General features: G+C 70.2%; 197 protein-coding genes, 1 tRNA gene and 4 pseudogenes (2 of these 202 only partly in view). 79 read left to right on the top strand and 123 right to left on the bottom strand.

From position 1 onward, the window contains the following. The 6 genes from C9I47_RS02250 to C9I47_RS02225 form a co-directional block, all read left to right on the top strand. Positions 1–695 carry the 3' portion of a LysM peptidoglycan-binding domain-containing protein gene (locus C9I47_RS02250; protein WP_111265298.1) on the top strand. The gene continues 454 nt to the left of window position 1, outside the view, so the window shows 695 of its 1,149 coding nt (coding positions 455–1,149); the start codon falls outside the window, past its left edge; its stop codon occupies positions 693–695. 88 nt (positions 696–783) lie between these two features. After that, positions 784–2,034: a DNA-processing protein DprA gene (gene dprA / locus C9I47_RS02245; protein ID WP_111265297.1), complete on the top strand. Its 1,251-nt coding sequence runs from the start codon at positions 784–786 to the stop codon at positions 2,032–2,034. Between the two features lie 90 nt (positions 2,035–2,124). Continuing rightward, positions 2,125–2,613: a DUF494 family protein gene (locus C9I47_RS02240; RefSeq protein ID WP_111265296.1), complete on the top strand. Its 489-nt coding sequence runs from the start codon at positions 2,125–2,127 to the stop codon at positions 2,611–2,613. Positions 2,614–2,757: 144 nt separating this feature from the next. Beyond that, entirely contained in the window at positions 2,758–3,459 is a 702-nt protein-coding gene (locus C9I47_RS02235) for a GYF domain-containing protein (RefSeq protein WP_111265295.1), read from the top strand. Between the two features lie 41 nt (positions 3,460–3,500). Next, positions 3,501–4,466 carry an RDD family protein gene (locus C9I47_RS02230; RefSeq protein WP_111265294.1) on the top strand — a complete coding sequence of 322 codons (966 nt, stop codon included), beginning with the start codon at positions 3,501–3,503 and terminating at the stop codon, positions 4,464–4,466. Between the two features lie 181 nt (positions 4,467–4,647). After that, positions 4,648–7,149: a DNA topoisomerase I gene (locus C9I47_RS02225; RefSeq protein WP_111265293.1), complete on the top strand. Its 2,502-nt coding sequence runs from the start codon at positions 4,648–4,650 to the stop codon at positions 7,147–7,149. A gap of 117 nt (positions 7,150–7,266) precedes the next feature. On the opposite strand, the gene C9I47_RS02220 is transcribed toward C9I47_RS02225, so the two are convergent. From C9I47_RS02220 to C9I47_RS02210, 3 genes are read right to left on the bottom strand one after another with little or no spacing between them, the layout of a single operon-like run. Continuing rightward, the gene (locus tag C9I47_RS02220) at positions 7,267–7,566 is read right to left on the bottom strand and encodes a DUF6958 family protein (RefSeq protein WP_111265292.1); all 300 of its coding nucleotides are present in this window, start codon (positions 7,564–7,566) and stop codon (positions 7,267–7,269) included. Beyond that, positions 7,559–8,095, bottom strand: a complete 537-nt coding sequence (locus C9I47_RS02215) for a GFA family protein (protein ID WP_111265291.1) — start codon at positions 8,093–8,095, stop codon at positions 7,559–7,561. Before C9I47_RS02215 ends, C9I47_RS02220 begins: the two co-directional genes overlap by 8 nt. Beyond that, complete coding sequence (locus tag C9I47_RS02210; protein ID WP_111265290.1) at positions 8,092–8,727, bottom strand: TetR/AcrR family transcriptional regulator; 636 nt, start codon at positions 8,725–8,727, stop codon at positions 8,092–8,094. Before C9I47_RS02210 ends, C9I47_RS02215 begins: the two co-directional genes overlap by 4 nt. 285 nt (positions 8,728–9,012) lie before the next feature. Here C9I47_RS02210 and C9I47_RS02205 point away from each other — a divergent pair, with 285 nt between their 5' ends. The 6 genes from C9I47_RS02205 (at position 9,013) to C9I47_RS02180 (ending at position 13,924) form a co-directional block, all read left to right on the top strand. Beyond that, positions 9,013–10,233 (top strand): lytic polysaccharide monooxygenase auxiliary activity family 9 protein, encoded by a 1,221-nt coding sequence (locus C9I47_RS02205; RefSeq protein WP_111265289.1) that lies wholly within the window; start codon positions 9,013–9,015, stop codon positions 10,231–10,233. An 85-nt stretch (positions 10,234–10,318) separates the two neighbouring features. Continuing rightward, positions 10,319–10,882, top strand: coding sequence for a Sua5/YciO/YrdC/YwlC family protein (locus C9I47_RS02200; protein WP_111265288.1), 564 nt, complete (start codon positions 10,319–10,321; stop codon positions 10,880–10,882). Between the two features lie 131 nt (positions 10,883–11,013). After that, the gene (locus C9I47_RS02195; protein WP_170288259.1) at positions 11,014–11,637 is read left to right on the top strand and encodes a DUF1579 domain-containing protein; all 624 of its coding nucleotides are present in this window, start codon (positions 11,014–11,016) and stop codon (positions 11,635–11,637) included. Positions 11,638–11,700: 63 nt separating this feature from the next. Then, complete coding sequence (locus C9I47_RS02190) at positions 11,701–12,417, top strand: DUF4124 domain-containing protein (protein WP_190238579.1); 717 nt, start codon at positions 11,701–11,703, stop codon at positions 12,415–12,417. 3 nt (positions 12,418–12,420) lie between these two features. Next, the gene (locus C9I47_RS02185) at positions 12,421–13,227 is read left to right on the top strand and encodes a DUF4124 domain-containing protein (RefSeq protein ID WP_111265286.1); all 807 of its coding nucleotides are present in this window, start codon (positions 12,421–12,423) and stop codon (positions 13,225–13,227) included. Between the two features lie 4 nt (positions 13,228–13,231). After that, on the top strand, positions 13,232–13,924 hold the full coding sequence (locus C9I47_RS02180) for a hypothetical protein (RefSeq protein ID WP_111265285.1): 693 nt from the start codon (positions 13,232–13,234) through the stop codon (positions 13,922–13,924). A gap of 68 nt (positions 13,925–13,992) precedes the next feature. On the opposite strand, the gene C9I47_RS02175 is transcribed toward C9I47_RS02180, so the two are convergent. Both C9I47_RS02175 and C9I47_RS02170 read right to left on the bottom strand, forming a co-directional pair. After that, positions 13,993–14,283 (bottom strand): hypothetical protein, encoded by a 291-nt coding sequence (locus C9I47_RS02175; protein ID WP_111265284.1) that lies wholly within the window; start codon positions 14,281–14,283, stop codon positions 13,993–13,995. A gap of 154 nt (positions 14,284–14,437) precedes the next feature. Beyond that, a complete protein-coding gene (locus C9I47_RS02170) occupies positions 14,438–15,214 on the bottom strand; it encodes an SDR family oxidoreductase (protein ID WP_111265283.1) in 777 nt (258 codons plus the stop codon). A 129-nt stretch (positions 15,215–15,343) separates the two neighbouring features. Between C9I47_RS02170 and C9I47_RS02165 the strand changes: the two genes are divergently transcribed. After that, positions 15,344–15,598 carry a hypothetical protein gene (locus C9I47_RS02165; RefSeq protein ID WP_111265282.1) on the top strand — a complete coding sequence of 85 codons (255 nt, stop codon included), beginning with the start codon at positions 15,344–15,346 and terminating at the stop codon, positions 15,596–15,598. A gap of 559 nt (positions 15,599–16,157) precedes the next feature. Here the strand turns inward: C9I47_RS02165 and sppA are convergent. Both sppA and C9I47_RS02155 read right to left on the bottom strand, forming a co-directional pair. After that, positions 16,158–18,044 (bottom strand): signal peptide peptidase SppA, encoded by a 1,887-nt coding sequence (gene sppA, locus C9I47_RS02160; RefSeq protein WP_111265281.1) that lies wholly within the window; start codon positions 18,042–18,044, stop codon positions 16,158–16,160. A gap of 86 nt (positions 18,045–18,130) precedes the next feature. Then, positions 18,131–19,507 (bottom strand): MATE family efflux transporter, encoded by a 1,377-nt coding sequence (locus C9I47_RS02155; RefSeq protein WP_111265280.1) that lies wholly within the window; start codon positions 19,505–19,507, stop codon positions 18,131–18,133. A gap of 123 nt (positions 19,508–19,630) precedes the next feature. Between C9I47_RS02155 and C9I47_RS02150 the strand changes: the two genes are divergently transcribed. Together C9I47_RS02150 and C9I47_RS02145 are read left to right on the top strand one after the other, a co-directional pair. Then, positions 19,631–20,947: a DUF3667 domain-containing protein gene (locus tag C9I47_RS02150; protein ID WP_111265279.1), complete on the top strand. Its 1,317-nt coding sequence runs from the start codon at positions 19,631–19,633 to the stop codon at positions 20,945–20,947. A 10-nt stretch (positions 20,948–20,957) separates the two neighbouring features. Next, complete coding sequence (locus C9I47_RS02145; protein ID WP_190238578.1) at positions 20,958–21,293, top strand: DUF4286 family protein; 336 nt, start codon at positions 20,958–20,960, stop codon at positions 21,291–21,293. Between the two features lie 7 nt (positions 21,294–21,300). Here C9I47_RS02145 and C9I47_RS02140 read toward each other — a convergent pair whose 3' ends face one another. Then, a complete protein-coding gene (locus C9I47_RS02140; protein ID WP_190238577.1) occupies positions 21,301–22,074 on the bottom strand; it encodes a DUF3106 domain-containing protein in 774 nt (257 codons plus the stop codon). Continuing rightward, a complete protein-coding gene (locus C9I47_RS17680) occupies positions 22,064–23,080 on the bottom strand; it encodes an RNA polymerase sigma factor sigma-70 region 4 domain-containing protein (protein ID WP_190238576.1) in 1,017 nt (338 codons plus the stop codon). Before C9I47_RS17680 ends, C9I47_RS02140 begins: the two co-directional genes overlap by 11 nt. A gap of 300 nt (positions 23,081–23,380) precedes the next feature. Between C9I47_RS17680 and C9I47_RS17410 the strand changes: the two genes are divergently transcribed. The 3 genes from C9I47_RS17410 (at position 23,381) to C9I47_RS02130 (ending at position 26,692) form a co-directional block, all read left to right on the top strand. Beyond that, on the top strand, positions 23,381–23,599 hold the full coding sequence (locus tag C9I47_RS17410; RefSeq protein WP_145985403.1) for a hypothetical protein: 219 nt from the start codon (positions 23,381–23,383) through the stop codon (positions 23,597–23,599). A 102-nt stretch (positions 23,600–23,701) separates the two neighbouring features. Continuing rightward, entirely contained in the window at positions 23,702–25,945 is a 2,244-nt protein-coding gene (locus tag C9I47_RS02135) for a primosomal protein N' (RefSeq protein ID WP_111265276.1), read from the top strand. Positions 25,946–26,032: 87 nt separating this feature from the next. Then, positions 26,033–26,692, top strand: a complete 660-nt coding sequence (locus C9I47_RS02130) for a glutathione S-transferase family protein (RefSeq protein ID WP_111265275.1) — start codon at positions 26,033–26,035, stop codon at positions 26,690–26,692. A gap of 38 nt (positions 26,693–26,730) precedes the next feature. Here C9I47_RS02130 and C9I47_RS02125 read toward each other — a convergent pair whose 3' ends face one another. Continuing rightward, positions 26,731–28,446 carry a VanW family protein gene (locus tag C9I47_RS02125; protein ID WP_111265274.1) on the bottom strand — a complete coding sequence of 572 codons (1,716 nt, stop codon included), beginning with the start codon at positions 28,444–28,446 and terminating at the stop codon, positions 26,731–26,733. A gap of 48 nt (positions 28,447–28,494) precedes the next feature. Further along, positions 28,495–29,253 carry an NYN domain-containing protein gene (locus C9I47_RS02120; protein ID WP_111265273.1) on the bottom strand — a complete coding sequence of 253 codons (759 nt, stop codon included), beginning with the start codon at positions 29,251–29,253 and terminating at the stop codon, positions 28,495–28,497. Positions 29,254–29,419: 166 nt separating this feature from the next. Between C9I47_RS02120 and tal the strand changes: the two genes are divergently transcribed. Further along, positions 29,420–30,385, top strand: a complete 966-nt coding sequence (tal, locus tag C9I47_RS02115; RefSeq protein WP_111265272.1) for a transaldolase — start codon at positions 29,420–29,422, stop codon at positions 30,383–30,385. Between the two features lie 70 nt (positions 30,386–30,455). Continuing rightward, the gene (locus C9I47_RS02110; protein ID WP_111265271.1) at positions 30,456–31,100 is read left to right on the top strand and encodes a helix-turn-helix domain-containing protein; all 645 of its coding nucleotides are present in this window, start codon (positions 30,456–30,458) and stop codon (positions 31,098–31,100) included. Positions 31,101–31,137: 37 nt separating this feature from the next. On the opposite strand, the gene C9I47_RS02105 is transcribed toward C9I47_RS02110, so the two are convergent. From C9I47_RS02105 to C9I47_RS02075, 7 genes are all read right to left on the bottom strand, one after another. Further along, on the bottom strand, positions 31,138–33,129 hold the full coding sequence (locus C9I47_RS02105; protein WP_111265270.1) for a serine hydrolase domain-containing protein: 1,992 nt from the start codon (positions 33,127–33,129) through the stop codon (positions 31,138–31,140). A 61-nt stretch (positions 33,130–33,190) separates the two neighbouring features. Then, positions 33,191–34,336, bottom strand: coding sequence for a YkvI family membrane protein (locus C9I47_RS02100; protein ID WP_111265269.1), 1,146 nt, complete (start codon positions 34,334–34,336; stop codon positions 33,191–33,193). After that, positions 34,336–35,430 (bottom strand): DUF1611 domain-containing protein, encoded by a 1,095-nt coding sequence (locus C9I47_RS02095; protein ID WP_223250241.1) that lies wholly within the window; start codon positions 35,428–35,430, stop codon positions 34,336–34,338. Before C9I47_RS02095 ends, C9I47_RS02100 begins: the two co-directional genes overlap by 1 nt. Positions 35,431–35,433: 3 nt before the next feature. Beyond that, positions 35,434–36,582, bottom strand: a complete 1,149-nt coding sequence (locus C9I47_RS02090; RefSeq protein WP_223250240.1) for a dipeptidase — start codon at positions 36,580–36,582, stop codon at positions 35,434–35,436. Further along, a complete protein-coding gene (locus C9I47_RS02085) occupies positions 36,579–37,613 on the bottom strand; it encodes a dipeptide epimerase (protein WP_223250239.1) in 1,035 nt (344 codons plus the stop codon). The genes C9I47_RS02090 and C9I47_RS02085 overlap by 4 nt, the downstream gene beginning before the upstream one ends. Then, on the bottom strand, positions 37,610–39,880 hold the full coding sequence (locus tag C9I47_RS02080) for a TonB-dependent receptor (RefSeq protein WP_111265265.1): 2,271 nt from the start codon (positions 39,878–39,880) through the stop codon (positions 37,610–37,612). The genes C9I47_RS02085 and C9I47_RS02080 overlap by 4 nt, the downstream gene beginning before the upstream one ends. Positions 39,881–40,019: 139 nt before the next feature. Then, positions 40,020–40,556, bottom strand: coding sequence for a GbsR/MarR family transcriptional regulator (locus C9I47_RS02075; protein WP_111265264.1), 537 nt, complete (start codon positions 40,554–40,556; stop codon positions 40,020–40,022). A 107-nt stretch (positions 40,557–40,663) separates the two neighbouring features. Between C9I47_RS02075 and C9I47_RS02070 the strand changes: the two genes are divergently transcribed. Then, positions 40,664–41,653: an NAD(P)H-binding protein gene (locus C9I47_RS02070; protein ID WP_111265263.1), complete on the top strand. Its 990-nt coding sequence runs from the start codon at positions 40,664–40,666 to the stop codon at positions 41,651–41,653. After that, complete coding sequence (locus C9I47_RS02065) at positions 41,650–42,945, top strand: NAD(P)/FAD-dependent oxidoreductase (RefSeq protein ID WP_111265262.1); 1,296 nt, start codon at positions 41,650–41,652, stop codon at positions 42,943–42,945. The genes C9I47_RS02070 and C9I47_RS02065 overlap by 4 nt, the downstream gene beginning before the upstream one ends. Before the next feature lie 306 nt (positions 42,946–43,251). On the opposite strand, the gene rpoH is transcribed toward C9I47_RS02065, so the two are convergent. The 3 genes from rpoH to C9I47_RS02050 form a co-directional block, all read right to left on the bottom strand. Next, positions 43,252–44,130 carry an RNA polymerase sigma factor RpoH gene (rpoH, locus tag C9I47_RS02060; RefSeq protein WP_111265261.1) on the bottom strand — a complete coding sequence of 293 codons (879 nt, stop codon included), beginning with the start codon at positions 44,128–44,130 and terminating at the stop codon, positions 43,252–43,254. A 370-nt stretch (positions 44,131–44,500) separates the two neighbouring features. Next, on the bottom strand, positions 44,501–45,919 hold the full coding sequence (locus C9I47_RS02055) for a nicotinate phosphoribosyltransferase (RefSeq protein WP_111265260.1): 1,419 nt from the start codon (positions 45,917–45,919) through the stop codon (positions 44,501–44,503). A 76-nt stretch (positions 45,920–45,995) separates the two neighbouring features. Beyond that, the gene (locus C9I47_RS02050) at positions 45,996–47,045 is read right to left on the bottom strand and encodes a bifunctional nicotinamide-nucleotide adenylyltransferase/Nudix hydroxylase (protein ID WP_111265259.1); all 1,050 of its coding nucleotides are present in this window, start codon (positions 47,043–47,045) and stop codon (positions 45,996–45,998) included. Positions 47,046–47,315: 270 nt separating this feature from the next. On the opposite strand from C9I47_RS02050, the gene C9I47_RS17405 reads away from it, so the two are divergent. From C9I47_RS17405 to C9I47_RS02010, 9 genes are all read left to right on the top strand, one after another. Beyond that, positions 47,316–47,690 carry a hypothetical protein gene (locus C9I47_RS17405; RefSeq protein ID WP_145985402.1) on the top strand — a complete coding sequence of 125 codons (375 nt, stop codon included), beginning with the start codon at positions 47,316–47,318 and terminating at the stop codon, positions 47,688–47,690. Positions 47,691–47,754: 64 nt separating this feature from the next. Further along, positions 47,755–51,861 carry a non-ribosomal peptide synthetase gene (locus C9I47_RS02045; RefSeq protein ID WP_111265258.1) on the top strand — a complete coding sequence of 1,369 codons (4,107 nt, stop codon included), beginning with the start codon at positions 47,755–47,757 and terminating at the stop codon, positions 51,859–51,861. A gap of 20 nt (positions 51,862–51,881) precedes the next feature. Continuing rightward, a complete protein-coding gene (locus C9I47_RS02040) occupies positions 51,882–53,198 on the top strand; it encodes a glycosyltransferase (protein WP_223250238.1) in 1,317 nt (438 codons plus the stop codon). Continuing rightward, positions 53,195–54,619 (top strand): condensation domain-containing protein, encoded by a 1,425-nt coding sequence (locus tag C9I47_RS02035; RefSeq protein WP_111265256.1) that lies wholly within the window; start codon positions 53,195–53,197, stop codon positions 54,617–54,619. Before C9I47_RS02040 ends, C9I47_RS02035 begins: the two co-directional genes overlap by 4 nt. Further along, positions 54,616–55,605: a glycosyltransferase gene (locus C9I47_RS02030; RefSeq protein WP_111265255.1), complete on the top strand. Its 990-nt coding sequence runs from the start codon at positions 54,616–54,618 to the stop codon at positions 55,603–55,605. Before C9I47_RS02035 ends, C9I47_RS02030 begins: the two co-directional genes overlap by 4 nt. Continuing rightward, positions 55,602–56,927, top strand: coding sequence for a hypothetical protein (locus tag C9I47_RS02025; protein WP_111265254.1), 1,326 nt, complete (start codon positions 55,602–55,604; stop codon positions 56,925–56,927). The genes C9I47_RS02030 and C9I47_RS02025 overlap by 4 nt, the downstream gene beginning before the upstream one ends. Before the next feature lie 69 nt (positions 56,928–56,996). Next, positions 56,997–57,422 carry a helix-turn-helix transcriptional regulator gene (locus C9I47_RS02020; protein WP_111265253.1) on the top strand — a complete coding sequence of 142 codons (426 nt, stop codon included), beginning with the start codon at positions 56,997–56,999 and terminating at the stop codon, positions 57,420–57,422. Between the two features lie 11 nt (positions 57,423–57,433). After that, positions 57,434–57,874 (top strand): VOC family protein, encoded by a 441-nt coding sequence (locus C9I47_RS02015; RefSeq protein ID WP_223250237.1) that lies wholly within the window; start codon positions 57,434–57,436, stop codon positions 57,872–57,874. A gap of 126 nt (positions 57,875–58,000) precedes the next feature. Further along, on the top strand, positions 58,001–58,243 hold the full coding sequence (locus C9I47_RS02010; protein WP_111265251.1) for a hypothetical protein: 243 nt from the start codon (positions 58,001–58,003) through the stop codon (positions 58,241–58,243). Between the two features lie 57 nt (positions 58,244–58,300). On the opposite strand, the gene C9I47_RS02005 is transcribed toward C9I47_RS02010, so the two are convergent. From C9I47_RS02005 to ftsE, 6 genes and pseudogenes are all read right to left on the bottom strand, one after another. Further along, on the bottom strand, positions 58,301–59,881 hold the full coding sequence (locus C9I47_RS02005) for a phospholipase D family protein (protein WP_190238575.1): 1,581 nt from the start codon (positions 59,879–59,881) through the stop codon (positions 58,301–58,303). 118 nt (positions 59,882–59,999) lie between these two features. Next, positions 60,000–60,719 carry a uracil-DNA glycosylase gene (gene ung / locus C9I47_RS02000; RefSeq protein WP_111265249.1) on the bottom strand — a complete coding sequence of 240 codons (720 nt, stop codon included), beginning with the start codon at positions 60,717–60,719 and terminating at the stop codon, positions 60,000–60,002. Between the two features lie 98 nt (positions 60,720–60,817). Next, positions 60,818–61,165 (bottom strand): annotated as a pseudogene (locus tag C9I47_RS18225) (response regulator); the annotation flags it as partial. Further along, positions 61,144–61,672, bottom strand: a pseudogene (locus C9I47_RS18220) (response regulator); the annotation flags it as partial. The pseudogenes C9I47_RS18220 and C9I47_RS18225, both read right to left, overlap by 22 nt. Beyond that, on the bottom strand, positions 61,669–62,643 hold the full coding sequence (gene ftsX / locus C9I47_RS01990) for a permease-like cell division protein FtsX (protein ID WP_111265247.1): 975 nt from the start codon (positions 62,641–62,643) through the stop codon (positions 61,669–61,671). The pseudogene C9I47_RS18220 and the gene ftsX, both read right to left, overlap by 4 nt. After that, on the bottom strand, positions 62,640–63,326 hold the full coding sequence (ftsE, locus tag C9I47_RS01985; RefSeq protein WP_111265246.1) for a cell division ATP-binding protein FtsE: 687 nt from the start codon (positions 63,324–63,326) through the stop codon (positions 62,640–62,642). The genes ftsX and ftsE overlap by 4 nt, the downstream gene beginning before the upstream one ends. A 954-nt stretch (positions 63,327–64,280) precedes the next feature. Here ftsE and C9I47_RS01980 point away from each other — a divergent pair. After that, positions 64,281–66,116, top strand: a complete 1,836-nt coding sequence (locus C9I47_RS01980; protein WP_223250236.1) for a S8 family serine peptidase — start codon at positions 64,281–64,283, stop codon at positions 66,114–66,116. A 128-nt stretch (positions 66,117–66,244) separates the two neighbouring features. Here the strand turns inward: C9I47_RS01980 and rhlB are convergent, their stop codons facing one another. Beyond that, positions 66,245–67,990, bottom strand: coding sequence for an ATP-dependent RNA helicase RhlB (gene rhlB / locus C9I47_RS01975; protein ID WP_111265244.1), 1,746 nt, complete (start codon positions 67,988–67,990; stop codon positions 66,245–66,247). Between the two features lie 287 nt (positions 67,991–68,277). Between rhlB and trxA the strand changes: the two genes are divergently transcribed. Next, positions 68,278–68,604: a thioredoxin TrxA gene (gene trxA / locus C9I47_RS01970; RefSeq protein WP_111265243.1), complete on the top strand. Its 327-nt coding sequence runs from the start codon at positions 68,278–68,280 to the stop codon at positions 68,602–68,604. A gap of 258 nt (positions 68,605–68,862) precedes the next feature. Continuing rightward, positions 68,863–70,638 carry a transcription termination factor Rho gene (gene rho, locus C9I47_RS01965; protein WP_111265242.1) on the top strand — a complete coding sequence of 592 codons (1,776 nt, stop codon included), beginning with the start codon at positions 68,863–68,865 and terminating at the stop codon, positions 70,636–70,638. Between the two features lie 68 nt (positions 70,639–70,706). Here rho and C9I47_RS17400 read toward each other — a convergent pair whose 3' ends face one another. Both C9I47_RS17400 and C9I47_RS17395 read right to left on the bottom strand, forming a co-directional pair. Then, a complete protein-coding gene (locus C9I47_RS17400; protein WP_145985401.1) occupies positions 70,707–71,150 on the bottom strand; it encodes a hypothetical protein in 444 nt (147 codons plus the stop codon). 19 nt (positions 71,151–71,169) lie between these two features. Next, on the bottom strand, positions 71,170–72,000 hold the full coding sequence (locus tag C9I47_RS17395) for an SEL1-like repeat protein (RefSeq protein ID WP_145985400.1): 831 nt from the start codon (positions 71,998–72,000) through the stop codon (positions 71,170–71,172). Between the two features lie 260 nt (positions 72,001–72,260). Here C9I47_RS17395 and C9I47_RS01960 point away from each other — a divergent pair, with 260 nt between their 5' ends. Continuing rightward, on the top strand, positions 72,261–74,075 hold the full coding sequence (locus tag C9I47_RS01960) for a monovalent cation:proton antiporter-2 (CPA2) family protein (RefSeq protein WP_111265241.1): 1,815 nt from the start codon (positions 72,261–72,263) through the stop codon (positions 74,073–74,075). A gap of 293 nt (positions 74,076–74,368) precedes the next feature. Here the strand turns inward: C9I47_RS01960 and C9I47_RS01955 are convergent, their stop codons facing one another. The 4 genes from C9I47_RS01955 to C9I47_RS01940 form a co-directional block, all read right to left on the bottom strand. Next, positions 74,369–77,740 (bottom strand): ankyrin repeat domain-containing protein, encoded by a 3,372-nt coding sequence (locus C9I47_RS01955; RefSeq protein ID WP_111265240.1) that lies wholly within the window; start codon positions 77,738–77,740, stop codon positions 74,369–74,371. After that, positions 77,733–78,002 carry a YcgL domain-containing protein gene (locus C9I47_RS01950; RefSeq protein WP_111265239.1) on the bottom strand — a complete coding sequence of 90 codons (270 nt, stop codon included), beginning with the start codon at positions 78,000–78,002 and terminating at the stop codon, positions 77,733–77,735. Before C9I47_RS01950 ends, C9I47_RS01955 begins: the two co-directional genes overlap by 8 nt. 192 nt (positions 78,003–78,194) lie before the next feature. Next, positions 78,195–79,208 (bottom strand): cytochrome d ubiquinol oxidase subunit II, encoded by a 1,014-nt coding sequence (cydB, locus tag C9I47_RS01945; protein ID WP_111265238.1) that lies wholly within the window; start codon positions 79,206–79,208, stop codon positions 78,195–78,197. After that, positions 79,208–80,620 carry a cytochrome ubiquinol oxidase subunit I gene (locus tag C9I47_RS01940; protein WP_111267907.1) on the bottom strand — a complete coding sequence of 471 codons (1,413 nt, stop codon included), beginning with the start codon at positions 80,618–80,620 and terminating at the stop codon, positions 79,208–79,210. The genes cydB and C9I47_RS01940 overlap by 1 nt, the downstream gene beginning before the upstream one ends. A gap of 154 nt (positions 80,621–80,774) precedes the next feature. Between C9I47_RS01940 and C9I47_RS01935 the strand changes: the two genes are divergently transcribed. Beyond that, a complete protein-coding gene (locus C9I47_RS01935; protein WP_111265237.1) occupies positions 80,775–83,207 on the top strand; it encodes a S9 family peptidase in 2,433 nt (810 codons plus the stop codon). A 176-nt stretch (positions 83,208–83,383) separates the two neighbouring features. On the opposite strand, the gene C9I47_RS01930 is transcribed toward C9I47_RS01935, so the two are convergent. From C9I47_RS01930 to C9I47_RS01850, 17 genes are all read right to left on the bottom strand, one after another. Then, a complete protein-coding gene (locus C9I47_RS01930; protein WP_111265236.1) occupies positions 83,384–83,986 on the bottom strand; it encodes a TrbM/KikA/MpfK family conjugal transfer protein in 603 nt (200 codons plus the stop codon). 282 nt (positions 83,987–84,268) lie between these two features. Then, entirely contained in the window at positions 84,269–85,408 is a 1,140-nt protein-coding gene (locus tag C9I47_RS01925) for a lipase family protein (protein WP_111265235.1), read from the bottom strand. Beyond that, positions 85,405–86,037 (bottom strand): hypothetical protein, encoded by a 633-nt coding sequence (locus C9I47_RS01920; protein WP_111265234.1) that lies wholly within the window; start codon positions 86,035–86,037, stop codon positions 85,405–85,407. Before C9I47_RS01920 ends, C9I47_RS01925 begins: the two co-directional genes overlap by 4 nt. Before the next feature lie 163 nt (positions 86,038–86,200). Then, positions 86,201–87,886, bottom strand: a complete 1,686-nt coding sequence (locus C9I47_RS01915) for a peptidoglycan-binding protein (RefSeq protein WP_111265233.1) — start codon at positions 87,884–87,886, stop codon at positions 86,201–86,203. A gap of 102 nt (positions 87,887–87,988) precedes the next feature. Continuing rightward, the gene (locus C9I47_RS01910) at positions 87,989–88,762 is read right to left on the bottom strand and encodes a hypothetical protein (RefSeq protein ID WP_111265232.1); all 774 of its coding nucleotides are present in this window, start codon (positions 88,760–88,762) and stop codon (positions 87,989–87,991) included. Between the two features lie 879 nt (positions 88,763–89,641). After that, positions 89,642–90,181, bottom strand: coding sequence for a DUF4189 domain-containing protein (locus tag C9I47_RS01905; RefSeq protein WP_190238574.1), 540 nt, complete (start codon positions 90,179–90,181; stop codon positions 89,642–89,644). A gap of 117 nt (positions 90,182–90,298) precedes the next feature. Then, entirely contained in the window at positions 90,299–91,519 is a 1,221-nt protein-coding gene (locus C9I47_RS01900) for a type IV secretion system protein (RefSeq protein ID WP_111265230.1), read from the bottom strand. An 80-nt stretch (positions 91,520–91,599) separates the two neighbouring features. Further along, the gene (locus C9I47_RS01895) at positions 91,600–92,391 is read right to left on the bottom strand and encodes a hypothetical protein (RefSeq protein ID WP_145985399.1); all 792 of its coding nucleotides are present in this window, start codon (positions 92,389–92,391) and stop codon (positions 91,600–91,602) included. Between the two features lie 65 nt (positions 92,392–92,456). Next, positions 92,457–94,922, bottom strand: a complete 2,466-nt coding sequence (locus tag C9I47_RS01890) for a VirB4 family type IV secretion/conjugal transfer ATPase (RefSeq protein WP_111265228.1) — start codon at positions 94,920–94,922, stop codon at positions 92,457–92,459. A gap of 10 nt (positions 94,923–94,932) precedes the next feature. Continuing rightward, positions 94,933–95,253, bottom strand: a complete 321-nt coding sequence (locus C9I47_RS01885; RefSeq protein ID WP_111265227.1) for a type IV secretion system protein VirB3 — start codon at positions 95,251–95,253, stop codon at positions 94,933–94,935. Continuing rightward, positions 95,253–95,627: a TrbC/VirB2 family protein gene (locus tag C9I47_RS01880; RefSeq protein WP_223250235.1), complete on the bottom strand. Its 375-nt coding sequence runs from the start codon at positions 95,625–95,627 to the stop codon at positions 95,253–95,255. The genes C9I47_RS01885 and C9I47_RS01880 overlap by 1 nt, the downstream gene beginning before the upstream one ends. 80 nt (positions 95,628–95,707) lie before the next feature. Continuing rightward, on the bottom strand, positions 95,708–96,583 hold the full coding sequence (locus tag C9I47_RS18135; RefSeq protein WP_190238645.1) for a lytic transglycosylase domain-containing protein: 876 nt from the start codon (positions 96,581–96,583) through the stop codon (positions 95,708–95,710). A 171-nt stretch (positions 96,584–96,754) separates the two neighbouring features. Next, entirely contained in the window at positions 96,755–97,807 is a 1,053-nt protein-coding gene (gene virB11, locus C9I47_RS01870; RefSeq protein WP_111265224.1) for a P-type DNA transfer ATPase VirB11, read from the bottom strand. Between the two features lie 13 nt (positions 97,808–97,820). After that, positions 97,821–98,972: a TrbI/VirB10 family protein gene (locus C9I47_RS01865; RefSeq protein WP_111265223.1), complete on the bottom strand. Its 1,152-nt coding sequence runs from the start codon at positions 98,970–98,972 to the stop codon at positions 97,821–97,823. Beyond that, a complete protein-coding gene (locus C9I47_RS01860; RefSeq protein ID WP_111265222.1) occupies positions 98,969–99,739 on the bottom strand; it encodes a TrbG/VirB9 family P-type conjugative transfer protein in 771 nt (256 codons plus the stop codon). Before C9I47_RS01860 ends, C9I47_RS01865 begins: the two co-directional genes overlap by 4 nt. Continuing rightward, entirely contained in the window at positions 99,736–100,689 is a 954-nt protein-coding gene (locus C9I47_RS01855) for a virB8 family protein (RefSeq protein ID WP_111265221.1), read from the bottom strand. The genes C9I47_RS01860 and C9I47_RS01855 overlap by 4 nt, the downstream gene beginning before the upstream one ends. Before the next feature lie 12 nt (positions 100,690–100,701). Further along, positions 100,702–101,133 (bottom strand): hypothetical protein, encoded by a 432-nt coding sequence (locus C9I47_RS01850; protein WP_223250234.1) that lies wholly within the window; start codon positions 101,131–101,133, stop codon positions 100,702–100,704. Positions 101,134–101,677: 544 nt separating this feature from the next. On the opposite strand from C9I47_RS01850, the gene C9I47_RS01845 reads away from it, so the two are divergent. The 4 genes and pseudogenes from C9I47_RS01845 (at position 101,678) to C9I47_RS01830 (ending at position 107,326) form a co-directional block, all read left to right on the top strand. After that, positions 101,678–103,213, top strand: coding sequence for a FimV/HubP family polar landmark protein (locus C9I47_RS01845; RefSeq protein WP_111265220.1), 1,536 nt, complete (start codon positions 101,678–101,680; stop codon positions 103,211–103,213). 320 nt (positions 103,214–103,533) lie between these two features. Continuing rightward, entirely contained in the window at positions 103,534–104,154 is a 621-nt protein-coding gene (locus C9I47_RS01840; RefSeq protein ID WP_141483258.1) for a hypothetical protein, read from the top strand. A gap of 65 nt (positions 104,155–104,219) precedes the next feature. Then, positions 104,220–105,899, top strand: a pseudogene (locus tag C9I47_RS01835) (type IV secretory system conjugative DNA transfer family protein); the annotation flags it as partial. A 68-nt stretch (positions 105,900–105,967) separates the two neighbouring features. Then, a complete protein-coding gene (locus C9I47_RS01830; protein WP_111265218.1) occupies positions 105,968–107,326 on the top strand; it encodes a hypothetical protein in 1,359 nt (452 codons plus the stop codon). A 45-nt stretch (positions 107,327–107,371) separates the two neighbouring features. Here the strand turns inward: C9I47_RS01830 and C9I47_RS01825 are convergent, their stop codons facing one another. The 3 genes from C9I47_RS01825 to arfB all read right to left on the bottom strand — a co-directional run bounded on the left by C9I47_RS01825 (position 107,372) and on the right by arfB (position 110,004). Then, positions 107,372–108,769: a glycosyltransferase family A protein gene (locus C9I47_RS01825; protein ID WP_111265217.1), complete on the bottom strand. Its 1,398-nt coding sequence runs from the start codon at positions 108,767–108,769 to the stop codon at positions 107,372–107,374. 208 nt (positions 108,770–108,977) lie between these two features. After that, a complete protein-coding gene (locus C9I47_RS01820) occupies positions 108,978–109,538 on the bottom strand; it encodes a lysophospholipid acyltransferase family protein (RefSeq protein ID WP_111267904.1) in 561 nt (186 codons plus the stop codon). A 46-nt stretch (positions 109,539–109,584) separates the two neighbouring features. After that, entirely contained in the window at positions 109,585–110,004 is a 420-nt protein-coding gene (gene arfB / locus C9I47_RS01815; RefSeq protein WP_111265216.1) for an alternative ribosome rescue aminoacyl-tRNA hydrolase ArfB, read from the bottom strand. Positions 110,005–110,172: 168 nt separating this feature from the next. Between arfB and C9I47_RS01810 the strand changes: the two genes are divergently transcribed. Next, on the top strand, positions 110,173–110,727 hold the full coding sequence (locus tag C9I47_RS01810; RefSeq protein ID WP_190238573.1) for a DUF2059 domain-containing protein: 555 nt from the start codon (positions 110,173–110,175) through the stop codon (positions 110,725–110,727). A gap of 25 nt (positions 110,728–110,752) precedes the next feature. Here C9I47_RS01810 and C9I47_RS01805 read toward each other — a convergent pair whose 3' ends face one another. The 5 genes from C9I47_RS01805 to oleC form a co-directional block, all read right to left on the bottom strand. Beyond that, on the bottom strand, positions 110,753–111,475 hold the full coding sequence (locus C9I47_RS01805) for a pseudouridine synthase (protein WP_111265214.1): 723 nt from the start codon (positions 111,473–111,475) through the stop codon (positions 110,753–110,755). Positions 111,476–111,596: 121 nt separating this feature from the next. Continuing rightward, on the bottom strand, positions 111,597–113,273 hold the full coding sequence (ubiB, locus tag C9I47_RS01800) for a ubiquinone biosynthesis regulatory protein kinase UbiB (RefSeq protein WP_111265213.1): 1,677 nt from the start codon (positions 113,271–113,273) through the stop codon (positions 111,597–111,599). Then, entirely contained in the window at positions 113,270–113,947 is a 678-nt protein-coding gene (locus C9I47_RS01795) for a ubiquinone biosynthesis accessory factor UbiJ (protein WP_111265212.1), read from the bottom strand. Before C9I47_RS01795 ends, ubiB begins: the two co-directional genes overlap by 4 nt. A gap of 86 nt (positions 113,948–114,033) precedes the next feature. Beyond that, complete coding sequence (gene oleD / locus C9I47_RS01790) at positions 114,034–115,038, bottom strand: 2-alkyl-3-oxoalkanoate reductase (protein WP_111265211.1); 1,005 nt, start codon at positions 115,036–115,038, stop codon at positions 114,034–114,036. A 105-nt stretch (positions 115,039–115,143) separates the two neighbouring features. Further along, on the bottom strand, positions 115,144–116,868 hold the full coding sequence (gene oleC, locus C9I47_RS01785) for an olefin beta-lactone synthetase (protein ID WP_111265210.1): 1,725 nt from the start codon (positions 116,866–116,868) through the stop codon (positions 115,144–115,146). Positions 116,869–117,047: 179 nt separating this feature from the next. Between oleC and C9I47_RS01780 the strand changes: the two genes are divergently transcribed. Further along, entirely contained in the window at positions 117,048–117,470 is a 423-nt protein-coding gene (locus tag C9I47_RS01780) for a YkgJ family cysteine cluster protein (protein WP_111265209.1), read from the top strand. Between the two features lie 18 nt (positions 117,471–117,488). Here the strand turns inward: C9I47_RS01780 and C9I47_RS01775 are convergent, their stop codons facing one another. After that, a complete protein-coding gene (locus C9I47_RS01775; RefSeq protein ID WP_111267903.1) occupies positions 117,489–118,400 on the bottom strand; it encodes an alpha/beta fold hydrolase in 912 nt (303 codons plus the stop codon). A gap of 161 nt (positions 118,401–118,561) precedes the next feature. Between C9I47_RS01775 and C9I47_RS01770 the strand changes: the two genes are divergently transcribed. Further along, positions 118,562–119,290, top strand: coding sequence for an NAD(P)-dependent oxidoreductase (locus C9I47_RS01770; protein WP_111265208.1), 729 nt, complete (start codon positions 118,562–118,564; stop codon positions 119,288–119,290). A 40-nt stretch (positions 119,291–119,330) separates the two neighbouring features. Here C9I47_RS01770 and C9I47_RS01765 read toward each other — a convergent pair whose 3' ends face one another. The 14 genes from C9I47_RS01765 to C9I47_RS01700 form a co-directional block, all read right to left on the bottom strand. After that, the gene (locus tag C9I47_RS01765; RefSeq protein ID WP_111265207.1) at positions 119,331–120,017 is read right to left on the bottom strand and encodes a phospholipase D-like domain-containing protein; all 687 of its coding nucleotides are present in this window, start codon (positions 120,015–120,017) and stop codon (positions 119,331–119,333) included. A gap of 18 nt (positions 120,018–120,035) precedes the next feature. Further along, a complete protein-coding gene (locus tag C9I47_RS01760) occupies positions 120,036–125,339 on the bottom strand; it encodes a DNA repair ATPase (protein WP_111265206.1) in 5,304 nt (1,767 codons plus the stop codon). Between the two features lie 169 nt (positions 125,340–125,508). Beyond that, positions 125,509–127,506, bottom strand: a complete 1,998-nt coding sequence (locus C9I47_RS01755; protein ID WP_223250233.1) for a flotillin family protein — start codon at positions 127,504–127,506, stop codon at positions 125,509–125,511. Between the two features lie 52 nt (positions 127,507–127,558). Beyond that, complete coding sequence (locus C9I47_RS01750) at positions 127,559–128,215, bottom strand: OB-fold-containig protein (RefSeq protein ID WP_111265205.1); 657 nt, start codon at positions 128,213–128,215, stop codon at positions 127,559–127,561. Between the two features lie 250 nt (positions 128,216–128,465). Continuing rightward, the gene (locus tag C9I47_RS01745; RefSeq protein WP_111265204.1) at positions 128,466–129,158 is read right to left on the bottom strand and encodes a PspA/IM30 family protein; all 693 of its coding nucleotides are present in this window, start codon (positions 129,156–129,158) and stop codon (positions 128,466–128,468) included. Positions 129,159–129,189: 31 nt separating this feature from the next. After that, positions 129,190–129,804, bottom strand: a complete 615-nt coding sequence (gene bacA, locus C9I47_RS01740; RefSeq protein ID WP_111265203.1) for a biofilm formation regulator BacA — start codon at positions 129,802–129,804, stop codon at positions 129,190–129,192. A 141-nt stretch (positions 129,805–129,945) separates the two neighbouring features. Next, on the bottom strand, positions 129,946–130,191 hold the full coding sequence (locus C9I47_RS01735) for a hypothetical protein (RefSeq protein WP_145985398.1): 246 nt from the start codon (positions 130,189–130,191) through the stop codon (positions 129,946–129,948). Positions 130,192–130,260: 69 nt separating this feature from the next. Beyond that, complete coding sequence (locus tag C9I47_RS01730; RefSeq protein ID WP_223250232.1) at positions 130,261–130,710, bottom strand: phosphotransferase; 450 nt, start codon at positions 130,708–130,710, stop codon at positions 130,261–130,263. Further along, positions 130,707–133,043 (bottom strand): MMPL family transporter, encoded by a 2,337-nt coding sequence (locus C9I47_RS01725; RefSeq protein ID WP_111265201.1) that lies wholly within the window; start codon positions 133,041–133,043, stop codon positions 130,707–130,709. Before C9I47_RS01725 ends, C9I47_RS01730 begins: the two co-directional genes overlap by 4 nt. Then, the gene (locus tag C9I47_RS01720; RefSeq protein WP_111265200.1) at positions 133,040–133,762 is read right to left on the bottom strand and encodes a LolA-related protein; all 723 of its coding nucleotides are present in this window, start codon (positions 133,760–133,762) and stop codon (positions 133,040–133,042) included. The genes C9I47_RS01725 and C9I47_RS01720 overlap by 4 nt, the downstream gene beginning before the upstream one ends. Beyond that, positions 133,762–134,682 carry an LpxL/LpxP family acyltransferase gene (locus tag C9I47_RS01715; RefSeq protein WP_111265199.1) on the bottom strand — a complete coding sequence of 307 codons (921 nt, stop codon included), beginning with the start codon at positions 134,680–134,682 and terminating at the stop codon, positions 133,762–133,764. The genes C9I47_RS01720 and C9I47_RS01715 overlap by 1 nt, the downstream gene beginning before the upstream one ends. Continuing rightward, positions 134,679–134,969 (bottom strand): ApeI family dehydratase, encoded by a 291-nt coding sequence (locus C9I47_RS01710; RefSeq protein ID WP_111267901.1) that lies wholly within the window; start codon positions 134,967–134,969, stop codon positions 134,679–134,681. The genes C9I47_RS01715 and C9I47_RS01710 overlap by 4 nt, the downstream gene beginning before the upstream one ends. A gap of 72 nt (positions 134,970–135,041) precedes the next feature. Further along, complete coding sequence (locus tag C9I47_RS01705; RefSeq protein WP_223250231.1) at positions 135,042–135,737, bottom strand: COG4648 family protein; 696 nt, start codon at positions 135,735–135,737, stop codon at positions 135,042–135,044. Between the two features lie 40 nt (positions 135,738–135,777). Next, positions 135,778–136,047 carry a phosphopantetheine-binding protein gene (locus C9I47_RS01700; RefSeq protein ID WP_111265198.1) on the bottom strand — a complete coding sequence of 90 codons (270 nt, stop codon included), beginning with the start codon at positions 136,045–136,047 and terminating at the stop codon, positions 135,778–135,780. A gap of 152 nt (positions 136,048–136,199) precedes the next feature. Here C9I47_RS01700 and C9I47_RS01695 point away from each other — a divergent pair. From C9I47_RS01695 to hemB, 4 genes and pseudogenes are all read left to right on the top strand, one after another. Beyond that, positions 136,200–137,615 (top strand): annotated as a pseudogene (locus C9I47_RS01695) (tryptophan 7-halogenase); the annotation flags it as partial. 80 nt (positions 137,616–137,695) lie between these two features. After that, complete coding sequence (locus C9I47_RS01690; protein WP_111265196.1) at positions 137,696–138,715, top strand: chorismate transformation enzyme, FkbO/Hyg5 family; 1,020 nt, start codon at positions 137,696–137,698, stop codon at positions 138,713–138,715. A gap of 528 nt (positions 138,716–139,243) precedes the next feature. Then, complete coding sequence (locus C9I47_RS01685) at positions 139,244–139,492, top strand: hypothetical protein (RefSeq protein ID WP_111265195.1); 249 nt, start codon at positions 139,244–139,246, stop codon at positions 139,490–139,492. Between the two features lie 98 nt (positions 139,493–139,590). Beyond that, positions 139,591–140,580 (top strand): porphobilinogen synthase, encoded by a 990-nt coding sequence (hemB, locus tag C9I47_RS01680; protein WP_111265194.1) that lies wholly within the window; start codon positions 139,591–139,593, stop codon positions 140,578–140,580. Between the two features lie 17 nt (positions 140,581–140,597). Here the strand turns inward: hemB and C9I47_RS01675 are convergent, their stop codons facing one another. After that, positions 140,598–141,731, bottom strand: coding sequence for a DUF418 domain-containing protein (locus tag C9I47_RS01675; RefSeq protein WP_111265193.1), 1,134 nt, complete (start codon positions 141,729–141,731; stop codon positions 140,598–140,600). A 21-nt stretch (positions 141,732–141,752) separates the two neighbouring features. Here C9I47_RS01675 and C9I47_RS01670 point away from each other — a divergent pair, with 21 nt between their 5' ends. Further along, on the top strand, positions 141,753–142,382 hold the full coding sequence (locus tag C9I47_RS01670) for a TetR family transcriptional regulator C-terminal domain-containing protein (protein ID WP_223250230.1): 630 nt from the start codon (positions 141,753–141,755) through the stop codon (positions 142,380–142,382). Between the two features lie 22 nt (positions 142,383–142,404). Here C9I47_RS01670 and C9I47_RS01665 read toward each other — a convergent pair whose 3' ends face one another. Next, positions 142,405–143,280, bottom strand: a complete 876-nt coding sequence (locus tag C9I47_RS01665) for a TolB family protein (RefSeq protein WP_111265192.1) — start codon at positions 143,278–143,280, stop codon at positions 142,405–142,407. Positions 143,281–143,390: 110 nt separating this feature from the next. On the opposite strand from C9I47_RS01665, the gene aroE reads away from it, so the two are divergent. Together aroE and C9I47_RS01655 are read left to right on the top strand one after the other, a co-directional pair. Further along, a complete protein-coding gene (aroE, locus tag C9I47_RS01660) occupies positions 143,391–144,245 on the top strand; it encodes a shikimate dehydrogenase (protein ID WP_111265191.1) in 855 nt (284 codons plus the stop codon). 24 nt (positions 144,246–144,269) lie between these two features. Then, positions 144,270–144,524, top strand: a complete 255-nt coding sequence (locus C9I47_RS01655) for a YkgJ family cysteine cluster protein (protein WP_111265190.1) — start codon at positions 144,270–144,272, stop codon at positions 144,522–144,524. Between the two features lie 57 nt (positions 144,525–144,581). Here the strand turns inward: C9I47_RS01655 and C9I47_RS01650 are convergent, their stop codons facing one another. After that, positions 144,582–145,316, bottom strand: coding sequence for a UPF0149 family protein (locus C9I47_RS01650; protein WP_111267898.1), 735 nt, complete (start codon positions 145,314–145,316; stop codon positions 144,582–144,584). Between the two features lie 82 nt (positions 145,317–145,398). Here C9I47_RS01650 and C9I47_RS01645 point away from each other — a divergent pair, with 82 nt between their 5' ends. After that, the gene (locus tag C9I47_RS01645) at positions 145,399–145,812 is read left to right on the top strand and encodes a YchJ family protein (RefSeq protein WP_111265189.1); all 414 of its coding nucleotides are present in this window, start codon (positions 145,399–145,401) and stop codon (positions 145,810–145,812) included. 145 nt (positions 145,813–145,957) lie between these two features. Here the strand turns inward: C9I47_RS01645 and C9I47_RS01640 are convergent, their stop codons facing one another. The 5 genes from C9I47_RS01640 to bluB all read right to left on the bottom strand — a co-directional run bounded on the left by C9I47_RS01640 (position 145,958) and on the right by bluB (position 150,163). Beyond that, positions 145,958–146,455: a hypothetical protein gene (locus C9I47_RS01640; RefSeq protein WP_111265188.1), complete on the bottom strand. Its 498-nt coding sequence runs from the start codon at positions 146,453–146,455 to the stop codon at positions 145,958–145,960. A gap of 69 nt (positions 146,456–146,524) precedes the next feature. Further along, a complete protein-coding gene (locus tag C9I47_RS01635) occupies positions 146,525–146,863 on the bottom strand; it encodes a LysM peptidoglycan-binding domain-containing protein (protein WP_111265187.1) in 339 nt (112 codons plus the stop codon). A gap of 109 nt (positions 146,864–146,972) precedes the next feature. Next, the gene (gene queF, locus C9I47_RS01630; RefSeq protein WP_111265186.1) at positions 146,973–147,797 is read right to left on the bottom strand and encodes an NADPH-dependent 7-cyano-7-deazaguanine reductase QueF; all 825 of its coding nucleotides are present in this window, start codon (positions 147,795–147,797) and stop codon (positions 146,973–146,975) included. Between the two features lie 90 nt (positions 147,798–147,887). Continuing rightward, positions 147,888–149,189 (bottom strand): amidohydrolase, encoded by a 1,302-nt coding sequence (locus C9I47_RS01625; protein WP_111265185.1) that lies wholly within the window; start codon positions 149,187–149,189, stop codon positions 147,888–147,890. Between the two features lie 308 nt (positions 149,190–149,497). Further along, positions 149,498–150,163 carry a 5,6-dimethylbenzimidazole synthase gene (bluB, locus tag C9I47_RS01620; RefSeq protein WP_223250229.1) on the bottom strand — a complete coding sequence of 222 codons (666 nt, stop codon included), beginning with the start codon at positions 150,161–150,163 and terminating at the stop codon, positions 149,498–149,500. A gap of 242 nt (positions 150,164–150,405) precedes the next feature. Here bluB and C9I47_RS01615 point away from each other — a divergent pair, with 242 nt between their 5' ends. After that, the gene (locus C9I47_RS01615) at positions 150,406–152,334 is read left to right on the top strand and encodes an alpha/beta hydrolase family protein (RefSeq protein WP_111265183.1); all 1,929 of its coding nucleotides are present in this window, start codon (positions 150,406–150,408) and stop codon (positions 152,332–152,334) included. On the opposite strand, the gene C9I47_RS01610 is transcribed toward C9I47_RS01615, so the two are convergent. The 6 genes from C9I47_RS01610 to C9I47_RS01585 all read right to left on the bottom strand — a co-directional run bounded on the left by C9I47_RS01610 (position 152,335) and on the right by C9I47_RS01585 (position 156,755). Beyond that, complete coding sequence (locus C9I47_RS01610) at positions 152,335–152,889, bottom strand: DUF2569 domain-containing protein (RefSeq protein ID WP_111265182.1); 555 nt, start codon at positions 152,887–152,889, stop codon at positions 152,335–152,337. Positions 152,890–152,938: 49 nt separating this feature from the next. Continuing rightward, entirely contained in the window at positions 152,939–153,643 is a 705-nt protein-coding gene (locus C9I47_RS01605; protein ID WP_190238571.1) for an esterase/lipase family protein, read from the bottom strand. A gap of 139 nt (positions 153,644–153,782) precedes the next feature. Continuing rightward, positions 153,783–154,895, bottom strand: coding sequence for a cell division protein ZapE (gene zapE, locus C9I47_RS01600; RefSeq protein WP_111265180.1), 1,113 nt, complete (start codon positions 154,893–154,895; stop codon positions 153,783–153,785). Beyond that, a complete protein-coding gene (locus tag C9I47_RS01595) occupies positions 154,888–155,589 on the bottom strand; it encodes an alpha/beta hydrolase (protein WP_111265179.1) in 702 nt (233 codons plus the stop codon). Before C9I47_RS01595 ends, zapE begins: the two co-directional genes overlap by 8 nt. A 144-nt stretch (positions 155,590–155,733) precedes the next feature. Next, positions 155,734–156,171: a hypothetical protein gene (locus tag C9I47_RS01590; protein ID WP_111265178.1), complete on the bottom strand. Its 438-nt coding sequence runs from the start codon at positions 156,169–156,171 to the stop codon at positions 155,734–155,736. After that, positions 156,168–156,755: an RNA polymerase sigma factor gene (locus tag C9I47_RS01585; RefSeq protein WP_111265177.1), complete on the bottom strand. Its 588-nt coding sequence runs from the start codon at positions 156,753–156,755 to the stop codon at positions 156,168–156,170. The genes C9I47_RS01590 and C9I47_RS01585 overlap by 4 nt, the downstream gene beginning before the upstream one ends. Before the next feature lie 149 nt (positions 156,756–156,904). On the opposite strand from C9I47_RS01585, the gene C9I47_RS01580 reads away from it, so the two are divergent. Then, positions 156,905–157,237, top strand: coding sequence for a DUF6249 domain-containing protein (locus C9I47_RS01580; protein ID WP_145985397.1), 333 nt, complete (start codon positions 156,905–156,907; stop codon positions 157,235–157,237). A gap of 106 nt (positions 157,238–157,343) precedes the next feature. Next, positions 157,344–158,753 (top strand): serine hydrolase domain-containing protein, encoded by a 1,410-nt coding sequence (locus C9I47_RS01575; protein ID WP_111265175.1) that lies wholly within the window; start codon positions 157,344–157,346, stop codon positions 158,751–158,753. 50 nt (positions 158,754–158,803) lie between these two features. On the opposite strand, the gene C9I47_RS01570 is transcribed toward C9I47_RS01575, so the two are convergent. The 3 genes from C9I47_RS01570 to C9I47_RS01560 all read right to left on the bottom strand — a co-directional run bounded on the left by C9I47_RS01570 (position 158,804) and on the right by C9I47_RS01560 (position 161,653). Further along, positions 158,804–160,726, bottom strand: a complete 1,923-nt coding sequence (locus C9I47_RS01570; RefSeq protein ID WP_223250228.1) for an ExeM/NucH family extracellular endonuclease — start codon at positions 160,724–160,726, stop codon at positions 158,804–158,806. A 212-nt stretch (positions 160,727–160,938) separates the two neighbouring features. Continuing rightward, positions 160,939–161,454, bottom strand: coding sequence for a c-type cytochrome (locus C9I47_RS01565; protein WP_111265174.1), 516 nt, complete (start codon positions 161,452–161,454; stop codon positions 160,939–160,941). Positions 161,455–161,576: 122 nt separating this feature from the next. Continuing rightward, positions 161,577–161,653 (bottom strand) — tRNA-Arg (locus C9I47_RS01560). Between the two features lie 189 nt (positions 161,654–161,842). Here C9I47_RS01560 and ubiA point away from each other — a divergent pair. Next, positions 161,843–162,751 carry a 4-hydroxybenzoate octaprenyltransferase gene (gene ubiA, locus C9I47_RS01555; RefSeq protein WP_111265173.1) on the top strand — a complete coding sequence of 303 codons (909 nt, stop codon included), beginning with the start codon at positions 161,843–161,845 and terminating at the stop codon, positions 162,749–162,751. 41 nt (positions 162,752–162,792) lie between these two features. On the opposite strand, the gene C9I47_RS01550 is transcribed toward ubiA, so the two are convergent. Both C9I47_RS01550 and C9I47_RS01545 read right to left on the bottom strand, forming a co-directional pair. Beyond that, positions 162,793–163,386, bottom strand: a complete 594-nt coding sequence (locus tag C9I47_RS01550; RefSeq protein ID WP_111265172.1) for an HdeD family acid-resistance protein — start codon at positions 163,384–163,386, stop codon at positions 162,793–162,795. An 86-nt stretch (positions 163,387–163,472) separates the two neighbouring features. Then, positions 163,473–164,222, bottom strand: coding sequence for a ComF family protein (locus C9I47_RS01545; protein ID WP_223250227.1), 750 nt, complete (start codon positions 164,220–164,222; stop codon positions 163,473–163,475). Between the two features lie 143 nt (positions 164,223–164,365). Here C9I47_RS01545 and bioB point away from each other — a divergent pair, with 143 nt between their 5' ends. From bioB to C9I47_RS01510, 7 genes are all read left to right on the top strand, one after another. Further along, the gene (gene bioB / locus C9I47_RS01540; protein ID WP_111265170.1) at positions 164,366–165,412 is read left to right on the top strand and encodes a biotin synthase BioB; all 1,047 of its coding nucleotides are present in this window, start codon (positions 164,366–164,368) and stop codon (positions 165,410–165,412) included. A 105-nt stretch (positions 165,413–165,517) separates the two neighbouring features. After that, on the top strand, positions 165,518–166,732 hold the full coding sequence (bioF, locus tag C9I47_RS01535; protein ID WP_111265169.1) for an 8-amino-7-oxononanoate synthase: 1,215 nt from the start codon (positions 165,518–165,520) through the stop codon (positions 166,730–166,732). Further along, positions 166,729–167,187 (top strand): ACT domain-containing protein, encoded by a 459-nt coding sequence (locus tag C9I47_RS01530; RefSeq protein WP_223250226.1) that lies wholly within the window; start codon positions 166,729–166,731, stop codon positions 167,185–167,187. Before bioF ends, C9I47_RS01530 begins: the two co-directional genes overlap by 4 nt. Before the next feature lie 50 nt (positions 167,188–167,237). Beyond that, a complete protein-coding gene (gene bioH / locus C9I47_RS01525) occupies positions 167,238–168,017 on the top strand; it encodes a pimeloyl-ACP methyl ester esterase BioH (RefSeq protein WP_111267895.1) in 780 nt (259 codons plus the stop codon). After that, positions 168,014–168,997, top strand: a complete 984-nt coding sequence (bioC, locus tag C9I47_RS01520; RefSeq protein ID WP_111265168.1) for a malonyl-ACP O-methyltransferase BioC — start codon at positions 168,014–168,016, stop codon at positions 168,995–168,997. Before bioH ends, bioC begins: the two co-directional genes overlap by 4 nt. Positions 168,998–169,114: 117 nt before the next feature. After that, the gene (locus C9I47_RS01515) at positions 169,115–170,122 is read left to right on the top strand and encodes a multidrug resistance efflux transporter family protein (protein ID WP_111267894.1); all 1,008 of its coding nucleotides are present in this window, start codon (positions 169,115–169,117) and stop codon (positions 170,120–170,122) included. A 100-nt stretch (positions 170,123–170,222) separates the two neighbouring features. Next, the gene (locus tag C9I47_RS01510; RefSeq protein ID WP_111265167.1) at positions 170,223–170,864 is read left to right on the top strand and encodes a hypothetical protein; all 642 of its coding nucleotides are present in this window, start codon (positions 170,223–170,225) and stop codon (positions 170,862–170,864) included. A gap of 282 nt (positions 170,865–171,146) precedes the next feature. Here the strand turns inward: C9I47_RS01510 and C9I47_RS01505 are convergent, their stop codons facing one another. The 5 genes from C9I47_RS01505 to C9I47_RS01485 all read right to left on the bottom strand — a co-directional run bounded on the left by C9I47_RS01505 (position 171,147) and on the right by C9I47_RS01485 (position 175,620). Further along, entirely contained in the window at positions 171,147–171,572 is a 426-nt protein-coding gene (locus tag C9I47_RS01505; protein WP_111265166.1) for a ketosteroid isomerase-related protein, read from the bottom strand. 101 nt (positions 171,573–171,673) lie between these two features. Next, a complete protein-coding gene (locus C9I47_RS01500; RefSeq protein ID WP_223250225.1) occupies positions 171,674–172,426 on the bottom strand; it encodes an MHYT domain-containing protein in 753 nt (250 codons plus the stop codon). Between the two features lie 139 nt (positions 172,427–172,565). Continuing rightward, a complete protein-coding gene (locus C9I47_RS01495) occupies positions 172,566–173,315 on the bottom strand; it encodes a hypothetical protein (RefSeq protein WP_145985396.1) in 750 nt (249 codons plus the stop codon). A gap of 249 nt (positions 173,316–173,564) precedes the next feature. After that, positions 173,565–174,614, bottom strand: a complete 1,050-nt coding sequence (locus C9I47_RS01490) for a pyridoxal-phosphate dependent enzyme (protein ID WP_111265164.1) — start codon at positions 174,612–174,614, stop codon at positions 173,565–173,567. Between the two features lie 10 nt (positions 174,615–174,624). After that, positions 174,625–175,620, bottom strand: a complete 996-nt coding sequence (locus tag C9I47_RS01485) for a DMT family transporter (RefSeq protein ID WP_211371776.1) — start codon at positions 175,618–175,620, stop codon at positions 174,625–174,627. Positions 175,621–175,772: 152 nt separating this feature from the next. Between C9I47_RS01485 and C9I47_RS01480 the strand changes: the two genes are divergently transcribed. After that, positions 175,773–176,393: a hypothetical protein gene (locus C9I47_RS01480; protein ID WP_111265163.1), complete on the top strand. Its 621-nt coding sequence runs from the start codon at positions 175,773–175,775 to the stop codon at positions 176,391–176,393. 678 nt (positions 176,394–177,071) lie between these two features. Next, a complete protein-coding gene (mnmG, locus tag C9I47_RS01475; protein WP_111265162.1) occupies positions 177,072–178,964 on the top strand; it encodes a tRNA uridine-5-carboxymethylaminomethyl(34) synthesis enzyme MnmG in 1,893 nt (630 codons plus the stop codon). Positions 178,965–179,189: 225 nt separating this feature from the next. On the opposite strand, the gene C9I47_RS01470 is transcribed toward mnmG, so the two are convergent. From C9I47_RS01470 to glyQ, 5 genes are all read right to left on the bottom strand, one after another. Next, complete coding sequence (locus C9I47_RS01470; RefSeq protein ID WP_190238570.1) at positions 179,190–180,269, bottom strand: winged helix DNA-binding domain-containing protein; 1,080 nt, start codon at positions 180,267–180,269, stop codon at positions 179,190–179,192. After that, complete coding sequence (locus C9I47_RS01465; protein ID WP_111265160.1) at positions 180,269–184,108, bottom strand: translocation/assembly module TamB domain-containing protein; 3,840 nt, start codon at positions 184,106–184,108, stop codon at positions 180,269–180,271. Before C9I47_RS01465 ends, C9I47_RS01470 begins: the two co-directional genes overlap by 1 nt. A gap of 2 nt (positions 184,109–184,110) precedes the next feature. Next, on the bottom strand, positions 184,111–185,868 hold the full coding sequence (locus C9I47_RS01460) for an autotransporter assembly complex protein TamA (protein WP_111265159.1): 1,758 nt from the start codon (positions 185,866–185,868) through the stop codon (positions 184,111–184,113). Between the two features lie 392 nt (positions 185,869–186,260). Next, a complete protein-coding gene (gene glyS / locus C9I47_RS01455) occupies positions 186,261–188,477 on the bottom strand; it encodes a glycine--tRNA ligase subunit beta (protein ID WP_111265158.1) in 2,217 nt (738 codons plus the stop codon). Further along, positions 188,474–189,397, bottom strand: coding sequence for a glycine--tRNA ligase subunit alpha (gene glyQ, locus C9I47_RS01450; protein WP_111265157.1), 924 nt, complete (start codon positions 189,395–189,397; stop codon positions 188,474–188,476). Before glyQ ends, glyS begins: the two co-directional genes overlap by 4 nt. 114 nt (positions 189,398–189,511) lie before the next feature. On the opposite strand from glyQ, the gene C9I47_RS01445 reads away from it, so the two are divergent. From C9I47_RS01445 to C9I47_RS01435, 3 genes are all read left to right on the top strand, one after another. Then, positions 189,512–191,320, top strand: a complete 1,809-nt coding sequence (locus tag C9I47_RS01445; RefSeq protein ID WP_111265156.1) for a GspE/PulE family protein — start codon at positions 189,512–189,514, stop codon at positions 191,318–191,320. Continuing rightward, positions 191,317–192,042 carry a glutamine amidotransferase gene (locus tag C9I47_RS01440; protein ID WP_111265155.1) on the top strand — a complete coding sequence of 242 codons (726 nt, stop codon included), beginning with the start codon at positions 191,317–191,319 and terminating at the stop codon, positions 192,040–192,042. The genes C9I47_RS01445 and C9I47_RS01440 overlap by 4 nt, the downstream gene beginning before the upstream one ends. Positions 192,043–192,135: 93 nt before the next feature. Beyond that, the gene (locus C9I47_RS01435; RefSeq protein WP_111265154.1) at positions 192,136–193,038 is read left to right on the top strand and encodes a hypothetical protein; all 903 of its coding nucleotides are present in this window, start codon (positions 192,136–192,138) and stop codon (positions 193,036–193,038) included. On the opposite strand, the gene C9I47_RS01430 is transcribed toward C9I47_RS01435, so the two are convergent. The 5 genes from C9I47_RS01430 to C9I47_RS01410 form a co-directional block, all read right to left on the bottom strand. Then, complete coding sequence (locus C9I47_RS01430) at positions 193,035–193,733, bottom strand: RDD family protein (RefSeq protein WP_111265153.1); 699 nt, start codon at positions 193,731–193,733, stop codon at positions 193,035–193,037. The two genes, C9I47_RS01435 and C9I47_RS01430, sit on opposite strands and share 4 nt — an antisense overlap. Then, positions 193,730–194,524, bottom strand: coding sequence for a twin-arginine translocase subunit TatC (gene tatC / locus C9I47_RS01425; protein WP_211371752.1), 795 nt, complete (start codon positions 194,522–194,524; stop codon positions 193,730–193,732). The genes C9I47_RS01430 and tatC overlap by 4 nt, the downstream gene beginning before the upstream one ends. Next, on the bottom strand, positions 194,508–194,990 hold the full coding sequence (gene tatB, locus C9I47_RS17390) for a Sec-independent protein translocase protein TatB (protein ID WP_145985395.1): 483 nt from the start codon (positions 194,988–194,990) through the stop codon (positions 194,508–194,510). Before tatB ends, tatC begins: the two co-directional genes overlap by 17 nt. A 42-nt stretch (positions 194,991–195,032) precedes the next feature. Next, positions 195,033–195,266 (bottom strand): Sec-independent protein translocase subunit TatA, encoded by a 234-nt coding sequence (gene tatA, locus C9I47_RS01415; protein WP_111265151.1) that lies wholly within the window; start codon positions 195,264–195,266, stop codon positions 195,033–195,035. Positions 195,267–195,392: 126 nt separating this feature from the next. Then, positions 195,393–196,253, bottom strand: a complete 861-nt coding sequence (locus C9I47_RS01410; protein WP_407067535.1) for a lipid-binding SYLF domain-containing protein — start codon at positions 196,251–196,253, stop codon at positions 195,393–195,395. A gap of 221 nt (positions 196,254–196,474) precedes the next feature. Here C9I47_RS01410 and hemH point away from each other — a divergent pair, with 221 nt between their 5' ends. Both hemH and C9I47_RS01400 read left to right on the top strand, forming a co-directional pair. Further along, positions 196,475–197,482, top strand: a complete 1,008-nt coding sequence (gene hemH, locus C9I47_RS01405; RefSeq protein WP_111265149.1) for a ferrochelatase — start codon at positions 196,475–196,477, stop codon at positions 197,480–197,482. An 11-nt stretch (positions 197,483–197,493) separates the two neighbouring features. Further along, positions 197,494–198,360: an alpha/beta fold hydrolase gene (locus C9I47_RS01400; protein WP_111265148.1), complete on the top strand. Its 867-nt coding sequence runs from the start codon at positions 197,494–197,496 to the stop codon at positions 198,358–198,360. A 27-nt stretch (positions 198,361–198,387) separates the two neighbouring features. On the opposite strand, the gene C9I47_RS01395 is transcribed toward C9I47_RS01400, so the two are convergent. The 4 genes from C9I47_RS01395 to ttcA form a co-directional block, all read right to left on the bottom strand. Then, complete coding sequence (locus C9I47_RS01395) at positions 198,388–198,951, bottom strand: hypothetical protein (RefSeq protein ID WP_111265147.1); 564 nt, start codon at positions 198,949–198,951, stop codon at positions 198,388–198,390. 155 nt (positions 198,952–199,106) lie between these two features. Then, on the bottom strand, positions 199,107–199,898 hold the full coding sequence (locus C9I47_RS01390) for a YgjP family zinc-dependent metalloprotease (protein ID WP_111265146.1): 792 nt from the start codon (positions 199,896–199,898) through the stop codon (positions 199,107–199,109). A gap of 334 nt (positions 199,899–200,232) precedes the next feature. Further along, a complete protein-coding gene (locus tag C9I47_RS01385) occupies positions 200,233–201,135 on the bottom strand; it encodes a recombination-associated protein RdgC (protein ID WP_111265145.1) in 903 nt (300 codons plus the stop codon). Positions 201,136–201,189: 54 nt separating this feature from the next. Further along, positions 201,190–202,086, bottom strand: a complete 897-nt coding sequence (gene ttcA, locus C9I47_RS01380; protein WP_111265144.1) for a tRNA 2-thiocytidine(32) synthetase TtcA — start codon at positions 202,084–202,086, stop codon at positions 201,190–201,192. 101 nt (positions 202,087–202,187) lie between these two features. Here ttcA and C9I47_RS01375 point away from each other — a divergent pair, with 101 nt between their 5' ends. Continuing rightward, positions 202,188–202,406, top strand: a complete 219-nt coding sequence (locus C9I47_RS01375; RefSeq protein WP_111265143.1) for a YdcH family protein — start codon at positions 202,188–202,190, stop codon at positions 202,404–202,406. Positions 202,407–202,484: 78 nt separating this feature from the next. On the opposite strand, the gene plsB is transcribed toward C9I47_RS01375, so the two are convergent. The 3 genes from plsB to C9I47_RS01360 form a co-directional block, all read right to left on the bottom strand. Then, complete coding sequence (plsB, locus tag C9I47_RS01370; RefSeq protein ID WP_407067490.1) at positions 202,485–205,304, bottom strand: glycerol-3-phosphate 1-O-acyltransferase PlsB; 2,820 nt, start codon at positions 205,302–205,304, stop codon at positions 202,485–202,487. Between the two features lie 66 nt (positions 205,305–205,370). Next, complete coding sequence (locus tag C9I47_RS01365) at positions 205,371–206,348, bottom strand: hypothetical protein (protein ID WP_145985394.1); 978 nt, start codon at positions 206,346–206,348, stop codon at positions 205,371–205,373. 336 nt (positions 206,349–206,684) lie between these two features. Beyond that, positions 206,685–207,602 (bottom strand): 5'-nucleotidase, lipoprotein e(P4) family, encoded by a 918-nt coding sequence (locus C9I47_RS01360; RefSeq protein WP_111265141.1) that lies wholly within the window; start codon positions 207,600–207,602, stop codon positions 206,685–206,687. Between the two features lie 71 nt (positions 207,603–207,673). Between C9I47_RS01360 and C9I47_RS01355 the strand changes: the two genes are divergently transcribed. Then, the gene (locus C9I47_RS01355; RefSeq protein WP_111265140.1) at positions 207,674–208,333 is read left to right on the top strand and encodes a YceH family protein; all 660 of its coding nucleotides are present in this window, start codon (positions 207,674–207,676) and stop codon (positions 208,331–208,333) included. A gap of 28 nt (positions 208,334–208,361) precedes the next feature. Here C9I47_RS01355 and C9I47_RS01350 read toward each other — a convergent pair whose 3' ends face one another. Next, positions 208,362–210,359, bottom strand: coding sequence for a UvrD-helicase domain-containing protein (locus C9I47_RS01350; protein WP_111265139.1), 1,998 nt, complete (start codon positions 210,357–210,359; stop codon positions 208,362–208,364). A gap of 185 nt (positions 210,360–210,544) precedes the next feature. Here C9I47_RS01350 and C9I47_RS01345 point away from each other — a divergent pair, with 185 nt between their 5' ends. Together C9I47_RS01345 and C9I47_RS01340 are read left to right on the top strand one after the other, a co-directional pair. Next, complete coding sequence (locus C9I47_RS01345; RefSeq protein ID WP_111265138.1) at positions 210,545–211,432, top strand: methylglyoxal synthase; 888 nt, start codon at positions 210,545–210,547, stop codon at positions 211,430–211,432. A 31-nt stretch (positions 211,433–211,463) separates the two neighbouring features. Then, a complete protein-coding gene (locus C9I47_RS01340) occupies positions 211,464–212,087 on the top strand; it encodes a thymidine kinase (RefSeq protein WP_111265137.1) in 624 nt (207 codons plus the stop codon). Between the two features lie 128 nt (positions 212,088–212,215). On the opposite strand, the gene C9I47_RS01335 is transcribed toward C9I47_RS01340, so the two are convergent. The 4 genes from C9I47_RS01335 to C9I47_RS01320 form a co-directional block, all read right to left on the bottom strand. Beyond that, positions 212,216–215,029, bottom strand: coding sequence for a serine/threonine-protein kinase (locus tag C9I47_RS01335; RefSeq protein ID WP_111265136.1), 2,814 nt, complete (start codon positions 215,027–215,029; stop codon positions 212,216–212,218). 110 nt (positions 215,030–215,139) lie between these two features. Continuing rightward, positions 215,140–215,721 carry an ECF-type sigma factor gene (locus C9I47_RS01330; protein ID WP_111265135.1) on the bottom strand — a complete coding sequence of 194 codons (582 nt, stop codon included), beginning with the start codon at positions 215,719–215,721 and terminating at the stop codon, positions 215,140–215,142. 716 nt (positions 215,722–216,437) lie between these two features. Then, positions 216,438–217,265 carry a bifunctional DNA-formamidopyrimidine glycosylase/DNA-(apurinic or apyrimidinic site) lyase gene (gene mutM, locus C9I47_RS01325; RefSeq protein ID WP_111265134.1) on the bottom strand — a complete coding sequence of 276 codons (828 nt, stop codon included), beginning with the start codon at positions 217,263–217,265 and terminating at the stop codon, positions 216,438–216,440. A 56-nt stretch (positions 217,266–217,321) separates the two neighbouring features. Continuing rightward, the gene (locus C9I47_RS01320) at positions 217,322–217,960 is read right to left on the bottom strand and encodes an NAD(P)-dependent oxidoreductase (protein ID WP_111265133.1); all 639 of its coding nucleotides are present in this window, start codon (positions 217,958–217,960) and stop codon (positions 217,322–217,324) included. 121 nt (positions 217,961–218,081) lie between these two features. Between C9I47_RS01320 and C9I47_RS01315 the strand changes: the two genes are divergently transcribed. From C9I47_RS01315 to C9I47_RS01300, 4 genes are all read left to right on the top strand, one after another. After that, positions 218,082–218,960: a LysR family transcriptional regulator gene (locus C9I47_RS01315; protein ID WP_211371766.1), complete on the top strand. Its 879-nt coding sequence runs from the start codon at positions 218,082–218,084 to the stop codon at positions 218,958–218,960. 62 nt (positions 218,961–219,022) lie between these two features. Beyond that, complete coding sequence (locus C9I47_RS01310) at positions 219,023–219,886, top strand: CHAD domain-containing protein (RefSeq protein ID WP_190238569.1); 864 nt, start codon at positions 219,023–219,025, stop codon at positions 219,884–219,886. Between the two features lie 212 nt (positions 219,887–220,098). Further along, complete coding sequence (locus tag C9I47_RS01305; RefSeq protein ID WP_111265131.1) at positions 220,099–221,298, top strand: DesA family fatty acid desaturase; 1,200 nt, start codon at positions 220,099–220,101, stop codon at positions 221,296–221,298. Between the two features lie 122 nt (positions 221,299–221,420). Then, positions 221,421–221,798, top strand: a complete 378-nt coding sequence (locus C9I47_RS01300; protein WP_111265130.1) for an EF-hand domain-containing protein — start codon at positions 221,421–221,423, stop codon at positions 221,796–221,798. 475 nt (positions 221,799–222,273) lie between these two features. Here the strand turns inward: C9I47_RS01300 and C9I47_RS01295 are convergent, their stop codons facing one another. From C9I47_RS01295 to C9I47_RS01285, 3 genes are read right to left on the bottom strand one after another with little or no spacing between them, the layout of a single operon-like run. Then, on the bottom strand, positions 222,274–223,989 hold the full coding sequence (locus C9I47_RS01295; RefSeq protein ID WP_111265129.1) for a sodium:solute symporter family protein: 1,716 nt from the start codon (positions 223,987–223,989) through the stop codon (positions 222,274–222,276). Between the two features lie 10 nt (positions 223,990–223,999). Then, positions 224,000–224,263: a DUF4212 domain-containing protein gene (locus tag C9I47_RS01290; RefSeq protein ID WP_111265128.1), complete on the bottom strand. Its 264-nt coding sequence runs from the start codon at positions 224,261–224,263 to the stop codon at positions 224,000–224,002. Between the two features lie 17 nt (positions 224,264–224,280). Beyond that, a complete protein-coding gene (locus tag C9I47_RS01285; protein ID WP_111265127.1) occupies positions 224,281–225,621 on the bottom strand; it encodes a DcaP family trimeric outer membrane transporter in 1,341 nt (446 codons plus the stop codon). 309 nt (positions 225,622–225,930) lie between these two features. Between C9I47_RS01285 and acs the strand changes: the two genes are divergently transcribed. Further along, positions 225,931–227,883, top strand: a complete 1,953-nt coding sequence (gene acs, locus C9I47_RS01280) for an acetate--CoA ligase (RefSeq protein WP_111265126.1) — start codon at positions 225,931–225,933, stop codon at positions 227,881–227,883. Between the two features lie 122 nt (positions 227,884–228,005). Continuing rightward, positions 228,006–228,601, top strand: the 5' portion of a protein-coding gene (locus tag C9I47_RS01275; RefSeq protein WP_111265125.1) for a response regulator transcription factor. The gene runs 88 nt beyond the window's last position; the window shows 596 of its 684 coding nt (coding positions 1–596); the start codon lies at positions 228,006–228,008; the stop codon falls past the right edge of the window.

Here is a 228,601-nt window from a genome sequence, read left to right as displayed (position 1 = left end):
AGCGCTACTCGGTGGTGCGCCCGACCCAGCGCTACACCCATCTGGACCGCACCGCCTGCTGCGACCGCTTCCACAGCGACGATCTCGACTTCCGCGGCAAGCGCCACCACATCGACTTCGAGCGGGCCTGGAGCGACGCGTTCACGCCCGACAACGGCAGCGAGATGCTCGGCTACGAGCTGCACAAGCTGACCACCGCGACGGTCAGCCGCGGCCTGGTCGAGGGTGTCGAGGTGGTGACCCTGGTGGTCGACGACACCGGTCGCGAGATCCGCGCCGGCGACCGGCTGGTGCCGGTGCAGGCGCAGCCCTACGACCTGCAGTTCTTCCCGCACGCACCGACGCAGACCTTCGAATACGGCCGCGCCCGCATCCTGGCGGTCGCCGACGCCATCAAGTACGGCGGTCGCCGCGACGTGGTCGCGCTGTCGGTCGGCGCCCGCGACGGCATCGACAACGGCACCGTGTTCTCCAGCTGGCGCGAGGGCAGCAACGCGGTCGACCGGGTCAAGATCGGCACCAACCGCAGCGAGTACCTGGTCGGCGACAGCAGCCGTGCCCGCCTGCCCGACGAGTTCGCCGGTCACATCATGGTGTTCCGCACCTTCGACAAGGTCAGCTACGGCCTGGTCATGGACGGCATCCGTCCGGTCAAGGTCGGCCACCACCTCAAGCACCCGGACGCGACCCACTGAGCGGGTCGCGGCAGGATCGGAAGTTTCCGATCCGGACACTGGACGGCGCCCGAGGGCGCCGTCTTCGTTTGTGGCCCAGGCTCGGGTCATGGATGCGATCGAACCCCGCCCCGCCCGCTCCGGCGGGGCCACGCCCGCGGCCCCACGGCTGACGGAGCGGCACCACGCCCTGCTGCGCCTGCTGGACTGTGGCGGACCCACTGCGCCACGCCGCGCCCTGCTCGAACGCTGCGGCGGCCCGCTCGTGGCGCTGTCCGCCGGGGCGCCGCTGTGGCGGGCCTGCGGTCTGAGCGACAGGCAGGTCGCCGCGCTGCGACGGCCATCCTCGCCCGCCCTCGCCAGCGCGCTCGAGTGGCTGCGCACGCCCGGCCACCACCTGCTCGGCTGGCACGACCCGGACTATCCGCCGCTGCTGCGACGGGCCGCGTCGCCGCCCCTCGCCCTGTTCGTCGCCGGCGACCCGCTCCTGCTCTGGTATCCGGCGGTGGCGGTGGTCGGCAGCCGCCGCCCCACCCCCGGCGGCCGCGACAACGCCCACCGGTTCGCCACCGCCCTGGCCCACGCCGGACTGGCGATCGCCAGCGGCCTGGCCCATGGCATCGACACCGCCGCGCACACCGCCGCGCTGGAGGCCGGTGCCGCCACCATCGCGGTACTGGGCACCGGTCCCGACATGCCCTACCCCCGCGCCAACACCGGCCTGCACGCCCGCATCGCCGCCGCCGGGGCGGTGGTCAGCGAGCACCTGCCGGGGACCGGCCCGCGGCGGGAACACTTCCCGCGCCGCAACCGCATCCTGGCCGGGCTCACGCTCGGCACCGTGGTGGTGGAGGCGGCACGGCGCTCCGGCGCGCTGATCACCGCGCGGCTGGCGGCCGAGGCCGGCCGCGAGGTGTTCGCGCTGCCCGGATCGGTCCACAACCCGATGGCCGCCGGCTGCCACCGGCTGATCCGCGACGGCGCCGCCCTGGTCGAGCACCCCGACGAGGTGACCGCCGCGCTCGGAGCGCTGGCCGCGGCCCTGGCCGGCGACCTGCGGCAACGTCTTGAACCGACGCCCGCCGCCCCCACATCCGGAGGCCGCGCCGGCGTCCATGCCGCTGTCACGGGGCCGGGCGATGATGCCTGGCGGGCCGCCCCGCGGCTGGGTCTCACCCACCCGCGCGACGGCCACGACCACAACAAATTGTGGGAGGCACTGGGGCACGACCCCATCGGTATGGATCAACTGGTCGAGCGCAGTGGATTGACGACCGCCCAAGTGTCCTCCATGCTGCTGCTCATGGAGCTTGATGGACGCGTGACGGTGCAGCATGGCCGGTACTTCCGAAGCCACTGAACGGACACGGTCGGTACCCCCGCCGCGTCGGTGCACAAACCGGCGATTCATCCTGACCCAACGCGCCGCGTGCGGCGCAGGCTGAGGGAAATGAAAGAAAGCATCCTGGACGTCCTGCTGTACCTGTTCGAGCACTACTTCACCCACGAGGCGGACCTGGTCCGCGACCGCGACTCCCTCACCGGCGGCCCCCTGTTCGAGGAACTCGGACAGGCCGGCTTCAGCCCCGCCGAGATCAACAAGGCCTTCGAATGGCTCGACGCGCTGGCCCGCCAGCGCCCCAGTGCCGCGGTCGCGCGCGCCGACGGCCCGACCCGGGTCTACGCCGCGCCCGAGCTCGACCGCCTGGACACCGACTGCCGTGGCTTCCTGCTGTTCCTGGAGCAGCACGGCATCCTCGACGCCGGCCAGCGCGAGCTGGTGCTCGACCGCGCGATGGCGCTGGACCAGGACGAGGTCGACCTGGACGACCTGAAATGGGTCGTGCTGATGGTGCTGTTCAACCAGCCCGGCGCCGAGGCCGCCTACGCCTGGATGGAGACGCAGATCTTCGCCGACGAGCCCGAACCGGTGCACTGACACCGGCCGCGGTCGGCACGGCGCCCCCACTCGCGCCGGCATCGGGGAGGATGCCGGCGACGCGCGCCACCGCCGCATGGCACCATTGGCGCCAGCAGTGAGGCGCGCCGATAGCGGACGTTGGAAGAAGATCAGGGGAAATCGATGACTCAGTGGTACTACAACGACCCGGCCCGCGGCCAGGTCGGCCCGCTCGACGGCGACCGTCTGCGCGAGGCCTGGCAGCGCCGCGAACTGGCCGCCGACACCCTCGCCTGGCGCGAAGGGATGAGCCAGTGGCAGCCGCTGTCGCAGCTGATGGACGAACTCGGGCTCGACGCCGCCGGCGGCGCCGCGGTGCCGCCGCCACTGCCCGGCGCGGCGCCCGCCCCGCGCACGGGCCTGTCCGGCTGCGCGATCGTCGCGATCATCGGCGCGGTCCTGCTGGTGCCGCTACTGGGCATCCTCGCCGCGATCGCAATCCCGGCCTACCAGGACTACACGATCCGTGCCCGGGTGGCGCAGGCGCTGATCGTCGCCGAACCGCTGAAGGCCAACGTCGCCGCCTTTGCCGCGAGCGAAGGCCGCTGCCCGCTCAATGGCGAGGGCGGCCTGGGCGAGGCCGAGGACTATGCCGGCAACGGCCTGGCCGCGATCCACGCCGGCCCGTTCGGCGACAACGGCCACTGCGCGCTGGAGCTGGAATTCGATGGCACTGGAACCTCGATCGACGGCAGCACCCTGCTGCTGGAGGCGCGCTCCGGCATCGACGGCGACAACGACTGGGATTGGCGGTGCGGCAGCGACAGCCTCAAGCACGGACGCCTGCCGCGGCACTGCCGCGACGACGACGCGGACGCCTACTGAGCGGCCCGCCACCACAACGGAACCGGATGGATACGACAACGATGAGCCAGTGGTACTACAGCGACGCGATGAACCGCCGGCAGGGCCCGGTCGATACCGACACCCTTGCCGGACTGCACCGTGACGGCCGGATCGGACCGGACACCCTGGTCTGGCGCGATGGCATGGACAACTGGCAACGCTGGCGCAGTGTCTGGACCGAGGTCCTGCCCGAGCCGGCCCGGGAGCAGGCGCCCGCCGCGGTCGCCATGGCCGCCGGAGCCGCAGCCACCCCCGCCACCCTCGCCGACGGCGCCAATCCCTACGAGGTCGTCGAGCCCAGCGCCCCGCCGACCTCGCCCTACGCACCGCCGGCCTCGCACCTGACCGAGCACGACGACTTCCAGTCCGGCGGCGAGGTCGTCTACGCCGGCTTCTGGAAGCGCTTCGCGGCCCTGGCGATCGACAACTTCCTGATCGGCATCGTCTACTACATGATCGTCATCGTGGCGACGATCGCGCTCGGGGTCGGTCTCGGCGCGATGGGCGGCGGCGACCCATCGTCGATTGGCGGCTTCTTCGGCCTGATGGCGGTGATCTACCTCGCCTATCCGCTGCTGAGCGCGCTCTACTACGTCGGCTTCGAATCCTCGTCCAAGCAGGCCACGCTGGGCAAGATGGCGATCGGCATCAAGGTCACCGACGACGGCGGGCGCCGGCTCAGCCGCGGCCGCGCCCTGGGCCGCTGGGCATCGCACATGCTGTGCTACTTCACGATCTACATCGGCTACGTGATGGCCGCCTTCACCGACCGCAAGCGCGGCCTGCACGACATGGTCGCCGGCACCCTGGTGGTCGACCGCTGGGCCTATACCGCCTCACCGCAGCTGCAGCGGCGCGAGCTGGGCGCGGTGACCATCGTGATCATCTCGCTGGCCGCGCTGATGGTGGTGGGCTACGCGGTCGTCCTGCTCGCGATCGCGCTGCCGGCCTACCAGGACTTCACCCAGCGCGCCGCCGGTGTCTGAACTGCCGCCGTCCGCGGCCTGCCGGGGCCCCCGTGCTTGACAGCATCGCCCCTGGCATGATTCCACTATTAATAAGGAACATCCCCCAGCGCCCGCGGCCTTGCCGCGGGCGTCGCCTTCTTTGCTGTATACACGTGCGGGGCCTGACCGCCGTTCATATGCCGCCCCGTGGAGTCGCCGCATGGCCAAGAATCTGCTCATCGTCGAGTCGCCCGCCAAGGCCAAGACGATCAACAAATACCTCGGCAAGGACTTCACCGTCCTCGCCTCCTACGGTCACGTCCGTGACCTGGTGCCGAAGGAAGGCGCGGTCGACCCCGACCGCGGCTTCGCGATGCGCTACGACCTGATCGACAAGAACGAGAAGCACGTCGCCGCGATCGCCAAGGCCGCCAAGGCCGCCGAAGCCCTGTATCTGGCGACCGACCCGGATCGCGAGGGCGAGGCGATCAGCTGGCACATCGCCGAGATCCTGGCCGAGCGCGGCCTGCTCGAGGGCAAGAGCCTGCAGCGGGTGGTGTTCACCGAGATCACCCCGCGCGCGATCAAGGAGGCGATGAACCACCCGCGCGACATCTCCGAGCCGCTGGTCGACGCCCAGCAGGCGCGCCGCGCGCTCGACTACCTGGTCGGCTTCAACCTCTCGCCGGTGCTGTGGCGCAAGGTCCAGGCCGGGCTGTCCGCCGGCCGCGTGCAGTCGCCCGCGCTGCGGATGATCGTCGAGCGCGAGGAGGAGATCGAGGCGTTCAAGGCGCGCGAGTACTGGTCGGTCGAGGCCGAGTGCCGGCACCCCAAGCAGGATTTCACCGCGCGCCTGATCAAGCTCGATGGCAAGAAGTTCGAGCAGTTCACCCTGACCAACGCCGACGATGCCGAGGCCGCGCGCCAACGCCTGGTCAAGGCCGCCGGCGGCGTGCTCCAGGTCACCGACGTCACCTCCAAGGAACGCAAGCGCCGCCCGGCGCCGCCGTTCACCACCTCGACCCTGCAGCAGGAGGCCTCGCGCAAGCTGGGCTTCACCACCAAGCGGACCATGCAGGTCGCGCAGAAGCTGTACGAGGGCGTCGCCCTCGGCGACGAGGGCACGGTCGGCCTGATCACCTACATGCGTACCGACTCGGTCAACCTGTCGGCCGACGCGCTGACCGAACTGCGCGACGTGATCGCGCGCGACTTCGGCACCCACGCCCTGCCCGACAAGCCCAACACCTACCAGACCAAGTCCAAGAACGCGCAGGAGGCGCACGAGGCGGTCCGCCCGAGTTCGGCGCTGCGCACGCCGGCCCAGGTCGCGCGCTTCCTCGACGACGACGGCCGCCGCCTGTACGAGCTGATCTGGAAGCGCACGGTCGCCTGTCAGATGATCCCGGCCACCCTGAACACGGTCTCGGTCGACATGGCCGCCGGCAACGAGCACGCGTTCCGCGTCTCCGGCACCACCGTGATCGACCCCGGCTTCCTCGCCGTCTACGAGGAGGGCAAGGACACCAAGGGCAAGGACGACGACGACGAGGGCCGCAAGCTGCCGCAGATGCAGCCGGGCGACCGCATCCCGCTCGAGCGCATCCACGCCGACCAGCACTTCACCGAGCCGCCGCCGCGCTACTCGGAAGCCTCGCTGGTCAAGGCGCTGGAGGAGTACGGCATCGGCCGGCCGTCGACCTACGCCTCGATCATCGCGACCCTGCTGTTCCGCAAGTACGTCGAGCTGGAAAGCCGGCGCTTCCGCCCCACCGACGTCGGCCGCGCGGTCAGCAAGTTCCTCTCGACCCACTTCACCCGCTACGTCGACTACGACTTCACCGCGCGGATGGAGGACGAGCTGGACGCGGTCAGCCGCGGCGAGGAGGAATGGGTGCCGCTGATGGAGAAGTTCTGGGGCCCGTTCAAGGACATGGTCGCCGACAAGATGGAGTCGGTCGACCGCAGCGAGGCCACCGGCGCGCGCGAGCTGGGCACCGACCCCAAGACCGGCAAGCCGGTCAGCGTGCGACTGGGCCGGTTCGGGCCCTACGCCGCGCTCGGCAGCACCGCCGAGGACGCCGAGGAGAAGCCCAAGTTCTCCTCGCTGCGCCCCGGCCAGAGCATGCACACGATCACCCTCGAGGAGGCGCTTGAGCTGTTCAAGATGCCGCGCACGCTCGGCGAGTCCAACGGCGAGACGGTCAGCGTCGGCATCGGCCGCTTCGGCCCGTTCGCCAAGCGCGGCAGCACCTACGCCTCGCTGAAGAAGGAAGACGACCCGTACACGATCGAGCTCGACCGCGCGGTGTTCCTGATCGAGGAGAAGGAGGAGATCGCCCGCAACCGCATCATCAAGGAGTGGGACGGCCACGACATCCAGGTCCTCAACGGCCGTTTCGGCCCCTACATCAGCGACGGCAAGCTCAACGGCAAGATCCCCAAGGATCGCGAACCGGCCTCGCTGAGCCTGGAGGAGGCGCAGCAGCTGCTGGCCGAGACCGGCAAGCCGGCGCGCGGGCGCTTCGGCAAGAAGGCCGCCAAGAAGGCCGCTCCGGCCAAGAAGGCGGCGAAGAAGACCGCGACCAAGAAGGCCCCGGCGAAGAAGGCCGCGAAGAAAGCGACCAAGAAGGCGGCAAAGAAGGCGCCGGCCAAGAAAGCCGCCAAGAAAGCGAGCAAGAAGACCGTCGCCGGCAAGAGCGCAGGCAAGGCCGACGACTGAGCTCGTCGGCGCCGGGTTCGCGCGACACGACGGGGCCGCCATCGAGCGGCCCCTTCCATGCCGCCGCCGCTTGCGGCCGCGGCGACGGGATGGCGGGGCGATCGCGGTGGCTGCGCCCTAGTCGGCGACCCGGTACAGGTGAAGCGGCTTCAGCACCGCCCGCCTGATCCGCCCCTTGGCCTCCAGGTCCAACTGCACCGCCTTCAGCCACCAGCCCGCCGTGCTGCCACCGGGGAACAGCGCCTCGGGCAGGCGCGGCAGCAGCGCCTGTTTCGCGTCGGCCACGGTCATGCCCGGCGCCCGGTCCGGCAGCACCGCGAGCAGGGCGTCGCGCATCGCCAGGTACTTGCCCCGGTTCACCCGCCCGGTGCGTCCGGGCGTGTTGATGTTCTCGATCTCGATCTTGTCGTCAGGCATCGACCTTCTCCATCACCTCGATCTTCGGATTGCGGAATCCCATCCCGACCCAGGCCGCGAACAACTTGGCGAAGAAGCGCGGCGTATGGGTCTTCAGGTTGGGGATGTCGTCCGGCAGCGCCGAGCGGTCGCCCAGATCGCCGGTCATCGTGCGCAGCTCGGGGCGCGGCCGTGTCGCCTCCGGCCACAGGTGCAGATAGAGGCTCAGCCAGTGCGCCCCCTTCAGTTCGAGGAACAGCGGCGTGTTGCAGCAGGTCGCGATCACCCGGCGCGTGCCCGCGTCGGCCGACAGCCTGAATTCGCCCAGATGCCGCGCGCCGGCCGCGACCCGCACCCGGTCCTTGCGGTACTCCGCGCACGGCGTCGCCGCATACGGGGTGAGGATGGCGGTCGCGCCGGGCAGTAGCGCCAGCCGCTCGGCCGCCGCCCTGCAACTGGTGCACAGACATTCGGTGACCATGATCGGCGCGCCTTGCAGCGCCAGCCGGGTCTGCCCGCAGGCGCAGGCGAGCCGGGTGCCCTCGCTCATGTCGCGTCCTCCCCGGTGATCCGGAACAGCTGGCGGATGTAGCGATCCAGGTGGTCGAGACTCTCCCGCGCCAGCTCCGGGTCGTTGCCGGCCTTGGCCAGCACGAAGCCGCCCTGGATCACCGCCTGGGTGTGCCGGGCCAGACTCTCCGCGGTCCAGTCCGCATCGATGCCGCGGGCCCGACGTGCCGCCTCGATGTCGGCCACCAGCGTCGCCGCATGGCCGAAGATGCTGCGCCCGCAGGCATCGCGGATGTCCGGCGCGCTGGCGTGGACCTCCTGCGCCAGGGTGCCGGCCAGGCAGCTGAACTCGGCCGGCTCGCCGACGATGATCGCGCGGCGGAACGCCACATAGGCCAGCACCCGCTGCAGCGGATCGTCCGGCCGGTGATAAGGCGCGGCGGCGAAGAACCCGCTCGTCGTCTCGGCCCAGAACTCGGCGGCCGCGACCCCCAGTGCCTGCTTGCTGCCGAAGTGATGGAAGAACGCGCCCTTGGTGACATCGGCATGGCGGCACAACTCGTCGACCGAAGTCGCCGCGAACCCCTGGGCGCGGACCAGCGCCCGCGCCGCCTCCAGCAGGCGTGTGCGCGCGTTGCCGCGCTCCGGCGATTGCTTGGTGGGTCTGGGCATGGGTCGAACATACCATACGGTTGGTATGTATTGGAACACGGCAATGCGCACGTCTTCCACACCTCCGAGCCAACCGCCCACCCGATCGTCGCGAGGGCTTCTGGATGTCCCGTAATGTCCATTATGGACAAAGCAAGACAATCTATTTGATATATACATTTGAGACATGAATCCGGTCGAGAGAGACCAAATCATCGGCCCGGTCACGGTTCTTGATGACATCGTTGTCTAACTTGCGTCCCGAGAAGCTCCGTCCGGACAGGACATCCAACGAGGGACGCCGTCATGAAGACCCGCTTTGCCCCCCACACCACGCCCGAACCGCGCCCGCGACCGGCCCTGCGCCCGCTCGCGATCCAACTGATCGCCGCCGGCCTGTTGCTGTCGGCACTGCCGGCGCAACAGGCCCGGGCCCACGGCACCATGGTCAAACCGGTCAGCCGCATCTACGCCTGCGCCCAGGGCAACCGCGAGAACCCGACCGACCCGGCCTGCCGCGCCGCCTGGCAGGTCGCCGGCCCGCAACTTTTCTACGACTGGATGGGCATCAACCAGGCCAACGCCGACGGCAATCATCAGGCGGTGGTGCCCGACGGCAAACTGTGCAGCGGCAACAACCCGACCTTCCGCGGCCTCGACCTGGTCCGCGACGACTGGCAGGCCAGCGACATCGCGCCCGGGGCCGACGGCCGCTACACCTTCCAGTTCAAGGGCACGGCGCCGCACGCGACCCGCGACTGGGTGTTCTACGTGACCCGCGACGGCTGGGACCCCAACAGCGTGCTGAAGTGGTCCGACCTGGAGGAGTTCTGCCGGGTCGGCAACACCCCATTGTCGGCCGACGGCAACTACCTCCTCAGCTGCGCCCTGCCGCAGCGCAGCGGCCGCCACGTGATCTACAACACCTGGCAGCGCTCGGACTCGACCGAGGCGTTCTACACCTGCATGGACGTGAAGTTCGCCGGCGGCGGCGATCCGCCCCCGCCGCCGCAGTGGCGCGATGCCGGCGCGCTGATCGCACAGAATCCGCTGCCGGTCGGCACCACGGTCACCCTGCGCGTGTTCAACGCCGACGGCAGCGACGCCGAGCGTATCGAGACCACGATCGACAGCACCGGCCAGGGCACCACCACCGGCTGGCCGCGCCATGTCGGCGAGCAGGTCAACGCGCGCGCCGGCTTCGCCCGCATCGGCGTGCTCGACAACGGCGTGATCACCCCGATCGAGTCGGCCACCGGCAACCATGTCTACCTCAACGGCGACGACCGCAGCCATCAGCTCGACATCCAGCTGCCGTCCGACCCGCCGCCGCCGGGCGACTACGACTACGTCTACCCCGACGGCCTGGGCCAGTACGTGCCCGGACAGACCGTGGTCAAGGGCAGCGACGGCAAGCTGTACGCCTGCCGTCCGTTCCCGCAGGGTGGCTGGTGCAACATCAACAGCCCGGCCCACTACGCGCCCGGCACCGGCTCCAACTGGCAGGACGCCTGGCTCGAATACTGAGCGCCGAGCGTTCGCTGAACCGCCCCGGCCCAGGCCGGGGCGCGACCACATGACAGGCACCGCCGCCAGCTGACAGACTGGCGGCATGTCCGTACTGCCCGAACTCACCACCGCCGTCGACGCGCTGCGCCGCGGCGGCGTCATCGCCTACCCGACCGAGGCCGTCTGGGGCCTGGGCTGCGACCCGTTCGACCAGGCCGCGGTGATGCGCCTGCTCGACATCAAGCAGCGGCCGGTCGACAAGGGACTGATCCTGATCGCCTCGACCCCCGCCCAGCTCGACGGCCTGATCGACTGGGACGGGTTGTCGCCGCCGCAGCGAGACGCGGTCCGCGCCAGCTGGCCCGGCCCCAATACCTGGGTGGTCCCGGCCAGCGCACGGGTGCCGCGCTGGATCACCGGCGATCACGACAGCGTCGCGGTGCGGGTCAGCGCGCACCTGTCGGTGATCGGCCTGTGCGACGCGTTCGGCGGCCCCCTGGTGTCGACCAGCGCCAACCTCGCCGGCCTGCCCCCGGCATTCCTGCGCGACGCGCTGGACCCGGCGCTGCTGCAACGCGTCGATGCGATCGCCCCCGGCGAGACCGGCGGCATGACCGCACCGACCTCGATCCGCGACGCCCGCGACAACCGCCTGCTGCGCGCCTGAGACCGCGCGCGTGCCCCGCACCGCGGGGCCACGCTCTGCGGCAGCGCGTCATGCCGACCGCACACGATCGGCGTAGCCTCGTGGGCGGCCGCCGGTCCGGCGGCGATCGCACCACGCACAGGAGCACGACGATGAAGCAGACCCGCCTCACGATGCTGAGCTGCGCGCTCGCCATCGCCACCGTGGCTATTCCCGCCTTCGCCCAGGAGCCGGCCGCCGACCCCACCGCCGCGATGAGCGAGGAACAGAAGGCGATGATGGAGGCCTGGGCCAAGGCCGCCGCGCCGGGGCCGCAGCACGCCCGCCTGGCCGAGCAGTTCGTCGGCGACTGGACCTCGACCACCCAGTTCTGGACCGACCCGTCGGCGCCGCCGATGACCGAGACCGCCAGCGCGACCTCCAAGGCGATGTTCGGCGGCCGCCAGATCCGCATGGACTACAGCGGCCAGATGATGGGCGCGCCGTTCGAAGGCATGAGCCTGACCGGCTACGACAACGTGTCCGGACGCTACAACGCGGTCTGGATGGACAACATGTCGACCGGCACCTATGTGATGAGCGGCGACTACGACGAGGCCAGCAAGACCTATACCTATACCGGCGCATGGCCCGACCCGATGCAGGCCGGCAAGATGGTCCAGGTCCGCGAGACCGTGCGGATCGTCGACCCCGACCACCACGTGATCGAAATGTTCGAGAGCCACGACGGCGACGAACGGCGGACCATGCGGATCGAACTGCGCCGCGTCGAATAGGCGGGGTCACGTTTCCGCCGCCGCGCCCTTCCGTCGCGGCGCGCGCGGGCGCAAGATGGCGGCATGCGTCCGGTATGCCGCCATCGTTGCGCTGTCCTGCTGCCCGCGGTGCTCGCCGCGACGGCCGCGACCGCCCTGCCATGCGCGGCGCTGGCCGAGGACGTCGTCATCTACCGCTGCACCGACGCACAGGGCCGGCTGAGCCTGCGCGACACGCCCTGCGCCAGCGGCGAGCGACAACAGGTGCAGACCATGCTGCGACCGGTCGACCCGCCTCCCCGGCCCGTGGCTCCGGCGCCCCCGCCGTCGCCGCCCGCCGCCCCCGCGGTCGTGCAGACCGTGGTGTTGCAGCCACCACGACCGATGTACGAGTGCGTGACCCCGGACGGCGAGACCTATACCAGCGACACCGCAGAGGGCAATCCGCGCTGGGTGCCGCTGTGGACGCTCGGCTACCCGGCGGTGGCACCCTACCGGCGAAGCGGCGGCGAGTTCCGCGCCGACATCGGCGTGCACGACGGCCGCGTCGACGGCCGCATCAGCATCGACCATGCCGTCCGTGGCCGCCGCCACCCGACGGCGGCCGGCTATTCCGCCGGCACCTGGGTCCGCGACGCCTGCCATCCATTGCCGCAACAGGAGGTCTGCGACCGCCTGCGCGACCGCCGCTACGCGCTCGATCGCCGCTACAACAGCGCGCTGCAGAGCGAGCGCACCGAGATCGTCCGCGAGCAACGCGGGATCGACGCGCGCCTGGCCAACGACTGCCGGAACCACTGACCGATGCGATTGAACCTGATCCGGGCCGCGACCCCGGCCGTGATGGCCGCATGGCTGGCCGCCGCGTTGCTGGCCCCCGCCGCACACGCCCAGACCGTGCTGTACCGCTGCACCGACGCCGACGGCAACCTGACGATCCAGAACGGCACGCCGTGCCCGCCCGGCACCCAGGAGCGCAAGCAGGTCGTCGGCGAACTGCCCAGCGCGCCGCCGCAGCCGCCACCGCGGCGCTCGCTGCCGGAGCCGGAATGGCAGCTGCCGCCGCCCGAGTCGCGACCGGCGCCACCGCCTCCGGCACCGGCCGCGGCGGTGGAACCGGCCCTGCCGGCCCCCGGACAACCGTTGCTGCGCCCGGTCCCGCTGACCGTGGAAAGCGACGACATCGGCTCGATCAAGGACGCGCCCGGATTCGGACTGCTCGATTCGGGCACGCCCTCGGCCGAGCGCGAGCCGGTCGTTGACGCCGACGCCGACACCGCGGTCGAGGCGCCCACGCCTCCGCCGCTGCAGGCCTGCCGCAGCTGGGACAACGACCTCTACTACAGCGAAGCCGAAGAACCGCCGACCCGCTGCATGCCGCTGCGCACCACCGGCATCGGCGGCCAGGCCGGATTCGGCGCGGGCAGCGCCTGCGAAGTGGTCACCGACACCTGCGCGGCGGTGCCGGCCGAGCAACTGTGCGAGGCCTGGCTGCGCCGGCTGCGCGACGAGCAGGCCAAGCTGGTGTTCGCGCGCAGCGACGACCCGGCCGCGACCCGCGTCGAGATCGCACGGATCGAGGGCGTGCTCAAGGACAGCGGCTGCCACTAGGACGATGCGTGCGCCAGGCCCCCACGCGCCGACACGGGACGACGCCCGCTTCGCCCCCCAGCTGCGGGTCGCCGCGTTCGTGCTGGCGGCGCTGGTCCTCGGCCTGCTGCTCCTGACCGGCGCGCTGTGGCTGGAATCGCGGCGGCTGACGCCACCGCGCGATTACTTCCCCGAGGGCGTCCTCGAGCCGGCGGACCGGATGCGCTTCGGCCGCCTGCTCGCCGAGATGGGCGAGCCGGTGCTGGCCGCGTCCGGCGACGACGGGCAGTTCGCGCTGCGGATGCTGTACGACCCGTCCTGGGGCGACCCGCTCGCGGTCCGCTACCAGGCGACCGGCGGCCAGGGATTGCGGCGCCAGATCGTGCTCGACGATCCGGCCGATGACCGCGCGGACCGGCGCATCGCCGTGGTGCGCGAAAGCGCGGTTTCCGCCGATGAGCTGAGCGCGCTGAAACAACGGCTGGAACAGCAGGGGTTCTGGGCGCTGCCGCCGGGCGAAGAGGTATTCGGCAAGGACGGCTATCTGCTGCTGGTCGAGGCCGTCGACGGCGACCGCTATCAGCTGCTGGTGCGATGGACCCCGGACTCGCAGGCCGCCGAGCGCGGACTGGGCGGCCTGGTCGCGCTGATGAGCGAGGAGTTCAATCGCGACGGCATGCGCGTGTTTGTGGAGGACATGGACGAGCCCAGCCCCTAGTACCGCGAGCGCATGCCGTTGCGAGACAGGCGCCATCGGTATTGGCACCCAGGACGCGCGGCCGCAGATCAGCGATCTTCGTCCACCACCGCCGCATCCACGACTTCCATCTCCTGCGCTTCGAGTCCGATGGAATGAAAGGCACAGGCCTCGCCGTCCTCATCGAACCAGAATTTCCGTACCCAGGGTTGTCCGTATTCGTCGATCTCCTCGATCTCGAAGACCTCTCCGACCATCGACAGGAGGCCGGCTTTCTCATCGTCGGACAGATCGTCCAGCCACTGCGCCGATAGGCCCAGCAGACGGACGCGCATCCCCACGGCGACGGGCGAGCCATTCTTGTCCCTGGGTGCCTTCATGACGCTTCGCTTCCTCCTGCCCTGGTGAAATCAAGTCCAGGCGCCCAGCAAGGCAATCAGGCCGCAACCGGCCCACGCACTTCCTGCGTGCCTTTCAAATGGGCGATGCGCGGGTTGCAAAGAAGCAGCCGACTGCAATCGCATGCGTCAAGCCCTAGAACCCATACCGCAGGAACCCGCCGTCCACCGCGATGCATTCGCCGGTGATGTAGCCCGACGCCGGCAGGCACAGGAAGGCGACCGCGGCGGCGACCTCCTCCGGCTCGCCGATGCGGCCCAGCGGGGTGCGCAGCAGCACGTCGTCGAGGTAGTCCGGGTCGGCCAGCTTGCCGGAGGTGCGGCGGGTGCGGATGTACCACGGCGCGACCGCGTTGACGCGGATGCCGTCCTCGGCCCACTCGACCGCCAGGTTGCGGGTCATCTGGTGCAGCGCGGCCTTGCTCATGCCGTAGGGCGCGCCGGTGCGCACGTGGGTGGTGCCGGACACGCTGCCGATGTTGACGATGCTGGCGGCGCCGTGGCGGGCCAGCATCGGGTGCAGGTAACGCGACAGCTCGAACGCGGAGAACAGGTTGACCTCGAAGATCGAGCGCCACTCGTCGTCGGCGTACTCGGTGGCCGGCCGGGTCAGGTTGCCGCCGGCATTGTTGACCAGGATGTGCAGGCCGTCGCCGAAGTCCTCGACCCAGTCCAACAGCGCGCGGCGTTGTTCGTCGTCGGCGACATCGGCGACGAAGCCGGCGATCTCGCGATCGGGAAAGTCCTCGACCAGTTCGTCGCGCGCCGAGTCCAGCGCGGTCGCGTCGCGGGCGGCGATCAGCACGTCGGCGCCGAAGCCCAACAGTTCGCGCGCGATCGCGCGGCCGATCCCGGCGCTGCCGCCGGTCACCAGCGCGAGTTGTCCGTCCAGCCGCCAGCGTCGAGGGTCCATGCCTGTGTCCCGTGGTCCTGATGTCGTGGATCGCGACGCCGGTGGCCGCCTCGCGGCTGTTCATGGCGTCGTCCCGACGTAGCATAGCGCCGACACCACCGGCATCGGCCGGGAGCGACGGAGGAAGCCATGACCGCAAAGACCACCGGCGCGGCCGCGCTCGCGACCGGCCTGCTGCTCGCCCTGCTCGCCGCTTGCGGCAAGCCACGGGTGCCCGACAAGGAGCATCCGCCGGAACCGCAGGTCGAAGCCGCCGACAACGGCGGGACGACGGCGATGCGCGATGCCATCCAGGCCCCGATCGAACGCGCCAGGGCGGCCGAGCAGGCGGTGCAGGATGCCGCCGACGCACAGCGCGAGGCGATCGACGCGGCAACCGATTGAGCAATGCCGCTCGCCGCTCCACCGGGAGATCCTGGCTGCGTGCTCATGCGCTCCGGAACAGGCTTCGTAGGAGCTGCGTAAGCTGCGACCCCGGCCCTTCCCGGCAAGTCCCCATCGCGGCTCACGCCGCTCCTACGCCATGAAAGCATGGCCCAACCCCCCTGAGTCAGGGGGCGATTCGTGCCGTAGGCGCGAATGGGGGTGTGGAAGCGCAACGGCGGGGCCTAGGGTTTGCGCAGCAAACTTTGGGAGATATCCGGGCGCAGCCGGATATCGTTCCCCCCTGAGTCAGGGGGCGATTCGCATCGCAGATGCGAATGGGGGTGTGGAGGCGCAACGGCGGGGCCCAGGGTTTGCGCAGCGAACTTTGGGAGATATCCGCGCGCAGCCGGATATCGTTCCCCCCTAAGTCAGGGGGCGATTCGTGCCGTAGGCGCGAATGGGGGTGTGGAAGCGCAACGGCGGGGCCCAGGGTTTGCGCAGCAAACTTTGGGGATTCCCGGGCAACAGCCCGGGGATCGCGGTTTGCGGCGCCGCTACGGGCGCCGCATGGCGGGCCTTACAGTCCGCAGAAGCAGTGCGCCAGCGACTTCACCGGCACGCCGGCGCTCGGGCGCGCCGACTGCTCGAGGAAGCGCAGGTCGCCGGCCATCTGCGGCAGGCGCTCGCCGAGCAGGGCCTGGGCGAGGCTGGAATCCTTCAGCAGCGCCTGGCCGATCCGGGCCTGCGCCAGGTCGATGAAGAAGCGCTCGAACGGGGTCGCCAGCTTCTCGATGTAGCGCACGCCGTAGTCGTCGCGCTCGCCCAGTTCGGCGCGCTTGGCGACATCGTCGATCGCGTCCTGGAGGCCACCGAAGGCATCCACCAGTCCGCGCTCCTTGGCCTGCGCGCCGCTCCAGACCCGGCCGCGGGCGACCTCGTCGACCTGCTCGACCGGCTTGTTGCGCGCCTCGGCGACGCGACCGGTGAAGTCGCGATAACCCTTGTCGATCACCGCCTGCACGACCTCGCCGACGCCCGGCGCCAGCTCGCGGGTGATGTCGAACGCACCGGCGAAGCGGGTGGTGCCGACGCCGTCGCTGTGCACGCCGATCTTGTCCAGCGCGCGCGGAATGGTCGGGAACATGCCGAAGATGCCGATCGAACCGGTGATCGTCGACGGATCGGCGTAGATGCGATCGGCGTTCATGCTGATCCAGTAGCCGCCGGACGCGGCCAGGTCGCCCATCGACACCACCACCGGCTTGCCGGCGTCCTTCAGCGCGACCACCTCGCGACGGATCTGCTCGGAGGCGAACACCTCGCCACCGGGCGAATCCACCCGCAGCACCACCGCCTTGACCTTCTCGTCGTCGCGGGCCTGGCGCAGCAGCGTCGAGGTCGAGTCGCCGCCGATGCTGCCCGGCGGCTGCTCGCCGCCGGTGATCTCGCCCTCGGCGACGATCACCGCCACCTGCGGACGCGGATCGACCGCGGCCAGCGCGCTGCGATCGACGCGGGCCAGGTAGTCGGCCAGCGCGATCTGGCGGAAACCGCCCTCGGCATCCTCGTCGGCGACGCCGCGCTCGACCAGCATGTCGTCGAATTGCTCGCGGGTCTTCAGACCGTCGACCAGCTTCTGGTCCAGCGCATAGCGGGCCAGGTCGCCACCGGCGGCCTGGATGCCGACATCCATCTGCTCGATGTCCTGCGCGATCGCGGCCGCATCGAGCTTGCGCGCCTTGGCGACATCGGCCAGGTAGCGCTGCCAGAGGTCGTTCATCCAGTACAGATCGGCTTCCTTGGCCTCGGCCGACGCGGCGTCGAGCACGAACGGCTCGGCCGCCGACTTGTACTCGCCGACCTTGAACAGATGCATGTCGACGCCGAGCTTCTCCTGCAGCAGCTCGCGGTAATAGGTGCGATAGCGGCCCAGGCCCTCGAGCATCATCGCGCCCATCGGATCCAGGTAGACCTCGTTGGCCTCCGCGGCGACCTGGTACTGCCCCTGGCCCATGCCCGCGCCGAAGGCCAGCACTTCCTTGCCGCTCTCGCGCACCCGCGCGATCGCGGCCGCCAGCTCGCGCCGCGACGCCATGCCGCCGCCGCCCAGGCCGTCCAGGCGCAGCACCACGCGTTCGATGTGCTTGTCCTTGGCCGCCGAATCCAGCGCCAGCAGCAGGTCGCGCAGCTGCACCTCGCCCTGCTCCTGTCCCATGCTCTGGGCCAGTGCCCGCGACAGCGGATCGGCGCTGTACTGCTCGACCAGGGCGCCCTCCGGCGCGATCACCAGCGCGGTGCGCTCGAGCAGCGGGGCCTGCCCGTCGCCGCGGCCGATCACGATCAGCAGCATCAGCAGGAAGCCGAAGAACAGGATGTTGAAAATCAGTCGCCGGGTGAAATTCATCGCGTCCCAGAGACCGATGAAGAAGCGGACGACGGGACTTTGGCGGGATGCTTGGTTCATGTGACGCGACTCCTGGATCAGGCATCCAGCCTAACCGACCGCGACCGCCGGTTCATCCGCCTAACGTCACCCCTGCGATCGGGGCATCAGGCGCCGGTTGCGGGCAATTTCAGCCGTTGCGGCGCGCTGGCCCGCAGGAAACGGCTCGACAACAGCACCGCGGCGAAGCTCAACCCGGCGATAAGACCGATCCACATGCCCTTCGGCCCCCAGCCCAGGCCCAGGCCGAGCCCCGCGCCCAGCGGCATGCCGATGCCCCAATAGGCGATCGCGGCCAGCACCATCGGCACCCGGGTGTCCTTGAGTCCGCGCAGGGCGCCGGCCGACAGCACCTGGATGCCGTCGGGAAACTGGAACGCCGCCGCGTACAGCAGCAGGCTGGCGGCCAGCGCCGCGACCGCGGCATCGGCGGTGTAGAAGCCGACCACGAACTCGTTGCCCGCCAGCAGCAGCAAGGCCGAGCCCAGCTGGGTGCCGAGCATGATCGTGTAGCCGGCAAACGCGGCGCGGCGCACCCCGGAGGCATCGCTGCGACCGAGCGCATGGCCGACCCGCACCGTGGTCGCCTCGGCCAGCCCCATCGGAATCATGAAACACAGCGCGGCGACATTGATCGCGATCTGGTGCGCGGCCGCCGGGATCTCGCCGAGGCGTCCGATCAGCAGGGCGGTGGTGATGAACAGGCCGCCCTCCATCGCCACCGTCACCCCGACCGGCAGGCCGGTCGCCAGCAGTCCCCGGATCGCCGGCCAGTCGGGGCCGTCGAAGCGCTCGAACAGGTTCAGCTGGGCGAACCGCGGCGAACGCCACAGGTACAGCGCGAACGCCAGCGCCTGCGCCCACATCATCGCCGCCGAGGCCAGGCCCAGGCCGCCGGCGCCGAGTTCGGGCAGGCCGAACAGGCCCCAGGTCAGGGTGTAGCCGATCGGCACCAGCAACAGCAGCCCGCCGAACCCGAACAGCATCGTCGGCAGGGTCCAGTGCAGGCCGTCGCACAGGTAGCGCATGCACAGGTACAGGGTCAGCGCCGGCACGCCCCAGCGGATGCCGCGCAGGAAGGCCTCGGCGCCGGGGCGGATGCCGGCGGCGATGCCCATCGGTTCCAGCGCCGCCGTCGCCACCGTCATGAACGCGAACAGCAGCAGGCCGAGCCCGACCGACAGCCACAAGGCCTGCCGGAACAGCGCGCCGATCTCGTGCCGGCGGGCGCCGCCGTCCAGTTGCGAGACCGCCGCCGGCAACGCCATCAGGGTGCCCATCGGGATCATCACCGGCAGCCAGAACATGGCGGTGCCGACCGAGACCGAGGCCAGGGTGTCGGTACCGTGGTGGCCGGCGATCACGCTGTCGACGAAGCTGATCAGGCCGGTGGCCAGATGGCCGAGCACCAGCGGCGCGGCGAGGATCGCGGAGGCGCGCACCTCCCGGCCAAATGGCGGGCGCGCAGGCGGGGTGGAAGACATGGAAGCACCGTTTGGCGACTTCGGCCGGCAGCGATCGGGTGTCGCGCGCTGGCGCCGGGTCACGGCAGGCGGCTATCTTAGCCGCGATTTCCTGAACCGGTGCGCGGCGAGCGCGCAACCGCCATGACCGATCAAATCGTCGGCTCCCCGGCCGATGCCGTCCCGCCGCTGCCCGAACACGGCCTGTGCGCGAACTGCGATGCCCCGCTGCACGGGCACTACTGCCATGCCTGCGGCCAGTCCACCCACGACCCGGTCCGCCACGTCGCCCACGCGATCGAGGAGGTGTTCGAGTCGTTCTGGCACCTGGACGGGCGCGTGTTCCGCACCCTGCGCGACCTGATGTCGCCGGGCAAGACCGCGGTCGAATACCTGGCCGGGCACCGGGTGCGCTACATCCCGCCGCTGCGACTGTTCGTGATCCTCAGCGTGCTGACCTTCTTCATCGGCGCGGCGACGATCCACGTCGAGAACAACCGCGAGGCTGGCCAGGCCAAGGGCGCGTCCGTGCCCGGCGTCACCGACATCGACATCTCGGGCATCTCGGATGCGGCGACGGTCGAGGAGGTCGAACGCGAGCGCGACCGGCTGCTGGCCGAGTTCGCCCAGGCCCGCGAGGCGTTCGCCCGGGAAGCGCCGATCCCGGGCCTGGATGCGACGATGATCGCCGGCGAGGTCCGGATCCGCGGCGAGGCCGACAACCGCATCGAACAGCTGCGCCGCAAGGCGGACAAGGCGGCGCCCGCCGACGCCGCCGGGGCGCCAGCCGCGGCAGCCGCCCCGGCCACCGCCGTAGCGGAGGCAACGGAGCCCGAAGACACCGGCGCAAGCGGCGAGGCCACGCCCGCTGACGACGGGGTGGAATGGGAAGGCCCCTTGTTCACCAGCGACTCGGAGGCCTTCGATCCCAGGCTCAACCCGGTCCGGATCGCCTGGCTGCCTCAGTTCGCCAACGATTGGGTCAACCGCAAGCTCGGCTATGCGATGGCCAACGGCAAGCGGTTCTGGGAGCGTCCGGAGCTGGGTTTCCAGGCCTTCATGGCCTCGCTGCCGTCGGCGCTGTTCCTGCTGGTGCCGGTGTTCGCGCTGCTGCTCAAGCTCGCCTACCTGTTCAAGCGCCGCCTGTACCTGGAGCACATGGTGGTCGCGCTCTACAGCCACTGTTTCCTGCTGCTGGCGCTGGCGGCGACCTTCCTGCTCAGCGCGCTGGGCAACGCGCTCGCGGGCGTGGCGGGCTGGTTGTCGAGCGGAATCGGCCTGGTCGCGATCGCGATCCTGTGCTGGATGCCGATCTACCTGCTGCTGATGCAGAAGCGCGTCTATCGCCAGGGCTGGCTGATGACCACGATCAAGTTCATCGCCCTGGGCTATGTGTACTGCTTCCTGCTCGCCTTCGCCGCCAGCATCATGTTCATCGCCGCGCTGGCGAAGCCGGTATGAGCGCATGCCGATGACCGACCGCGACCGCGGCGTCGTCTACGAGGTCAACCTCGATGTCGAGACGGCGGCGATCGATGCCTTCCGGGCCTGGCTGCACGCGCACGTGGCCGAGATCCGCGCGCTGCCGGGTTTCCTCGGCGCGCAGGTGTTCGATGTCGTCGATCCGGAACCGGCGGGCGACCGAGTCGCGCTGTGCGTGCAGTACCGGCTGCGCGACACGGCCGCGCTGGAGGACTATCTGCGCGAACACGCTCCGCGCATGCGCGCCGACGGCCTGGCGCGCTTCGGCGGCCGTTTCGTGGCCTCCCGGCGGGTCATGGCGGTATCGCCTCCTGCCGGCGACTGACCGCGGCTCAGCGCTCCAGCCGCTCCCACAACCACTGCTGCAGGCGCTCGCCCGGTGTCGCGATCAACTCCCGGCGCAGGGCGTCGCGCGCCTGCGGCGGAGTGCGCTGGACCAGCACGCCCAACTGCCGGCGCTGGGCCGCGCTCATCGAGTGCAGCACGTCCAGCAACGGCGCCTGCTGTTCGGCCGGAAGCTGCGCCAGCAGCGGGTGCAGCCGCGGATAGTCGGCGCCCAGCGCCGGTCCCAGCAGCCAGCCCCGGCGTTGTTCCTGCGGCAGCGCGGCGAAGCGTTTGCGCAGCTCGGCGCGCTCCGCTTCCGGTCGCTGCGCGAACCCGCGCGCCATCTCGCCCAGCCGTTCGCGCTGGGGTTCCGGCAGCGCCTGCCAGGCGTGCCAGGCCTCGCGGCGCCCGCCGCGGGTATCCGCGTCCAGGGCGTCCCAGCCCGCGACCCGCTCGGCAAAGGCCGCGCGCTGCGGCGGCGACCACGCCTGCCAACGCACCGCGTGCCGGCGCAGGCGCATCGCGTCGGCTTCCGGCAGTCGCGACAACAGCTCGGCCAGGGGCGCGGGCAGGGCGTCCAACGATACTGACGAGACCGGCGCGACCGCGGTCATGGCGACCGCCTCGGCGGCGCGATCGTCGTGATCGACAGGCGTCGCGGTGGAGACCGCCGTGCCGTCCGGCAACGGCGTCGCAGCCAGGGTCGGGATGCCCGCGAGGCCCCCGACGGCCACGATCCCGGCCACCGCCATCAGTCCCGGCCAGGATCTGCTAGAGCGCATCGCCGGTATCCGTTTCGGGGCCACTGGACGTTTCGTCCGGCCCGGGAACCGCGTGCCCCCCACCCTCCTCCAGGGTCGGCAGCATTGGATCGGGGGGCCCGTCCGCCTCCGCCGCGAGCCAGCTGTAGAACGCCAGATCGTCGGCGATCGCGGCATTTTCGGGGTCGGCCAGGCGTTCGAAGTCGGGGTGCGCGACCAGCGCGGCGACCCCGTCGTAGGTCCGCGCCGGCGGTTCGGCGGCCGGCAGCGGCTCGACCCGCACGGCGCCGTCGATGGCCGGCGACCACGAGGCGAACGGCCCCAGGCCCCGGAATGGCCACCAGAACGTGGCGACGAAGGCCAGCGCGCACAGCGCCAGCAACAGCCACAACAGTGCGATCAGGCCGCGGCGACGCGGCGACGGCGACGGCCGGGGCTCGACGCGGGGCATTGGCGCTTCCGCCGCCGGTTCGGGCAGGGCGCCCGCCAAGGCGGTCTCGCGGGCCTGGGCCAGGCGCGACTGGCGCGCCTCCGACAGGCCGCGGATACGCCGCTGCACCTGCTCGCGCAATTGCAGCCATACCTGCTCCCCGGACAGCCCGCCACCGGGATCGGCCATCGCCTTGTGCAGGGCCAGGCGGTAGCTGGCCGGACTGATGCCCATGACCCGGGCGGCATCGTCCTCGCCCAGTCCCGCGGCCATATGCAGCAGCACCGCGGCACGCGGCCCATGGCCGAGCTCGGCCAGGCGATCGGTCGCCTCCAGTGCGATCGAGACCCCGACATGCCGCTGCAGAGAAGGCTGCGCCAGCAGCACCGCCCAGAAGCACTGCGGCCACTCGTTCATCGACAGGTAGTCGGTCTCGGAGCGGAATGCGTACAGCGCGGCCTCGACTGCGGCATCGCCGATCGCGGCATCGCCGGCCTGGAGCTCGGCCAGCACCGCCGCCCGCCGCTCGACCCCACGCATGAACGCGGCCAGTGCGGCGGAGGCGGGGCGGGGTTCGCGGCGTGCGCGGTCGGACACGGGTCGGGCGGCGGAGGTCTGCGGGGGAAATCGACGGCCGACGGCCCTCGTGCGGGCATCATAGCCACGCGCCGCTGAACTGCACCGGCAAGCCCGGATCGGCCCGACGGCGCGGTTTCGGGCCCCCGGTCGGAGAACCCGCTGACGCATGTGACAGGGTCGCCGATTCAGGCTTGACATCGACGTATTCCGTGCTCCGCAAGGCGGGGCGGGGTTTACGCCCTCCATGCGGTTGTGCACAGCAGTAAAGAAAGCGTCACTTGCCTGGTGGGGGCAAACCTACGGCCTTGGATGTCGCTAATGTTTCACGGCCAAGCCATTGATACAAAAGGGAAATATGGCGGTGGCTATTTTTTAGCCAAGCTGGCGGGAAGGCTTGTTGCAATGGGGTTACGCCGATCTGCCGACACGGCATGCACAGAGTTATCCACAGTCAATGTGGATAAGGAAATTTCTCCTTTGGCTACGGTAACTTGCGTGACGTTCATCACGCAGCAGGGAACTTTGACCCGCAACTGACACATCACCTGGCGTTGACGCGGGGTGATCCGCGGATGCCGGTGCCGTGTCGATCCGGCCGCCGGCCTGTCGCGATCGCGGGGCGCGCCCTAGACTGCCGCGATGCCCCCCGTCCCGTCCTCCGAACCGACCGCCGCCGCTGCCCCATCGCGGACGGTCTGGCAGGTCGCACTGCCGATTCCGCTGCCCAGGCTGTTCGATTACCTGCCGCCGGCCGGCGACGACGGCAGCGATCCGGTCGGCTGCCGGGTCCGGGTCCCGTTCGGCCGCAATGGCGAGAAGGTCGGGGTGGTCGCCGCAGTGGCCGACGCCGACGCCGCGCCGGCGGAACTTAAAACGGTGGCGGCCCGGCTCGACCCGGCCCCACTGCTGCATGGCGAACTGCTCGACTCGCTGCGCTGGCTGGCCCGCTACACCCACGCCCCGCTCGGCGAAGCGCTGGCGACCGCCCTGCCCGGTCCGCTGCGGCATGGCGAGCCGCTGCCGGACACCCGCCGCTGGGGCTGGCGCCTGAGCGAGGCCGGCGCCACCGCGCTGGCCGCGATGCGTGCCGGCCGGCCGCGCGAACTGGCCGAGCGTCTGGCGAGCGGCCCGCTCGACGAGGACACCCTGGGCACGATCGACGGCGCGCGCGCGGCCGCGCGCAGCCTGGAGAAGCGCGGGCTGGCCGAACGCGTCGTCCTGGCCGCCTCGCGCGCCCCGGGCGCGGCGTCGGCGGGGCCGACCCTCAATGCGGAGCAGCAGGCCGCGGTCGACACGGTGCTGGCCGCCCGCGACCGCTTCCAGCCGCTGCTGCTGGACGGCGTCACCGGCAGCGGCAAGACCGAGGTCTACCTGCACGCGATCGCCGACTGCCTCGCACGCGGGCGCCAGGCGCTGGTGCTGGTGCCGGAGATCGGCCTGACCCCGCAGACCCTGGCGCGCTTCCGCGCCCGCCTCGGGGTCGGCGTGCACGCGCTGCACTCGGGCCTGGCCGACGGCGAGCGCGCGCGGGTCTGGGCGGCGGCCGCGCGCGGCCAGGCACGGGTCGTGGTCGGCACCCGCTCGGCGGTGTTCCTGCCGCTGCCCGAGCCGGGCCTGATCGTGATCGACGAGGAGCACGACGGCAGCTTCAAGCAGCTCGACGGCATCCGCTACCACGCCCGCGACTTCGCCCTGGTCCGCGGCAAGGCCCTGGCGGTACCGGTGGTACTCGGCAGCGCCACGCCGTCGCTGGAATCGCTGCGCAACGCCCAGCTCGGACGCTACGCCCATCTGCGCCTGCGCCAGCGCGCCGGCGCCGCCAGACCGCCGCAGGTGCGGGTGATCGACGTGCGCAAGCGGCCGCTGGATGCCGGCCTGTCGCCGGAACTGTTCGCCGCGATCGGACGCGCGCTGGACGCCGGCGGCCAGGTGCTGGTGTTCAAGAACCGCCGCGGCTACGCGCCGGTGCTGCTGTGCCACGACTGCGGCTGGTCGGCGCAGTGTCCGCGCTGCAGCACCGAACTGCACGGCACCCCGATGACCGTGCATGCCGGCGGCCGCCGGCTGCAATGCCATCACTGTGGCGCGCGCCAGCGCGTGCCCGACGCCTGCCCGGATTGCGGCGGGCTGTCGCTGCAGCCACAGGGTGCCGGCACCGAGCGCATCGAGGACGCGCTGAAGGCGCGCTTCCCCGACACCCGGGTGGTGCGGATCGATCGCGGCAGCACCCAGCGCCGCGACGCGATGGAGCGCTTGCTGGCCGAGTTCGGCGATGCGCCGGGCATCCTGGTCGGCACCCAGATGCTGGCCAAGGGCCACGACCTGGCCGGGCTGACCCTGGTCGCGGTGGTCGGCATCGACGAGGGCTTGTTCAGCGCCGACTTCCGCGCGCCGGAAAAACTCGCCCAGTTGCTGATCCAGGTCGCCGGCCGCGCCGGCCGCGCGCAGCGACCCGGCGAAGTGCTGCTGCAGACCCACCACCCCGACCACCCGCTGCTTGCGACCCTGCTGGGCGGCGGCTATCACGCCTTCGCCGAGGCCGAACTGCCGCTGCGCGAGGCCGCCGGCTTTCCGCCTTCCACGCACATGGCGATGCTGCGCGCCGAAGCCCGCCAGGTCGAAATCGCCGAAGGTTTCCTGCGCATCGCCCGCGACGCCCTGCGCGACGCCTGCGACGACGACACGGCGCTGGAGATCAGCGGCCCGCTGCCGGCGCCGATGCCGCGACGCGCCGGCTACCAGCGCGCGCAATTGTTGCTGACCGCGCCCGATCGCCGCCGCCTGCATGCCGCCCTCGATGCCGCGTTGCCGACCATCCATGCCGCGCCGGAGTCGCGCAAGGTGCGCTGGTCGCTCGACGTCGATCCGATCGATCTGTACTGAATCCGGCCTCGGACATCGCGCCTGCGACACGGTGTCGATTCCGGCGCCGTCGGTTCGTCGTGTCGATGAACCTCCAAGGAGCCGCGCATGAACCTGCAGTTGTTCGCCCATCCGTTCTCGTCCTACAGCCAGAAGGTACTGATCGCGCTGTACGAGAACGACACCCCGTTCCAATACCGGATGCTGTCGCCCGAGCACCCGGACAACCTCGCCGAATTCGCCCGCCGCTGGCCGATCGCGCGTTTCCCGCTGCTGGTCGACGGCGACCGCCAGGTCGAGGAGACCTCGCTCATCATCGAACACCTGCAACGCCATCATCCCGGTCCGGTCGCGCTGCTGCCCGCCGACCCCGGCGCCGCGCTGCCGGTACGCCGGCTCGACCGCCTGTTCGATCTGTACGTATCCACACCGATGCAGAAGATCGTGCTGGATCATCTGCGCCCCGAATCCGAACGCGACGGCCATGGCGTCGAACAGGCGCGGCAGAGGCTGGACACCGCCTACGCCTGGCTCGACGCCGAACTGGGCGAGCGCCGCTGGGCCTGCGGGGCGTCCTTCACCCTGGCCGACTGCGCCGCCGCGCCGGCCCTGTTCTACGCCGACTGGGTGCAACCGATCGACGCATCCCTGGAACGCCTGCGCGGCTACCGCGCACGCCTGCTGGCGCACCCTTCGGTCGCACGGGCGGTCGACGAGGCACGTCCCTACCGCGAACTGTTCCCGCCCGGCGCACCCGATCGCGACTGAGCGGACCAGCGCCGACGGACGCATCGCCTGGCCGGAACTCAGCCGCCCATCGACAGGGTCCGCAAGGCGCGTCGCAGCCCCTCGACATCGCCCGCCTCCACCGGCGTCCATGGCAGCGACGCCGGCAGGCCGCAGGCCGGCGTGGCCACCACCGGCAGGCCGGCGGCGATCGCCCCCAACAGCGCGCGCGGCTGGTGCTCGACCCAGGCCGGCAACACGACCCCATCGGCCTGCAACAGCCCGTGGCGGTACGAGTCGACGCGCCGCAGCGTGGCGCGGCCCGGGTCCAGTCCGCGCTCGCTGTCGCCCGGCGGCAACAGGATCTCGACATCCCGGTCGCGCACGGCCTCCAGCAGCTCCAGGATGCCCTTGCGCGCAAGCGGGGACGCCGGGAAGAACAACCGCGGGCGCGCACCGGCACTGGCACGCCCGCTGGCGGGCACGGCCGCAGGCATCGCCCATGACAGGGCCCGGCCGCGCTCGCCGGCCATGGCCAGCACCCGCGCATGCGGACTCCACCAGGTCTCGGCGGCCTGCAATGCCTGCCATTCGTCCGCGATCAGCGTCTCGTCGGCGCGGAAGTCCCGCAGCGAGCGCACCTGCGGATGCCGACGCACCGCCGCATCCAGCTCATCCTGCAACACGCGCATCGGCAACGCGGTCATCAGCACCGCGTAGCGGCGTCCGGCCAGCTCTCCGTCGCGCCACAGGAACGGCAACAGACTCTGCGGCAACACCAGGTCCAGATCCTGCAATTGCAGTTGGCCGGCCAGGTCGCGCGCATGCGCGCGCAACTGCGCCAGCCGTACCTGCGGGAGCGCCCGCCCGCGCCAACGTCCGTAACGCCAACTCAGCGATTGCGCCGCGCGGCGCCAGGGCGCCTGCGCCGGGAACCGGCGACCGCCGGGACCGAATACGCGATCGTCCTCGCCGCGCCCTGCCGCCAGCGCAGCGCTGAATTCCGGCCAGGCCTCCTGCAGCCACCACAGACGGCGCAAACGGCCTGTGGATGGACCCGTGTGGCGGTGGCATTCGTATTGGCCGCAGCTGCCGCAATCGTTGCTGGGCGTGGCCGGACGCCGTGGCGACACCGCCATCGGCCACGACACCGCATCCACGTCGCGATGCCCACGGATGCGCAGGCGCAGGCGCTGTGCGTCCATTTCCACTTCCAGCCGCCAGGCGAACGGCGCGCACAGGCGCAGATCCAGGTAATTCCAGAACACGGTCGCATCGCGATCCTGCTCGGCCAGCGAACCGGGCAGCACGCGCGAATGACGATGACGTTCGAGTACGGTCAAACCGGCGCGCACGGCGCCGTCGTAGAGCGCGTTGCTGAGCTGGCACAGGCCACCGCCGATGGCGGGGATCAGACACCCCTCACGCAGTTCGCGCCCGATCGCATAGCCGCGCCGGCGGGTGGCGCGACCGACCTGTTTCCAGAAGCCGAAGCGGGCGCCGGGCGCCACTTCGATCCCATCCAGCCGCTTCAGCGCTTGCCGCAGGTTCTGCAGCTTGCCCGCCACCAGCATCGGATCGACTTCCTCGCCTGGCCACAACGGGCTGTCGAACTCGGCCAGCGCCGGCGCCTGCGCCAGCGTGTTGGCGCGCGGATGCCGGCGCGGGCGCCCCGGATCGGCCGCGTCGCGCAGCGCCCGCAGGGCGCGCAGGCCCCAGGCCTTGCACGCGAACACCAGGGCTTCGCGGCGGGTCGGCAGATCGGTCGTGGTCGCGGCCGTCGCCACGGTGTTCATGTCGCCACCTCCCTGGCGTCTCCCGTCCTTGCGGACCCGTCCTTCGCCTTACTTGCTTCCGCTCTTCGCCTTCTGCCTTGCGCTCGCCTTGTCGCGCACCAGCACCACCTGGCCCTGGCGCTTGACCTCGAACAGTCCGATCGCGTCGATCAGGTCGCTGAGCTTGCGGTAGCCGTGGTTGCGCGGATCGAACGAAGCCTGGTTGGAAATCTGCTTTCCGACAGCGGACAGATGCGCCCAGCCATCGTCCTCGCCGGCAGCCTCCACCGCATTGCGCAACATCTGCACCAGTCGCTTGTCGTCGCGCAGTTGCTTGGTCGGGCGCGCCTTCTGGGTGCCTCCCCCGGCCTCGCTCGGCTGTCCCAGCGCTTCCAGATAGGTGAACACCGTGCAGGCATTCACGAACGGCTCCGGTGTCTGCTGCGCGCCGTAGCCGTAGACCCGGACCCCCTCGGTCAGCAGCCGCATCACCAGCGGGGTGAAGTCCGCGTCCGAGGACACGATCGCGAAGGCGTCGAGCTTGCCGGCGTACAGCAGGTCCATCGCGTCGATCACCATCGCCATGTCGGACGCGTTCTTGCCCTTGCTGTAGGCGAACTGCTGGATCGGGCGGATCGCGTACTCGTGCAGTACCGCTTCCCAGCCCTTCATCGCCGGGCTCTTCCAGTTGCCGTAGGCGCGACGCACGTTGGCGACGCCGTGACGGGCGACTTCACTGAGCACCACGTCGATCTTCGAGGCCGGCGCGTTGTCGGCGTCGATCAGCAGGGCGATGCGTTGCTCTTCGGCCTTGTCCGCCATGGACATGCTCCCTGGATGCCTAGCGGCAGTTGCCCGGCAGCCTATCGCAACCCGGGCCCGGGCCGCACCAGCCGGTGCGGACGTATCGGGACGACAGAAGATAGGAGCCCTGCATGCATCCATCGCCGCCGATCGGCGAGAATGGCCGGGAACACGAACCACGACGCCCCCAATGACCAGCCAACTCGAACACCTGCGCACGCATTCCGCCGTCGTCGCCGACACCGGCGACATCGAGGCGATCGCCCGCTTCCAGCCGCTCGATGCGACCACCAACCCCTCGCTGCTGCTGAAGGCCGCCTCGCTGCCGGCCTACGCGCCGCTGATCGACGCGGCCATCGCACAGGCCCGCGGCGGCGACGATGGCGCACGCATCGCCGATGCCGGCGACCGGCTCGCGGTCGCGATCGGCGGCGAGATCCTGAAGCTGATCCCCGGCCGGGTCTCGACCGAGGTCGACGCGCGGTTGAGTTTCGACACCACCGCGACCCTGGCGCAGGCGCGCAAGCTGGTCGCGCTGTACGCCGGGGCCGGCATCGACAGCGATCGCCTGCTGATCAAGATCGCCTCGACCTGGGAAGGCATCCGCGCGGCCGAGCAGCTCGAACGCGAGGGCATCCACTGCAACCTGACCCTGCTGTTCTCGTTCGCCCAGGCGGTCGCCTGCGCCGAGGCCGGAGTGTTCCTGATCTCGCCCTTCGTCGGCCGCATCCTCGACTGGCACCTGGCCAACGGCATGGCCCGCCCGGCCTCGCCGCAGGACGACCCCGGCGTGCAGTCGGTGACCCGGATCTGGCAGTACTACAAGCGCCACGACTACCGGACCGTGGTGATGGGCGCGAGCTTCCGCAACACCGGGCAGGTGCTGGCGCTGGCCGGCTGCGACCGGCTGACGATCTCGCCCGACCTGCTCGGCGAGCTCGACGCCACCACCGCCGAGGTGCCGCTCGCGCTGGCCGACGGCGGCGACCGCGCCCCGGCACCGCCGCGCCTGGACGAACCCGGATTCCGCTGGCTGCACAACGAGGATGCGATGGCGACCGACAAGCTCGCCGACGGCATCCGCCGCTTCGCCGCCGACCAGGTCCGGCTCGAACGCCTGCTGGCCGAGCGCATGGGGATCGCCGCGGCGGCATGACCGCCGCCGCCGTGCGGCGGACGCCCGTCGGCGCCGATTCCGCCGCGGGATTCCCGTAGAATCGGAGTCGATGGAGACGCCGCATCCGACCCTGGGCACCCTGCTGCGCGGACTGCGGTCGCGCAACGGCTGGACGCTCAAACGCATGAGCGAGCAGACCGGCATTCCGGTCTCGACGCTGTCCAAGATCGAGCACGACCGGCTGACGCTCAGCTACGACAAGCTGCTGAGTCTCAGCCAGCGGCTCAACATTCCGCTTTCGGAACTGTTCGCCGAGCCCGCGGCGGGAAGCGGTGCCGCCGCCGGGCAGGTCCCGGTCACCGCCCGCCGCAGCATCGGCCGGATCGGCGATGCGGTCCAGGTCACCACCCCCAACTACGATTACTACTACTTCTGCCCGGAGTTGAGGCAGAAGCGGATGCTGCCGATCCTGACCCGGGTGCGCGCACGCTCGCTGGCCGAGTTCGGCGACTACGTGCGCCATGCCGGCGAGGAGTACATCTACGTGATCGAGGGCCGCATCGTCGCCCATACCGAGTTCTACGACCCGGTCACCCTGGAGGCCGGCGAGTCGATCTACATCGACTCCAACATGGGCCATGCCTACCTGGTCGGCGAGGGTTGCGACGAAGCGCTGATCCTCGGCGTCTGCGCGGCCGGCGAGGACTTCGTCGCAATGCTGATGGCGCAGGACGCCGGCGCGCCGGCGCCGTGACCGGCGGCGGCCGCATGCCGCCGCCAGCCCGACGGGTTCACAACTTCCAGCCGACCATGTTCCAGACCCACACCCCGTAGCCGGCGAGCACGAACGCCGTCAGCGCCAGCGTATGACGCAGCTTGCGCCAAAGACCGAACGCCTTCGACCGCCAGGCGCGCCACAGCAGCGCCACACTGGCCAGGGTGAGCAGCAGCGCCGGCAATGCGGCCCAGAGCGCGACGCGCAGCAGGGTCGAGGGATACTCGAAGATGGCCGCGTCGCCCGCCGCGCTGATCTGCACGAAGGCGGTCGCGAACAAGGCCAGGAACAGCAGCCATGCCAGCGCGGTGAAGGCCAGCCAGCGCACGCTGCTGCGGCCGCCCGCATCGGCGCAGCGACGGCGGCGGCGCAGCCAGGCACCGGCGAGCACGCCGACGGCGGCCAGGCCGGCCAGCGCCAGCAGCGCGTACAGCCGGCCGGGCACCTCGAACGCGCCGGCACGATCGAACACGTCGTGCCCGCCCGGCGAGACAAAGCCGCTCACCCGGCCCGCGCCGTCGCGCAGGAACACCAGTCGCCCCGGCCCCTCCACGGAAGCGAAGACATCATCGGATAGCCGCGCCCAGCGCGAAGTCTCGCCGCCCGCGCTGAGGGTCAGATGGCCGCCGGCGGTCGCGCCCACCTCGACCACCGTCGACAACAGCAGTTTCTCCGAGCGGGTGTAGTTGCGGCGCTCGCCCAGGTAGGCGCCCAGGTACGGCGCCAGCGCCTCGCCCTCGTCCGCGGCCGGCATCTGCGGCGGATCGGAACGGGCGGCGGGGAAGTAGCGCTCCAGCAACAGCCCGGGCAGCTCCGCCGCCAGGCGCACGCCGGTATCGGTATTGGTGGAGACGAACACACCGAATCCGAGCTCGGGCACGACCACCATGTTGCTGTGGAAGTACAGGGTCGCGCCGCCGTGTTCGAGGCTGCGCACGTCGCCGTAGCGCTTGCGGAAGAAGCCGTAGGCGAAACCGGTGGCCTGCGGCGCGGTGCGGAACAACGGCTCGCCCTGCAGGCGCGCGAACGCGGACGCCGGCAGGATGCGTTTTCCATCCAGCTCGCCGCGTCCCAGCAGCATGCGCATGTAGCGCGCCATGTCGACCGAGGTGCTGGATGCCGAACCGGCCGGCGCCAGTTGGGCGATGTACTCGAAATCCTGCTTCTCGAACCCGCCCTGCGTCCGCTTGAAGCCCTCCGACCACATGTCGCGGAGCCACGCGCTCGCGGTGCGCTCGTCATCCTCGCCCAACGGCTCGCGGAAGGTGGTCACGTCCATTCCCATCGGCTCGAACAGCTCGCGCTCCATCAGGGCCTCGAACGGCACCCCGGACACGTTTGCCAGTACCGCACCGAGCAGGGCCAGACTGTAGTTGGAATACACCGCGTGCAGGCCCGGCTCGCGCACCCGCCGCGGCCGGTGTCGCAGCACGTAGTCGTGCAGGCTGAGCGCCTCCTGCGGCGAACGCGCGAACAGGTGGCCGAGCGCCGAATCCTCGTAGCCGGCGGTGTGGGTCAGCAGATGGCGGATCCGCACCGGCGGGTAGCCATCGTCGGCGAGCGCGAGGTCCTCGGGCAGGTAGTCGTTGACCGGCGCGTCCAGATCGAGCCGGCCCGCATCGATCAGCTTCAGGGCCTCCAGGTAGGTGAAGGTCTTCGATACCGAACCGATCCGGAAAAGGGTGGCGTCGGCCCTGACCCGTCCCGGCACCGCTTTCTGCGTGGCGATGCCGTAGCCGCGCAGCAGCAGCGGTCCCCGCGCGTCGACCACCGCGACGGTGACGCCGGCGATGCCGAGCCGCTTCATGTAGGCCTCGACCACGCCGTCGACATAGGCCTCCAGTTCGGCCGCATCGAGCCGCTGCGACGGTTCCGGCGCCGACGGGCCCTCGCCGATCCCGGCCATCGTCGGCGTCTCCATCCGCGCCGGCGCCTCTTGTCCCGACGCGACCCCGGCACAGCACATCAGTCCGGCCAGCAGCAGTGGTCTCAGCTTGAACATGGTCATCCTCTCGCTTTCATGCGCGTTTCTTGAACGTGAATGGCATCGCTGGCAGCGGCCACGGCACTCATGCCCCGTACCGGGTGGCTCGCGCACCGGCACGCCGTCGGCGCAACCGCCAGGGCCCCAGGATCAGCAGCGGCAACACGTACACCGCCAGCAGGGCCCAGGACAGCCCGCGATAGCCGCTGGCGATCAGCGCAACCAGTCCGAAGCGGCCGGCCAGGAAGATCGACGCCAGCAGGAGCGCGGCGGCCACCGCCATGCGGACGCCGATCGGGAAACGTTCGCCGCGGTGCGCGCGCCAACTGGCCGCCATCCGCTCGTTGAGCGCGTGGACCACGCCGACACCGGTCTCCAGCAGGGCGACGAACACCATCGCCTGGAACAGTTGCCGGAACAGCGGCCGGTCCAGGCGCTGCAGCAGGTAATCCGATGGCAGCGCGGCATCGGCGACGGCCGGGGTCCAGGCGACCATGCAGATGAAGAACAGCAGCGCCGGCAGCATCGCCAGCGGTCCCGCGATCGCGCCGGCGATCAGCGCGTCGCGGCGTCCGCGCAGATGGCGGACCATCGGCAGGACCACCACCGCCGCGACCAGGTTGTAGCCGGCGTAGCCCAGGCCGCCCGGCAATCCGGCCGCGACCTCGCCGAGCGTCGTCGGCGAGGCCGAGAAGCGCGCCACGATGCGGTCGCCGAAGCTCGACAAGGACAGCAGCAGGAACAGCAGATAGGTGCCGTACAACAGCGGCGCGGCCCACTTGAACAGACGCTCCACGCCGGCGTTGCCGGTCGCGGCCACCGCCGCCACCAGGATCACGAAGCCGACGCTGCCGACCAGGCCGGGCCAGCCGAACACGGCGCGCCCCAGCTCGCCGGCGGCCGCGCCCATCACCGCCAGGATCAGCACCAGCAACAGCAGGTAGACGAGCTCGAACATCCACCATCCGCGGCCCAGCAGCGCGGTGAAGAAACCGCGGTAGTCGTAGGCATGCGTCGCGCGGGCGAAGGCGAAGGTGGCCGCGCAGACCAGGCTCCACACCAGCATCGCCAACAGCATCGCGACGATGCCGGCCCAGGGGCCGCCGGCGAGAAAGAATTCCGCCAGCTCGCGCCCGGTCGCGTAACCGCCGCCGATCACCACCGCCTTGAATGCCAGCCCCGGCAGCAGGAAGCGCTGGAACCACGAAGCCCCGGTGGCGCGCGAGGACATCAGCCGGCCCTACCCGCCGCGCCGGCATCCAGGCAGGCGTCGACGAGCCGTTCGAAGCAGGCGCCGCCGCGGACCGGGTCGGCCACCGGCAGGCCCAGTCGCCGGCCTTCACGCTCGATCAGGGCATCCGCGGACGCGGGATCCATCGCCGAGGTGTTCAGGCTGATGCCGGCGCAGCGGATCGCCGGGCGGGTCCGCCGCCCCAGTTGCAGATTCAGGCCGATCGCGTCCTCCAGCGACGGCATCGGATAGTCCGGATAGCCCAGCATGTGGCCGCGCCCCGGGTCGTGGCAGACCACGACGACGTCCGGCTGGCTGCCGTGCAGCAAGGCCAGCGACACCCCGGCATAGGCGGGATGGAACAACGAGCCCTGCCCTTCGATCACGTCCCAATGGTCTTCGGCCGCGTCCGGGCTGAGCCGTTCGGCGGCGCCGGCGGCGAAGTCCGCGACCACCGCATCCATCGCAATGCCGCGCCCCGCGATCAGGATTCCGGTCTGGCCGGTGGCGCGGAAATCCACGTCCACGCCGCGCAGGCGCAACGCTTCGGTCAGCGCCAGCGCGGTGTATTTCTTGCCCAGCGCGCAATCGGTACCGACCGTCAGCAGGCGCTTGCCGCTGCGCCGACGTCCGTTCGCCGGTGCGATCGCCGGCGGCGGTTCGCGTACGTCGACCAGGCGTCGGCCATGCCGTTCGGCGGCCTCGCGCAGGGCCGGAATCGATGCCAGCCGGGTGTGCAGGCCGGAGACCAGGTCCAGGCCGTTGGCCAGCGCATCCAGCAGCATCGGCATCCACGCCGGCGGAATCACGCCGCCGACATTCGCCACCCCGATCAGCAGCGCGCGCGCGCCGGCCATGCGGGCCTCCCGCGGGCCGAGCTCGGGCAATCCCAGGCTGACCCGGCCACCGTCCAACCGGCATTCGCCCACGCAGTGCGCGCTCGCCCAGTCGCGCACGCCGAACGCGGTCTTGGCATAGGCCGGATCGCCGACGTCGCCGAGGAACAGCAGATAGGGACGGGGCAGGCGCAGCAGATCGCTGCGGGTGGTTGCGGTACCGGAGTGGCGCCCGTCCATCGCGGATTCGGGGCCCATGGTTCAGCGCCAGACCTGGCCGAGCAGACGGCGGAAATTGCCGCCCAGCACGAGCGCGATATCGGCGTCGCCGTAGCCGCGCCGGATCAGTGCCTCGACCAGGTCGTAGATCTTCAACGGATGGTCGAAGCCGGCGATGTCGATGCGGTCGCGGAACCCGTAGCTGGCCTTGTAGGCCGCCTTCAGCTGCGCCAGTTGCTCGGCCGGCATCGCATCGTAGCCGTACAGGTCGGCGTCCGAGCCGATGCCCACGTGCTCGATCCCGACCAGCCTGGCGACGTGGTCGATGTGGTCGACGATGTGCTCGATGGTGGTCGGTTCGGCGCCGGTCACGAACATCCGCACCCCGGTGATCCCCATCACCCCGCCCTTCGCCGCCAGTCGGCGGATCGCCTCGTCGCTCTTCAGGCGCGGATGATCGAGCAGGGCCTGGCAGTTGGAATGGGTGATCGCGATCGGTCCGCGCGCGATCTCGATCGCGTCCAGGGTGGTGCGCGGGCCGCAATGCGAGACGTCCACCAGCATGCCGGTGCTCTCCATCCCGGCGATGATCGCCGCGCCGAAGTCGCTGACCCCGCCGTCGACCCGGTCGGTGCTGCCGGAGGCGATCAGGTTCTGGCTGTTGTAGGTCAGCTGCGCGCAACGCTGGCCCATGCCGTGGAACAGTTTCACGTCGTCGACGCCGCGGAAGTGGTCGGCGTTCTGCACACCGAAGATCACCGCCACCTTGCCGTCGGCCTTCGCCCGCTCCAGATCGGCGACGCCGCGCACCAGCACGAACAGATCGGCGTGGTGCGCGATCAGGCCGTACCAGCCGGCCATGTGCGCCAACACCTGGCTGTGCGCGTCCGGCCCCTCGATGCCCCAGCTGTGGTGCATCGCGGTGATGCCGCTGCGGCGGAAGTCGGCGATCTCCCCGGCGCTCAGCGGCTCGGCGTAGGCATCCTCGCGCAGGTCGATGCGCAGCGGCGCCAGCATGTCGATGACCAGGGCGCGCTCGACGATCGCGCGGGCACGCCTGGAGTAGCCCGACAACGCCGTCGCGGATGCCTTGCCCGCGGTCGGCGTCGCGGTCGCCGGCAGTGCCATCAGCGCGGCCGAAGCGCCGGCCGCCTGTAGCAGCCGCCGACGGCCGATATCCAATGTGTTCATGCGCATGGCATGCCTCCCCAGACCCGATGCGGACAATCGATCGCACCGTCGACGTAGCGGACGCCCGGCACGCGGTCTCGGGCGATGAAGGTCGGGCCGTCCAGATCGACCAGGTCGCAGCGCTGGCCGAGCACGAACGCCGGCGCCGCCGCCAGGCTGCTGCCGAGCATGTTGCCGACCATCACCTTCAAGCCCAGCCGACGCGCGCGGCGCTCCATCGCCAATGCCTCGGTCAGGCCGCCGCACTTGTCGAGCTTGATGTTGACCACGTCGAAGTGCCGCGCCCGCGCTTCCAGTTCGGCCAGGTCCTGGATGCTCTCGTCGGCGGCGATGTCGATCGCGACGTCGATGCCGTCCAGATCGGCTTCGCGACCGCGCGCGAACGGCTGCTCGAGCAGGCTCGCGCCGGCATCGGACAGCGCCCGGAGCAATGGTTCGATCGTGGCCGGGGCATAGCCCTGGTTGGCGTCGACGCCGAACCAGACCTCCGGCCGCGCCGCGCGCAACGCACGGATGCGCTCGATGTCCACGTCGACCTCCCCATCGAGCTTGAGCTTGAGCGCGCGCGCGTCGGTCCAGTCGCGCGCCCGCCGCGCCACCGTGGCCGGATCGTCGGCGCCGATGGTGAAGGTCGTGGTCAGCGGCCGCGGCGGAGCGGTCCCGGCCAGCGCGGCCACCGAGGTGCCGGCACGCAGCGCTTGCAGTTCCCACAGCGCGCAGTCGACCGCATTGCGGGCACCGCCCGCCGGCAACAGGGCCTGCAGCGCATCGCGGTCGAGGCCCGACTCCAGCGCCTCGCGGTGATGTTCCAGCGTGCGCCACATGGCCTGCGGGGTGTCGCCGAGGTAGTACACGCCGGCGGCCTCGCCGCGACCGCGATGACCGCCGTCGTCGAGCACGACGTCCAGCGCCGGCATCGCCGTGAACGCGTGGCCGCTGATGCGGAACGGCGTCTTCAACGGCAGCGGCTCGATCGCCATGTGCAGCGACAGGCGCGCGGTGCCGGCGCGCGGCATCACGGCCGCGCTCAATGGAAGTAGCCGGTGAAGGTGATGCCGACGGTACGCGGCTGCAGCACCGAGCCGCCGTACAGGGTGCGGCCGTCCTCCAGCGCGCCGTTGACGCCCAGGGTGACCAGGTCGTCGGCGTTGGCCGCGTTCTTCACCCACAGGCTCAGGTTCCAGCGACTGCTGTCGAGGCCGGCGCGCAGATCCATCTGGTTGTAGCCGGACAGGGTCTGGCCGGCGCCATTGCCGGTGAAGTCTGTCGCCCGCTCGCCGACATGACGGAAACTCGCACCGACGAACCAGCCCAGCGTACCGGTCAGGTCGCCTTCGTAATCGGCGTTCAGGGCGGCGCCGACCCGGGGCACGTAGGGCAGACGATCGCCCTTGGCGAAGCGCGCGACCGGCTGCCCGTCGGGCCCCAGCACCTCGTCGGTGAGGTGGGCGTCGGTGTAGGACGCGGTCAGGCCCAGATTCAGGCCGTCGAACGGACGCAGGTTCAACGCCGCCTCCAGGCCCTGGCTGCGCGAGCGGCCGCCGTTGCCCTGGAAGCCGAAGCCATCGAAGGACACGCTCAGTTGCACGTCCGACCAGTCCACGTAGTAGGCGGCCAGTTCCAGGCCGACGCGGCGGTCCAGCCATTCGCCCTTCATGCCCAGCTCGTAGCTGGTCAGCTTGTCCGGCTCGAACGCCGGCGGGATCACCCCGGCCAGCTCCGGCGGCGGCACGAAGTTGGGGCCGCCGGGCCGGTAGCCGGTGGCGAAGCGACCGTAGAACATCAACCCGTCGCGCACCCGCCAGCGCGGATTGACCAGATAGGTCCAGGTCGCGTCTTCGGACCCCTTGCCCGACACCCCCGACAGCAGCGCGCCGCGGGTGTCCTGGGTGAACTCCTGTTCGTTGCGGCTGTAGCGTGCGCCCACGGCCACGTCGAAGCGCGGCGAGATCCGCCAGGTCAGCGTGCCGTAGGCGGCGATCTCGTCGTAGCTCGCCGGCAGGGTCGCGACGAACAGCTCGTCGCCGATCAGCCCGACGAGGTCGGCCGGCGTCCGCTCGGCCGCATCGTAGGCCGCGAGCTTCTGACGGTTGCCGGTTTCCTCGTTGCTGTAATACAGACCGGCCTGCCAGCCGAGCGTGCGTTCGTCGGTGGTCCAGGCGCGCACTTCCTGGGTGAACTTCTTCTGCTCCATGCCGAACTCCTCGGCATAGGCGAAGCCCTCGAACGGCGTTCCCAGCGCGCCGCCGAGCAGGCCACGCCACTGCACGGTGGCGTCGCTGCGGAAGCGGTTGTGCTGGGTGCCGTAACTGCTGGAGGAGAGCAGGCTGACGCGGTCGAAGTCGTACTGCACGCTGAGGTTGTGCTGGCGCATCCGCACGTCGAAGTTCTCGTCCAGCCAGCGCCGCTGGGTCAGGCCGCCATAGGCCGGGCGCAGGTCCGGACGCACGCCCGGCTGGCCGGCACCGGGCGCGGCGTCGACCAGCTCGACCACCGGCGCGCCCAGGCTGTCCAGGTCCTGCGCCATGCTGGTCAGGCGCACCCGCAGCGCGTCCGCCGGTTGCCACAACAGCGAGGCACGGCCGCCGGCGACATCGCTGCCATTGATGTCCTTGCGGCCGAGACCGACATCGTCGATGTAGCCCGGGTCGCGGCGCTTGAACACGTTGGCGCGCAGCGCCGCGGTCTCGCCGATCGGCGCGTTGACCAGGCCGCGCAGGCTCCAGCCGTCGCCGCCGCCGGACACCGTGCCGTACTGGCCCTGGGCCTGCGATTCGAACGTGCCCAGCGCCGGTGGCGTGGTCACGAACTTGAGCAGGCCGCCGAGGCTGTTGGCGCCGTACAGGGTGCCCTGCGGGCCGCGCAGCACCTCGATCCGGGCCATGTCGTAGGGGTCGAAGTCGGCGGTGAGATTGCCGGCGCGGGCGAAGATGCTGCTGCTGCCGAACGGACTGTCGTCGACGTACAGACTGACCGTGCTGTTGCCCTGCAGGCCCACGCCGACCCCGCGCAGGGTCAGCTGGGCGTTGCCCGGACGCGGGCTGATCGAGGACATCCCCGGTACCTGGGTCAGATAGTCGTCGAAGCGCTCGATGCGCAGGCGGTCCAGGGTCCGCGCGTCCAGCGCGGTGACCGCCATCGGCGTTTCCACCAGCGGCTGCTCGACCCGGTTGGCGGTCACCACCACCCCGTCCAGGTCGGTGGCCGCCGCCTCTGCGGTGGACGACTCCTGCGCCTGCGCGGCCATCAGCGGGAGCGCCGCGGCGATCGCGACGACCAGGACACGGTGCAAGGACATACGACCCCCAAACGGAGAATTGTTGTCCTGATATGAAAATTATTCTCTGATCATGTCAAGCCGGTGACCACGATCGGCCACTTTGGGTAGCCGCTTCCGGCCGCCCCGACGCGGTCCGCCGGGAACCGCCGCGCCCGGCTCATCCCTCGCGCAGCAGCTTCTGGATCCGGCTGCCGAGCTTCATCACCTTCATCAGCGTCGCCGGTTCCAGCCGCAGCATCTCCTCGCCCCAGGCCGACAGCGCGGACATCAGCGCCAGGGTCTCGGCGATCCTGGCGCGCACTTCCGGCGGCTCCGCGGCCAGCTCCGGGTCGGCCATGCAGTCGCCGAGCATCGCCACGGTCGGGTCGAACTCGCGCGCCTTGCGCTCGCGCACGACGGTGCGGAACAGCTCCCAGACGTCCCTGGAGGTCTCGAAGTGGTCGCGGCGGTCGCCGAGCTGGTGCACGGTGCGCACCAGGTTGTAGTTGGTCAGCTCGCGCAGGCTGGTGCTGACGTTGGAGCGGGCGACCGACAGGGTCGCGGCGATCTCCTCGGCATGCATCGGCCGACCGGACAGGAACAGCAGCGCGTGGATCTGCGCCACGGTGCGGTTGACCCCCCAGCGCGAGCCCATTTCGCCCCAATGGAGGACGAAGCGGCGGGCGATCGGGGACAGTTCGACGGCTTCGGACATCGCGGACTCCGGCAACGGCCCGGCGGGCGGTTCGCGGGCTTGGCGGCAGATTAGATTCGTCATATATTTCTGTCAAGACAGAAATAACTGAAACAAGGAGCAGGGATATGCCCCTCCACGCAACGCCAGCCCCGGTCGACGGGGAGACAGTCGGCTCACAAACAGCCGGCCCGCGCCGGGTACTGGTCCTGGGCGGCGCCGGCTTCATCGGCCGCCATGTCGTCGCCGCCCTGCGCGAGCGCGGGGTGCCGGTCAGCATCGGCAGCCGCCACCCCGGCCGGCGCCAGCGCCGCGCCGATATCGCCGCCGCCCGCTATCTGCGCGTCCGCATGGAGCGGATGACCGCCGCCGCCGACTGGTCCGCCCTGCTGGCCGGGGTCGATGCGGTGATCAACTGCGTCGGCATCCTGCGCCCGCGCGGACGCGAGACCTACGACCGTGTCCATCACCGTGCCCCCGCCGCGCTCGCCGCCGCCTGCGCGGCGCGTGGGCTGCGTCTGGTCCACGTGTCCGCGCTCGGCCTCGACGGCCCGGTACGCAGCCGCTTCCTGCTGTCCAAGCGCGACGGCGAAGCGGCACTGCGCGCCAGCGGCGCCGACTGGCACATCGTGCGCCCGTCCCTGCTCGACGGCGACGGCGGCTACGGCGCACGCTGGATCCGCCGGGTCGCACGCTGGCCGCTGCAGCTGCTGCCCGCCGACGCCTGCGGGCGGATCGCGGTGCTCGACGTCGCCGACCTCGGCGAAGCGATCGCCAACCTGGTGCTGGCAGCGGCCGATCCCGGCATGCCGCGCGAACACGACCTCGGCGGCCTGCGACCGTGCACCCTGGCCGAGCACGTCGCGGCGATGCGCCGCCTGCACACCGACGCACCCGCCGCGAGCCTGCGCGTGCCGGGCTGGCTGGCGCGGCTGGCCAGCCATGCCTGCGACCTGCTTCACCTGACGCCGTTCTCCTATGGTCACTGGGAACTGCTGCGGCAGGATAATTGTCCGCGTCGCAACCGCCTGCCGGCGCTGCTCGGGCGGCCGCCGCACAGCGTCGGCCTGCACCTGCCGCCCCCGGCACCGCTGCCCGTCACAGGAGCCCATGCATGAGCGCCAACGCCCTTCCCCATGTCGTGATCGTCGGCGGCGGCTTCGCCGGCCTGTGGGCGACCCGCGCGCTGGCCCGCGATCGCGTGCGCATCACCCTGATCGACCGCCGCAACCATCACCTGTTCCAGCCGCTGCTGTACCAGGTGGCGACCGCCGGCCTGTCGGCGCCCGACATCGCCGCACCGCTGCGCCACATCCTGCGCGGCCAACGCAATGTCGAGGTGCGCCTGGGCGAGGTGACCGCGATCGATGCCGATGCTCGAACGGTCGCCCTCGCCGGCGACGACGGTGCCGACGACAGCCGCATCGGCTACGACTACCTGCTGCTGGCCAGTGGCGCGACCCACGCCTATTTCGGCAACGACGCCTGGGCCGAGCATGCGCCGGGGCTGAAGTCGCTCGACGACGCGCTCGGCATCCGCCGCCGGGTGCTGATGGCGTTCGAGCGCGCCGAGGCCGCCGACGACCCCGCCGAACGCGCCGCCTGGCTCGACTTCGCCGTGGTCGGCGGCGGCCCGACCGGGGTCGAACTGGCCGGCACCCTGGCCGAGATCGCCCGCCACACGCTCAAGGACGAGTTCCGCCACATCGACCCGGCGCGGGCACGGGTGCGCCTGATCGAGGCCGGTCCGCGGGTGCTGGCCTCGTTTCCGCCGGAGCTGTCGGACAACGCCCGGCTCAAGCTGGAAAAGCTCGGGGTCGAGGTGGTCACCGGGCACGCGGTGGAGACCATCGACGGCGACGGCTACGTACTGGCCGGCGAGCGGGTGCCGGCACGCACCGTGCTGTGGGCGGCCGGAGTCGCCGCCTCGCCGCTGGGCGCCCTGCTCGACGTGCCGCGCGACCGCGCCGGCCGGGTCCGGGTCGAGGCCGACCTCGGCGTGCCGGGGCGGCCGGAGGTGTTGGTCGCCGGCGACCTGGCCAGCATCGAGCAGGACGGCCGACCCGTGCCCGGCGTCGCGCCGGCGGCCAAGCAGATGGGCGCCCACGCCGCCCGCGCGATCCGCGCGCGCCTGGCCGGACGACCGGCGCCGCCGTTCCGCTACCGCGACATGGGCAACCTCGCCACCATCGGCCGCATGGCCGCGGTGGTCGACCTGCACGGCTTCAAGCTCAAGGGCCTGCTCGCCTGGTGGTTCTGGCTGTGGGTGCACGTGCTGTTCCTGATCGGCTTCCGCAACCGTCTGCTGGTGCTGATCAACTGGGCCTGGGCCTACTGGAGCTACCAGCGCCACGCGCGGATCATCCTCGACGACCACGACGACGAGAGCGGCGATGCGGCTGCCCCGTAGGAGCGGCGCAAGCCGCGATCGGGGTTGACGCGGACAGCCCTTCATCCCGAACGGAACGGGCCGTACCGACGACGGTCGGCGACACGCTGCCACAACGGCCGAGGATATTGAGACCCGTAGGAGCGGCGTACAGCACGGCAACGGTGGGACCCAAGGATTGCGCAGCAAATTTTGGGAGATATCCGGGCGCAGCCGGGTATCGCGGCCTGCGCCGCTCCTGCGAAATGCGTGCGGGCGATCACCGGCGCCGGAAACGAAAACGGCCCGGGATCGCCGGGCCGTGGTCGTGCGAATACGAGGCCGCGATCAGGCGACGAACAGCGCCTTCATCTTCTTCAGCGCGTTGGCCTCGATCTGGCGGATGCGCTCGGCGGACACACCGTATTCGTCGGCGAGTTCCTGCAGGGTGACCTTGTTGTCGCCGTCGAGCCAGCGGCGCTTGACGATGTCGCGCGAACGCTCGTCGAGACCGGCCATGCCCTCGCGCAGCAGCTGCAGCTGGTTGTCCTCCTCGTCCTCGCGCTCGTACAGCTGCGACGGGTCCTCGGCATCGGTGCGCAGATAGGCGGACGGCGACGGCGGCGTGCGCTCGTCGTCCTCGTCGGCCGGCGCGTCGAAGCCCACGTCGCGACCGGACAGGCGCGACTCCATCTCCAGCACTTCGCGCTCGGAGACGTTGAGGTCGGCGGCCACGGTGCGCACTTCCTCGGCGTTCAACCAGCCCAGGCGCTTCTTGCTCTTGCGCAGGTTGAAGAACAGCTTGCGCTGCGCCTTGGTCGTGGCGACCTTGACGATGCGCCAGTTCTTGAGGATGAACTCGTGCATCTCGGCGCGGATCCAGTGCACCGCGAAGCTGACCAGGCGCACGCCCTGCTCGGGGTCGAAGCGCTTGACCGCCTTCATCAGGCCTATATTGCCTTCCTGGATCAGGTCGCCCAGCTGCAGGCCATAACCGTTGTAGCCGCGCGCGACATGCACCACGAAGCGCAGGTGCGAATGCACCAGTTCGCGGGCGGCATCGAGGTCCTCGTCGTCGCGGAAGCGGCGGGCCAGGTCCTGCTCGTCCTCGGCGCTCAACACCGGGATCTGGTACACGGCACCGATATAGGCGTCGAGCGACCCCAGTGCGCTGGGCACCGGCAGGTTGTTGGCGATCAGGGCGGTTGCGGTGGGAGTCTGGTTCATGGCAGGCATCTTAGCAGTCGCGTATTACGACTGCTAAGGCAGCTGGAAGTTCAGTCCGTTGCATGGATGGAACGAAGGCTCCGTTCAGGTTCGGCCAGAAGTCGATTCCGCCAGGCCCCGCCGGCGCGTGGAACAGGCGCGCAAGCGGACACGCCGCCATGCGCGCACCCCAATAAAAATCAATTAAATCAAGATCTTGGACAGAAGCCACTCACCCGCGGGCGCCAACGCATCATCCGCACCCGCCGGCGACCTCGGGACCACCCCAGATCGGAACGGTCGCAACGGGATCCAAGCCGCGCACCGCCAAGCCCCCCGGCGAGGGATCGCCGGAGGTACGGAGCGGGCGTCGGACCTGCCGCCGCCAGCGCTATCCAGCATTGCCATGGGCGCGGACCTCGGCGAAGGTCCAGTCACGGGTGAGTTGGCCGTTCTTCCACACCGTTTGCATGGCGTGGGTCCAGCCCAGAGGCAGCGCCATCTCTTCGACATCGACCACGTCGTCCGGGATCGGCACGGTCTTCACGCTGCCGTACTCGACGTGCCGCAGCAGGGCCAGCCGGCCGCGCTGGGAGGTCTTGCCGGTGTCGGTGATCGGGTCCTTGTAGACGTCGAGCCACTGGCCATCGACGCGCGCCGCCGAGCACTTGAGCGCGAACTTCTGGGTGTCGCGGTTGAGCTTCTGCAGCAGACCACCGCCCATGCCGAAGGCGATGTTGTCGGTGGCGTAGCCGGCTTCGGTGATCCGCTCCAGGATCGCGCGGATACTGTCGGGGTCGACGCCGTCGCCCTGGATCAGGCGAACATGGTTCAGCACCTTGTAGCCCTTGCCGTTGACCGTGCTGCCGAAGGCCTCGTCGAGCAACTCCAGGCACTGGTGCACGACCTCGACCGGGTCGCCGGAGTCGGGGCGGATCACCACCGTGGCGCCGGACTCGATCACCTGCTGGCGCAGGGCCTTGCCCCAGCGCTCCTTGATAGCCGTGTAGATGTCGTAGCTGTCGGAGACCACCGCGACCAAGCTGCCGGGCCTGGCGAACTGCTTGAGCATGTTGGCGTAGGCCTCGACCTCGCGTTCGCGGCCCCAACTGGTGATGGTGCTGTGCTCGGCGGCCGGGATCGAGACGCCGGCCATCGGCTCGTGGTAGTAGGCGCGCGCGGTGAGCACACCGGCGACGGTGTCGGTGCCCATGAAGTTGACCAGATGGGCGGCGCCGCCGAGCCCGGCCGATTCGAGACTGGACACGCCGCGGGCTCCGAAGTCGTGCAGTTTGAACGGCAGCTGCCCCTCTGGATCGTCGCTGGTGCGTTCGAGGAAGGATCGTATGGTCTGCTTCACGTGGTAGCTGATCGTCGCCACGGTGACCGGGTACCACAGCCTCAGCAGCAGGGTCTCGATGTAGCTGGGCAACCAGAACGCTTCCGGGTCGGTGGACTCGATCGTGACCAGGGCCTGATGGGTGCGTATGACGCTGCCCTCGGGCACGGCGCGGATCCGCAGCGGCAGCAGGCCGCCATGCACGTCAACGATCCGGCGCCAGCCGGCCTCGTTGAACGGCTCGCCATGGGTGGCGAAGAAGTCGCGCGCCTCGTCGACGTCGGCATGGGTGACCGGCTTCGACAGGTATTCCTTGAGGATGGCCTGCAGGCCGAAGAACAGCGTCTTGTCGTACACGCCGCCGCGGGACTCGACATAGAAGAACGTGGCGTCGGTGCCGGGCGGGTACTGCAGCCAGTGACTGGCCTTGTAGCTGTCGGTATTGAGAACCAGATTTTCGAGATGGCGCATGACGGAAGCTCCTTCGCGTCGGGTGACGCCGGCGGTCTGTCCACCGGCGGGATGGCAGGGGCGGATCCCGGTCGGGTCAGCTCCGGCCGAGGAAGAACTCGAGGATGTACAGGTGGTCCTCGTACAGCTGCGGGCCCATCTCCAGCGCTTCGCTGACCGGGAACCAGCGCGCCTTGTCGGCATCGTCGCTACCGCGCACCGGCGGCAGATCGCCGGCCGGGAAGTCGAAGTGGAAGGCGTGGGTCACGGTACGGCCGCGTTGCGAGCGCTCGGGGTGGTCGAACACGTGCTGGCCCTTGATCGAGCCCTTCAGCACCGGCAGCGGCAGTTTGAGCCGGGTCTCCTCGCGCAGTTCGCGCAGGCAACTGGCAAGAATGCTCTCGTCCTGATGGACAAAGCCACCCGGCAGCGCCCACAGGCCTTTGCCCGGCTCTGCCCGGCGCCGCACCAGCAGCACGTGGCCGGAGTGCACGACCACCGCATCGGTGGTGACGAAGGTCGGCGGATACGGGGCCTCGGCCCAGGCCGCGCGATACTGGTCGATGAAGCGGTGTTCGGCGACCAGTTGGGTGAACGCGGGCGAGTTCTTGCGGAAGGCTTCGAGCATGTCGAACACCGGGCCGGGTACGTTGGCGCGGATCAGCATCAGCCCGCCGTGGCTATCGACCTGGTTGGCCTCGAACAGATAACGGCGCAGTTCGGTCGCCGACAGCGTGGCGGTGTGCTGCACGTCGACCAACGGCCATTGCGGGAACTCCTGCAGGTAGTAGCTGCTGGCGTCCTTGTCCTGACCGATCAGACCAACCCGGGCATCGACTGCGCCACCGTCGGCCTTGATCGCCTCGGCGACGCTGCGCTGGACCGCGGCGATCCATAACGCTTCGTTGTAGAGGTGATCGCGCAGCGGCCGCACGATCAGGCGCCGCTCATCGTCGGCGAGCGCGGCGCGGACCATGACCTCGCGTTCGGCGACGGTCCAGGGGTTGCGGATGGTGCGGGGGGTATCGGCGGAGCCGACCAGAAGGATCAGCTTGCGCGCCCGGCCCAGTGCCAGGCGGGCGACGGCGGCATGGCCGTTGTGAAACGGCTCGAAGCGGCCAATGAAGACCAGATAATCGTATTCCATGAGGCTCCCTCACGGTGGGTGGTCGCCCCGGGTCTGTCCCGAGGCTCATCGAAAATGCTACGCCTTCCCTGTCCCGAGTCAAGCGATGCACAAGCGCCGCACCTCATCCCGGCAGTGATTGCGTCGACTCCCGACATGCATGAAAGCGCGCGATCGGCAGACCCTCGCGGCGGCTCCGGCAACCTGCGATTCCGGGGGCGACGTCCACACCGTGGGCTTCTTCGCTCGACGCCGCCAACAATGTCGGGGCCGGATCGGCAATGCCGTGGCATGAACAATGCGACCGGCAGCTTCGGAACGCAGCCGCGCATGCGGATCGGTTGCGCAGTTCCCGATCCGCGTCGTCGCGACGTGACGGATGCATGGCGATGCGATGCCGATTCGCCGCGTTTTATGACGCAGTTCCGCCGGCCTCGCGATGGCGTGTCTTCACCGCACGCACACATCAAATTTCAAAACGTGATTTCGTCCACGCAACGTCGGATGCGCGGTGGACATGTCATCGGCGCGCTGACATATCTGGGGCGACGGCTGGTTGAAGCGCCGCCCGACCTCTCTCTGCAAGGAACCCTGGAAAGCCGCGAAACGACAAGCCCTCGACTCAAAAAGAAATCGCCAGAAAACGGCCTTCTCGCACAGGGATGAGTGAGGTGAGGACCGGCGCGACACCTGCAGCACGTCGCCCCCGCCCCCACGAAAAGGATTTTCGATGAACGAGTCACACCGGGTTTCGCTGCCCCTGACCATCGCACAGCGCGGGTTGTGGGTGGGCCAGAAGATCGCCGCTGCCAACGCCACGCTGAACATCGCCGAGGCGATCGAGATATCGGGTCCGGTCGACCCGGTGCAGTTCCTGCGCGCGCTGCGCCAGGTGGTGCGCGAGGCCGAGACCCTGCGCGTGCAGGTGATCGAGGAAGACGGCAAGCCGCGCCAGATCGTGCGGCCGGCCGACGGCGGCGCGCACGAGAACCGCCCGCTCCACGACGGCGGCTTTCCGTTCATCGACGTCAGCGCCGAGGCCGACCCGCGAGCCGCGGCCGAAGCCTGGATGCGCGCCGACCTGATCCGCCCGGTCGACCTGGCCCGCGATCCGCTGTGGGTCGCGGCGCTGTTCAAGGCCGCCGACGATCGCTATTTCTGGTACCAGCGCGCCCACCACGTGGTCTATGACGGCTACAGCGGCGGCATGGTGGTGCGCCGCGTGGCGCAGTTGTACACGGCCTATGTCGAGGGCCGCGAACCCGAGCCCTGCGAGTTCGGCTCGCTGTCCGCGCTGATCGAGGCGGAGGCGGCGTATCGCGACTCCAAGCGTCTGCAGCGCGACCGCGAATACTGGCTGCAGCAGCTTGCCGACCTGCCCGAGGCGGTGACCCTGGCGCGCGGTGCGAGAAGCGACGAAGGCGGCCTGCGCCACAGCATCGGCTATCTGCCGATCGCCAAGGCGCGGCGGCTCGACGAACTCGGTCGCCGGCACTCGGCCAGCCTGCCGCAGGTGCTGATCGCGCTGATCGCCGCCTATTTCCACCGCGCCACCGGCGCCAACGACCTGGTGTTCGGCATGCCGGTGTCCGGCCGCGTCGGCGCCGCCCTGCGCGCCTCGCCCGGCATGGTCGCCAACGCGGTGACGATACGCCTGTCGTTCGCCCCCGGATCGACCGCGACGGATCTGTTCGAGCAGGTGTCGAAGGTCGTGCGGCACGCGCTGCGTCACCAGCAGTACCGCTACGAGGATCTGCGCCGCGACCTCGGCCTGATCGGCCAGGACCGCCATATCGCCCGCCTCGGCATCAACATCGAACCGTTCGACTACCAGCTGGATTTCGGCGGCGCGCCGGCGACCTCGCACAATCTCTCCAACGGCTCGCAGGAAGACCTCACCGTGTTCGTGTTCGACCGCGGCAACGACAGCGATCCGTGCATCTACTTCGACGCCAACCCGGCCTTGTACCCGATGGCCGAGCTGGACGAGCACCGCCGCCGGCTGATGCGTCTGATCGACGCGGTGCTGGACGATCCGGCGCAACCGTTGGACCGGATCGACATCCTCGGCGATGGCGAACGCCGACGCCTGCTGGTCGACTACAACGCCACCGCCGCGCCCCTGCAGGACGTCGGTCTGCCGCAGCTGCTCGCGCGCCAGGCGGCGGCGACGCCGGAGGCGATCGCGGTGGTGGCCGGCGACACCGCGCTGAGCTACCGCGAGCTGCACCGGCGCAGCCTGCGCCAGGCACGGTTGCTGGTCGCCGACGGCATCGGTCCGGGCGATATCGTCGCGATCGCGCTGCCGCGCGGAGCGCAGTTGCTGATCGCGCTGCTGGCGATCATGCGCAGCGGCGCGGCCTATCTGCCGATCGATCCGGACGGCCCCGCCGAGCGCATCGCGATGATGCTCGACGACGCCGCGCCGGTGGCGATGATCGCCCCGCCATCGGCGCATGCGCAGTACGGCGGTGGCGGCCTGCTGATGCTCGCGCCGGAGGAGGACGGGGAGCCCGCGGACGCGCCGCCGGAACCGGACCTGTCCACCCCGGACGCGACCGCCTACCTGCTCTACACCTCCGGTTCCACCGGCCGGCCCAAGGGGGTGGAGGTCAGCCACCGCAACCTCGGCAACTTCCTGCAGGGCATGCGCCGGCAGCTCGCTCCGCGCGCGGACGACCGCTTCCTCGCGGTGACCACGGTGTCCTTCGACATCGCCGCGCTGGAGCTGTTCCTGCCGCTGACGACAGGCGCGCGCACGGTGATCGCCGACGCCGGCATCGCCCACGACCCGCCGCGGCTGGCGCGTCTGATCGCCGACGCCGGCATCACCCACGTGCAGGCCACGCCCTCGCTATGGCGGGTGCTGCTGGCCTGTCGCCAGGCCCGGCTCGACCGCGTCCATGCGCTGGTCGGCGGCGAGGCGCTGGGCGCGACACTGGCCACCGAGCTGCGGCGCCGCGCGGCGCGGGTCACCCAGTTCTACGGCCCCACCGAGACCACGGTCTGGTCGACCGCCTTCGACCTCGCCGAGAGCGGTCCCCACGACACCGATGGCCGCCAGGCGCCGCCGATCGGGCGGCCGATCCTCAACACCCGCCTCTACGTGCTCGACGGCGACCGGCAACCGGTCATCAGCGGCGCGGTCGGCGAGTTGTACATCGGCGGCGCCGGTGTCGCCAAGGGCTATCTGCGGCGGCCGCAGCTGAACATCGAACGCTTCCTCGACGATCCCTTCGCCGCCGACGGCAGCCGCATGTACCGCACCGGCGACCGGGTCCGCTGGCTCGACGGCGGCGTGCTGGAGTTCGTCGGACGCATCGACGACCAGGTCAAGATCCGCGGCCATCGTGTCGAACTGGCCGAGGTCGAACAGCAGTTGCTGGCCAGTCCGTCGGTCGCCGCCGCCGCCGTGCTTGCGCATCGTGACGGCGAGGGCGGTACCTCGCTGGCCGCCTATCTGGTCGCCGCCGACGGCGACCAGATCGACGAGAGCGGCCTGCGCGGACACCTGGCCAGCCGCCTGCCGGAAGCGATGATCCCGTCGGCCTTCGTCTGGATGCCGCAACTGCCGCTGACGCCGAACGGCAAGCTCGATCGCAAGGCCCTGCCGCGCCCCGAACAACGCGGCCGCGCCCCGCACGTCGAGCCGACGACCGCGATCGAGAAGAAGCTCGCGGCGCTATGGTGCGCGGTGCTGGGACGCGAGCGGGTCGGGCTGCACGACAACTTCTTCGACCTAGGCGGCGACTCGCTGAGCGCGGCGGAGATGATCGCCCGCTTCCCCGAGTACCTGTCGATGGAGCTGCCGCTGGCGAGCGTGTTCGAGGCCTCGACCATCGCCGGACTGGCGGCCTGCCTGGACGACGGTCAGGCGCGGACCACGCACGATCAGGACCCGCTCGCCGCCCTGCTGTCCCTGCGCGGCAACGGCCGCGAGCGCGAGCGGCCGCTGTTCTGCATCCATCCGGTGGTCGGCCTGGGCTGGGCCTATGCCGGGCTGCTGCGCCACCTCGATCCCGGGCTGCCGGTATACGGCCTGCAGGCGCGTGGCCTGCGCGGCGACGACAGCCTTCCGGCCAGCCTGGAGGAGATTGCCGCCGACTGCATCGCGCGCATGCGCAGCGTCCAGCCCGAGGGCCCGTACCGGCTGCTGGGCTGGTCGCTGGGCGGCCTGATCGCCCACGCCATCGCCACCCAGCTGCAGGCGCGCGGCGAGCGCGTGGAGCTGCTGGCGATGATGGATGCCTACCCGTTCGCGACCCACCCCGGCCACGACGTTCGCAACGCCTCCAGCGAAGCCGGCGAGGTACGGGCGGCGCTGCGCTTCCTCGGCTTCCATCGCAAGGCCGGCGACAACCCGCCGGCCACGCTCGACGCGCTGGCGGAGTGGTTGTGCGCGGAGTACGACGTGCTGTCGATGCCGCTGGTGCGGGAACTGGTCAAGCGCGATCCGCGGCTGATCGAGCATGTCGCCGCGGTGACCGGCAACCACCTGCAACTGGCCCGGCGCTACGTTCCCGACCATTGCGGGACGGAACCGGTCCACGGCGACCTGCTGTTCTTCCGCGCGGCGCGCCAGGCCCGTGTCGACCTGGAAGGCCTGATGCACTACCGGCCAACGGTCTGGGCGCCCTGCTTCGACGGCCAGGTGGAACTGCACGAGATCGACAGCGATCACCAGTCGATGCTGGAACCGGGGCCGGCGGCACGGATCGGCCGGGTCCTGCAGGAGCGGATCGACCTGCTGCGCCGCCATCGCGAGGCACCGGTACCGGAACGGTCGGGGCGGCGGCCCGCGGCGGTGCACAAGTCGGCACTGCCGGTCGGTGGTTGAACGCCATGGCCGAGCGCGACATGACCGACCTCAAGCCGATCGCGATCTTCACCATCGGCACGCAGGGCGATATCCGCCCCTGCGTGGCATTGGGACGGGGACTGCGGAACGCCGGATATCCGGTGCGGATCGTCACCAGCGACAACTTCGCGCCGCTGGTCGCCGAGGCCGGCCTGGAATTCCGCCCGCTGACCAGCAACTTCCAGGCCCTGCTGGAGGCCGATCGCAGCATCGCCGACCGCGGCCTGGACACCCGCGCGATGGCGCGCGTGTTCCGCGAGACTTTCGCCGACTGGGCCGAGCACTGGGTCGACCAGGGGCGGACCGCCAGCGAGGACGCCGGCCTTCTGATCGGCGTCGGCAACGCCACCCTGCTGGCCAAGTCGCTGGCCGAGGCGCGCGGCCTGCCCTTCGTCGGCGCGCAACTGCAGCCGCTGACGCCGTCGCGGATCCTGGCGCCGATGGTGCTGGCCGGATCCAGGCGCCAGCTGCCGCCGACCCTGAACATGGGCGCCTATCATCTGCTGCGGCTGCTGGTCTGGCACGTGATGCGGCCGGCGATCAACGACATCGTGCGTCCGCAGCTGGGACTGCGCCGCTACCCCTGGTACGGGCCGTACTTCCATGCCGGCGGCGACGACAACCGGGTCGTCTACGGCTTCAGCCGGCACGTGCTGCCGCGTCCGGCCGACTGGCCCGAGTCGGCGCAGGTCGCCGGCTACTGGTTCCACGAGCAGCCGGACTGGCAGCCGTCGCCGGCGCTGCGGGAATTCCTGGAGGCCGGACCGAAGCCGTTCTACATCGGCTTCGGCAGCATGGTCAGCAGCGAGGCCAGCGCGTTCACCGCGACCGTGCTCGACGGCGTGCGCGGCAGCGGCCAGCGCGCGGTGCTGGCGACCGGCTGGGGCGGCCTCGACCATGCCGAGGGCCGCCACGACGAGCACACCTTCTTCATCCGCCAGGCGCCGCACGACTGGTTGTTTCCACGCATGTCCGCGGCCGTGCACCATGGCGGCGCCGGCACCACCGCGGCCGCGGTGCGCGCAGGAATCCCGTCGGTGATCGTGCCCTTCTACGGCGACCAGCCGTTCTGGGCGCGCTGCCTGCTGCGGGCCGGGGTGGCACCGCCGGCACTGGATCGTCGCCACCTGCGCGCGGATGAGCTGGCGGCGGCGCTGGCGGCGACAACGCCGCTGCAGCCGGCCGCCGCGGCGCTGGGCGCGCGGGTGCGCGCCGAGGACGGGATCGGTTCGGCGATCGCCCACCTGCGCCGCTGGGGCCTGCTGCAGCCACGGGTGATGGCCGCCGCGGCCGAACGTCTGGAGCGCATCGCATGAGCGCATCCACCGCAGCGCCGCCGGCTACCGCCGCCGCGACCGCACGTCCGCTGACCCTGTTCGAGCGCGGCATGTACCTGGACGGGCGCAGCCCGGTCGCGATCGTGTTCCCGGCGCGGATCCGCGGCCCGCTGTGCGAGCGGCGACTGAGGCATGCGCTGGCGCGCGTGCAGGCCAAGCATCCGCTGCTGCGTTGCCGCGTCGAGCCCGGCGAGGACGGAGCGGGGGGCACCCGCCCCTGGTTCCGGTTGCAGGAGGACCCGGCACCGATCCGGCTGCGGATCATCGAGCGCAACAGCGGCGGCGACTGGCAGCGGCGGAGCCGGCAGGAATGGTCGCAGTTGTTCGACCCGTCCGAGCCGCTGGTCCGGGTGACCTGGTTGCGCGGCGTCGAGACCAGCGAGCTGCTGCTGGTCTGCCATCACTGTCTGTGCGATGGCCGCTCGATCGTGACCCTGTTGCGCGAGATCCTGTCGCTGTGCGCCGACCCCAGGCGGGACATCGGCACCCATCCGTCGTTGCAGTCCCTGCAGGAGATCCTGCCGGCGGCGGTGTGGAACGACCCCCGCCTGCAGCGGCGCCTGCGCTGGAAGACCGCGCTGTTCGGGCTGTTCGTGCGCAGCCGCCGCCGGCGCCCGGCGCGGCGCTACGGCGAGGCCTACGCCCTGCACTGGACACTGGACCGGGGGTCGGCACAGGCGCTCTCGCGGCGCTGCCGGGCCGAGGGCGTGAGCCTGTTCAACGCACTCGCCGTGGCCTTCGTGCTCGGATTCCGCGCGGTACGCGGCGCCCGCGGGGTCGGCCGTTTCACCGTCCCGGTCGACGCGCGCCGGTTCCTGCCCGCGCTGGCCGCCGACGGCCTGTTCCCGATGGCGCCGACGATCGACCTGTCGCTGCACACACCGTCCGGCGGCATGTTTCCGGATGAGGTGTTCTGGAGCCTGGCCCGCACGCTCAGGGCCGGCATCGACCGGAGCATCCAGCGTCTCGGGCCGCGCCTGCACGAGAACCTGCTCGGCATGGAGCGCCTGCACGCGCTGTTCGACCGCCTGATCGCCTACGGGCAATCGCGGCCCTCGGGAGGCAACGTCACCCTGTCCTGGCTCGGACATCTGGACCTGCCGCGCGATCACGGCGACTTCCGCCTGGAGGCGGTCCACAGCCCGACCGCGATGCTGGCGCCGACGCCGGCCACCGTGGTCACCATCAGCGGCTTCGACGGACACCTGGACTTCGCCCTGACCTCGGACCGGCAGTCGCTGCCCGCCGCCCAGGCGCACGCGGTGCGCGACCGGATCGTCGCGATCCTGCTCGCGGTCGCCGCGGACGCGGACGCGCACAGCCGCGATGCCGGCCCGCGGCCCCGAACGGACATTGATCCGGTGCCGGTCGATGCGACGGCGACGGAGACGGGCGCATGAAGTCGTTCGGCCTGATCTTCGTGCTGTATTGCCCGACGCCGGAATTCGTCCGCAACCTCGATCGCGCGCGGGCGATCTGCCCGACCGTGGTCGCGGTCGACAACTCGCCCCAGCCCGATCCGGCACTGCACGAGCGCCTGCGCCAGGGCGGTACCACGGTGATCGACAACCGCAACCGCGGCGGTCTCGCCGGGGCCTACAACCGCGGCGCCGAGGCCCTGCTGGCGCGGGACTGTGAGGTGATCTTCCTGCTCGACCAGGATTCCGACATCGATGCGTCCTTCTTCGCCGGGATGATGCACGCCTGTGCCGGACTCGACAGCGACGCCTTCCTGATCGGCCCGAAGATCCACGAGATCAACCTCGGCAAGTGCATGCCGGCGATTCCGCCCGGGCGGCGCTTCCCCCGTCCCAGGCGCATCGACGACGAGGTCGAAGGGCTGTTCCCGACCCTCTTCATCATCTCCTCGGGCACCGCGCTCTCGGCGCCGGCCTATCGCCGGCTCGGCGCGTTCCGCGAGGACTACTTCATCGAGTACATCGATATCGAATACGGCCTGCGCGCCTCCAGCCAGGGCGTGCCGGTGTACATGAACGCCGCGGTGACGATGCGCCAGACCACCGGCCACATCGTCCGCCACGGCAAGCTGTTCACCACCCACCACGCCGCCTGGCGCCGCTACTACGGCGCGCGCAACGCGGTGCACGCGCTGGGCCTGTACCGCTCCAGGTGGGCGCTGCACTGGATTTCCGGCCTGCTCGCGCTGCACCAGTCGCTGTGCGTGACCCTGTTCGAGGGCGACAAGCTCAGGAAGCTGGTCGCGATCGGCTGCGGCTATCTGGACGGACTGTTCGGGCGACTGGGACCGTTCGAGCACCGGCATCCACGGATCTTCGCGTTCTGCACCGGCACGCCGCGCGATCGTGCGGCGACCGATGCGGCTTCCGCGGATGGCGCCCCGCCCACCGCGGAGCAGGAACCATGAGGCGCCGGCTGTCCACGATCGAGCAGTTGATCGACGGCAACATCACCTGCGTCGTCGCCATCGAGGGCGCGGTCACGCCCGAACGGTTGCGCGCCGCGCTGGCCTGGCTGCAGCGCAAGCACCCGGCCCTGCGGATGCTGATCGGCGGCGCCGGCAACCGCCGCTACTACGAACTGGACGCCGCCGGCGAGATTCCGCTGCGGGTGGTCGAACGCGGGCCGCGGGCTTCGCCGGTCGACGGCCGCCGCATGCAGGAGATCGACGCCGAGGTGACCACCGCCTTCGGCAACGGCCTGCCGCCGCTGCGGGTGGTATGGCTCGCGCCCGCGGACGGCGAACCCGGCGGCGAGAGCGAACTGCTGGTCACCGCGCCGCATCGCGTCTGCGACGGCATGAGCATGCTGACCATCATCCGCGAGCTGCTGCAGGCCCTGCACTCGGACCCGGCGCCAGAGCCGTATCCGGCGATCACCACCGCCGACATCATCGGCTCGGCCGACCGTCGCGGCCGCTGGAAGCGACGGCTGGCGGCGACGCTGGTGAATCTGCTGATCGCCCTGGTTCCCCCGTCCAGGCGTGCCCTGCGCAACCGCGAACTGCACCTGGAATGGGCGGCCGGACGGGCCCTGTCGTCGTCGCTGGTGCAACGTTGCAGATCCGAGGGCGTGTCGATCCACGCCGCGCTGCTGCTGGTCCTGCGCGAGGCGCTGCAATCGGCGCTCGGCGAGGACGGACCGGACTGGATCGAGTGCCCGGTCGATGCGCGGCGCGGACGGCTGTCGGCGCTGCGACGCGACGCGTTGTTCTTCGGCGGCGGCAGCTTCCGGGTCGATGCCCGCACCGCCCCCGGCGGCGATTTCTGGGCCGACGCGAGGGCGATGAGCGCGGAGATCCGCGCCAAGGTCGAACAGGACGTGGCCGACATCCCCGCCCGCTACCAGCTATGCGAGATGATCCGCCCACCCTCGCCCGGCAGGATCCGCTCGATCGTGCGACTGGGCGATGCGCTGAGCCGCAACGGCAACTGGAACCGGTTCTCCTTCTCCAACCTGGGCAACATCGTGCTGAGCGAGGCAACGGATCCGGTCCGGGTGCGGCGCTTCACGCTGCACGTGCACTCCTTCGCCACCCGCGTGCTCGGCTTCATGGCGTTCTCGCTGCACGGCCGCCTGCATTTCGTCTACACCGGCGACCAGCGCTGCCTGGCTCCGGAGCGGGCCGACGCCCTGGGCCGCGCGCTGGTCGCGGCGCTGCAACGGCATGTCGGCGAGCAGGAGCGCTCGGCAACGGGCACAGCCGACCCGGTGTCGCCTCGCGGCTGAGCCCTGGCCGCCGCATGACCGCGGCCGATGGCCCTTGAGCCCCCCCTCGCCACATGGCAGGCTCGCGCGATGACCTCGCCCGCGACCCCGCACCTGCGCGACCTCGCCCGACTGCGCCGGGTCCGCGACCGCATCGATCGCGAGTACACCCAACCGCTGAACGTCGAGGCCCTTGCCCGCGGCGTGCACATGTCGGCCGGGCACCTCAGCCGCCAGTTCAGGCTTGCCTACGGCGAGTCCCCCTACAGCTACCTGATGACCCGGCGGATCGAACGGGCGATGGCGCTGCTGCGCCGCGGCGACCTCAGCGTCACCGAGGTCTGCTTCGCGGTCGGCTGCGCGTCGCTGGGCACCTTCAGCACCCGCTTCACCGAGCTGGTCGGGGTCGCCCCCAGCGTCTACCGGCGCGAGGCCGCGACCACCGCGGGCATGCCCTCGTGCGTGGCGCGGCAGATCACGCGACCGGTCAGGAATCGAGAAGCAAGCCGCGCCTGACCGGCCCTAGGATGAGCGCCCACCCCATCCCGGACCGCTCCAACATGGACATCAGCATCCACTCAAGCTTCCTGCCGCACACCGATCCGGAGGCCTCGCTGGCCTTCTACCGCGACACCCTGGGCTTCGAGGTCCGCAACGACGTCGGCTACAAGGGCCTGCGCTGGATCACGGTCGGCCCCGCCGGCCAGCCCGGCACCTCGATCGTGCTGTTCCCGCCGTCGGCCAGCCCCGGCCTCACCGACGAGGAGCGCCGCACCATCGAGGAGATGATGGCCAAGGGCACCTACGGCATGCTGCTGCTGGCGACCGCGGACCTGGAGGCCGCCTTCGAGCGCGTCCAGGGCAAGGGCGCGGAGATCGTCGAGGAGCCAACCGACCAACCCTACGGCGTGCGCGACTGCGCGATCCGCGACCCGGCCGGCAACCTGATCCGCATCCAGCAGCGATGAGCCAGCAGCGCTGAGTCGACGGCGCTGAACCGGCTTCAACGAACCGCGAGCGGCAGCCGCGCGGCCGCCGCATCCCGCCCGACGGGCCCGTCGCAACCGGGCCCGCCACCACCCGAGGTTCCCGTCATGAAATGGAATGCATGGATCCGGCAGTTCCACCGTTGGGTTTCGATCGCCTTCACCCTGAGCGTGATCGCCACCTTCATCGCCCTGGCGCAGGACCCACCGCTGGTCTGGGTGTCGTACGTGCCCCTGCTCCCGCTCGCCCTGTTGGCGCTGACCGGGCTGTATCTGTTCGCGCTGCCGTACATCGGCCGGCGGCGCGGCGGTTCGGCCCCGGTGCCGCCCGCCGGAGCGGAACGCCACTGATCGCGGCTCCCCCTTCCCGGGGGACACCCGGCGGCCCGCTCGGCCGCCGCGTGCGGGTCACAGCAACGGTTCGACCGGCAGCCAGCGCGCCAACCGTGCCTGGAAGCGGCGGCCGAGGCTGGCCTCCGGTTCCCTCTGGTAGGTGCCGTTGTCGCCGTTCCAGCGCAGCGCGCCCTCGTCCAGCGTGACCCGCCAGGCCGCGGTCGGCGTGGTCATGGTCTCGAACAACGCCGCCAGTTCGGCCGCGATCGCCGGTTCGTCGACCAGGATGCCCTGCTCGCAGTTCAGCGACACCGAGCGCGGATCGAGGTTGAACGAGCCCACGAACGCGCGCGAATCGTCGATCAGCACCGCCTTGCTGTGCAGACTGGCGCCGGAGGAGCCGAACAGGCTGATGCCTTCGCCGCCGTCGTTGGCATCGTCCGCCGTACGCTCCGGCTTGAGCTCCCACAGTTGCACGCCACCGGCGAGCAGCGCCTTGCGGTAGCCGGCATAGCCGCCATGCACCGCGGCGACGTCGTTGGCCGCCAGCGAGTTGGTCAGGATGCGCACCTGGCGGCCTTCGGCGACCAGCCCGGTCAGTTGCGCGGTACCGGCCTTGCCGGGCACGAAGTACGGGGAAATCAGGGTCACGTCGCTGGCGGCCGCGTCAACCGCCCGGGTCAGCCCGGCCAGCACCGCCGAGCCCTGCATCGGCGAGTCCTTGAACCGGGCCTTGTCCGGCGCGTCGCTGAGCACCTGCCAGCTCGTCGTCCAGTGCATCGGCAGGGCCATCGCGCGCGCGGCGGCAACCGCGTCATGGCCCTGCATCGCCAGGATGTACGGGGTCTGCACCGCCTCCGCCGCATAGGCCCGGGCGGCCGCGCTCAGCGCCTCCAGCGCCTCGGTGGAGACCGCGGCCGGACTCAGCGACTCGATCGGGTACACCTGATCGGAATTCCAGTAGCGGTCGAAGGAGCCGCTCAACTCCTCGACCGCCGGCCCGACGAAGGCCAGGTCCAGGTCGTTGAAGTTGACGTGATCGCTGGCCGAGAAGTACTCGTCGCCGATGTTGCGCCCACCGGCGATCGCGAAACGGTTGTCGACGATCCAGCTCTTGTTGTGCATCCGGTGGTTGATGCGCGAGAAGCTGGTGATCGCCTCCATGCCCTTGCCGAACAGCCCCTGGCGCGAGGCGAACGGGTTGAACAGGCGCACGTCGATGTTCGGATGCGCGGCCAGGGCGGCGATCGCGAAACTCTTCGCCCGCGCATCCATGTCGTCGAGCAGCAGGCGCACCCGCACGCCGCGATCGGCGGCCTCGATCAGCTCCAGCGCCAGCAGCCGCCCGGTCATGTCGTCGTGCCAGATGTAGTACTGCAGGTCGAGGCTGCGCTCGGCGGCGCGCCCGGACAGCCCGCGCAGGGCGAACGCGGCGACGCCGTCGGACACCAGATGGAAGCCGGACTGCCCCGGATGCGCGTCCAGCGCCGGCTGCACGACCTCGTCCAGCCGGGTGCCTTCGCCCGCCGGCAGCGCGGCCACCGCCGGACCGCCCGGGTGCGGGGGCAGGGTCGTGCAGCCCAGCAGCACGAACAGCAGGGCCGACATCAGCAGGGCGCCGACGCCGACCAGGAAAAAACGCGACTTCCGGCCCATGCCCCTCCTTCGCGGACAATGCCCGAGCGTGACGCCGGGCATCATCGCCTACTGGCGTGAGCCCTGCAAAAGACCGTCCCGGTGATCGCGCGCGGCGGGAGGCGACCGCGCCGGCCGCCTATCCGGGCAGCGCCTCGGACGCCTCGACCGCCGCCGGCAGCGACCAGTCGACCGGCGCCTGCCCGCGTCGGGTCAGGTACTCGTTGGCCGCGGAGAAGTGCCCACAGCCGAGGAAGCCGCGATGCGCCGACAGCGGCGAGGGATGCGGGGCCTTCAACACCCGGTGCCGGCGCGGATCGATCACCTTGCCCTTGGCCTGCGCGTAGCTGCCCCACAGCAGGAACACCAGGCCCTCGCGCTCGCGGTTGAGCACGTCGACCACGTGATCGGTGAAGCCTTCCCAGCCCTTGCCCTGGTGGCTGCCGGCCCGCCCGGCCTCGACGGTGAGCACCGCGTTGAGCAGCAGCACGCCCTGCCCGGCCCAGCGCTGCAGGTAGCCGTGCGACGGAGGTTGGAAGCCGACATCGCGCTGCAGCTCCTTGTAGATGTTCTGCAGCGACGGCGGCACCGGCACACCCGGACGCACAGAGAAGCACAGCCCGTGCGCCTGGCCGGGGCCGTGGTAGGGGTCCTGGCCCAGCACCACCACCTTGACCGCGTCGAACGGCGTCGCGTCGAAGGCGGCGAAGATCTCCGGCCCCGGCGGGTAGATGGTCGCCCCCGCCGCCTTGCGCTGGCGCAGGAACGCCGACAGCGCCTGCATGTCCTCGCGTTGCAGATAGTCGCCGACGTGCGCCTTCCAGGACGGTTCGAGCTTGATGCGGTCGTTGTCCGGCATGCGGGAAAAGTGCGGTGGGAGGCCCGACAGGCTAACGGGCCCGGCGGCCGGCGTCATCCCGCCGACCGCGCCACGGCTGCCGGGCTACGGCTACCGGACTACAGTCGGGCGACCCGCAGCTGGGCCACTCTTAGCTGGAACAGGGCCTTGGTCACCAGCAGGCGTTCCTCGATCGGCTTCAGCACCAGATCGTTGGCGCCCTGCCGCAGCAGCTTGCTCTGGTTGTCGCGGTTGTCGTCGCCGGTCATCACCAGCACCGGCAGGCGGCGTTTGCCGTAGCCGAAGTCGCCGCGCAGCCGCTGCAACAGGTCCATGCCGCTGAGCTCGCCCTTCAGATAGACGTCGGTCAGCACCAGGTCGGCGCCCGGATCGTCCTGGCCGCGATGGGTCTCCAGGTACTCCAGCGCTTCCTCGACGCCGATGAAGTGCATCACCTTGACCCCATGACGCTCGAGCATGCGCTTGGTCGCCAGCGCGACGACCTTGCTGTCCTCGACGTAGAGCACGCGGGCGTCGGGGATCGGCTCCGGCTGCACATAGCCGCGGATGAAGGTCGCCAGGGCCTCGTGCCCGAGCGCCTTGTCGAAGTAGTCGGTCACGTCCTCGGTGAACTGGCGCGCCTCCAGGTGGGCCTGGGCGTCGCCGGACACCACGATCACCGGCACATAGGCCTGCCCCGCCGCCTCGCGCACGCTGCGGGCGAGCGCGACGCCATCGCCATCGGGCAGTACCAGGGCGGTGGTGACCAGATTGACCGGCGCCGCCGCCAGCGCCTCGCGCGCCTCCTCGATGCTGCCGCAGGCGACCACCTCGACCTGCTCCAGCGAGCGCCGCAGGGTGTCGCCGATCAGCTTGCGGACCAGCTTGGAACCATCGACAACCATCACCCGCGGGGCGTCGTCGGCCAGGTGCCTGAGGGTATTGGGTACGTCGGTCACGGCAGCGGTACTCATGTTTCGGTCGGGCGGGTCTGTCGCAGAGTATGGCCGGTCACCAGGCCGGCACCGAGCCAGCCGAGCACGCCGGCCCCGGCCACGATGGCGATCGCATGTGTCAATCCGAACCCCTGCAGCACGAAATCGCTGCCGTAGCTGCGCGCCAGCTCGGCCAGCGCCGGCCGCAGCGCCCATTCGGTCGCGGTCAGCACCGCCAGCGCCAACACCCCGGCGAGGACACCGTAGCAGGCGCCCAGGTACAGGAACGGGCGGCGGATGAAACCGTCGGTCGCGCCCAGTTGCTGCAGCACGCTGATCTCCTCGCGGCGCTGCTGGATGTCCAGGCGCACGGTGTTGCCGACCACCAGCAACGCGCCGACCCCGAGCAGCATCGCCAGCACCAGCGCCAGCCGCACGCCGAAGCGCAGCCAGCTGTCCAGGCGCTGCCGCCAGACCGCGTCGTGCTGGACCAGATCTGCCTCGGGCAGGGTCTCCAGCGAGGCGGCCAGGGTCAGTTCGTCGCCGCCGGGGCGCACGATCAGCACGCTCGGCAACGGGTTGTCGCCGACCATCGCGATCGCCTCGTCCAGGCCGCTGGCCGCACGCAGCGCCTCCAGTCCCTGCTCGGGAGTACGCAGCTCCACCGCGGCGACGTCGCCGCGCGCCTCCAGCTCGGCGGCCAGTTCACCGGCGCGCTCGGCCGCGACCTCGGGCTTGAGGAAGACGCTGATCTCGCGCGCTTCCTGCACGTCGCCGACGAAGCGCTCGACGTTGCCCAGCGCCGCCCACAGGCCCAGCGGCAGCGCCAGCGCGACCGCCATCACGCCGATCGTCAGCGCCGCCGCCCACGGCTTGGCCAACAGGCGGCCGAGGCTGGCGATCAGGCTGAACGCATGATGGTCGGCCCAGGCGCCGATCCGCGACGGCCGGCGAGGCGCCGCCCTGTTCGCGCTCGCGCTGGCGCCGCCGGAGGAGGAGTCCGCACTCATTCGGCCAGGTCCTCCGGGGAAATATCGTCTACCAGGCGACCCTGGTTCAGCACCAGCACCCGCTTCTTCATCCGCTTGACCAGGGCCAGATCGTGGCTGGCGATCAGCACGCTGGTGCCGCGCTCGGGCAGCGACTCGAACAGCGCCATGATCTCCGCCGACAGGGTCGGGTCGAGGTTGCCGGTCGGCTCGTCGGCCACCAGCAGGCGCGGCTCGGCGATGATCGCGCGGGCGATTCCGACCCGCTGCTGCTCGCCGGCCGACAGCTGCGCCGGCAGCGCATTGGCGCGATCGCCCAGACCGACCCGGTCGAGCAGGCTGCGCACGCGCTTGCCGATCTCGCCGCGGCGCTCGCCGCGCAGGATCAGTGGCAGGCCGACGTTGTCGGCGACGCTGCGGTCGGCCAGCAGGCGATGGTCCTGGAACACCACCCCGACCTCGCGCCGATGCAGCGCGACCCGGCGCCCGCGCACCTTCATCAGATTGCGCTCGCCGAACAGCACGGTGCCGCGGCTGGGGCGCTCGGACAGATGGATCAACCTGAGCAGGGTGCTCTTGCCGGCCCCCGAATGGCCGGTGACGAACAGCATCTCGCCGGTCCCGACCTCGAAGCTCACCTCGCTGAGCGCGTCGCGCCCGCTGGCGTACCGTTTGCTGACGTTGTCGAAGCGCAGAACGCTCATCGATCACCCGGTCGCGTGGCCGTCCACGCGTTCGCGCACAAGTATCGGCATCATCGGCGAGTATGGCTAGCGGCGCCACCCGAGGGGCCGAGAACGCCGCTTGCGGCCGGGGCAGCGTCGGCGGCCGCGACCGGCATGGCCTGGGCCTGGATGGCCGACCCGCACACCCTCGCCGATGCCTTTGAACCGACTGCCGGCGGCAGCGGTGCCCGGAGCCGCGGGCACGGCCCGTCTCCGGCCTTCCCCGCCGCGGCCGGCATCACCCACCTGACCGCCTCCGCATGATCCGGCACCCGCGGCAGCCCGCCGGCCCGACCGTCGACCGTGCCTGCCCGATCGGAAAGGGGCGGTGCGCGCGCAACCCCGGGGCGGCGACAACGCCTGCCGCTGGCACACCTCCCGACGCCCCCTGGACCGGGATGCGGCGACGCATGCAATCACGGCACGTCAGCCACTATCGCTATCTCGGACACTTCAGATGTCTGAAAACGTCTTATCGGAATATGAAGATTACCAATTCTCAAGTTCGCGGATCTCCCTGGCCCACGCGTCCGGCCGAGTGGCTCGACCTCGAGTGAGGCTGCTCAGTTGTTAACTATTGATGCCTTGGTGATTTCCAAGCCCGGTAATCATTTCGCGCGGATTTGCGAATAACGATCGCTACGTGACTTCATCGAGGTGGCGATATCCACGCCGGCGACGGACATCGCTGCCGTCGCCCCCGACCATTCGGAATCCGAACTTTTTCTTGACCACCTCTGTCGCGACGGGTGGGGGAGACCTGTGCCCATCCGTTCGTAGCCATGTCCCGCGTCGCAACGACCGGCACGCATGGACCGCACACCGGGTCGTCCGATCCGGCTCCATCACAGAGACGTTTCAAGAGAGGGGAGATACATGAACCAACAGCGTTCACTGCTTTCGATCGCAGTAGGCCTCGGCCTGTCCTGCCTCATGACCCCGGCCCTTTCGGCCGACCTTCGCACCGTCGGGAATCCGATCGAGGGCCGCTACATCGTCGTGCTCAAGCGCGACGCCGCCCTGCTCTCCAACGAGCAGCGGGCCACGCCGCTGTCCACCGGCAACAGCCGGGGACGTGGACTGCGGGTCGCCGACGTGGCGAACTCGATGGCGACGGAGCATCGCGGCCGCCGTGGCGAGAAGATGCGCATGCGCAAGATCTTCAACCGCGCCCTGCGCGGATTCGCGATCGAGGCCGACGACGACACCCTGGCCCGTCTGCTGGCCGACCCGCGCGTGGACTACATCGAGGAGGAAGCGCGGGTGACGCTGGATGCGACCCAGAGCGGCGCAACCTGGGGCATCGATCGCGTCGACCAGCGCGACCTGCCGCTGAACGGCACCTACACCTACGACAACAACGGCGCCGGCGTGCACGCCTATGTGATCGACAGCGGCGTGCTCGGCTCGCATACCCAGTTCGCGGGGCGCATGGGCAACGGCTTCGTCGCCATCCCCGACGACGGCCGCGGCACCAACGACTGCCACGGCCATGGCAGCCATGTTGCCGGCACCCTCGGCGGCAGCACCTGGGGCGTGGCCAAGGGGGTCACCATCCATCCGGTGCGCGTGTTCGATTGCGATGGCGGCACCGGCACCGGCGACATCATCGAAGGCATCGACTGGGTCACCGCCAATCACGTCAAACCGGCGGTGGCGAACATGAGCCTGCACACCGTCGACTCGACTGCGACCGATACCGCCGTCAACGCCATGATCAATGCCGGCGTGGTCGCGGTCGCCGCGGCGGGCAACTACGACAACGACGCCTGCGCCCTGACCCCGGCACGGGTACCCAACGTCATCACCGTCGGCGCATCGGACAAGAACGACAAGCGTTCGTTCTGGGGCTACAGCGGCTTCTTCCAGCGGTCGGCATCGGGCTGGGGGACCTGCGTGGACCTGTTCGCGCCCGGCACCGATATCGTCTCCGTCGGCATCACCAGCAACAACGCGCAGGACACCATGAGCGGCACCTCGATGGCCACCCCGCACGTTGCCGGCACCGCGGCGCTGTACCTCGCCAGTCACCCGACCGCGACGCCGGCCGAGGTCGCGGCGGCGATCGTCAATGGCGCGTCGGTCGGCAGGATCTCCGACACCAAGGGTTCCCCGAACCGGCTGCTGTACTCGCTGCTGGGCGGCAGCACGCCGGCCAACAACCCGCCGAGCGCCGACTTCAGCTCATCGGTGAACGGCCTGAGCGTGTCCTTCACCGACGGCTCCAGCGACAGCGACGGCAGCATCGTCTCGCGCAGCTGGAACTTCGGCGACGGCACCGGCTCGACCCAGGCCAGCCCGAGCAAGACCTATGCCGCGGCCGGCACCTACACCGTCACCCTCACCGTCACCGACGACGACGGCGCCAGCAGCAGCAAGTCGGCCCAGGTCACCGTCAGCGACGCCGGTGGCGGCAACGATGTGGTGCAGACCTACGGCAACGGCAACGACGTGCAGATCGCCGACAACAGCACCGTCGAGAGTGCGATCAGCGTGTCCGGCAGGAGCGGCAACGGTTCGTCGTCCACCCCGATCTCGGTGGACATCCGTCATACCTATCGCGGCGACCTGAAGGTCGAGCTGATCGCGCCCGACGGCACGGCCTACCTGCTCAAGACCTACAACTCGTCCGACAGCAGCGACAACGTCATCGGCACGGTTTCCCGAGACCTGTCGAGCCACCCGAAGAGCGGCGTCTGGAAGCTGCGGGTGACCGACAACGCGAGCAACGACACCGGCTACATCAACAACTGGACCATTCGCTTCTGATCCAGCCCGTGTGGCAACGCGCCAATAGGAAACCCCGGCGTCTTGCGGTGCCGGGGTTTTCGCGGGGTTTTTCGCTGGGGCCGATCGAGATCGCGATTGCCGGGCGGGACACCCACCCCAACCGCGGATCAGTGCTGCGATCGCGGCGCGCGGGTCACCAACGACTTCAGACCCCGTCCGATGCGGCTCAACAGGCCCGGCTTGGCGTCGGCGGAGGCCTCCGCCGGCCTGGAAGCGGCGCGCGGCTTGGCGGCTGCGGCCGGCTTGTTGGCCGGCACCTGGGTCGGCCCACCGTTGTTGCGCGGCGCCTGCCCCTGCGCGGGCGCGGCCTCGCCTGCGCCCTCGACACGGCGGCCACCGCGACGGCGACGGCGCTTGCGCGGCTTCTTCGCCGGCTCGCCCTCGGCCGCCGGGTTCGGCACGCTCGAGGCCGCCTCGGCTGCCTCGGCCACCGGCTTCGGGGTCCGCGGCGGACGCGCGGCGCGCTCGCCCTCGTCGCCCTCGCGGCGCGGGCCGCGCTCGCCGCTGCGCGAACGCCCGCCACCACCACCACCGCCACCGCGACCGCTGCGGCCACGGTTCCTGCCGCCACCGCGACGCTCCTCGTCGGCCGCGCGCTGCTCGCGCGCCTCCCTGAAGATCGTGCTCACGCTCTCGCCATCGTCGCCCTCGGCCCGCTCGCGCGGTGCGCGCGGCGTCGCCACCAGCAGCTCGGCGTCGACCGGCTCGACCGGAATCTTCTGCTCGATGTAGGCCTCGATGTCCGGCAGGCTCATCGCGTAGCGCTCGCAGGCGAAGCTGATCGCGTCGCCCTCGGCGCCCAGGCGCGCGGTACGGCCGATGCGGTGGACGTAGTCCTCGGCATCGAACGGCAGGTCGAAGTTGTAGACGTGGCTGACGCCGTCGATGTGCAGGCCGCGGGCGGCGACATCGGTCGCCACCAGGATGTCGAGCTGGCCCTTCTGGAAGCGGCCCAGCAGGGTCTCGCGCTTCTTCTGCGGCACGTCGCCGGACAGCACGCCGACCCGGTGGCCGGCCTTCTCCAGCGCACGGGCGACCCGCTCGACGAACACCTTGGTGTTCACGAACACCATGGTGCGGGTGCCCTCGCTGCGCGAGAGCAGGCCGATCAGCAGCGGAATCTTTTCCTCGTCGGCCGGGAAGTACATCTTCTGGCGCACCCGCGCGGCGGTGACCGTCTCCGCCTCGACGACCAGCTTCTCCGGCTCGTTCATGTGCTCGTAGGCCAGCTCGAGCACGCGATGGCTGAGGGTCGCGCTGAACAGCAGGGTCTGGCGCTCGGTGCGGATCGGCATCCGCCGCAGCAGGAAGCGGATGTCCTTGATGAAGCCGAGGTCGAACATGCGGTCGGCCTCGTCCAGCACGCACACCTCGCAGGCGTGCAGGCTGACCACCTTGTGCTGCTTGACGTAGTCGATCAGGCGGCCCGGGGTGGCGATGATGATGTCGGCGCCTTCCTGCAGGATCGAACGCTGCTTGTCGTAGTCGACGCCGCCGTAGACCAGGGCGAACTTCAGGCCCAGGTCGCTGCCGAACTTCACCGCGTCCTTGTGGATCTGGATCGCCAGCTCGCGGGTCGGCGCCAGGATCAGCGCGCGCGGATCCTCGGGCTTGCGCTCGGCCAGGGCGGGGCTGGTCAGCAGGCGGTTCATCACCGCGACCAGGAAGGCCAGGGTCTTGCCGGTGCCGGTCTGGGCCTGGCCGGCGACATCGCGGCCGGTCAGGGCGATCGGCAGGGTCATCGCCTGGATCGGGGTGCATCGGGTGAATCCGGCGCCCTCGAGGCCGGCCAGCAGCTCGGGATGCAGGCCAAAGGACTCGAAGGTGACATCGGTCAGGGGCTTATCGCTCATTACGGTTCAGGTTTCCCGCGCGGTGCACGTGTTGTCATCGTGTCATCGCGACTTGTCATGGGGCAGCGCTTGCGCGGGTCGCGCCGTCGCAGCAGACTGCCGGGGTCGGCCACCGGATACCTGTGACCGCAGCGCACGGGGGCCTTGAAGCCGCCGTGAAACGCCCCAGTTTACCTCAATGCCGGCCGATGGCCCGCCCGGGCCCCGATCCGGCGTCGCCGGGGGCGCGACCCGCCACGGACCCGGCCCCCGGCACCACCGCCCCAGCACCACCCAGGAGAGTCCTTGTGAGCGAGAAAATCATGCATGTCGGCGATGCCGATTTCGACAACGCCGTGCTGCAGTCGTCCGAACCCGTGCTGGTCGACTTCTGGGCCGAATGGTGCGGGCCCTGCAAGATGATCGCTCCGGCCCTGGACGAGCTGGCCGAGACCTACGACGGCAAGGTCAAGATCGCCAAGCTGAACGTGGACCACAACCGCGCCACCGCGATGAAGTACCACGTGCGCTCGATCCCGATGCTGCTGCTGTTCAAGGACGGCCAGGTCCAGGACACCCAGATCGGCGCGGTCGGCAAGGCCCAGCTCGCGCAGATGCTCGACAAGGCGCTCTGACCCGCCCCCTCGGCGCCGCGCCCCGGTCCAGATGCCCGGGGGCGGCCCGCCCCGGCCCCGCCCGGCCGGTTCCGCAAGGTGAACGCCAGTCGCCGAAACGCTTGCGCGACGCGCCTTTGCGGTGCTAGTTTCAGCCTACCCGGCGTTTCCGGACCGATGTCCGTACCGCCGCACCCTTCTGGAAACACCAGACCCACCACGTCCATGACGCTCCGCTCGCCCGCTGCGAGCGCTCGCCGCTTAGCGAGGAAATGACGCTTGTCCGATAACACTCCCGACGCCGGCGAGACCGCCGAAAAGCGCGTGCGCAAGCCGCGTGCGACCAAGGCCAGCTCCGCCGCCTCTTCCAGCAAGTCCGAAACCGCCGCGACCGCCAAGAGCGATGCGCCCAAGGCGGAAGCGCCGAAGGCCGAGGCCGCCAGGACCGAAAAGGCCGAGAGCGCCAAGGCAGAGGCTCCCGCCCCCAGCGCACCGGCACCCGCGGCCGCGGCGGGCCCCGCCCCCGCTTCGGGCGAGGGCGGTAGTGCCGCGCCGGCGGCGTCGGGCAGCGAAGGCGGCCAGCGCGAGAATGCGCCGCGCGAGGGCGGCCAGCGTGAAGGCGGCCAGCGCGATGCCGGCCAGAACCAGGACGGCGGCCGCGGCAACCGCCGCGAGCGCTTCCGCAACCGCCGCGATCGCAACCGCAACCGCGGCCGCGACGGCATGCCCGACGACAGCGGCTCGGAAGAGTTCACCCCGCGCCCGCACCCGCAGGTACCGGAAGGCTTCCCGCAGTACTCGCTGGGCGACATGAAGCGGATGCCGGCGCCGAAGCTGCTGGAAATCGCCGAACAACTGCAGATCCAGGAGGGCGTCGCCCGCGCCCGCAAGCAGGACGTGATCTTCGCCCTGCTCAAGGTGCTGACCCGCCACGGCGAGGGCGTCGCCGCCGACGGCGTGCTGGAAATCCTGCCCGACGGCTTCGGCTTCCTGCGCGCGCTGGAGGCCAGCTACCTGGCCGGCCCGGACGATGTCTACATCAGCCCCAGCCAGATCCGCCGCTTCAACCTGCGCACCGGCGACCACCTGTCCGGCCGCATCCGCTGGCCCAAGGACGGCGAGCGCTACTTCGCCCTGTCGGTGGTCGACACCATCAACGGCGAGCCGCTGGAAGCGTCCAAGAACAAGACCCTGTTCGAGAACCTGACCCCGCTGTTCCCGCGCCGCCGCTTCCGCCTGGAGCGCGGCGACGGCAGCACCGAGGACATCACCGGCCGCATCCTCGACCTGATGGCGCCGCAGGGCAAGGGCCAGCGCGCGCTGATCGTCAGCCCGCCCAAGGCCGGCAAGACCATGCTGATGCAGCAGGTCGCCACCGCCATCACCAGCAACCATCCGGACGTGCACCTGATCGTGCTGCTGGTCGACGAGCGTCCGGAGGAAGTGACCGAGATGCAGCGCACCGTGCGCGGCGAGGTGGTCAGTTCGACCTTCGACGAGCCGGCCGCGCGCCACGTCCAGGTCGCCGAGATGGTGATCGAGCGCGCCAAGCGCCTGGTCGAGCACAAGAAGGACGTGGTGATCCTGCTCGACTCGATCACCCGCCTGGCCCGCGCCTACAACAACGTCGTCCCGTCCTCGGGCAAGGTCCTGACCGGCGGCGTCGACGCCAATGCGCTGCACCGTCCGAAGCGCTTCTTCGGCGCCGCCCGCAACGTCGAGGAAGGCGGCTCGCTGACCATCATCGCCACCGCGCTGATCGACACCGGCAGCAAGATGGACGAGGTGATCTACGAGGAGTTCAAGGGCACCGGCAACTCCGAGGTGCACCTGTCGCGCCAGATCGCCGAGAAGCGCGTCTACCCGGCGATCAACATCAACCGCTCCGGCACCCGCCGCGAGGACCTGCTGATCGAACCGGAACTGCTGCAGAAGATCTGGATCCTGCGCAAGCTGCTGCACGGCATGGACGAGATCGGCGCGATGGAGTTCCTGCTCGACAAGATGAAGAACACCAAGTCCAACGACGAGTTCTTCAGCTCGATGAAGCGCTAAGGCCAACTGCCGACGCACACGGAAACGCCCCGCATCGCGGGGCGTTTTCTTTGGCGCAACGCCAACTTTTACTCGGGGTTCGTGACGACCTTGTCGGGATCGCCGACGACCACGGTTCCACTCCCGCCGGTACCGCCAGTGCCGCCGCCACAGCTCCCTACGCACCCGCCGCCGTCGTAGTTGCCGCTACCGCCTTCGTTGCCACCACCACCGCCACCGCTATCGCCGCCCTTCTGGAACTTTGCAATCTGCTGCATGCCGCCAATACCCCCCATGACCGAGGCCATGAGGTAGGTCGCGCACGTGTTTGAGTTACAAATAGTAACGGTGTCTCCATTGCGCCACTGCTCCACGCTGCCATTCACCACACTCTTGATGAAGGAAACCGTATCGGAATCCGGCGTGGCCCCGCTCAAGGTACAGGAGCCACAGTCGAAATCGCCATGATGAGCAGCAACAACAACCCCAATAGCAAGAACAGCCCCAACTCCAACAACAAGTTTCCTACTCACAAGCAGCCTCCAATTGCCGTCAATACTGCAGCGAAATACTTCTAGCCCGAGCCAGGTCCTCAGGCCCAAGTTCGCGCCCCCACAGCTCAAGATAGTGGGAGGCGGATTTCACTCGTCCTTTCTTTTCGACGACCAACATGTATCCATACGCAAGCGACAAATCCTTCTCCGCCAGCGTTCCATCGTGATACGCCATCGCTAGGTTAAAGAGAGCGGTCTCGCTTCCACTCCGCGCAGCCGACCGCAGATGCCGAAGCGCCTCTGTCTTGTATCTCGATATCTCATCCACATTGGCAACAATCTTCTCCGGCGTATCGAACTCTTCAGTAACAACGCCAAAAAAAAGCAACTGAGCCTCGACATTTCCCTGGCGAGCAGCTCTTATTATCCAGTCCTTTCTTTCGCCAATGCTTTCTGACCCAATTCCCTTGCACAGTCGCTCATCCTCGGCAATCTGGCCAACGATCGCCTCGACCGCCGCTGAGTCAGCGTTACGTGAAGCGTATTCCTCCAGCACATCCCGCTTTGTAGCGAGACTCCTGCAACGAGACAGGTCCTGATATATCTGGTAGGAGGCGAAGGCATTTCCTGATCGCGCCTCACCCACAAGTGCCGCACGGGTTCTCATGATGCTTTCCCGTCCAGAAATTATGCGCTCCACCCGCCGTTCGGGCTCTGATCGCTCTACGTGAGCGTTACTGCTTGCAGTCTCCGGGCCGGCTGGAGACTCGCCAGCAAGATCATCTTCATCGCGAGAGTTCAGGCCATATATCGCCAATATAGCGACTCCAACAGCAACAAAAGCAGTCAATAACTTGTGCCGCATGAAAACCTTCTTTATGAAAGACATACAACCACGGGATCACTCAATACTGCCACAGCGTCGCAATTCGAACCATGGAGACTGTTTCGCAGGCGTGAAGCACATGAAACGTCCCGAACCCATGCGGGGTTTAGGCGATTGAATGAGCCAATTACATTTGCTCCAGCTCCACTGACGGAGAAGGCACTCGCATATAGACTGACACCTACGCGGGCTGTTCCGTTTTCCAGTTCGCTCATCAATCCCAACGCGCCCCCGCCCTCATCCCCTACCTCATAGACACACCCATGCACGGACAAGGCCTGGAACTCGCACTCGTATTCCTGCTCGCCGCGGTGATCGCGGTGCCGGTGTTCCGGCGCTTCGGCCTGGGCGCGGTGCTCGGCTATCTGGCCGCCGGCGTCGTGCTGGGGCCGTTCGGGCTGAAGGTGATCACCAATGCCGAGCGGGTGCTGACCGCGTCGGAGATCGGCGTGGTGATGATGCTGTTCGTGATCGGCCTGGAACTGTCGTTGCCGCGGCTGAAGGTGATGCGCAGGCCGGTGTTCGGGGTCGGCGGGCTGCAGGTGCTGCTTTGCGGGCTGGCCCTGGCCGGACTGTCGACGCTGGGCGGACTCGGATTGAAGGCGGCGCTGGTGGTCGGTTTCGGCCTGGCGCTGTCCTCGACCGCGGTCGGCCTGCAACTGCTGGCCGAGCGCAAGTCGCTGACCGCGCCGCACGGACGGTTGGCCTTCGCGATCCTGCTGTTCCAGGACCTGGCCGCGATCCCGCTGCTGGCGGCGATTCCGCTGCTGGCCTCCGGCGGCGAGGGGGCCGGCCCCGGCTGGCAGGGCGTGGCCAAGGCGGTCGTCGCGATCGCGATCCTGGTGCTGGGCGGCCGTCTGTTGCTGCGCCAGTTGTTCCGCATCGTCGCCCGCTCGCAGATGCCGGAGGTATTCACCGGCGCCGCCCTGCTGACCGTGCTCGGCTCGGCCTGGCTGATGCAGGTCGCGGGGCTGTCGGCGGGACTGGGCGCGTTCATCGCCGGCGTGCTGCTGGCCGACTCGGAATTCCGCCACGAGCTGGAATCGCAGATCGACCCGTTCAAGGGCCTGCTGCTGGGCCTGTTCTTCATGGCGGTCGGCATGAGCATCGACCTGGACCGGGTGATGTCCGAACCGCTGTTCATCGCCGGCCTGGTCGCCGCGCTGATGCTGGTCAAGTTCGCGCTGATCTTCATGGTCGGCCGCGTTCCCGGCGGCCTCGACCGCAGCGAGGCGCTGCGGCTGGGCGCGGTGCTGGCGCTGGGCGGCGAGTTCGCCTTCGTGGTGTTCTCCGAGGCCGTGCGCGCCGGCCTGCTCGACATGGTCGCGCGCGACCGTCTGGTCGCCGCGGTCGGCGTATCGATGGCGTTGACGCCGCTGCTGCTGATCGCGATCTCCAGGGGCCTGGCGCACAAGCCCAGGGCCCAGCCCGAGCGCGAGGCCGACCCGATGCCCGAGGATGGTCGCCCGCAGGTGCTGATCGCCGGCTTCGGCCGCTTCGGCCAGATCGTCGCGCGCCTGTTGGCGATGCACCGGACCCCGTTCATCGTCATCGAGCACGATGTCGAGCAGCTGGAGTTCTCGCGCCGCTTCGGCAACCTGATCTACTACGGCGACCCGGCCCGGCCCGAGCTGTTGCGCTCCGCCGGCGCCGCCCACGTCGACGTGTTCGTGGTCGCGATCGACGACCCCGCCGAGAGCCTGCGGGTCGCCAAGGCGTTCCGCCACCTGTACCCGCGGGCGCGGGTGTTCGCCCAGGCCCGCGACCGCCGGATCGCCTGGGAGCTGATGGACCTGGGGGTCGAGCCGGTACGCGAGCTGCTGTACTCCAGCCTGCGCACCGGCGAGGCGGTGCTGCAGGCGCTGGGTGTGGCGACCGACACCGCACGCCATCTGGCCACGCGCTTCGCCGAGCACGACGAACGCCTGCTGCAGGCGCAACATCCGATCCACCATGACGAGGATGCGCTGATGCAGACCGTGCAGGACGCGCGCCGCGAACTGGAGGAACTGCTCGACGCCGATGCCGGCGAGGGCGTGCTGGCACGCGCCACCAAGGCGGAGCGGCCGCCCGGCTAAGAGCGCCTGGGGCGCATGCCGCTCCGGAACGGCGACATACGCCGCCGCTTCCTGCCCTGACATGTGTTGCGGGAGCCGTGCGAACCTCAAGCGGGACTCACCGGGCGCTTCCATCGCGGCTGACGCAGCTCCTGGGGAGCCTCTGATCGGTTCAGAGGTTCCGTGCGCCCGGGATGGCGCACACGCGGATCAGGCACACAAGGGCTTGATACGGCGTGAGCAAGGTCGAGCTTGGCTTGACCTTGCGACGCCTGAACAAGTCCAGGATGGATTTGTTCAGGCCTTGCCGGGGATCAGGGCTTGTCGCGCAGGAACCGCGCCATCGACACGCTCGAGGGCGATGCCGGGGTACCGAACTCGGCGGCGATATCGACGAACCCCCGCATCACCGCGATCTCGCGCGGCGTGCGGTTCAGCGAATCGCGCAGATCCGGGTCGGCGCCCGCGCGCAGCAGCCACTGCACCACCCCGACCAGGCCATGCAGCGCGGCCAGGTGCAGCGGACCGAAGCCGCGCGGATCGACCACGTCCAGATGCGCGTCGTGGTCGATCAGAAGCTCCATGCCGGCGATCAGGCAGTCCTCGTCGGCGGCGGTGCCCGGCTCGGCGCGCGCGCCCAGCAACAGCAGCAACGGGGTGACGCCGGCCGCGCTGACATCGGCATCGCCGTCGGCCAGCAGCAGGGTATCCAGCAACGCGACCAGTCGCGTGCGGTCGCGCGCGGTGAAGCCGAACATCGCCGCGCAGTGCAGCGGGGTGCGGCCCTGGGCGTCCACCGCATGGGCATCGGCACCGGCCGCCAGCAGCCGCCCGGCCATGTCGGGCAGGCCCAGCGCGCATGCCACCATCAATGCGGTCAGCTCGCCCGGCAGACGTTGCTCCAGCGGCGCGCGCGCCGCGATCAGGCGGTCGACGATCTCGGCATGACGCATGCTGACCGCCGCCGACAGCGGCGTCGCTCCCGAGTTCGCCGCCCGCTGCGGGTCGGCGCCGCGCGCGAGCAGCAGTTCGACCAACTCGGCGTGGCCGCCGCCGGCCGCGCGCAGCAATGCGGTGCATCCCTGGCTGTCGGTCGCGTCGACCGGGAAGCCCAGGTCGAGCAGGCGGCGGACCGCATCGGTATCGCCGACGATCGCCGCGGCCGGCACGTCGCTGTCGCGCAGCGGCCGCCGCGGCAGGGGCCAGCCGCGCCAGTCGAGCCAGTCGGCGAGGTCGCGGCGGCCGGACGACAGCGCAACGCCGAGCGGCGTCTGGCCGTCGGCGGCGAGCAGGTCCGGAGCCGCGCCATGGGCGACCAGCCGGCGCAGCATGTCGTCGCGGCCCAGCGCCGCCGCCAGGTGCAGCGCGCTCATGCCGTGGCTGTCGCGAACGTTGAGGTCGACGCCGCAGGCGAGCAGGCGCTCGAGCAGGCGCGTCCAGCCCATCCGCACGGCCTGGGTCAGCGGCGGGTCGCCGGTGTGAGAAGTCGCGAACGGATCGGCGCCGCGCTCGACCAGGGCCAGCGCGATCGGTTCGCCATGACGGGCACCGCCCTTGTCGGCCACGCAGGCCGCCATGAAGCGGGCCAGGCCACCGACACCGGCGGGCGTGTGGCCGTAGCGCAGCAGGATTTCGAGCTGGGGCCAGGCGTCCGGGCCATGGTCGAACCATTCGAACATCGCGATGTCGCCGGACGGATTGAGAACTCCGGCGTCGGCGCCGTGGCGCAGCAGCCATTCGACCTGCGCGGCGCCGGGCAGCGGCTCGATATGCAGCATGCGGCCGAGCTCGACCGCCGACATCAACCGCGCGACCGGTACGGCGCCGTGCTCGCGCCCCTCGGCCAGGGCGTCGCGCAACAGCGCCGCCGGCGGACGGTCGGGCAGCGGCGTCTCGCTCTCGCCGTCGACTTCGTCGCTGATGCACGCCGGCATCGCGTAAGCGGCATCCAGCGCCGCCACCAGCGCCCAGCGACCGGCCTCGGCGGCGCGGTCGACCGCGCGCTTGCCCTCGCTGTCGCGATGCTCCGGCGAGACGCCGAGTTCGACCAGCCGTTCGATCAGCGCCGGCGTGGTCGCATCGGCCATGCAGGCCAGCTGCAATGCGTTGCGGCCACTGGCATCCAGGGCGACGGCCTCGTCGGCGCCGTCGCGCGGCAGGTGCTGGAGCAGTTGTTCCAGCACCGCCAGGCGGCCGGCACGCGCCGCCTCCAGCACCGCGTTGTGGCCCTGGCTGTCGACCGCGGCGGGGTCGGCGCCGGCGGCGAGCAGCACCGTGATGATGTCCTCGTGGCCGGCCAGCACCGCCTCGTGCAGCGCGGTGCGTTCGCGCGCGTCGGTCGCGTCGACCCGCGCCTTCTGCTTGAGCAGCAGTTGCACGCCGACCGGATCGTCGTCCTCGCCGCTGGCGGCGGCCAACAGGGCGGGCCGGCCGTCGGCCGGATGCGGGCGGGCGCCACGCTCGAGCAGGAAGCGCGCCAGCCGCCAGTTGCCGCAGGCGCAGGCCACGCCCAGTGGCGACTGGCCCTCGTCGTTGAGCGCGTCGACATCGGCGGCGGCGTCGCGCAGCAGCGCCGCGACGCCCGGGTCGGAACTGCGTGCGGCATGGTGCAGCGGGGTGTTGCCATCGCCGTCGCGGGCGCGCGGATCGGCGCCGTTGGCAAGCAGGGTCATCACCGCATCCGGACGGCCGTGCCAGCTGTCGCGGGTCGCGGCGATCAGCGGCGTCATGCCGCCATGGGCGGCATTGAGGTCGACCCCCGCCGCGATCAGCTGGCGCAGCAGGCGCAGATCGGGCAGCACCGAGGCCAGTGCCGCCAGGTTGCGGCGATCGCGCTCGCCCGCCGGTGGCGGCGCGTGCGGATCGGCGCCGGCCTCGATCAGCTCCAGCGCGCGCTCGACCCGGCCACTGCGGGCCGCGGCGTACAGGGCCGGAACCAGGGCCTCCGTCGAAGGCGCCTGCTCGACCGGCTCCGGGGGCGCTTGCTCGGCTTCGGCGCCGGCCATGCCGTGCACCGGCAGCCCGCCGACCATCACCACCGGGTCGGCGTCGCGCAGCCGTTGCAGCAGCAGATGCAGGGCCGGCGAACCCAGCGCCAGGACCACGGCAACCGCCCAGCGCCAGGCGCCTACCGGAAGCCCCGGCCAGGCCAGCAACACGACCAGCAGCAGCGGCACCAGCACCGCGACCGCGGCCGCCAGTCCGCGCCAGGCACCGGGCTCGACCTCGGCCAGCGCGCGCCAGGCGGCGGCCAATGAACCGCCGTCGCGCTCGATCCGCTGCCATGCCGGCCAGATGCGCCACAGCGCGATCAGGGCCAGGCCGACCACGGCGCTGACCGCCAGCGCCGCCGACAGCGTGCCCTCGGCGATCAGCGCCGACAGCGGCCAGGCCAGCAGCAAGGCCAGGACGATGCCGGTTCCGCCCCAGGCCATCAGCAGCGGCAGTCCGTCGCCGCGCCAGTCCGGGGTCTTGCGCACGGCGCCGCCACGCCAGCGGCGCACGGCCAGCGCATAGGCCGGCTGCGCCAGGACGCCTGTCAACGCGGCCACGACGCCGCCAAAGCCGCTCAGAACGGCCAGCAGCGCGCCCGCCGCGACGGCAAGCAGCAACCCATGGTCCGGGCGCGTCGAACCGGCCGTCTGCGCGGCCTTGCCGGGTCGTTCCGGACGAGCCTGCTCAGGCATCGGTGCCCCAGTCCTCGGTCATCGGGTCCGCCACGGTCGGCGGGAATTGCAGGTGGAAGCCGCGCGTGGTCAGGTTCTCGCGGACCACGGCCGGATCCTCCTGGGCCAGCTTGCGCCCGGGTCCCAGCCCAAGCTCGAGCACGAACGCCAGCGAACCGAGCTGGGTGCGCAGCGGCTCGGGCAGGCGGGCAAAATCGTCGCGCGCGGCCAGATACACATAGGTGTCGGCCTTGCGGAGGCTCTTGTAGACGTAGGCTTGCATCGTGGGCGACGGCGGGCCGGGAGACCGGTCCGGATAACGGCTGCGACGTGATGATGCGCACAGCATACCCGCCGGCACGGCCGGCTTGAACTCGGTTGCGCGACGGTTGTCGCAGCCGGCATGGCCGAGGCCGGGTCGCGGTTCAGGCAAGCCCGCGGCCGACGCCGCCCCTACCGACAACCGGCGCTCGGCTCAGTGATACCCCGCGTCGGCGGCGATCTTGCCCCTGAACACGCTGTACGACCACCAGGTGTAGCCGAGGATCGCCGGCAGCAGCACGACCAGGCCGGCCAGCACGAAGCCCTGCGAGGCCGGCGGCGAGGCGGCGTCCCAGATCGTCAGCGACGGCGGCACGATGTACGGCCACATGCCCAGCACCAGGCCGGCGAAACCCAGCACGAAGAAGCCCAGGGTCAACAGGAACGGCATCCCGTCGCGGCCCTCGCGCACCACCGCCCGCCACATCGCCCAGGCGGTGGCCAGCACCAGCACCGGCACCGGCGACAGCCACAGGAAGTTGCCGCCTTCGAACCAGCGCGCCATCACCCGCGAGTCGAGGAACGGCAGCCAGGCGCTGACCAGGCCCATGAACACGACCACGACCAGCACCAGCGGCCGGGCCAGGGTGCGCGCGACCTTCTGCAGGGCGCCCTCGGTCTTGAGGATCAGCCAGCACGCGCCCAGCAGCGCGTAACCGAACACCACCGCCGCGCCGGTCAGCATCGAGAACGGGCTGAACCAGTCGAACGCGCCGCCGACGTACTTGCCCTCCTGCAGCGGCATGCCCTCGACCAGCGCGCCGAGGATCACGCCCTGGGCGAACGCCGCCAGCAGCGAGCCGAGCGAGAACGCCGCGCCCCAGGCGCGCTTGGCGCGCTGCGCCTTGAAGCGGAACTCGAAGGCGACGCCGCGGAACACCAACGCGATCAACATCAGCAGCACCGGCAGATACAGCGCCGACAGCACCACCGCGTAGACCTTGGGGAAGGCCGCCAGCAGGCCGGCGCCGCCGAGCACCAGCCAGGTCTCGTTGCCGTCCCAGATCGGCGCGGCGGTGTTCATCATGTGGTCGAGCTGCCCTTCGTCCTCGGCGAACGGCGCCAGGATGCCCAACCCGAGCACGAAGCCGTCCAGCAGCACGTACATCAGCACGCCGAAGCCGATCACGCCGAACCACACCACCGGCAGCACGGTCTGCATGTCCATCACGCACCCTCCTTCGCGGCGGTGTCCTCGATCGATTCATCGGGCACCGACAACGGTCGCATCGGGGTCTTGTCGACCGCGCCCGGGGAAGGCGGCGACTGCGGCACCGGTCCCTTGCGGACCAGCTTGTACAGGTACCAGATGCCGGCGCCGAACACGATCGCGTAGGCCGCCGCATAGATCAGCAGCGAGGCCATCACGCTGGCGCCCTCGATCGGACTCACCGCGTCCGCGGTGCGCAGCAGGCCATAGATCACGTAGGGCTGGCGGCCGATCTCGACCACGTACCAGCCGGCCAGGATCGCGACGAAGCCCGACAGGGTCATCGCCCGCCATCCGGCCAGCACCCAGCGCGTGTCGTACAGACGCTTGCGCCACCATGCCCACAGCGACGCCAGCACCAGCAGCAGCATCGCCACGCCGAGGCCGACCATCACCCGGAAGCTGTAGAACACCGGCTTCACCGGCGGCCGTTCGCTGGCCGGCACCGCGGTCAGCGGCTCGATCTCGCCGTCCAGGCTATGGGTCAGGATCAGGCTGCCCAGGCGCGGGATCGCGACCTCGTAATCGTTGCGCTCGGCCGCCTCGTTCGGCACCGCGAACAGCACCAGCGGCACGCCCTCGCCCTCGGGCTTGTGCTCCCAGTGCGCCTCCATCGCCGCGACCTTGATCGGCTGGTGCTCGCGCGCATTGAGTCCGTGCAGATCGCCAACGAAGATCTGCACCGGCACGGTGATCGCCGCGAACAGCACCGACATCCGCAGCATCCGTGTCGCCGCCTCGCGATGCGTGCCCCGGTACAGGTAGCCGGCGCTGACGCCGCCGATCACGAAGCAGGTGGTGATGAACGCCGCCAGCACCATGTGCGCGAGCCGGTACGGGAACGACGGATTGAAGATGATCGCGGTCCAGTCGGCCGGGTGGAACACGCCGTCGATCAGTTCATGGCCCTGCGGCGTCTGCATCCAGCTGTTGGCGGAGATGATCCAGAACGTCGAGATCAGCGTGCCCAGCGCGACCATGCAGGTCGACAGGAAGTGCAGCTTCTCCGACACCCGGCCCCAGCCGAACAGCATCACCCCGAGGAAGGTCGCCTCCAGGAAGAACGCGGTCAGCACCTCGTAGCTCAGCAGCGGACCGAGGATGTTGCCGGCCTGCTCGCTGAGCACCGCCCAGTTGGTGCCGAACTGGAAGCTCATCACGATGCCCGACACCACGCCCATGCCGAACGAGACGGCGAAGATCTTGGTCCAGAAGAAGTAGAGGTCGCGCCAGACCGTGTCCCGGGTGCGCAGCCAGCGACTCTCGACGAAGGCCAGCCAGCTGGCCAGTCCGATCGTGAAGGCGGGAAACAGGATATGGAACGAAACGACGAATCCGAACTGGATCCGGGACAGCAGCAATGGGTCCACTGGACGTGCCTCCACGGCACGCGGAGGAGGTGCCGCGGCTGGTCATTATCCTCTTGCCGCGCGCGCGGCGAAAGTCGGCCATGACCGATGGCCCGATCCGGCACAGGTGTCGCCTGCTACGCTGCGACGGTTTTCCTGCCGGAACGTCGATACGATGCGCCTTTCACTGTCCCGCCTTCCGCTCGCCACGGTGCTCGCCGCGGCCCTGGTCGCACCGCCCGCCCTGGCCGGCGACGACACCCCGACCCTGACGCCGTCGCAGCCGCTGACCCTGACCCAGGCGATGGCCGACCCGGACTGGATCGGACCGCCGGTCGAGGCCGCCTGGTGGGCCTGGGACGGCAACAGCGTGCAGTACCGGCTCAAGCGCGAGGGTTCGCCCGTGCGCGATACCTGGCAGGTCGCCGCGAGCGGCGGCGACCCACGGCGCATCGACGGCGCCGACCGCGCCGATCTGGACGCCCCAGGCGCGGTTGTGGACGCGCAACGTACACGGGCCGCGTTCGCGCGCAATGGCGACATCTTCGTCCGCGACCTGCGCAGCGGTGCGCTGACCCAGGTGACCCGCAGCGACGCCGCCGAATCGCGCCCGCAATGGAGCCGCGACGGCAATCTGGCGTTCCGCGCCGGCAACGACTGGTTCCAGTGGCGCGCCGGCCAGGGCGTCAGCCAGGCGGCCCTGGTCAAGGCCGAGGACGATCCCGGCCAGGCGCCCGGGCCCGACGACCTGCGCGACCGTCAGTTGCGCCTGATCGAGACCCTGCGCGATGAGCGCGCCCAGCGCGACGCGGTGCGCGAGCAGGAGGACGCCTGGCGCGCCGCCGACCCGACCCGCGCGCCGAAGGCGGCCTACCTGGGCAAGGATGTCGTCATCGAGGACAGCGCGCTCTCGCCCGACGGGCGCTGGCTGCTGGTGGTGACCGCGCCCAAGAACGGCGATGCCGGCCAGGGCGGCAAGATGCCCAAGTACGTGACCGAGTCCGGTTACGAGGAGTTCGAGGAAGTCCGCACCCGGGTCGGCCGCAAGGCGCCGGCGCCGCACCGGCTGTGGCTGGTCGAAACCGCGACCGGCCAGGCCGGCGAGCTGAAGTTCGCGGCCCTGCCCGGCATCGGCGACGACCCGCTGGCGGCGCTGCGCAAGGCCGCCGGCCAGGAGCCGCTCAAGGGCGAACGCGCGGTGCGGGTCGAGACCGACGGCGACGGCACCGGTCCCGCGATCCACTGGAGCGACGACGGCCGCCACGCCGCGGTGCTGCTGCGCGCGGTCGACAACAAGGACCGCTGGATCGCGACCGTGGCGCCGGCCGCGGGCCAGGTCGACAGGGCCCGGCTGCAGACCCGTCATCGCCTGACCGATCCGGCCTGGATCAACTGGCGCTACAACGACTTCGGCTGGACTCCGGACGGCGCGCTGTGGCTGCTGTCAGAGCAGAGCGGCCACTCCCACCTCTATATCAGCGAGGACGGCGGCAAGCCGCGCGCGCTGACGTCCGGCGATTGGGAAGTGTCGCAGCCGCAGCCGTCCGCCGACGGCCGTACCTTCTACTTCACCTGCAATCGCGACTGGCCGGGCGACTACGAGGTCTGCGCGGTCGATCGCGATGGCGGCGGCGTGCGTGAGGTCACCGCGCTGGATGGCGTGGAGAACTTCGTGCTGTCGCCGGACGGTCGCCGCCTGCTGGTCCGCCACTCCGACAGCTACCTGCCGCCGCAGCTCTCGGTGGTCGGCAGCGACGGCGGCGACGCGGTGCAGCTGACCGATACCCGCAGCGAGGCGTTCAAGGGCCGCGACTGGATCGAACCCGAGTACGTGCAGGTGCCCAGCCGCCATGGCGCCGGCCGGATCTGGGGCAAGTTCTACGGCCCGCGGACCTACGAGCCGGGCCGCAGGTATCCGGTCGTGATGTTCGTGCACGGCGCCGGCTACCTGCAGAACGTGCACGACCGCTATCCGGCCTATTTCCGCGAGCAGATGTTCCACAACCTGCTGGTGCGCGAAGGCTACATCGTGCTCGATCTCGACTACCGCGCCAGCGCCGGTTACGGCCGCGACTGGCGCACCGCGATCTACCGGCAGATGGGCCATCCGGAACTGGAGGACTACCTCGACGGCCTGGAATGGCTGGTCGCCCAGAAGCAGGGCGACCGCGATCGCGCCGGCATCTACGGCGGCAGCTACGGCGGCTTCATGACCTTCATGGCGCTGTTCCGCGAACCGGGCGCGTTCAAGGCCGGCGCCGCTCTGCGACCGGTCACCGACTGGTCGCAGTACAACCACGAGTACACCTCCAACATCCTCAACACGCCCGAGCTCGACCCCGAGGCCTACCTGAAGTCATCGCCGATCGAGTACGCCGATGCGCTGCAGGACAACCTGCTGATCGCCCACGGCATGATCGACGACAACGTGTTCTACAAGGACTCGGTGATGCTGGCGCAGCGCCTGATCGAGCTGCGCAAGGACAAGTGGGAGCTGGCCAGCTACCCGCTGGAGCGCCACGGCTTCGTCCATCCCGACAGCTGGTACGACGAATACCGCCGTATCCACGAGCTGTTCAATCGGGTGCTGAAGGAAGGACGGGACTGAAGCCTCGGCCGGCGGAGCCCTCCCGGAGCCGCCGGCCGGGCTCCGGTCCCGGCTCGAAAGCGGTCGCGGCCGCAGCGGCGCAAGGGTCGCCACGATCTGCGATTGCGATCTCCAGAAACGACGATCCCGGGCCAGCGATGCTGACCCGGGACCGATGGAACCGCAATGGCGGACGGTTACCTGGAGTTGCCGAAGAACATGCCGCCCCTGCGCTCGCGCTCACGCGCCTCGTCCTCGCGACGGATGCGCTCGTTGTACGCGGCCAGAGCGGTGTCGTACTCCTGCGGCTCGACCCAGTGACCGCCCCGCTCGGGAACGCCGACATAGCGGGCCGTGGTGTCGTCCAGGTCGGTGTACTCGTGCCGGGTGTAACGGTTGCAGTACTCGGGAATCTGGTTGCGGATGTAGAACTGCCGGTCCTCACGGTCGCCGTACCAGTCGCGCAGGGTCACGTTCAGCGACCTGGCGTCGCAGCGTCCGGCGCCGCGCGAGATCGCACGCACCAGATCTCCCATCTGCGGGGTCTGGTTCGACACCGGGCACAGCTGCAGGAAGTTCAGGCGCGCCTTCAAGGTATCCGACAGCTTCTTCTTCTTGATGCCGAAGTAGCGCGAAAGCGACGGCGAACACTCGCTGGGGCGCGAGCCCGAGGACAGGCACAGGATGGCCTCGCAGGCGGCCCCCTGATCGCCACCCAGGACGTCCTGCGCGCTGGCCGCGCCTATCGACCCCAGGCTCCCGGCAAGCGCGATTGCGGCAACCAACAGTTTCTTCCTCATGATCAGACACTCCTTTGTTACGCGGTTTGACGTCATCGCGGCGATGATCAGTGTGCGACGCCTCGCGACAACGATGATGACAGGCTGGATCCGATCCCCGGATCGGACCCAGTCACGAGCGACAGGATTGTTTGTTGGACCGCTTTGCTGGACTGCATCACAAGCAGCTCCCCCCAACGTTTCGAACTGCGCGTCGCCCTGTCAACGCGTCGCAAGTCCCCTCCCCTCACATCCTGTGGACCACCCCCTCCATGGGCCAACGATGCCACCGATCGATGACGATCAGCGCTCCATCTCGATCTGCGGCGGCTGACGGTTCTGCTGCTGCGCGAACATCGTTTCCTGTTCCCGCGCCGGCTCCATCCGCTCACGATGCGCGGCCACTTCGCGATCCCAGGCCTCCCGGCTCGCCGGATCGACCTCGCCGGAGAGCAGTTTGTCCAGGCGCGAATGCGCGTCGGCGGCGGAACCGCGCTCGCGCTCCTCGCGCGCGGCTGGCTCGCCCGCCGGAACCGGGCCGCGCAACCAGTCGATGCCATCCTGCACGACGCCAGCGGGACCGCGGCTGATGGTGGTGATGCCACTGCGCAGGCCTTCGATGTCGCCACGGTAGTCGCCAATCATCCGCTCGTGCTCGCCGGCCAACCGGCGTGCCTCGGGATCGCGCAGGCTCGACACGTCGGCGCGGCCATCGCCGTCCACGTTCAGGAAGTGGTGCATGCTGTGGGCGCCGAACGAGCGCCCGGCCGCCACCACCGGCATGTCGTTGACCAACATGTCGACGAAGCGGTTGTCGTGATAGCCGCTGGTATGCAGGCGATCGATCTCCTCCGCCTGCGCGTAGACCCGCACCTCGCCGTAGTGCGGGCTGGCCGCGCTGACCGGGTCGGTCGCCATCACGTGGTTGAGGACACGCTCGCCGCCCTCGGGGATGCGGCGGTCGAGGCTGGCCGCGCCATAGGCATTGAAGGTCTCGCCGCGCAGGTCGAAATGGTGCGCGCTGACCTGGGCCAGGGTGCCGCCCAGCGAATGGCCGGTGACGCTGACCTCGGAAGCGTGGCCGTAGCGCTCGATCATCTCCGGGTCGCTCGCGTACTCACGGGCCCGGCGGGTAAGGCCGATCGCGTCGTCGATCTGGGCGTTGTAGCGCGACACCACCATGCCGGCGTCGGTCAGGCCGTCCTTGAGCGGTTCGCGATCGAACTCGGTACCGCGGTGGGCGACGACGATCTCGCCGCTGTCCATGCGTTGATAGATCGTGCCCTGATAGCCGTTGTCCGGGTTGTCGACGTGCTCAAGGATCTTGTAATCGACGCCCTCGATCTCGACCACCGCGCGGCGTGCGGCCAGCTGGCCCATGTCGCCCGCGCTGTCGTAGGTATGACTGGCCAGGTTGGCGTACTGCTGGCTCGGAATCGTCATGGTGTCACCGCCTCCTGCGGAATGAGGGTGATCGTGAACAGATCACCGTCCTTCAGATACGAAGCCATCTTCGAACGGTCCGGCTGACCGGAGCTGGTGGGTTGCTCCAGCTTGGTCTCGGGGTGCCGCGGATAGCTGTTTCTGGTGTAGTAGATGGTCTTTTCCCGCCCCGCGGCCAGTTCCTCGTCGAACATGTCGGCCATGAACAGGGTTTCGTTCCCGGCACCGGTCGCCTTCAGCTGCACCTGCACGTTGAGCAGCTTCCAGTGGCAGACGCCGCGACCGTGGTAGTCCTCGTCGACCATGCCGTCGGTGAACACCGTCGCCTCGTAATCGCCGTCGGGCTGGCGCACCAGCTCGAACGGAATCATCCGCATCGGCACCGGCGAGGCGTGTCCGCCCGGGTTGTCCTTCGGAGGCGGCAGGCACTCGGTGTTGTCGACGTTGAACTGCATCGAGCCGTGCACCCAGCCGAACTCCCCGGGGGCGTTGCCGATCCGCATCGTCAGGCGACGGGTGTGCTGCGGACTGGGGTTCTCCCGGTACACGGGCTGGTTGTCCAGCTGGTTGTCCCGCTGGCTGCCCAGCTGGCTCTCCGACGGGTTGTCGGGCTTGGCTTCGTCGCTCATGGATGCACTGCACGCGGCCGTGGATGACAGAAGAAGGACCGACAGCGCCGCCGCCCATCGCCCCCTCCACAACACGTTGTTCGCAGCCTCCGCCCCCGCCGCTTGCGCGAGCGGGGACGTCCGGTCCATCGACGGTTTCATGGCGCCTGCCATCGGGTCCCGGTCAACGGCCCTGGTTCAACTGGGCCTGCTGCTCGGCCGCCTGCCGCTGCTGCGCGTCCTGCTCCTGACGCGCCGCTTCCTCGGGCTGACGGTGCGCGGCGACTTCGCGATTCCAGGCCTCCTGCGCGGCGGGGTCGACCTGACCCGCCATCAGACGGTCCAGGCGCGAACCGGCATCCGCCGCGGGCGCGGCGACCTCGGCACGCTCAGCGGCCCTGGCCTCCAGCTGGCGCTCCAGCGACTCGATGGTCCTGGGACCGGCGACGCCATCGACGCTCAGGCCGTTGTCGCGCTGGAACGCGCGCAAGGCGTGATCGGTATTGGCGCCGAAGTCTCCGTCCAGAGCGAGCGCACGGCCATTGCGACCGGCATAGCCCAGCTCATGCAGGCTCTCCTGGAGCCGGCGGACCTGCTCGCCGCGGTCGCCGTCGCGCAGCAGCGCGCCCGGGTCCGGCGCACGCACGCCGGTTTCCGGAGCGGCCCGGTCCGGCGCCTGCGCGTGTTCCTGCAGCAGCTCGCGCGCCTCCAGCAGCGGGTCGCTGGCGAACAGCCTGACGCCGCGCGCCTGCTTGCCGGCCAGGTAGTCGTCCAGCGGCGACAGCTCCACGCCTTCGCCGCCACGCGACTGGCTGGCCATCAGCTCACCGGTGTCCGGATCGCGCACGACCATCACGATGTGGTCGATGCCGTTGAAGCGACCCGCGTCCCAGCCCTTGGCGCCATTGTCCTCGCCAATGACCATGCCTTCCCTCAGCGCGCCGAGATTGACCTCGTCGCCCTGGAGCAGGATGCCGGAACGCTCCTCGGCCTTCTCGACGATCCTGGCGGCGGAGTCGTAGCCGGGGCTGAAGCGGTCCTCGCGGCTGAACACCTCGCGACCGGCCTGACCGTTGATCTCGTCCATGGTCGCGTTCTGCATGGCCACGACCCAGCCCGAGCAGTCGACCCGGCCGCTGTCGGGGTTCTTGTCGCCGAACCCGTACTGCACGTGGTCGTAGCGCAGGCTCATCGCGTGCGCCGCTTCCAGCGCGATGCCGGCGGCGGCCGGCTCCGGCTCGGGGGCGCGCTCGGCCGGCGGCGTCTGGGTGACCGCCTCGATCCCCATCTCGGGGATCCGCACGCGGTCGAACTTGGTGTCCCAGTACTCGACGAAGGTGCTGGCCATGTCGCGATCGGACATCCGCCGGAACTCGTCGTAGCTGTGCCCGGTGATCGCCTCGATGTCGCTGCGGGCGACATTGTTGAGCAGGTTGGCACGGGTGCCCTGCAGCCTGAACTCGCCGGTCTCGATCGCCTGCTGTATCGAACGGTAGCCGCCTGCGCCCTGCTGGTGGGCCATGTACATGTCCAGACCGTCGGGCTCGGGGTTGCCCGACAGGAACGGGCGGCCGTCGCGCTCGTGCCGATTCATCAGCGCCTGGCGGTTGTCCATGTACAACTGCGCGGCGGCGTCGGTGTTGGCGACCGCGTCGAACTCGCGGCCGGCAATGCCGTATTGCGCGGCCGTGCCCGGGACGAACTGGAAGAGCCCCTTGGCGCCGGCGGCGCCGCGCGAGGCGTGCTCGTCGAACCGGCCGCCGGTCTCGATGTAGGCGAAGCGCAGGAAGTCGTCGCGGGGAATGCCGCGCTCGTTGGCTTCGCGCTCGATGATGTCCAGGACTTCCTGTCGCGTGTAATCACGATCCATTGACTGCTCCTTGAGAGTGTTGATGCGCGGCACTGCCGCATTGCGTCAACCGGGCGAATCCTTGCGCCTTGTGTTCTCGGTCAACCGGGTGAAACGGTGTAATCACTTGTCCTGCTTCCGATAGGACTTTGCCTCGGCGTCGTAGCCGTACTCGACCACGTCCGACGTGCCGAGCTCCTTGACCTTGCCGGGGCCCTCGATCGCGGTGCCCTCGAGCTCGACCTTCAACGACGGCATCGGATCGCCGTCCCGTGAAACGAACTGCAACTTGCCCAGGCTCTTCACGCACGAGAGGGTGACGCCCTCGTCGTCGCATGCCGCGCTGTTGTCCTCGCCCGTGTACACGTTGCCGACGTAGGTCCAGTGGTGCTCGTCGACCGGCAGTTCCTCCGCCGGGTTGTACACGAACATGTCGAACGACTCGATGCGGACGCCCGACTGCAGCGACCAGGTCGGGACGGCGAGCAGCAGACGCCCGTCCGATGTCTTGAATTCCTGGGCCTCGCGACCCTCATCGACCGCGTTGCCCTTGTCGTAGCCGCCGAACTTGCCGATGTAGGGCTCGGCACCGACGAAGGTCCACGGCTTGGCGCCGCTCTCGTCGGTCAGCTCGAAGGTGGCGTGCGAAAGGGAAACCTCGCTTTCCAGTCCCGGCCCGGCGTCGTCGGAGAAGATCTCCCGGGTGGCGTAGGCGAAGCCGGTGAAATAGTGCTTGCCGCCGAGCTCGAACCGATGGCCATACCAGTAGTTGGCCCACGCACCGTTGGCGATCTCGTAGGACGTCGCGCCGTCGCCGTCCTTCTGATAGATCAGGTACAGGACACTGTCGGGAGTCGGCGGTTCGACAACATGTTCTTGCGTCTTTGCTTTTTCCATTCCTGCAACATCCTGCTCAGTGGGGGAATCGCCGACGGCCTCGTGCGGGGCCGCAACCCCGTCAGCCGGCGGACGTTCCGCGCTGCAGGCCGTCAGAGCGACAGCCAATGCAAGGGGCACCATCAAGGTGAGGGGAAGCCTGGACATGCCTTGTCGCGATTTCATCTCTTCACACTCTCGCATTGATGGAGCGGATCGAAAGCGGTTTCACGGACGGACATATGCACTCCCAGACCCGCTTCCCTATACACACTCATTGTGACCAAAAGCCTGTGGCCCGCCCGACGGGCCCGAATGCGCGTGGACCGCATCCATGGCCACGGACGCGCACTTGGTGACGATACCACCCACGGCAACTGGCAGCATGCACGCAGCGCTCGATATCGCCGGCCTCCGTGTCTCCCGGGACCGGATGGGCTGACGTCTGTCGCACACGGTGCGCCCGGAGCCGTCGCCATGCCCCCGCAACCCCGGGTCGCGGGAGCGTCCGCGCGAAGGATTCGCGAACGGCGGCGCCGCGCCCTTGGGTCGCTTCACCGGCCCACAGGCCGGGGCGAGAGCGGCGAAAGCCGCTGCTGCTGCCGGATCACGGGCTCCGTGGGCAATGCTCGACTGCATGATTCCGATCCTGGATTACAGCTACTACCGCCACCATCACCCGCCGACCGTATCCGTATGGCTACTGCCTGTTACTGGAAGGCTAAATGGCGACAGGCTTTGCATACCTATGAAACTGCCTTACTACAGAGTTCACTACTGTTGCTGACGATACCGATCGTTACTTATATGAACCCGGGCATTAACCGCAAACAGCAACCCAAGCAGCTAAAACCCTTGCATGCCCACGGCATCAGCGCCTCACCCCTAACGCAAACAAGATCAATAGCGATGGAATACCGGCTCAGTACAAGCCGAATAATGAACGCGGCAATTCCTATCTTTCTCTTCGCAATACGAAACACCGAGATCAGAGGCTTCGTCGACTGAACCGGCTCGGGCCGTATTCAGGAATTTTTCGCCAACTACCATCACGGCACATTGATTGTGATAGGCAATATCCACTCTGCAAGCCCCGCCGCCCTTCGCCTCGCAATCAGCCAGCGCAGTCCGCTCAGCCTCTTCCTTGCTGCTGGCGCCAAGCGCCTCTCCAATAACACCCCCGACCGGCGAAGGCGCAATCGCCCCCCAGGTCGTCTCCCACCAGCCCGTAGGCTGCGGCGGGGGCGGCGGCAACTGCTGCTGCATCTGCTGCTGTTGCGTCATGTACCCCATTCGATTTTGCTCAGCCGCGTGGTTCTGGTTCTGGATACGCTGCTGCTGCTGGTGGTACTGGTTGTTGTTCATCTGTGCGTGAGCGCCACCGGAAACCAGCAACCCCATCACCAGCAGCATCTGCAACTTCATATCTCGCAGTTCCATGCTCATCTCCTAACTTGCTCACAGACCACAACTGTCACACGCAGTCGCGTGCATCTATGATCGCGTTGTAAGCATCTCCAACTGAGCGCGGCGTGAACCCGCTATACGCGACTCACGTCATACTGGGTCACGCCGTGGCGAGCCCTGTCGAATCTCCTCTCCTGAAGTTGATCGTCCGGCCAAACTCCCTGTGGAGTGCGTCGGGGTTGACTGGCTTCCAAAATCTCCCGCCATACTGCGGCCACCATCGCCAACACTTCGACCAGTGTTTCCACTTGGCGGTGGCGGCTGATAGCCAGGCGTATAGCCACCGCCGCCGCCGCCACCACCGGAGTACGCGCCCATCTGCGGCGGGCCGGTCTGCAGATGCGCGCCCATCGTGGCGTAGGCCGAGAACTGGCCAAGCGAGCCCTGGAAGAAGTTCGCCGCCATCGGGGGGACGGTGAGCAGCAACAGGGTCAGGATCAGGCCCATGCCGCCCTGCTGCATCGCGCGGCTGCTGTAGCCCATCGACTCGCCGCCCAGCAGCAGCGTGCTGATCGCATCGGAGGCCCACATGCCGGCGGCCACGTCGGTCACCATCTTCAGGGCGATCGAGGTCATTGCCGCCAGCACCGCCATGCTGAACATCGTGCCGATTCCGTACAGCAGCCATCGCTGGAACAGGCTCTTGGTGGCATTGAACAACAGACACAGGATGAAGATCGGCCCCAGGCCGATGAACAGCGCCATCGCGACCTGGTACATCAACAGCAGCGCACCGGCCACCACCGCGGGCCCGCCGGTGCCGAGGCCGATCATCGCGATCGCGCGCTCCTTCTCGTTTCCGGCATCCAGGTCTCCGGCCGACTCCAGCACGTCCAGACTGGACATCGCGACCTGCATCCAGCCCAGATTGCTGTCGATCTCGTCCTCCGGGGAGCCCTCCTCGCCGGTGATCACCCAGTAGATCCCATCCTTCATGTCGGTGGTCACGTAGCGGGTGATCGGCTCGTCGAAGGCGCCGAACGATATGGCCGCGGTGACGATCAGCACCGCGCGCAGGGTGCTGGTCATCATCTGCATCAGCGGCTCGCGCATCTGCCCGGTGAGGACGCGGTAACCCTGCACGAACACCCAGAGCGTCAGCAAGGTCAAGGCGACCAGCTGGACAAGCTCCATCACCCGGCCGATCACGCCATCGCCGAACACCTGGATGTCATGTGCCAGGCGATCCAGGACGTACCGGAAGAATACGTAATCGCCGAAATCGTCGATCAGCGCAATCTTCGGTTGCAGCCAGTCCGACAGTCCCTGCCCAAGCAGACTGATGAATAGTTCGAATCCCTGAAATGTCATTTGCAGTGTTTCCGTCGCAATAGCCGATATCGGCGCGAAGGCGTCCCAGCCTGTCTATCGAGTCTTTCCCTTGGAGGGCCTTAGTCGCACTGACCGCCGCCGCACAGCGCCTGACGCATCGTCACCACGCTGGCGACCTTGGCGGGCAGTCCGGACTGGCCTCGCATGGCCGCGCGCGTCAGCGTGCCCGATGCCCGCTCCACCGCGGCGATGTAGGTGGTGTAGGCCCTCATCCGAGCCTCGTAGCGCTCATTGGCCTCGCTCATGTCCGCGTCGACCTTCTGAAGCTTGGCGAAGTAACTGCCCATGTCGCCCTGGGTCTTGCCGCTGCCAACGAACTTGTCGCCGGCGGATTCCAGCTCGCCCTGCATTTTCGGCATGACTTCCTGCAGATACTCGACCGTCTCGTTGTACTGCCTGTTGCGCATCATCTGCGCGCCTTCGCACAGCTTGTATCGCTGCTGGTACACGTCGCCCCGGAGGTCGACCTGGAACACCTGCCCGAGCATCCCGCCGACGCCGCCGCCATAGGCCGGGCCGCAGCGCTCTTCCACGTACTCGCGCTCGTCCACCTTCTGCATCTCGACGCCTTCTGGCAGGCCGAACGTCGCCCTCATGCTTCCGACCGAGGAAAGCAGGCTGTCGTACTGCTGCTGGAACTGCCGGGCTTCCTTGATCCACTGCTGCCCCTGCTCGCCCCAACGACCGGCCTCCTTGACGAACTCAGTGATCTGTCCGGCGATCTGGGTCGGATCGATCACCGGAATTCCGGCCAGGGCATTGCCCGATGCCAGCAGTCCGCCCAATGCCAGAGCCAACATGGCGTGCCGCTGCTTGCCGTTATTCCGACGGAACTGAGATGTGCTCTTCATGGCCGTGCTCCCTGGATATCCTGATGTTGGGGTGATGCTGCTCTTGTCGTGAAAAAACCTGCGGATCATGCCGTCGCTCCCATGGGCGAGCGGCCTTCGGTCCTGGTGCCGCCCTTGCCCGACCCCTTGCGGTTGTCGTAGAAATCCTGGAGCCACTGCTCCGGGGTCAGCTCGTCCGGCGTGGTGTGGTGGAAGCGCGCCTTTCGGTCCAGCACGCTGTGCAGAATGTCGATGTTGTCGGTGCTGGCGGAAATCACCGCCAGCGCGTCGTCCATGCCGCGCAGATTGAGCTGGCACACGGTGGCGCCGTGTCCCTGCTTGACCAGGAAGCAGCGGCTGCGCTCGTCCAGCCCCTTGATGACCTGGAACTCGGCCTCGGTCAGCTTCAGACCGTCGATGTAGTCCTCGCGGCTGGCATTGGGGTTGGGCAGCAGGATCATCGTCGCGGTCTGCTCGATCAGGGCCGCGGCGATATCGCTCTTGAGCGCGTCTTCCGGGCTCTGGGTCGCGAAGATGCCCAGGCCGTTCTGCTTTCGGATGGTCTTCTGCTTGTTCTTGGCGAACTCCTTGAGTCCGCCGGCACCATCGAGGATCTTCCAGAACTCGTCCATGACGTAGATCAGGCGGCGTCCGTCGATCAGCTCCTCGAGCCGGTGCAGCAGATAGTTGATCACCGGCACCCGGACCTCGGGATTGTCGATGATGTCGGTGTAGTCGAAGCCGATGATGTTGGCCTTCTGCAGGTCGATGACATCGGCGGGATTGTCGAACACCCAACCCAGCGAGTTTCCGGCGGTCCATTTGCGCAGGCGCGCGAACAGCCCGTCGTCGCCCATGTTGGGCAGGCTCTTCTGGAAGTTGGTCATCGAGCGCAGGTGCATCGGCGTATCGAGCATGCTCTCGACGGCGCGGTAGATGTCCTCGTCCTCGCGGGCGGTGTACTCGCGCTTGGCGGCCAGCACCTTGATCAGGTCGGCGAGGAACTGCACGTTGGCCTCGGTGCGCTCGCACTGGAACGGATTGAAGCCGGTCGGCTGGCCGTTCTCCAGCGCCAGATAGTTGCCGCCGCAGGCGCGCACGAAGATCTCCGCGCCGCGGTCCTTGTCGAAGAAGAAGATGGTCGGCGACGGATCCAGCTTCTGCACCTGGCTGAGCAGGAAGTTGATCAGCGCGGTCTTACCGGTACCGGACTTGCCGATCACCATGGTGTTCGCGATCGCCTTCTCGCCGAAGGAATTCTCGGAGGGATGGGTCGCATGGAAGTTGAAATAGTAGGGCTGGCCGTTGGTGGCCTGGAGCACGGTGACGCAATCGCCCCACGGGTTCTGGTCCTTCTTGCCGGCACTGAAGTTGTGCAGCGGGCTCAAGCCGAGGAAGTTCAGCGAGCTGAGGTTGGCCAGACGGGTGCGGTATTTCCAGTTGCCCGGCAGCTGCGAGTAGAACGAGGCGGTGATCGCCCAGTCCTCCTTCGCGGACACGAAGCCGGCGTTGGACAGCTCGGCGCGCGTGGACGCCAGTTGCCGCCCAAGCGTTTCCTGGCTGTCGGCATAGATGGCCATGATGAAGTGGTACTCGCCCAGCACGAAGTTGCCCGAGGCCAGCTGGTCCATCGCCATGTCCAACTCGGCGATCTGGCTGACCGCCTTGTCGCCGGAGGAGATCATCATGCCCTTGGTGCGGTCGAGCACCTTGAGCGCGTCCTGGCGGCCCATCGGGCTGAAGGAATGGCTGATGACGTACTCGAAGTCGAGATACTTCAGCCCGTTCATGATGCCCGGGTAGGTGCCGTCCGGATATTCCTTGATGTTCAGGATGGCGCCGTACTGGCTCTTGCCGCTCGGCGGGGTGACCACGTAGTCGCCAGTCTTCACCGAGAACATGTGGCGGCTGACCGGCAGATACTCCGGCACCGGCGCCGACAGCACCGGCACCGGCTCGTCGATGCGGTTGAGCAGATAGCCGAACAGCTCCAGGGTCTCGGAGAACACCACCCCGTTGTCGGCCTCGTACATGCCCAGGCGGCGCGGCGCATATTCCTTCAGCACCGCCTCGACGTTGCCGGCCAGCTCCAACAGCTTGGTCACGGCCTGGTCCTGCTCGGCCTGCAAGCGCTGCACGTCGGAACTCTTTTCCATGAATCGCTTGCTGCCGCCCACGACCGGCTTGTAGAGCATGGTCAGGTACAGCTCGTTGACCATGATCTTCTGCGCCGACAACGCGCCGTAGTACTCGTCCGACATCTGCTGGTTGAACACCTGCTTGAACTTGCTGTCGGACCTGATCCTGCGCCTGCGGCGGATGTCGTGCACCCAGAACGCCACGTTGACGTAGTCGGGCGCGCGCAACGTCTGCAGCATGCGGTTGAACACGTTGTGCCGATGTTCGATTTCCCATTCGTCGCGACCGACGAAGGGCAGGCCGCCCAGATTCCAGCTCAACAAGTAGTCGCCCCCGGTGGTCTTGACCACCGAAGGCGACACATGGCTGGAGAATGGAATGAACTCGCTGATGGGCGTGTCTGGACTGAACATACAGCTCTACCTATCGGATCCCACGGATATCCAGCGTCTGCTGATCACGGGACGGGTTTGGCGTGCAGACCCACATGCCGTCGTGTTCGCGAATATTGCGCACACGGGTCCGCACCTGCAGCCGCAGTCCCAGCAGGCGGAAGATCATCTCGTCGCGCCGGGTCAACTGACGCATGACGAAAATCGCCACCGGAATCATGATCAGCACGAACAGATTGGTGTACATGGCCAACAGCAGAAACCCGCCCGCCACGATGAAGAACGGGACGTAGGGCACGCCCAGGAACATGGGCGGACGGGTACAGCCGCGGAACAGTACGTTCTTCTGCATTAGCTGATGAAGTACTGCGCCTGCTGGACCAGCATCGTGGTGCCGGCGGCACCGCACTCGCCGTACTCGTCGCCGAGGATCCAACCGGCCAGCTGACCCGCGCCGCCGATCAGCAGGGCGCCGATCAGGATCGTGGAGACGTCGCTGAGGCGCTTGTGGGCGAAGGCGATCTGGTAGCCGGCGAAGATGATGGCAATGGTCACCACCGCGATGGAGGCGATGCCGAGCAGACCAACGATCTGGTCGAGGAAGCCGCAGGTCTGACCTTCGAAGTCGCGGTCCTGGGCGAGGGCCAGCTCCGGCGCGGCCAGGCAGGCAACGAAAGCGACGGCCATCATCGCGGCCGGTGCCGCCTGCTTGATCTGATGAGTCATTGCATCCAGTTTCATTTTCCTTGCTCCTTACTTTGTGATGGTGACGGTGGTGGTGCTTGACGGGGCCGGACCGGCGTCCGTCAGAAAACGAAGGCCTCGTCCCTGCCTGCGTCCCTGGAGGCGGAGGGGTTGGAGACCGTGGAACCAACTACTGCGGGATTGCCGGCCGCCGCAGCGGCGGCCGATGCGGATTGCTGTGCGGGCATGGGCGCGGGCGCCTGGACCGGCGGAGCGCCGACCAATCGCACTTTCACCGGCGCCGGTTCGGCAGCCTGGGGAGGCACCTGCGCCATGGCGGCGCCGGCCTGCTGCATCGACATCGGCGCCATCGGTGCCGCCTGCGGCTGCATCTGCGGGGCCGCAACAGGGGCCGACTCGGGCATCGCCGACACCGCCATCGGGGACTCCGCCTCGGCGCGCATGCGCCTGGCCAGCAGGGAAGCCGTGCTCGACTCGACCCGCGACGGACGCGACGACGCCTGGGCGCCACTGCGCGCGCCGGCCAGGGCGATCGCCTGGATGCCGGGAGCGTTGCTCACGCCCATCGAGGCCATCACCTTCTGCACGTAGCCGTGCCGGAAACCGGTAACAAAGTTGCCCGAGTAATAGCAGCTGAAGGCCTTGCCCCAATCGCCCCCGGCGCGCTGGTGGCACTCGGCCAGGATACGGGCGCCCGCCTGCAGGTTCGGGCAGGTCTCGAACGCGCGCTCGTAGGTCGACAGGCCGTACTTGGCCAGATTGTAGCGATTGACCTGGGCCAGGCCGACGGAGAAGTTGTAGCCCTTCTCCTCGAGCATGCGCGCGGTCGCCGTGGCCTCGGCCAGGGTCCGCGGCTGGCGTTGCAGCCGGCCTCCGACGACGCCGATCGCGTAGGGATTGAAAGACGACTCGACCTGGACGACGTGTCGCATGACGTCGCCGGGAACCGCCAGGTCCCAACACCCCATCATTTCCATGCCTGGCAACACGCCATCACCTCCTTGTCACCAGGTGCTCGCAAGGCATGCGAACACCCCCCCTAGACTGGTCGACGTGTCCGTGGCCCGGTATCGGGCGTCGCATCCATGCGCACGGACTGGGAGCCAAAATACCATACGTTGGCGTCTTGAAGAATCCCCGCTTGTCGCTCATTGACCCCCTCCCGTCTCCGCCATGGTCCGACGGGGGTCGAAATCGATGCCGGTGATGTAGCGGCGGCCGGCATGCGCCTTGATATGCACCAGGATATCGATGGTCATCATCAGCAGGCGCTTGATCACCGCGAACTCCAGCCCCGAGCCCTCGCTGGAGGCCTTGACCATCAGCGCCAGCTGGTCCCAGGCCTGGGCGGTGCTGCCGGCGTGGCAGCTGGTGATCGAACCCGGATGGCCGGACGCGCAGTTGCGGATGAAGTAGAACGACTCGTCGCCGCGCAGCTCGGCCAGGATGATCCGGTCCGGCTTCATGCGCAGGCAGGCCTCCATGCAGCTCTTGGCGGTGACGTTGCTGGCGCTCTGGCCGCCCTTCGAGTACAGCAGGTGGACCACGTTGGGCTGCTGGATGAACAGCTCGCGGGCGTCCTCGATGGTGACCAGGCGCTCGCTGTCGGGAATATGGTTGACCAGCGACTTCATGAAGGTGGTCTTGCCGCTGCCGGTCGCCCCGGCCACCACCACGTTCTTGTGGTAGACCACCGCCTTGCGGAAGAACTCGGCGTAGTTGCGCGCATCGCGCAGCTCCAGCAGCTCGCGGTCGTGATCGCTGATCTCGCCGTTCTGTTCGAGGATCTCGCCGAAGAAGCCGTCGCGCTCGTACTGGTCCAGCGACTTGCTGAACTTGGCCGGCAGACGGATCGTGATCGAGACCTTGCCGCTGTCGCAGGCCGGCGGAATCACGAACTGGGCGCGCTGACCGGTCGGAAAGGTCAGCGACACCATCGGGTCGGCGTCGGTGATGCGCTGACCGGTATTGCTCTCGTTGACGACCGCGGTACAGAACTGGCGCGCGCGCTCAAAGGTCAGCGACGGCACCTCGATCCGCTGCCAGCCGGCGCTGGCGGTTTCCAGATACAGCTCGCCGGGCGAGTTGATGCATATCTCGGTGACGTCGGACGAGCGCAGGTACTCGCCAATCCCGAGCACCTGGTACTGGTACTCGAGAAAGTCGTTGGAAACCGCTACCGGAGCGCTGCCGTTATCCATAGCGATCGGCCGTTCAACGCAGCACGGCCGAGAAGTCGACGTCCTGGGCGACGTAGACGTTGACGATCTCGCCCTGGTTGATGGTGACCGTCGGCGAACGCGCCATGCTCTTGTCCAGCGCCGCGTTCGCCAACCGCTCCATCGTCTTGGCGGTATTGCTCTCGTAGGGGCTCTGCACCACGGTCCCGTTGCTGATGTCGACCTGCTGCGGCCCGTGCTTGGCACCGGCGTACTTGAAGGCATCGCTGATCATGCTGATCAACAGGGCCGAGGTGATCCGCTGGGGCCAGTGGGCATCGTAGTGCCCGGGGTGCCCGGAACTGCCGAGATTGTCGACGCCCGGGCTGCTCATGTTGATGTCGAGCCCGTTGGGCGTGGTGATGCGGTCCCACACCACCGCCACGCGCTCACCGCCCACCGCGCCGGAGCCATAGGAACCCAGGACCTTGGAGCCCTTGGGCAGCAGCAGGCGCCGGCCGTTGATGGAGTACACCGGCTCGGTCACGATGCAGGAAGTGAAACCTGGAACATCGGTCACCACCCGAGTTTCCAGCACGCAGCGGATATAGGTGCCGCGAACCAGCAGGGTGTCCGGCTTGTAGAGCGGCTGCGCGCTGGCCGGAGCCCGGCGCATGCGACTGGCCGGATCGTCGTTCGACAACGCGTCCAGATTGGGCATCTCCGGCGGCGTGGTGGTGAGATCGCTCACCCCACCCTGCTCAAGGCCCTGAAGCCGGCGTTCGAGCAGGGTCGGCCCGCGCGGGCCGGCGGGCTGGGCGGCCACCGGCGGCGGCGCCTCGGGCGGCATCGGAAGCTCGGCCAGCGGCACCGGCTGCACCGGCTCTTCCGGCGGAAGCTGCGGCAGCGCCACCTCGGTCGGGGCATCCGGGATCACCACCTGCTCCTCCTTCGGAGGCTGCCTGCGGTCGGAGTCGTCGCCGCCGAACATGCCGCGCGCAAGCCAGATCGCGGTCACCATCAGCAGGCCGACGATGCCGGCGAGGTACATGAGCGCCTTGCGATTCAGGCGCTGGGCGTCGTCGGCCTTGAGCTGCGGCGCGCCCATGTCGAGGTCGGGCGCCCGCTCCTGCCAGCTGGCGGAGTACGGATTTGCCTGCGGGTCCTGCCCCTGACCGGGGGGATTGTTCGGCGTGTTCTGACTCACTTTTGCTGCCTCCTGCGCAGGCCGACGGCGTTCTTACCGTGGCGGATCACCAGGTAGGGATAGGTGCCGTGAACGACGATGGTGTTGCCTTCGACGGTGGTGTTGACGATGAAGTCGTCGCTGTGCTCGCGCTCGCGGCCGAAGATGGCCGGGAAGTTGCCGGTCGGGAACTCGGCCAGATCGCTCATCCGCACGTAGGTGAAGCGGCCGTCGTCGTAGACCGTCGTCGGCACCAGCCACTTCGGCGCCCGCCTCGGCGCGGAAAATTCGTAGTTGAAGTGATAGCCGCGGTCCGGATCGATCTGCGTCTCGATCTCCGTATCCGGCTCTTCGACCACCGCCGCGGCGGCGGCGAACTCGGTGCTGCCCGGATAGACGAATTTGATCTTGTACTGGACGCCGGCGGACTTGGCCTGCTCCAGCGCGCGCCAATCGGTGGCGACCACCTTCAACTCGAAGATGTACGAATTGGTCGCGGTGCGCACCATCATGTTGGTGTCGACATCGACGTTCTTGGGGCGCAGATAGAACACATTGCCGCGCCGGGTCAGGTCCCAGCCGCTGCTGAAGCCGGTGCTGTAGTCCTGGATCTGCTCGTGCGGGCTCAGTTCGATCTGGGTGGTGATGCCCAGGCCGGTGCGCACGGGATAGATGCGGTCCGGCTCGTACTCATACTCCTGCACGGCCTGCGCGCGGGCGGTCGAGGCCACGCACACCAGGGCCAGGACGAGGCCAAAACACGAAAGCAGCTTGCTCGGATGATTCATCGGATATTGGCTCCATCGGCAGGATCGGCCTCGGCGGGAACGTTTGCCGGCAGCGCTCCATCGGGATTGGCTGGCATCTGGCCGTCGACCGCACTGGCGGACGGCGGGGAAGCCCCAGGGGTCATCGCATCGCCGCCCTCGGCGCCGGGCTGCACCGACTGCTGCAGCCGCTGCCGCAGCTCGTCAGGCGACGGGAACGCGGGCTCCGGAGGCAACGCCTCGGCGAAGTCGTTCTCGACACGGTATTCGGTGACCTGGAAGCCGAGCGGATTGAGCAGGCGATCGCGCTCGCTGAGCTTCAGGTTGGGCTTGTAGCTGAACTCCAGCGTGGCGATCTTGCCGGTGCGGTCGAGCAGGGTGAACTGCCCGGTGGTCTTGTCGTACAGGCTGCGCTGGAAGCGCACCGTCGCCCCCGTGTAGGGCTTGCCGCCGCCACCGCCCAGCAGGTGGATGCTGACGATGCGCACATGGACGGCCTTGGTGGCGCCGTACACGGCGGAAGGCCGCTGCGGATTCTTCGACGAATAGATGGCCCGGTACGCGGGCGCGACCCGCTCTCCGGCCATCGAGAACACCGTGTACCAGTTGCGGTCGCCGATCAGGCCCGAATCGTAGGACTCGCGCGCCAGCACGAACTGGGAGACGTTGCTCTTGTTGACCGCTTCCTGGGTGGTGATGCTGTTGTTGCCGAAATTGCCCTGCAGGCGCGCCACGGTCGCGGTACCCGTGTAGGGATCGGCCATGACCAGATACGGCACTTTTTCCTTGAGCGGCAGGAACACGAAATAACCGCCGGCCAGGATCAGCGACATCACGATCGCGCACCAGGCCACCAGCCATGCCCGGCGCTGGCTGCGGCGGGCGATATCGGCCACGGTCAATTCATAGTTGACCGCCTGGGCGACCGCCTGGTCGATCTGGGGCGACGACGTCTTCTTGCTTCCGAACATGGCGCGCCCCGATCAGTTCCCGGCATCGACCGGCGCCATGGCGGCGCCACGGACGACAATCTGATTGTTTTCGAGGGCGATGACCACGCCCTGCGCGGCGTAGGCGTCGCTCAGCGCGCCCAGCGCGGCCTGCAAGTCGGTGGTGTGGATGTCGGCGACAGGCTCGTACAGGGTGTAGTCGTTTTCATGCAGGTACGACAAACTCACCTTCCTGTCGCGCGCCCACCGGCTCAGCATGTTCTTGAGCGTGCCGTCGGCGGGCGATGCCTGGAACAGGTAGGTCGGCTGCAGCGGAATCGCCTCCGGCGCCTCGGCAAAGCCGTTGACCGGCTTCCAGCGGCCCCGGACACCGGGCGCATCGGGAGTACCACAGCCGGCCAGCACGGCCAGCAGCGCAATTGCGACGAGGATGCGGCGTACCACGAAAGAAACAGGGAAGTTCACGGCGTCACTCTTCGGCTGAAATGCAAACGGAGGCCACCCGCGCGCACCCTGCGGCGCGCACGGACATGGCGGACACGAACGACTCCAGGGCGCCAACGGGCCCTGCAGGCAAGCGGGATCGGGGAGCGTGCGAGGAAGGCCACGCAGCAGCGGAATCAATCCGATTACAAAGGGCAAAGCGCCGCTTCGCGAGGCGCGTAGCCCGTTCCATGGCCGCCATGTCCTTCCGTTCCCCCTGTTACAACAATCCTTCAAACGCATACTTCGATGAGGGCCCGGAACAACTCGTCCGAATCGCTTCGGAGCATTGCATCAACATGCCATTTCATCGAACCATTTCCACCCACGTTAGAGGTGGGCTTTTTTAAGGTACCGGTGTTCGCGACAACTCGTCAAGCCACGTCCGCCCCCGTATGCTTGGGACGGCCGACACTCGCTGGAACCGACTTCCGGCCGCAAATAAAGTGATTGATGTCACATTTATTCACCACTTGCCGCTAGACCAAACTTCATAACGGTGCACGGATTGCGTTACAGGATATGGATGCTGCTGGGACTGATGCTGGCTTCGCCGGCACAGGCACTGGATATCGAGCCGATCCGGATCCGCTCGGCCCAGGGTCAGCCCCTGCTGGCCGAGATCCCGATCGAGGCCACACCGGAGGAGCTGCGCGGCTTGCGTGCGGAACTGGCGCCCGCGGTGGTGTTCGCGCGGGTCGGGCTGACCCGGCCGCAAGGCGCGGTCGCCGGCCTGCGCTTCGCCGTGATCGACTCCGCGCGCGCGCCGGTGATCCGGGTCACCACCGCCGCACCGGTGGAGGAGACCTTCTTCACTTTCCTGGTCCAGCTCGAATGGGACTCGGGACAGATGATCCGCGAGTTCTCGGTGGCGCTGCAGGATCCCGCCTCGATGCCGGTGGCGGAACCGCCGGCGATCGCGCTTCCGGAAACCGGGCCCACCATTGCCGTGGGCCCCGACCCCGCAGCCGTCGAACCGGTCGCGCCCATCGAGCTGGCGATGCCGGCGACGGAAGCGGCCCCGATCGAACTGGCGGTGACGCCGCCTGCGCCGAAGCCGCGCCCGATACCGCCGCCGGCGCCCGAGCGCGCGCAGGCCGCGGCAATCCCGCTGCAGTCGCCCCGGCCACGCCCCGAACCGGAACCGGAACCGAAACCCGTACCGGAGGCCACGCCGGCCCGCCCTGCTTCCGAGCCGGCACCGACGGTGGCGGCACGCCCGCCCCGGCCCGAAGCGCCGGCGGAAGCCAGACCGGCGCAGCCCAAGACCGCTACTCCCGTGGTCCGGGGCGGGCAGCGCTATGGCCCGGTCAAGTCCGGCGAGGCGCTGGCTCGGATTGCCGCGCGCATCGACGGCGGCGGCGCCCACCACGAACAGGCGCTCGCCGCGCTGCTGGTCGCCAACCCCGACGCCTTCATCGGCGGCAACATCAATCGCCTCAAGCGCGGCGCGGTGCTGCGGCTGCCGTCGCAATCCGAACTCACCGCGATCGGGCCCGCGCACGCCCGCCGACTCGTGCACCTGCAGATCCAGGCCTGGAACCAGGGCGCGGACTCGGTCGACGCCTCGGAGATGAGCGCGGCGCTGGCCGCGGTCGAATCCGACATCGCCGCCAGTGCCGCGGCAGCGGAGCGTCCGGCCGGACCCGGTCGCCTCGAGATCATGCCGGCGCAGGAGCCGGCCCCGCCCGACCCCTCCGCGGAGACGAGCCCACCCGGCGCGACCGCGGGACATGCCGCTGGCGCGACCGAGGACACCATCGCCAGCCGCGAGGTCGAGATCGAGCACCTGCGCCAACGCGTCGCCCAGCTGGAAGGATCCAACGAGGAGATGAAGCAGGTGATCGCGATCCAGGACGAGGCGCTGGCCAAGGCCCAGGAACGCCTTTCCCGCAACGGCGGCGACGGCATCGTGGCGGCGGGCTCCCCGTGGTCCTGGGCGGGACTGGCCGGGCTGTTGCTGGCGGGCCTGGCGATCGTGCTGAAATATCGTCGTGGCAGAGTGTCGACCGGTAGCGGTTCGGCGGCGGGCAATCGCCGACCGCGCTGGCACCGGCCTTGACTGCCGCCGAATCGGAGTGCTAGACGATGCATGTCGTCGCGCCGCAAGAGGGTGAGGCTTGCGCTGCGTACCCCAACTTCCGCACCGGGTCGGCCCCGCATCGCGACGGCGACCCGCCCGCGGCCATCGCAATCGTGCGATCGCCCCGACCGGACAACGCGGAACCGCACGAGCACCGGAGGCTCGATGATCCACGCCCCTGATTCCCCACGCAGCGACTCGCCCCATTGCCCGGCCGGCATCGCATGCGCGCCGACGGCGCGCCGCGGCCGCTGCCGGACGCGCTCCGCCGCGGCCCTTATCGACCGGTAGATCACGCCATGTCAGATCCGAAGTACAACGAGATGATCGACTTCCTGGAGAAAGCGGCGCTTCTCGCCGCCGATCTGGAGCGTCGATGCGCCAGCGCCGCCGAGCAGCAGCACAACAGCGCGCGCGAACTGAGTCGCGCCCTGCAACGGGTCGAAGGCGACCTCGGCCAGGTCGTCGCGGCCGGCAAGACCGAACTGGTCCAACACGCCCAGACCGCCGTGCGCCAGGCGCTGGCGGCCGAGGTCGGCGCCGCGACCAAGGCCATCGGCGAGAGCGCCACCCAGTTGCGGCAGATGAGCGACCAGCTCAAGCGCGAACAGTCCGCGATCGGCACGCGGATGCGGGTGATGGGATGGAAGTCGATCATCGCCGTCGGCGCCGCCGCGTTCCTGACCCTGGCCGGCTCCAGCTTCGTCCTGTGGAACAACGTCAAGAAGATCCAGCGCACCCAGGTCCAGGCCGAGGTGATGCAGGCGCTCAAGCAGGTGACCGTGACCTCGTGCGACGGCCAGCCCTGCATGAAACTGGTCGACGGCCAGCCGCGCTGGTCGAAGAATCCGGACTATATCCTGGTGGATACCGCCGCGCCCGCCGCCGGGCAATCGACCCGGCGCGATTCGGCGCGCTGAGCGCGCGCCACCGCGGACGGTTCCGGTCCATGCCCCTACGAAACATCGAGTGACAGGTTGAAGTCGTGTCCAAATCCAAGATCATCTTCCTTCTGGTCCTTGCCCTGCTGACGATTGCGGCCGGGCTGTACGCCTCCGGCTGGCTGGCGCTGTCGTTCATGAAGCTCGATACCGGCGCGCTCAAGTTCAACACCTGGTGGACCTACATGCAGCTGCTCGACCACCCGCGCATGCAGTCGTTCGGCGGCCGGGTCAAGCTGGCGGGCGTGATCGGCTTCGGCCTGCCGGCCCTGCTCTGGATCATCGGCGGGCTGCTGGCGCTGCGCGCCGGCATGCGCAAGGGCCTCCATGGCAATGCCCGCTTCGCCCGGCTGGGCGAGCTGGCCAGCAAGGGGTTCCTCAAGTCGGCCAGCAACGGCGTCGTCGTCGGCAAGATGGGCGGCAAGCTGCTGCGCCTGGCCGGCCAGCAGTTCGTGATCCTGGCCGCGCCGACCCGCTCGGGCAAGGGCGTGGGCGTGGTCATCCCCAACCTGCTCGAGTACGGCGAGTCGGTGGTGGTGCTCGACATCAAGCAGGAGAACTTCGACCTGACCTCCGGCTGGCGCGCGCAGCAGGGCCAGGAGATCTACCTGTTCAATCCGTTCGCCGACGATCGCCGCACCCACCGCTGGAACCCGCTGACCTATGTTTCGAAGGATCCGGCATTCCGGGTATCGGACCTGATGAGCATCGCCGCCATGCTCTACCCCGATGGCGACGACAAGGACAAGTTCTGGACCAGCCAGGCGCGCAATGCCTTCATGGCCTTCACCCTGTACCTGTTCGAGCGCGCCGATCACGAGGGCGCGGCCGCGACTCCGCCGACCCTGGGCGGTGTCTATCGGCTGTCCTCCGACACCGGTGGCCAGGAACTCAAACCGTATCTGGAGAAGCTGTCGCAGGAGCCGTTCCTCAGCGCCAACGCGCGCACCGCCTTCGCCGGGCTGCTGTCGCAGGCGGACGTCACCTTCGCCTCGATCATCGGCAGCTTCAAGGAACCGCTCAACGCCTGGATCAATCCGGTGCTGGATGCGGCCACCAGCGCCGACGACTTCCGCCTCGACGACGTGCGCAAGCGCAAGATGACGATCTACATCGGCATCCAGCCGAACAAGCTGGCCGAGAGCCGGCTGATCGTGAACCTGTTCTTCAGCCAGCTGATCAACGTCAACACCAAGGAACTGCCGCAGAACAATCCCGAACTCAAGCACCAGTGCCTGCTGCTGATGGACGAGTTCACCGCGCTGGGCCGGGTCGACATCATCTCCAAGGCGGTGGCCTACATGGCCGGCTACAACCTGCGCCTGCTGCCGATCATCCAGTCGATGGCCCAGTTGGACGCGGTCTACGGCAAGGAACTGTCGAGGACGATCATCACCAACCACGCCCTGCAGATCATCTACGCGCCGCGCGAGCAGCAGGACGCCAACGACTACTCCGAGATGCTCGGTTACACCACCGTGCACCGCAAGAACCGCACCCGTTCGCGCGGCCAGGGGCGCAGCACCTCCTATGCCGAGACCCAGGAGAAGCGTGCGTTGATGCTGCCGCAGGAACTCAAGGCGATGGGCCCGGACAAGGAGATCGTGCTGTACGAAGGGCTGCCGCACCCGGTGAAATGCGAGAAAATCCGCTACTACCAGGACCGCTACTTCACCAAGCGGCTGCTGCCCAAGGTCGAGGTGCCGGAGGTGTCGATGTCCGAAACCGGTAGTTCGAACATGCCCCCCGCCATCGCCGCGGACAGGAGCACCACCCAGGCGCTGAGGACCCCGTGACGACTCCATCCGACGCCCCCGACCAGGCACCGAAGTCCGATCCGCTGTACGAGCTGACCCTGCTGCGCGACCTGGAGCTGGTCAACGCGCGCGTCAGCCGCGACCTCGGCCCACCACCCGTCGGCGGCCTGCCGGTCGAACCCTGGCGCAAGCCGGCCACGCCCTATCGGCCGCTGCCGCCCCGACGCGAGCTGTTGCAGGCGATCGAGCAGGCAGCGCCCGTCAGTCATGCGCCGATGCCGGAGGCGTCACAGCCGCCGGGCCACGCGCCGATGCCGCAGGCGACGCACACGCCCGAATCAGGCCAGGCATCGGCACCGGAGCCCTCGCGCGCGCCCGCACCGCATCATCCGCCGGTGCAGGCACCGACGCAGGCGCCCGCACCCAGCCACGCGCCGATGCCGCAAGCCTCGCACGCGCCGGAACCGCATCGTCCGCCGGTGCAGGAACCGGCACCGACGCCAGCGCCAAGCCAGGCGCCGATGCCGCAAACCTCGCATGCGCCGGAACCGCATCGTCCGCCGGCGCAGGAACCGGCACCGACGCCAGCGCCAAGCCAGGCGCCGATGCCGCAAATCTCGCATGCGCCGGCACCAGCACCAGCACCAGCAGCGGAAGTCTCGTACGCGCCACGCCAGGAGCCGGCGCCGGAATCCGCGCCAGCGCCGGCGGCAACCGACGTGCGTCAGGCGCCTGCTCAGCCGCACGTTCCCATGCCGGACACCTCGAACGCGGCTCCGTCCTACCGTCGCGAAGCGACCGCTCCGGGGGCAAGCGGCCAGGCCCCGTTGGCGACCGGCGCCGCGGGTGCGACCGCTACGCACACCCGCCAGGAACCCACGACCCGGCTCAACCCCCAGCCAAGCGAGCGCTACGAGATCGCGATGGTGATCCAGGGCGCGCCGGGACCGTTCGCCGATATCGGCGGCTGGGTCCAGTACGAGCTTTCCGACGGCGATGCGATCCCCGGCGGGCCGCTGCAGCCGCTGCAGGCGCTCGCCCCGAGCAAGAATCTGCCGCTGGTGTTCGGCAAGGAGCGCGAAGGCGTCTATACGACCGAAGTCGCGGTCGACGCGTTTGTGGTCGATGCCGGTCCGGGCGTGGAGCCGACGCGCCACTGGCGGATGTCGCTGCTCAACACCCGGCTCAGGGGACGCTCGATCCGCTTCACGCCCGACCTGAGTCTGGAGGAGCTGCGCGCGGGACGGCCGAAGACCCGCTACTTCGCCTGCCGCAACTACCTTTCCCCCGAACTCGAGAATCTGCACGACTCCGGCGAGTCGTCGCCGGCGAAGTTCGACCCGGACATCCAGAACGAACTGTTCGCGATCACATTGACGCCCCGGCGACTGTAATGCCGGTCGTCGGCCCGGCGGCGACGCCCCGCCGGGCCATCCGCCTCAGCCGGCCCGGCGCAATCGCAACGGCGCCGGCGCCAGCCTCAACATCCCGGCGACCACGGTCAGCAGATCGGCGAACATCAACAGCGAGCGCAACGGCGTACTGGCCAGCGCCCGGCCCAGCACCCGCATGCGCTCACCGCCGGTGGCGGTAGCCGCAACCACGGCAACCCAGACCACGGCATCGACCAGCAGCAGGCCCAGCGCCGCGCCGGCCATGCCCAGCGCGACCAGTGCCACCGCCAGCGCGGGAACCAGCACCTTGTCCAGCGCGGCCGCCGCCTGCGCCCAGCCGATCGGCCGCCCCTGCTCGCGGGTCAGGCGCTCTCCGAATGGCTGCCGATAGGCCTCGACCACACGGCGCGCATCCGGCGTCCCGCGGGCGCTGGCGCGCCAGCGCCGCCACAGCCGCCGCGGCCACTTGAACGGACTCCGCAGCAGGGCATCGAATTCGACGCAACTCTGCATGTAGGCCGAGGTCGCGCGGCCGTGGCGCAGCGGCAGTTGCTCCAGCGACCGCACCGGTGCGTGCGCGTGCACATCGGCCAGACGCACGTTGCGGTAGCCCTCGTTGTTCAACGCCATCGCCACGAACAGGTCCGGCATGCCGGTGAGGGCGTCGCCGTAGATCGGCTCGAAACGATCGAACACGTCCTTCAGATAGCCGCGCCGGTACGCCGTCGCGCGGCCGTGGGAGACCGCGATACCGCCGAACAGGGCCATCTGTCCGCGATCGAGAAAGCCCTGCTGGAAACGACCGGTGGACTCGTGGAAGGCCGCGGCCAGCCACGTCGTCAGGCGATGCCAGCGGTCCCCGCGCAGACGCGGATCGATATACGGATCGCTGGCGACCCAGCGCCGGAAGCCGTCGCCGGTAGCCCAGCGCCGACGGTCGCGCGCGCGCATGGGCCGGCTGGTGCCGGCGACGCTGGCGATGCCCGCCCCCTCGTACAAGGTCTGCACGCAGCGACGGATGTAGTCCGGCGACTCGAGCACCACGTCGCCGTCGATCACGAACAGCACATCGCAGTCCATCTCGCGCGCCTGGCGCTTCAGGGTCGGCGCCCGCCCCAGCGACCACTTGCGCTCGATGACCTCCAGGGGCATCGCATTGGCGAGGGCGAATTCGGAGGCGATCTGCACGGCATGGTCGCCAAGGGCGCCGCCGTCATCGATCAGGACCAGGCGCCGGACCGGATGGTCCTGCGCGAGCAGCGAGGCCAGGCAATAGGCGATGTCGTGCTGATGCCCCCGGGTATGGATGACGACGTCGACCACAGCCAGTCGCCAGTCCTCGTCCGGAGCGGGAACGGTACGCTCCGGTCCGCGCAGCAGCCCGAGCGCGCTGATCAGCGCGTTCGGGCCCAGGGCGGACAGGGTGTGCGCGGCGACGGGCATGGCTCAGCGCCCGCCCACCGGCGCCGCATGGCGCCAGCACCCCTGTGGTTTGCGTACCGACCGCATCGAAACCTCCTGTCACGCGACGGCAGTCGACATTTGACCGCGTCCTGCATCACAAAAACGGATGCAAGAAACATGCCAGATTGCCCCATCGAGTGCCACCCGAAGGGCGCCCCCGCGCAACCTCCGGACGGCGACCGGTCCGCTAGACGGTACCGCGGTTGCGCCCGATCCAGGGCCGGTACCACTGGCGTATCCGGGCCATGTCCGCGGCCGGGTCGGCACTGGGATGGAACACCTCGCCAATTCCGATCACCCGCTCCGGATAGTGGAAATAGGCGGCCAACACCGGCACCCCCGCGGCGCGGGCGATCTTCAGGAACCCCGACTTCCACTCCTTGACCGGCTTGCGGGTGCCCTCCGGGGCGATCACGAACCACATGCGTTCGGCCTCGCGGATCATCGCCGCGGCCTGCTCGACCATCCCGCGCGGCGCGCGGCGGTCGATCGGAATCGCCCCCAGCCGCCGCAACAGCGGCCCCAGCGGCCACCAGAACAACTGGTGCTTGCCCAGCACCCGCACATCCAGTCCCAGCGCGATCTTGGCCGCGAACCCCCAGATGCCATCCCAGTTCGAGGAGTGCGGCGCCGCGATCATCACCAGCTTGGGCAGGTCGGGAATCGTGCCGACCACCCGCCATCCCCCCAGCCGCAATACCGCGCGACCAAGCCAACGGGTGAAACGGTTGGGGTGGACCCTCGGCATCGAGGGCGGAATGTCCGGCAACAAACTGGCTTCGTCGACCAAGCCCTTACTCCCAGTTCTGCGGCGAGCGGCCGCGCTTGATGGTACTGCGCTGACGTTTCTCGCCCAGCCGCCGCTCGCGCGCGCCGCGACTGGGGCGGGTCGCGATGCGCGGCTTGGGCGCATGCAGACCGGTCTCGATGAAGGCCGCCAGGCGTTCGCGCGCGTCCTCGCGATTGCGTTCCTGGGTGCGGAACCGCTGCGCGCTGATCACCAGCACGCCCTCACCGGTGACGCGGCGATCGCGACGCGCCAGCAGGCGCGCGCGCACCGGCTCCGGCAACGCCGCCGAGCCGGCCACGTCGAAACGCAGCTCGACAGCGGTCGCGACCTTGTTGACGTTCTGTCCACCCGGGCCGGCCGAGCGCACGAAGCGTTCGACCAGTTCGGCCTCGGGAATCGAGATGTTGGCAACGTTGACGGACATCGGCAGGGATCGGCGGCGGCGCCGCGGGTGTGCGAAAACAGTATCAATCGAAACGGTTGTAAGGGGATTGTAGTGCGCATCGCCGTTCGCACGCGTATCGGACAGGGATTGACGACGATCACATAGCGACCGAGCATGGCGCCGACTTCATTGCAACGGAATCGCACGATGACCCTCCACAAGCGCCTGCGCACCGCGGGCAACGCCATCGCACGGCTCGCGCTGCCGCTCCTGCTGCTGACCGCGCCGGCCGTATTCGCGGCACCGCCCAGCGATGCCCAGGTGGACCGCCTGATGGAACTGACCCGGGTCCGCGACACCCTGGAATCGATGTGGCCGCAGATCGAGGCCATGCAGCAGCAGGTCGTCGAGCAGACCCTGGCCGGTGCCGGACACAAGCCCGACAAGGCCGAGCGCGCGCAGTTGGACGCACTGTTGGAGCGGCAGATGCGGACGCTGCGCTCGGTGATGTCATGGGAGCAGATGGAGCCGGTCTATCGCGATATCTATCAACAGACCTTCGAGGCCGAGGACGTCGACGCGATGATCGCGTTCTACGAGAGCGAGGCCGGCCAGAAGCTGATCGCCAAGATGCCGCAGCTGATGCGCAACACGATGGAGGCGACCCAGCGCCTGATCGCGCCGGCGATCGAGGAGATGCAGCGCGACATCCGCTCCGCCACCAAGGCCGGCATCGGCGACAAGGACGCCGCGGCCGACTAGGCCGCGCCCGCGGCGGCTCAGCCGCTCAGCCGGCTCCGGGGACTTCCCGCACGCCGTCGGCGGCGGCCCCGTCGAACAGCGCCAGGGCCTTCGCGAAGGCGGCATCCGGCGGCGCGACCGCCTCGATCCGCGCGCCGGTATGCGGATGCGCGAACGCCAGCCGCCGCGCATGCAGCAGCATGCGGTGGATGCCCATCATCCGGAAGCTGCGGTTATGCCGGCCGTCGCCATGGCTGGTGTCGCCGATCAGGTGATGCGAGGCATGCTTGAGGTGGCGACGGATCTGCCGGTAGCGGCCGGTGTCGAGGGTGGCCTCCATCAACGCATAGCGAGAGGTCGGAAATCCCGTCGACGGCAACTCGAGCTCGGCGCAGGCCAGACGCCTGAAGTGGGTGATCGCCGGCTTCTTCAACGGCTTGCCGGGGCCGCCGTCGAGCGCGTGGTCGATGGTGAACTCCGGCTCCGGCCAGCCGCGGCAGATCGCCCAGTAGACCTTTTCGACCTCGCGCGACATCAGCACCTTGCCCAGCGCCGAGGCGGTGTCGCGATCGAAGGCCAGCAGCAGACAGCCGCTGGTGGCGCGGTCGAGGCGATGGACCAGGAAGATCGGCCTCCCGAACTGCTCGCGCAGGCGGTCGGCGGCGAAATCGGTCTCGCCGCGTGCCAGCGCACTGTCGTGGACCATCAGCCCGGCCGGCTTGTCGACCACGGCCAGGTTGTCGTCCAGATGCAGGACCGGAAGTTCCATCACCGCATCCCCTCGCCGGGGTGGCCGCATCCATAGGAGCGGCGTAAGCCGCGATGAGGCTTGCGCGGGAAGGCCCGATCTCGGCTTGCGCCGCTCCTGCGAAAGCCTTTGGAGCGATGGCTCATCGCCGCCGCGGCCAGGCGGCCAGCAGCGCCCAGACGCCGCCCAGCGCGGCGATCCACGCCGGTGCCGGCACCGACAACCAGATCGGGCCGCCGGCCTGCAGCGCGTACAGCACCGCGGCGACGATCAGCAGACCGGTACCGAGCAACGCGGACACGGTGCGCCGCTGCAGGTCCTTGACCGCCCGGGTCAGCTCGGACAGGTCGTGCGAATGCATCTGCAGGCTGTGGTCGCCGTCGACCTGCTGCCGCAACCAGGCGTGCAGCAGTCGCGGCATTTCCGGTGCGCGGGTCACCAGCTCGGGCAGACGCTTGCGGAACTCGCCGAACAGCCGCTGCGGGCTGTAGCGCTCGACCAGGATCTTGCCCAGCACCGGTCGCGCCACCGCCCAGATGTCGAGCCTGGGATCGAGCAGGCGGCCGACGCCCTCGATGTTGAGCAGGGTCTTCTGCAGCAGGATCAGCTGCGGCTGCAGGGTCAGCTCGTAGCGCCGGGCGACCCGGAACAGCTTCATCAGCACCTCGGCCAGCGAGATCTCGCTCAACGGACGGGTGAAGTACGGCTCGCAGACCGAGCGCGCGGCCGCCTCCAGCTCATCGATGCGGATGTGCGCCGGCATCCAGCCGGCCTGCACGTGCAGCTCGGCGATGCGGCGGTAGTCGCGATTGAAGATCGCCATGAAGTTCTCGGCGAGGTAGTACTGATCCTCGTCGGAGAGCTGGCCCATGATCCCGAAGTCCAGCGCGATGAAGCGCGGATTGGCGCGCCGCGCGGGATCGGCGTCGACCCAGATGTTGCCGGCATGCGCGTCGGCATGGAAGAAATTGTCGCGGAACACCTGGGTGTAGAACACCCGCACGCCCTTGGCCGCCAGCGCGCGCCGGTCGATGCCGGCCGCGTCCAGCGCCTCGACGTCGTCGGACGGGATGCCGTGCACGCGCTCCAGGGTCAGTGCGCGCTCGGCGGTGTGGGTCCAGATCACCTCCGGCACGTAGAGATCGTCGCTGTCCTGCCAGAACCGCCGCAGCACGCTGGCGTTGGCGCCCTCGCGCTGCAGGTCCAGTTCCGCGGACAGGGTGTTCTCGACCTCGTCGACGACCTCGCGCGGGCGGATCTTGTCGGCATTGGGATGGGTGCGATCGACCAGCGCCGCGAGCGCGCCGAGCAGGGCGATGTCGCCGGCGATCTGCTTCTCGATCTCCGGCCTCAACACCTTCACCACGACTTCGCGCGGCGGCCTGCCGTCGACCGATGGCAGGGTCGCCGCGTGCACCTGGGCGATCGACGCCGAGGCCAGCGGCACGGTGTCGAACGAAGCGAACGCCTCCGCGACGGGGCGCTCCAGGGCCTTTTCGACGATCGCGCGGGCCTGCTCGCCGTCGAACGGCGCGACCCGGTCCTGCAGCAGCGACAGCTCGTCAGCGACGTCCTGCGGTACCAGGTCGCGACGGGTCGACAGGATCTGCCCGAACTTGACGAAAATCGGCCCCAGGTCCTGCAACGCCATCCGCAGCCGCGCGCCGCGCGACTCGCACGCGATCGCCTGCGACGCGCTGGGCACGAACGGACGCGCCAGCCTCAGCCAGCGCTCGGCCGGGGTGCCGTCGAGCAGATCGTCGAGACGGTAACGCAGCAGCACGCGACCGATGCGCCAGGCACGCAACGCGGACTTCATTGCGCGGGCCCCTGCGCGGCGGCGCGGTCGGCCGGGACCGCGGGCTTGGATGCGGCCCGCAGACGGGCGACCCGCGCGGCAAGCCGCTCGACATCGTCGCGAACGGTATCGACGTCGTCGTGGAAGGCGTTGAGTTCGTCGCGTCCGACCACGTCGCGCGACTCCTCGGTCAGGAACTCGGCGGCATTGGCGGCGAACGCGGCGCCGGCGCCGCGCGCGTGGCGCAGGCCGGCGGCGAGCGCGCTGGCGATCTGCACCCCGACCACCTCACCGAACACCGCCACGAACGGTTGCTGCCAGTCGGGATCGAAGCGCTCGGCCAGCCGTTGCAGACGGCGCGCGAGGTCGGCATCGCCCTCCATCCGCAACTGGCCCACCGGCGGCGCGTCGTCGTTGCGCAGGAACGGCAGTTGCGAGACCAGTCCGGACAGGGTCGTGCGCACCGACAGATCGGCCGCGTCCGCGGCCGGGCCGACTTCCAGCCGCTCGCCGGCGACCCGCACTTGCAGCGCCAGCGGCGGCGCCGACAGATGCATCGAGACGCGGCGGCCATCGAGCGCACGCAGGGCGTCGCGTGTTTCCGGATCAAGCGCCAGCGCCCGGTTGAGCGCGGCTTCGAGCACCCGCCCGGCGACGGGCTTGAGGCGGTCCAGGGGGGAGCGTGGGGAGTTCATCCGGCCATTTTAGGGCCTGACACCACGATCGTGCCGGATAACCGGGCGACCCGTCGGGCCACCGCGATCCCGGAACCGCCAGAAGCTCAGTCGACGACCGCCTGCGACCAGCTTTCGCGCAGCCGCCGCAGGCCCTCCTCGACGCTGATCTTCGGCACGTAGCCGAAGTCCCGGGTCGCCGGCGCCATGTCGTACCAGTGGCTGGTCGCCAGCTGTTCGGCGAGGAAGCGCGTCATCGGCGGCTCGCCGGACAGCCGCAGCAACGGCCACGCGCCTTCGCAGATCGCGCCGATCGCGTAGGCGACGCCGAACGGCAGGTGCTTGTCGACCTCCGGCGCCCCGACCGCGCGCAGCAGCGAGTTGAGCAGCTCGCGCATCGGCATCGGCTCGCCGTTGGAGATGAAGTAGGCGCGCCCGGCGCAGGCACTGCCCGGCGCCAGGTGGTCGAAGGCGTCGAAGTGGGCCTGGGCGGCGTTGTCGATATAGGTCGCATCGACCCGGTTGTCGCCGCTGCCGACGATGCGCAGGCGGCCGGCGCGGGCGCGCTCGACCAGGCGCGGCAGGATCTGGTTGTCGCCCGGCCCCCAGATCAGTCGCGGACGCAGCGCGACCGTCGCCAGGGTGGTCGAGTTCGCCCGCAGCACCGCCTTTTCCGCCTGCAGCTTGGTCGAGGCATACGGGGCCTTGAGGTGCTCGCCATAGGGCACGGTGTCGGCGGTGCCGCCCTCGACCGGGTGGGTGGCGCCGTGGGTCACGCTGGGCGTGGAGGTATGGACCAGCCGTCCGATGCCGTGTACGCGGCAGGCCGCGATCACGTTGTCGGTGCCGATCACGTTGGCGTCGTAGTAGCTCTGGTAGCTGCCCCAGGCGCCGGCCTTGGCGGCATTGTGGAACACCGCCGCGCAGCCGTCGGCGGCGGCGATCACCGCATCGCGCTCGGCAAGGTCGCCGCGCACCTGCTCGACGCCCATGCGCTCGAGCGCGTCGTAATGACCGCGGTTGTAGCTGACCACGTGGTGGCCGCGCTCGCGCAGGCCGCGGCACAACGCCTGCCCGAGAAAGCCACCGCCGCCGGTAACCAGGATCTTCATCTGTCTTCCATCCCCAACTGCCCTTGCCCCCGAAATCCGCTGCCGCTCCGGCGACCGCAGCCTGCCGCCGGCGCTTGCCTTCGATGTCCCAACCCGGCCGCGGCGCTACGCCTGGCGCTCGGCCCACAGCGCAAGCTTCTCACGACCGATCTTGGCATTGTGGCGGATGTCGACCGGGAACCCGGGATGGCGCAGGAAGCGGCCGACGCCGGCGCAATGCGGATGCGCGGCGGCGATCGCGCGCAGCGCGCGTTCGACCGCCGGCCACTCGCGTTTCGGCACGCCGTCGGCCAGTTCGACGCAGAGCACCGGACGCTGTGCGCCGGATGGGCCGACCCCGACCAGGGCGGTGCGCCTGACCTGCGGATGGGTATTGAACACCGGTTCGACCTGCTCGGTGTACAGCGGACCGGCGGCGGTCTCGACCCGGTGCGACTTGCGCCCGCAGAACCACAGCCGGCCCTGCGCATCGAAATAGCCGACGTCGCCCATGCGGTGGACGATGCGGCTGCCGCCGTCGACGCGGACCTCGCGGATCTTGGCCAGGCGGGTCTGCGCATCGCGGTTGAAATAACTGTCGGTCGCGGTCGGACCGGCGACGGTGATCTCGCCGACCTCGCCGGCCGGCAGGACGTCCGCCTGCGACCAGTCCTCGATCGCGTCGTCGCGGATGCCGATGATGCGGACCTCGTTCGGCGCCACCGGGCGGCCGACGCAGGTGCCGGCGCCGGACTCGGTGGCGGTGCGGGTCGCTTCCAGCTCGCGTCCCTCGATGACCGCGACCGGCAGGCACTCGGTGGCGCCATATGGCGTCCAGAACTGCGCGTCCACCGGCAACAGCGTGCGCATCTTCGCGACCACCGCGGCCGGCACCGGCGCCCCGGCCGAGGTGACCCGCTTCAGGGTCGGCAGCGGTGCGCCGAAATCGGCCAGCACCTTCATCAACGCCGGCGAGCCGAACAACTGGTCGACCCCGAAACGGGCGATCGCGTCGTGCAGGCGGCGCGGGTCCGCCTGCGCCGGCCGGGTCGGGTCCATGTCCGGGATCACCGAGGTCAGGCCCAGCGCCGGATCGAACAGCGCGAACGGCGGAAAGGTCGGCAGGTCGACGCCGCCGGCGCGGATGCCGAACGCTTCGCGCAGCATGTCGATCTGGGCGACGAAGTGGCGATGCCGGTAGACCACGCCCTTGGGCACCCCGGTCGAGCCGCTGGTGAACAGGATCGCGGCGACCTCGTCGGGTCCGGTGTCGGCCAGCTCGAATTCCGCGGCGGCATCGCGGCCGTCGGCCTCGACCCCGGCCAGGGTCGCATCGGCCAGCCAACCGCGGCGACCGGTGGTGATCCGCACCCGCGCCGATCGCGCCCAGCCCAGCAGCACCCGCGCGAACTGCGCCAGCGGAATGCCGATGAAGGCCTCGGCACGGGCCTCGTCCAGGCACTGCTTCAGCGCGCGCCGGTCGATGCCCGGGTCGACCAGCACCGGCACCGCGCCGGCCTTGAACAGGGCGAACATCAGCAGGAAGAACTCCGGAGACGGCCGCACCATCACCACGGTGCGGGTACCGCGGCCGACCCCGTGGCGGGCGAGGCCGGCGGCGATCGCGTCGCTGCGGGCATCCAGATCGCGGTAGCTCAGGACCGAGTCGTAGCCGGCCAGACCGTCGCCACCGCGCTTGCCCGGGCAGCGCATGGCAATGCGTTCCGGCGCCTGCGCCGCCAACCGTGGCAGGCTCGCGGCGATATTGCAGCGCGCCGCGGCGCCCGCGGCCGTCACCGGCTCAGGGGGCTGCGGGACCGGGGTTTCGTCGGGGCTGTGCTGTTGCGCCATCCGGGTCCGTCGTCGGGTTCACCAGGCGCCATTGTCGCCGTTCCGGCCACCGCCTGGCCAAGGGCCACCGGACGCCCCGCCACGCGGAGGGTTCGCGGCACTTGCGCGCGGCCGCGGAATCCCCAAAATTCCGCCACCCCCGAACGTATCCGCCCCATCCACAATCCGGACCGCGGCCCATGAGCCACCCCTGCCTCACCTGCGGCGCCTGCTGCGCCCACTTCCGCGTGTCCTTCCACTGGGCCGAGACCATGCCGACCCTCGGCGGGACCGTCCCCGAGGCGATGACCGAACGCTTCGACCATCACCGAGTGGTGATGCGCGGCACCTCGTCCAAGACCCCGCGCTGCATCGCCCTGGATGCGGAAATCGGCGTGTACTCGCGCTGCTCGATCCATCAGATCAAGCCCAGCGTGTGCCGCGAGGTGCCGGCCTCGTGGGAGCCCACCAGCAACGGCCCGGGCGAGCCCAGCGCGCAATGCGACAAGGCCCGCATCGCCCATGGCATGCCGGTGCTGACTCCGGCCGACTGGGACTTCCCGACCGAGCCGACCGAACCGCCGACCGAGCCCCCGGCACCGCTCGCGCCACTGGCGGCCTGACCCCGCCGCCACCCCGGACTACAGCGGGTTGCGCTCCAGGAACGCGCGGATCGCCGGTACCAGCACCTCGGCCTTGTCCTGCAGCACGTAGTGGTTGGCGTCCTCGAACGCATGGACCTCGGCATCCGGCAGCGCGGCGACGAAGCCGTCCAGGAAGTGCCTGTCGAACACGAAATCGCGCAGGCCCCAGCCGATGAACACCGGGCGGTCGTTGTACTCGTGCAGCACCCGCGCCGACTCGACCAGCAGCGACCAGGCGCGGTCGCCCTCGCCCAGCGGGATGTCCTGCATGAAACGCAGGGTGCTGATCGCATTGCGCCAACCGTTGTAGGGCGCCTCGAATGCCCGCCGCACCCCGGGCGGCATCCGCCGGCTCACTCCGATCCGGGTCGCGCCGCGCGCGAACAGGTTGAACGCGCGGATCATGAAACCGCCGATCCGCGAGTCGCGTCCCAGCGACAGCTGCCACGGCATCGGCTTGGCCGCCGGCAGCGGGAACGCGGCGGTGTTGAGGATCACCAGTCGCCGCACCCGCTGACGCTGCTTCAGCGCCCAGCCAAAGCCGATCATGCCGCCCCAGTCGTGCACCGCCAGGGTGACCGGGCCGTCCACGCCCAGGTGCGCGAGCAGGGCCTCCAGGTCGTCGATCCGCGATTGCAGGGTGTAGGTGTAGGCATCGTCGCCGGGGCGGTCGGACAGGCCCATGCCGACGTGGTCGGGCACGATGCAGCGATACGCCTTGCCGGCGGCGGGAGCCGCCAGATCCGACACCAATCGGCGCCAGTAGTAGCTCCACGACGGATTGCCGTGCAGCATCACGATCACTTCTCCGTCGCGCGGGCCCTCGTCGAGGTAGCTCATCGCGATTCCGGGACGGACATCGAAGCGCTTCGGGGTGAACGGGTACTCGGGATAGGCGACTTCGGACATCACGGACTCGACGACGACCCGGACGGGTCGGGGGCCGCCATTATCCCGTCCTCGCGCCGCCACGCCCAGCACGGCCCCGCCGCTCCGCCACCCCGGAGACTGTCGGTACCAGTGGCAACGCATGCCATCATGCCCGCGGAGCCCGCAACGGACGCGACCCCATGACGGTACTGGTAGCCGGCGCCAGCGGTGCGACCGGGCGACTGCTGGTGGACATCCTGCTCGGCCACGGCCGCCGGGTGCGCGCCATCGTGCGCTCGCCCGCGCGCCTGCCGGCGTCCCTGCGGGAACACCCCCGGCTGTCGATCGTGCATGCCGACCTCCTCGACCTGGACGAGGAAGCGATGGCCAGGCACGTGGAGGATTGCACCGCGATCGTCTCCTGCCTGGGGCACAACCCGACCCTCAGGGGCCTCTTCGGCCCACCGCGCCGGCTGGTGACGGAGGCGACGTCGCGGCTGTGCGAAGCGGTCCGCCGCTGTCGGCCGGAGCGGCCGGTCAGGTTCGTGCTGATGAACACCGCCGGCAACCGCAACCGGGGCATCGCCGAGCCGGTCGCGCTCGGCGAGCGGCTGGCGGTCGGACTGATCCGCCTGCTGCTCCCGCCGCATCGCGACAACGAGGACGCAGCGGCCTGGCTGCAGGCCTGGTTCGGGCCCGGCGATACCGCGATCGAATGGGTCGTGGTCAGGCCCGACAGCCTGACCGACGCGGACCGGGTGACCGCTTACGACGTGCACCCCTCGCCGATCCGCAGCGCCATCTTCGACCCCGGCCACACCAGCCGCATCAATGTCGCGCATTTCATCGGCGAACTGCTCGCCGACGACCTGGCATGGCGCCGCTGGGCATTGCGGATGCCCGTCGTCTACGACAGCGGCGCGAAATAGCGGCGCGAAATCAGTCTGAGCCGGACGGCCGGCGCGCCGGTCAGGCGGCGTAGCGCTCCCACAGCGACTCGAACTGCCCGCTGTAGCAACGCACCAGGTGGGCGTTGTCGGTGACCGCCAGGTTCTCCTGGTTGTGGACGCTGGCGCTGCGGGTCCAGTTGAAGCTGCCGTTGGCCAGCAGGCGGCCGTCGAACAGCGCGAACTTGTGGTGCATGTGATGGGGCGAGTCGTCCAGCCGCACCGGCACGCCCTTTCCGCGCAGCCAGTCGACATCGTTGCCGGCGTCGAAGAGCTTGTCGTTGTCGCTGATCACCCGCACCTGCACGCCGCGCTTGTGCGCCTGCAGGATGGCATCGCGCAGACGGTCGTCGGAGATCGTGAAGACGCAGATGTCGACCGCCGCGCGCGCGCTCGTGCACAACTCGCGCAACTTGCGCAGGCAACTGTCGCCGGGAGTGAAGCATGCGGTCGATTCCACCGCCGCCACGGCGGTCGCGGTGTCCAGGGTCTTGACCACCTGCTCCAGCCACTTGAGCAGGTCGAACGCGTCCTGCGGCTGCGCCTGCAAGCCCTCGCGCACCATCGCGAACGCACGGTTGCGCAGGAAGCGCACCCGCTCGCGGTCGATCTGTTCGCCGAGCTGGCGCAGCTCGTGGCGCTCGTCGTTGTCGAGCCGATTGTCGAGGAGGGTCTCGCGCAGGCGGCGGTCGAGGCTATCGAAATCCATGTTCCTGTCCTGTATCCGTCAACGCTGGATCCGGCCATGCAGGCGGTCGGAGAACTCCTTCAAGGCCTTCTCCAGCTGCGCCTGCCGTTCGGTCTCGCTCAACGCCGGTTCGCGGCCGCCGCCCTGGCCGGCCAGCCGGACCAGCTCGCCGAGCAACAGCGACTGCTGCTCGGTACGGGCCTGCAGGCTCTCCACCAATGGCGCCAGCGCGGTCAGCAGCGCCGATGCCGACGGTGCCGTGTCCGCCTCACGGGTTTCGCTCACCGGTACCGGGGCCGGGGCCGGCTCGCGGACCGCCAGCTTCTCCAGCGCCGCCAGCAACGCCGGCCACGGCGCGGCAGCGACCGGCTCGCGCGCATCGGCGACGCTGGCCAGGCTCTTCATCCCCTCCGACAGGTCGGCCAGCTGCGCGACCACGCGCTGGCCGACATCGGCATCCTCGCCGCCCATCGCCTTGTTGCGCAGGAAGTCGCGCTTGATCTGCGCCCAGCGCTTGCCCTGGGTTTCGTCGATGACGCCGCGCAGCTCGGCCAGCTTCAGCAGGTTCTCCTCGGCGCCGGTGGTCAGCAACTGCGCCTCGCCCAGGTAGTGGTCGGAGACCAGCCGCTGCAGCTCGGCCTCGTTCATCGCCGGCGAGACCTTCTCCGCCAGCTTGTTCATGTTGCGGTAGCTGCCCTGCAGCTTGAACGGCGGCTCGGTGCGGTACTTGTCGGCCTGCGCGGCGCTGGCGATGTACTGCTGGTTGACCCGGTAGACCACGTCGCGCAGTTTCAACAGCCGCTCCAGGGTCGCGGTGATCTCGTTGACCTCGGCGCCGCTGTAGCTGTGGCTGAGGGCGTTGGCCGAGAACGGTCGGCCCTCGGCCTTGTCGACGAAGCGGTACAGGTCGGCGAGGTCGCGGGTCGCCAGCGGCGCCAGCACCGGGTTGGAGGTCAGGCAGTTCTCGACGTAGCTGAGCTTGAACGCCTCCTCCATGCCGCCGAGGACGTCGCCGAGATTGTAGATATCGGCGCGGTTGGCGAGCATGTCGGGAATCTTGAACACCTCGCCGGACTCGGTGTACGGGTTGCCGGCCATCACCACGCAGAACTTCTTGCCGCGCATGTCGTAGGTGCGGGTGCGCCCCTTCCACACGCCCTCGATGCGGCGGGTGCCGTCGCACAGCGAGATGAACTTCTGCAGGAACTCCGGATGGGTGTGCTGGATGTCGTCGACGTACAGCATCACGTTGTTGCCCATCTCCAGCGCGAGATTGAGCTTCTCCAGCTCCTGACGCGCGGTCGCGTCCGGCGCCTGCGCCGGGTCCAGCGAGCGCACCTCGTGACCCAGCGCCGGGCCGTTGATCTTCATGAAGTTCAGGCCCAGCCGGTGCGCCACGTACTCCATCAGCGTGGTCTTTCCGTAGCCGGGCGGCGAGATCATCATCAGCAGGCCCATCAGGTCGCTGCGCTTGGACTCGCCGACCGTGCCCATCTGCTTGGCCAGGTTGTCGCCGATCACCGCCAGGTAGACATCGTTGATCAGCTTGTTGCGCACGAACGAACTCAGCGGGCGGGGCTTGAACGCGTCCAGCCGCATCGCCTCGCGCTCGCGTTCGGCCAGCGCCTGGCGCTGGGCCTGGTAGCGGCGATAGCCGGGCACGAAGCGGTCGCGATGCTCGCGCAGGCGCGCGGCGAAATCGTCCACCGCCAGCCGCATCCGGCCTTCCGCGATCCGCGGATGCTCGCCGAGCAGGCCCTCGATGTCGGCGTGCAAACCGGTGGTGGTCGGCTTCAGCGCCAACGCCTCGCCCAGCAACAGCAGACCGGCCGCCTCGTCGACATGGCGCGCATCGGCCGCGTGCTCGGGATCGGCGCACAGCGCCAGCAACCATTCGCGCACCAACGACCAGCGCGCGCCCGGTCGCCGTTCCAGCGCCGCCAGCGCCTGCTCGAAACCGGCCCAGGCCTGGGCCGTGGTCAGGCGCGCGCGCAACGCATCGACCAGACCGCGGGCGCTGGCACTGACCATCAGCACCGGATTCGCCACCGCCAGCTCGCCGGCCAGATAGCTGGCCGCCGCCGGCGCCAGTGCGGCATCGAACGGCATCGTCTCGGCGCGGATGTGCTCGACGATGGCCTCGGCGATCTCCGCTTCCAGCGCCTGGATGCCATCGCGGCGGCCCAGCAGGCGGGCGATATCGTGCACGGTGCGGGCGCGCTGCGGCCAGCGAGCGCCGACCTCGCCGTCGCCCAGCGCGGCCCATGCCGACCACGCCAGCGCGCGCGCCTGCGGCGCATGCACCAGGCTGCCGGCACCGGCCTGCAACGGCAGCAGGGCCTGCAGGATCAGCGCGGCATCGTGATCGTGGATGCCCTTCTCGTAACCCTCGCGATAACGCGGGGCGGCGAACTCGCGCACCAGCCGCGCCATCGCCTCCGGCTGCGCCAGCGCCTGCGCCAGCCGATCGGCGTCCAGTCCGTCGGTCTTGTCGCGCGCGGCGTCGACGATCAGCCCGGCCAGATATTCGCCGCGATACAGCTGCGGCGATTCCGAGTCCAGCGACACCTGCCAGTAGTCGCGCGAGGCGTCCAGGGTCTCGTCGTGCAGCGGCTCGAAGAAGTCGGTGCCGGTCAGGTGCAGGGCCAGGCCCTCGCCGCGCGGCATGATGGTCAGGTCCAGCGGCTGGGTGTTGACGCTGAAGCGGTGCCGCGGGCCGAGCCGGATCACGTCGCCGCCGGCCTCGAACAGCTCGCTGCGGTCGCGCTGGCCGCGCACGGCCTGGTCGCGGGCGCCCTTCAGCCGCGCCTCGACATCGTCGGCGCGGACGTTGTCGCGCAGCCCGCGCAGGCGTTCGATCAGCTCGCGCAGCTTCAGGATCAGCGGGTCGCCGGCGAAGAACGCGTTGAGCTCGTCCGCCGACTGCAGGCGCTCGGTGCGCCGCGGCAGACCGTCCAGGATCCGGGTCGCGGCATCGGCCACGCTCTGCGCCTTGCGCTGGCGGTCGTCGAGCAGCGCCTGCTTGTGGGTCTCGAAGGTTTCCAGCAGCTCCTCGCGCTTGGCGAGAATGTCGGACAGGAACTGCTCGTGTTCGCCGAACTGGCTCTCCAGTTCCTCCAGCTGCACCATCAGCCGCGACAGCTGCTCGTCGCACTTCTCCGGGTCCTGCGCCATCGCCAGCGCGCTGGCGATGCTCTGCCCGAACAGACTGAACTGCGCACCGAACTGGGCGACCGACTCGGCCGATCCCAGCTGGCGACGGCGCTGGCCGGCGCGGGCCTTGGCCTGGTTCAGGCGCGCGTACAACGCCGAGATCGACTCGACGATGCGGGTCCGCCGGGTCGCGTCGTCGACCTTCAGCGTCGCCATCAGTTCCGACAGCATGTCGAGGTCGGCGGACATCGCCTGCATCGCCTCCAGCGGCGCGTCGAGGGCGCTGACGCTCTCGGCCGCCTGGGCCTGCGCATCGAACTGCTGCAGGCGTTCGCTGAACGGTTGCAATGCCTGTTCGCCGGCCAGGAACACGCCGGTCGCCTCGCCGAGGCTCGCCTGCGCTTCCAGCACCTGCGCTTCCATCGCGTCGATGCGTTCGACGTCGATGTAGCGTTGCTCGCGCAGGGTCAGCAGGTGTCCGCGCTGGCGCGACAGCGCGCCCAGCGCCTCCACGAACGGCTGCACGCCGTCCCAGTCCTCCGGTCGCAGGCCGGCGATCAGCGCCTTCTGCTGCGCCTCGGCCTCGGCCATCGCCGCCGCCGACTGGCGGCGGATGCCCTCGACCTTCTCGTACTCGTCCAGCACCGACTCGCCGGTGGCGATGACCTCGCGCAACTGCGCGGCGACGCCGCCGGCCTGCGGATCGGCGATCCAGTGGTGCAGGTCGAACAGCCGGCGCGCTTCGTGCACCAGCTGCTGGTAACGCTGCAGCGACACCTCGGTCGAGGCGATCGCGCGGACCAGACCGTAGACGTTGGAGATGCCGCGGACCAGCTCGGCATTGCCGATCCGGCCCAGGAAGCTGTTGTCGGCCGGCTGCCGCGCGGCGAACTCGTCGCTGGTGAACGGGGTCTGCCAGACCTGCATCGGATGCACCCGGGTCGGGTCGTCGCTCTCGGAGGAGAACAGCACCATGCGGCCGTCGGGCAGACGCGCCATGCCATGACCGAACATCGGCGTCTGCAGGCGCCGCTCGATCATGTTGTAGGTGAACAGCGCGGTGCGCCCGGCCTGCGGCTCGTAGAACACGTACAGCACGTCCTCGCCATTGGGCGAGCGCACCGAACGGCTGAAGCGCATGCCGTCCATCGACTGCTCGAACGCCTTGTACTCGCCGTTCTGCAGGTAGTAGCCGCCGGGGAAGACGATGCCGTGATCTTCCGGCAGCTGGATGCAGGCCTGGCCGATCTCGTCGATGCGTCGCACCTGCCGGCTCAGGGTGTTGTAGACCAGGTAGCGCCAGTCGCGCTCGCGATACGGCAGCACCTTCAGCAGGATCAGGCTGCCCAGGCGCGCGAACGACACCTTGGCGTCGTCCAGCGATTGGGTCTTGTCCTCGACCGGTTCGCGATAGATGCCCTCGCCGTCCTCGGTGTTGTTCTCGACCTTGACGGTCAGGTCGCCGCCGAGGGTCTCGACGAACACGGTGTCGAGGATGTTCAGATGCGGATGGCGGCCGTTGACCGCCATCTCGCGGGTCGCTTCGGTCCACTCGAAGTCGTACGGCGCCGGCAGCGCGATGTCGCGCTCGCCGCGGTTGTCCATGTAGCGGACCTCGCGGCCCTCGTCCGCCAGCGCCCAGCGGAACACCCGCAGGTCGTCCAGCCGCTCGCCGATCTGGAACGCCGCCAGCAGCTTGCCGTCGCGCACCGCCAGCTGCACCAGCCGGGTGTCCTTGTAGTAGGCGTACAGCTCGCGGAAGTCCTGCACGAAGCTGTCGGTGCCCAGGAAGCTGTCGGCCGCCGCGACCGGGGTCACGTCGTAGCCGTCGCCCGCCTGCACCAGCTGGTACAGCGAAAACACGTCCTCGACGCGGGTTTCCTTCTTCAGACCGAGGAATACGTTGTAGCCGAACAGCAGACGGTCGCCGACCTGGACCAGGTCGCGGGCGACGCAGTTGTTCTCGGTGCGCACCCGCAGGCGGCCGACGACCTCCATCCGGCTGCTGCCGAAGGTTTCCAGCCGATTCGCGTTGAGCGCCTCGGCCAGCGCGCCCAGGCGCTGTCCCTGATCGGCGAGGCGCCGCTGCAACACCTCGTAGGCGCCGCCTTCGGCCACCGCCTTGTCCACCGCCGAGCCCGCGGCCGCCTGAGCCGTGGTCACTTCCGCCTGAGCGTCCTGTTCCGCCATCCGTCTCCACTCCGGCCCCGCGGGGGGCCTGTCTCGTCACGCGTGTTCATCGTGCGTGCTCAACGTGCGTGTTCAACGCGCGCGCCGGAACGGGGCACAGTACGCCCGGGGCCGGCAGCGCCGCGCAAGAGCGGCCGACCGGGCGTCGCGCGCCGGCCGGCCGTCGCGATCACGAATCCAGCGCGGATCCGTCCGTGCGATCGCCCGAGTTGGTCCGGCCGGTCTTGATCGAGGCCAGCTTCTCCAGCAGCTCCTGCACGATCGGGCTCTTGCCGGCCACGCCCTCGATCGCCTTGCCGACCGACAGCGCCTTGGCGAAGGAATTGAAGAACTCGCCCTCGCCGCCGACGATGTCGATGTTGGCCTTGCTCAGGGCGGTGCCCAGCACTTCGGCCTGCTCGCGGGCGATGTCCTTGTTGGCCTCGATGCTGGCGATCGCCTGATCGAAATTCTTCTCCAGCTGCATGCGGAACTCCTCGTGGGCACGCGAGTTCTCCGACAGCGCGTCCAGCGAAGCGAACTTGTCCTCCAGGCCCTCGGCCTCGGACTTGAGCTTGGTCAGCAGCACTTCCGCCTCGGACAGGCCCACGTCGCGGGTCGCCTTGGCCTTGGCCTCGCCGAGCGACTGCTCGCCGCGCGCCTGCGCCGACAGCTTCTCTTCCAGCACCTTGGCTTCGGACAGACCCTTCTCCTGGCCGCCACGCGCCTCGGCGGTGAGCTTCTCGGCGATGACCTTGGCCTCGGCCAGGCCTTCCTTCTCCATCGCCGCCGCCGACACCTCGCGGACCCGCGCATCGGCCAGGCCCGGCGCCGCGCGCTCGGCCTCGATGCCCTCGGCCATCTTCTTCTTGGCCTCGGACTGCTTGGCCGCCGCTTCCAGCTCGGCCTGCGCCATCACCGTGACCTCGACCGCCTTGTGGCGCGCCGCGGTTTCCTCGGCCTCGGCCTGCTTGACCTGGCGCACCAGGTCCTGCTCGGCGCGCGCCTGCGCTTCGAGGATGGTGACCTGCTTCTGGCGGTCGGCCTCGGAGACCTCGCGCACTTCCTTGATCCGTTCTTCCTCCTGGGCGACGGTCTTCTCGACCGCGACGCGCTCGCGGATGACGTTGGCGATTTCCTTGCGCTGCTCTTCCAGCGCCTTTTCCTTCTCGATCTTCTGCAGCTCGACCTCACGCTCGCGCGAGACGATCTCCAGATCCTTGGCGCGGGTGACCTTCTCGACCTCGATCACCACCGCGCGCTGGCGGTTCTGCTGCGCCACCTCGACCTCGCGCAGGCGGTTCTCCTCGCGGATGTCGAGCTGCTCCTGCACCGTGATGCGGGCCTGCTCGGCCTTCAGGCGCTCCTCTTCCTGCACCTTCAGCGTCTCGGCCTCCTCGCGCGCCTTGATCGTCTCGATCTCGCGCTTCTGGCGCGCCTCGGCGTCGGCCTGCTGCCGCTCCAGCGCCAGCATCGCCTCGCGGGTCTCGACGTTCTTCTTGGTGATCGCCAGCTCTTCGTTGCGCGAGAGCTCGTTGGTGATCACGTTCTGCGCCGCGGTCAGCTCGGTGATCTTGCGGATGCCCTCGGCGTCGAGGATGTTGGTCGGATCCAGCGAACCCTTCGGGGTCTGCTCCAGGTAGTCGATCGCTACGTCCTCAAGCACGTAGCCGTTGAGGTCGTTGCCGATCACCTCGATGATGCGGTCGCGGAACTCCTGGCGGTTCTCGAACAGCTTGACGAACTCGATCTGCTTGCCGACCGTCTTCAGCGCCTCGGAGAACTTGGCGTTGAACAGCTCGTTGACCGCGCCGCGATCGGAGGCGCGATCGACACCGATCGCCTTGGCCACCTTCAGCACGTCCTGCTGGGTCTCGTTGACGCGCAGGTAGAAGGCGACGGTGATGTCCGCGCGCATGTTGTCCTGGCAGATCAGCCCGTCCTTGCCACGCCGGTCGACTTCCAGCGTGATCAGGGAGATCTTCATGAACTCCTGCTTATAGACCACCGGCAGGACCATCGCGCCGGTGAAGTGCACCTTCGGCGTCGACGACAGGTCGTTGACGATCAGCGCGGTGCCCTGCGGCACCTTCACGTAGAAGGCCTTGATCAGCCCGAACACCCCAAGCAGGATGCCCACCACGACGCCGATACCGATCAGCACCGGCAGAATTTGTTCAAGCACCATTACCGCATCTCCCTAAGTACGGGTTTCCACTCGACGGGCGGCGACACGCAGGTCACAGCCCCCTGAATTCGTCCTCGCCCATCACCCGATAGACGTTGTCATCCTCGATGTGCTCGATCAGCACCACCCGGTCGCCGCGCTTGAAGCCCTCCGCGGCCTCGGTCCGCACCTGCAGCACCAGGCCGGCGCCGCCGTCCTCGACCCCGGCGATGCCCTGGCGGGCGTCGACCCGCGGGCTGCGCACCACCCCGACCATGCCCAGCAGCGAGCGCGGCGGTTCCGGGCGGAGTTTGGCGTAGAGCTTGCGCACCGGGCGCAGCAGCAGGCCGGCCACCGGCATCGCGACGACGAAGCTGGCGACCATCGACGCGGTGCCGGTCAGCAGCCGCAGCACGCCGCCGGGCAGATGCCGCAGCAGCAGGTAGTCGCTGTAGTAGCTGAACATCCATGCGACCAGCACCAGCACGGTCAGCACGATCATCAGCGGCAGCCCGCCCAGCCCCAGCTTGGCCATGATGCCGGCCATCGCGTTGCCATCGACCGCGTCGACCGCCTCGCCGATCTCGACATCGCTCTCGAACCAGCCGTCGATGATCTCGAAGTCGATCATCCCCAGCATCGCGATCAACCAGTACGCGACCAGTACGCCGAGCAGCACGGTATAGACCGCGGTCGGGTACGAGAAAACGATCTGCAGGAATGTCTCCACTGGCGATCTCCCCTGACGCTGGCGCGGCGGCTGCCGCTGGCCGATCCTGTCCCGCCGGTCACTCCACCGGCAGGTCGCCGGGCCTCCGTGCCCGGTCTTGTGCGCGGCCTCCCTGCCGCCGCTTGCTGGTCGTCGGTCCGGGCCTGGCCCGACCCGACCGTCCGTTCAACAGGTCTTGCTCAACCAGTCTTGCTCAACCGGCCTTGCCCAACCGGCCGGTCCTTGCCAGCCGCTCTCAGACAGTCCGATCTCAACCCGCCTGCTTCTGCTTCAGCCGCTCCAGCACCGACTCGGCACTGGCGGCATCGGCGATGATGCCGGCCTCCTTGAGCTTGACGTCGACCGCGTCCTGGCCGTCGTCCTTGGCCAGCTCGGCGGCCGCTTCCATCCGCGCGCCGCGCTCGGCCTGCTTGACCTTGATCCGTTCCAGCGAGTCGATCGCGGTCTGCAGCTTGCTCTGCGAGCCGCTGTAGCGGTGCGCGACCGTGGCCTGCGCACGCTGCACGCTCTCGGTCGCCTTGACCGTGTCGACTTGCTGTTTCAGGCGGCGGATGTTGGTCTCGGCCTGGGCGACCGCACGACGCAGGTCGGCGATGCTGGCGGCGAACTGCTCGACCTGGGCCTGCTCGGCATCGCGGCTGCCTTCCAGCACCGCGATCTTGCCGGCCACCTCGCGCGCCAGCGCCTCGTCGCCGGACTCCAGCGCCTTGATCGCGTAGGCCTCGTACTCGGCCGCCTTCTCGTTGGACTTGGCCAACCGGGCCTCGGCCAGCTTGTGCTTGGCCATGATCTCGGCCAGCGCTTCCTTGGACCGGCGCAGCTCGGCGTCGGAGTCGCGGATTTCCTGGTCCAGGATGCGCAGCGCCTGGCCGTCGATGATCGACTCACCCACCTCGTTCGCGCCGCCGCGCAGGGCGGTCAACAGCTTGCTCCAGATGTTCATGACGTCTCTCCGTTAATCGGTCGGGCGCCGCTCAGGCGGCGTCGCGCAGGCGCGGCTCGAAGGCCTCGGTGACCTTGATCACGTTGTCGGCCAGGGTGTCGATCTCGAACACCACGTTGGACAGGCTGGAGTGGGCGTCCAGCGCGCCGAACATGATGTAGACCGGGTCGCCGTCGACGACCTCGATGCCGATGGTCGACAGCGGGAACAGCTTGTGGGTGCGCAGCACTTCCTCGTTGAAGGCCGCCGGGTCCTTGACCTGGGCGACCGGCCACAGCAGCGCTTCGACGATGATCTGCTCGCCTTCCACGGCGAGGAACACCGGCAGGTCGCCGTAGTCGTGCATCACCAGGTGCAGACTGGGGGTGGCGCCGTCCAGCAGCTCCACCGACACCGCTCCGCTGCGGAAGACATCCGTCGCCGACAGCGCTTCATGCAGCGCGGCCGCGGTCCAGACCTTGGGCTCGTTCATACCGATCTCCTTCTGGGTAGGCACCGAGCCGCGAGGCTGGCGCATGCGTCGCTCGACTGCCGCCAGTTCATCGGCGAACTCCGGCAGGATCCAAAGCTCTTTCTTCACCAGCCCCATGTCGCGCAGGCGTTCGCGGTGACGACGCTGGTAGTAGGCAGAGGTCTTGCGTTCCATGGGACCGACAGTACCCATCACATGTGACACTGTCAAGACATCACATGTATAAAACAATTTCATTACATGTGATGCCGGTGACGCAGCGCATCCACCCCGCCACGGGGTGCTTGACGTCTCGGGAGGGCCGTGCGGCGCGGCTCAGGCCGGGAGGGCGTGGCGACGGCGGACCTCGGCGATGCGCGCGGCGACCTCGGCCTCGACACCGTCCTTCTCGGCGCGGGCGAAGATGTTGGCCAGCACCCGCTTCTCGTCCTCATCGACGGCCCGGTCGCGCAAGGCCAGTTCCAGCAGCCGTTCCAGCTCGCCCAGGTCCATGCGGCCGTCGTCGGTGAAGACCCGGATCGAGGCCAGGGCGATTTCCAGGTGGCTGTGCGGCTCGGTCATGCGCATGTCCCTATATCGATTGAGCGGAGCCCGGGCAGCTTACATGTTTCGTGCTTCCGGCTGCCGCGGTCAGTCGACGGCACCGCCCAGCGCGACCATCGCGCGGCCCTGCGCGATCGTGCGGCCGTCGTGGAGGATGCGGAATCCGTACAACTGGCCGGCGGCGCTGTCGGCCAGGCGCTCGGCCTCGCCGATCAGCGGCCCCGGAAGGTCGTCGATGCGGGCCAGCGACAGCGCCACCCCACGCAGCGCGACCAGCAGCCCCGCGCGTGGCGGCGCGTCGGCGGCGAGCAGACCGCCATGCACCGCCATCGCCTGCGCGCCGTACTCGCACAGGTGCACCGCGCCCAGGCGGCCGTGCCGGCGCAACGGATGCGCCGGATCGCGGTGGCTGTCGGCGCGCACGCGGATCCGCTCCGCATCCCAGGCCAGCACCGCGTTCCACAGGCACATCGCGCCCTGATGCGGGACCAGGCCGAGGATGTCGGCACGGTCGAGCAACGGCGCGTCGGCGCTCATGCCGCCACCGCCGGCCGACGTGCGATCAACAGCGCAAGCAGCACGTTGAACAGCACCCCCAGCGCCACGGTGACGCCGATCGCGCGCAACACCGGTATCTGCGAAAGCGCGAGCAGGGCGAACACCAGCAGGGTCGATACCGCGCACACGATCACCGCGTGCAGGGTCCGTCGCTGCTCGGCGGCATCGGCGCCGGCGTGGTCGAAGAACAGCGCATAGTCCAGCCCGAGCCCGGCCGCCAGCATCAGCGCGACCAGGTGGAACAGGTTCAGCTCGACCCCCAGCCCGCGCAGCACCGCCAGCACCAGCGCGGTGGCGACCAGCATCGGCGCCAGCACGCAGATGGTGCGGCGCAGATCGCGCAGCATCGCGTAGACGCCGCCGGCAAGCAGCAGCACGGCCAGCGCCAGCGCCCACAGCACCCGCGCGCGGTACTCGGCGACCAGCGACTCCGAGGTCCGCTTGAGGTCCAGCAACTGCGCACCGTTGGCCCGCGCGACCTGGGCGACGACGTTGGGATCGGCCAACCCGCTGAGCGAGACCAGGGCGGTCGCGCGCCCGTCCCCGACCAGCAGCAGACCGGCCAGGGTCGCCTCCAGCGGGGTGCCGGCGAGATCGTCGAGCCGCAGCGGCGGCGCCTGCCGCGCACGCTGGACGTCGTCGATGAAGGCGTCGAACGCATCCGCGCGGAACGGCGTGCCGGTCAGCGCGGCGGCCATCTCGGCGCGCAGGGCCGGGCGGTCCGGCAACCGCGCCTGGCGTGCGCGCTGGGTCGCCGCGCTCGGCAGGTAGCGCGCGGCCATGTCATAGCCGGCCAGCACATGGCTGGCGCGCAACGCATCGAGCAGCGGACGCAGCCGCTCGGAGCGCGCCAGCACGTCCTCCAGGTCATCGCCCTCGATCACGATCAGGTAACGCACGTCCGGCGCGCCCAGCGCCTCGCGCAGCTGCGTGTCGCGGGCCAGCGCATCCGCCGGCACCGGGGTCAGCCGGGCCAGGTCGTTCTGCCAGAACGTGCCCGGCACGAACACCACCACCGCCACCGCCGCCGCGGCGATCCCCAGCACGACCGGCGCCGCCAGCCGCGGCAACCGCTCGATCGCCGCGTGCAGGCGCCGCATCGATTCGCGCCCGGCGATGTCGTCGCGGGCCGGCGCAAGCAGGGCCGGCAGCAGGAAACGGGTGGTCAGCGCGGCCGTCGCCAGGCCGACCACGGTGAACACCGCCAGCTGGCGCAGGCCATCGACGCCGGACACGAAGAAGGTCAGGTAGGCCAGGCAGGTCGAGGCGACCCCGGTTGCCAGGGTGCGCCACATCAGCCAGGCGCTCTCGCCCGGCGACACGCCAGGCCGCAGATGGCTGAACAGATGGATCGGATAGTCGGCGGCGATTCCGATCAGGGTGAAGCCGAAGGCGAGGGTGATCCCGTGCACACCATCGTCCGCGAACAAGACCGCCACCGCGGCCAGGCCGAGCACGCCGGCGCTGGCGACCGGCAACGCCGCCAGCAGCGGCGCCTGCCAGCGGCGATAGGCCAGCAGCAGCATCAGCGCGAAGCCGGCGCCACCGAGGCTGCCGAACAGGCTGGCCTCGCGGCGGGTGCGGCCGCCGATCTGCTCGGAGAACGCGCCCGGCCCGGTCACCGTGAGCCGGGCATCGCCGTCACCGGCCTCGCGGCTATGGGCGAAGGCGTCGCGGATCGCCGCCATCGCCGCCTGCTGCCCGCTGGGGTCGAAACCGGCGGCATGGGTTTCCAGCAGCATCAGCGCTTCGCGGCCGTCGCGGTCGAACCAGACCCCGCCGCGCTTGTGCGGTGCGTTGGCCGGCTGCCAGGCCTCGACGAGTTTGAGCGCCTCCAGGGTCGGGTCGCTGGCCAGCAGTGGCTCGACCAGTTCGGCCGCGGGCGAGCCCAGGTCCTGCACGCGCTGGTCGAGCGCGTCGGCCAGCAGGTGGCGATCGAAACCGTGGCCGTCGACGGTATCCGACAGCAGGTAGCGGTACGGCCGCAGTCGCTCGGGCACCGCGTCCAGCCCCCGCTCGTCGCCATTGGCGACCACCGCGAACAGGCCGCTGTCGCGCAGCCGCGCCTGCATCCGCCCGGACCGCTGCGCCAGCGCTTCCGGCGAATCGCCGCCCAGCGCGACCAACAGCAGGCGCGCCCCCGGCCCCTCGCCGAGCTCGTCGATCAACAGTTTCTGCGCCGGCGTGCGCGGGCTCGGCATGAACCGGCGCAGATCGCCGCTGAGTTCCAGGTGGCGTCCGATCCATGCGATCGCGGCGACCAGGACCGCCAGCCACAGCAGGGTCAGCAGCAGGCGCGGGACCGCCCTCATCGAGCGTCTGCGGCGACGTCCGCGCCCCGGCACAGCGCCGCCAGCGCGACCGGGTCGTCGACCCCGTCGGCATCGACCACCGCACCGGCGAGCAGGCTGCGCTGCACGCGGCCATCCGCCGGAGCGCTCTCGATGCAGCGCAGTTCGGCGCCGCGTCCGTACAGGGTCACCGACGCCACCTGCGCGGCCAGGCTCGCGTCGCGCGGCGTCAGCACCAGCGTCCAGGCGCGGCGGCTGCCGTCGACCTCGACCCGGTAGTGGCGTTCAAGGCGCGCGCGATCGCCGGCCAGCAGCGCGCCGAAGCTGGCCTGCAACGCGGCCAGCTCGGGCGCCCGCGACATCGCGAAGCTCCGCGGCGAACGCCCGGCCCGCTCGATCCGCACCGTACCCTCGGCGATGGTGGTGGTTTCCGGATAGGGCGAGCTCACCTCCCGCACCAGGGCATCGTCGGCCTCGCGGCGGTACTCGCCCTGGACCCGCAACGGCGCCTTCAGCAGCGGCGAGTCGCGCAACTCCAGGAACGGCGTGCGCGCCGGCGCCGGACGCGCGATCCGCGCCAGCACCCAGTCGACGTCGGCGTCCGCGCCGACAAGCCCCGCGGATGCGGCGTCACGCCGCGTCTCCGCCGCAGGCAGCGGCGCCATCGCCATGGTCGTGGCCAGCAGCATCGCCGCGATCGCCATCGATCGTCCGGATTCGGGGCGCAACGGATCGCTCATCATCGGTCCTGCCAGAAATCGTAGAAGTTGAACCAGTTGTACGGGGCGTCGAGCACCCGCGCCTGCAGTCTCTGCGCGTAGCGCTGTACCGAAGCTTGCAGCCGCCGCGCGCGTTCGCCGCGCGGGACCGTGCCGCCGTCGTCGAAGCGCTCGAACACCAGGTCATAGCGGTTGCCGCCACGGAACAGCCCGAATGCCAGCACCACCGGCCGGCCGAGCACCGCGGCGATCGCCCACGGCGCGGTCGGGAACGCGGCCGGACTGCCGAGGAAGGGCATCGACTGGACCGGCTCGCCGGGCCGGGCGCGGTCGACCAGCACCGCGACCAGGGCGTTGTCGTCCAGCGCCTGCTGCATCGCCAGGACGATCGACGGACCGTCCTGGCTGGCGTCGATCACCCGTCGGGCCAGCTCCGGATTGAGCGCGTCGAGCACCTCGACGATCGCCGGATTGTGGCGCTTGTCGAGCACCACCCGGACCTGCACGTCCGGGCGCGACGCGGCCAGTGCGCGCAGCGCGTCGAAACTGCCCAGGTGGGAACCGAACAGCAGCGCGCCGCGGCCGCGCGCCAGATGGCCTTCCAGCACGTCCAGCCCCTCGACCCTGATCCGGTAGCGGCGCAGATCGCCGCCCAGCAGGAACACCCGGTCGAGGATCGTGCTGGCGAACGTGTGGATATGGCGTGCGACATCGCGCAGCCGCGCCGGCCGGCCGAGCACGCGCCGCAGATAGGCGCGCGAGGCGCGTCGCTCCGGTCCGCGCATGGCCAGGAAATAGGCGGTGATCGGATACAGCAGCACGCGAGCCAGCCCGCGCCCGCCGCGGCGGGCGACGAAGGCGATCAGGCGCAGCGCGATGCGGCCACCGCCCTCCGGACGCCGGGTCCAGTCGCCGCCCGGCAATGAACGGTCCGCGCTCATGCCGCCCTCAGTTCGCCGCTGGCCAGCAGCTGCGTCCCGCGCAGGATCCGGAAGCGCCAGCCGGCAACGACCTCCGGCAGCGGCTGCAGTTCGATCCGCGCCCGCTCGCCCGGCGCCAGCGGGGCCAGGAATTTCACCTGCGGCCAGCGCCAGCACGCCTGCGCCGGAGCACCGGCGGCCTGCGCCGCCTCGATCACATGCTCGAGCAGGACCACGCCGGGCACCAGCGGCCGGCCCGGGAAATGGCCCGGCAGGCAGGGATGGTCCGGTGCGATGCGAAACTCCATGGACGAAAGGATCATGGGCGGAAGGATACGGGCTCGCGGCGATACCCAGGGCCCGCCGCTGCGCTCGCCGACTCAGCGCCTGGCGAACAATCCGCGCCAGAACGCCGGACCGAGCCGCGCCATCATCCGCAGGAAGTCGATGAAATCGCGGTACGGGCGTTGCGGGAACAGGTGCCGGCGCAGGCGGTATTCGGCGAAGAAGAACAGGCCGACGAACCCGTAGTTGAGCAGGTTGGCGAACAATGACCATTGCTCCCGGGTAACGGAGAACGGCGCCGGCCACCCCAGCAGTGCCAGCGCGCCATCCGGCACCGCGACCAGGGCCAGCGCACCGTTGACCAGGCACAGCGTCGCCAGCACCAGCGCCCAGGCCAGGGTCAGTCGGCGGGTATAGCGCCGCAGGGGCGGGGCCAGCGCCGCCGGCGTGGTCCGCTCCAGGCCGGCGACGATCCGCGAGATCAGCGCGCCGCGCGGATCGGACAGGCTGCGCGCGAACCACCAGGCCGCCAGCCCGGTGAACAACATCGGCGGCATCAGCAGCAGCACCCGCGGCCACACCCCGCCGTGCAGCAGCGCCAGCGCCGCGATCGCTCCCCCCAGCGCCAACCAGGCGCCGGGGCGCCGTCGCAGCAGGGCGTCGACCAGCACCACCAGCACCAGATCGAGCAGGGCCACCACCGCCAGCGTGTCCCCGCCGCCGTGACTGGCCCAGTGCGCCAGCCATGGATAGGCCAGCGCCAGCAGCAGTCGGGGCAGCCAGTGAATCACCGGGACCGGTTCCGCGACCGCGTGCGGGCGCCGGGCGCCCTCAGGCCGCCTTGCGCTGCTCGATGTGCGCCGCCAGCGAGCGCAGGGATGCGAAGATCCGGCGGTTCTCGTCGCCGTCCGAACGCAGTTGGATGCCATGACGCTTGGTGATCGCCAGCGCCAGCTCCAGCGCGTCGATCGAGTCCAGTCCCAGCCCCTCGCCGAACAGCGGCGCCTCCGGATCGATGCCTTCGGCGGCAACGCCTTCCAGATTCAGGCTCTCGACCAGCAGCTCGGCCAGTTCGCGCTCGGCGGCGGTTTGTTCAGACATCGCAGGTCCATCGAAACGGTAAGACAAGGCCCGCAACGATCCGCGATCGGGACGCCCCGCGCAAGCCGCACCCCATTCGGCATGGGCCGGCCGGGCCGCCGGCGCGGCCTCGCGGGCACGACCGCGACGCGGCCGACCGCTATCATGGCGCGATGAGCAACGACGCCACCGTGGATGCCCCCCAGGGCTCCGCCACCGCCCCCGAACCCCGCCCGCGGACGGCGGATGCCGGCACCGCCGGGCACTGCGACGTGCTGGTGATCGGCGGCGGCCCGGCCGGCAGTACCGCCGCCACCCTGTTGGCCCGGCGCGGCTGGCGGGTCGTGCAGTTGGAAAAGGACGCCCACCCGCGCTTCCACATCGGCGAATCGCTGTTGCCGATGAACCTGCCGATCCTGGAACGTCTCGGCGTGCTGGAGCAGGTCCGCGCGATCGCGACCCACAAGCCCGGTGCCGAATTCCCGCTCAGCGGCGACGGCATCGATGCGCAGGCCCGGGCGAACGACTACAACACCTTCCGCTTCGAACGCGCGCTCGACCCGAAGTTCGGCTATGCGTTCCAGGTCCGGCGCGAGGACTTCGACGCGCTGTTGTTCGCGCATGCCCGCGACAACGGCGTCGACGCCCGCGAACGAGTGCGGGTCGAACGCATCGAGTTCGGCAGCGACGGCCGCCCGGCGCGCGTCCACGCGCGCGACGGCGACGGCCACACGCAGACGTTCGCGCCGCGCTACCTGATCGACGCCAGCGGCCGCGACACCGTGCTCGGCCGCCAGCTCAGGCTCAAGCGCAAGAACGAGAAGCACCAGTCGGCGGCGATCTTCAGCCATTTCCGCGGGGTCCAGCGCCGCGACGGCGACGACGCCGGCAACATCACCGTACAGCGTTTCGAACATGGCTGGATGTGGCTGATCCCGCTGCCCGGCGATGTGATGAGCGTCGGCGCGGTGTGTTTCCCGGAATACCTGAAACAGCGCCGCGGCGACGCCGGGGCGTTCCTGATGAAGACCCTGCTGTCGCAACCGCAGGTCGCCGCCCGCATGCATGGCGCCGAGCGGGTCGGCGATGTCCACGTCACCGGCAATTATTCCTATACCTGCGAGCGCATGACCGGCCCGGGCTGGGTGATGGTCGGCGACGCCTACGCCTTCGTCGACCCGGTGTTCTCCTCCGGCGTCTACCTGGGCATGAACAGCGCCGAGCAGGCCGCCGACGTGGTCGACGGCAGCCTGCGCGAGCCGGCGCGCGAAGCGGCCCTGCAGCGGGCGATGCAGACGCGGCTCAAGCGCGGCCTGCGCCACTTCCAGTGGTTCATCTACCGCTTCAACACGCCGGTGATGCGCCACCTGTTCAATCATCCGCGCAACACCTGGCAGGTCGAGCAGGCGGTGATCTCGATGCTGGCCGGCGACGTATTCGACAACCCCGCGGTGCTCAAGCGCCTGCGCGTGTTCCGCTGGATCTACGCACTGACCGCCCTGCAGCTGGCCCCGGCCGCGCTGCGCGGCTGGCGCCATCGGCGGCGTCAGGCGCGGGTCCGCTACGACGGCGACGAAACCCTGCACCGGGCCGCGCCGCTGACCGGCGAAGCGACGCCGGCGGCGAGATCGCAGCAACCGGCACTGGATGCCGGAACCGGAGCCGGCCGATGAGCGCGCGCCCCGCCTTCGAGCTGCCGCCGCGGTTGGCGATCGACTACGTGCACGCGCCGTTGCCGGACCTGCTCGACGAACCGTCCGTGCTCGCGGTGCTGGGCTTCGGCAGCGAGGCCCCCGCCAGCGACGACCCGCGCTATCTGCGCCTGGGCCTGCAGCCGCACGGCCCGGCGCCGCTGGAGGTCTGGCGCGCGACCGGCCCGGTCGTCCATGGCCGCGACGGCGATGTCGCCTGGGCCCGCGACGGGACCCTGCTGTTCGGTGCGGTCGAGGTCGACGAACCCGTCCTCGCCGATGGCGATACCGATATCGACGCGGCAGCCGACGCGGCCTATCGTCGGCTGGAAGCCTGCATCCACGCCCACGGCTTCCCGCACCTGCTGCGGACCTGGAACTACATCGCCGACATCACCGCCGGCCACGGCGACGACGAACGCTACCGCCGCTTCTGCAGCGGACGCGCGCGCGGCATCACCGCCACCGTCGGCGAGATCCGCCCCGGCACCCTGCCCGCCGCCACCGCGATCGGCCGCAGCGACGGCGTGCGCCGTCTTCAGGTCTACTGGCTGGCCGCGCGCCGTCCCGGCACCCCGCTGGAGAATCCGCGCCAGGTCAGCGCCTGGCGCTACCCGCGCCAGTACGGCCCGCAGCCGCCGAGCTTCGCCCGCGCGATGCTGCCCCCGGCCGGAGCGACGATGCCGCTGATGCTGTCGGGCACCGCCGCGGTGGTCGGCCACCAGACCCGCCATGCCGAATCGGTCGCCGACCAGGTCGCCGAGACCTTCGCCAACTTCGACAGCCTGCTGGCGGCGGCCTGCGCGCGCCAGCCGGCGTTGCCGGCGCGCTTCGACGCCAGCAGCCGGCTCAAGGTCTACGTGCGCGACCGCGACGCGATCGCCGAGGTCGAGCGCCTGGTCGCCGAACGGCTCGGCCCCGAGGTGCCGAGGATCGTCCTGCACGCGGCGATCTGCCGCCGCGACCTGCGAATGGAAATCGACGGAGCACATGGGTGAGCCAAGGCGCTTGCGAGGCACTGCCTCGCGCCTTGGCGAACGCCCGGCCACCGATGGCCGGGCCGGACAACCCGAAGCCCGAACAGTCCCGCCATGGATGGCAACAGCCACCCCCACAAACACAACACCCCGAGGCACTGCCTCGCGCCCTGGCGAACGCCCGGCCACCAATGGCCGGGCCGGACAACCCGAAGCCGAATAGTCCCGCCATGGATGGCAACAGCCACCCCCACAAACACAACACCCCGAGGCACCGCCTCGCGCCCTGGACGAACGCCCCGCGCGCTGCGCGGGGCCGGCCAGCCGGGCCGGACAACCCGAAGCCCGAATAGTCCCGCCATGGATGGCAACAGCCATCTCCACGAGCGCAGCAACCCGAGGCACTGCCTCGCGCCCTGGCGAACGCCCGTCCCTTTCGCCGCACCAGGCGCCGCCACGGCAGGGTGACTTCCGAGACAGGCTTGATCGCCCCTTCTCGACCACCATATCGGGTACAGGGGCGCCCGCCCCGCAAAGGAGAACCGCACGATGGGACTGATCAGTCTGCTCTGGGGCATTGTCGCGATGGCCTGGATGGTGATCGCGCTGATTCCGCTGATCGGCTGGGCCAACTGGCTGCTGATCCCGTTCGCGGCGATCGGCGCGGTCATCGGTGCGATCGGCGTGATGTTCACCCGCAGCGAGCACAACGGCCGCGCCAAGACCGGCCTGCTGCTCAACGGCATCGTCATCGTGGTCGGCATCGTCCGCCTGAGCATGGGCGGCGGCGTGCTCTGATCGGGCGTGCTCTGATCGGGCATGTTCTGATTCCCGCGCCCGGCGCCGGCGTCCCGAGCCGCCACCCGGGGCACAGCGCAAGCGCGTAAAATCCGCGCATGGCCTTTCCAGACAACCGCATGCGGCGGATGCGCCGCGACGAGTTCTCGCGCAGGCTGATGCGCGAGCACACCCTCACCACCGACGACCTGATCTACCCGGTCTTCGTCCACGAGCGCGACGGTCGCGAAGCGGTACCGTCGATGCCCGGCGTCGATCGCCTGTCGATCGAGGAGTTGCTGCGCGTGGCCGAGCAGGCCAGCGAGCTGCGCGTGCCCGCGCTGACCCTGTTCGGGGTGCCGGACGTCGACAAGAAGACCGCCGACGGCACCGTCGCCTGGGCCGAGGACGGCATCGTCCAGCGCGCGGTGCGGGCGCTGAAGCAGCGCTTCCCCGAGCTGGGCGTGATCACCGACGTCGCCCTCGACCCGTACACCACCCACGGCCAGGACGGCCTGCTCGACGAGGACGGCTACATCCTCAACGATGCCACCGTCGAGGTACTGACCCGGCAGGCGCTGTCGCACGCTCAGGCCGGCGCCGACGTGGTCGCGCCCAGCGACATGATGGACGGCCGCATCGGCGCGATCCGGGTCGCGCTGGAGGACGCCGGGCTGCCCAACACCCGCATCCTCGCCTACAGTGCCAAGTACGCCAGTGCGTTCTACGGTCCGTTCCGCAGCGCGGTCGGCTCGGCCGCGGCGCTGGGCAAGGGCAACAAGTTCACCTACCAGATGGACCCGGCCAACTCCGACGAGGCCTTGCGCGAGACCGGGCTGGACATCGACGAGGGCGCCGACATGGTGATGGTCAAGCCCGGCCTGCCCTATCTCGACATCCTGCGGCGGGTGAAGGACGCGTTCGGCATGCCGACCTTCGTCTACCAGGTCAGCGGCGAGTACGCGATGCTGAAGGCCGCCGCCGCCAACGGCTGGCTGGACGAGCGCGCGACCGCGCTGGAGGCGCTGCTGGCGTTCAAGCGTGCCGGCGCCGACGGCATCCTGACCTATTTCGCGCTCGACGCCGCACGCTGGCTGCGCGAGGGCTGATCCGCTCACGGGCCGTGTCAGGTGCGGCCGTAGGTGATCCGGCGCAGCACCGCCTCCAGCGGGCCGCGCCCGACGCGATCGGCGATCGCCCCGACCGCCGTGACCGCGGCCAGCGCGACCAGCAGGCCCACGGCCAGCAGCCGGGCGTGACCCAGCTCGCCGAACAGGCCCAGCCCGTAGCCGCCGAACACCAGCCCTGCGAGCACCCCCTGCAGCACATAGGACGACAGCGAATTGCGTCCGGCCTGCCGCCACCATCGCGGCAGGCGCAGGCCACCGGACAGGCGGATCGCCAGCAGCAGGTAGGCGGCCGACAATACCGGGGCTCCCGGCACGATGGCGGCGAATCCCAGCAGTTGCAGCATTGGATCGGCGTCATCGAACCAGCCGCCGGCGACCGCGGCATAGGCCAGGTTCAACGGCAGCCCGATCGCCAACAGCCACGGCAGCAGCGGCTGCGGTTGCCGCCAGGCGCCATCCGGGCCGGCCTGGCGCTCCAGCCAACCGCTCTTCGCCGCCGCCAGTCCGGCGGCATACGCGGCGAACGCCAGCGGCCCCTGGAAGGCGAGCAGGAAGGCGAAGGTGGCCGGCCAGTCGGCGAGGCGGGCGCGCACGGTGTCGGCGAAGTCGCCGCCCAGGCCCGGCCCGGCGGAGGTCGCCTCGGGCGGGCTGCCATCGGGCAGGCTCACGCCCAGTGCTATCGTCATCGCCAGTGCGAGCGGCAGCATCGCCGCCGCGATCGCCAGCAGGCGTCCGGGCGGCAGATCGCGCAGGGGCCAGAACAACACCGCCAGAAGCGCGTACAGCAGCAGGATGTCGCCGGTGAAAACCAGTAGCGCGTGCAGCACGCCCAGCAGCGCCAGCGCGCCGGTGCGCCGGAAGTACCGGCAGCCGAAGCAGGCGTCCACGCGCCGTGCCGCCCGCGCCTGGACATGGATGCCCCAGCCGAACAGGAACGAGAACAGCAGGAAGAACTTGGCCTGGAACAGAGCCTCGACCAGGAACGCCGCGATACGATCCGGCCCCGCCGCCGGCATGCCCAGCGCCGCTTCCGACGGCAACCCCAGGAATACGATGTTGACGATGCAGATGCCGAACAACGCCAGCAGCCGCAGGGTGTCGACCAGATCGTTGCGGTCACCGTTCACCATGTCGCGACACCAATTGAGCACATGCTCAACATTATTGAGCAATCGCTCAATTCCAGTCAATGGACCATGGAGGCGACGATGAGCGCCGGTGCCCGCGGCCGCGAGCGCATCCTCGAGGCCGCCACCCAGGTGCTGATGGAACAGGGCCTGCTGGCCGCCACCACGCGCGCGGTGACCGGGCTCGCCGGCGTCGGCGCGGGCCTGCTCAACCACTACTTCCGCTGGCCGGAGCTGCGCGCCACCGCATGGACGGCGATCTTCGATCAGATCCTGCCGCTGCAGTTCGGCGGCCACGACGACCCGCGCGCGGCGATGTCGCACTACCTGGAACAGGCGTTCTCGGCCGACGAGCACGTGTTCTGGCGGCTATGGAGCGAGGCGGTGGACCTGGCCCGCAGCGATACCGAGATGGCGCGGGCGCTGGCCGCGACCCAGCAGCGCGCGCAGGCGGACCTGACCCGGGTGCTGGCCGCCGGCTGCCGCGAAGGCGCCTGGACGCTGGCCGACGCGCAGGCGACCGCGCTGCGCCTGGGCGCGCTCTACGATGGCCTGGCCGGTCTGCTGATCTCAGGCGCGACCGCGATGACCGGCGCCGATGCGCGCGGTCATCTCAGGGCCGCCTTCGAGCTGGAGTGCCGGACAGGCGCCTGAGCGTGGCCCGCCGCGGCGGACCTCAGCGCGCCGGATCGAGGCAGCCGCCGTCGCCCTCGGTCCGCGGCGTCACCGTGCGGTAGATGTCGAGCTTGCCGGCGCGCGGCGCGCGGGCGACGCCGCTGACCAACAGTTCGCCGGGCTTGTGCCAGTCCGGGGCCGGGGCGAAGGTGACCGCCTCGGCGGTGTTGAACGACAGCGACAGCGGCTCGCCCACCGTGTAGCCGTCGCCCTCGCAACGGCTGACGAACACCCGCACCGGGGCGGCGTTGGCCTCGCGGCTGCGCGCGAACACCAGCGCGGCGCCGTCGCCGATCCAGGCCGCGTCGAACTCGTCGGCGGCGGTGTTGACCGCACCCGGCAGCGGCAGCGGATCGGCGAAGCGGCCGTCGCGCCACGACGCGACGAACAGGTCGTGACGGCCGCCGCCGCCGTGGCCATCGCTGGCGAACAGCAGCTGACCGGCGTGCGGACCGGGCATCGGCGCCCATTCGTCGCCGGCGCTGTTGACGCCGTCGCCGAGGTTCTCGGCCGGCCCGAAGCCGCCATCGGCCATCACCTCGGCACGGTACAGGTCGTCGCCACCGAAGCCGCCGTCGCGGTTGGAGTAGAAGTACAGCCAGCGGCCGTCCGGACTGAGCATCGGGTCGAACTCGTTGGCGTCGGTGTTCAGCGCCAGCGGCGCCGGATCCTGCCAGCGGCCGTCGCGCAGGGTCGCCTGCCACAGGTCCATGCCGCCGGCGCCGCCTTCGCGGTCGATCGTGCCCCAGACGATGCGCCGGCCGTCGGCGCTGACGCTGGCATGGCCCTCGGCGGCCGGCGTCGACACCACCCCCATGCCCTCGATCCCGTACTCGGACAGCCCGGACGCGCCGGCCATGGCCAGCGGCGTTGACATGGCCACGCACAGTCCCGGGAGTAGACTGAATGCGCAGGCGACGATGATCCGCATGATGACCCCCAGGATGTCCGAGCCGATGTTTTCTCCCTAGTCTAAGCGAGGCCCCAATGACCGAGTCCGTGACCAAGCGCTTTGCCGTGATCGGCCACCCCGTGGCGCATTCCCTGTCGCCACGCATCCACGCGACCTTCGGAAAGCAGCGGGGCATCTCGCTGGAATACACCACCATCGATGCCGCGCCCGAGCAGCTGGAAGCGACGCTGGAGGCCTTCGCCGCCGGTGGCGGCAGCGGCGTCAACATCACCCTGCCGCACAAGCAGCGCGCCGCCGAACTGTGCAGCGAGCTGACCGAGCGCGCGCGCCGCTGCGGCGCCGCCAACACCCTGACCCGCGGCGCCGACGGCTGGCTCGGCGACAACACCGACGGCCTGGGCCTGGTCCGCGACCTGACCGAGCGTCACGGCCAGGACCTGCGCGGTCGCAAGGTGCTGCTGATCGGCGCCGGCGGCGCCGCCCGCGGGGTCGCTCCCGCGCTGCTGGACGCCGGCATCAAGTCGTTGTTCATCGTCAACCGCACGCCGTCGCGCACCGACGCGCTGGCCGACGCGCTCGGCGAGCCGGCGCGGGTACACCCGCGCAACTTCGAGGACCTGGGCAACCTCGGCGGTTTCGACCTGATCGTCAACGCGACCTCGGCCGCGCGCGAGGCGGCGCTGCCGTTCCTGCCCAGCTCGCTGGTGGCGCCGCGCGCGGACGCGGTCGATCTGAGCTACGGCGAGGTCGCGATCCCGTTCATGGCCTGGGCCCGCGCGGCCGGCGCCGACATCGTGGTCGACGGACTGGGCATGCTGGTCGAACAGGCCGCCGAGGCGTTCCTGCGCTGGCACGGGGTGCGCCCCGACACCAGCGCGGTGTACAACGAGCTGCGCGCGTCCTACGCGCTACTGTCGACGGGCGATTGACATCCGATCCGGGAGAATGCGGCAATGGAATGCCGAAGCGCCTGCGGGGCCTGCTGCATCGCCCCCTCCATCCAGTCCCCGATTCCGGGCATGCCGCACGGCAAGCCCGCCGGGGTTCCCTGCGTACAGCTGGACGACCGCATGCGCTGCCGCATCTTCGGCAAGCCCGAGCGGCCGGCGTTCTGCGTATCGCTGCGACCGTCGCAGGAGATGTGCGGCAGCTCGCGCGAGGACGCGTTGACGATGCTCAACGCGCTGGAACTGCTGACCCGTCCCTAGCGCCGGTCGACGCCATCGGCGCCGGCCGGGCCGGAGCCGGGCCGGTGCCCGCCGCGCTCAGGCCTCGCCATCGGCCGCGCCGCAGCACTTCTTGTACTTGCGACCGCTGCCGCAGGGGCACGGCGCATTGCGCGCGGGCGCCTCGCCGCGGCGGATCGGCTCGCGCGGGGTCAGCGCATCGATCCGGTGGTGATGCAGGTCGGCCAGCATCCCCGGCAGGCTGGCGATGATCTCCAGCCGCTCGCGGTAGCCGACCGCGGTCGGCGGCGCCGACGGGTCATCGCCGAGCACCTCGCCGCTGGCGAGCTGGTCGAACAGGCCGAAGATCTCCTCCATCCAGTCGTTGTCGTCGAGCCAGGCGTCCCAGGCCGCCTCGCGCAGCGACACGCCGGTAAAGAAGCCCAGCGCCCAGTCGCGGCCGACGTCGAGGTCCTCCTCGGCGACGTCCTCGGGCAACTCCTGCTCCGGGTCCTCCGGCAGCCACAGCAGCGGCGCCAGATGATCGGGCAGGTCGTCCTCGCCGTGACGGACGCGGGCGGCGGCCATGTTGTGGTGGCCCTGCAGCAGCGCCTCGACCTCGGCGCGCTCGGCCTCGTCGGCCCAGCGCGGCGGCGTGCCCCACACCGGGGGCATCCACTCGGCCGCCGGCACTTCCTCGGGCCCGACCACCAGCGCGGTCAGGTAGCCGTCCAGCGCTTCCAGGTTGAAGCCCTTGAAGGGCACCGCCCGCTGCTCGAGCAGGTCGGCGAGGCGTTCGATCTGGTCGTCATTGAGGTAGGCGGGAGCTTTCATGCGGGCGGGCCAGGCGGTCGGGATGCGCATGGTAGTACGACTGGGGTCCGGATACCGCCGGGAACCGGCGACAATGACGGCCATGCGCAAGACTTCGCCCGCTTCCGAGCCCTGCCCGTGCGGCAGCGGCGACACCTATTCCGACTGCTGCGGCCCGCTGCACGCAGGCGCCGCCGCCGCGACCGCCGAGGCGCTGATGCGCTCGCGCTACAGCGCCTATGTCCGCGGCGACGCCGACTACCTGCGCGCAAGCTGGCACCCCGACACCCGCCCGGCCACGCTGGCGCTGGACCCGCCTGGGACGGTGCGCTGGCTCGGGCTGGACGTGCGCGGACACCGCGGCGAGGGCGATGCGGCGACGGTCGAGTTCATCGCCCGCTACCGGGTCGGCGGCGGCTCCGCCACGCGCCTGCACGAGATCAGCCGCTTCCGTCGCATCGACGGCCGCTGGTACTACCTCGACGGAACATTCCCCGGCGGCGACCGGACTGGCTGAGTCCGCGCCGGAGGCGGGCAAAAAAGAGGCGCGATTCGCATCGCGCCTTGGCTTGCCCACCCAATCGGGGGGAGAGAGAAGAAATCGCTGTGCGGCGCCTTCGATGGCCGCCGCACGGTGTGTGTCGCGTGCCGGTCGTGCCGGCTTACTTGACCTCGAAATCGCGGCTGGCGACGCTCGCGCCGTCCAGCGTCACGTCCAGCGTGTAGCTGCCGGCCGGCCAGCCGTCGGGCTTGTTGAACTCGAAGTTGGTCACGCCCTTGCCGGCAAAGGCGACGGTCTTGGGCTCCTGGGTCACCACGGTCTCGCCGCCGAAGGCGAGGCTGGCACCAAGGCTGCCGTTGACGGTCGCGTTGGGGTCGCTGGTCGCGGTCGACACCGCGGCGATGATGGTGTCGCCCGGCGCGAACGTGGTCGTCGGCGAAGTGACGTTCATGTCGGCACCGACGGCGGTGCCCAGTTCGACGCCGGTGACCGACGCGGTCGCGGCGGCCGGCGCGGCCGGAGCCGCGGGCTCCAGGGTCGGGGCCGGCGGCGGCGCGGAGGCCTCCGGCGCCGGTTGTTCATCCTTCTTGCAGCCGGCAACGGCCAGGGTGGCCACCAGGGCCGCGGCAACGGCGTAGGTCGAGCGGTGACGCATCATGCGGTTCTCCTTGGAATGCGTATGCGGATTGCGAATGCAGTGGGCGTGGATGCGGACGAAGAAGGCCGCTCAGGCGTCGGTCGCGGTCTCTTCGCTCGCGGACGGATCGGCCGGAATGCGCAGCACCTGGCCGGGGAAGATCCGGTCCGGATTGTCGAGCTGGTCGCGGTTGGCCTCGAAGATCAGCGGCCACTTGCCGGCACTGCCATAGAACCGCTTGGCGATCGCCGACAGGGTGTCGCCCTTCTCGACCGTATAGGCCTGCTCGACCGGATCCGGATCGAGGATCTCCTCGGTCGACTGCACCGACGTCTGCACATTGCTGAAGTCGGGCTTCTCGATGATCTCCTCGGTGCTCTTCACCGTGCTCTGCACGTTGGAGAAATCGGGTTTTTTCTCGGTACTCATCCAGGACGGTCCTCGCCGGTTTGGATCGTTGCGACCACACTGGCACGCGCCCTGTTAAGGAATCATTGCGCCCGGGTGAAGGCAGCGCTGGAAGACTGAACGCAGCGCGCTATTGCCGCGTGTCGCGCGTCTCGATCGGTCGCGGGTGACCGGGAGTGGCCCGCCAGGGATTGATGTCGAGGCCACCGCGGCGGGTGTAGCGCGCCTCCACCGACAAGGCGGTCGGCGCCGCCCGTGCGAGCAGGTCGGTGAAGATGCGCTCCACGCATTGTTCGTGGAACTCGGCGTGATCGCGGAACGACACCAGGTAGCGCAGCAGCGCGGCACGGTCCAGCTGCGGACCGGTATAGCCGATCACCACGGTCGCCCAGTCCGGCTGCCCGGTGACCGGACAGTTCGACTTCAACAGGCCGCTGCACAGCACTTCCTCGACGATGCGGCCGGCGTCGGCGGCCAGTAACGCGGCGCGCGGCGGGCCGTAGTGCTCGATCGCGACATCGAGACCGTCGATCGACTCGCCCTCGTGCTCCGGGGTCGCCGGCGGCAGCCCGAACGCGACCTGCACCGGCGCGCCGGCGGCGGCGGACAGGTCGGTCGCGATGCGCAGCCGCACCGCCTCCGCATCGTCGAACGCGGTCGCGTTGAACGAGTTCAGGTACAGCTTCAGCGACTTGGACTCGATCAGGAACGGCGAGTTCGCCGGCACCTGCACGGTCGCGGTCGCCATCGCCGGCTTGCCGCGCGCATCCAGCCAACTCAGCTCGTAGGCATGCCAGCGGTCGATGCCCACGAAGGGCAGCGCGGCGTCGTCGACGTCGATCTCGTGGCGGCCCAGCGAGCGCGCGATCGGGAACAGCAGGCCGGCGTCGTAGTGGCGCGGATAGTCGACATGGCGGCCCAGCGGCAGGCCGTCGTTGCGGGGGGAATCGTTCATCCGCCTATTTTACGGCGCCGGCGCGGGCAGGGGCGGCGCGAGCGGGCGCCGTCTTCGGCGGCCGCTGCGCTGCCCGCCTGCGCGCGGCGCTCAGCCCCGCGGCGGATCGTTCAGGTAGTCCAGCGAGACCTGCAGCAGTGCGCGCACGCCGATGTCGAGCGCCGACTCGTCGAGGAAGAACTCCGGCGAGTGGTTGCTCGGCGCGGTCTTCGGATCCTGCCCCTGCGGGGTGGAGCCGACGAAGAAGAACAGCCCCGGCACCTCGCGGGCATAGAACGAGAAGTCCTCCGCGCCCATGGTCAGGCCCGGGTCGACCACGTTGTCGGCGCCGACCACCTTGCGCAGGCTCGGCAGCATGCGTTCAGTCAGCGCCGCATCGTTGACGGTCACCGGATTGCCCTTGGTGTCGGGCACCTGCGCGACCGCGGTCGCGCCGTGCGCCTGGGCGACCTTCTCGGCGACGTTGATCAGATCGGCGAACACCTGCTGGCGCATGCCTTCGTCGAAGGTGCGGATGGTGCCGACCATTTCGACCTGGTCGGGAATGATGTTGTAGCGGATGCCGCCCTCGATCGCGCCGAAGCTCAGCACCACCGGCTGCTTGGAGATGTCCTGGCGGCGGCTGACCACGGTCTGCGCGGTGCCGATCACGTCGGCCGCGGCGACGATCGGATCGATTCCGCCCCAGGGCCGCGAGCCGTGGGTCTGGCGGCCCTTGACGACGATGTTGAAGCGGTCCGACGCGGCCATGGTCGGGCCGGCGTGGACGCCGATCTGGCCGGCGTTGAGGGTGCTGAACACATGCAGGCCGAACACCGCCTCGGGCTTGAAGTCCTTGAAGATGCCCTGCGCCAGCATCTCCTCGGCGCCGCCCTCCTCGCCGTCGGGCGGGCCCTCCTCGGCCGGCTGGAAGATGAACATCACCTCGCCCGGCAACTCCTCCTTCATCGCCACCAGCGCCTCGACCACGCCCATCAGCACGCTGGTGTGGGCGTCGTGGCCGCAAGCGTGCATCACCCCGGTCTGCTGGCCGCGGAAGGTGGTGGTGACCTTCGACGCGAACGGCACGTCGGCGCGCTCGGTCACCGGCAGCGCGTCCATGTCGGCGCGCAGCGCGATCCGCGGCCCCGGGCGTCCGCCCTTGAGCACGGCGGTGACGCCGGTGGTGGCGATCCCGATCTTCGGGTCCAGACCGAGCGCGCGCAGGTGCTCGGCGACCAGGGCGGCGGTGCGGGTCTCACGGTTGCCGAGCTCGGGGTTGGCGTGGATATCGCGCCGCCATGCGACCACCTTGTCGCCGACCGCCTGCGCGGCCGCGGCGACCTCCGGCCGCTGGCCGTCGGCCTGGGCCTGCGCCGCGACCGGTGCCATCAAGGCCAGGACCGCCGCCATCGCGGCGGACAGGGGCAGGGGGACAAACGACGCTACACGCATGGCGGGCTCCGGTTTCTAGATGGCTCGTTCTGGACGGCTCGTTCTGGAGCGACCGATCCTAGCGACGTTGCCGCGATCGCGCACCCCGACCTTGGTGGAGCGCCGGCGTGCGGCAACGGCATGGCCGCACCGGGACCGCCGCGCGCAGCGGCGGGCATCCGATCACACCTGGCGTCCGGAAGCGAACACCCGGTCGCCCGCATCGATCAAGGAACGCGCCTTTCCATGCAAGCCCGACACCGACGCGCGGGCGAATGCGTTCCGTCCTACCGAGCTTCTTCCGCGCCGCCCGCTTCCGCCTCCGGCCAGCGGTTCTCGTACACCTGCATGTCCTCGCGCGGCGCCCAGCCCTCGCTTTCCAGCATCGGCCTGGGATAGAACGCCTCGACGTGGCCCAGGCACAGGATCGCCACCGGTCTGGCGCCGGCGGGCATGCCCAGCAGGACGCGCACCGCCTCGACCTCGAACAGCGACACCCAGCCCATGCCGAGTCCTTCGGCGCGCGCCGCCAGCCACATGTTCTGGATCGCGCAGGCCACCGAGGCCAGGTCCATCTCCGGCAGGGTGCGGCGACCGAACACATGCGCCTCGCGGCCGTCCATCAGCGCCATCACCAGCAGTTCGCCGCACTCGGCCATGCCCTCGACCTTGAGCCGCATGAAAGCGTCGCCACGCTCGCCCAGCGCCTCGGCGGTGGCGACGCGCTCGCGCTCGACGATCTCGCGCAACCCCTGGCGCACGCCGGCATCGGTGATGCGCACGACACGCCACGGCTGCATGTAGCCGACGCTGGGCGCCTGGTGGGCGGCCTGCAGCAGGCGCGAGAGCAGCTCCGGCGCCACCGGGCCGGGCAGGAAGTGGCGCATGTCGCGGCGCTCGCGAATGGCCTTGTAGACCGCGGCACGCTCGTCGGCGCTGAAGGACACGGCCACAGCGCCATCCCGGCTCGAACGCGCGCCGCTCAACCCCGTGGCTCCGGCGCCGTCGCGGCACGCGGGGGCACGGGAACGGACGATGGCAGGCACATCACGGACTCCGGTCATGGCTCCGGGCGGCGGGCCCCGGGCCGACCGATGCTAGCGGCGTTGGCGCCACCGCGCACCCCGGCCGCGGCCGGCGCCAGCACACACCGAGCCGCTATGCTGGCGGCAAGGCGAGCAAGGGGGGATTGGCAATGGCGGGCCCGACACGGATCACAGGCATCATCCTGACGACGGCATTGCTGGCCGCGGCCGCATCGGCGGCGGCGGCTCCGCCCACGCTCGACGCGCTGCTGCGCAAGCCGCAGTACGGCCTGATGCTGCTGTCGCCGGCAGGCGACCACATCGCCTCGACGGTGCCGCTGGACGACCGCACCGCGCTGGCGGTGATCCGCCTGTCGGACATGGCCATCACCACCCAGATCAATCCCGGCGAAGAGGGCTTCATCGACGACGCGATATGGGTGGGCGAACGGCGCCTGCTGGCGGAATGGTCGAAGCGGGTTTCCGGCCATGCCCAGCCCTTTGGCGGCTACTCGCTGTATGCCACCGATGTCGACGGCAGCAACCGCCGGCACTTCTACGGCGCCATCGTCAATCCGCTGCAGGCCGAGCCCGAGCACGTGCTCATCGCGGTGTGCGTGCGATCCTTCAGCGACGGCTGCGATACCCGGATCGAACGGGTGCGCATCGACGGCAAGGGCAAGGACGAGAAGATCGTCGACGGCCCCGAGCGCAACGCCCGCTTCATGACCGATCGCAACGGCACCCCGCAGCTCAGCTGGGTCTACGACGACGACGACATCCAGCACCTGTACCGCTACCGGGACGGCGACTGGGAACTGCTCAACGACGAGGCCGAAAGCGGCGTGGAGTGGATACCGATGGGCCTGAACTATGCCGGCGACGCGGCGTTGCTGTGGTCCGAGCGCAAGCAGGGGCCGGACGTGATCGAACGCTTCGACCTGGCCGGCGGCGACAGCCGCATCGTCGCCAGCGACCCGCTCCTGGACCCGATCTCGGTGGTGCACTCCTTCGACGCCAGCGAACCGATCGGCGCCGCGTTCGGTACCGCGGCACCGGAGGTGCGCTATTTCGACGAGGCCCACCCGCACGTGAAGCTGTCGAAGGAACTGGCGGCGGCGTTCCCCGGCGAGTTCGCCCGCGTCACCAGTTCCAGTCGCGACGGCAGCAAGGTGCTGGTGACCGTCACCAGCGACGTCGAGCCCGGGCGCTACTACCTGCTCGATACCCGCAGCGGCGACACCCGGCTGCTCGGACGCAGCCGCCCGTGGCTGGACCCGGCGACGCTGAGCCCGGCGACCCCGTTCGAGATCCAGGCCAGCGACGGCACCCCGCTTTCGGGCTACCTGACCCTGCCCAAGCAGGCCGGCGGCCGCGCCGCGCCCCTGGTGGTGATGCCGCACGGCGGCCCGTACGGCATCCGCGACAGTTGGTTCTACGACGACGAGACCCAGATCCTCGCCGCGCACGGCTACGCGGTACTGCGGGTCAACTTCCGCGGCTCCGGCGGCCGCGGCCGCGCCTACGTCGAGAGCGGTCACCGCGAATGGGGCGCGAAGATGCAGGACGATCTGACCGAGGCGACCCGCTGGGCCGCCGCCCAGGCCGGCGTCGACGGCGATCGTATCTGCGCCTGGGGCGCCAGCTACGGCGGCTATGCCGCATTGATGGGCGCGGTCCGCGAACCGGCGCTGTACCGCTGCGTGATCGGCATGGCCGGCCCCTACGACCTGCCGACGATGTTCAAGTGGGGCGACACCCAGCGCTCGGACTACGGAGAGGCCTATCTCGAACGCGTGCTGGGCACCGACATGAAGGTCCTGATGGAGCGCTCGCCGACCGGCCACGCCGGCGAAATCCTGGCCGCGATCCTGCTGGTGCAGGGCGGCCGCGACCGCCGCGTGACCCCGCAGCACCTGCGCGAGATGCGCGCGGCGCTGGACAAGGCCCACGTGCACTACGAGACCTACCTGCCGCACAACGAGGCGCACGGCTTCTTCGCCGACCAGTCGCGCAAGGAGTACTACACCCGCGTGCTCGACTTCCTCGACCGCCACCTGTCGGCGCCGGCTTCCGCGCAGGCGCGGCAATCGCCGTGATCAGTGCAGGAAGGTGTTCCTCACCCGCTTCGACAGCAGCATGTAGCAGATCCAGATCGCGGCCGTCACGGCCCTCGGAACCAGACCCCGCAGCCGCTCGGAGAACTCATCGCTACCGATGGCGCCCATGCCCAACGCCACGGTGTGGTCGAGCACCTGGGCGGCGAACACGTAGATCATCAGGCCGATGTATCCGCGCGGGAACCAACGCGACTTCGCGACATAGAGCCCCACAAGCACAAGGATTCCGACGACGATGCCCGCGGTGGCCAGCAATTCCCCGCAAACGAGCGCGCCTTCGAGCGGATCGTACACTGGGGAGCCGGAATCGAAACGGGCGGCGACGTGCCCGCCGGCGATCGCGGCCAACTGAATCCGCATCGCGGGAAGCGCCGACAGCAGGGTGGACAACAGGCCGAGCATCACCAGGATCAGCCAGCCGCCCAGGCCCTCGGGCCCTTCACTGACCCGGGAGCGGCCGAGGTCGAACCTCAGGTCCTCGACACGCTCCCACGTCACCTGCTTGCCGCGCGCCGGCGCGTACGGATTGTCCATGCGTCCCTCCTCCTTGAGGCGACAAGCATAGCGATCCCGCGCGTCCGCGCTACTGGATCAGATCGACCTGGGTGGTCGCGGTGTAGCTGAGCAGGCCGAAGTGGCCGAAACCGTTGTAGGTGTAACTGCCGTCCTCGTTCCAGATCGACGAGGAGTGGATGCCACCGACGGTGCAGTAGCCGGTGCTGCAGACGATCTGGTCGGTCCAGGACTTGATCGAATACACCTTGTCGGCGAAGCGGAAGCCGTACAGGTCGTCGAGGAACGGGCTGGACACCGACAGTCCCCAACTGCCGCAGGTGCTGTTCCAGACGTTGTAGGGATAGGTGCCGCACGACCACAGGCCGCGGAAGCCGCCGGCGATCGCGACATAGCTGTCGATGTACGGCCGCAGTCCGACCCGCTTGATCACCCGCGCGCCGAGGGTGCCGCCCATCGAGTGGGTGATCACGTCGACCTTGCCGGTGCACGAGCTGGCGATCGCGTCGACCAGGGCGTTCTCGACCGGGGTCTCCTCGCTGCCGTTGTGGTCGTTGCAGGCCGCGCAGCTCTTGCTGCCCCAGTCGGGGGCGAAGATCTGCGCGTCGTCGTAGCCGCGCGCGTGCAGCTCGTCGACGGTGTTGTCGAAATCGTCGGGACCGCCGGTATTGCCGTGGATCAGCACCACGGAGTCGCGGCACTGCGCCGAAGCGAGCGCCGGCACGCCGGCCAGCGCCAGCAGCGCGAGCACCACGGGATATGCGTGAACCTTCATCATGTTCCTCCTGGAAGCCGATGGACGCGCCGCGGACGCGTGCGCGCGGCATCGACGCTAGGCAGGAGGGCGGCCCCGGACCACTGTACATTCGGGCAGCGGGGCCGATGGGGGCGACGAACGGCGCGGTCGCGGCGGGTCAGCCGCGGTGCCCGAGCGCCAGATACTCGGCGCTCTGCATCTCGATCAGGCGCGAGGCGGTGCGCTCGAACGCATGCACGAGCCGGTTGCCGCGATACAGTGCCAGCGGATCGGCGGCGGCGGTGCAGACCAGGTTGACGTGACGGTCGTAGAGCTCGTCGACCAGGTGCACGAAGCGGCGCGCCGGGTCGTCGTTGCCGCCGTCGAACAGCGGGATGCCGCCGACCAGCACGGTGTGGTGTTCGGTCGCGATCTCGATGTAGTCGCTGGCCGCGCGCGGGCCTTCGCACAGCGCGGCGAAATCGAACCAGGCGTGCCCCTCGGCGAGCCCGCGCACCGGGATCTCGCGGTCGTCGATCACCAGCCGGCGGCTGTCGTGCGGGCAGGCGTCGGTGAGGGTGTGCCAGCGCTCGTCCAGCCAGGCGTCCGAACCCGCATCCAGTGGCGTGCGGTAGACCGGCGACTGGGTCAGCGCGCGCAGACGGTAGTCGGTGGCGCTGTCCATGTACATGACGTGGCAGTGCGCTTCCAACTGCGCGATCGCCGGCAGGAAGCGCTCGCGCTGCAGGCCGTCCTTGAACAGTCCCGACGGCTCGATGTTGGAGGTCGTCACCAGCGCCACGCCCTCGGCGAACAGGCGCTCGAGCAGACGCCCCAGCAGCATCGCGTCGCCGATGTCGTTGACGAAGAACTCGTCCAGCACCAGCACCCGCAGGTCGCGGCGCCATTCGCGGGCGATCGCCTTCAGCGGATCGGACTGGCCGGCGTGCTCGCGCAGGCGCGTGTGGATCTCGCGCATGAAGCGGTGGAAGTGGGTGCGCCGCTTCTCGCGGATCGGCAGGCCGTCGTAGAACAGGTCGATCAGGAAGGTCTTGCCGCGCCCGACCCCGCCCCACAGGTAGAGCCCTTGAGGCGCATCCGGCGCCCGCCCGCGCAGGGCGTCGAACAGCCCGCGCCGGGGCGGCGCGGTCAGCGCCGCGTGCAGGCGGTCGAGCTCGACCAGCACCGCGCGCTGGGCCGGATCGTCGTTCCACTCGCCGCGGGCGACCCCCTCGGCGTAGCGCCGCGACGGCGATGCCGCGCGCGGGTCCTGCGGGGCCGGCTCAGCCATTGGGCGGTGCGAGCTCCGCGGGCAGGTAGGAACGGATGCCGTTCTTGATCGCGCCGCGCAGGTCCATCAGCCGGCGGTGGAAGAAATGCCCGGTCTCGGGCATGCGCACGACCTCGGGCGGGGCGCGGCGCCCGTCGAGGCCGTCGATCCAGGCGTAGACCGCCTCCGGATCGACCACCTCGTCGGCATCGCCCTGGATCACCAGCCACGGGCAGTCCGGCGGCTGGATCGCGTCGAAATCCCAGCCGCGACCGGCCGGCGGCGCGATCGAGATCAGCATCCCGGGCTGCAGTTCGGCCGCCAGCGCCAGCGACACGTAGGCGCCGAAGCTGAAGCCGGCCAGCCACAGCGCGTGCCCCGGGCGCTGCTGGCGGACCCAGGCGGCGACCGCGCGCAGGTCGTCGCGCTCGCCGCGGCCGTCGTCGAACTCGCCCTCGGAGGCGCCGGTGCCGCGGAAGTTGAAGCGGACGGTGGCGATGCCCGACTCGCGCAGCGCGCGCGCGGTCATCGTCACCACCTTGTTGTGCAGGGTGCCGCCCTCGGTCGGCAGCGGATGGCAGACGATCGCGACCGCGCGACGCGAGCCGCCCTCGCCCGGCTCGGCGATCGCCTCCAGCGCGCCGGCGGGCCCGGGCAGGACCAGGGTGGCGGCTTCGGCCGTCGGGAACGCCGGGGACTCAGGGCTCGTGTTCATGCGCCCATGATACGGCCCGGCATCGGCGGCCGTCGAAATCGGTGGCGCAAACGGACCGTTGCCGCATGCCCATCCGACAGGCTCGGCAGCGGTGGCCACGACCGCCGGCAGAACCCCAGCGACACGCCTGTTTTTCCAATACAATCAATTAGTTGTCAGGCCTGCACCGGTGCGCCGGCCAAGCCGGTGATCGAGCAGCCAGGCCAGCGCAAGGCCGCCGCCGGCCGCCGCCAGCATCGGCCAGGGGGCGCCGCGCCACGGCGCCAGTCCCGCCTGCAGGGCGTCGATCGCCGCCGCCCCGCCCCAGACCGCGATCGCGACCAGGGCCGGCGGCAGCAACAGATAGCCCAGCCAGGTCTCGATCCCGGCCCGCTCGCGATGGTCGTGGGTCAGCCGCTCCATCTGCAGGGCGAAGGTCGGCGGCGGCTCGGGCAGCGGCGCGCTGCGTACGGCGTGGTAGACCGCGCGGTAGCGCTGCTGCGATGGACCGCCCGCCCCCGGGCGCTCGGCCGCGGCCTGGCGCTCGACTTCGCGGGCATGCGCCCGGGCATCCTCGACGGGGAGATCGGAACGACGGTTCATGATGGACAGGCCTCCAGGGATTCCAGGTGCCAGCGCAGGCGCAGGCGGGCACGGAACAGGTAGTTCTTGACCGTACCCTCGGGCAGATCGGTGATCCGCGCCACCTCGGCGATACCCAGCTCCTCCATGTGGTACAGCGTGATCAGGGTGCGCTGCAACGGCGGCAGCGCTTCGATGGCCTCGTGCATGCGGCGCATCAGGTCGGCATCGGCGACGGCCTCGGCCAGATCGAAGCCGTCGCCGACCTGCTCCAGCGGCGACGGACCGTCCTCGTCCGGCTCCACCATCGGCAGGCGCCTGCGCTGCATGTGGCGACTGGCGACACTGAAGGCGATCCGTCCGATCCAGGTCGACAACGCGCTCTCGAAGCGGAACTGGCCCAGCCCGCGATGCACCTGCAGGAACACCTCCTGGGCCAGCTCGCGGGTGTCCTCGGGCTGCTGCACGATCCGGTACACCAGGTGCCAGACGAGCTTCTGGTTGCGGCTGACCAGGGTTTCGAACGCCCCCGGCCGACGCGCGAGCACCGCCGCGACCAGGGCCCGGTCGTCCGCGCGCGCTTCATTGTCGCCACCTTCGCTCATTGAGGATTGGAGACCTCCACTCGGCGAACGGTTGCAGGCGGCGTGGATCTTTTTCGCGGATCTTTTTTCGCCGGACGGTGCAACCGGTCCGCGGCCGCCTGTATCCATCTTCCGCAACCGGGGCAATGGTGCCCCGAGGAGCTGACCCGATGGCCGACATTATTGCCCTCTTCATCCCGATGGTGTTCGCCGCCTGCATCGTGATCGCCATCCGCGTGGTGGTGAACGCGCGCCTGCGCCGACGCCTGGCCGAAACCCACGCCAGCGAGGAGCTGGTCCGACTGATGTTCCTCTCCGACCAGGAGAACAGCCGCCTGGCCTCGCTCAAGTGGGGCATCGTGCTGATCCTGACCGGCATCGCGTTCGGCATCATCGACATCGCCAACCTGACCTACGACGACCCCGCCAGCTACGGCGTGATCTTCGCCGCGATCGGCCTGGGCATGGTCGGCTACCACCTGCTGCAACGCCAGCGCGACTGACCGCAACAGCGCTCGCGGCCGCCGCCGCGGCGGCCACGGCTTCCCGAAACCGGCGCACGGCGGCCTGTCCCGGCCGCCCCGCCGCACCCGCACAAGGAACCCCCTCATGAGACTCAGCCTCGCCCTGAGCGGCCTGCTGTTGGCCGGAATTCCGCTGACCGGCCACGGCTCGACCGCCGTCGACGGTGCCGACGCCGTCCCCGCCGGCCTCGACACCAGCGTCGCCACCGCGCTCGAAAGCACCCGGGTCCCCGGTGTCGCCATCGCCCGGATCGAGGACGGCCGGCTCGCCTGGACCGGGACCTGGGGACGGCGCTCGCCGACCGCGCCGGTCGACGCCAACACCGTCTTCAATGTCGCCTCGCTGACCAAACCGGTATTCGCGACGATGGTGCTGCGCCAGGTCGCCGCCGGCGAGGTCGACCTCGATGCGCCGCTGTCCGCGCACTGGGTCGACCCGGATGTCGCCGACGATCCCCGCCACGAGGCGCTGACCGCGCGGATCGCGCTGAGCCACCAGACCGGACTGCCGAACTGGCGCGGCGACCGTCCGCTCGCCTTCGGCTTCGCCCCCGGCACGCGGCACGAGTACTCGGGCGAGGGCTTCGAATACCTGCGCCGGACGATCGAGCGCCAGTCCGGGCAGCCGCTGCGCACGCTGATGCGGACCGCGGTGCTGGCGCCGGCCGGGATGAACGCCACCCACTTCGGCTGGGACGAGAGCATCGCCCCCGAACTGGCCACCGGCTTCGACGCCAAGGGCGAGCCCTACCCGGACGACGGCCTGCGCGAACGCGGTCCCAATGCCGCCGCCAACATGTTCACCACCATCGGCGACTACGGCCGCTTCACCGCCTGGGTCGCCGGCGGCGCCGGCCTGCCGGCGAAGCTGTTCGCCGACATGCAGCGCCCGCAGGCCCTGCACCCCGACCCGGCCGAGCGCTTCGGTCTGGGCTGGCGACTGATCCCGGTCGACGGCCAGCCGGTGCTGTCGCACGACGGACGCGAGAACGGCGTGCGCACCCAGGTGTTCGTGTTTCCGGCCAGTGGCGACGGGCTGGTGATCCTCAGCAACGGCGACAACGGCGAGCTGCTGACCCGTCCGCTGGTCGAAGCGACCCTGCCGCGGCAGGCGCCGGCCTTGCTGGCGGCGATCGACCGCGACATCTGGCGCTACCTGCAGGGCATGCCGGCCGGACAGGCGTCGCAACTGGCGCAGATGCTGCCGCGCTCACCACCGTTCATGGCCAGGTTCCTGTATGCCGCCGACCACGCACTGATGGCGACCGCACCGGTCGACGCCGCCAGCCGCAAGCGCGCCCACGACGCGATCGCGCCGTTCGTGCAGGGCCTGCTCGACGGCAGGACCGATCCGGCGCGGGCGTCGGCCCTGGTGAACATGGCGCTGGCACCCGCCCCGGGCGACGGCGAACCGGCCGGCACCGGCTGGCGGCAACGCCTCGACCGCGCCCAGGCCGAGGCCTGGATGCGGCAGCTGCAAATGGACGGGGAGTAAGCCTCACACCTGCGGCCAGGCCGCCGCGGAGGCCGCCCTGGCGGCGGCGATCAGTCCGCGGCGGCGCTGTCGGCTTCGGCCGACTCGACCGGCTTCCAGTCGAAGCCCAGCAGCAAGGGGTCGTGGTCGGAACTGCGCCAGGGACCGTCGGCACGCGCGCGGCCCCAGTAACCGGCACTGCGCGGCTCGTCGGCGTTGCTGTGCCATTCGACCGCGCCGCGCAGACGCGCGGCCAGCGCCGGGCTCAGCAGGGCATGGTCGAGACGCCCGGCCTCGCCCTCGTAGACGTAGCTGTAGGGGGCGTCATGGCCACGGCCGCGGCCGGCCACCGCGAACGCGTCCTGCCAGCCCGCCCGGGCCAGCACCTGCAGCGGCTCTTCCTGGGCGTAGGCATTCATGTCGCCGACGATCACCGCAAGATCGCTGCCGGATCGGGTCGGGTCCTCGGCCAGCCAGGCGTCCAGGCGGCGCGCCGACTCGGCCCGCAACGCGTTCCAGCAACCGGCGCCGTTGTCGCGATCCTCGCCCTCGGCCTCGTTGCAGCCCTTGGACTTGAAGTGGTTGGCGACCACCACCAGCGGCTCGCCACCGCTCGCCGGCACGAAGGCCTGCGCCAGCGGCACCCGGCTGCGCGGCCCGAACGGACCGCCTTCCAGGGTCGCCGGCCGGCCCTGGGTATCGACCCGGTCGGCGCGGTAGATCAGGCCGACCCGGATCGCGTCGTCGCCCGGACCGCGGCCGCGGCGCCGGCACTTGCGGTCGCAGGCATCGACGAAACGCCACCCACCGTCGCTGCCATCGTTGAGCGCGTCGACCAGGGCCGCGAGGCTGGACTCGGGGCCGTAGCCGTCGTTCTCCAGCTCCATCAGGGCGGCGATGTCCGGGTCCAGCGCGCGGATGGTCGCGACCAGCTTGGCGAGCTGGGCCTGCAGTTGTTGCGGACTGCGCGCACCGCGCTCGGTCGGGAAACCGCCGCCGCGGCCGTCGCCGTTGAACAGGTTCTCCAGATTGAACGCCGCCACCCGCAGGTCGCCCGCTACGCGCGGGACCGGCGGGCGCGGCTGCGCGACCAGGGTCGGCGGCACGCCCAGCTGCAGCCGGTAATGGCCGTGGCGATGATCGAGGATGCCCTCGGCGCCTTCGACCGTGCTGCCACTGCGCAGCGCGGCGACGCCGGCCGGCCAGATGCTGTCCGCGCTCGGGCGGTTGTCGCCGGCGCGGCCGTCGTCGAGCAGCAGCCGGCGCCGGGCATTGTCGGCGGCGATCGCGCGGGCGGCATCGCTGCCCGGCGCGGCGCGCTCGGCCGGCTGCCACATGCGCCCGTCGAAGCTGACCAGGATCTCGCCGTGACGGTCCAGGTCGGCCAGGCTGGCGACGGTCAGCGGCGCGGCGATCCGCACCCGCATGCCCTCGAAACGCTCCCAGTCGGCCGGCGGCGTGCGCAGTTCGGTCGCGTCGACCTCGCCCAGGCCCAGCTGCTCGACGGTATCCGGCATCAGCGCGGTCAGCCTGACCTGGCCGCCGCTGTCGAACTCGATCACGCGGCCGGTCACGCCGACCCGGGCACCGCGACGCAACTGGTCGCGGAACGGCGCATCGCGCCCGACCAGGACGAAGATCGCATCGGAGCTGGCCGGATTGCCGTCGCCGGCATCCTGCAGGTAGACCCCGCCCAGTCCGGCGTCGCCGCTGAAGTCGGCGGTCACCACCCCTTCGACGCGGACCTCCTCGCCCATGTACGGGCTGCGGCCGCGCACGCCCTGCACCTCGCCGATCGCCAGGACGGACGAGATTGGCCTGGATGCGGCCGCATCGCGCCCACCCGTGTCCGCCACCGGCGATCCCGCTCCGTCGCAACCCACCGCAAGCGCCGCCACCAGCATCGCGGTCGCCGCTGCCAGGCGCCGCGACCGCGGCCGGAAGCGCAGCGGATCGACGGCGGTGGAGGTGGCTTGGCGACGTCTGGAATGCATGCATGACCTCGGAGTCGGCGGAGCCGGCAGACCCGCATTATCGGCCGTCGCGGCACCCGTAACGACAACGCCGCCCGAAGGCGGCGGTCTGTTGTTCAGGCTGGACGCGCCGGGGCGGTGTCGACGGCCCCCGCGCGGGGGCGCCACGTGCCCGGCACTTCAGGCGCTCGCGAGCGCGGGCGCGGGGCCCGCAACCGCGGGGCGCCCGCGGATCACTTGATGTTCTCGAGCATCCAGTCGACGGTGGCGACGACCTGCTCGTCGGTCAGGGCCGGATTGCCGCCCTTGGCCGGCATCACGCCGGCCGCGCCGGTGTAGCCCTCGATCGCGTGCTTGTGCAGGGTGTCGGCACCCTGAGCGATGCGCGCGCCCCAGTGGGCGCGGTCGAGGGTCGGCGCGCCGCCGGCGCCGGAATTGTGGCAGCCCGCGCACAGGTTGTTGTAGATCACCGAGCCGTCCAGGGTGCCGCCGTAGGCGACCTGCGAAGCGGCCTTGGCCGCGGCGGCCGCAGCGGCGGCGGCCTGGGCCGCGGCACCGGTGCTGCCGGCATAGACGGCGCCGACCGGAGCGATGCGGCGCTCGGTGCGCTTGGCGACGGCCGGATCCACTTCGGCCGGCAGGCCGCCGTGGATGACCATGGCGCCAACGATCAGGCCCAGGGTCACCAGCACCAGGAAGCCGATCACCATCGAGAAATGCTTGAGGAATTCGAGGTCGTAGTTGCGCACGATCCACCTGTGTGGCGTACCGCCGGGCGGCACGCGAAGCCATCGCCAAGGGCCGCAGGTGCGGCCCCATTGCCAGATACGGACGCCAGTATAGGACCGCCCCCACTGACCGACAGCGGGGATGGCGCGCCCGGAGGGATTCGAACCCCCGACCAATGGCTTCGGAAGCCACTACTCTATCCGGCTGAGCTACGGGCGCCTGGCTGAGACCCCTGCCACCGGTGCACGAGGCATCCGGCGGCGCGGGGCTGGCCATTCTAGCGGCAAATGAATCGTTTCGCGCTCCCCCCTCCACTCTTCGTCGGTCCGGAGCCGATGGCAGGGTGGATAATTGGCCCCGATCGGCGCCCCCGACGGGGCCGCCGCCTGCCCGCCGCGATCCGCAACCATGTCCTACGAACGCTACGAACCCACCTACACACCGCCCTGGAGGCGCAAGCTGCCGCTGTACTGGCAACTGGTGCGCGGCGACCGTCCGATCGGCACCCTGTTGCTGCTGTGGCCGACCTGGTGGGGCCTGTGGCTGGCCGCCGGCGGAGTGCCGCCGCTGTGGACCCTGTTCGTGTTCAGCGCCGGTGTCTGGCTGACCCGCTCGGCAGGCTGCGTGATCAACGACTACGCCGACCGCTGGCTCGATCCGCACGTCGAGCGCACCCGCAGCCGTCCGCTGGCGACCGGCGCGGTGTCCGGCCGCGAGGCGCTGATGGTGTTCGCGGTGCTGATGCTGGTCGCGTTCGCGCTGGTGCTGACGCTGAACCGGCTGACCGTCTACCTGAGCGTCGTCGGCGTGGTGCTGGCGGCCAGCTATCCGTACCTGAAGCGCTACACCCACCTGCCGCAGGTCTACCTGGGCATGGCGTTCGGCTGGGGCATCCCGATGGCCTTCGCCGCGGTCCAGGGCGAGGTGCCGCCCCTGGCCTGGCTGCTGTACGTGGCCAACATCCTGTGGTCGACCGGCTACGACACCTGGTACGCGATGGTCGACCGCGACGACGACCTGCGCATGGGCAGCCGCTCGACCGCGATCCTGTTCGGTGAGATGGACCTCGTCGCGCAGGGCGTGCTGTACGCACTGTTCCTCGCCGCGATGGCCCTGGTCGGCCAGCGCGCCGGGCTGGGCCCGGTCTACTGGGGCGCGCTGGCGCTGGCAACGCTGCTGGTCGCCTGGGAATTCGTGATCACCCGGCGGCGCGAGCGCGACGCCTGCTTCCGCGCCTTCCTGCACAACCACTGGGTCGGCGCCGCGCTGTTCGCCGGCATCGCCGGTGCGTTGTGGCAGGCGTCGACCACCGCCTGAGCCGGCGCCCCGGTCGTCGACCACCCGCGGCGATCAGCCAGTCATCGACCACCCGCCACGAGCTTGCGCAACTTGAATCCGGCGACCAGCTGCACGATGCCGTACAGCAGGGCACCGATCCCGATCCACAGCCCCGCCACCGCGAGCCCGGCCAACGGACTCATCGCGAACAGCACGCCCAGGGCGATCGCCAGCAGGCCGCTGAGCGCGATCAGCCATTCGCCGCTGATATGCCTGCGCACCCGGATCGCGAACGCGATCCGGTAGACGCCGCCGACGATCAGCCAGGCCGCCAGCAGCAGCACGATCACCCCGGCGGTCATCGCCGGATCGAGCACGGTGAGGATGCCCAGGGCCAGTGAGGCGACCGCGTACAGGAGCTGCCAGCCCCTGGAGATGCTGTGGTTCCCGGTGAACAGCGCGATCACCGCGAACACGCCCTCGACCAGGGCCATGACACCGAACAGCCAGGTCAGACTGATCACCACCGCGGCCGGCCGGAACAGCGCGAACAGGCCGAACGCGACCGCGATCAGTCCGTAGATCACCAGCAGCCACCAACCGCGCGCCAGTTCCCGCAGCAACGGCGAGGCCGCCACCGCGTCGCGGACGCTGAACGATTCGGATGGGTTCATGCGAAGTCCTCCCCGGGACGGATCGGAAACGGAGTGATTACCGGATATACCGTCGCGAGCATGGGCGCGCCGGTGTATGCCGGGTGTCAAGGCACCCGCGCGCAGACCCAGGCATCGACGCGGGCGACCCCGGCCCGGCGCAAAGCGCGCGCGGCCGCATGCAGGGTCGCGCCGGTGGTCATCACGTCATCGACCAGGACCACGTGGCGCGGGCAGGCGCGCGCGGCGTCGACGGCGAACGCCGCGCGCAGGTTGCGGCGACGGCCGGCGGCATCCAGCCGCGACTGCGGCCCGGTCGCGCGGACCCGGCGCAGCAGGCCATCGTCCAGCGGCAGGCCGAGCCCGGCGGCGAGCGGGCGCGCCAGTTCCAGCGCCTGGTCGTAGCCGCGGCGGCGCAAGCGTTCGCGGTGAAGCGGCACCGGCACCAGGGCGTCCGGACGGCCGCAGGCCAGTACCGGCGCGAACGCGGCGGCCATCCATTCGCCCAGACCGCGGCCGGCGGCGAGGTCGTCGTGGAATTTGGCCCGCGGCAGCAGCCGGTCGAGCGGGAAGCGGTAGACGAAGGCCGCGTGGCAGGCATCCAGTGGCGGCGGCCGGCGCAGGCAGCGGCCACAGACCGTCCCCGCCGCGCTGGCCGGCAGCGGCAACGCGCAGTGGCGGCAGGCATGGCGGTTCCACGGCAACGCCGGCGCGCACGCCGGGCACAGCCCCGCCAGGCCACCCGAAGCCTGCGCCGACGGGCCGCCGTCGCTGCCGCAGACCAGGCAGGACGCCGGCCATGCATGCGCCAGCAACGGACCGGCCCACAGTGGCCTGGCCAGCAGCGACCTGGCCAACAGCCCGCGCCAGCCCGCGGCCAGCCGGGCCAGGTCGCGCCACCGGCAGTTGTAAACCCCCGATGCCCCGGATTGGTTGACAGCCTCCGACATGCTTTCCAGACTGGCAGACCCTGTCCGGCCGCGTCCCTCGGAAAACTCCCATGTCTGACCCCAGCCAAGCGTCCGATCGGCGCGCCACCCCGCTCCGCCACGACTGGAACCGGGCCGAGGTGCGCGCCCTGTTCGACCTGCCGTTCCCGGAACTGCTGCACCGGGCCGCGGAGGTGCACCGCGAGCACTTCGACCCCACCGAGGTCCAGGTCAGCACCCTGCTGTCGGTCAAGACCGGTGGCTGCCCGGAGGATTGCGGCTACTGCCCGCAGGCGGCGCGCTACCACACCGGCGTCGACGCGACCAAGCTGATGAGCACCGAGGCGGTGGTCGAGAAGGCCCGCCAGGCCAAGGCCGCCGGCGCCAGCCGCTTCTGCATGGGCGCCGCCTGGCGCTCGCCCAAGGACCGCGACATCCCCAAGGTCGCGGCGATGATCCGCGAAGTGAAGGCGCTGGGGCTGGAGACCTGCGCGACCCTGGGCATGCTGTCCGGCGATCAGGCCGGCGCGCTGCGCGAGGCGGGCCTGGACTACTACAACCACAACCTCGACACCGCGCCGGAGTTCTACAACGAGATCATCCACACCCGCGAGTTCCAGGACCGCCTGGACACCCTCGCCCACGTCCGCGACGCCGGCATGAAGACCTGCTGCGGCGGCATCGTCGGCATGGGCGAGTCGCGCGCCCAGCGTGCCGGTCTGCTGCAGACCCTGGCCAACCTGCCGGCGCATCCGGACTCGGTGCCGATCAACCGCCTGGTCCAGGTCGAGGGCACGCCGCTGTCGGGCACCGCCGAGCTGGATCCGTTCGAATTCGTCCGCACCATCGCCGTGGCCCGCATCCTGATGCCGCGTTCGATGGTGCGGCTGTCGGCCGGCCGCGAGGCGATGAGCGACGAATTGCAGGCGCTGTGCTTCCTCGCCGGGGCCAATTCCATCTTCTACGGCGAGAAACTGCTGACGACCGGTAACCCCGACACGGAGCGGGATATGGCATTGTTCCAACGCTTGGGCCTGCGGCCGATGCAGGTCCTGGAGCAGGGGGAGACCGTACATGCCGACATCATCGAAGCGCCCGAGACCCGGTGCGTCGCCTGACGGCGCGCTTTCGTCGTCGGCCCAGGCCGCGGACAGGCGGCCGCACCGGCACCGGATGAGCGCCGCCGCGCCCGTCGCAATCGCCGCATCGACCGGGAGGACGTCATGAGCCGTCCGTCCTGGCAGCAGCGCATCCAGGCCGCGCGCAGCGAACGCGCCGCCGCCTCGCGCACCCGCGTCCGCCGCAGCGTCGGCCAGCGCGACGGCGCCCGCTGCGTGGTCGACGGCCGCAACCTGCTGAACTTCTGCGGCAACGACTACCTCGGCCTGTCGCAGCACTTCGCGGTGATCAACGCCCTGCAGGACGCGGCCGCGCGCGACGGTGCCGGCGGCGTCGCCTCGCACCTGGTCTGCGGTCACCACACCCTGCACGAGACCCTGGAAAAGGAACTGGCCGACTGGATCGGCGCACCGGCCGCGCTGCTGTTCGGCAACGGCTTCCTCGCCAACCTGGCGGTGGTGCAGTCGCTGCTGGACGACGAGTCGGTGTGCGTGCAGGACCGGCTCAACCACGCCAGCCTGATCGACGCCGCGCGCCTGGCCGGCTGCCGGCTGCGCCGCTACCCGCACGCCGATGCCGAGGGCGCGATCCGCCAGTTGCGCAACGTCCCCTCCGGCCTGGCGATGCTCGCCACCGACGGCGTGTTCAGCATGGACGGCGACATCGCGCCGCTGCGCCAGCTGGCGCTGGTCGCGCGGGTGCAACGGGCCCTGCTGTACGTCGACGACGCGCACGGCGTCGGCGTGCTCGGCCCGGACGGTCGCGGCAGCGTGGCCGAAGCCCGGCTCGGCACCGGCGAAGTGCCGCTGCAGCTGGTCACCCTCGGCAAGGCGCTGGGCAGCTACGGCGCCGCGGTGGTCGGCGATGCCGAACTGGTCGGCCACCTCGCCGAGACCGCGCGCCCCTACATCTACACCACCGCGCTGCCGCCGGCGCAGGCCGCCGCGAGCCTGGCCGCGATCCGGCTCGCCCGCCAGGAGCACTGGCGTCGCGAGAAGCTCGCCGACCTGATCGGCCGCTTCCGCGAGCATGCCAGCCGGGTCGGCCTGGCGCTGATGGACTCGCAGACGCCGATCCAGCCGGTCGTCGCCGGCAGCGATCAGCGCGCGCTGGCGATGGCGCAGTCGCTGGAGCAGGACGGCTACTGGGTCGCGCCGATCCGCCCGCCGACGGTGCCGGAAGGCCGCGCGCGCCTGCGGGTGACCCTGTCGGCGCTGCACGGCGTCGGCGATGTCGACGGTCTGGTGGTCGCGTTGCAGCGCGCCCGCGACCGCAGCGAACGCATGCACGACAGCGCCCGCCCACTGACCACGCCGTGACCGCGGCCGCCTCGCCCCACCCGCTCGCGGCCCCCGGGACGGACCGCCGCGGCGACCGCGACCTGGGACGGATGCTCGCGACCCTGCGGGCCGACGCCCGCGAGGGCGAGTTCGTGTTCGTCACCGTGCCGGAAGATGCTCCCCGCCCGGCCTGGGCCGCACTCGCCGAGGCGTCGGTGGCGGAGGCCGAGGGACTGAGCTGCGTGCTGCGACGCGCCGATGCCGACGCGCACGGCCTGGACTACGGTTTCAGCGCCGCCTGGCTCAGCCTGCGGGTGCACTCGGCGCTGGACGCGGTCGGCCTGACCGCCGCGGTGTCCGCCGCGCTGGCCCGGCACGGCATCGCCTGCAATGTCGTGGCCGGCTTTCATCACGATCATCTGCTGGTGCCCGCCGACCGCCTCGACGCGGCACGCAACGCGCTGGCCGAACTGGCCGCCGCGCACGCGGCCTGACCTCCCCCTTCCCCCGTTTCCAGATCTCCCTCCGCTCCATGGCTGTTCCCCTGCATATCGAAACCCGCGGCCGCGGTCCCGCGCTCGCCCTGATCCACGGCTGGGCGATGCACGGCGGCCTGTTCGCGCCGCTGACCGAGCGCCTGGCCGACCGCTACACCCTGCACCTGGTCGACCTGCCCGGCCACGGTCACGCCCGCGACAGCGAGGCCCCGCTCGAACCCGAATCGCTCGCCGCGAGCCTGGTCGCGCAGGTGCCCGATGCGGTCTGGCTGGGCTGGTCGCTCGGCGGCCAGTTCGCGCTGCGCGCGGCGCTCGACCACCCGGACGCGGTCCGCGGACTGGTGATGGTCGCCGCCTCGCCGCGCTTCGTCGCCGCCGACGACTGGCCGCACGGCGTCGGTCCGAACCTGTTCCGCGACTTCGGCGACGCGTTGCGGCGCGACTTCCGCGGCACCCTGGAAGGCTTCCTCGCGCTGGAGGCGCTGGGCTCGACCAGCGCGCAGGAGGAACTGCGCAGCCTGAAGTCGCATGCGTTCGAGCGCGGCGAGCCGTCCGAGCGGGTGCTGCTGGAGGGCCTGACCCTGCTCGACCGGCTCGACCTCCGCGACGAGCTCCCCGCGCTGACGGTGCCCAGCCTGTGGATCAGCGGCCGCCGCGACCGCCTGGTCCCGGCCGGGGCGATGCCGGCCTCCGCCGCACTCGCACCGGACGCGCGCAGCGTGGTCATCGCCGGCGCCGGCCACGCGCCGTTCCTGGGCGCGACCGACGAGGTCGCCGCCGAGATCGACGCCTTCATGCAGGCGTTGCCGGCGGCGGTGACGCCATGAGCGCGCCGTTCGAAGACGGCGGCGCCCGCCGCCAGGCCGACAACGCGCTGTTCGATCACCGCCAGGTCCGCCGCGCGTTCTCGCGTTCGGCCGACCACTACGACGATGCCGCCGCGCTGCAGCGCGAGGTCGCCGCGCGGCTGATGGAATCGCTGGACTACCTGGCCGACCCCGCGGTGGGCCTGGATCCGCAACGCGTGGTCGACGTCGGCTGCGGTCCCGGCCACGCCACGGTGGCGATGCAGCGGCGCTGGCCGAAGGCCGAGGTGGTCGCGCTCGACATCGCCCTGCCGATGTTGCGGGCGGCGCGCGCCAATGCCGGCGCGATCCCCGGCAGCGCACGCCCGCGCTGGCTGGGCGGCGCGCGCACCCCGATGCCGCTGTGCGCCGACGCCCGCGCCCTGCCGCTGGCCGACGCCAGCGTCGACGTGCTGTTCTCCAACCTGTGCCTGCAATGGGTCGAGGACCTGCCGGCGGTGTTCGCCGGCTTCCGCCGGGTGCTGCGGCCCGGCGGCCTGCTGCTGGTGTCGACCTTCGGACCGGACACCCTGTTCGAGCTGCGCGGCGCCTTCGCCGAGGCCGACGACACCCCGCACGTGAGCCTGTTCCCGTCGATCGCCCAGTTCGGCGACGCCCTGGTCGCGGCCGGCTTCAAGGACCCGGTGCTGGACCGCGACGAGTTCACCCGCAGCCATCCCGACCTCGCCGACCTGATGCGCGAACTGCGCACCCTGGGCGCGACCAATGCGATGCGCGAGCGCCGCCGCAGTCTGACCGGACGCGCCCGCTTCGCCCGTGCCGCCCGCGCCTACGAGGCCCTGCGCGGCGGCGCCGACACCGCGCACGCGGGCCGGCTGCCGGCGACCTGGGAGGTGATCTACGCGCACGCCTGGGGGCCGCCACCGGGCGCGCCGATCCGGGTCGGCGGCGTCGACGAGGTGCGCGTGCCGGCGACCGGCATTCCGGTGCGCCGACGCTGAGGCCCTTCCTCGCCTCCACAAGCGGCGCGCCGGTGTTTGCGGACGCCCCCGCACCGCTTCGCATTCGCCGCCGCCTCCGCCATGATCGGCAAGCCACCGCGGGGCCACACTGCCAGCATGTCCACGCCCGACCGCCGCACCGCCCTGTTCGCCGTCGCCATCGCACTGGCCTCGGCGCTGTTCTTCACCTGCACCTACGTGCTCAACCGCGCCGCCTCGGTCGACGGTGGCCACTGGGCGTGGACGGCCGCGCTGCGCTACCTGATCACCCTGCCGCTGCTGTGGCCGCTGATGCGCTGGCAGGGCGGCGCCGGGCCGGTGCTGCGCGCGATCGCCGCACATCCAGGGCCGTGGCTGGCCTGGAGCGCGATCGGCTTCGTGCTGTTCTACGTCGGCCTGAGCTTCGCCGCCGCCAGCGGGCCGTCGTGGCTGGTCGCCGGCACCTTCCAGCTGACCGTGGTCGCGGGGATGCTGTGCGCGCCGCTGCTGTACCGCGGTGCCGGCGACCGGCGCGCGCGGATTCCGTTGCCGGCCCTGCTGGCCGGCCTGGTCGTGGTTGCCGGGGTGATGCTGATGCAGTTCGGCCACGGCGGCGGCCAGCTCGATCGCGACGGCTGGATCGCCCTGGTCTGCGTCGCCGCCGCCGCATTCGCCTACCCGCTCGGCAACCGCGGTCTGCTGCTGCACCTGGAGCGCAGCGGCGAAGCCCTCAACGCGACCCAGCGCGTGTTCGGCATGACCCTGGCCGGCCAGCCGTTCTGGTGGGCGCTAGCGGCGTTCGCCTTCGCCACCGCCGGCACGCCGGACAGCGGTCAGGTCTGGCTCGCCGCCGGCGTCGCGATCGGTGCCGGCATCATCGCCACCGTGCTGTTCTTCCAGGCCACCGGCATGGTCCGCAACGAACCGACCGCGCTGGCCGCGGCCGAGGCGATGCAGGCGGCCGAGATCCTGTTCGCGACCCTGTTCGGCGTGCTCTGGCTCGGCGAGACCTGGCCGCAGGGACGCGCCTTGTGGGGCGCGCTGCTGGTGGTGATCGGCATCGTCGCCTTCAGCCTGGTCGCCGCGCGCGCGGCGGCCGGCGACGCCCGCTCGACCCGGCGCCTGCGCAGCGACCGCGGCGCCTGAACAGCGGGGCGCGATGCCGGCAAGGTTCGCGACGCGCTCACGCCGCCGTTCAGGCGCACGCGACTAGATTCGACCCGACACCGTCTTCCGCCCCGTCCCCATGCGCACCCTGATCCGACCGTTCGCCGTTTCCACACTCTGCACGCTCGGCCTGGCGATCGCCCTGTTCTCGAGCGCCGCCCACCCGGCCGCCGCCGCACCGCCGCCCGGGCCCGACACCCGCGCGATGATGGAAGCCTGGGGCGTCGACCCGGCCGTGCTCGCCGGCAACGGCGCCGCGCTGTTGCGCAACGCACCCGACCCGGCCGTCGACACCCTGTTCCAGGCGGTCCACCACAGCCTCCAGGACGAGGACGAGGCACGCGCGCTGTGCGCCCTGTTCGAACCCGATGGCGACCGCAGCCTGGACGGCCTGAACCGCGCCGCGGCCACGCTCGGCGACAGCAGCCGCCAGCGCCTGGCCAACGCGGTGGTGCTGGTGCTGATGAGCTCCGCCCAGGGCAGCCCGCAGGCCTATGACGCCGACGACGCGCGCCAGGCGCTGAAGGCCGCGGCGGTGCGCGCGGCGATGCTCAACGACGGCTTCACCAGCGCGCTCAACGGCGGCAGCACCCGCGCCCGCTGTCGTGCGGTCGGACAGCTGACCGCGGCGCTTGAAAGCCAGCCGCAGGCCGAGCGCGCGGCGGTGACCCGACTGCTGCTGGGCGAAGGACTGACGATGCTGGCCGGCACCGGCGATTGATCACCGGACCGCCCGCAGGCGCGGCGAAAGCCGCGGGAAGCTTTCCCATGAACGCCCAATCGCGGCTCACGCCGCTCCTACGGGATGGTTGATGGCCCCAGCCCCCTGAGCGCGCAGCGCAAATGGGGGTGTGGAAGCGCAGCGGCGGGGCCCAAGGTTTGCGCAGCAAACTTTGGGGATTCCCGGGCATAGCCGCGAGGGCCTTTCCCATGAAACCATCGCGGCTCACGCCGCTCCCATGGTCTCGACCTGCGTGGGCGCTCGACGGGCATGGCCCCGGGCTCAGCCCACCTGCGCGATCCAGTCCTGCAGGTTGTAGTAGTTGCTGATCCGCGCGATGCGGCCGTCGCGCAGTTCGAAGAACGCGCCGCCCGGCAGCACGTAGCGCTGGCCGCGCGCCGGAGGCAGGCCCTCGTCGTCGGCAAGGTATTCGCCGTGGACGACGTACTCGGCCGCGGCCCGCCGGCCGTCCGGTGACACCATCACCACGATGTCGCGCAACTGTTCGCGATAGCTGTGCGCCATCCGCTGCAGGAACGCGGCGAACGCGTCCCGCCCGATCTCGCGCGGCCCCTGATTGAGATCGTGGATCACGCCCTCGTCGAGCAGGGCGAGCATGTCGTCCCAGTCGCCGCGGTTGAACGCGGCGTAGTAGCCCAGCACCAGCTCGGTGGCGCGGTCGTGACTGCGGGTACCGTCGATCTTCATCGCCGATCCGTCCTCGTGGGGGAAGCGGGGCATTATGCGCCGGTCGGCGACGAAGGGCCGCCGCCGCGGCCCTTCGCGATCGCGGCGCGGCTCGGCTTGGCTCATATCTCGACCAGCTGGCGCTGACGCTGCCGGACCAGACTGGTGACCAGCATCATCGCCAGCACCACGGTGGTGACCACGAAGATGCTGCTGCCCAGGTAGTCGCCGCTCAGACCGCCGGCCAGCACCGCATTGCCGGCGCCATTGGGCAGGAAGCTGGCGGCGGCCATGCCGGTGTAGTGCATGCCGCAGACCGCGATGCCCATCACCAGCGCGCTGCCGAACATCTGCATCGCACCGCGCAGGTTGAACGCCAGCCACAGCGCGACGATGGAGGCCACCACCGCGATCGTCGCCGAGGCCGCGACCAGGGCTGTGTCGTAGACCGCGTTGGCCGGCATCATCATCGCCGCCATGCCGGTGTAGTGCATGCCGGTCACGCCCAGCCCCATGAACACCCCGGCCACGACCAGCTTGCCCCAGCCGAACACGCCGCTGCCGGCGATGCTCAGCCCGAGCATGCACGAGACCATCCCGATCAGCGCCGACAGCGTGGTCAGCGCGACGTCGTAGGCAACCGGTATGTCCATGTTGCAGGCGAGCATGGCGATGAAGTGCATCGCCCATATCGCGCCGCCGCCCATCGCGACGCCGGCAGCGACGATCGCACGCAGGCGCTGGGCGGGGCCGGTCGCCGCCGGGATCGCGACCGCCAGCTGCAGGGCGGTGAACGATCCCAGGACCGAGACCAGGTAGGACAGGACGACCAGATACGGCTCGTGGATGCACTGGATGGCGTGTTCGTGTGGCATGACATTTCCCCTGTTGGCTGACGCGCGACGGCGTGCGGACGGACGATGGCCGCGCGCGGATCGCACGCGGCGGTTGCGCTCAAGGGCGCCGGACAGAAGCGGCGGTCCGCAAGGAATCGGGCAGCGAGGCGCGGCCGGATCAGTGGCCGAACTCGAAACGGCAGGCACCGGCGCCGCCACCGCGGCACTGGTGCTCGGTCGCGACCAGGCCATCGATGCCGTGCGCTCCGCCGAGCAGCCCTTCGAGCAGGCCGCGCAGGAAGTGGCAGCTGGCGTCGTGTCCGGGCTGGAAGAACGGGCTGTTGTCAACCAGCAGCGCATCGCCATCGGGCTCGGCCCGGACCAGTGGCCGCAGCGCCGGCGTGGCGATGCGGCGCAGCGCATCGCGCAGGGACAGGCGTCCGCCCAGGGCGAAGTCGCGCTTGTAGACCCAGGTGCCGACCCGCTGGCCGACGTGGACCAGGGTCGGCTCGCGCTGCGCCGGCGGCAGCTCGGTGCGCAACGCCTGGATCAGGATGTTGATGTTCGGATAGCTGCGCGCCAACTGCGGCAGCAGGATCTCGACCCGCGCCGTCGCGATCGAGCCGACGGTCTGCGGCTCAACCGCCCTGACGGTGGCGCCGGTCGCGGCCTCGCGCTCCATTGCCACCGCGACGGTCACGGGCGCGGGCGCGTCGTCGGCGGGACCGGACTCGAAACTCCTGACTAGGTGATGGCTGCCCAGGCGTTCCTCGAGCATCAGCAGGCCCGACTCGGGGCCGCGTACCCGCAGGATCAGTTGCACGCCTTCGGCGCATCCGCTCATCCGCTGCCGCAGCAGGATGAACCCGTTGGCGATGACCGTCTGCCCCAACGCCAGCAACAGGCCTTCGCGTCGGTCGGAGACCACGCGAAACTCCACTTCCACCATCCGCCACCCCCTTGGCTTCCAGCAGTTGTCGGAAAACGCTATCGATTGAGCGCGTTCCTTCGCCTGATGCCGCCACCGGGTGCACGGGGCTTCCGTGACCCAGAGCCTGCCAGCCCGGTCACGGGAAAAATCCAATGAAGATCACAAAAAGATCGAATGCAGAGGCAGACCGCGCCACCAGGGCCCAATCCGCCACCGGCTCTATTCACGCCACCTGAAGTAGCTGGCTCAGCCCGGGCGGCCGACGCGGCCGAACAGCGCCGGCAACGCGTCCAGATCGACATTGCCTCCGGACAGCACCAGCCCGACCCGGCGCCCGGCAAACCGTTCGCGATGCGCGAGCACCGCCGCCAGGGGCACCGCCGCCGAGGGCTCGATCACCAGCTTCATCCGCTCCCAGACCAGCCGCATCGCGGCGATCACGGCGGCGTCGTCGACCAGCAGGATGTCGCGCAGGTGCTCGCGCAGGATCGGATAGGTCAGGGTGCCCAGTTCGGCGCGCAGGCCGTCGCAGACGGTGTCGGCGCTGCGACCGGTGATGCGCGTGCCCGAGTGCAGCGAATCGTGGGCGTCGCGTGCGCCTTCGGGTTCGGCGCCGAACAATTCGATATCGGGATCGATGCCGTGCGCGGCCAGGCAGGTCCCGGACATCAGGCCGCCGCCGCTGACCGGGGCCAGCAGCGCATCGAGCCCCGGCGCCGATGCCAGCAGCTCCAGCGCCGCCGTGCCCTGGCCGGCGATCACCCGCGCATCGTTGAACGGATGCACCAGCACGCCGCCGGTATCGGCCAGCACCTGCGCGGTGACCGCGTCGCGCGATGCCTGGAGGGTGTCGCACGGCACGATCCGCGCCCCGTAACCGGCGATCGCCGCCAGCTTCACCTTCGGCGTGCTGCGCGGCGCGACCACGGTCGCGGTGGTGCCGCGAAGACGGGCGGCCAGCGCGACCGCGGCGCCGTGGTTGCCCGAACTCTGGGTGACGATGCCGCGCGCGGCCTCCTCGTCCGACAGCGAAAAGATCGCGTTGCAGGCGCCGCGGAACTTGAACGCGCCGACCCGCTGCAGGTTCTCGCACTTGAAGTGCAATTCGCAGCCGGCGATCGCGTCCAGCGCGTGCGAACGCATCACCGGAGTCACGTGCGCATGCGGCGCGATCCTCGCCGCCGCGGCGAGCACGTCCGCATACCGGGGCGCTTGTGCCGTCGCGGCGTCCCGGTCCGCGGATGGCACGGCGGTGTTCGAGGCGGTCGTCGCCGCGCTGACGTCGTTGGCGTTCATTGCGCGCAGCTTAGCGTGTCGATCCATCGGCGGCGTCAACGGCGGCCACCGCCGGAGGGTGGGACGGCGGCACGCTCAGCGCCGCACGCGTGCGGCGCCCCATCAGGCTGACCGCGGCCGAGCCGGCCACCGCCATGCCCGCGCCCAGCCAGCCCAGCCAGGCGATCCGCTCCGGCGCCAGCCAACCCGGCCACAGCGTCGCCACCAACGCCGAGGCGGCGATGCACAACAGCGGCGTGGTCGCCAGTACCGCCGATACCCGCGACGCCTCCCAGTGCGCGAGCGCCTCGGCGAACGCGCCGTAGGCGCCGATCGTGTTCAACGCGCAGTAGCCCAGCAGCAGCCAGTGGGTCAGGTCCAGCTCCAGCAGCGCCGACGGCTGCGCGAACGGCCACAACGCCAGCGTCGCCAGCGCGTAGATGCACAGCAGGATCTGCATCGACCCCAGCTTCAACAGCAACTGCTTCTGCAACAACGCGTAGATCGCCCACACCACTGCCGCGATCACCACCAGCATCGAGCCGAACAGATAGCCCGGCCCCTGCGCGCCCTGCCACTGGTCCCATGAGAACAGCACCAGCCCGCCCACCAGCATCGCCAGGCCCAGCCACTGCGCGGCGCGGAAGTGCTCGCCGAACACCCAGATTCCGCCCAGCGCCATCAGCAGCGGCGCCAGCTGGATCAGCAACTGGGTGTTGGCCGGCGAGGTGTGCTGCACGCCGAGCAGGTAGAACACGTAGTTGCCCAGCAGCATCAACCCGGCGACCGCCAGCATCAGCCAGCCGCCGCGCCCCAGACGGCGGTACCCGCCCAGGCGCCCGCGCAGGGCCAGCCAGACGCCGGTGAACAACGCCGCGACCAGGAACCGGAACCAGGTCAGGGTGATCGCGTCGACCTCCTGCAGCACGATCTTCAACGCGATCGGCAGGGTCGCCCAGCACAGGGCGGTGAACAACGACAGGGACAGACCAAGCCGCCACTGGCCCGAGGCGCGGTGCAGGTTCATCGTGGAGGGAACCGACGGGGGAGGTCGGCATGCTCGCACCGGCGGCCGATGGTCGGCAAGACGCGCCCCTGGCGGGATCGGCCGCGCCGGGTTAAGCCCGAGTTCAAAGCCCCCGGCCCATGGTGGCTGTGTACTGAATGGGGGGTTCCAACATGGCCCGCACATTGATTTTCCGTGTATTCGCTCCGGCGCTCGCGATCGCCCTGCTCGGCGGTTGCATCAGCGACTATGCCTACCGCGGCGACGGCGGCGGCTATTACTACGGCCGACCCTCGGTCGAGTACCGCTATTACGGCGGCTACGGCACGCCTTACGGCTACTCGCCCTACGGCTATTACCCGTACAGCTACTACTACCGGCCGTACTACCCGGGGTACCCGTACTACCCGCACCGGCCGCCGCATCACCGGCCGCCGCACCGGCACGACGACGACGGCGGCAAGCCACCGTGGCGCGACCTCGACCGGATCGACCGCGAACGCCGCGCCCGCAACGGCTCGCGGCCGCCGGTGGCGGTACCGCAATGGGATCGGGGCCCCACCACCGCGCCGCCGATGAGCCGTCCGTTGCCGCCGCGCCGCGGCACGCCTCCGCAGGCGGTACCGCGGCGGGCCAGTCCGCCGGCGACCAGCCAGCCGCCGCGGGTCCAGCCGCGGACGACCGCTCCGCCGCGGGTCCAGCCCAGGACGAGCGCGCCGCCGGTGAGCCGCCCGTCGGCACCGCGCGCGCGCGCCGTCGGCAACCGGCCGCGGGTCTCGGAACGCGAACTCTGACCCAAACCGCCGATACCGCGCGTCTGGCCGTGACGGCCGTCGCTTGACGTACTCACAGGGGCGGGCGCAAGCTAGCCCCGCCTGACCCGCAGCGTCGCATTGCGACGCAACATCGGTCAGGTGCAGCGCCGACGGTCGTCGGCGCACTGCTGCAAGCGTCGATGTCGGCGTCCGGCGAGGAATCACGGATCCCCCCTGTTCCGTCCCCGTCGGACGTCGGCGCCTTGCTCCTCCGCGTGCTCCCCGCCCTTTCGAACCGACGATGCCGATTGCACGGCGGGTGACGCTACGCGTCAGTACGGATTCCGGCGACGGGACTTGTCACGATCCAAGTCATCGGCCGCCGACGCGACCCGGAACCGCGAGGCATGCGAGGACAAAAAAAGGGCCGAACGTCCCCCGACATTCGGCCCTTTGCTTCCCCGGCGGGCACGTGGCCAGCCCCTGTTCCAATTCCGGCCGGCGCCTTGCGCCTGCCCCGTCGGGTGCATGAGTAACGATGCAGGATGCGTGCCAACCCTCGCCATCGTCGCCCAGGCGGCCGACGGCCGGGGCCTCACTGGCCTAGAATCCGCATCAGGAGCAGCGCCCGAGAGTACCGGGGGCCTGGCGAGGCCACGACGGCCGAGCCTGGTCACCGCGCGTGGCCGCATCTCCAGCAATCGAACAAGAGATCCGATGAGCAACGACTTCTTCCAGTACGACGTGATTGTGGTGGGTGGCGGCCACGCCGGCACCGAGGCCGCCCTGGCCGCGGCGCGTGCCGGTGCGCGCACGCTGCTGCTGACCCACAGCGTCGAGACGATCGGAGCGATGAGCTGCAATCCGGCGATCGGCGGCATCGGCAAGGGCCATCTGGTCAAGGAGATCGACGCACTGGGCGGGATCATGGCGCGCGCCGCCGATGCCGCCGGCATCCAGTGGCGCCGGCTCAACGCCAGCAAGGGGCCGGCGGTGCGCGCGACCCGCTGCCAGGCCGATCGCAATCTGTATCGCGCCTTCATCCGGCGCGCGGTCGAGAACCAGCCCGGACTGACCGTGTTCCAGGCCGCGGTCGACGACATCGTGTTCGCCGACAACGAGGCGGTGCGCACGGTGGTCACCCAGACCGGGCTGCGCTTCGAGGCGCCCGCGGTGGTCCTCACCGCCGGCACCTTCCTCGCCGGCAAGGTGCACGTCGGCGCCACCACCTACGCCGCCGGCCGCGCCGGCGATCCGCCCGCGGTCGCGCTGGCCGCGCGCCTGCGCGAGGGGCCGTTCGTGGTCGACCGGCTCAAGACCGGCACCCCGCCGCGCATCGACGGCCGCACCCTCGACTACGCGGCGATGGAGGAGCAGCCCGGCGACGATCCGCGCCCGGTGATGTCGTTCATCGGCTCCGACGCCGACCACCCGCGCCAGGTGTCGTGCTGGATCACCCATACCCGCGAGCGCACCCACGAGATCATCCGCGCCGCGCTGGACCGCAGCCCGCTGTACACCGGCCAGATCGAGGGTACCGGTCCGCGCTACTGCCCCTCGATCGAGGACAAGGTGGTGCGCTTCGCCGAGAAGGCCAGCCACCAGATCTTCGTCGAGCCCGAAGGCCTGGATGTCGCCGAGATCTACCCCAATGGCATCTCGACCTCGCTGCCGTTCGACGTGCAGCTGGAACTGGTGCGCAGCATCCGCGGATTCGAACGCGCGCACATCACCCGCCCCGGTTACGCGATCGAGTACGACTACTTCGATCCGCGCGGACTGAAGACCACCCTGGAGACCAAGACGGTTCCCGGGCTGTTCTTCGCCGGCCAGATCAACGGCACCACCGGCTACGAGGAGGCCGCGGCCCAGGGGCTGCTGGCCGGCCTCAATGCGGCGCGCTTCGTGCGCGGCGAGGGCGGCTGGTCGCCACGCCGCGACCAGGCCTATCTCGGCGTGCTGGTCGACGACCTGACCACGCACGGCACCAGCGAGCCGTACCGCATGTTCACCTCTCGCGCCGAATACCGCCTGCAACTGCGCGAGGACAACGCCGACCTGCGCCTGACCCCGACCGGTCGCGAGTCCGGCCTGGTCGACGACGCCCGCTGGGCGCGTTTCGAGGCCAAGCGCGAGGCGATCGCGCGCGAGAACGAACGCCTCGGCGCGCTGTGGGCGGCACCGAACAATCCGCTCGGGCGCGCGCTGACCGATGCGCTGGGTATCGAGCTCAGCCGCGAAACCAACGCCCGCGATCTGCTCAAGCGCCCCGAGCTGGACTACGCGAAGCTGGCGACGGTGAGCGGCATCGGCCCGGGCGTCGACGACGCCACGGTCGCCGAGCAGGTCGAGATCGAGGTGAAGTATTCCGGCTATCTCGATCGCCAGCGCGAGGAGATCGAACGCGCACGCCGTCACGAGGACACCGCGATCCCCGACCGTTTCGACTACGCCGGCGTGCGCGGGCTGTCGGCGGAAGTGCGGCAGAAGCTCGAACGCGTGCGCCCGCAGACCGTCGGCCAGGCCCAGCGCATCCCCGGCATGACCCCCGCGGCGATCTCGCTGTTGCTGGTCCACCTGACCCGCCAACGCCGCAGTCGGGTGGCGTGATTCCCGTACCCAGGACCGCCGCGGTCGCGGCGACGCAGGGTCCGTAGGAGCGATGGCCTTCTCTCGTAGGAGCGGCGTGAGCCGCGATCCCCAGGCTGCGCCCGGGAATCCCCAAAGTTTGCTGCGCAAACCTTGGGCCCCGCCGGTGCGCTCCCACACCCCCATTCGCGCTGCGCGCGAATCGCCCCCTGACTCAGGGGGCTGGGTCACGCCTCCACGCAGCTCCTACAGGGGGCCTGGGTTGCTCCAGAAGCCGGCGTGGCGCTGCGCTGCCGCCTGCATGGCGCGCGTTTCCGGGGCGCGCAGCCCGCGGAACAGGGTCGGCTCGAAGGCTTCCGATTGCGACCGCGGCCAGATGCCGGCAACGCGGTCGGCGACGATCACGCAAGGCTGGATGATGCCGTTGATCGTGAACACCTTGCGGTGATGTTCGGCATCCAGCACCGGCGTGCGGTCCTTGTAGCCGAGCAGGTACTCGTCGAACGCCGGCAACAGCAGCACCTCATCTTTCGCCCCGGTCGCCGCCCCGGTCTCTTCCTGCGACCGCCAGTACGGCGTGCCATCGGACTCGAACGCCTGCGCGCCCGAGCCGCGTAGCGCCGCCTGCGAATCCCTCAGCGTCAGCCCCGACCACCAGGCCAGGTCCTGGGCGGTCGCCGGACCGTGTCCGAGCAGGTAACGCCGCGCCAGCTCGGACAGCGCCTCCTCCCGCGACGGTGGCGACGACGCGGCTGGCGGCAGCCAGGCGTCCAGCCAGACGAAGCTGGGCTGGCGCCCCAGCCGCGGCCCCTGGCAGATCAGGCCTTCGTGGGCGAGCCGGTACAGGATGTGCAGACCGCGGCTGCTCGCGGTCGCGATCCCGGCCGCCTCCAGCGCCTGGTACAACGCCGGGCGCGGTACCGGCTCGCCGTCGCGCAGCACCCGTTCGAGCACCTGGCGGCTGTGCTTGAGCACCTTCGCGTCGAGGCCGTACTCGCGCTCGTGGCGGGCGTTGTCGCGCGCCTGCGCGCGCGGCGCCAGCAGCGCCTGCAGCCAGCGCACGTCCTCGGCGGCGACGAAGTGCAGGGTGCCGCGCATCGGCCAGGTGCGGACGATGCGCCGCGCCGATATCGCCGCCTCCACCTCCGCGGCGCTCCCCGCATCGGCCCGCAATCCGATCGCCCACAGCGCGGCGTTGTAGTCCTGCGCCTGTACCGCCAGCAGGCGCGTCACCGCCGCGTGCGGGTTCGCGGCCTTCACCGACGTCAGGTGCTGGGCGGCAAGGCGCGAATGCAGCAGGCCGGTGGTGGTCTTCGCGGCGGACATCATTTCTCCTTGCGCCAGTTCAACGAGGCCCGGTTCTCCTCGGTGCTGCTCTCGATCTCGACGTCGAAGCCCAGTCCGAGCAGGTACTTGAGGGTGAGCACGGTACCGCTGCCGACCAGCGACACGCCATAGCCGACGTACAGCCGCGGCGACAGCCGCTTGCCGAAACCGAACACGCTGCCGAGGGTGCGGCTCTCCATCGCGCCGGCATCGTCGAGGCCGATCTTGCTGCCCAGTTGCGAGGCCAGCACACTGCCGCCGGCGGCCAGCGCGGCATTGGCGGCGGTCAACTGCTCGCTTTCGGCGGAACTGGTGTTCGACAGCGGCCGCCCCAGGGTCAGGTAGGCGAGCGCGTCGGACTGGGTGGTGGCCGGGTCCGACCACACCTCCACGCTCGGCGCGCTGACCCGGCCGCCGATGTCGACGCCGGCGGTGACGTCGCCGATCTGGCGGGTCGCGCGGATGTCCAGCAATGGATCGGAGACCGGGTTGTTCGACCAGCCCAGCGAACCGCGCTTGATGGTCAGGTCCTGGCCGTAGGCCTTGTAGCGGCCGCCGACGTTGAGGGTGCCGTTGGCGAGCATTTCGCGACCGGGCCGCGCGCGCACCCGCATCTGGCCGCCGAGCCTGCCCTTGAGGCCGAAACCGTTCAGACGCACGTCGTCGCCGAGCACGATGCCGATGTCCAGATCCAGCGGCGATGCGCCGCCATCCTCGGGATCGGCCGGATCGAGCACGACCACGTCGTCCGACGCCGACACCCCGCCCTCCAGGTGTTCCAGCTCGATCCGCGCGCTGGGCACGGTGACCGTGCCGCTCGCGGTGATCGGTTCGCCGGCGGCGATCCGCACCCGCACGTCGGGACTGGCGACCGCGTGCAGGTCGCGGGTATCGGACACCAGCACGTTCTCGCCGTGCACGCGCAGTTCCAGCGGCGGTCCGCCATCGGTCCAGCCGAGCACGCCGTCGACCCGCAAATCGCCGCCGCCGGCATCGCCGTTGCCGCTGCCGATGCTGCCCTCGATGCGCGCGCTGCCGTCGCCCTGGGCGATCAGGCGCACGTCGCCGTCGTGCAGCAGCAGGCCCAGCGCGGGCACCTCGGTGCTGAACGCGCTCAGCCGCGCCTGGCCGCCCAGGCGCGGATCGCCCCGGGTGCCGGTCAATGCGATGCGGCCTTCCAGCAGTCCGCTGGGTTCGACGATGTCGGGCGAGAACAGTTCCAGCCAGACCAGTTCGTCGATGTTGAAGCTCAACGCGCCGTCCAGCGGCGAGTAGTCGTCCCAGCCGGTATTCAGCCTCGCGTCCAGGCGCCCGTCCTCGTTGATCACCGACCCCAGGGTCGCCTCGATCCGGCGCGGGTCGAAGCGCGCGTCCAGGCGCAGGTCGCGATAGTTCAGCGGCTCGCGCTCGCCGCGGCGGCGGAAGCGCGCGCCGCCGCTGGCCGAGCTGACCCGCACTTCGCCCTCCCAGGCGTTGCCGGCCGGCCTGAGCCGCGCATCGATCGCGATCTCGCCGCGCAGGAACCACGGCCGCCCGTCGGCGCGCTCGGGCAGGTAGCTCTCGACCAGGCTCAGCGGCAGGCCGTCGCCGTCGATGCTGGCGCCGCGCCGCGGCCAGTCCGCCTCCACGCACAGCGCGCCACCGACGCTGGCGCCGATGCAGCCGCGCTCGAGCCGTCCGTTGCGGCCGTCCCAGCCGAACGCGACCGCCTGTTGCAGCTGCCAGTCGGCCCCGCGCGCCGGCGCCAGCCGCAGCGTCGCCAGCCGTCCCTGCCAGCTGCCGCCGCGCTTGTCGGCCTGGCCGGACAGCGTCAGGGTGCCGATGCCGCCCTGCGCATTCGCGTCCAGCGCCAGCGCCTCGACCGCGCCGCGCGCATCGATCCGGACGCTGTCGAGTTCGAGCCCGGTCTGCAGGCCCGCCGCGCGCAGGGCCAGTTCGCCGCCGCTGCCGCGCCACGGCAAGCGCCCGCGCACGCTGAGGCTGTCGGCGCGGTAGTCGCCCCAGCTCAGGCCGCTGCCGTCGAGCTCGGCATTCACGTCCGGCGCGTTGCGGGCACCGCGCAAGGCCAGCGTCCCCTGCAGGGTGCCGGCGGCGTCGGGCAGCAGGTCGGCCAGGCGCAGCGGCTCGAACCGGGCATCGACCTCGAGCGTGTCGGCCAACCGCCCGCGCGCCTCGATCCGGCTGCCGCCCAGCGACAGCGCCAGCTCGCCCTCGTAGGCTTCGCCGTCGATCCGCAGCCGGCCGTTGCCGTCCAGCGCGCGCTCGCGCAGGCGGCCGCCGAGGTCCTCGATATCGACCGTCGCCTGCACGCCGGCATCGCCGAGGGTGCCGGTGCTGGCGAGACGGCCGTCGACCGCACCGCGCCAGTCGGCCAGGAAATAGCCCGGGTCGAAGCCGGCCAGGGTCGCACGCAGGTCCCATCCCGGTTCCGGCACCCAGGCCACCTCGCCGTCGATGTCGAGAGTGCCGGTCGGCATGCTCACCTCGAAGGTTTCCAGGCGCATGCGTTCGGCGTCGCCACGGCCGTCCAGGCGCACCCGCGCCTGTTCGCCGTCGCGGGCCAGCGTCGCCGAACCGATCGCGGCCCAGGCCTGCAGGGTGCCGGCGATGCCGAGGTCGGCGTCGGCGCTGATCGCCTGCGCCTGCGGCTCCTCCGCGGTCGCGCCGCCCCAGCGCAGGCCACGCGCATTGATCGCGAAACGGATGCGGCCGCGCTCGTCGGCGCCATCGGTCGGGTCGCTGAAGTCGGCCCGGCCGCGCGCGCTGATGCGGCCGTCGAACAGCTCCAGCAGCAGCGGCTCGGCCTCGATGACCTGGTTTTCCAGGCGCAGCTTCGACGGCAGGATGCGCGCGCTCAGTTCGCCCTGGCGGAACTCGCCCTCCACCGCCATCGCGCCACCGACACCGTCGACCGACAGGGTCGCGGCCAAGGGCGTCTCCGAGGGCGCCTCGCCGGCCAGCAGTGCCGGATCCAGCGCGCGCGCATCCGCGTGCAGGCGCCAGCGCGGGGTGTCGCGCCCCTGCAGGGTCAGCGTCGCCCGCAACGGTCCCGGCACCGCGCCGGCGATGCCGACGTCCATCTTCGCCAGGTCGCCATGCGCGACCACGCCGATCCGCGGCGGCGTGCGCCCGGCAGGTGCCGGCAGCACCGCGGTCGCGACCAGGTCGGTGCGGTAGTCGTCGCGCGGCAGGTAGTCGCCATGCACGCCGAAGCGGCCGCGGTCGCTGTCCACCTCCAACCGCTCCACGCTCAGCGCGCCGGGCCGCGCGCGCAGGCCGCCGCGCAGACGCCGCACCTCGATCAGCGCCTCGCCGGCGCGGGTCACCGTCAAGCCGTCGATCCGCACGTCGTCGGCTTCCAGCGCCAGCGGCGGCTCGATCTCCGGCAGCAACTCGGGCCACTGCGGCAGCTCGAACGGTTCGTCGCTCTGCGGCAGCTCCAGGGTCGCGCGCTCCAGCTGCAGCGCGTCCAGCCGCAGGGTGCGGCCGATCAACGGCTGGATCTCGGGGTCCAGGGTCACCCGCTCGGCGGTGAACACCAGTCCGTCCATCTCGAAGCGCACGTCGCGCAGGGTCATCGGCCCGGCAACCGGCCCCTCGGCCTCGCGCCAGCTCAGCGTGGCCTCGGCCGGCAGCCGCGCCACCACCTGGGCCAGCAGCAGGTCGCGGCCGCCGATCGTGGTCAGCAGCCAGTACAGCGCGGCCAGCAGCAGCACCGCCATCGCCACGACCAGCAGGCCGCCACGGATCGCCAGCCAGCGCATCCGTGCGCGTCGGCGCGCGCGCAGCTCGGCGATGCGGACCTCGTGCGGATCGGTGCGCTCGTCGGGGCTTGTCATGCTCACAGGTCCGCGCCGATGTTGAGATAGAACTGGTACGAGGAGTCCGGATCGTCCAGGCCCCTGGCGATGTCCAGGCGCAGCGGGCCGACCGGCGAGATCCAGCGCAGGCCGATGCCGACGCCGGTGTGCCAGTCCGGATCGTTGTCGAACGCGCTGCCGCTGTCGACGAACACCGCCGCGCCCCAGCTGTCGTTGAAGTAGTGCTCGTACTCGACGCTGCCGGTCAGCAACTTCTTGCCGCCGGTGTAGTAGCGGCCGTTGTCGGTCTCGATGCTCGGGCCGACCTCGTTGGTCGCATAGCCGCGGATGCTGCGGTCGCCGCCGGCGTAGTAGCGCAGGCTCGGCGGCATGCTGACCAGGTCGCCGGTGAAGGTGTGGCCGGCCTCGGCGCGGGCGATCAGGCGGTCGCGCTGGCCCAGGCCGCGGTACCAGCGCAGCGAGCCGTAGGCCTGGGCGAAGTTGGCGTCCGAGCCCAGCGATTCGGCGCCGGCCTTGAGCTCCACCACCGCCGATACCGCATTGCGCGGAAACAGGGTGTTGTCGGCGTTGACATAGGCCGCCCGCAGCGACGGGTAGGCGAAGGTCGCGAACTGGTAGTCGGGCAACGGCGCCAGCGCGCCGCCACCGTCGTCGGCGGTGAAGTAACGCCAGCGCTCGCGCAGCAGGTGCATCGACGCGGTCGCGGTCCAGTAGCGGTTGATCTGGCCGGTACGGCTGCCGACGAACTCTATCCGTCGCGAATCGATGTAGTCGCTCTGTTCGTCGACCAGCTGCCCCTTGACGATGTACCAGCCGTCGCGCCAGGCGAACGCGGGAATCCGGTACTGCGTGGTCACCGCCTTCTTGTACTGGGCCCAGTCGATCTGGGTGTTGAGCTTGTGGCCGCGGTCGTTGAGGTAGCGGCGTTCCAGCCCGAGCCGGATGCCGGGACCGTCAAGGGTGCTGTAGCTCACGCCGGCGGTGTAGATGCTGCGCTTGGCCGGGGTCAGGGTGACCTCGACCGGCACCCGGCCCTCGACCGCCTTGTCCGGCTGCGGCACGATGTCGACCGCGGCGAAGTAGTCCAGCCGCGACAGCGACTGGCGGAAGCGGTCGAGCTTGCCCTGGTGGTAGTAGCTGCCTTCTTCCCAATAGACCATCTGTTCGAGCAGCGACTGGCGGATGATCGGGTTCGGCTCCTGCGAGAAGCTGATCGGCCCCATGTCGTAGCGGCGCCCGCTCTCCCACACCAGATCGATGTCGGCGGCCTGCTCGGCGCGGGTGACCTCGACCCGGCGCGACAGGAAGTCGGCGTCGAAATAGCCGCGCTCGGCGAGCCGGCGGGTGATCCGCACCTTGCTCGCCTCGTAGGTCGGGTGCACGAAGCTCTCGCCGATCGCCGGCTTGAACGCGGCCAGGTCCTCCTTCAGATAGCGGTCGCGCGCGCCCTCGCCGATGATCGCGATGTCCGAGCGGCGCACCTTGACGGTCTCGCCGGGCTCGACCGTGATCGTCACCGACACCGTGCCGTTGTCGCGCTGGCGCTCGACCTCGATCTTCGGATCGTAGTAGCCGAACGGTTCCAGCGCCTTGCGCGTCTCGTCCTCGGCCTGGCGGACCAGATAGCCGACGCGACGCCCGCTCAGCTCCTCGCCCTTGGCGTCGACCAGCGACAACGCCAGCTCGACGTTCTCGGTCATCACCTCGTCGAGGCCCACCACGGTGACCTTGCCGACCCTGGCCGCGGACGCGGCGCCGGAGACGCCCATTGCGGCCATCGCGAACAGCGCGGCCAGCGCCGCGAGCGGGCGCGGGGGCGAGGAGGACCGGGCAACCGCGACCGGCGAACGTGAACAGGCAGACATGCGGCGAGAATACCGGTCAACCATCAAGCCTCCGTTAACGCAGACTGGCGGCAACCCCCCAGTACACCGGCAACGGCCTTTGCCGGCGCCGCTCCTACGTCAGTTGTCATGGCACCCCAGCCCCCTGAGTCAGGGGGCGATTCGTGCCGCAGGCACGAATGGGGGTGTGGAAGCGCAACGGCGGGGCCCAAGGTTTGCGCAGCAAACCTTGGGGATTCCCGGGCGCAGCCCGGGCGTCGCGGCTTACGACGCTCCTACGAAAAGCCGGGGCGGAGCGAAGAACACGCCGCCCGGCCCCCAAGGGTTCAGATCGACAGATGCTCGATCGCGGCGACGCTGCCCAGGCGCTCGCTCAGCCGCCGCAGCAGGGCCAGCCGGTTGCGGCGCACCGCCGGGTCGTCGGCGTTGACCATCACCGCGTCGAAGAACGCGTCGACCTGCGGCCGCACCCGTGCCATGTGGTTGAGCACGGTCACGTAGTCGCCCTTGCGCAGGGCCTCGGCGGTCTCGCCGTACAGCGCCTCGACCGCCTCGGCCAGGGCGCGCTCGGCCGGCTCGTTCATCAGCGCCGGGTCTTCCATCCCGGGCACCTCGATATCGGCCTTCTTCAGGATGTTGCCGATCCGCTTGTTGGCCGCCGCCAGCGCCTCGGCCTCCGGCAGCGCGGCGAAGGTGCCGACCGCGTCGATGCGGCGGTCGAAGTCGTACAGCGACTTCGGCTTCAATTCCGCTACCGCGTTGAAGTGCTGCGCCGGCACGCCCTTGTCGGCGTAGTAGCCGCGCAGGCGGTCGAGGATGAAGTCGTAGAGATCATTGGCCAGAGCATCAGCATTAGGCAGGAACATGCCGCCTGATTGATTATCAGCCAGCTTTACGCCCTTTCTTTCGGCGTCTTCCGCATCTTTTTGTTGCTTCTCGGCAGCAGCATGCAGCAAAGCAGTAGAGGCATGAGCTGCGGATACCCTCATGAGCTCGGTGATGTCCACATCAAACCCGCTCTCGATCACCGTCCGCGCCAGCCCCAGCGCGTTGCGGCGCAGCGCGAACGGGTCCTTGTTGCCGGTCGGCCTGAGTCCGGCGGCGAAACCGCCGGCCAGGGTGTCCAGGCGCTCGGCGATCGCCAGCACCTTGCCGGCCGGCGACAGCGCGATGTCGTCGCCGCCGAAGCGCGGGCGGTAGGCCTCGTCGATCGCGTCGGCGACCGCGACCCGGTCGTCGTGGGCCAGGTCGTCCAGGGCGGCGTCCTGCATCGCGTAGTAGCGGCCGGCGATGCCCTGCAGTTCCGGGAACTCGTTGACCATGCGCGATTGCAGGTCGTTCTTCGACAGCTCGGCGGCGCGTCGGGTCAGCGCCGGATCGGCACCGACCTGCGGCGCGATCGCCTCCGCCAGCGCGGCCACCCGCGCGACCTTGTCGGCGACGCTGCCCAGCTTGGCCTGATAGGTGACCTGCTTCAGGCCCTCGCCCATCGCCGCCAGGCCCTGCTTCATGTCCTCGACGAAGAAGAACTTGGCGTCGGCGAAGCGCGGACGGATCACCCGCTCGTAGCCCTTGCGGACCTCGGCCTCGTCGTTCGACTCGATGTTGGCGATGCCGACGAAGTGCTCCGACAGCCTGCCGTCGCTGTCCAGCAGCGGGAAGAACTTCTGGTTGGCCTCCATCGTCGCCACCAGCGCCTCGGCCGGCACCGCCAGAAACTCCGGCTCGAAGCCGCAGCGCACCGCCTTCGGCCATTCGACCAGGCCGTTGACCTCTTCCAGGTTGCCGGCGTCGATGCGGGCGCTGCCGCCGACCGCCTTCGCCTCGGCCTCGACCCCCGCGACGATGCGCGCGCGGCGCTCGTCCGGATCGACCAGCACCTTGGCGCCGCGCAGCGATTCGACGTAGTCGTCGGGGGTGCTGAACCAGACCGGCTTGTCGTGCATGAAGCGGTGGCCGCGACTCATGCGGTCGCTGCGCACGCCCATCAGTTCGGCGTCGACCACGTCCTTGCCCAGCAGCACCACCAGCCAGTGCACCGGGCGGGCGAAGCCGTAGTCGTGACCGCCCCAGCGCATCGGCTTGGGGATCGGCATCGCCGCGATCGCCTCGCGCAGGATTTCCGGCAGCAGCGCATCGGTGCGCGCGCCCGGCTGCACCGAGCGGTGGACGAAGCGCTCGCCCTTGTTGTCGCTGGTACGCTCCAGCGCCTGCCAGTCGACCCCGGCCTTGGCCGCGAAACCCTGCAGCGCGCGGGTGGGCTGGCCGTCGGCGTCGAGGGCGATGTTCAGATACGGGCCGAGCACCTCGTTGCGCTGCTCCGGCTGTTCGGCGGCCACGCCCGGCAACAGCACCGCGAGCCGGCGCGGGGTGTACAGCGGCCGCGCGTCGTCGCCATCGACCTCGATGCCGCGCTTGCGCAGGCCCTCGACGACGCCGTCGAAGAACGCCCGCGCCAGCCCCGGCAGGGCCTTGACCGGCAGTTCCTCGGTGCCCAGCTCGACGAGCAGGGGCCGCTTGTGCTGTGCCTGGGGCGCGCTCATGCCGCCACCTCCTTGTCGCTCGCGGCCCGCCCCAACCCGGGGAAACCAAGCTTCTCGCGCTGGGCGTGATAGGCCTCGGCCACGCCCTGGGCGATCTTGCGCACCCGCAGGATGTAGCGCTGGCGTTCGGTGACGCTGATCGCGCGGCGCGCATCGAGCAAGTTGAAGCTGTGGCTGGCCTTGCAGACCTGGTCGTAGGCCGGCAGCGGCAGCTGCAGTTCGATCAGACGCTGCGCCTCGGCCTCGCAGGCGTCGAAGCGGTGGAACAGTTCGGCGACGTCGGCATGCTCGAAGTTGTAGGCGCTCTGCTCGACCTCGTTCTGGTGGTAGACGTCGCCGTAGCTGACCGGGCGGCCGTCGGGACCGTGGGTCCAGACCAGGTCGTAGACGTTGTCGACGTTCTGCAGGTACATGGCCAGGCGTTCGAGACCGTAGGTGATCTCACCCAGCACCGGCCGGCACTCCAGGCCGCCGGCCTGCTGGAAATAGGTGAACTGGGTCACTTCCATGCCGTTGAGCCAGACCTCCCAGCCCAGGCCCCAGGCGCCGAGGGTCGGCGACTCCCAGTTGTCCTCGACCAGGCGCAGGTCGTGCACCAGCGGATCCAGGCCCAGCGCCTTCAACGAGTCGAAGTACAGCTCGACGATGTTGTCGGGCGAGGGCTTCATCGCCACCTGGTACTGGTAGTAGTGCTGCAGGCGGTTGGGGTTCTCGCCGTAGCGGCCGTCGGTCGGACGGCGGCAGGGCTGCACGTAGGCCGCGTTCCACGGCTCCGGGCCCAGCGCGCGCAGGAAGGTCGCCGGGTGGAAGGTGCCGGCGCCGACCTCGAGGTCGAGCGGCTGGATCAGCAGGCAGCCCTGGCCGGCCCAGTACGCGTTGAGGCGCTGGATGAGTTCCTGGAAGGTCGGGGCTTGTGACATGCAGACAGGGGCGCGGCAGGAGGGCGCGCTAGTATAGCGACCCCCACCCGCACGCCGCGTCCGCCGCGATGCCGGCGGCGATCGCGCAACCGCACACCGGCTCGGAAGCCCCAGATGACCCGCACGCAGCCCAGTCACGCCCCGTCCACGCCAAACGGCTCGCGCCTGCCCCCCGGGCGGCTGACCCTGGAACGGGTCGCCGCGGCCCTGGTCGAGGACGGCCTGGTCGTCGCCGAGGACGTCGAGCGCGTGCAGTTGCCCGGCCACGCCCGCCACGCCAGCGAGGTGCATCCGCTGGTGCTGCTGGCGGGCATGAAGCTGCAGTCGGGCGAGGCGGCCGGGGCCGAACTGACCCTGGAACGGCTGACCCAGTGGCTGGCCGAGGTCAGCGGCCACCGCTACCTGCGCATCGACCCGACCCGGGTCGACGTCGCCTCCGCCACCGCGGTGGTCTCGCACGCCTATGCGCGACGCCACCGGATCCTGCCGCTGGCGGTGACCGCGGAGCGGGTGCTGGTCGCGACCAGCGAGCCGAACGCGACCGCGTGGCTGGAGGACGTGTGCCACCTGACCCGCCGCGAGGTCGAACTGGCGGTGGTCAATCCGCTCGACCTGCACCGCTACACGATGGAGTTCTTCGGCGTCAGCCGCTCGGTGCGCGGCGCCGACGACGGCCAGCAGGCGAACAAGGGCATGCCCAGCTTCGAGCAATTGGTCGAGCTGGGCCGGGTCGGCGAGGTCGGCGCCGACGACCAGCACATCGTCCACATCGTCGACTGGCTGCTGCAGTACGCGCACGAACAACGCGCCTCCGACATCCACATGGAACCGCGGCGCTCGGTCGGCCGGGTGCGCTTCCGCATCGACGGGGTGATGCACAAGGTGTTCGAGATGCCGCCGCCGGTGATGACCGCGGCGATCAGCCGGATCAAGGTGCTCGGCCGCATGGACCTGGGCGAGCGGCGGCGCCCGCAGGACGGCCGCATCAAGACCCGCTCGCCGGGCGGGCGCGAGGTCGAGATGCGCCTGTCGACGATGCCGACCGCGTTCGGCGAGAAGTGCGTGATGCGCCTGTTCGACCCGGACACCGCGCTCAAGGGCATCGACCAGCTCGGCTTCAGCGCCACCGAGGCGGCGGGCTGGAACGCGCTGGTGCAGCGCCCGCACGGGATCGTCCTGGTCACCGGTCCGACCGGCTCGGGCAAGACCACCACCCTGTACGCGACCCTCAAGCAGCTGGCCACCGACGACGTCAACGTCTGCAGCGTCGAGGACCCGATCGAGATGATCGCGCCGGAGCTGAACCAGATGCAGGTGCAGCCGGCGATCGACCTGGACTTCGCCAGCGGTGTGCGCACCCTGCTGCGACAGGATCCGGACATCATCATGATCGGCGAGATCCGCGACCTGGAGACCGCGCAGATGGCGGTGCAGGCGGCGCTGACCGGCCACCTGGTGCTGTCGACCCTGCACACCAACGACGCACCGTCGGCGGTGACCCGCCTGCTCGATCTGGGCGTGCCGCACTACCTGATCGCCTCGACCCTCAACGGCGTGCTCGCGCAACGCCTGGTGCGGACCCTGTGCCCGCATTGCAAGCATCCCGAAGCGCTGGACGCCGGCGCCTGGTCGCCGCTGCTGGGCAGCGGCGCGACGATACCGGCGGACGCGACCCCGCACGCGGCCGACGGCTGTCTGGAGTGCCGCAAGACCGGCTACCTCGGCCGGGTCGGCCTGTACGAACTGCTGACCCTGACCCCGGGCCTGCGCGCGATGGTGCGCCCGGACATGGACCTGGACACGTTCACCGCCGCCGCGGTCGACGAGGGCCTGCGCCCGCTGCGAACCGCCGGCGCGGAAAAGGTCGCCCAGGGTTTGACTACAATCGCCGAAGTCGTCTCCGTCCTGCCCCCGACCGAATGAGCCCCCCGTTCCTGATCATCGAGACCGGCCAGCCGGTCGCTTCGCTGCGCCGCCATCGCGGCTTTCCGCACTGGATCCGGGTCGCCGCCGGGCTGCGTCCGGACGACGCGGTGGCGGTCAATGTCGAAGCCGGCGACGCGCTGCCGACGCACGCGGGCTTCGCCGGCGTGATCGTGAGCGGATCGGCGGCGATGGTCAGCGATCGCGCCGACTGGAGCGAGCGCAGCGCGGCCTGGCTCGGCGAGGCCGCGCAGGCCGGGGTGCCGGTGTTCGGCATCTGCTACGGACACCAGCTGCTGGCCCACGCCCTCGGCGGCGAGGTCGGCGATCACCCCGGCGGCCGCGAGATGGGCACGGTCGAGATCCGCAAGGCCGCGCCGGCCGCCGACGACCCGCTGTTCGGGCCGTTGCCGGATGCGTTCCCGGCCCAGGTCACCCACCTGCAGAGCGTGCTGCGCGTGCCCGACGGCGCCAGCGTGCTGGCCGACAACGGTCACGAGCCCTGCCACGCGTTCCGCTGGGGCGACCGCGCCTGGGGCGTGCAGTTCCATCCCGAGTTCAGCGCCACCCACATGCGCGGCTACGTCCGCGCGCGTCAGGTCGCGCTCGCGCGCGAGGGCCACGACCCGGCCGCGATCCTCGGCGGCGTCGGCGCGACGCCGCAGGCGCGGCGGGTGCTGCGCCGCTTCGTCCATCATGCCCGCCATCTGCAACGAGGCTGAGCGGCCCCCGTCAAGGTTCGCGACGACACGATCGGCTAGCATCCGTCTGCCGGTGCGGCCCCGCACCGCTCCCCCTCATCGACACGCATTGCAATGACCACACACGCAACCGGACCGCTCGCCGGTCTGTCCTGGCTCGTCCGCGGCATCAACCTGGGCTACCGCAACGCCCGCGCGATCTTCGGCGCCGCCGCCATCGTGATGATGCTGAGCCTGGTGCCGAACCTGCTGCAAGTGTTGGCGCAGGCGCTGTTCCAGCCCGGCGGATCGGGCAGCACCATCATCGCCGCGCTGACGACCGTACTGTCGATCGTGATCATGTCGCCGGCGATCGGCGGCTACCTGCGCCTGATCGATGCCAGCGAACACGGCCTACCGGTGCACGCCAGCGACATCCTGCAGCCGTTCGCCCGCGGCGGCGGCGCGTTCCAGCTGATCGGCTTCGGCATGCTGATGACGCTGGCCTGCGTCGCGATCGCGCTGGCGGTGCTCTCCCAGTTCGGCAATGGCGTCGGCGAGTGGTACATGCAGATGGTCGAGCTGTCCCGCCAGAAGGGCCAGATCGATCCCGACTCCGTCCCGCAGTTGCCGGACGGCATCGGCCCGTTGGTCGGCATCGGCTCGGTGATCGGCGTGGTGCTGAGCGGGATCTACGCGATCGGCTTCGGCCAGGTCGCGCTGGGGCGGCGCAGCATCGGCGCCGCGATCGGCGACGCCGTGACCGGAACGCTGAAGAACCTGCTGCCGATGGCGGTGCTGGCGATCGTCGCCTTCCTCGGCTCGATGGTCCTGCTGGTGGTGCTGACCCTGGTGGTCGGCCTGGCCGGCGGGATCGCGGCGATGATCCACCCCAGCCTGATGCTCGTGGTCGTGCTGCCGCTGTACCTGGCGCTGCTGCTGGCCCTGCACGTGGTGATGTTCGGGGTGATGTACTACTTCTGGCGCGATGTCTGCGGCGACGGCACGCCGCCCCGCGACGACCAGGTCGCGGTCTAGCCGATGGGGCCCAGCGCCGCTTCCAGCGCCTGCAGGGCCAGCCGCGAAAAGGCGACGACCAGCGCCACGCACACCACGACCCCCAGCAGCACCTGCAGCAGCACCCAGCCCAGGGCCCAGCGCGGCAACGGCCGCTCGGGCGACCGGGCCCGCACCCGGGTGGCGCTGACCCGATCGTGCAGGGCGAGGTGGTGCGGCGGCGCCATCGCCATCATGTGCCCGAGATTCAGGCTCAGCCACGACAGCGCACTGGCGAGGTAGCGCGCCAGCGCACGCAGCGGCCCCAGCGCGCGGCCCTGGCCATCGACGACCTCCAGTCCGAGCACCCGCTTGCCCGGGGTCGCGCGCCAGCCCGTGGATTCAGCCGCCACCTGGTAGACCAGCCCGGCGACGACATAGCCGACCAGCACCGGCAGGCCCATGCGCACCAGGTCCGCGGCCAGCGCCAGGGTCGTCGCGCGGATCTGCGGGTCGGCCAGCAGCCGCGGCGTCAGCGCCAGCGCCGGCAGGCCCTCGTTGAGGCCGCGGTCGAGATGGGTGTAACCGCCGATCAGCAGTTGCAGCAGGTGATCGTCGAAGGCCGACGCCGCGGCCCGCACGCGGGCGGCCACGAACGGCACGATCGCCACGCAGATCAGGGCCGCATCCAGCGACCAGGCCACATAGCGCGGCCAGAACCGGGCCGGCGCGGTCATGAATCCTGCGCGCGGTCGCCCGGTGTGAGCCAGCGCGAGGCGAGGATGCCCAGCTCGTACAGCAGCATCATCGGGATCGCCAGCATCAACTGCGAGATCACGTCCGGCGGGGTCACGATCGCGGCGATCACGAACACGCCGACGATCGCGTAGCCGCGTCCCTGCTTCATCTGCTCGGGGGTGACCCAGCCCAGCAGCGACAGGATCACCAGCGCGACCGGCAGCTCGAAGCTCAGTCCGAAGGCGAGGAAGATCACCAGTACGAAATCGAGGTAGGCGTTGATGTCGGTCATCATCGCCACCCCTTCCGGGGTGATGCCGGTCAGGAAGCCGAACACCGTCGGCAGCACCAGGAAATAGGCGAACGCGCAGCCGGCGTAGAACAGGGTCACCGCCGATGCCAGCAGCGGCAGCGCCAATCGCTTCTCGCGCTGGTACAGGCCCGGCGCGACGAACGCCCAGGCCTGGTACAGCAGCCACGGCATCGCCAGCACCAGGGCGACGAAGAAGGCCAGCTTGAGCGGGGCGAAGAACGGCGAGGCGACCTCGACCGCGATCATGTGGGCGCCCTCGGGCAGCTTGGCCACCAACGGCGCCGCCAGCCAGGCGTACAGCTTGTGCGAGAACGGCAGGGTGACCAGCACCGCCGCGAGCAGGCCGAGCACGCCGCGCAGCAGGCGGCTGCGCAACTCGATCAGGTGATCGAGCAGGCGCGGCTCCTCGGCCTCGGCGGCGGCGTTGGACGCCGGCGGGGCTCCGGTCGCGGCATCCGGGTCAGGCGCGCGGTGCATGCTCATCGCCTGTGTCGGGGGCGGCCGCGCCGGTCTCGCCGTCCTCCTCGCGCCCGGAATCGGATGCCGGAGCCGCGGCGTCCTCGACTGCGGCGTCCTCGACTGCGGCGTCGTCGCGACGACGGCGATCGGAGGCGTCGACGAGGTTGTCGGCGTGGCTGTCGACCGGATCGGCCGCGCGTCGGTCAGGGTCCATCGATTCGAAATCCCGCTTCAACGAAGCGCCGCTGTCGTGCAGGCGCTGGCCGGCCTCGCGCAGGTCGTCGCGGGCGTCGAGCAGGCTGCGCCTGAGCTCCTCGTCGGCCAGCTCGCGTTCGAACTCCGACCGCACCGAATACCACTGCGCGCGCGCGCGACGCACCCACAGGCCGGCGAAGCGCGCGGCCCTGGGCAGGCGTTCGGGGCCGAGCACGAGCAGGGCCACGACCGCGATCACGAAGATCTCGGAAAAACCGATGTCGAACATGGCCGGTCGGCGGGTGCGGGACGGAGCCGGATGCCGCCGCGGTCAGCGCGGCGTGCGCTCGTCTTCGGAGTTGTGCTCGCTGCGGGTCTGTTCGGACCCGGCGGCATCGTCCTTCGGCAACTGCGCGGCGGGCTTGTCGTCGTTGGAAACCCCATCCTTGAAGCCCTTCACCGCTTCGCCCAGATCCTTGCCGACGTTCTTCAGTCGCTTGGTGCCGAACACCAGCACCACGATCAGGAGCACGACCAGCCAGTGCCAGATGCTGAAACTACCCATGGGGATGCCCGTTGCGTGTGGGATGACAGGATACCGCAGCGCCGATGACAACCCATCGTCGCGGGCGGCGGGGTGGCGTCCGCCGTGCCCCGAACGGGCGCAGCGGGCGACGGACGGCGCCGACGGTCAGGGCAGCGGCTCGGCCTGGACCGGCTCCTCGACCGTCTCGAACGGCTGCGGCTGCGGCGGCTGCGCGGTCGGCTCAGCCAGCGGGGCGGTCTCCGCCGGGGCCTGCACGGTCGTCGCCGGCAGGGTCGAGGCGGCCGGGCGCGGGGCCGGCTCGCCGTCGTCGCGACGGGCGCGGGCGAGCGCGGTCGCTTCCTCCAGCTGGTCGCGGAAGTCCACCACCGCGTTCGACGGCTGGCCCTGGGCGCGACCCTCGAAGATCATCCGCGGGGTGGTGTCGCGGCCGTAGACCGCCTCGTTGGCGGCATCGTCGATGCTCAGCACCGCCCCGTCCAGGGCGATGCCGGCGAACAGGCCGCGCGCGCGCGACCACGACCAGATCTCGGCCTTGAGCTGGCCGTCGGTGGCGGTGGCGGCATTGCGCCCGACCGGGCCGGCGGCGACGCCGGCATCGGCGCCGAGGGTCACCTTGCCGTTGACGATCGAGTCCAGGCCGCGCGCGTTGCGGAACACCAGCACCACGTCGGCGGACTGCACCCCGGCCTGGAGGCCGACGCTGCCGCCGGTCAGCTTGACGAAGCTGGGTTGCGACCAGGTGCCGTCCGGATTCTTGACCGACATCAGGCCGTGGCCGCGGCGGCCGCCGACCACCAGACCGATCTTCAGGGTGTCGGGCACGACGACGATGCCCTTGGCCTCGTCGAGCAGCTTGTCGGGGATCGCCGATTCGGGGATCGCCTGGATGTCGCCCAGAACACGGACCGCTTCGCGGGCGCGCTCGTCCTCGGTGGAACCGGCGACCGCGGCGGTGGCGGCGCACAGCAGAGCGGCGGCGGCGATGGCGCGGACGGCGCCGGGCAGGACGCGGGACATCGGCTTCAATGACATTGCGGGCTCCGATCATGGGCGCGCGGCAGGGCCGGACGCCACCGTGGGGTTCGTGGTGATTGTGGTGCAGCGGGGGCGGGCGCGAATGAATCGGCACGAAATCCGCGCCCGCGGAAGGGCGTCGATGCTGAACCGGACCTGCGCACCTGTCATCCTATACCGATACCGGAAGCCAGCCGCCTGCCCGCGACCCGATGCCCACATCCCCCGCCACCGCCCCCTCTTCCTCCGCCGCGCCGGCCGGCGACACCGCCCTGGTCGTCGTCAATCTGGGCACGCCCGAGGCGCCGACGCCGGCCGCGGTCCGCCGCTACCTGTCCGAGTTCCTGCACGATCGCCGCGTGGTCGACCTGACCCGCTGGCTGTGGTGCCCGCTGCTGCATTTCGCGATCCTGCCGCTGCGCTCGCCGGTGGTCGCGCGCAAGTACGCCAGCATCTGGATGGACGGCGGCTCGCCGCTGGCGGTGCATACCCGCGACCTGGCCCGCGCGCTGCAGGACGCGTTGCCGCAGGTGCGCGTGGTCGACGCGATGCGCTACGGGCAGCCGGCGCTGGCCGAGGTGCTGGACATGCTGCGCCGGGAGGGCCGGCGCCGGATCGTGGTGCTGCCGCTGTATCCGCAGTACTCGACCTCGACCACCGCCTCGGTCGGCGACGTGGTCGCGCGCTTCGCCGCCGCCGCGCCGGACCCGCACGCCCTGGAGCTGCGGATGGTCGAGGACTACCACCTCGATGCCGGCTGGGTCGCGGCGGTGGCCGACTCGATCCGCGAGCACCGCCGCGGTCACGGCGACGACGGTCACCTGTTGTTCTCGTTCCACGGCCTGCCGCGCCGATTCGTCGAGCGCGGCGACCCCTACCAGCGCCAGTGCGAGGCCAGCGCGGCGGCGATCGCGGCCGCGCTGGGGCTGGACGACGCGGCCTGGTCGCTGAGCTACCAGTCGCGCTTCGGTCGCGAGGAGTGGCTGTCGCCTTCGACCGAGGACACCCTGGCCGCGCTGGCCGCGCGCGGCGTCCACGACGTCGACGTGGTCGCGCCCGGCTTCGCGGTGGACTGCATCGAAACCCTGGAGGAAGTCGCGATGATGCTCGCGGAAGGTTTCGCCGAACGCGGCGGCCGGTTGCGCTACATCCCGTGCCTGAACGCACGCCCGCAGCACGCACGCGCGCTCGCCGGCCTGGTCGGACCGTTGCTGGGATGACGGCGCCGGAGATGCTGCGCGAAATCGTGCTCGATACGCCGCTGGGCCGCATGACCGGCCTGCGCGGAGGCCGCTCCGACGGTGCGCGGGTGCTGGCCCTGCACGGCTGGCTCGACAACGCCGCCAGCTTCGCGCCGATCGCGCCGCGGCTGGACGGGATCGACCTGGTCGCGCTCGACCTGCCCGGCCACGGCCGCAGCGCCCACCTGCCCGCAGGCGCGGACTATTCGTTCGCCGGCGCGGTCAACGCGGTCCTCGACGTCGCCGACGCGCTGGGCTGGGAGCGCTTCGCCCTGCTCGGTCACTCGATGGGCGCCGGCATCGCCAGCCTCATCGCCGCCGCCTGCCCGCAACGGGTCGAGCGACTGGTCGCGATCGAAGCGCTGGGCGCGCTGGCCGACGTGCCGGAAAACACGGTGGCGCGGATGCGCCAGGCGATCGCCTCCAGTCGCGCGCTGCGCGGCAAGTCGCTGCGGGTGTTCCCCGACCTGGCGCTGGCGGTGCGCGCGCGGATGGCGGCCGGCACCCAGGTCGGCAGCCGCCTCGCCGAACCGGCCGCGCGGCTGCTGGTCGAACGCGGCACGGTGCCGGTGGAGGGCGGCTTCATCTGGTCCAGCGACCCGCGCCTGACCCTGCCGACCTTCCAGCGCCCGATCGAGGCCCAGGTCAACGATCTGGTCGCCGGGATCGAATGCCCGACCCGGGTGATCTTCGCCGACCCCGCCCAGCCCTACCTGCCCGACCCGCTGCGGCGCGAACGCGCGGCGCTGCTGCCGCGCGGCGAACTGGTGGTGATCGAGGGCGGCCACCATCTGCACATGGAGGACCCGGCCGCGGTGGCGGTGGCGATCGGCGACTTCTTCCTGCGTCGGGACTGAGGCCCGCGGCCGGCGCCGCAACGCGCGCTACTGGCGCTCGCGCAACTGCAGGCCGATCTGCACCTGGCCGTCGGCGTCGCCGTTGATCGACACCACCGCGTTGCGTGCGTCCTTCTCGAACGCCAGCATCGCGTTGTCGGCGTCGTGCTGCATCGCCATGGTCTGCTTCCAGCCGCTGGCCTGCATCGCGTCGCGCGCCTCGGCGAACAGATCCATCGCCTTGCCCTCGGCGCTCAGACTCAGGACCCGGGTGCCGGAGACTTCCAGCACGCTGCGGACCTGGTAGTCGCCCGGCAGGTAGACATCGTCCGGGAAGTCATCCGGCAGCCGCAGCGATTCGCCGCTGGCGACCCGCATTTCGCCGTTCCCGGTCTTGAAGGTCATCTGGTCGCCATCGCGCTCGACCTCGACCTTCTGGCCCGAGGCCGCCGATATCGCGGTCTCGGTGATCCGCTCCTCGGCCGACTTGCCGCAGGCCGCCAGCAGCGCGGCCAGCGCCAGCGCGGCCGCGGCTCGGAGCAGCCGCCTCGCTTGCGGGCATTGGCCATGGTTGTGGGCGGCATTCCAGGAGGCGGACAGGTTCCGGGTCATGAGCGTCTCGACGGCTAGGGTTGAACGGAATCGAACGGTCGACGGGACGGCCGATCGATGTACCGGCGGCCGTCGTCATGACTTAAAACGCAATAAGCGGGCGCAAGAGGACATCGGCGGCCCCATCGCGCCGGAACCGGCCCGATCGGGCCCCCTCAGGCCGCCAGCAGCGCCCGCATCATCGCCTTCAGGCGGCGGCCCTCGGCATGGAAGTAGTCGCGCTCGGCCCGCCACTGCGGGAACCGCGCCTCGACCTCGTGCCAGAACGCGCGCGAATGATCGGCCCGGACCAGATGGCACAGCTCGTGCACCAGCACATACTCGAATGCCGACGGCCGCGCCAGCACCAGTCCCAGGTCCAGCGCCATCGTGCCGTCCGGGGCCAGCGACCCCCATTGCGACGACATCACCTTGAGCCGCACCCGCCGCGGTGCGCGCGGCAGGGTCGGCAGGTAGTGCGGCAGCCAGCGGCCGACATCGGCACGCGCCTGGGCCTCGTAGAAATCGCGCAGTGCGCGGCGCAGCGCCGCATCGCCGGCACGGGCGCCGGTCGTGAACGTCAGCGCGCCGGTGTCGTCCTGGTGCAGGCGGGTGAAGCGACCTTCCTGCCAGTCCAGGGCCGCCATTCCGCCGCGAAGCGGCAGCGCGCGGGTCTCTCCGCGCACCAGGGTCGGCAGTGCATCGACGGTGTAGCGGGTGATCTGCGCGGCCAGCCAGTCGCCGTGCTCGTGCAGGAAGCGCTCGGCCGCGACCAGCGATGAGCGCGGCGGCAGGGTCAGCCGCGCGCCGCGTTCGTCGACCGACAAGCGCAGCCGTCGCGCACGCGGATCGCGCACGCGCATCAGCTCGATCAGACGCCCGTCGGGCAGCGAGAATTCGACGGCTTCGCGCTCCACCCGGCCAGAGGCGGCGGGCCTGGGCGCAAGCAGGCGGAAAGGAGGAGTCATCGACGGATGGGCAATTGCACTGCTGCACTACGGCCGGGGGAATGCATGCGACTTGGCACGCCATCGCCCATCCGTGGACGCAGGCATGATACTCCCAGCCAGGGGCATCGGTGTTTCAACGCAGACACTTCGATGCGACACCGCGATGCGGGTGTCGGCGTCGTCGGCGAATGAGCGGTCCGATGCGGGCGATGTCGACCGCGACCACGCTCACCGGACGGTGCCCTGCGCGCTGCGGAACACGAGCGAGCGGTTCCGGAGCGCGTCAATGCACGTCCACGCGCCCGTTCGCGGCTATCAACCGGGGAGGTTCACCGGGCCGGGTTGGCGAAGCTCAGTCGGCCTTGCTCAGTTTCAGCGCCGACTCCAGCACCGCGAACAGGCGCTTGGTCTCGCCCGCCATCAGCGCGAAGCGGGCATCGAGCTCGGCGCGCATGTCCTCGGTCTCGGTGTTCTCCAGCTCGTCGACCGCGCCGTCGAGCAGCTTGAACTTGCGCACCACCAGGTCCTCGCCGAGCACGAAACTGACGTGATCGTCGAGATTGAGCGCGAGCCGGGTGACCTGCTTGCCGGACTCCAGGTGCTTGTTGATCTCGTCCGACTGCAGCTCCATGCGTTGCACCTTGACCACCGCGCCGTCGTCGACCGGGTCGCGCAGCTCGCACTCGTCGCCGAGCGAGAGGCCTTCCGGCAGCGGCTCGCCGGCGACCCAGCCGGTCAGCACCGCGCGCGGCGCGACCTCGGCGTTCAACGGCAGCGCCGGGAAGCTGCCCAGCGCGCGACGGATCTCGCTGACCACGGTTTCGGCGCTCTTGCGGCTGGAGGTGTCGACCACGACGATGCCGTGACCGCAATCGATCAGCGCATCGGTGCGACTGGGCTTGATGAACGCGCGTGGCAGCAGGTCGGTGATCAGCTCGTCCTTGATCCGCTTGCGGGTACGGCCACCGGGCCTGCGCCCTTCCTTGTGCTCGATCTCGGCCAGTTTCTTGGCCAGCATGTCGTTGACCACGCTGCCCGGCAGCAGGCGGTCCTCGCCGCCGACGGTCAGCCACATCGCATCGCCGACCGAATGCGACATCTCCTCGGCTTCACGACCGAACGGCGAGATGAAGCCGCGGCTGGACAGCTCGAGCGGACCGACCGGCTTGAGCTGGCACTCGTCCAGGCCGCTGTCGAGATCGTCGAATTTCTGGGTGGTCGGAAAGCGGAACAGCGTCAGGTTGCGAAAGAACATTCAGGGTCCAGATCGGGGTTCGTAAATGAGGGCGCGCGCGTGGCGGGGCCGCGGTCAGTCGTCGCGCTCGTGCGGTTCGCCGGCCAGCCAGCCGTGCGCATCGGCGGTCGCGTCGCCGCGACGGCCGAGGGCGAGGAAGTCGAACAGTCTGCCGTCGCTCAGCTGCGACGGCCGGATGTCGCCCAGCGCGCGCGAGATGGTCTCGATGCGGCCGGGGGATTCGCGTTCCCACGCATCCATCATCCGCTTGACCTGCTTGCGCTGCAGGTTCTCCTGCGAGCCGCACAGGTTGCACGGGATGATCGGAAACCGCTTCAGCTCCGCGTAGCGGGCGATGTCGTCCTCGCGCACGTAGGACAGCGGGCGGATCACCACGTGCTTGCCGTTGTCCGACAGCAGTTTCGGCGGCATGCCCGAGAGCTTGGCGTGGAAGAACAGGTTGAGGAAGAAGGTCGCCACCAGATCGTCGCGATGGTGCCCCAGCGCGATCTTGTTGTAGCCGTTCTCCTCGGCCCAGGTGTACAGCGCGCCGCGGCGCAGGCGCGAGCACAGCGAACACATGGTCTTGCCCTCGGGCACGACCCGGGCGACGACCGAGTAGGTGTCCTGCTCGATGATGTGGTGGTCGACCCCGTTCGAGCGCAGGTAGTCCGGCAGGACGTGCTCGGGGAAGCCAGGCTGCTTCTGGTCGAGATTGACCGCGGTGATCGAGAACGAGACCGGCGCCTTCTTCTGCAGCTGCAACAGCACGTCCAGCATCGTGTAGCTGTCCTTGCCGCCGGACAGGCACACCATGACCTTGTCGCCGTCCTCGATCATGCCGAAGTCGGCGATCGCGCGGCCGACCTGGTGGCGCAGGCGCTTGGCCAGCTTGTTGGCCTCGTGGGCGGCACGGCGCGGGTCCGCGGCGCGGCGCGGCAGGGGTTCGGCGAGGGGCAGGATCGTACTCATGGACCGCCCATTCTACTGGAGCGCGGAGCCGCCACGGCGGCGGGTCCGGCACCCCCGACCGGCGTCATGACGCCGGGACGGCGGCGCGCTAAGCTCGGCGGATGCTCGAGACCGAAGAACCCGCCGTCATCTCCCGCCGCCTGACCGAGCTGCGGATGGAGCATCGCGACCTCGATGCGGCGATCGAGCGCCTGGCCGCGCTGCATGCCGGCGATCCCCACGACGACCTCGCGCTGAAACGGATGAAGAAGCGCAAGCTGTGGCTGAAGGACTGCATCGCCCGGCTGGAGAGCGCGCTGATCCCGGACGAGCCGGCCTGACCGCGACGCGGCCGGGCCCGGCTCACCCGCAGGCCGGGAACCGTATCCCATGAAGGCGCCGGACCACGGCGCGCGCCCTCATCCCGCTTCTGCCGCCCCCGGCGCCGCGGCGCCGTCGGTCCGCGCCATCTCGGGGCTGACCTTCTCGATGGTGTGGCGCAGTTCGCGGCCGAGGATGAACTTGGCGTCGCGCGCCCAGCCGTCGAGGCGCTCGTCAAAGGCCAGCTTGCTCTGCTCGTCGCTCCAGACCAGGCCCAGCTCGCGCAGCTTGTGGATGAAGCCGCGGAACAGGGTCTTGTCGAAGAACTCCGGCGCCGCCGGTGCGTACAGCAGGCTCAGCCGTTGCGCGGCGAGCTGGCACAGGCTCTCCAGCTGGCCGGCGCTGAGGGTGCCGGCGCCGTTCTTGGCCAGCACCGAGATGGTGATGTAGTAGCGCTCGAACGCCTGCTGCAGCGAGTGGCCGATCGCGCGCAGGCGGAACACCTCGTCGGTCTGCCCGGCGTTGCGGGCGAGGATGCCGCCGTCGTCCTCGCTGACCTGCTGCAGCAGGCCCTCGCGGATGAACACCTCGATGGTGGCCTCGATGCGGGCGGCGAACTCGTCCTCGCTCCACGGCAGGAACAGCTCGGCCTGCAGGAACGGATAGACGCTGCGCCCCAGCCGCAGCAGTCCGGCACGGCTCATCCGGCGGTTGTTCTGGAAGCAGCAGGCGACCCACGAGGCGGCGGTGAACAGGTGCAGGACATTGTTGCGGAAGTAGCTCAGCAGCACCGCGTTGTCGCCGCCGACACCGAGGATGTCGCCCAGCGGATGGGCGGTGCGGGTCAGCACGCCGATCTCCTCGCCGTGGGCGATGATCTGCTCGGGCGTGTGCGGGGTGACGGTGACCCGGTCGCCGTAGGGCACCTCGGCCAGCAGGGTCCGCGACAGCGCGATCTGGGCGAGCAGGTCGCGCTCGCCCATCGCGTGCTTGGGCGTGGACAGCAGCGCCATCGCCAGCAGGTTGATCGGATTGACGTCGGCGGCGCGGTTGACGTTGACCTGGATCCGCTGCGCGAGCGCGTCGACGGTCTCGGCCAGCCAGCCCGGCTTGGCGTCCTCGGGCAGCGGGCGCCGGTCCCAGTCGGTGGCGTGCTCGCCGAGCATGTCGTCGAGCCGGATCGGTTCGCCGAAGTTCACCACCACCTGGCCGTAGTTGCTGCGCAGCACCTTGGGGATGCCGACCAGCAGCTGCCAGATCGACTCCTTCTCCTTGGGCTTGCCGGACAGCTCGTCCAGGTAGCTGCCGCCCTCCATCAGCTTCTCGTAGCCGATGTAGACCGGCTGGAACAGCACCGGACGGGTCGGCTGACGCAGGTAGGCGCGCACGGTCATCGCCAGGGTGCCGCCCTTCGGCGGCAGCAGCCGGCCGGTGCGCGAGCGCCCGCCCTCGATGAAGTACTCGATCGAGTAGCCGCCGGAGACCAACTGCGCCATGTACTCGGTGAACACCGCCGAATACAGCGCGCTGCCGCGGATGCTGCGGCGGATGAAGAACGCGCCGCCCTTGCGCAGGATGGTGCCGACCACCGGCAGGTTGAGATTGACCCCGGCGACGATGTGCGGCGGCACGATGCCGTGGGTGTACAGCAGGTAGCTCAGCAGCAGGTAGTCCATGTGGCTGCGATGGCAGGGCACGTAGACTACTTCGTGGCCGGGCGCGTCCTGCTTGAGCTTGTCCAGGTGGTGCACCAGCACGCCGCGGTAGATGCGGTTCCAGATCGGCGCGAGGATGAAGCTGGCCGAGCGCACCACCGGATGCGAGTAGTCGGCGGCGATCTCGTAGGCGTAGGCATGCGCCTTCTTCCAGGCCTCCGGCAGCGACGACTTGTCGCGCCGCGCCTGGTCGGCGATGGCCTCCTTCACCGTCGGCGACGACAGCACCCGGTCGACCAGCAGGCGCCGGGTCGACAGGTCGGGGCCGATGATCGCCGCGCGGATGCGGCGGAAGTGCGCGCGCAGCACCCGCGAGACCTTGCGCACGGTGCGCTCCGGCGGCAGCCCCTCGTCGGTGACCCCGCGCAGCGACACCGGCGGCGCGAACCGGACCAGGGTGTCGCGGCCGTTGAGCAGGATCGCCAGCAGGCGGCGGAAGCGGCCGACCAGGGCCCAGTTCTCTGAGAACAGCACCGAGAACCAGCCGCTGTTCTTGTCCGGGGCGCGGCCGACGAAGATCGACACCGGCACCAGTTGCACGTCCAGATCCGGCTGATCGCGGTGCGCGGCGAGCAGGCGCGCCAGCGACTCCGAATGGCTCTTGCCCGACGGCGGCGCGGTACCCAGCGGCGAACGGGTGGCGTTGCGCCGCGACAAGGCGACATAGGCGCGCTTGCGGCCCAGTGGATCGCCCGGCAACGGCTGCAGCGGCGACGGCAGCCCGGCCTGCTCGCAGGCGCGGTCCAGGACCAGGGCATTGGACAGGCCGTAGTCCTCCAGCACGTAGCAGATCGGGCGCCCGCGGCCGTCGTCGTGGGCCGCCGGCTCGGCCGGCTCGATCGTCAGCGAGACCCACGGCTCCATCATCCAGCCCAGCAGCCGCGCCCACAGCGGACGGCGGCTGCGCGGCGTACGCGCGGACGCGGACGCCGGCTCGGGCTCCGGCATCGGCATCGGCAGGGGAGCCTGCCTGGGATCGGGCTCCGGGTCCGGCGCGGTCGCGTCGCTGTCCGCGCCGGCGCGCACGCCGTCGGTGTCGCCGGCAGCGGTCGGCACGGCAGCCTCGGCGCCCGCCTCCGCGGTGCCCGGCGCGGTCGCGCCGGTGGCGTCCGTCGCAGGCAGCTCGACACGCAGGCCCGGCGGCGACGGCGCCTCGGCGGAGTTCGGGAATGGCAGGGGTGTCTGTTTCGGCATCCGCATCATTATGCCGGTTGACCAGACGGTGGCGTGCGGTCGTTCAGGATCATGGCCGCCGCCCGGGCCGGCGCCTCAGCGTGCCGCGGCCGCCGTTTCCCCGTCCGCGCCGGGCGCCTCCTCCGGGGACGGGTCGGGCGCCGGCGCTGGCGTCGCCTCCGGCGCCACCGGTCCGGCGGCCGTTTCGGCATTGCCCAGCAGGTCGCTGAGATACCAACGGCCGTCGCGGCGCTCCAGATTCAGCACCGCGTCGACCGGCTGCCCGGCCAGGCTGTACTGCAGCCGCACCCGCGCGGTGTCGCCGGTCTGCTCGATCAGGGTCAGCTCGACGCTGGCCAGGGCCGCGTCCAGGTCGAGGCCGTAGCCGGCCAGGACCTGCTTGAGCCGCTTCAGGAACGGTGCGATCCGGGTCAGGCCGCGCTCCATTCCGGCCTTGGCGAACGCCCCGTCGCCGGCCAGGCCGGTCAGGCGCGCGGCCGCCACCAGCTGGGCCAGTGCCGGCTGCGCGCGCTTGCGATCGGCCAGCGGCGCCCGCTGGCCCCAACCGCTGATCGCCGCCGCCACCTGCACGTAGTGCTCGCGCTCGGCCTCGCTGTAGCCGGGCTCGCTGCCGATGAACTGGGTCGCGAACAGGCCCAACGCCGAGGCGGTGGCGCGCAGCTCGCGGTCGGCGCCGGCGAACTGGCGGTCGTAGCTGGCCATCAACTGCTTCTCCGCGTCCGGCGCCGCCAGCGCGGTGATCATCGCCGGGAACTGCTCGTCCAGCGGCAGTTCGGTGAGCGGCCAGATCGTGCGCCCCTCGCTCCAGGCCAGTTGCAGGCGCGCATGCAGCGCCGGCGGCACCGCGTGGCGGGCGTAGGCGACCAGATCGTCGCGGCGCAGGTCGTCGACCAGTTGCGCGACCGCCTCGGTCGGCCGCGTCGGCACCGCCTCGGCCTCATCGTCGCCCGGACCCGCCCGGCAGGCGGCCAGCACCAGCGCGAGCGCAGCGACGGCGGCCAGCCACCGGCTTCGATATGCCGGCCCCGGCACGGCGGTTGGAATTCCTGGCATGACGCAGCGCTCCCCGATCGCTGGCCGCATCTTGGCGTCCGGGCCACGCAGGTACAAGGCGGGTTCCTGCGACTGTCGTCACAACCCGCCACCCTGCCCCTGGAATGACCCGATCGGACAAGGCCGCCGCACCGCCGGCCGATCGGCAACGCGCGGGCAAAGAAAAAGGAGGCCGTGGCCTCCTTCAAATCCGGCACGAGTCCGGAGGACTAGCGAGTTGTGGCATGGCTCCGGCAGCGCCGGACGGGGATAAGCCTACCCGCCCGGCAATGCTGATGCAACACTTTAAATTACTCGTGATAAATAATTGAATTTATTTGAATATTTGAGTTTAAGTCAGGGCGCCATGTCGAGCGCGGCGCGCTTGCCGGCGCGGCGCACCTCGATCGGCTGGCTCCAGTCGTTGTTGAACGCGGCCGGCTCCCACGAGCCGTAGGTCGGGTTCGGCAGCATCCACCAGCGCTCGCCGAACCAGTCGCCGTATTCCTCCATCAGTGGCTCTCGGCCGGCGGCGGTGTTGTCGAGGACCTCGACGAAATCGCCGAGCTGGTCGCCGAACTGCATCAGCACCCGGTACTGGCGACCGGCCAGCTGGCGGCGGCAGACCTTCTCGCTGCCATTCTGCTCGCAGCCCTCGACGAAGGTACCCAGACCGAGGAACACGTCCTCGCTGGCGACCGGCATGCCGACCTCGCGCAGGTTGGCGAGGGTCGCCTCCTGCAGATGCTCGGCGCGGTTGGACAGGTACAGGATGGTCACGCCCTTGGCCGCGGCCGCCGTGGCGAAGTCGAGCACGCCCGGGACCGGCTTGGCCTTCTTCTCGGCGACCCACGCCGCCCAGCTGACCTCGTCGTAGGCCTGACCGTCGCGGATCAGGCGCGCCTGGTAGGGCGAGTTGTCGAGCACGGTCTCGTCGACGTCCATGATCACCGCCGGCTTGAGCGAGCCGTCGAGGCCGGCGGTGCCGGCGCGCTCGGACGGCACCAGCGCGTCCCAATGGGCCTCGGACAAGGCCTTGTCCAGATGGTCGGCGGCGGCCTTGTAGGTCTGCTCGGTCAGTGCCTGGTACTCGGACGAGGTCTGCACCCACAGCACCGCGTTGAGGTTGTCGTCGGCGGGCACCTCGGCGGTCGGCGTCGCCGCGGAGCGCTGCGGCTCGGCCTCGTGCTCGGGCGCGGTGAAGGACACCGGCTTGCAGGCGCCGAGCGCGAGAACCGACACGGCAAGCAGGGACAGGACGGGAATACGGCGCATCTGGCGATCCGGCTTGAACGGGGCGGCGAGTATATCGGAGGCTAGGGTTCCTCCCCATGACAGGACCCCGGATGGATACCCCGCTGCCACGGCTTTCCGCGCATCAGGCCCGCGTGCTCGGCTGCCTGATCGAAAAGGAGGCGACCACGCCCGACGTGTATCCGCTCACCGTCAACGCGGCCCAGGCCGCCGCCAACCAGAAGACCGCGCGCGAGCCGGTGATGCACCTGGACCCGGGCGAGGTACAGCATGCGCTGCGCCAGCTCGAACAGGCCGGCCTGGCCAAGCAGCATTTCTCCTCGCGCGCGGAACGCTACGCGCATCTGGCCGACGGAGCGCTGGGCCTGGTCCGTCCACAGGTGATCCTGCTCGGCCTGCTCCTGCTGCGCGGCCCGCAGACCGCCTACGAGCTGCTGGCGCGCAGCGAGCGCATGAGCCGGTTCGAGGACATCGACGACGTGCGCCATCACCTCGAACGCCTCGCCCAGCGCAGCCCGCCCCTGGTGACACAACTGCCGCGCGGCGGCGGTCAGCGCGAGGACCGCTATGCGCACCTGCTGTGCGGGCCGGTGAGCGTCGAGGCCACGGCCGTCACCCGCGACGACGACGCCCCGGTGCGGGAACGGGCCGACGAAACCGCGCTGGAGGCGCGGGTGGCGACGCTGGAAGCCGAAGTGGCCGAGCTCAGGACCCGGCTGCAATCGCTGCTGCCGCCCGAGCCCGCGCCGTAGGAAACACGAGGGGCGCCGCGGCTGCGGCTCAGCCTTCCTCCAGCAGCGCGCGGATCGCCGCCAGGCCGGCCTGGGCGCGCTCCTGCTTGCGCGCCGCGTCGGCCTCGGGATCGGCGCCGTCACGCTGGATCTCCGCCGCCGGCAGCTCATCGAAGAAGCGGCTGGGCTGCAGGCGGATGCGGTCGCCCCAGCGCTGGGTCTCGCGGCAGTGCGACAGCCACAGCTGCTGCTTGGCGCGGGTGATGCCGACGTACAGCAGCCGGCGCTCCTCCTCCAGGCTGCCCTCCTCGACCGCGACCTCGTGCGGCAGGGTGCCGTCGTCCATGCCGACGATGAACACGTAGCGGAACTCCAGACCCTTGGCCGCGTGCAGGCTCATCAGCCGGACCTGGTTGCCGGGCTCGCCCTTGTCCGCGTGCGACAGCAGCGCCAACTGCGCGGCCAGCTCGCCGGGGCCGCTGCCCTTGCCGCCCTCGAACCAGTCGGCCAGCTCCTCCAGGTTGGCCTTGCGGCGCTGGAACGAGGCCTCGTCCTTGCACTGTGCGCGGATCGAGGCCAGCAGGCCGCTCTTCTCGACCAGCACCCGCACCAGCTCGGCCGGGGCCAGCCGCTGGGCGTCGCCACGCAGCGAGCGGACGATGCCGACGAAACCGTCCAGTGCGTTGCCGGCGCGCGGCGCCAGTTGCTTGAGCACGCCGACCGACTCGGCCGCGCGCGACATCGGCATGTGCGCCTTCTGCGCCATCTCGGCCAGCTTGGCCAGGGTGGTCGCGCCGACCTCGCGGCGCGGCGCCTGCACCGCGCGCAGGAACGCCGCGTCGTCGTCGGGATTGGCGACCAGGCGCAGCCACGCCAGCGCGTCCTTGACCTCGCCGCGCTCCAGGAAGGCGGTGCCGCCGGTCAGGTGATAGGGCACCTTCAACAGTTGCAGCGCCTTCTCCAGCGCGCGGCTCTGGTGGTTGCTGCGGAACAGGATGCAGAACTCGCCCCACTCCACCCGCTTGGCGGTGGCGACGAAATGGATCTCGGCGGCGACCTTCTCGGCCTCGTGGGCGCCGTCCTTGCACTCCCAGATGCGGATGCGCTCGCCGTCGGCGTTCTCGCTCCACAGCGTCTTCAGGTGCTCGTGCGGGTTGTGCGCGATCAGCGCGTTGGCCGCGCGCAGGACCCGGTTCGAGCAGCGGTAGTTCTGTTCGAGCTTGATCACCCGCAACGCCGGATAGTCGACGCCCAGCGAGAGCAGGTTGTCCGGATTGGCGCCGCGCCAGGCGTAGATCGACTGGTCGTCGTCGCCCACGCAGGTGAACAGGCCGCGCGGGCCGGCGATCGCCTTCAACAGCCGGTACTGGGCGTCGTTGGTGTCCTGGCACTCGTCGACCAGCAGGTAGCCGATCCGCTCGCGCCAGCCCAGCCGCGCGTCCTCGTCGTTCTCCAGCAACTCGACCGGCAGCCGGATCAGGTCGTCGAAGTCGACCGCGTTGAAGGTGCTCAGCCGCGCCTGGTAGCGCGCGTACAGCTGCGCCGCCTCGACCTCGCGCTGCGAGCGCGCGACCGCCAGCGCCTGTTCCGGCGACAGGCCGGCGTTCTTGGCGCGGGAAATCAGGTTGCGGGCGTTGTCGAGCGCTTCGTTCTTGACGGCCGTGGACTTGCCGTCCATCGGCAGCAGGTCCTTGATCTGGGCGGCGCTGTCGTCGGAGTCGAACACGCTGAAGCCGCGCCGCAGGCCCAGCTTGGCGTGGTCGATCTGCAGCATCTTCAGGCCCAGCGCGTGGAAGGTGCAGACGGTCAGGCCCTCGGCGGCGTCGCCGCGGATGCGCTTGCCGACGCGCTCCTTCATCTCCTTCGCCGACTTGTTGGTGAAGGTGATCGCGGCGATGCGCCGCGCCGGCATCCGTCCGGACGCGATCAGGTGGGCGATCTTCTCGACGATCACCCGGGTCTTGCCGCTGCCCGCGCCGGCGAGCACGAGCAGGGGACCGTCGGTGTGCTCGACGGCGGCGCGTTGGGGGGGGTTGAGGCCGTGCATGCGAGAGGTCCTGGTGCGGGCGACAGTGTAGCGAAGCCGCCGCCGCGGCCGAACCTTGACAGCGGCGCCATGGTTGGCCGATAGACTGTCGCTACCGCACCGCAACATCGCCCGCCCCCGAGCCGCCCGGCGCATGCCACCCGGCATGCCGACGCCCGCGGCCCCACCGCACGAGGAACCGCCCGATGCGCATCGGCCTGGCCGCCAACCGCCTGCACCACGCCAGCGAGGACGCGGCGCTGTTCCGCTGGCTGCGCGCCTGCGAACCCGGCATCCGCGAACTGCAGCTGGGCCTGCACGCGGTCGGTCGCACCCACGACGCGATCGCCGCGGCGGGCATGCTCGCCGGCTACCGCGGTCTGCATCGCTATCCCTACGGCCGCGACGGCGGGCTGATGAAGCTGGTCGCCGAGGTCGTCGGCCTGGAAGACGACGGCCAGATGCGCGAACTGGACGGCGCGATCTACCTGATCGACCCGGTCGACCCGTCCTCGACCTTCCCCGAGGCGGTCGCGCTCAAACGCCAGTGCGTGATCCACGGCAAGCCGTTCGTGTCGACGGTGGCGTCGGCACGCGCCTGGATCGAACAGGAACGGATACTGGCCGGCTTCGCCGCCGACCCCGGCGCCGACCGCCTGTTCGAGCACCGCGACCAGACCCTGGCCCTGATCGCCCACGATGCGATGAAGCCGGCGATGCTGGCGTTCGCCGCGGCCCATTTCGACCTGTTGTCCGGCTTCGCCCAGCGGATCGGCACCGGCACCACCGGCGAACGCCTGAACGAACTGGCCTGGAGCCGCGGCTGGCCGGCCGGCACGCCGTGGGTGCAGCGCTACCAGAGCGGCCCGCTCGGCGGCGACGCGCAGATCGCCGACCGGGTGCTGGAGCGGCACTGCCAGCGGGTGGTGTTCTTCGAGGACCCGCACGTCGCCCGCCAGCACGAGGCCGACATCCAGTTGCTGGAGCGCGCGGTCACCACGGTCACCGACGACGCGGTCTGCGCGACTTCGCCGGCGATGGCCACGCGCTGGATGGCGGCGGTGGCGAAGCGGCAGGCGGCGCGCGGCGACTGACAACCTCCGCCCCCGCGCCTACACTTTCGCGATGGCGAAGCTGTACTTCTACTATTCGGCGATGAACGCCGGCAAGACCACCACCCTGCTGCAGTCGGCGCACAACTACCGCGAGCGCGGCATGCGGGTGGCGATCCTGACCCCGCGCCTGGACGACCGCGCCGGCAGCGGCCAGGTCGCGTCGCGGATCGGCCTGCAGGCGACCGCGACCGCGTTCGCCCAGGACGACGACCTGCAGCGGCTGGTCGAGCGCGACATCGCCGAACACGGCAAGCTCAACTGCGTGCTGGTCGACGAGGCGCAGTTCCTGAGCAAGTCGCAGGTCTGGCAACTGAGCGAGGTGGTCGACGCGCTCGGCATCCCGGTGCTGTGCTACGGCCTGCGCACCGATTTCCGCGGCGAGCTGTTCGAGGGCAGCCAGCACCTGCTGGCCTGGGCCGACGAGCTGAGCGAGATCAAGACCATCTGCCATACCGGCAGCAAGGCGACGATGGTGGTGCGGGTCGACGCCCAGGGCCGCGCCGTGCACGAGGGCCCGCAGGTCGAGATCGGCGGCAACGACCGCTACGTGTCGGTCTCGCGCGCCGAGTACAAGCGGGTGATGCGCGGCGAGGGCCGGATCGAACCGGTGCAACCGCCACTGCCGCTGGGCTGAGCCGCCGGACCGCAATGCCGGGCCCGGTCACCCCGGCGCGCGACGCCGAACCCTGAGAGCCTGTTCAAGGTCCACGGCGTAGCCCGCGCCGGGGCTGCAGGCATGCCCTGCTGCGCGGCCGCTGGCCTTCACTCGCTCAGACACTGCAGCTCGATCGCGGCGACCTCGCGCCGCAGCGCGCTGCCGTCGGGCTGCTCGGCCTCCAGCGTCGCCGCCAGGCGCTGCAATGCTTCCCGGCCCACGGCCTCCTGGCCGATGCTGCAACGCGCAGCGGCGGCCTCGGCGGCCGCCTGCCAGGCAATCGCGCGCAGGCGGTGGTGGCGACGGGGATCGCCATCGCCGGCGAGCTCGTCGAGCCGCGCCAGCGCCTGACCGTCGCCGGCCAGCGCCCGCAACCGCAATGCCGCCAGCTCGATCCGCAGGGTCTGCGCGTGGCCGTCGCCGAGGCTGCGGCGCGCCAGCGCCAGCGCCTGTTGCAGGCGCGCCTGGCCGGTCACCGGATCGCCCAGCGCGATCTCGACCTCGCCCAGGGTCGGCTCGATCAGTTCGTTGCCGGCGCCGGCGGCCTCGGGCAGCGATTCGCGCAGCTGCAGGGCCTCGACCAGCAGCGGCCGCGCCTCGCGATCGCGCCCGGCCTGGTGCAGGACCTCGGCCAGGGCGAACAATGCGTCGATGACCGGACCGGGCGCGCGCGCGCCACGCGCGATCCGCAATGCTTCGTGCAGCTCGCCCAGGGCGGCGGCCAGATCGTTGCGCTCCCAGGCGATCCGCCCCAGGCGGATGTCGTCGGCCACCAGCTCCGGGTGATCGGGGCCGAGCCGCGCCAGGCGCAGCCGATGGACCTCGCGCAACTGCTCGTCTGCATCGGCGAAACGGCTGGTGTCGAAGTCCAGCCCGGCCAGCTGCCCGCGCACCGCCAGGGTCGTCTCGTGGCCGGGGCCGTGCACGTCCAGCGCCGTCTGCAGCGACTGTTGCAGGATCCGCCGCGCCGGCTCGAAGCGGCCCAGCGAGGCTTCCAGCGCGGCGCGTTCGCGGCCGATCTCGATGCTCAGGGCATGGCGTGCGCCGACCCGCTCCCGCAGCTGCCGGCCGGCCTCGTCGTAGGCGGCCAGGGCGCCGCGCGCGTCGCCGTCCTCGGCCATCAGCCCGGCCAGATCCATCTGGTTCTCGATCGCGCCGACCCGGTCGCCCTCGATCCCGCGCCGCAGCGCCAGCGCGCGCTCGAACAGCTGGCGCGCGCTCTGGCGCTCGCCGACCGCGCGCCGGCAACGCCCCAGCTGGGTATGGAAATCGGCGGCCTGCGGCGGCAGTCGCGACTGTTCGCGACGCGCCAGCGCCAGCGCCGGCTGCATCAGCGCGATGCAGCCCTGCGGATCGCCCAGCAGGCGCAGCACCCGGCCGCGCTGGTTCAGCGACTCCAACTGCAGGCTGTTGGGGATGTCCGGGGTCAGCGCGATGATCGCGGCCTGTTGGTCCAGCAGCGTCCGCGCCTGTTCGAAGTCGCCGAGCCCGGCCCGCAATCGCGCGACCACGCCCAGCAGCTCGGCGCGCGCGCGCGGCTCGCGCGCCAGTTGCAGATTGCCGCGCGCGACGGCGTCGTCGAGCAACTGGTCCAGGTCCATCGGCTCGCCGTGGCGGCGGCCGCCGACGTTCTCGAACAGGCCGACCATGAAGTCCTGCAGCGCCTGCGCGCGCGCCGCCTCGGCGACCGACTGGCGCGCCTGCCAGGCGATCATCGCCAATGCCGTGGTCAGCACCGCCGCGACCAGGATCGCCGAACCCAGCGCCCAGCGATGGCGGGCGACGAACTTGCGCAGCCGGTAGCCGATGCCCTGCGGCCGCGCCTGCACCGGCCGCCCGGCCTGGAAGCGGGCGACGTCCTGGGACAATGCCTCGACCGACGGATAGCGCTGCGCGGGCCGCTTGGCCATCGTCCTGAGCACGATGTTGTCGAGGTCGCCGGCCAGCAGCCGGCTGCGTCGCCGCTGCTGGCGGCGATCGGCCTGACCGGCGGTATCGCGCAGCACGCTGGCCGACGGCCGCACCGGGTCGGCGGTGAGGATCGCCTCCTCCCATTCGGCATCGGAATGACGTTTGAGCCGGTATGGCTTGTGGTCGGTCAGCAGCTCGTACAGGACCACGCCCAGCGAGTAGACGTCGGTCATCGTGGTCACCGGCTCGCCGCGGATCTGCTCCGGCGCCGCGTAGTGCAGGGTGAACGCGCGCATGCCGGTGCCGGTCTGCTCCGGTGCCTGGGCCTGGCTGTCGAGCAGCTTGGCGATGCCGAAGTCGAGCAGGCGCACCTCGCCGGCCGGGGTCACCAGGATGTTCGAGGGCTTCAGGTCGCGGTGGACGATCAGGTTCGCATGCGCGTGGCTGACCGCGTCGCAGACCTGGCGGAACATCCGCAGCCGCCGGTCCAGCGGCATCCGGTTGTCGCGGCAGTAGTCGGTGATCGGGGTGCCGTCGACGTACTCCAGCGCCAGGTAGGGCAGGCCGTCGGCGCTGACGCCGGCATCGAGCAGGCGGGCGATGTTGGGATGGGCGAGGCGGGCGAGGATCTCGCGTTCCCGGGTGAAGCGCAGGCGCAGGTCGTGGCTGGTCAGGCCCGGGCGCAACAGCTTCAGCGCGACCCGCCGCTGGTACAGCCCATCGGCGCGCGAGGCCAGCCAGACCTGGCCCATGCCACCCTCGCCGAGCAGGCTCTCCAGCCGGTACGGACCGACCTCGCTGCCGACGTCGACGCCGCTGGGCGGCATCACCAGCGGTTCGGACAGGAAGTCGCCGTTGGCCTCCTCCAGCGCGATCAACGACTCCAGCTCGGCCGCCAGCGCTTCGTCCTCCCCGCGCAACTCCTCCAGTCGACGGACGCGCGCGGGAGGCTCCAGCTCGAGCAGGGCGTCGAGCAGCGGGGACAGGCGTTGCCAGCGTTCGGCGTCCATGGATTCAGTCAACCATAGCCACAGCGTGAACCGCCAAGGGGTGCAACCGATGTCCGATCACGGCCCGCGCCGCTCCTGGAGGACATGCCCGGTATGGGCACCGATCGCGCTCAGTCCTCTTTCAGGGACGCCAGCAGGAACAGCCGCGCCTTCTGCCAGTCGCGGCGGATGCTGCGCTCGGAACGCTCGAGCAGACCGGCGATCTCCAGTTCCGACAGGCCGCCGAAATAACGCAGTTCGACCACCTGGGCCAGGCGCTTGTCGACATCGGCCAGACGGGTCAGCGCGGTGTCCAGGCCAAGCGTGTCCTCGTCCAGGCGCAGCCCGCCTTCCAGGTCCTCCGGCAGATCGGTGACCCGGTGCAGGTCGCCGCCGCGCTTCTGCGCCAGGCGCTGACGCGCGTAGTCGACGACCACGCTGCGCATCGCCGAGGCGGCATAGGCGAAGAAGTGGGCGCGGTCGTCGAACTGTGCCTCGCGGCGGCCGACCAGCTTCAGATAGGCCTCGTGGACCAGCGCGGTCGCGTCCAGGGTATGGCCGTGCTGGCCGGCGAGCTGGCGCCGCGCCATCGTGTGGAGTTCCTGATAGAGCGTCGCCAGCACCGAGTCCAACGCACCGCGATCGCCGGCGCGCGCGGCCCCCAGCAGCTGCGTGATGTCGGCGCTCTGCACCGATGCGTCCCCAGTCTCCATGGCCGCGACTATAACGCGTTCGCGCCGTTTCGCACGCCCCTGCGCGCCGCGATCCGCCCCCCATGAAACCCCATCGCGGCTTACGCAACGCCTACGTCAGGTCTCATGGCGCCCCAGCCCCCTGAGTCAGGGGGCGATTCGCGCCGCGGGCGCGAATGGGGGTGTGGCAACGCAACGGCGGGGCCCATGGTTTGCGAAGCAAACTTTGGGGATTCCCGGGCGCAGCCCGGGGATCGCGGCTGACGCCGCTCCTACAAGGGCGAAAACCTCGCGCGGTCCCCTCCCTGCCCCGGAAACCGGTAGGAGCTGCGTCAGCTGCGACCCAGGCTTTCCCATGGAAGCCCTCGTGGCTTACGCAACTCCTACGTCAGGTTTCATGGCGCCCCAGCCCCCTGAGTCAGGGGGCGATTCGTGCCATGGGCACGAATGGGGGTGTGGCAACGCAACGGCGGGGCCCAAGGTTTGCGAAGCAAATTTTGGGAGATATCCGCGCGCAGCCGGATATCGTTCCCCCCTGAGTCAGGGGACGATTCGTGCCATGAGCACGAATGGGGGTGTGGAAGCGCAACGGCGGGGCCCAAGGTTTGCGCAGCAAACTTTGGGAGATATCCGGGCGCAGCACGGATATCTGCCCCCCCTGTAGGAGCGGCGTAAGCCGCGACCGGGCCTGTCCGCGAAGACTTCATCGCCGCTTACGTTGCCGCTGCGGGCGGGTGCTAGCGCTGGCAGTGGCCGCACCAGACGGTCGCACGCTGGCCGATGCTGGCCTGCTTCAAGGCGCGGCCGCAGCGCGGACAGGGCGCGCCGCCGCGTCCGTAGGCCGACAGCTCCTGTTCGAAATAGCCGGGGGCGCCGTCGGGACTGATGAAGTCGCGCAGGGTGGTGCCGCCGCGCACGATCGCCTGGCCGAGGATCGCCTTGACCGCGTCCGCCAGCGCCGCGTAACGCTCGCGCGAAACCTTGCCGGCCGCCCGCAACGGCGATATCCGGGCCGCGAACAGCGCCTCGGCGGCGTAGATGTTGCCGACCCCGACCACCACCGCCTGGTCCATCAGGAATGTCTTGACCGGCGCCTTGCGGCCACGACTCAGATCGAACAGATGGTCGCCGTCGAACGCCTCCGACAACGGTTCCGGCCCCAGTCCGCGCAGCAGCGTGTGGGTCTCGCCCGACGGCTGCCACAGCAGGCAGCCGAACCGGCGCGGGTCGTTGAAGCGCAGCACCTGGGCGACACCGCCGTGGCCGGTCTCCAGCGCCAGGTCGACGTGATCGTGGGCGCGCACCGGCGTATCCGCCGGCAGCACCCGCAGGCTGCCGGACATGCCCAGATGCAGCAGCGCGCTGCCGACAGCGGTGTCCAGCAACAGGTACTTGGCGCGGCGTCGGACTGTTTCGATCCGTTGCCCCGGCAGCACCTGTTCGATCGCTTCGGGGATCGGCCAGCGCAGGTCGGGGCGGCGCAGCACCGCGGCGGTCACGCGCCGCCCTTCCAGGTGCGGTGCGAGACCGGCGCGGGTGGTTTCGACTTCGGGCAGTTCGGGCATGCGCCTAGCTTAGAGCCTGCCCGCCATCTCCACGCAGTCCGCGCCGATCATGCACATCAGTAGGCGACGCTGAACCGCTGGCGCGAGTGCGCCGGCCGCTCCAGTTCGTCGACCATCGCCACCGCGTAGTCCTGCAGCGATATGCGGCTCTGGCCGGCCTCATCGGTCAGCAGGCGGTCGCCGCCGATGCGGAAACGGCCGCTGCGCTCGCCCGGTTCGATCAGCGCGGCCGGGCTGAGCATGGTCCAGTCCAGCGCCGGCTCGGCGCGCAGGCGCTCCAGCGCATCGCGCGCGCCCAGCGCGGTGCCCTTCCACTGCTCGGGGAACTCGGGGGTATCGACCACCTGCACGCCCGGCGCGACCTCCAGGCTGCCGGCGCCGCCGACCATCAGCAGGCGCGGGACGCCGGCCTCGGCGACCGCGGCGATGATCGATTCGACACCGCGCATGTAGTACCCGCGCACGTCCTGCTGGGCATGGCCGCTGAAGGCGCTGATCACCGCATCGTGCCCGGCCAGCTGCGCGGCCAGGCGTTGGCGGTCGAGCGCATCGCTGGCGACCACTTCCAGCCCGTCGGCCGGTTCGAGCTTCTCGGGATGGGCGACCAGGGCGGTGACCTGGTGGCCGCGCGCGCGCAGTTCGGCGAGCAGGCCGGAACCGATGAAACCGGAAGCGCCGATGAGTGCGACTTTCATGGGGAAGACCTCAATGTCGATGGGAGAGGCGTGTAGTATTTGCTCTTACAAAGCCATCGATAAGCCTGCCATTTCCGCAATGACAATGAAGCCAGACTTCATAATCAATCGACTCAAGCGGATGGCCATCTATGTCCGCGTGGTCGAGCTGGGCTCGATGAGCGCGGCCGCGCGCGAGCTGGCAATGACCGCCTCGGCGGTCAGTCAGCAGATCCGCCAGCTCGAGGCCGAGACCGGCATCGTCCTGTTGCTGCGCTCGACCCGCCGACTGAGCCTGACCGAGGCCGGCCAGGCCTACTACGAGGACTGCGCGAGGATGCTGCACGCGGCGCAGGCCGCCGACCGGCGCCTGTCCGACCTGCGCGACGAGCCGCGCGGCGAACTGCGGATCGCGTTCCCGGTCGGGTTCAGCACGATGCTGGCCGAGGCGCTGGCGCCGATGCTTCGGGCGCATCCGAAGCTCAGCCTGCGATTGTTCGCCGAGGACCGCAAGATCGATCTGATCGGCGAACGCATCGACCTCGCGATCCGGATCGGTTCACTCGCCGATTCCTCGCTGATCGCGCGCCGGCTCGCCGAATGGCGGCACATGCTGGTCGCCACCCCGGCCTATGCGCAGGCACACGGATTGCCTGACAGTCCGGAGGCGTTGGGCACGCACGCGGTGCTGATCCTCAGCGTGCTCGACCAGCCCGAGTTCATCGAGCTCCACCGTCCCGGCGAACCCGCACGCCGCGTCCGCGTCCACGGGCCGATACTGGCCAACAGCGCCGAGGCGCTGCTGCAGATGACACTGCAGGACCTGGGCATCATGCGCATGCCCGGACCGCACGCCAGCGCGCTGATCGCCCAGGGCCGGCTGCTGCCGGTGCTGCCGGACTGGTCGATGGCGCCGATCGGCGTCTATGCGCTGACCGCGCAGCGCGAATCCCAGCCGGCCAAGGTGCGCGTCGCGATCGCCGCACTACGCGAGCACCTGGAAGCGGCGGCGACCGCCTGAGCTACGCCCCGGCGACACAGGCCGGCGCTATGCTTGTGTTCCCGACTCGGCCGGGCATCGGCATGACGGAAACCGACGACGCGGAACCCGGTACGGCCACGACGCCGCCCTTCGGCCCGGCGCTGCACCGCTATGCCCGCGGCCAGCTGGACGCCGCCGGCGAGTGGTTGCGTGTCGACGGCGAACCGGGCAAACGGCTGCACAAGGGCATCCACCAGGGCCGCAAGGCGCTGCGACGGGTGCGGGCGACGCTCGCGCTGGGACAGCCCGCGCTGGGGCCGGGTGCCGAGCTGGTCGATCGCGAGCTGCGCCGGCTCGTCCGCGGCCTGGGCGATGTCCGCGACGGCCAGGCGCTGGTCGAGACGCTGGACCGCCTGCATGCGGACAGCAGCGGCACCCCGATCGCGGCGAATCTGGAACACGCCCGGCGCGCGGTGGTGCGCCGCCGCGCCGCGCTGGCCGAGGCGACCCTGGCCGCCGACCCCGGGCTGGCCCGGCGTCGCGCCATGCTCGCGGCCCTGGCCGGCACCCTCGACGCCCTGCCCTGGCACGCGCTGGACGCGGACACGGTCGCTGAAGCGCTGCGGGCCAGCGCCGCGTCGGTCGAACAGGCACGCGCGCGGGTCGCCGCCACCGGCCGCGACCGCCACTGGCATCGCTGGCGGCGGCGCATGCGGCGGCAGTCGCAGCAATACACCGCACTCCAGGACGGCGGCCTCGATCCGCCGCGGGGACAGAGCGCCGGGTCGGCAGCCGGGGTCGACAAGGACACCGCGGTCCTGCTCGGCGTCGCCCAGGACCTGAGCCTGCTGCTGGACCATTGCGACCGCGGCGGCGGCTTCGGCAAGGCCGACCGCACCGCGCTGGCGGCGTTCGCCCAGGCTGAACTGGCGAAGCTGCGCGAGCGCTTGCGCGCCTGCGCGTGATCACCGTCACCCCGCGCCTGTGCCGCAGGTGAACGCTTCCATCAGGATGCGGCGCACAATCGCCCCATACCGGCGCGAACGGTAGTGCGCCGGTGGCATGATGGTGGACGGGGCGCTCGACCTGCCGTCGCCGAACCGTGCCGCGCGGGTGCCGCCCTGCCAGCCTGTCCGTACCGCGGACGGAACCGCATTCACGGTCCACGGAGTTCGCAATGCCCCTCGCTTCGATCCCGACACCCCTGCTCGACTTTCTCGCCGGCGGCCTGCTGCAGGCCGGCTTCGGCGCGCTGCTGATCTGGTTCCTGGTCGCGACCCAGCTGACGATCTTCTCGGTGACCCTGTACCTGCACCGTTCGATGGCCCACCGGTCGGTCGACTTCCACCCGGTGCTGGCGCACTTCTTCCGCTTCTGGACCTGGCTGACGACCTCGATGATCACCCGCGAGTGGGCCGCGATCCACCGCAAGCACCACGCCAAGTGCGAGACCGAGGAGGACCCGCACAGTCCTCAGATCAAGGGCATCAAGACGGTGTTCTGGCGCGGCGTGGAGCTGTACCGCGAGGCGCGGGGCGACCGCGAGTCGATCGAGAAGTACGGCAAGGGTTGCCCGGACGACTGGATCGAGCGCCACCTCTACACCCCGCACGCGACCCTCGGCCCGACCCTGCTGCTGTTCATCAGCTTCGCCCTGTTCGGCTTTGCCGGGGTGGCGATCTGGGCGCTGCAGATGGCCTGGATCCCGTTCTGGGCCGCCGGCGTGGTCAACGGCCTGGGCCACTGGTGGGGCTACCGCAACTTCGAGAGCGCCGACACCTCGACCAACCTGACCCCGTGGGGCGTGTGGATCGGCGGCGAGGAGCTGCACAACAACCACCACGCCTTCCCCAGCTCGGCCAAGTTCGCGCTGCGCAAGTGGGAGTTCGACATCGGCTGGGCGACGATCCGCGCGATGGAGAAGCTGCGCCTGGCCAAGGTGCTGCGGGTCGCACCGACCCTGGACGTGCGCCCGAACATCGCGATGCCCGACGGCGAGACCCTGCGCGCCCTGCTGGCGATCCGCTTCCAGGCGATGACCGACTACTACCGCAACGTCACCCTGCCCGCGCTGCGCGACAACCGCGACCGGCTGCCGCGCGCGTTGCGCAAGGGCCTGGCCGACGACGGCCGCTGGCTGGACGATGCCAAGCGCGCGCGGCTGCAGGCCTGGCTGGCGGAACGGCCGAAGATGGCGACCCTCGCCGAGTACCGCCAGCGCCTGGCGCAGGTGCTCGACGACCGTTCGCACGACGCCCAGGCGACCCTGCAGCGGCTGCAGGCCTGGTGCGCCGAGGCCGAGGCCAGCGGCATCCATGCGCTGGAGGCGTTCTCCGCGCGGCTGAAGGGCTACGCGCTGGCACCGGCCCGCGGCTGACCCCCCGCCCCTTCGCAAGACCGGAAAGCCCGCGTCCGACGCGGGCTTTTTTCATCGACGGACGCGACGACTCCGATCGCCTCCCCGCACCGCCGCCCCACCGATTCGGGTAGCCTGCCGCCATGCGATCGACCTCTTCCCCCCTCCTCCTCGACGCCGTGCCGCGCGCGCTCACCGTGCCGGTGGCGGCGCTGCTGCTGACCTGGGCCGCCGCGGCGACGGCCCAGGTGCAGGCCACCGGCGACTACCTGTCGCGCATGGACGAGGACCAGGACGGCCGCGTGTCGCTGGCCGAGTACCAGAACTGGATGAGCTATGCGTTCGAGCACATGGACCGCAACGGCGACGGCATCCTGAGCGCCGACGAACTGCCCGGCGGTCGTGGCGAGCCGGTCAGCCTGGACGAACACCGGACCAAGCTGGCGCGGACCTTCCTGCGCCAGGATCAGGACAAGGACGGCTTCCTAGACGCCCGAGAGCTGGCCGCGCCGCCGCTGTAGCTGCGGCCAGGACAGGCAATGTCTCTGTCTTTGCCCCTCGCTACCGCTCCTTGGCTTTGGCTTTGATCTTGATCCATGGCGACTTAAAGCCCGCCGCGCGCCGGAGCCGGAAGGCGCCGTAGAGGTGCCCTTGTCCGAGCGCCGCTGGCGGCGCGAGTTTGGGCACCGTGCGCCTTCCGGCGAGGAGCACAGGGGACCGTGGTGGCATGCCACCACGGCGGGTGTCAGGAGCCGGCGGTTTTGGTTCCTTTTGACAAGACAAAAGGAACCCGCCCGAAGGGCGGAAGCCTTTGACTCGCGAAAGCCAGCCAATACGCCTGATGGCAACGCAATGCTCAAGACAGGCTGCCGACGCGGTTCAACTGCATGAAGAACCGGGCGCAGGCGACAGCGCGCGCGACCAAAGAAAAGGGCACGCCATCGGGGGGATGGCGTGCCCTGGAGAGAGCACGAAGCTCCAGTCAAGCGTTCACGCTCAGTGCGCGGACGCCTCGCCCGCGCCGCGCGGCACCCGGATCTCGTCGACCAGATCCTGCACGTGCTGCGGCGGTGGCGGGGTCATCCGCGAGATCACGATCGTCACCGCGAAGTTCAGCAGCATACCGACCACGCCGATGCCTTCCGGCGATATCCCGAACAGCCAGTTGGCCGGGATGTTCTCCGCCATCGGCGCCATGAACACGCCCTTGAACCAGACGATGTAGCCGACGGTGAACACCAGGCCGACCAGCATGCCGGTGACCGCGCCTTGCATGTTGGTGCGCTTGTCGAAGATGCCCAGCACGATCGCCGGGAAGAACGAGGCCGCGGCCAGGCCGAACGCGAACGCCACCACCTCGGCGACGAAGCCCGGTGGATAGATGCCCAGCAGACCGGCGACGACGATCGCCAACGCCGCCGCGATGCGCGCGTACATCAACTCCTGTTTCTCGGTGATGTCGGGCATCACCACCTTCTTCAACAGGTCGTGCGATATCGCCGCCGATATCACCAGCAACAGGCCGGCGGCGGTGCTGAGCGCGGCGGCCAGGCCGCCGGCGGCGACCAGGGCGATCACCCACGCCGGCAGGCGCGCGATCTCCGGATTGGCCAGCACCATGATGTCGCGGTCGATGGTCATCTCGTTGCGGTCGTCCTTGGCGTAGAACATCCGGCCGTCGTTGTTCTTGTCCTCCCACTTGATCAGGCCGGTCTTCTCCCAGTTCGCGATCCAGGTCGGCGCGGTCGCGTACTCGGTGCCCTGCATGTCCGGACCGTTGATGGTCTGGATCATGTTGACGCGGGCGAAGCTCGCCACCGCCGGCGCGGTGGTGTAGAGCAGGGCGATGAACAGCAGCGCCCAGCCCGCCGAGCGACGCGCGTCGCGGACCTTGGGCACGGTGAAGAAGCGCACGATCACGTGCGGCAGGCCGGCGGTGCCGACCATCAGCGCGAGGGTGATGCAGAACACGTCGATCGTCGATTTGCTCCCGTCCGTATAGGGCGCGAAGCCCAACTCGGTACTGAGCCCGTCGAGCTTGTCGAGCAGGTACATGCCGCTGCCGTCGGCAAGCTGGCTGCCGAAGCCGATCTGCGGGATCACCTGGCCGGTCATCAGCATCGAGATGAAGATCGCCGGCACCATGAACGCGAAGATCAGCACGCAGTACTGCGCGACCTGGGTGTAGGTGATGCCCTTCATGCCGCCGAGCACGGCGTAGAAGAACACGATCGCCATGCCGATGATCACGCCGGTGGTGATGTCGACCTCGAGGAAGCGGCTGAACACGATGCCGACGCCGCGCATCTGCCCCGCCACATAGGTGAACGACACGAAGATCGCGCAGATCACCGCCACCAGGCGGGCGATGTCGGAGTAGTAGCGGTCACCGACGAAGTCGGGCACGGTGAACTTGCCGAACTTGCGCAGGTACGGCGCCAGCAGCAATGCCAGCAGCACGTAGCCGCCGGTCCAGCCCATCAGATACACCGAGCCGTCGTAGCCGGCGAAGCTGATGATGCCGGCCATCGAGATGAACGACGCCGCGCTCATCCAGTCGGCCGCCGTCGCCATGCCGTTCATCACCGGATGGACGCCGCCTCCGGCGACGTAGAACTCGCGCGTGCTCGCCACCCGCGACCAGATCGCGATGCCGATGTAGAGCGCGAAGGTGATGCCGACCAGCAGGTAGGTCCAGGTTTGTACTGACATGACGACCCCCTCAGTCTTCGTGCAGGTCGAGCGCGCGCTCGAGTCGGTTCATTCGCCATGCGTAGTAGAAGATCAGCACGACGAACACGTAGATCGAGCCTTGCTGGGCGAAGAAGAAGCCCAGCTTGAAACCGCCGATCCGGATTGCATTGAGCGCATCCACGAACAGGATGCCCGCGCCGAACGACACCGCGGCCCAGATGACGAGCAGGATCGTCATCAACCGCAGGTTCGCCCGCCAGTACTGCGCGGCATTGATGTGCTTGCCTGACATGGTGATCGCCTCCTCGCTCAGAAGCTGTATTTGACGGTGGTGTGGAAACGCTTGAGGTCGCCTTCGCGATCGTCCTCGAGCGAACGCTCGCCGTAGCTGAGCTCGGCGCCGATATCCAGTTTCGGGAACGGCGAATAGATCAGGTTGGCGCGCAGCGACTGCGAGCGCTCGGTCACGCCATAGCCGGTCAGGGCGACGTCGTTGTCGTAGTGCGCGGCCGAGTAGATCAGGTTGCCGCGCAGCTTGGGACCGAACACGTGACGCCAGCCGGCGAACATGCCGTAGCCGGTGATCGCGTCGATGTCGCCGTTGGCGTCGGCGACGACGTCGGTGCCCATGCCGAAGGCCATGTAGCGCCCCAGACCGCTGCCGGCGTTGACCATGTAGCGGATGTCGTCGCGATCGCCGAGGTTGAACTTGCCGGCCACGCTGACCGCGCCGCCGGTGGCGGTCTCGTCGCCGTCCTTGAACTGGCGCAACAGGCCGGCCACGCTGAAGTGACCCCAGTCGCCCTTGGTGCTCCAGCGGCCGGTGACGTCGGGCATCACGTTGTCGCCGGAGGTATGGCGGCCAGCGCCCTGGTAGTCGGTGACCAGGGTCTGCGGGTTTTCGAGCGAGAACGACCACGGTCCGTTGGTGTAGCGGACCTGGGCCTGGCGCACGAAGATGGTGCCGTCGGTGACGCCGAGGAAGTCGACCGTGTCCGGCAGCGAACCCAGATCCTGGAAGTTGGTCCAGGTCTGGCCGGCCAGCCAGTTGTTCCAGGTCACGTAGGCATGGCGGATGGTGATGCCGTGGGTGTTGGTCGACAGCTCGTTGCCGAGGTTGCCGCTGCCGCCGCCGAACAGGTCGGCCTCGATGTAGCCGCGGAACTTGTCGCCGTCGTCGTTGCTGTAGTCGGCGGCGAACCAGAAGCGCGAGAACTGCGCGCCGAAGTCGGTGTACGGATCGACATCGGGTTCGGCGCCGTTGGCGGCGACCGGAATCGTGCTGGGCACGTAGAACATGCGACCGGCCGAGCCTTCCGCGATCTGGCCGTCGCTGGTGTCGGTGACCATCGTGTCGAGCTTGATGAAGCCGCCGTAGGAGAAGCGCCCGCCGGGCGTGCCGGTCAGGATCGGCGTCGACTGCACGGTGGGCGTGTCGCTGGCCGCGGCGACGGCCGGTGCCGGTGCCCGCGGCGCGGTCTGCTGGGTGCTCTGTTGCTCGACCAGCTGCTGGACCATCTTTTCGAGCTCGGCGACGCGGGCTTCCAGCTCGATCTCTTTCGCGGTCTGGGCATGGACAAGGCCGGGCAGCGCCAGTGCCATCGCCAGCGCGGCCACCAGCGGCCGCTTGCGCGCAATGCGTTTGGACATGATTCCCTCCCAAGGAATGCCGTGGCCAGGCACGGTCAGCCGGAGCCTGCGCGCACCGATTCGGGGCGAACCATTCGCCATTGGTCGAAAATCGCCGCGATGCCGGGATTGCGCGGCACTTTTTCGACCATGGTCTAAGCCCGGCGATACCGGATGCGCGGATCGATGGGGCAAACTTGGGGTCCCATCGGTCCCTTTCGTTGCGTTGCAGCACGTCCATGCGACGAACGGGCAAGCAAACGGCCGACATCGGCGCCCGCGCCACGGCCCCCGCAACCGCCACCAGGCCAGCCATCAGTGGAGCGTCCCATGAACCATCCCAACGCCCTCTACCCCGTTCCCGGGCAGTTCGCCGCCGGCGCCCGCATCGGCCGCGACGAGTACGCGCGCATGTACGCCGAGTCGGTGTCCGACCCGGATGCGTTCTGGGGGCGCGTCGGCGAGCGCCTGGACTGGTTCAAGGCGCCCACCCGGATCAAGGACGTCAGCTTCGCGCTGGAGGACTTCCATATCCGCTGGTACGCCGACGGCGAGCTCAACGCCAGCGTCAACTGCCTGGACCGGCACCTCGAAGACCGCGGCGACAAGACCGCGCTGATCTTCGAGCCCGACAATCCGGACAGCCCCGCCGAGCACGTCAGCTATCGCGACCTGCATGCGCGCGTGTGCCGGCTCGCCAATGCGCTGCGCGGCCTGGGCGTGCGCAAGGGCGACCGGATCACGATCTACCTGCCGATGATCGTCGAGGCGGTGGTCGCGATGCTGGCCTGCGCACGCGTCGGCGCCATCCACTCGGTGGTGTTCGGCGGCTTCGCGCCGAATTCGATCGCCGACCGCGTCGCCGACTGCGGCAGCAAGCTGATCATCACCGCCGACGAGGGCCTGCGCGGCAGCAAGAAGATCCCGCTCAAGGCCAATGTCGACGCGGCGCTGAAGCTGCCGGGCACGAATTCGGTCGAGACCGTGCTGGTGGTCCGCCACACCCATGGTGCGGTCGACATGCAGATGCCGCGCGACCGCTGGTACGACGCGGTGGTCGAGGGCCAGCCCGACACCTGCGAGCCGGAGCGGATGAACGCCGAGGACCCGCTGTTCATCCTCTACACCTCCGGCAGCACCGGCAAGCCCAAGGGCGTGCTGCATACCACCGGCGGCTACCTGGCCTACGCCAGCTACACCCACGAGTGCGTGTTCGACCTGCGCGAGAACGACATCTACTGGTGCACCGCCGACGTCGGCTGGGTGACCGGCCACAGCTACATCGTCTACGGACCGCTCGCCAACGGCGCCACCGCGCTGGTGTTCGAGGGCGTGCCCAACTACCCGGACGTGTCGCGCTTCTGGGAAGTGATCGACAAGCACCAGGTCACCCTGTTCTACACCGCGCCGACCGCGATCCGCGCCTTGATGCGCGATGGCGACGCGCCGGTGAAGAAGACCTCGCGCGCCTCGTTGCGCCTGCTCGGCACGGTCGGCGAACCGATCAACCCGGAGGCCTGGCGCTGGTACCACGAGGTGGTCGGCGACAGCCGCTGCCCGATCGTCGATACCTGGTGGCAGACCGAGACCGGCGGCATCCTGATCACCCCGCTGCCCGGCGCGACCGACCTCAAGCCCGGCTCGGCGACCCGGCCGTTCTTCGGCGTGCAGCCGGCCCTGGTCGACGCCGGCGGCGGGTTCCTGGAGGGCGAGGCCGAGGGCAACCTGGTCCTGCTCGACTCCTGGCCGGGGCAGATGCGCACGGTCTACGGCGACCACCAGCGCTTCATCGACACCTATTTCAAGACCTACCCGGGCATGTACTTCACCGGCGACGGTTGCCGCCGCGACGCCGACGGCTACTACTGGATCACCGGCCGCGTCGACGACGTGATCAACGTCAGCGGCCACCGCATCGGCACCGCCGAGGTCGAGAGCGCGCTGGTCAGCCATCCGAAGGTCGCCGAGGCGGCGGTGGTCGGCTTCCCGCACGACGTGAAGGGCCAGGGCATCTACGCCTACGTGACCCTGATCGCCGGCGAGGCCAGCAGCGACGCGTTGCGCAAGGAACTGGTCGCGCACGTGCGCAAGGAGATCGGCCCGATCGCCACCCCCGACCACCTGCAATGGGCGCCGGGGCTGCCGAAGACGCGTTCGGGCAAGATCATGCGCCGGATCCTGCGCAAGATTGCCGAGAACGCGCCCGACCAGCTCGGCGACACCTCGACCCTCGCCGACCCGACCGTGGTCGATTCGCTGGTCAAGGAGCGACGCGTGCCCTGACCGATGCGCGCTTCCCGGCGGGCCGGCGACGCGACATCCGCCATGCCCGCCTTGCTGTAGGCTCGACCCAGAACCCCCACGCTCCCTGCCCCCGGGCAGGGAACCGGCCCAACGGAATCCGGATGCCGCCCGCCCCCAGCCATACCGTCATCGTCGCCGACGATCACCCCCTGTTCCGCGAGGCCCTGCGCGGTGCGGTCGCCCGCGTGCTGCCCGAGGCCCGCCTGCGCGAGGCCGACGGCGTCGAGTCGTTGTACGCCCTGGTCGAGAGCGAGCCCGACGCCGACCTGCTGCTGCTCGATCTCAACATGCCCGGCGCGCAGGGCTTCAGCGCCCTGGTCCATCTGCGTGCGCTGCACCCGCAACTGCCGATCGTGGTCGTCTCCGCGCGCGAGGAGCCGGCGGTGATGCGGCGCGCGCTCGACCACGGCGCGGTCGGCTTCATTCCCAAGTCGGCCGATGCGACCACCCTCGGCCAGGCGATCACCAGCGTGCTCGACGGCGACCGCTGGGCGCCGGCCGCGGCGCTGTCGGCCCCGGCCGCCGACGAGGCCGAGCACGACGCCGCGCTGCGCGTGCGCGACCTCACCCCGCAGCAGTTCCGGGTCCTGCAGATGCTCGGCGCCGGCCTGCTCAACAAGCAGATCGCCTACGACCTGGGCGTGTCCGAGGCCACCATCAAGGCCCATGTCACCGCGATCCTGCGCAAGCTGGGCGC

This window comes from Marilutibacter maris (assembly GCF_003233695.1).
GTDB classification, from domain to species: domain Bacteria; phylum Pseudomonadota; class Gammaproteobacteria; order Xanthomonadales; family Xanthomonadaceae; genus Marilutibacter; species Marilutibacter maris.
The sequence above is the reverse complement of the archived record's forward strand: the minus strand, read 5'-3'. Positions and strand labels throughout refer to the sequence as shown.

Bases quoted from the DNA above. Each gene is read 5' to 3' on its own strand.
- dprA (WP_111265297.1), top strand. From the start codon at position 784: ATGGATGCGATCGAACCCCGCCCCGCCCGCTCCGGCGGGGCCACGCCC.
- C9I47_RS02240 (WP_111265296.1), top strand. From the start codon at position 2,125: ATGAAAGAAAGCATCCTGGACGTCCTGCTGTACCTGTTCGAGCACTAC.
- C9I47_RS02235 (WP_111265295.1), top strand. From the start codon at position 2,758: ATGACTCAGTGGTACTACAACGACCCGGCCCGCGGCCAGGTCGGCCCG.
- C9I47_RS02230 (WP_111265294.1), top strand. From the start codon at position 3,501: ATGAGCCAGTGGTACTACAGCGACGCGATGAACCGCCGGCAGGGCCCG.
- C9I47_RS02225 (WP_111265293.1), top strand. From the start codon at position 4,648: ATGGCCAAGAATCTGCTCATCGTCGAGTCGCCCGCCAAGGCCAAGACG.
- C9I47_RS02220 (WP_111265292.1), bottom strand. From the start codon at position 7,566: ATGCCTGACGACAAGATCGAGATCGAGAACATCAACACGCCCGGACGC.
- C9I47_RS02215 (WP_111265291.1), bottom strand. From the start codon at position 8,095: ATGAGCGAGGGCACCCGGCTCGCCTGCGCCTGCGGGCAGACCCGGCTG.
- C9I47_RS02210 (WP_111265290.1), bottom strand. From the start codon at position 8,727: ATGCCCAGACCCACCAAGCAATCGCCGGAGCGCGGCAACGCGCGCACA.
- C9I47_RS02205 (WP_111265289.1), top strand. From the start codon at position 9,013: ATGAAGACCCGCTTTGCCCCCCACACCACGCCCGAACCGCGCCCGCGA.
- C9I47_RS02200 (WP_111265288.1), top strand. From the start codon at position 10,319: ATGTCCGTACTGCCCGAACTCACCACCGCCGTCGACGCGCTGCGCCGC.
- C9I47_RS02195 (WP_170288259.1), top strand. From the start codon at position 11,014: ATGAAGCAGACCCGCCTCACGATGCTGAGCTGCGCGCTCGCCATCGCC.
- C9I47_RS02190 (WP_190238579.1), top strand. From the start codon at position 11,701: ATGCGTCCGGTATGCCGCCATCGTTGCGCTGTCCTGCTGCCCGCGGTG.
- C9I47_RS02185 (WP_111265286.1), top strand. From the start codon at position 12,421: ATGCGATTGAACCTGATCCGGGCCGCGACCCCGGCCGTGATGGCCGCA.
- C9I47_RS02180 (WP_111265285.1), top strand. From the start codon at position 13,232: ATGCGTGCGCCAGGCCCCCACGCGCCGACACGGGACGACGCCCGCTTC.
- C9I47_RS02175 (WP_111265284.1), bottom strand. From the start codon at position 14,283: ATGAAGGCACCCAGGGACAAGAATGGCTCGCCCGTCGCCGTGGGGATG.
- C9I47_RS02170 (WP_111265283.1), bottom strand. From the start codon at position 15,214: ATGGACCCTCGACGCTGGCGGCTGGACGGACAACTCGCGCTGGTGACC.
- C9I47_RS02165 (WP_111265282.1), top strand. From the start codon at position 15,344: ATGACCGCAAAGACCACCGGCGCGGCCGCGCTCGCGACCGGCCTGCTG.
- sppA (WP_111265281.1), bottom strand. From the start codon at position 18,044: ATGAACCAAGCATCCCGCCAAAGTCCCGTCGTCCGCTTCTTCATCGGT.
- C9I47_RS02155 (WP_111265280.1), bottom strand. From the start codon at position 19,507: ATGTCTTCCACCCCGCCTGCGCGCCCGCCATTTGGCCGGGAGGTGCGC.
- C9I47_RS02150 (WP_111265279.1), top strand. From the start codon at position 19,631: ATGACCGATCAAATCGTCGGCTCCCCGGCCGATGCCGTCCCGCCGCTG.
- C9I47_RS02145 (WP_190238578.1), top strand. From the start codon at position 20,958: ATGACCGACCGCGACCGCGGCGTCGTCTACGAGGTCAACCTCGATGTC.
- C9I47_RS02140 (WP_190238577.1), bottom strand. From the start codon at position 22,074: ATGCGCTCTAGCAGATCCTGGCCGGGACTGATGGCGGTGGCCGGGATC.
- C9I47_RS17410 (WP_145985403.1), top strand. From the start codon at position 23,381: ATGTTTCACGGCCAAGCCATTGATACAAAAGGGAAATATGGCGGTGGC.
- C9I47_RS02135 (WP_111265276.1), top strand. From the start codon at position 23,702: ATGCCCCCCGTCCCGTCCTCCGAACCGACCGCCGCCGCTGCCCCATCG.
- C9I47_RS02130 (WP_111265275.1), top strand. From the start codon at position 26,033: ATGAACCTGCAGTTGTTCGCCCATCCGTTCTCGTCCTACAGCCAGAAG.
- C9I47_RS02125 (WP_111265274.1), bottom strand. From the start codon at position 28,446: ATGAACACCGTGGCGACGGCCGCGACCACGACCGATCTGCCGACCCGC.
- C9I47_RS02120 (WP_111265273.1), bottom strand. From the start codon at position 29,253: ATGTCCATGGCGGACAAGGCCGAAGAGCAACGCATCGCCCTGCTGATC.
- tal (WP_111265272.1), top strand. From the start codon at position 29,420: ATGACCAGCCAACTCGAACACCTGCGCACGCATTCCGCCGTCGTCGCC.
- C9I47_RS02110 (WP_111265271.1), top strand. From the start codon at position 30,456: ATGGAGACGCCGCATCCGACCCTGGGCACCCTGCTGCGCGGACTGCGG.
- C9I47_RS02105 (WP_111265270.1), bottom strand. From the start codon at position 33,129: ATGACCATGTTCAAGCTGAGACCACTGCTGCTGGCCGGACTGATGTGC.
- C9I47_RS02100 (WP_111265269.1), bottom strand. From the start codon at position 34,336: ATGTCCTCGCGCGCCACCGGGGCTTCGTGGTTCCAGCGCTTCCTGCTG.
- C9I47_RS02095 (WP_223250241.1), bottom strand. From the start codon at position 35,430: ATGGGCCCCGAATCCGCGATGGACGGGCGCCACTCCGGTACCGCAACC.
- C9I47_RS02090 (WP_223250240.1), bottom strand. From the start codon at position 36,582: ATGAACACATTGGATATCGGCCGTCGGCGGCTGCTACAGGCGGCCGGC.
- C9I47_RS02080 (WP_111265265.1), bottom strand. From the start codon at position 39,880: ATGTCCTTGCACCGTGTCCTGGTCGTCGCGATCGCCGCGGCGCTCCCG.
- C9I47_RS02075 (WP_111265264.1), bottom strand. From the start codon at position 40,556: ATGTCCGAAGCCGTCGAACTGTCCCCGATCGCCCGCCGCTTCGTCCTC.
- C9I47_RS02070 (WP_111265263.1), top strand. From the start codon at position 40,664: ATGCCCCTCCACGCAACGCCAGCCCCGGTCGACGGGGAGACAGTCGGC.
- C9I47_RS02065 (WP_111265262.1), top strand. From the start codon at position 41,650: ATGAGCGCCAACGCCCTTCCCCATGTCGTGATCGTCGGCGGCGGCTTC.
- rpoH (WP_111265261.1), bottom strand. From the start codon at position 44,130: ATGAACCAGACTCCCACCGCAACCGCCCTGATCGCCAACAACCTGCCG.
- C9I47_RS02055 (WP_111265260.1), bottom strand. From the start codon at position 45,919: ATGCGCCATCTCGAAAATCTGGTTCTCAATACCGACAGCTACAAGGCC.
- C9I47_RS02050 (WP_111265259.1), bottom strand. From the start codon at position 47,045: ATGGAATACGATTATCTGGTCTTCATTGGCCGCTTCGAGCCGTTTCAC.
- C9I47_RS17405 (WP_145985402.1), top strand. From the start codon at position 47,316: ATGAACAATGCGACCGGCAGCTTCGGAACGCAGCCGCGCATGCGGATC.
- C9I47_RS02045 (WP_111265258.1), top strand. From the start codon at position 47,755: ATGAACGAGTCACACCGGGTTTCGCTGCCCCTGACCATCGCACAGCGC.
- C9I47_RS02040 (WP_223250238.1), top strand. From the start codon at position 51,882: ATGACCGACCTCAAGCCGATCGCGATCTTCACCATCGGCACGCAGGGC.
- C9I47_RS02035 (WP_111265256.1), top strand. From the start codon at position 53,195: ATGAGCGCATCCACCGCAGCGCCGCCGGCTACCGCCGCCGCGACCGCA.
- C9I47_RS02030 (WP_111265255.1), top strand. From the start codon at position 54,616: ATGAAGTCGTTCGGCCTGATCTTCGTGCTGTATTGCCCGACGCCGGAA.
- C9I47_RS02025 (WP_111265254.1), top strand. From the start codon at position 55,602: ATGAGGCGCCGGCTGTCCACGATCGAGCAGTTGATCGACGGCAACATC.
- C9I47_RS02020 (WP_111265253.1), top strand. From the start codon at position 56,997: ATGACCTCGCCCGCGACCCCGCACCTGCGCGACCTCGCCCGACTGCGC.
- C9I47_RS02015 (WP_223250237.1), top strand. From the start codon at position 57,434: ATGAGCGCCCACCCCATCCCGGACCGCTCCAACATGGACATCAGCATC.
- C9I47_RS02010 (WP_111265251.1), top strand. From the start codon at position 58,001: ATGAAATGGAATGCATGGATCCGGCAGTTCCACCGTTGGGTTTCGATC.
- C9I47_RS02005 (WP_190238575.1), bottom strand. From the start codon at position 59,881: ATGGGCCGGAAGTCGCGTTTTTTCCTGGTCGGCGTCGGCGCCCTGCTG.
- ung (WP_111265249.1), bottom strand. From the start codon at position 60,719: ATGCCGGACAACGACCGCATCAAGCTCGAACCGTCCTGGAAGGCGCAC.
- ftsX (WP_111265247.1), bottom strand. From the start codon at position 62,643: ATGAGTGCGGACTCCTCCTCCGGCGGCGCCAGCGCGAGCGCGAACAGG.
- ftsE (WP_111265246.1), bottom strand. From the start codon at position 63,326: ATGAGCGTTCTGCGCTTCGACAACGTCAGCAAACGGTACGCCAGCGGG.
- C9I47_RS01980 (WP_223250236.1), top strand. From the start codon at position 64,281: ATGACCCCGGCCCTTTCGGCCGACCTTCGCACCGTCGGGAATCCGATC.
- rhlB (WP_111265244.1), bottom strand. From the start codon at position 67,990: ATGAGCGATAAGCCCCTGACCGATGTCACCTTCGAGTCCTTTGGCCTG.
- C9I47_RS17395 (WP_145985400.1), bottom strand. From the start codon at position 72,000: ATGTCTTTCATAAAGAAGGTTTTCATGCGGCACAAGTTATTGACTGCT.
- C9I47_RS01960 (WP_111265241.1), top strand. From the start codon at position 72,261: ATGCACGGACAAGGCCTGGAACTCGCACTCGTATTCCTGCTCGCCGCG.
- C9I47_RS01955 (WP_111265240.1), bottom strand. From the start codon at position 77,740: ATGCCTGAGCAGGCTCGTCCGGAACGACCCGGCAAGGCCGCGCAGACG.
- C9I47_RS01950 (WP_111265239.1), bottom strand. From the start codon at position 78,002: ATGCAAGCCTACGTCTACAAGAGCCTCCGCAAGGCCGACACCTATGTG.
- cydB (WP_111265238.1), bottom strand. From the start codon at position 79,208: ATGGACATGCAGACCGTGCTGCCGGTGGTGTGGTTCGGCGTGATCGGC.
- C9I47_RS01935 (WP_111265237.1), top strand. From the start codon at position 80,775: ATGCGCCTTTCACTGTCCCGCCTTCCGCTCGCCACGGTGCTCGCCGCG.
- C9I47_RS01930 (WP_111265236.1), bottom strand. From the start codon at position 83,986: ATGAGGAAGAAACTGTTGGTTGCCGCAATCGCGCTTGCCGGGAGCCTG.
- C9I47_RS01925 (WP_111265235.1), bottom strand. From the start codon at position 85,408: ATGACGATTCCGAGCCAGCAGTACGCCAACCTGGCCAGTCATACCTAC.
- C9I47_RS01920 (WP_111265234.1), bottom strand. From the start codon at position 86,037: ATGAGCGACGAAGCCAAGCCCGACAACCCGTCGGAGAGCCAGCTGGGC.
- C9I47_RS01915 (WP_111265233.1), bottom strand. From the start codon at position 87,886: ATGGATCGTGATTACACGCGACAGGAAGTCCTGGACATCATCGAGCGC.
- C9I47_RS01910 (WP_111265232.1), bottom strand. From the start codon at position 88,762: ATGGAAAAAGCAAAGACGCAAGAACATGTTGTCGAACCGCCGACTCCC.
- C9I47_RS01905 (WP_190238574.1), bottom strand. From the start codon at position 90,181: ATGGAACTGCGAGATATGAAGTTGCAGATGCTGCTGGTGATGGGGTTG.
- C9I47_RS01900 (WP_111265230.1), bottom strand. From the start codon at position 91,519: ATGACATTTCAGGGATTCGAACTATTCATCAGTCTGCTTGGGCAGGGA.
- C9I47_RS01895 (WP_145985399.1), bottom strand. From the start codon at position 92,391: ATGAAGAGCACATCTCAGTTCCGTCGGAATAACGGCAAGCAGCGGCAC.
- C9I47_RS01890 (WP_111265228.1), bottom strand. From the start codon at position 94,922: ATGTTCAGTCCAGACACGCCCATCAGCGAGTTCATTCCATTCTCCAGC.
- C9I47_RS01885 (WP_111265227.1), bottom strand. From the start codon at position 95,253: ATGCAGAAGAACGTACTGTTCCGCGGCTGTACCCGTCCGCCCATGTTC.
- C9I47_RS01880 (WP_223250235.1), bottom strand. From the start codon at position 95,627: ATGACTCATCAGATCAAGCAGGCGGCACCGGCCGCGATGATGGCCGTC.
- C9I47_RS18135 (WP_190238645.1), bottom strand. From the start codon at position 96,583: ATGGAAATGATGGGGTGTTGGGACCTGGCGGTTCCCGGCGACGTCATG.
- virB11 (WP_111265224.1), bottom strand. From the start codon at position 97,807: ATGGATAACGGCAGCGCTCCGGTAGCGGTTTCCAACGACTTTCTCGAG.
- C9I47_RS01860 (WP_111265222.1), bottom strand. From the start codon at position 99,739: ATGAATCATCCGAGCAAGCTGCTTTCGTGTTTTGGCCTCGTCCTGGCC.
- C9I47_RS01855 (WP_111265221.1), bottom strand. From the start codon at position 100,689: ATGTTCGGAAGCAAGAAGACGTCGTCGCCCCAGATCGACCAGGCGGTC.
- C9I47_RS01845 (WP_111265220.1), top strand. From the start codon at position 101,678: ATGCTGCTGGGACTGATGCTGGCTTCGCCGGCACAGGCACTGGATATC.
- C9I47_RS01840 (WP_141483258.1), top strand. From the start codon at position 103,534: ATGTCAGATCCGAAGTACAACGAGATGATCGACTTCCTGGAGAAAGCG.
- C9I47_RS01825 (WP_111265217.1), bottom strand. From the start codon at position 108,769: ATGCCCGTCGCCGCGCACACCCTGTCCGCCCTGGGCCCGAACGCGCTG.
- C9I47_RS01820 (WP_111267904.1), bottom strand. From the start codon at position 109,538: ATGCCGAGGGTCCACCCCAACCGTTTCACCCGTTGGCTTGGTCGCGCG.
- arfB (WP_111265216.1), bottom strand. From the start codon at position 110,004: ATGTCCGTCAACGTTGCCAACATCTCGATTCCCGAGGCCGAACTGGTC.
- C9I47_RS01810 (WP_190238573.1), top strand. From the start codon at position 110,173: ATGACCCTCCACAAGCGCCTGCGCACCGCGGGCAACGCCATCGCACGG.
- C9I47_RS01805 (WP_111265214.1), bottom strand. From the start codon at position 111,475: ATGGAACTTCCGGTCCTGCATCTGGACGACAACCTGGCCGTGGTCGAC.
- ubiB (WP_111265213.1), bottom strand. From the start codon at position 113,273: ATGAAGTCCGCGTTGCGTGCCTGGCGCATCGGTCGCGTGCTGCTGCGT.
- C9I47_RS01795 (WP_111265212.1), bottom strand. From the start codon at position 113,947: ATGAACTCCCCACGCTCCCCCCTGGACCGCCTCAAGCCCGTCGCCGGG.
- oleD (WP_111265211.1), bottom strand. From the start codon at position 115,038: ATGAAGATCCTGGTTACCGGCGGCGGTGGCTTTCTCGGGCAGGCGTTG.
- oleC (WP_111265210.1), bottom strand. From the start codon at position 116,868: ATGGCGCAACAGCACAGCCCCGACGAAACCCCGGTCCCGCAGCCCCCT.
- C9I47_RS01780 (WP_111265209.1), top strand. From the start codon at position 117,048: ATGAGCCACCCCTGCCTCACCTGCGGCGCCTGCTGCGCCCACTTCCGC.
- C9I47_RS01775 (WP_111267903.1), bottom strand. From the start codon at position 118,400: ATGTCCGAAGTCGCCTATCCCGAGTACCCGTTCACCCCGAAGCGCTTC.
- C9I47_RS01770 (WP_111265208.1), top strand. From the start codon at position 118,562: ATGACGGTACTGGTAGCCGGCGCCAGCGGTGCGACCGGGCGACTGCTG.
- C9I47_RS01765 (WP_111265207.1), bottom strand. From the start codon at position 120,017: ATGGATTTCGATAGCCTCGACCGCCGCCTGCGCGAGACCCTCCTCGAC.
- C9I47_RS01760 (WP_111265206.1), bottom strand. From the start codon at position 125,339: ATGGCGGAACAGGACGCTCAGGCGGAAGTGACCACGGCTCAGGCGGCC.
- C9I47_RS01755 (WP_223250233.1), bottom strand. From the start codon at position 127,506: ATGGTGCTTGAACAAATTCTGCCGGTGCTGATCGGTATCGGCGTCGTG.
- C9I47_RS01745 (WP_111265204.1), bottom strand. From the start codon at position 129,158: ATGAACATCTGGAGCAAGCTGTTGACCGCCCTGCGCGGCGGCGCGAAC.
- bacA (WP_111265203.1), bottom strand. From the start codon at position 129,804: ATGGAACGCAAGACCTCTGCCTACTACCAGCGTCGTCACCGCGAACGC.
- C9I47_RS01735 (WP_145985398.1), bottom strand. From the start codon at position 130,191: ATGACCGAGCCGCACAGCCACCTGGAAATCGCCCTGGCCTCGATCCGG.
- C9I47_RS01730 (WP_223250232.1), bottom strand. From the start codon at position 130,710: ATGAGCGCCGACGCGCCGTTGCTCGACCGTGCCGACATCCTCGGCCTG.
- C9I47_RS01725 (WP_111265201.1), bottom strand. From the start codon at position 133,043: ATGAGGGCGGTCCCGCGCCTGCTGCTGACCCTGCTGTGGCTGGCGGTC.
- C9I47_RS01720 (WP_111265200.1), bottom strand. From the start codon at position 133,762: ATGAGCGATCCGTTGCGCCCCGAATCCGGACGATCGATGGCGATCGCG.
- C9I47_RS01715 (WP_111265199.1), bottom strand. From the start codon at position 134,682: ATGAGCGCGGACCGTTCATTGCCGGGCGGCGACTGGACCCGGCGTCCG.
- C9I47_RS01710 (WP_111267901.1), bottom strand. From the start codon at position 134,969: ATGGAGTTTCGCATCGCACCGGACCATCCCTGCCTGCCGGGCCATTTC.
- C9I47_RS01700 (WP_111265198.1), bottom strand. From the start codon at position 136,047: ATGTCTGAACAAACCGCCGCCGAGCGCGAACTGGCCGAGCTGCTGGTC.
- C9I47_RS01690 (WP_111265196.1), top strand. From the start codon at position 137,696: ATGAGCGCGCGCCCCGCCTTCGAGCTGCCGCCGCGGTTGGCGATCGAC.
- C9I47_RS01685 (WP_111265195.1), top strand. From the start codon at position 139,244: ATGGGACTGATCAGTCTGCTCTGGGGCATTGTCGCGATGGCCTGGATG.
- hemB (WP_111265194.1), top strand. From the start codon at position 139,591: ATGGCCTTTCCAGACAACCGCATGCGGCGGATGCGCCGCGACGAGTTC.
- C9I47_RS01675 (WP_111265193.1), bottom strand. From the start codon at position 141,731: ATGGTGAACGGTGACCGCAACGATCTGGTCGACACCCTGCGGCTGCTG.
- C9I47_RS01670 (WP_223250230.1), top strand. From the start codon at position 141,753: ATGCTCAACATTATTGAGCAATCGCTCAATTCCAGTCAATGGACCATG.
- C9I47_RS01665 (WP_111265192.1), bottom strand. From the start codon at position 143,280: ATGTCAACGCCGCTGGCCATGGCCGGCGCGTCCGGGCTGTCCGAGTAC.
- aroE (WP_111265191.1), top strand. From the start codon at position 143,391: ATGACCGAGTCCGTGACCAAGCGCTTTGCCGTGATCGGCCACCCCGTG.
- C9I47_RS01655 (WP_111265190.1), top strand. From the start codon at position 144,270: ATGGAATGCCGAAGCGCCTGCGGGGCCTGCTGCATCGCCCCCTCCATC.
- C9I47_RS01650 (WP_111267898.1), bottom strand. From the start codon at position 145,316: ATGAAAGCTCCCGCCTACCTCAATGACGACCAGATCGAACGCCTCGCC.
- C9I47_RS01645 (WP_111265189.1), top strand. From the start codon at position 145,399: ATGCGCAAGACTTCGCCCGCTTCCGAGCCCTGCCCGTGCGGCAGCGGC.
- C9I47_RS01640 (WP_111265188.1), bottom strand. From the start codon at position 146,455: ATGATGCGTCACCGCTCGACCTACGCCGTTGCCGCGGCCCTGGTGGCC.
- C9I47_RS01635 (WP_111265187.1), bottom strand. From the start codon at position 146,863: ATGAGTACCGAGAAAAAACCCGATTTCTCCAACGTGCAGAGCACGGTG.
- queF (WP_111265186.1), bottom strand. From the start codon at position 147,797: ATGAACGATTCCCCCCGCAACGACGGCCTGCCGCTGGGCCGCCATGTC.
- C9I47_RS01625 (WP_111265185.1), bottom strand. From the start codon at position 149,189: ATGGCGGCGGTCCTGGCCTTGATGGCACCGGTCGCGGCGCAGGCCCAG.
- C9I47_RS01615 (WP_111265183.1), top strand. From the start codon at position 150,406: ATGGCGGGCCCGACACGGATCACAGGCATCATCCTGACGACGGCATTG.
- C9I47_RS01610 (WP_111265182.1), bottom strand. From the start codon at position 152,889: ATGGACAATCCGTACGCGCCGGCGCGCGGCAAGCAGGTGACGTGGGAG.
- C9I47_RS01605 (WP_190238571.1), bottom strand. From the start codon at position 153,643: ATGAAGGTTCACGCATATCCCGTGGTGCTCGCGCTGCTGGCGCTGGCC.
- zapE (WP_111265180.1), bottom strand. From the start codon at position 154,895: ATGGCTGAGCCGGCCCCGCAGGACCCGCGCGCGGCATCGCCGTCGCGG.
- C9I47_RS01595 (WP_111265179.1), bottom strand. From the start codon at position 155,589: ATGAACACGAGCCCTGAGTCCCCGGCGTTCCCGACGGCCGAAGCCGCC.
- C9I47_RS01590 (WP_111265178.1), bottom strand. From the start codon at position 156,171: ATGAACCGTCGTTCCGATCTCCCCGTCGAGGATGCCCGGGCGCATGCC.
- C9I47_RS01585 (WP_111265177.1), bottom strand. From the start codon at position 156,755: ATGAGCGAAGGTGGCGACAATGAAGCGCGCGCGGACGACCGGGCCCTG.
- C9I47_RS01580 (WP_145985397.1), top strand. From the start codon at position 156,905: ATGGCCGACATTATTGCCCTCTTCATCCCGATGGTGTTCGCCGCCTGC.
- C9I47_RS01575 (WP_111265175.1), top strand. From the start codon at position 157,344: ATGAGACTCAGCCTCGCCCTGAGCGGCCTGCTGTTGGCCGGAATTCCG.
- C9I47_RS01570 (WP_223250228.1), bottom strand. From the start codon at position 160,726: ATGCATTCCAGACGTCGCCAAGCCACCTCCACCGCCGTCGATCCGCTG.
- ubiA (WP_111265173.1), top strand. From the start codon at position 161,843: ATGTCCTACGAACGCTACGAACCCACCTACACACCGCCCTGGAGGCGC.
- C9I47_RS01550 (WP_111265172.1), bottom strand. From the start codon at position 163,386: ATGAACCCATCCGAATCGTTCAGCGTCCGCGACGCGGTGGCGGCCTCG.
- bioB (WP_111265170.1), top strand. From the start codon at position 164,366: ATGTCTGACCCCAGCCAAGCGTCCGATCGGCGCGCCACCCCGCTCCGC.
- bioF (WP_111265169.1), top strand. From the start codon at position 165,518: ATGAGCCGTCCGTCCTGGCAGCAGCGCATCCAGGCCGCGCGCAGCGAA.
- bioC (WP_111265168.1), top strand. From the start codon at position 168,014: ATGAGCGCGCCGTTCGAAGACGGCGGCGCCCGCCGCCAGGCCGACAAC.
- C9I47_RS01515 (WP_111267894.1), top strand. From the start codon at position 169,115: ATGTCCACGCCCGACCGCCGCACCGCCCTGTTCGCCGTCGCCATCGCA.
- C9I47_RS01510 (WP_111265167.1), top strand. From the start codon at position 170,223: ATGCGCACCCTGATCCGACCGTTCGCCGTTTCCACACTCTGCACGCTC.
- C9I47_RS01505 (WP_111265166.1), bottom strand. From the start codon at position 171,572: ATGAAGATCGACGGTACCCGCAGTCACGACCGCGCCACCGAGCTGGTG.
- C9I47_RS01500 (WP_223250225.1), bottom strand. From the start codon at position 172,426: ATGCCACACGAACACGCCATCCAGTGCATCCACGAGCCGTATCTGGTC.
- C9I47_RS01490 (WP_111265164.1), bottom strand. From the start codon at position 174,614: ATGAACGCCAACGACGTCAGCGCGGCGACGACCGCCTCGAACACCGCC.
- C9I47_RS01485 (WP_211371776.1), bottom strand. From the start codon at position 175,620: ATGAACCTGCACCGCGCCTCGGGCCAGTGGCGGCTTGGTCTGTCCCTG.
- C9I47_RS01480 (WP_111265163.1), top strand. From the start codon at position 175,773: ATGGCCCGCACATTGATTTTCCGTGTATTCGCTCCGGCGCTCGCGATC.
- mnmG (WP_111265162.1), top strand. From the start codon at position 177,072: ATGAGCAACGACTTCTTCCAGTACGACGTGATTGTGGTGGGTGGCGGC.
- C9I47_RS01470 (WP_190238570.1), bottom strand. From the start codon at position 180,269: ATGTCCGCCGCGAAGACCACCACCGGCCTGCTGCATTCGCGCCTTGCC.
- C9I47_RS01465 (WP_111265160.1), bottom strand. From the start codon at position 184,108: ATGACAAGCCCCGACGAGCGCACCGATCCGCACGAGGTCCGCATCGCC.
- C9I47_RS01460 (WP_111265159.1), bottom strand. From the start codon at position 185,868: ATGGCCGCAATGGGCGTCTCCGGCGCCGCGTCCGCGGCCAGGGTCGGC.
- glyS (WP_111265158.1), bottom strand. From the start codon at position 188,477: ATGAGCGCGCCCCAGGCACAGCACAAGCGGCCCCTGCTCGTCGAGCTG.
- glyQ (WP_111265157.1), bottom strand. From the start codon at position 189,397: ATGTCACAAGCCCCGACCTTCCAGGAACTCATCCAGCGCCTCAACGCG.
- C9I47_RS01445 (WP_111265156.1), top strand. From the start codon at position 189,512: ATGACCCGCACGCAGCCCAGTCACGCCCCGTCCACGCCAAACGGCTCG.
- C9I47_RS01440 (WP_111265155.1), top strand. From the start codon at position 191,317: ATGAGCCCCCCGTTCCTGATCATCGAGACCGGCCAGCCGGTCGCTTCG.
- C9I47_RS01435 (WP_111265154.1), top strand. From the start codon at position 192,136: ATGACCACACACGCAACCGGACCGCTCGCCGGTCTGTCCTGGCTCGTC.
- C9I47_RS01430 (WP_111265153.1), bottom strand. From the start codon at position 193,733: ATGACCGCGCCGGCCCGGTTCTGGCCGCGCTATGTGGCCTGGTCGCTG.
- tatC (WP_211371752.1), bottom strand. From the start codon at position 194,524: ATGCACCGCGCGCCTGACCCGGATGCCGCGACCGGAGCCCCGCCGGCG.
- tatB (WP_145985395.1), bottom strand. From the start codon at position 194,990: ATGTTCGACATCGGTTTTTCCGAGATCTTCGTGATCGCGGTCGTGGCC.
- tatA (WP_111265151.1), bottom strand. From the start codon at position 195,266: ATGGGTAGTTTCAGCATCTGGCACTGGCTGGTCGTGCTCCTGATCGTG.
- hemH (WP_111265149.1), top strand. From the start codon at position 196,475: ATGCCCACATCCCCCGCCACCGCCCCCTCTTCCTCCGCCGCGCCGGCC.
- C9I47_RS01400 (WP_111265148.1), top strand. From the start codon at position 197,494: ATGCTGCGCGAAATCGTGCTCGATACGCCGCTGGGCCGCATGACCGGC.
- C9I47_RS01395 (WP_111265147.1), bottom strand. From the start codon at position 198,951: ATGACCCGGAACCTGTCCGCCTCCTGGAATGCCGCCCACAACCATGGC.
- C9I47_RS01390 (WP_111265146.1), bottom strand. From the start codon at position 199,898: ATGACTCCTCCTTTCCGCCTGCTTGCGCCCAGGCCCGCCGCCTCTGGC.
- C9I47_RS01385 (WP_111265145.1), bottom strand. From the start codon at position 201,135: ATGTTCTTTCGCAACCTGACGCTGTTCCGCTTTCCGACCACCCAGAAA.
- ttcA (WP_111265144.1), bottom strand. From the start codon at position 202,086: ATGAGTACGATCCTGCCCCTCGCCGAACCCCTGCCGCGCCGCGCCGCG.
- C9I47_RS01375 (WP_111265143.1), top strand. From the start codon at position 202,188: ATGCTCGAGACCGAAGAACCCGCCGTCATCTCCCGCCGCCTGACCGAG.
- plsB (WP_407067490.1), bottom strand. From the start codon at position 205,304: ATGATGCGGATGCCGAAACAGACACCCCTGCCATTCCCGAACTCCGCC.
- C9I47_RS01365 (WP_145985394.1), bottom strand. From the start codon at position 206,348: ATGCCAGGAATTCCAACCGCCGTGCCGGGGCCGGCATATCGAAGCCGG.
- C9I47_RS01360 (WP_111265141.1), bottom strand. From the start codon at position 207,602: ATGCGCCGTATTCCCGTCCTGTCCCTGCTTGCCGTGTCGGTTCTCGCG.
- C9I47_RS01355 (WP_111265140.1), top strand. From the start codon at position 207,674: ATGGATACCCCGCTGCCACGGCTTTCCGCGCATCAGGCCCGCGTGCTC.
- C9I47_RS01350 (WP_111265139.1), bottom strand. From the start codon at position 210,359: ATGCACGGCCTCAACCCCCCCCAACGCGCCGCCGTCGAGCACACCGAC.
- C9I47_RS01345 (WP_111265138.1), top strand. From the start codon at position 210,545: ATGCGCATCGGCCTGGCCGCCAACCGCCTGCACCACGCCAGCGAGGAC.
- C9I47_RS01340 (WP_111265137.1), top strand. From the start codon at position 211,464: ATGGCGAAGCTGTACTTCTACTATTCGGCGATGAACGCCGGCAAGACC.
- C9I47_RS01335 (WP_111265136.1), bottom strand. From the start codon at position 215,029: ATGGACGCCGAACGCTGGCAACGCCTGTCCCCGCTGCTCGACGCCCTG.
- C9I47_RS01330 (WP_111265135.1), bottom strand. From the start codon at position 215,721: ATGGAGACTGGGGACGCATCGGTGCAGAGCGCCGACATCACGCAGCTG.
- mutM (WP_111265134.1), bottom strand. From the start codon at position 217,265: ATGCCCGAACTGCCCGAAGTCGAAACCACCCGCGCCGGTCTCGCACCG.
- C9I47_RS01320 (WP_111265133.1), bottom strand. From the start codon at position 217,960: ATGAAAGTCGCACTCATCGGCGCTTCCGGTTTCATCGGTTCCGGCCTG.
- C9I47_RS01315 (WP_211371766.1), top strand. From the start codon at position 218,082: ATGGCCATCTATGTCCGCGTGGTCGAGCTGGGCTCGATGAGCGCGGCC.
- C9I47_RS01310 (WP_190238569.1), top strand. From the start codon at position 219,023: ATGACGGAAACCGACGACGCGGAACCCGGTACGGCCACGACGCCGCCC.
- C9I47_RS01305 (WP_111265131.1), top strand. From the start codon at position 220,099: ATGCCCCTCGCTTCGATCCCGACACCCCTGCTCGACTTTCTCGCCGGC.
- C9I47_RS01300 (WP_111265130.1), top strand. From the start codon at position 221,421: ATGCGATCGACCTCTTCCCCCCTCCTCCTCGACGCCGTGCCGCGCGCG.
- C9I47_RS01295 (WP_111265129.1), bottom strand. From the start codon at position 223,989: ATGTCAGTACAAACCTGGACCTACCTGCTGGTCGGCATCACCTTCGCG.
- C9I47_RS01290 (WP_111265128.1), bottom strand. From the start codon at position 224,263: ATGTCAGGCAAGCACATCAATGCCGCGCAGTACTGGCGGGCGAACCTG.
- C9I47_RS01285 (WP_111265127.1), bottom strand. From the start codon at position 225,621: ATGTCCAAACGCATTGCGCGCAAGCGGCCGCTGGTGGCCGCGCTGGCG.
- acs (WP_111265126.1), top strand. From the start codon at position 225,931: ATGAACCATCCCAACGCCCTCTACCCCGTTCCCGGGCAGTTCGCCGCC.